Source organism: Bradyrhizobium sp. PMVTL-01, from assembly GCF_051861855.1.
Classification (GTDB): Bacteria; Pseudomonadota; Alphaproteobacteria; order Rhizobiales; family Xanthobacteraceae; genus Bradyrhizobium.
On record NZ_CP193982.1, the window covers coordinates 7400622 to 7626691 of the forward strand.

At 63.5% G+C, this 226070-nt stretch carries 210 protein-coding genes, 1 tRNA gene and 10 pseudogenes (1 of these 221 only partly in view); 94 read left to right on the forward strand and 127 right to left on the reverse strand.

What is annotated here, in order from left to right; genetic code table 11:
• The 4 genes in view from ACRQ5Q_RS35640 to ACRQ5Q_RS35655 are tightly spaced (each overlapping or abutting the next) and all read right to left on the reverse strand, a layout consistent with a single transcriptional unit that may run on beyond the window.
• Positions 1 to 1680: the 5' portion of an efflux RND transporter permease subunit gene (locus ACRQ5Q_RS35640; protein ID WP_439394586.1), read on the reverse strand. 1470 nt of this gene lie to the left of the window's left edge; 1680 of the gene's 3150 nt are visible here — the first part of the coding sequence; the start codon lies at positions 1678 to 1680; its stop codon lies off the left edge, out of view.
• The gene (locus tag ACRQ5Q_RS35645) at positions 1677 to 2753 is read right to left on the reverse strand and encodes an efflux RND transporter periplasmic adaptor subunit (protein WP_439394588.1); all 1077 of its coding nucleotides are present in this window, start codon (positions 2751 to 2753) and stop codon (positions 1677 to 1679) included. The genes ACRQ5Q_RS35640 and ACRQ5Q_RS35645 overlap by 4 nt, the downstream gene beginning before the upstream one ends.
• Positions 2750 to 3865 carry an efflux RND transporter periplasmic adaptor subunit gene (locus tag ACRQ5Q_RS35650; RefSeq protein WP_439394589.1) on the reverse strand — a complete coding sequence of 372 codons (1116 nt, stop codon included), beginning with the start codon at positions 3863 to 3865 and terminating at the stop codon, positions 2750 to 2752. The genes ACRQ5Q_RS35645 and ACRQ5Q_RS35650 overlap by 4 nt, the downstream gene beginning before the upstream one ends.
• Positions 3862 to 4731, reverse strand: coding sequence for a histidine kinase dimerization/phosphoacceptor domain -containing protein (locus tag ACRQ5Q_RS35655; RefSeq protein WP_439394591.1), 870 nt, complete (start codon positions 4729 to 4731; stop codon positions 3862 to 3864). Before ACRQ5Q_RS35655 ends, ACRQ5Q_RS35650 begins: the two co-directional genes overlap by 4 nt.
• Before the next feature lie 206 nt (positions 4732 to 4937).
• Here ACRQ5Q_RS35655 and ACRQ5Q_RS35660 point away from each other — a divergent pair, with 206 nt between their 5' ends.
• Complete coding sequence (locus tag ACRQ5Q_RS35660) at positions 4938 to 5591, forward strand: TetR/AcrR family transcriptional regulator (protein ID WP_439370287.1); 654 nt, start codon at positions 4938 to 4940, stop codon at positions 5589 to 5591.
• A 38-nt stretch (positions 5592 to 5629) separates the two neighbouring features.
• On the opposite strand, the gene ACRQ5Q_RS35665 is transcribed toward ACRQ5Q_RS35660, so the two are convergent.
• The 3 genes from ACRQ5Q_RS35665 to ACRQ5Q_RS35675 form a co-directional block, all read right to left on the reverse strand.
• Positions 5630 to 6226 (reverse strand): TetR/AcrR family transcriptional regulator, encoded by a 597-nt coding sequence (locus ACRQ5Q_RS35665; protein WP_439394592.1) that lies wholly within the window; start codon positions 6224 to 6226, stop codon positions 5630 to 5632.
• A 56-nt stretch (positions 6227 to 6282) separates the two neighbouring features.
• Positions 6283 to 6720: a hypothetical protein gene (locus ACRQ5Q_RS35670; RefSeq protein ID WP_439394593.1), complete on the reverse strand. Its 438-nt coding sequence runs from the start codon at positions 6718 to 6720 to the stop codon at positions 6283 to 6285.
• Positions 6721 to 6799: 79 nt separating this feature from the next.
• Positions 6800 to 7054: a hypothetical protein gene (locus tag ACRQ5Q_RS35675; RefSeq protein WP_439370290.1), complete on the reverse strand. Its 255-nt coding sequence runs from the start codon at positions 7052 to 7054 to the stop codon at positions 6800 to 6802.
• Between the two features lie 155 nt (positions 7055 to 7209).
• On the opposite strand from ACRQ5Q_RS35675, the gene ACRQ5Q_RS35680 reads away from it, so the two are divergent.
• From ACRQ5Q_RS35680 to ACRQ5Q_RS35730, 11 genes are all read left to right on the forward strand, one after another.
• Entirely contained in the window at positions 7210 to 7410 is a 201-nt protein-coding gene (locus tag ACRQ5Q_RS35680; RefSeq protein ID WP_439370291.1) for a hypothetical protein, read from the forward strand.
• On the forward strand, positions 7407 to 7562 hold the full coding sequence (locus ACRQ5Q_RS35685; protein WP_439370292.1) for a hypothetical protein: 156 nt from the start codon (positions 7407 to 7409) through the stop codon (positions 7560 to 7562). The genes ACRQ5Q_RS35680 and ACRQ5Q_RS35685 overlap by 4 nt, the downstream gene beginning before the upstream one ends.
• Before the next feature lie 19 nt (positions 7563 to 7581).
• On the forward strand, positions 7582 to 7800 hold the full coding sequence (locus ACRQ5Q_RS35690; RefSeq protein ID WP_439370293.1) for a hypothetical protein: 219 nt from the start codon (positions 7582 to 7584) through the stop codon (positions 7798 to 7800).
• A 58-nt stretch (positions 7801 to 7858) separates the two neighbouring features.
• Positions 7859 to 8140, forward strand: coding sequence for a hypothetical protein (locus ACRQ5Q_RS35695; RefSeq protein ID WP_439370294.1), 282 nt, complete (start codon positions 7859 to 7861; stop codon positions 8138 to 8140).
• A 23-nt stretch (positions 8141 to 8163) separates the two neighbouring features.
• On the forward strand, positions 8164 to 8763 hold the full coding sequence (locus ACRQ5Q_RS35700; RefSeq protein WP_439394595.1) for a PepSY domain-containing protein: 600 nt from the start codon (positions 8164 to 8166) through the stop codon (positions 8761 to 8763).
• A gap of 39 nt (positions 8764 to 8802) precedes the next feature.
• Positions 8803 to 9975 carry a DUF3734 domain-containing protein gene (locus ACRQ5Q_RS35705; protein ID WP_439394597.1) on the forward strand — a complete coding sequence of 391 codons (1173 nt, stop codon included), beginning with the start codon at positions 8803 to 8805 and terminating at the stop codon, positions 9973 to 9975.
• Positions 9976 to 10004: 29 nt separating this feature from the next.
• The gene (locus ACRQ5Q_RS35710) at positions 10005 to 10796 is read left to right on the forward strand and encodes an acetoacetate decarboxylase (RefSeq protein ID WP_439394598.1); all 792 of its coding nucleotides are present in this window, start codon (positions 10005 to 10007) and stop codon (positions 10794 to 10796) included.
• A gap of 60 nt (positions 10797 to 10856) precedes the next feature.
• The gene (locus tag ACRQ5Q_RS35715) at positions 10857 to 11645 is read left to right on the forward strand and encodes a 3-hydroxybutyrate dehydrogenase (protein ID WP_439370298.1); all 789 of its coding nucleotides are present in this window, start codon (positions 10857 to 10859) and stop codon (positions 11643 to 11645) included.
• Positions 11646 to 11671: 26 nt separating this feature from the next.
• Positions 11672 to 11923, forward strand: a complete 252-nt coding sequence (locus tag ACRQ5Q_RS35720; protein WP_439370299.1) for a hypothetical protein — start codon at positions 11672 to 11674, stop codon at positions 11921 to 11923.
• 98 nt (positions 11924 to 12021) lie between these two features.
• Complete coding sequence (locus ACRQ5Q_RS35725) at positions 12022 to 12630, forward strand: hypothetical protein (RefSeq protein WP_439370300.1); 609 nt, start codon at positions 12022 to 12024, stop codon at positions 12628 to 12630.
• Between the two features lie 468 nt (positions 12631 to 13098).
• A complete protein-coding gene (locus tag ACRQ5Q_RS35730) occupies positions 13099 to 13566 on the forward strand; it encodes a hypothetical protein (RefSeq protein ID WP_439394600.1) in 468 nt (155 codons plus the stop codon).
• Between the two features lie 400 nt (positions 13567 to 13966).
• Here the strand turns inward: ACRQ5Q_RS35730 and ACRQ5Q_RS35735 are convergent, their stop codons facing one another.
• Both ACRQ5Q_RS35735 and ACRQ5Q_RS35740 read right to left on the reverse strand, forming a co-directional pair.
• Positions 13967 to 15277, reverse strand: a complete 1311-nt coding sequence (locus ACRQ5Q_RS35735) for a caspase family protein (RefSeq protein ID WP_439370301.1) — start codon at positions 15275 to 15277, stop codon at positions 13967 to 13969.
• 7 nt (positions 15278 to 15284) lie between these two features.
• Positions 15285 to 16406, reverse strand: a complete 1122-nt coding sequence (locus ACRQ5Q_RS35740; protein WP_439370302.1) for a DUF4399 domain-containing protein — start codon at positions 16404 to 16406, stop codon at positions 15285 to 15287.
• Between the two features lie 66 nt (positions 16407 to 16472).
• Between ACRQ5Q_RS35740 and ACRQ5Q_RS35745 the strand changes: the two genes are divergently transcribed.
• The 10 genes from ACRQ5Q_RS35745 (at position 16473) to ACRQ5Q_RS35790 (ending at position 23165) form a co-directional block, all read left to right on the forward strand.
• Entirely contained in the window at positions 16473 to 17348 is an 876-nt protein-coding gene (locus tag ACRQ5Q_RS35745) for a formylglycine-generating enzyme family protein (protein WP_439370303.1), read from the forward strand.
• 2 nt (positions 17349 to 17350) lie between these two features.
• Entirely contained in the window at positions 17351 to 17788 is a 438-nt protein-coding gene (locus ACRQ5Q_RS35750; protein WP_439394601.1) for a hypothetical protein, read from the forward strand.
• 414 nt (positions 17789 to 18202) lie between these two features.
• Positions 18203 to 18361: a curlin repeat-containing protein gene (locus ACRQ5Q_RS35755; protein WP_439370308.1), complete on the forward strand. Its 159-nt coding sequence runs from the start codon at positions 18203 to 18205 to the stop codon at positions 18359 to 18361.
• An 81-nt stretch (positions 18362 to 18442) separates the two neighbouring features.
• A complete protein-coding gene (locus ACRQ5Q_RS35760; RefSeq protein ID WP_439394603.1) occupies positions 18443 to 18883 on the forward strand; it encodes a hypothetical protein in 441 nt (146 codons plus the stop codon).
• A 343-nt stretch (positions 18884 to 19226) separates the two neighbouring features.
• Complete coding sequence (locus ACRQ5Q_RS35765) at positions 19227 to 20327, forward strand: autotransporter domain-containing protein (RefSeq protein WP_439394605.1); 1101 nt, start codon at positions 19227 to 19229, stop codon at positions 20325 to 20327.
• Positions 20318 to 20614, forward strand: a complete 297-nt coding sequence (locus tag ACRQ5Q_RS35770; RefSeq protein ID WP_439394607.1) for a hypothetical protein — start codon at positions 20318 to 20320, stop codon at positions 20612 to 20614. Before ACRQ5Q_RS35765 ends, ACRQ5Q_RS35770 begins: the two co-directional genes overlap by 10 nt.
• A 234-nt stretch (positions 20615 to 20848) precedes the next feature.
• Positions 20849 to 21865, forward strand: coding sequence for a patatin-like phospholipase family protein (locus ACRQ5Q_RS35775; RefSeq protein ID WP_439375683.1), 1017 nt, complete (start codon positions 20849 to 20851; stop codon positions 21863 to 21865).
• A 336-nt stretch (positions 21866 to 22201) separates the two neighbouring features.
• The gene (locus ACRQ5Q_RS35780; RefSeq protein WP_439370308.1) at positions 22202 to 22360 is read left to right on the forward strand and encodes a curlin repeat-containing protein; all 159 of its coding nucleotides are present in this window, start codon (positions 22202 to 22204) and stop codon (positions 22358 to 22360) included.
• Positions 22361 to 22441: 81 nt separating this feature from the next.
• On the forward strand, positions 22442 to 22882 hold the full coding sequence (locus ACRQ5Q_RS35785; protein WP_439394603.1) for a hypothetical protein: 441 nt from the start codon (positions 22442 to 22444) through the stop codon (positions 22880 to 22882).
• 130 nt (positions 22883 to 23012) lie between these two features.
• The gene (locus ACRQ5Q_RS35790) at positions 23013 to 23165 is read left to right on the forward strand and encodes a hypothetical protein (RefSeq protein WP_439394609.1); all 153 of its coding nucleotides are present in this window, start codon (positions 23013 to 23015) and stop codon (positions 23163 to 23165) included.
• A 239-nt stretch (positions 23166 to 23404) separates the two neighbouring features.
• Here ACRQ5Q_RS35790 and ACRQ5Q_RS35795 read toward each other — a convergent pair whose 3' ends face one another.
• Entirely contained in the window at positions 23405 to 23638 is a 234-nt protein-coding gene (locus tag ACRQ5Q_RS35795; RefSeq protein WP_439394610.1) for a DUF6894 family protein, read from the reverse strand.
• A 660-nt stretch (positions 23639 to 24298) separates the two neighbouring features.
• Between ACRQ5Q_RS35795 and ACRQ5Q_RS35800 the strand changes: the two genes are divergently transcribed.
• Positions 24299 to 24595 carry a hypothetical protein gene (locus ACRQ5Q_RS35800; RefSeq protein ID WP_439370311.1) on the forward strand — a complete coding sequence of 99 codons (297 nt, stop codon included), beginning with the start codon at positions 24299 to 24301 and terminating at the stop codon, positions 24593 to 24595.
• 1178 nt (positions 24596 to 25773) lie between these two features.
• Here the strand turns inward: ACRQ5Q_RS35800 and ACRQ5Q_RS35805 are convergent.
• Positions 25774 to 26250 carry a DUF3833 family protein gene (locus tag ACRQ5Q_RS35805; RefSeq protein ID WP_439370312.1) on the reverse strand — a complete coding sequence of 159 codons (477 nt, stop codon included), beginning with the start codon at positions 26248 to 26250 and terminating at the stop codon, positions 25774 to 25776.
• Between the two features lie 551 nt (positions 26251 to 26801).
• On the opposite strand from ACRQ5Q_RS35805, the gene ACRQ5Q_RS35810 reads away from it, so the two are divergent.
• Positions 26802 to 27023, forward strand: coding sequence for a hypothetical protein (locus tag ACRQ5Q_RS35810; RefSeq protein ID WP_439370313.1), 222 nt, complete (start codon positions 26802 to 26804; stop codon positions 27021 to 27023).
• A 659-nt stretch (positions 27024 to 27682) separates the two neighbouring features.
• Here ACRQ5Q_RS35810 and ACRQ5Q_RS35815 read toward each other — a convergent pair.
• The 12 genes and pseudogenes from ACRQ5Q_RS35815 to ACRQ5Q_RS35870 all read right to left on the reverse strand — a co-directional run.
• Positions 27683 to 27928: pseudogene (locus tag ACRQ5Q_RS35815) on the reverse strand (acetyl-coenzyme A synthetase N-terminal domain-containing protein); the annotation flags it as partial.
• A gap of 33 nt (positions 27929 to 27961) precedes the next feature.
• A complete protein-coding gene (locus ACRQ5Q_RS35820; protein ID WP_439394612.1) occupies positions 27962 to 28798 on the reverse strand; it encodes an alpha/beta fold hydrolase in 837 nt (278 codons plus the stop codon).
• A gap of 387 nt (positions 28799 to 29185) precedes the next feature.
• The gene (locus tag ACRQ5Q_RS35825) at positions 29186 to 31138 is read right to left on the reverse strand and encodes an acyl CoA:acetate/3-ketoacid CoA transferase (protein ID WP_439394614.1); all 1953 of its coding nucleotides are present in this window, start codon (positions 31136 to 31138) and stop codon (positions 29186 to 29188) included.
• Positions 31139 to 31142: 4 nt separating this feature from the next.
• Complete coding sequence (phaC, locus tag ACRQ5Q_RS35830; RefSeq protein WP_439370316.1) at positions 31143 to 32231, reverse strand: class III poly(R)-hydroxyalkanoic acid synthase subunit PhaC; 1089 nt, start codon at positions 32229 to 32231, stop codon at positions 31143 to 31145.
• Positions 32228 to 32878, reverse strand: coding sequence for a poly(R)-hydroxyalkanoic acid synthase subunit PhaE (locus ACRQ5Q_RS35835; protein ID WP_439394616.1), 651 nt, complete (start codon positions 32876 to 32878; stop codon positions 32228 to 32230). Before ACRQ5Q_RS35835 ends, phaC begins: the two co-directional genes overlap by 4 nt.
• Positions 32871 to 34061 carry an iron-containing alcohol dehydrogenase gene (locus ACRQ5Q_RS35840; RefSeq protein ID WP_439399931.1) on the reverse strand — a complete coding sequence of 397 codons (1191 nt, stop codon included), beginning with the start codon at positions 34059 to 34061 and terminating at the stop codon, positions 32871 to 32873. Before ACRQ5Q_RS35840 ends, ACRQ5Q_RS35835 begins: the two co-directional genes overlap by 8 nt.
• 42 nt (positions 34062 to 34103) lie before the next feature.
• Positions 34104 to 35489, reverse strand: coding sequence for an aldehyde dehydrogenase family protein (locus ACRQ5Q_RS35845; protein WP_439394618.1), 1386 nt, complete (start codon positions 35487 to 35489; stop codon positions 34104 to 34106).
• Positions 35490 to 35499: 10 nt separating this feature from the next.
• Positions 35500 to 37152, reverse strand: coding sequence for an acetolactate synthase large subunit (locus tag ACRQ5Q_RS35850; protein ID WP_439370319.1), 1653 nt, complete (start codon positions 37150 to 37152; stop codon positions 35500 to 35502).
• A gap of 26 nt (positions 37153 to 37178) precedes the next feature.
• Positions 37179 to 38201: an isocitrate/isopropylmalate dehydrogenase family protein gene (locus ACRQ5Q_RS35855; protein WP_439394620.1), complete on the reverse strand. Its 1023-nt coding sequence runs from the start codon at positions 38199 to 38201 to the stop codon at positions 37179 to 37181.
• A gap of 31 nt (positions 38202 to 38232) precedes the next feature.
• A pseudogene (gene acnA, locus ACRQ5Q_RS35860) lies at positions 38233 to 40930 on the reverse strand (aconitate hydratase AcnA).
• A gap of 263 nt (positions 40931 to 41193) precedes the next feature.
• Positions 41194 to 42588, reverse strand: coding sequence for a sensor histidine kinase (locus tag ACRQ5Q_RS35865; RefSeq protein WP_439370321.1), 1395 nt, complete (start codon positions 42586 to 42588; stop codon positions 41194 to 41196).
• Positions 42588 to 43253, reverse strand: a complete 666-nt coding sequence (locus ACRQ5Q_RS35870) for a response regulator (protein WP_439370322.1) — start codon at positions 43251 to 43253, stop codon at positions 42588 to 42590. Before ACRQ5Q_RS35870 ends, ACRQ5Q_RS35865 begins: the two co-directional genes overlap by 1 nt.
• 355 nt (positions 43254 to 43608) lie before the next feature.
• Between ACRQ5Q_RS35870 and ACRQ5Q_RS35875 the strand changes: the two genes are divergently transcribed.
• The 3 genes from ACRQ5Q_RS35875 (at position 43609) to ACRQ5Q_RS35885 (ending at position 46970) form a co-directional block, all read left to right on the forward strand.
• Positions 43609 to 44913, forward strand: coding sequence for an MFS transporter (locus tag ACRQ5Q_RS35875; protein WP_439370323.1), 1305 nt, complete (start codon positions 43609 to 43611; stop codon positions 44911 to 44913).
• Between the two features lie 13 nt (positions 44914 to 44926).
• Complete coding sequence (locus ACRQ5Q_RS35880; protein WP_439370324.1) at positions 44927 to 45742, forward strand: substrate-binding domain-containing protein; 816 nt, start codon at positions 44927 to 44929, stop codon at positions 45740 to 45742.
• A gap of 139 nt (positions 45743 to 45881) precedes the next feature.
• On the forward strand, positions 45882 to 46970 hold the full coding sequence (locus tag ACRQ5Q_RS35885; RefSeq protein WP_439370325.1) for an ABC transporter substrate-binding protein: 1089 nt from the start codon (positions 45882 to 45884) through the stop codon (positions 46968 to 46970).
• Between the two features lie 13 nt (positions 46971 to 46983).
• Here the strand turns inward: ACRQ5Q_RS35885 and ACRQ5Q_RS35890 are convergent.
• Positions 46984 to 47139: pseudogene (locus ACRQ5Q_RS35890) on the reverse strand (IS110 family transposase); the annotation flags it as partial.
• A gap of 92 nt (positions 47140 to 47231) precedes the next feature.
• On the reverse strand, positions 47232 to 50792 hold the full coding sequence (locus ACRQ5Q_RS35895) for a PAS domain S-box protein (protein WP_439394622.1): 3561 nt from the start codon (positions 50790 to 50792) through the stop codon (positions 47232 to 47234).
• Positions 50793 to 51541: 749 nt separating this feature from the next.
• Here ACRQ5Q_RS35895 and ACRQ5Q_RS35900 point away from each other — a divergent pair.
• From ACRQ5Q_RS35900 to ACRQ5Q_RS35915, 4 genes are all read left to right on the forward strand, one after another.
• Positions 51542 to 51979 (forward strand): hypothetical protein, encoded by a 438-nt coding sequence (locus tag ACRQ5Q_RS35900; protein ID WP_439370327.1) that lies wholly within the window; start codon positions 51542 to 51544, stop codon positions 51977 to 51979.
• Between the two features lie 184 nt (positions 51980 to 52163).
• Entirely contained in the window at positions 52164 to 53051 is an 888-nt protein-coding gene (locus tag ACRQ5Q_RS35905) for a DUF2092 domain-containing protein (RefSeq protein ID WP_439370328.1), read from the forward strand.
• A gap of 293 nt (positions 53052 to 53344) precedes the next feature.
• Entirely contained in the window at positions 53345 to 53692 is a 348-nt protein-coding gene (locus ACRQ5Q_RS35910; RefSeq protein WP_439370329.1) for a hypothetical protein, read from the forward strand.
• 557 nt (positions 53693 to 54249) lie between these two features.
• Complete coding sequence (locus ACRQ5Q_RS35915; RefSeq protein ID WP_439399932.1) at positions 54250 to 55008, forward strand: response regulator transcription factor; 759 nt, start codon at positions 54250 to 54252, stop codon at positions 55006 to 55008.
• A 493-nt stretch (positions 55009 to 55501) separates the two neighbouring features.
• Here ACRQ5Q_RS35915 and ACRQ5Q_RS35920 read toward each other — a convergent pair whose 3' ends face one another.
• Positions 55502 to 57469, reverse strand: a complete 1968-nt coding sequence (locus tag ACRQ5Q_RS35920; RefSeq protein ID WP_439370331.1) for an acyl-CoA synthetase — start codon at positions 57467 to 57469, stop codon at positions 55502 to 55504.
• A 221-nt stretch (positions 57470 to 57690) separates the two neighbouring features.
• Between ACRQ5Q_RS35920 and ACRQ5Q_RS35925 the strand changes: the two genes are divergently transcribed.
• Positions 57691 to 58347 (forward strand): response regulator transcription factor, encoded by a 657-nt coding sequence (locus ACRQ5Q_RS35925; protein ID WP_439394623.1) that lies wholly within the window; start codon positions 57691 to 57693, stop codon positions 58345 to 58347.
• Positions 58348 to 58773: 426 nt separating this feature from the next.
• Positions 58774 to 59406 (forward strand): TetR/AcrR family transcriptional regulator, encoded by a 633-nt coding sequence (locus tag ACRQ5Q_RS35930; RefSeq protein ID WP_439370333.1) that lies wholly within the window; start codon positions 58774 to 58776, stop codon positions 59404 to 59406.
• A gap of 4 nt (positions 59407 to 59410) precedes the next feature.
• Here the strand turns inward: ACRQ5Q_RS35930 and ACRQ5Q_RS35935 are convergent, their stop codons facing one another.
• From ACRQ5Q_RS35935 to ACRQ5Q_RS35960, 6 genes are all read right to left on the reverse strand, one after another.
• Positions 59411 to 59674 carry a hypothetical protein gene (locus ACRQ5Q_RS35935; protein ID WP_439370334.1) on the reverse strand — a complete coding sequence of 88 codons (264 nt, stop codon included), beginning with the start codon at positions 59672 to 59674 and terminating at the stop codon, positions 59411 to 59413.
• Entirely contained in the window at positions 59593 to 60012 is a 420-nt protein-coding gene (locus ACRQ5Q_RS35940; protein WP_439370335.1) for a TetR/AcrR family transcriptional regulator, read from the reverse strand. The genes ACRQ5Q_RS35935 and ACRQ5Q_RS35940 overlap by 82 nt, the downstream gene beginning before the upstream one ends.
• 92 nt (positions 60013 to 60104) lie before the next feature.
• Entirely contained in the window at positions 60105 to 60674 is a 570-nt protein-coding gene (locus tag ACRQ5Q_RS35945) for a cytochrome d ubiquinol oxidase subunit II (RefSeq protein WP_439370336.1), read from the reverse strand.
• Positions 60671 to 61006 (reverse strand): cytochrome d ubiquinol oxidase subunit II, encoded by a 336-nt coding sequence (locus ACRQ5Q_RS35950; protein WP_439370337.1) that lies wholly within the window; start codon positions 61004 to 61006, stop codon positions 60671 to 60673. Before ACRQ5Q_RS35950 ends, ACRQ5Q_RS35945 begins: the two co-directional genes overlap by 4 nt.
• 949 nt (positions 61007 to 61955) lie before the next feature.
• Positions 61956 to 62279, reverse strand: coding sequence for a helix-turn-helix domain-containing protein (locus ACRQ5Q_RS35955; RefSeq protein WP_439370338.1), 324 nt, complete (start codon positions 62277 to 62279; stop codon positions 61956 to 61958).
• A gap of 345 nt (positions 62280 to 62624) precedes the next feature.
• On the reverse strand, positions 62625 to 63014 hold the full coding sequence (locus ACRQ5Q_RS35960; protein WP_439370339.1) for a response regulator transcription factor: 390 nt from the start codon (positions 63012 to 63014) through the stop codon (positions 62625 to 62627).
• 216 nt (positions 63015 to 63230) lie between these two features.
• On the opposite strand from ACRQ5Q_RS35960, the gene ACRQ5Q_RS35965 reads away from it, so the two are divergent.
• From ACRQ5Q_RS35965 to ACRQ5Q_RS35975, 3 genes are all read left to right on the forward strand, one after another.
• Complete coding sequence (locus ACRQ5Q_RS35965; protein ID WP_439375685.1) at positions 63231 to 63869, forward strand: response regulator transcription factor; 639 nt, start codon at positions 63231 to 63233, stop codon at positions 63867 to 63869.
• A gap of 225 nt (positions 63870 to 64094) precedes the next feature.
• A complete protein-coding gene (locus ACRQ5Q_RS35970) occupies positions 64095 to 64292 on the forward strand; it encodes a hypothetical protein (RefSeq protein WP_439370340.1) in 198 nt (65 codons plus the stop codon).
• 1429 nt (positions 64293 to 65721) lie between these two features.
• Positions 65722 to 66087 (forward strand): hypothetical protein, encoded by a 366-nt coding sequence (locus tag ACRQ5Q_RS35975; protein ID WP_439394625.1) that lies wholly within the window; start codon positions 65722 to 65724, stop codon positions 66085 to 66087.
• A gap of 146 nt (positions 66088 to 66233) precedes the next feature.
• Here the strand turns inward: ACRQ5Q_RS35975 and ACRQ5Q_RS35980 are convergent, their stop codons facing one another.
• Positions 66234 to 67253 (reverse strand): ABC transporter permease, encoded by a 1020-nt coding sequence (locus ACRQ5Q_RS35980; protein WP_439370342.1) that lies wholly within the window; start codon positions 67251 to 67253, stop codon positions 66234 to 66236.
• Here ACRQ5Q_RS35980 and ACRQ5Q_RS35985 point away from each other — a divergent pair.
• A complete protein-coding gene (locus ACRQ5Q_RS35985) occupies positions 67238 to 67348 on the forward strand; it encodes a hypothetical protein (RefSeq protein WP_439370343.1) in 111 nt (36 codons plus the stop codon). The two genes, ACRQ5Q_RS35980 and ACRQ5Q_RS35985, sit on opposite strands and share 16 nt — an antisense overlap.
• Here the strand turns inward: ACRQ5Q_RS35985 and ACRQ5Q_RS35990 are convergent.
• The 7 genes and pseudogenes from ACRQ5Q_RS35990 to ACRQ5Q_RS36020 form a co-directional block, all read right to left on the reverse strand.
• Positions 67301 to 68044: pseudogene (locus ACRQ5Q_RS35990) on the reverse strand (ATP-binding cassette domain-containing protein); the annotation flags it as partial. The gene ACRQ5Q_RS35985 and the pseudogene ACRQ5Q_RS35990 overlap by 48 nt on opposite strands.
• A 53-nt stretch (positions 68045 to 68097) precedes the next feature.
• The gene (locus tag ACRQ5Q_RS35995; protein ID WP_439394627.1) at positions 68098 to 69111 is read right to left on the reverse strand and encodes a substrate-binding domain-containing protein; all 1014 of its coding nucleotides are present in this window, start codon (positions 69109 to 69111) and stop codon (positions 68098 to 68100) included.
• 19 nt (positions 69112 to 69130) lie between these two features.
• A complete protein-coding gene (locus ACRQ5Q_RS36000) occupies positions 69131 to 71443 on the reverse strand; it encodes a PAS domain S-box protein (protein ID WP_439394629.1) in 2313 nt (770 codons plus the stop codon).
• Between the two features lie 124 nt (positions 71444 to 71567).
• Positions 71568 to 77870: an AAA family ATPase gene (locus ACRQ5Q_RS36005; protein WP_439394631.1), complete on the reverse strand. Its 6303-nt coding sequence runs from the start codon at positions 77868 to 77870 to the stop codon at positions 71568 to 71570.
• Positions 77871 to 78157: 287 nt separating this feature from the next.
• A complete protein-coding gene (locus ACRQ5Q_RS36010; RefSeq protein WP_439370347.1) occupies positions 78158 to 78517 on the reverse strand; it encodes a hypothetical protein in 360 nt (119 codons plus the stop codon).
• Positions 78518 to 78555: 38 nt separating this feature from the next.
• On the reverse strand, positions 78556 to 78765 hold the full coding sequence (locus ACRQ5Q_RS36015; RefSeq protein WP_439370348.1) for a hypothetical protein: 210 nt from the start codon (positions 78763 to 78765) through the stop codon (positions 78556 to 78558).
• Between the two features lie 218 nt (positions 78766 to 78983).
• On the reverse strand, positions 78984 to 79616 hold the full coding sequence (locus ACRQ5Q_RS36020) for an FMN-dependent NADH-azoreductase (RefSeq protein ID WP_439394633.1): 633 nt from the start codon (positions 79614 to 79616) through the stop codon (positions 78984 to 78986).
• A 130-nt stretch (positions 79617 to 79746) separates the two neighbouring features.
• On the opposite strand from ACRQ5Q_RS36020, the gene ACRQ5Q_RS36025 reads away from it, so the two are divergent.
• Positions 79747 to 80640, forward strand: a complete 894-nt coding sequence (locus ACRQ5Q_RS36025; RefSeq protein ID WP_439370350.1) for a LysR substrate-binding domain-containing protein — start codon at positions 79747 to 79749, stop codon at positions 80638 to 80640.
• An 85-nt stretch (positions 80641 to 80725) separates the two neighbouring features.
• On the opposite strand, the gene ACRQ5Q_RS36030 is transcribed toward ACRQ5Q_RS36025, so the two are convergent.
• From ACRQ5Q_RS36030 to ACRQ5Q_RS36040, 3 genes and pseudogenes are all read right to left on the reverse strand, one after another.
• A complete protein-coding gene (locus tag ACRQ5Q_RS36030) occupies positions 80726 to 81181 on the reverse strand; it encodes an ATP-binding protein (protein WP_439370351.1) in 456 nt (151 codons plus the stop codon).
• Between the two features lie 242 nt (positions 81182 to 81423).
• Positions 81424 to 82142, reverse strand: a pseudogene (locus ACRQ5Q_RS36035) (LrgB family protein).
• 4 nt (positions 82143 to 82146) lie between these two features.
• A complete protein-coding gene (locus ACRQ5Q_RS36040) occupies positions 82147 to 82536 on the reverse strand; it encodes a CidA/LrgA family protein (RefSeq protein ID WP_439394634.1) in 390 nt (129 codons plus the stop codon).
• A gap of 90 nt (positions 82537 to 82626) precedes the next feature.
• Between ACRQ5Q_RS36040 and ACRQ5Q_RS36045 the strand changes: the two genes are divergently transcribed.
• A complete protein-coding gene (locus ACRQ5Q_RS36045) occupies positions 82627 to 83541 on the forward strand; it encodes a LysR family transcriptional regulator (protein ID WP_439370352.1) in 915 nt (304 codons plus the stop codon).
• 306 nt (positions 83542 to 83847) lie between these two features.
• On the opposite strand, the gene ACRQ5Q_RS36050 is transcribed toward ACRQ5Q_RS36045, so the two are convergent.
• The 5 genes from ACRQ5Q_RS36050 to ACRQ5Q_RS36070 all read right to left on the reverse strand — a co-directional run bounded on the left by ACRQ5Q_RS36050 (position 83848) and on the right by ACRQ5Q_RS36070 (position 88194).
• The gene (locus tag ACRQ5Q_RS36050) at positions 83848 to 83967 is read right to left on the reverse strand and encodes a protoglobin domain-containing protein (protein WP_439375687.1); all 120 of its coding nucleotides are present in this window, start codon (positions 83965 to 83967) and stop codon (positions 83848 to 83850) included.
• On the reverse strand, positions 83933 to 84175 hold the full coding sequence (locus tag ACRQ5Q_RS36055; RefSeq protein WP_439399933.1) for a protoglobin domain-containing protein: 243 nt from the start codon (positions 84173 to 84175) through the stop codon (positions 83933 to 83935). The genes ACRQ5Q_RS36050 and ACRQ5Q_RS36055 overlap by 35 nt, the downstream gene beginning before the upstream one ends.
• Before the next feature lie 48 nt (positions 84176 to 84223).
• Positions 84224 to 85909: a methyl-accepting chemotaxis protein gene (locus ACRQ5Q_RS36060; RefSeq protein ID WP_439394636.1), complete on the reverse strand. Its 1686-nt coding sequence runs from the start codon at positions 85907 to 85909 to the stop codon at positions 84224 to 84226.
• A gap of 516 nt (positions 85910 to 86425) precedes the next feature.
• Complete coding sequence (locus ACRQ5Q_RS36065; RefSeq protein WP_439370355.1) at positions 86426 to 87079, reverse strand: Crp/Fnr family transcriptional regulator; 654 nt, start codon at positions 87077 to 87079, stop codon at positions 86426 to 86428.
• A 176-nt stretch (positions 87080 to 87255) separates the two neighbouring features.
• Positions 87256 to 88194 carry a helix-turn-helix domain-containing protein gene (locus ACRQ5Q_RS36070; protein ID WP_439394638.1) on the reverse strand — a complete coding sequence of 313 codons (939 nt, stop codon included), beginning with the start codon at positions 88192 to 88194 and terminating at the stop codon, positions 87256 to 87258.
• 400 nt (positions 88195 to 88594) lie between these two features.
• On the opposite strand from ACRQ5Q_RS36070, the pseudogene ACRQ5Q_RS36075 reads away from it, so the two are divergent.
• Positions 88595 to 89815, forward strand: a pseudogene (locus ACRQ5Q_RS36075) (two-component system sensor histidine kinase NtrB); the annotation flags it as partial.
• A 413-nt stretch (positions 89816 to 90228) separates the two neighbouring features.
• Positions 90229 to 90369, forward strand: coding sequence for a hypothetical protein (locus ACRQ5Q_RS36080; protein WP_439394640.1), 141 nt, complete (start codon positions 90229 to 90231; stop codon positions 90367 to 90369).
• A gap of 104 nt (positions 90370 to 90473) precedes the next feature.
• Here the strand turns inward: ACRQ5Q_RS36080 and ACRQ5Q_RS36085 are convergent, their stop codons facing one another.
• The 5 genes from ACRQ5Q_RS36085 to mnmA form a co-directional block, all read right to left on the reverse strand.
• On the reverse strand, positions 90474 to 90599 hold the full coding sequence (locus ACRQ5Q_RS36085; RefSeq protein ID WP_439394642.1) for a hypothetical protein: 126 nt from the start codon (positions 90597 to 90599) through the stop codon (positions 90474 to 90476).
• 221 nt (positions 90600 to 90820) lie between these two features.
• Positions 90821 to 90897: transfer RNA gene (locus ACRQ5Q_RS36090), tRNA-Met, on the reverse strand.
• A gap of 261 nt (positions 90898 to 91158) precedes the next feature.
• Positions 91159 to 91515, reverse strand: coding sequence for a hypothetical protein (locus ACRQ5Q_RS36095; RefSeq protein WP_439370357.1), 357 nt, complete (start codon positions 91513 to 91515; stop codon positions 91159 to 91161).
• Positions 91516 to 91559: 44 nt separating this feature from the next.
• Positions 91560 to 92198, reverse strand: coding sequence for a class I SAM-dependent methyltransferase (locus ACRQ5Q_RS36100; protein WP_439370358.1), 639 nt, complete (start codon positions 92196 to 92198; stop codon positions 91560 to 91562).
• Positions 92199 to 92385: 187 nt separating this feature from the next.
• On the reverse strand, positions 92386 to 93567 hold the full coding sequence (gene mnmA / locus ACRQ5Q_RS36105) for a tRNA 2-thiouridine(34) synthase MnmA (RefSeq protein ID WP_439394644.1): 1182 nt from the start codon (positions 93565 to 93567) through the stop codon (positions 92386 to 92388).
• A 344-nt stretch (positions 93568 to 93911) separates the two neighbouring features.
• Here mnmA and ACRQ5Q_RS36110 point away from each other — a divergent pair, with 344 nt between their 5' ends.
• The 8 genes from ACRQ5Q_RS36110 (at position 93912) to flbD (ending at position 102222) form a co-directional block, all read left to right on the forward strand.
• Entirely contained in the window at positions 93912 to 95534 is a 1623-nt protein-coding gene (locus ACRQ5Q_RS36110; RefSeq protein WP_439394646.1) for a flagellar hook-length control protein FliK, read from the forward strand.
• Between the two features lie 13 nt (positions 95535 to 95547).
• On the forward strand, positions 95548 to 96255 hold the full coding sequence (locus tag ACRQ5Q_RS36115) for a flagellar hook assembly protein FlgD (RefSeq protein ID WP_439394648.1): 708 nt from the start codon (positions 95548 to 95550) through the stop codon (positions 96253 to 96255).
• Positions 96256 to 96612: 357 nt separating this feature from the next.
• Positions 96613 to 96888 (forward strand): CtrA inhibitor SciP, encoded by a 276-nt coding sequence (sciP, locus tag ACRQ5Q_RS36120; RefSeq protein ID WP_002714638.1) that lies wholly within the window; start codon positions 96613 to 96615, stop codon positions 96886 to 96888.
• A gap of 188 nt (positions 96889 to 97076) precedes the next feature.
• Positions 97077 to 98690, forward strand: a complete 1614-nt coding sequence (gene fliF / locus ACRQ5Q_RS36125; protein ID WP_439394650.1) for a flagellar basal-body MS-ring/collar protein FliF — start codon at positions 97077 to 97079, stop codon at positions 98688 to 98690.
• Positions 98691 to 98720: 30 nt separating this feature from the next.
• The gene (gene fliG / locus ACRQ5Q_RS36130; protein ID WP_439370363.1) at positions 98721 to 99818 is read left to right on the forward strand and encodes a flagellar motor switch protein FliG; all 1098 of its coding nucleotides are present in this window, start codon (positions 98721 to 98723) and stop codon (positions 99816 to 99818) included.
• Positions 99818 to 100438, forward strand: coding sequence for a FliH/SctL family protein (locus ACRQ5Q_RS36135; RefSeq protein ID WP_439370364.1), 621 nt, complete (start codon positions 99818 to 99820; stop codon positions 100436 to 100438). The genes fliG and ACRQ5Q_RS36135 overlap by 1 nt, the downstream gene beginning before the upstream one ends.
• A gap of 3 nt (positions 100439 to 100441) precedes the next feature.
• The gene (fliN, locus tag ACRQ5Q_RS36140) at positions 100442 to 100789 is read left to right on the forward strand and encodes a flagellar motor switch protein FliN (RefSeq protein WP_254146279.1); all 348 of its coding nucleotides are present in this window, start codon (positions 100442 to 100444) and stop codon (positions 100787 to 100789) included.
• A 50-nt stretch (positions 100790 to 100839) separates the two neighbouring features.
• A complete protein-coding gene (gene flbD, locus ACRQ5Q_RS36145) occupies positions 100840 to 102222 on the forward strand; it encodes a sigma-54-dependent transcriptional regulator FlbD (RefSeq protein ID WP_439394652.1) in 1383 nt (460 codons plus the stop codon).
• A gap of 84 nt (positions 102223 to 102306) precedes the next feature.
• Here flbD and ACRQ5Q_RS36150 read toward each other — a convergent pair whose 3' ends face one another.
• Positions 102307 to 102639, reverse strand: coding sequence for a GYD domain-containing protein (locus ACRQ5Q_RS36150; protein ID WP_439370366.1), 333 nt, complete (start codon positions 102637 to 102639; stop codon positions 102307 to 102309).
• Positions 102640 to 103251: 612 nt separating this feature from the next.
• Between ACRQ5Q_RS36150 and ACRQ5Q_RS36155 the strand changes: the two genes are divergently transcribed.
• Complete coding sequence (locus ACRQ5Q_RS36155; RefSeq protein ID WP_439394654.1) at positions 103252 to 104400, forward strand: M20 family metallopeptidase; 1149 nt, start codon at positions 103252 to 103254, stop codon at positions 104398 to 104400.
• A 117-nt stretch (positions 104401 to 104517) separates the two neighbouring features.
• Here the strand turns inward: ACRQ5Q_RS36155 and ACRQ5Q_RS36160 are convergent, their stop codons facing one another.
• From ACRQ5Q_RS36160 to ACRQ5Q_RS36200, 9 genes and pseudogenes are all read right to left on the reverse strand, one after another.
• Positions 104518 to 104673, reverse strand: a complete 156-nt coding sequence (locus ACRQ5Q_RS36160) for a hypothetical protein (RefSeq protein WP_439370368.1) — start codon at positions 104671 to 104673, stop codon at positions 104518 to 104520.
• Positions 104674 to 104768: 95 nt separating this feature from the next.
• On the reverse strand, positions 104769 to 105350 hold the full coding sequence (locus ACRQ5Q_RS36165) for a flavin reductase family protein (RefSeq protein WP_439370369.1): 582 nt from the start codon (positions 105348 to 105350) through the stop codon (positions 104769 to 104771).
• Between the two features lie 32 nt (positions 105351 to 105382).
• A pseudogene (locus ACRQ5Q_RS36170) lies at positions 105383 to 106027 on the reverse strand (ABC transporter ATP-binding protein); the annotation flags it as partial.
• A gap of 212 nt (positions 106028 to 106239) precedes the next feature.
• Positions 106240 to 107046 carry an ABC transporter permease subunit gene (locus ACRQ5Q_RS36175; protein WP_439370370.1) on the reverse strand — a complete coding sequence of 269 codons (807 nt, stop codon included), beginning with the start codon at positions 107044 to 107046 and terminating at the stop codon, positions 106240 to 106242.
• Positions 107043 to 108206: an FMNH2-dependent alkanesulfonate monooxygenase gene (ssuD, locus tag ACRQ5Q_RS36180; RefSeq protein WP_439394655.1), complete on the reverse strand. Its 1164-nt coding sequence runs from the start codon at positions 108204 to 108206 to the stop codon at positions 107043 to 107045. Before ssuD ends, ACRQ5Q_RS36175 begins: the two co-directional genes overlap by 4 nt.
• A gap of 10 nt (positions 108207 to 108216) precedes the next feature.
• Complete coding sequence (locus ACRQ5Q_RS36185) at positions 108217 to 108339, reverse strand: hypothetical protein (RefSeq protein ID WP_439370372.1); 123 nt, start codon at positions 108337 to 108339, stop codon at positions 108217 to 108219.
• Positions 108340 to 108341: 2 nt separating this feature from the next.
• Entirely contained in the window at positions 108342 to 109292 is a 951-nt protein-coding gene (locus ACRQ5Q_RS36190) for an aliphatic sulfonate ABC transporter substrate-binding protein (RefSeq protein ID WP_439370373.1), read from the reverse strand.
• A 367-nt stretch (positions 109293 to 109659) separates the two neighbouring features.
• Positions 109660 to 110826 carry a cytochrome P450 gene (locus ACRQ5Q_RS36195; RefSeq protein ID WP_439370374.1) on the reverse strand — a complete coding sequence of 389 codons (1167 nt, stop codon included), beginning with the start codon at positions 110824 to 110826 and terminating at the stop codon, positions 109660 to 109662.
• An 807-nt stretch (positions 110827 to 111633) separates the two neighbouring features.
• Positions 111634 to 111813 carry a hypothetical protein gene (locus ACRQ5Q_RS36200; protein WP_439375800.1) on the reverse strand — a complete coding sequence of 60 codons (180 nt, stop codon included), beginning with the start codon at positions 111811 to 111813 and terminating at the stop codon, positions 111634 to 111636.
• 555 nt (positions 111814 to 112368) lie between these two features.
• On the opposite strand from ACRQ5Q_RS36200, the gene ACRQ5Q_RS36205 reads away from it, so the two are divergent.
• Positions 112369 to 113481 carry a helix-turn-helix transcriptional regulator gene (locus ACRQ5Q_RS36205; protein ID WP_439394657.1) on the forward strand — a complete coding sequence of 371 codons (1113 nt, stop codon included), beginning with the start codon at positions 112369 to 112371 and terminating at the stop codon, positions 113479 to 113481.
• A gap of 889 nt (positions 113482 to 114370) precedes the next feature.
• On the opposite strand, the gene ACRQ5Q_RS36210 is transcribed toward ACRQ5Q_RS36205, so the two are convergent.
• From ACRQ5Q_RS36210 to ACRQ5Q_RS36230, 5 genes are all read right to left on the reverse strand, one after another.
• On the reverse strand, positions 114371 to 114796 hold the full coding sequence (locus ACRQ5Q_RS36210; RefSeq protein ID WP_439370377.1) for a YybH family protein: 426 nt from the start codon (positions 114794 to 114796) through the stop codon (positions 114371 to 114373).
• 237 nt (positions 114797 to 115033) lie between these two features.
• Positions 115034 to 115762: a hypothetical protein gene (locus ACRQ5Q_RS36215; RefSeq protein ID WP_439394659.1), complete on the reverse strand. Its 729-nt coding sequence runs from the start codon at positions 115760 to 115762 to the stop codon at positions 115034 to 115036.
• A 145-nt stretch (positions 115763 to 115907) separates the two neighbouring features.
• Positions 115908 to 118505 (reverse strand): AMP-binding protein, encoded by a 2598-nt coding sequence (locus ACRQ5Q_RS36220; protein ID WP_439394660.1) that lies wholly within the window; start codon positions 118503 to 118505, stop codon positions 115908 to 115910.
• Positions 118506 to 118667: 162 nt separating this feature from the next.
• A complete protein-coding gene (locus ACRQ5Q_RS36225; protein WP_439370380.1) occupies positions 118668 to 119162 on the reverse strand; it encodes an RlpA-like double-psi beta-barrel domain-containing protein in 495 nt (164 codons plus the stop codon).
• A 189-nt stretch (positions 119163 to 119351) separates the two neighbouring features.
• Positions 119352 to 120578, reverse strand: coding sequence for an LLM class flavin-dependent oxidoreductase (locus tag ACRQ5Q_RS36230; RefSeq protein WP_439394662.1), 1227 nt, complete (start codon positions 120576 to 120578; stop codon positions 119352 to 119354).
• Between the two features lie 411 nt (positions 120579 to 120989).
• Here ACRQ5Q_RS36230 and ACRQ5Q_RS36235 point away from each other — a divergent pair, with 411 nt between their 5' ends.
• Positions 120990 to 122105: an ATP-dependent DNA helicase gene (locus ACRQ5Q_RS36235; RefSeq protein WP_439370382.1), complete on the forward strand. Its 1116-nt coding sequence runs from the start codon at positions 120990 to 120992 to the stop codon at positions 122103 to 122105.
• A 69-nt stretch (positions 122106 to 122174) separates the two neighbouring features.
• Here ACRQ5Q_RS36235 and ACRQ5Q_RS36240 read toward each other — a convergent pair.
• Positions 122175 to 122539: pseudogene (locus tag ACRQ5Q_RS36240) on the reverse strand (tetratricopeptide repeat protein); the annotation flags it as partial.
• Between the two features lie 215 nt (positions 122540 to 122754).
• Here ACRQ5Q_RS36240 and msrA point away from each other — a divergent pair.
• The 4 genes from msrA (at position 122755) to ACRQ5Q_RS36260 (ending at position 124700) form a co-directional block, all read left to right on the forward strand.
• Positions 122755 to 123459 carry a peptide-methionine (S)-S-oxide reductase MsrA gene (gene msrA / locus ACRQ5Q_RS36245; RefSeq protein ID WP_439370383.1) on the forward strand — a complete coding sequence of 235 codons (705 nt, stop codon included), beginning with the start codon at positions 122755 to 122757 and terminating at the stop codon, positions 123457 to 123459.
• A 37-nt stretch (positions 123460 to 123496) separates the two neighbouring features.
• Complete coding sequence (gene msrB, locus ACRQ5Q_RS36250) at positions 123497 to 123916, forward strand: peptide-methionine (R)-S-oxide reductase MsrB (protein ID WP_439370384.1); 420 nt, start codon at positions 123497 to 123499, stop codon at positions 123914 to 123916.
• A gap of 107 nt (positions 123917 to 124023) precedes the next feature.
• On the forward strand, positions 124024 to 124188 hold the full coding sequence (locus ACRQ5Q_RS36255; protein ID WP_439370385.1) for a DUF3309 family protein: 165 nt from the start codon (positions 124024 to 124026) through the stop codon (positions 124186 to 124188).
• 215 nt (positions 124189 to 124403) lie between these two features.
• Positions 124404 to 124700: a hypothetical protein gene (locus ACRQ5Q_RS36260; RefSeq protein ID WP_439394664.1), complete on the forward strand. Its 297-nt coding sequence runs from the start codon at positions 124404 to 124406 to the stop codon at positions 124698 to 124700.
• A 222-nt stretch (positions 124701 to 124922) separates the two neighbouring features.
• On the opposite strand, the gene ACRQ5Q_RS36265 is transcribed toward ACRQ5Q_RS36260, so the two are convergent.
• Positions 124923 to 125465 carry a DUF4112 domain-containing protein gene (locus tag ACRQ5Q_RS36265; RefSeq protein WP_439394666.1) on the reverse strand — a complete coding sequence of 181 codons (543 nt, stop codon included), beginning with the start codon at positions 125463 to 125465 and terminating at the stop codon, positions 124923 to 124925.
• A 59-nt stretch (positions 125466 to 125524) separates the two neighbouring features.
• A complete protein-coding gene (locus ACRQ5Q_RS36270) occupies positions 125525 to 125950 on the reverse strand; it encodes a DUF5413 family protein (protein ID WP_439370388.1) in 426 nt (141 codons plus the stop codon).
• 145 nt (positions 125951 to 126095) lie between these two features.
• Between ACRQ5Q_RS36270 and ACRQ5Q_RS36275 the strand changes: the two genes are divergently transcribed.
• The 3 genes from ACRQ5Q_RS36275 to ACRQ5Q_RS36285 all read left to right on the forward strand — a co-directional run bounded on the left by ACRQ5Q_RS36275 (position 126096) and on the right by ACRQ5Q_RS36285 (position 127125).
• Complete coding sequence (locus tag ACRQ5Q_RS36275; RefSeq protein WP_439375689.1) at positions 126096 to 126338, forward strand: hypothetical protein; 243 nt, start codon at positions 126096 to 126098, stop codon at positions 126336 to 126338.
• Positions 126339 to 126373: 35 nt separating this feature from the next.
• Positions 126374 to 126604 carry a hypothetical protein gene (locus tag ACRQ5Q_RS36280; RefSeq protein ID WP_439394667.1) on the forward strand — a complete coding sequence of 77 codons (231 nt, stop codon included), beginning with the start codon at positions 126374 to 126376 and terminating at the stop codon, positions 126602 to 126604.
• A 257-nt stretch (positions 126605 to 126861) separates the two neighbouring features.
• Positions 126862 to 127125 carry a hypothetical protein gene (locus ACRQ5Q_RS36285; RefSeq protein ID WP_439370390.1) on the forward strand — a complete coding sequence of 88 codons (264 nt, stop codon included), beginning with the start codon at positions 126862 to 126864 and terminating at the stop codon, positions 127123 to 127125.
• Between the two features lie 164 nt (positions 127126 to 127289).
• Here the strand turns inward: ACRQ5Q_RS36285 and ACRQ5Q_RS36290 are convergent, their stop codons facing one another.
• Positions 127290 to 128912 carry a hypothetical protein gene (locus tag ACRQ5Q_RS36290; RefSeq protein ID WP_439370391.1) on the reverse strand — a complete coding sequence of 541 codons (1623 nt, stop codon included), beginning with the start codon at positions 128910 to 128912 and terminating at the stop codon, positions 127290 to 127292.
• 37 nt (positions 128913 to 128949) lie between these two features.
• Positions 128950 to 130242, reverse strand: coding sequence for an adenylosuccinate synthase (locus tag ACRQ5Q_RS36295; RefSeq protein WP_439370392.1), 1293 nt, complete (start codon positions 130240 to 130242; stop codon positions 128950 to 128952).
• A 361-nt stretch (positions 130243 to 130603) separates the two neighbouring features.
• On the opposite strand from ACRQ5Q_RS36295, the gene mgtA reads away from it, so the two are divergent.
• From mgtA to ACRQ5Q_RS36315, 4 genes are all read left to right on the forward strand, one after another.
• A complete protein-coding gene (gene mgtA / locus ACRQ5Q_RS36300; RefSeq protein ID WP_439394669.1) occupies positions 130604 to 133102 on the forward strand; it encodes a magnesium-translocating P-type ATPase in 2499 nt (832 codons plus the stop codon).
• A 158-nt stretch (positions 133103 to 133260) separates the two neighbouring features.
• Positions 133261 to 134190 (forward strand): DMT family transporter, encoded by a 930-nt coding sequence (locus tag ACRQ5Q_RS36305; protein ID WP_439394671.1) that lies wholly within the window; start codon positions 133261 to 133263, stop codon positions 134188 to 134190.
• Positions 134191 to 134382: 192 nt separating this feature from the next.
• Complete coding sequence (locus ACRQ5Q_RS36310; RefSeq protein ID WP_439370395.1) at positions 134383 to 135318, forward strand: DMT family transporter; 936 nt, start codon at positions 134383 to 134385, stop codon at positions 135316 to 135318.
• A gap of 92 nt (positions 135319 to 135410) precedes the next feature.
• Complete coding sequence (locus ACRQ5Q_RS36315) at positions 135411 to 136385, forward strand: Bug family tripartite tricarboxylate transporter substrate binding protein (RefSeq protein ID WP_439370396.1); 975 nt, start codon at positions 135411 to 135413, stop codon at positions 136383 to 136385.
• A gap of 129 nt (positions 136386 to 136514) precedes the next feature.
• Here the strand turns inward: ACRQ5Q_RS36315 and ACRQ5Q_RS36320 are convergent, their stop codons facing one another.
• A complete protein-coding gene (locus tag ACRQ5Q_RS36320) occupies positions 136515 to 138200 on the reverse strand; it encodes a methyl-accepting chemotaxis protein (RefSeq protein ID WP_439394673.1) in 1686 nt (561 codons plus the stop codon).
• A 247-nt stretch (positions 138201 to 138447) separates the two neighbouring features.
• Between ACRQ5Q_RS36320 and ACRQ5Q_RS36325 the strand changes: the two genes are divergently transcribed.
• The 5 genes from ACRQ5Q_RS36325 to ACRQ5Q_RS36345 all read left to right on the forward strand — a co-directional run bounded on the left by ACRQ5Q_RS36325 (position 138448) and on the right by ACRQ5Q_RS36345 (position 144006).
• Complete coding sequence (locus ACRQ5Q_RS36325) at positions 138448 to 139491, forward strand: C-terminal binding protein (RefSeq protein ID WP_439394675.1); 1044 nt, start codon at positions 138448 to 138450, stop codon at positions 139489 to 139491.
• Between the two features lie 84 nt (positions 139492 to 139575).
• Positions 139576 to 140919 (forward strand): ABC transporter substrate-binding protein, encoded by a 1344-nt coding sequence (locus ACRQ5Q_RS36330; RefSeq protein ID WP_439394677.1) that lies wholly within the window; start codon positions 139576 to 139578, stop codon positions 140917 to 140919.
• Between the two features lie 139 nt (positions 140920 to 141058).
• Positions 141059 to 142015 (forward strand): carbohydrate ABC transporter permease, encoded by a 957-nt coding sequence (locus ACRQ5Q_RS36335; RefSeq protein WP_439370400.1) that lies wholly within the window; start codon positions 141059 to 141061, stop codon positions 142013 to 142015.
• Positions 142008 to 142904 (forward strand): carbohydrate ABC transporter permease, encoded by an 897-nt coding sequence (locus tag ACRQ5Q_RS36340; protein ID WP_439394679.1) that lies wholly within the window; start codon positions 142008 to 142010, stop codon positions 142902 to 142904. The genes ACRQ5Q_RS36335 and ACRQ5Q_RS36340 overlap by 8 nt, the downstream gene beginning before the upstream one ends.
• Positions 142905 to 143037: 133 nt before the next feature.
• Positions 143038 to 144006 carry an MBL fold metallo-hydrolase gene (locus tag ACRQ5Q_RS36345; protein ID WP_439370402.1) on the forward strand — a complete coding sequence of 323 codons (969 nt, stop codon included), beginning with the start codon at positions 143038 to 143040 and terminating at the stop codon, positions 144004 to 144006.
• A gap of 366 nt (positions 144007 to 144372) precedes the next feature.
• On the opposite strand, the gene ACRQ5Q_RS36350 is transcribed toward ACRQ5Q_RS36345, so the two are convergent.
• Together ACRQ5Q_RS36350 and ACRQ5Q_RS36355 are read right to left on the reverse strand one after the other, a co-directional pair.
• Positions 144373 to 146052 (reverse strand): mucoidy inhibitor MuiA family protein, encoded by a 1680-nt coding sequence (locus ACRQ5Q_RS36350; protein ID WP_439394681.1) that lies wholly within the window; start codon positions 146050 to 146052, stop codon positions 144373 to 144375.
• 157 nt (positions 146053 to 146209) lie between these two features.
• Positions 146210 to 146830 (reverse strand): response regulator transcription factor, encoded by a 621-nt coding sequence (locus ACRQ5Q_RS36355; protein WP_439370403.1) that lies wholly within the window; start codon positions 146828 to 146830, stop codon positions 146210 to 146212.
• A 200-nt stretch (positions 146831 to 147030) separates the two neighbouring features.
• On the opposite strand from ACRQ5Q_RS36355, the gene ACRQ5Q_RS36360 reads away from it, so the two are divergent.
• Positions 147031 to 148068: an AraC family transcriptional regulator gene (locus tag ACRQ5Q_RS36360; protein WP_439394683.1), complete on the forward strand. Its 1038-nt coding sequence runs from the start codon at positions 147031 to 147033 to the stop codon at positions 148066 to 148068.
• A 31-nt stretch (positions 148069 to 148099) separates the two neighbouring features.
• On the opposite strand, the gene hemN is transcribed toward ACRQ5Q_RS36360, so the two are convergent.
• Positions 148100 to 149452 carry an oxygen-independent coproporphyrinogen III oxidase gene (gene hemN, locus ACRQ5Q_RS36365; protein WP_439370405.1) on the reverse strand — a complete coding sequence of 451 codons (1353 nt, stop codon included), beginning with the start codon at positions 149450 to 149452 and terminating at the stop codon, positions 148100 to 148102.
• 135 nt (positions 149453 to 149587) lie between these two features.
• On the opposite strand from hemN, the pseudogene ACRQ5Q_RS36370 reads away from it, so the two are divergent.
• Positions 149588 to 149842 (forward strand): annotated as a pseudogene (locus ACRQ5Q_RS36370) (formylglycine-generating enzyme family protein); the annotation flags it as partial.
• A 155-nt stretch (positions 149843 to 149997) separates the two neighbouring features.
• Here ACRQ5Q_RS36370 and ACRQ5Q_RS36375 read toward each other — a convergent pair.
• From ACRQ5Q_RS36375 to ACRQ5Q_RS36385, 3 genes are all read right to left on the reverse strand, one after another.
• Entirely contained in the window at positions 149998 to 150261 is a 264-nt protein-coding gene (locus ACRQ5Q_RS36375) for a hypothetical protein (RefSeq protein ID WP_439394685.1), read from the reverse strand.
• Between the two features lie 22 nt (positions 150262 to 150283).
• Positions 150284 to 150934 carry a 3-oxoacid CoA-transferase subunit B gene (locus ACRQ5Q_RS36380; RefSeq protein WP_212430967.1) on the reverse strand — a complete coding sequence of 217 codons (651 nt, stop codon included), beginning with the start codon at positions 150932 to 150934 and terminating at the stop codon, positions 150284 to 150286.
• Positions 150935 to 151002: 68 nt separating this feature from the next.
• Entirely contained in the window at positions 151003 to 151710 is a 708-nt protein-coding gene (locus ACRQ5Q_RS36385) for a CoA transferase subunit A (RefSeq protein ID WP_439370407.1), read from the reverse strand.
• A gap of 335 nt (positions 151711 to 152045) precedes the next feature.
• Between ACRQ5Q_RS36385 and ACRQ5Q_RS36390 the strand changes: the two genes are divergently transcribed.
• Entirely contained in the window at positions 152046 to 153986 is a 1941-nt protein-coding gene (locus ACRQ5Q_RS36390) for an AsmA family protein (protein WP_439394687.1), read from the forward strand.
• A gap of 26 nt (positions 153987 to 154012) precedes the next feature.
• Here ACRQ5Q_RS36390 and dctA read toward each other — a convergent pair whose 3' ends face one another.
• Both dctA and ACRQ5Q_RS36400 read right to left on the reverse strand, forming a co-directional pair.
• On the reverse strand, positions 154013 to 155392 hold the full coding sequence (gene dctA / locus ACRQ5Q_RS36395) for a C4-dicarboxylate transporter DctA (protein WP_439394689.1): 1380 nt from the start codon (positions 155390 to 155392) through the stop codon (positions 154013 to 154015).
• 53 nt (positions 155393 to 155445) lie between these two features.
• Positions 155446 to 156519, reverse strand: a complete 1074-nt coding sequence (locus ACRQ5Q_RS36400; RefSeq protein WP_439394690.1) for a 4-oxalomesaconate tautomerase — start codon at positions 156517 to 156519, stop codon at positions 155446 to 155448.
• Positions 156520 to 156636: 117 nt separating this feature from the next.
• Between ACRQ5Q_RS36400 and ACRQ5Q_RS36405 the strand changes: the two genes are divergently transcribed.
• From ACRQ5Q_RS36405 to ACRQ5Q_RS36420, 4 genes are all read left to right on the forward strand, one after another.
• Positions 156637 to 157620: a LysR substrate-binding domain-containing protein gene (locus ACRQ5Q_RS36405; RefSeq protein ID WP_439394692.1), complete on the forward strand. Its 984-nt coding sequence runs from the start codon at positions 156637 to 156639 to the stop codon at positions 157618 to 157620.
• Between the two features lie 381 nt (positions 157621 to 158001).
• Entirely contained in the window at positions 158002 to 159387 is a 1386-nt protein-coding gene (locus ACRQ5Q_RS36410; RefSeq protein ID WP_439394694.1) for an ABC transporter substrate-binding protein, read from the forward strand.
• Positions 159388 to 159577: 190 nt separating this feature from the next.
• Positions 159578 to 160450, forward strand: a complete 873-nt coding sequence (locus tag ACRQ5Q_RS36415) for a carbohydrate ABC transporter permease (protein WP_439370412.1) — start codon at positions 159578 to 159580, stop codon at positions 160448 to 160450.
• The gene (locus ACRQ5Q_RS36420) at positions 160447 to 161298 is read left to right on the forward strand and encodes a carbohydrate ABC transporter permease (RefSeq protein WP_439370413.1); all 852 of its coding nucleotides are present in this window, start codon (positions 160447 to 160449) and stop codon (positions 161296 to 161298) included. Before ACRQ5Q_RS36415 ends, ACRQ5Q_RS36420 begins: the two co-directional genes overlap by 4 nt.
• Before the next feature lie 177 nt (positions 161299 to 161475).
• On the opposite strand, the gene ACRQ5Q_RS36425 is transcribed toward ACRQ5Q_RS36420, so the two are convergent.
• The 5 genes from ACRQ5Q_RS36425 to ACRQ5Q_RS36445 form a co-directional block, all read right to left on the reverse strand.
• A complete protein-coding gene (locus ACRQ5Q_RS36425) occupies positions 161476 to 162288 on the reverse strand; it encodes an ABC transporter permease (RefSeq protein ID WP_439375692.1) in 813 nt (270 codons plus the stop codon).
• Between the two features lie 4 nt (positions 162289 to 162292).
• Positions 162293 to 163207: an ABC transporter permease gene (locus tag ACRQ5Q_RS36430; RefSeq protein WP_439394696.1), complete on the reverse strand. Its 915-nt coding sequence runs from the start codon at positions 163205 to 163207 to the stop codon at positions 162293 to 162295.
• The gene (locus tag ACRQ5Q_RS36435; protein WP_439394698.1) at positions 163204 to 164376 is read right to left on the reverse strand and encodes an ABC transporter ATP-binding protein; all 1173 of its coding nucleotides are present in this window, start codon (positions 164374 to 164376) and stop codon (positions 163204 to 163206) included. Before ACRQ5Q_RS36435 ends, ACRQ5Q_RS36430 begins: the two co-directional genes overlap by 4 nt.
• 80 nt (positions 164377 to 164456) lie before the next feature.
• The gene (locus ACRQ5Q_RS36440) at positions 164457 to 165911 is read right to left on the reverse strand and encodes a glycerol-3-phosphate dehydrogenase (protein WP_439394700.1); all 1455 of its coding nucleotides are present in this window, start codon (positions 165909 to 165911) and stop codon (positions 164457 to 164459) included.
• Between the two features lie 141 nt (positions 165912 to 166052).
• A complete protein-coding gene (locus ACRQ5Q_RS36445) occupies positions 166053 to 168737 on the reverse strand; it encodes a sensor domain-containing protein (RefSeq protein WP_439394701.1) in 2685 nt (894 codons plus the stop codon).
• A gap of 202 nt (positions 168738 to 168939) precedes the next feature.
• On the opposite strand from ACRQ5Q_RS36445, the gene ACRQ5Q_RS36450 reads away from it, so the two are divergent.
• Positions 168940 to 170043, forward strand: a complete 1104-nt coding sequence (locus ACRQ5Q_RS36450; protein ID WP_439370417.1) for an NAD(P)/FAD-dependent oxidoreductase — start codon at positions 168940 to 168942, stop codon at positions 170041 to 170043.
• 111 nt (positions 170044 to 170154) lie between these two features.
• On the opposite strand, the gene ACRQ5Q_RS36455 is transcribed toward ACRQ5Q_RS36450, so the two are convergent.
• Together ACRQ5Q_RS36455 and ACRQ5Q_RS36460 are read right to left on the reverse strand one after the other, a co-directional pair.
• On the reverse strand, positions 170155 to 170334 hold the full coding sequence (locus ACRQ5Q_RS36455) for a YdcH family protein (protein WP_025034152.1): 180 nt from the start codon (positions 170332 to 170334) through the stop codon (positions 170155 to 170157).
• 58 nt (positions 170335 to 170392) lie between these two features.
• Positions 170393 to 170620, reverse strand: coding sequence for a hypothetical protein (locus ACRQ5Q_RS36460; protein WP_439394702.1), 228 nt, complete (start codon positions 170618 to 170620; stop codon positions 170393 to 170395).
• 41 nt (positions 170621 to 170661) lie between these two features.
• Between ACRQ5Q_RS36460 and ACRQ5Q_RS36465 the strand changes: the two genes are divergently transcribed.
• The 3 genes from ACRQ5Q_RS36465 (at position 170662) to ACRQ5Q_RS36475 (ending at position 171536) form a co-directional block, all read left to right on the forward strand.
• Positions 170662 to 170868, forward strand: a complete 207-nt coding sequence (locus ACRQ5Q_RS36465) for a YdcH family protein (RefSeq protein WP_018641547.1) — start codon at positions 170662 to 170664, stop codon at positions 170866 to 170868.
• A 175-nt stretch (positions 170869 to 171043) separates the two neighbouring features.
• Positions 171044 to 171262 (forward strand): hypothetical protein, encoded by a 219-nt coding sequence (locus ACRQ5Q_RS36470; RefSeq protein WP_439370420.1) that lies wholly within the window; start codon positions 171044 to 171046, stop codon positions 171260 to 171262.
• 22 nt (positions 171263 to 171284) lie between these two features.
• Entirely contained in the window at positions 171285 to 171536 is a 252-nt protein-coding gene (locus ACRQ5Q_RS36475; RefSeq protein WP_439370421.1) for a hypothetical protein, read from the forward strand.
• A 2-nt stretch (positions 171537 to 171538) separates the two neighbouring features.
• On the opposite strand, the gene ACRQ5Q_RS36480 is transcribed toward ACRQ5Q_RS36475, so the two are convergent.
• Positions 171539 to 172240, reverse strand: coding sequence for a GGDEF domain-containing protein (locus ACRQ5Q_RS36480; protein ID WP_439370422.1), 702 nt, complete (start codon positions 172238 to 172240; stop codon positions 171539 to 171541).
• A gap of 142 nt (positions 172241 to 172382) precedes the next feature.
• On the opposite strand from ACRQ5Q_RS36480, the gene purE reads away from it, so the two are divergent.
• Complete coding sequence (gene purE, locus ACRQ5Q_RS36485) at positions 172383 to 172871, forward strand: 5-(carboxyamino)imidazole ribonucleotide mutase (protein WP_439394704.1); 489 nt, start codon at positions 172383 to 172385, stop codon at positions 172869 to 172871.
• Positions 172868 to 173974 (forward strand): 5-(carboxyamino)imidazole ribonucleotide synthase, encoded by a 1107-nt coding sequence (locus tag ACRQ5Q_RS36490; RefSeq protein WP_439394706.1) that lies wholly within the window; start codon positions 172868 to 172870, stop codon positions 173972 to 173974. Before purE ends, ACRQ5Q_RS36490 begins: the two co-directional genes overlap by 4 nt.
• A gap of 37 nt (positions 173975 to 174011) precedes the next feature.
• Here ACRQ5Q_RS36490 and aqpZ read toward each other — a convergent pair whose 3' ends face one another.
• Positions 174012 to 174734, reverse strand: a complete 723-nt coding sequence (gene aqpZ, locus ACRQ5Q_RS36495) for an aquaporin Z (protein WP_439394708.1) — start codon at positions 174732 to 174734, stop codon at positions 174012 to 174014.
• Positions 174735 to 174992: 258 nt separating this feature from the next.
• On the opposite strand from aqpZ, the gene rpsU reads away from it, so the two are divergent.
• Positions 174993 to 175289, forward strand: coding sequence for a 30S ribosomal protein S21 (rpsU, locus tag ACRQ5Q_RS36500; RefSeq protein WP_027545547.1), 297 nt, complete (start codon positions 174993 to 174995; stop codon positions 175287 to 175289).
• Between the two features lie 215 nt (positions 175290 to 175504).
• A complete protein-coding gene (locus ACRQ5Q_RS36505; protein ID WP_439370426.1) occupies positions 175505 to 176155 on the forward strand; it encodes a tetratricopeptide repeat protein in 651 nt (216 codons plus the stop codon).
• A 12-nt stretch (positions 176156 to 176167) separates the two neighbouring features.
• On the opposite strand, the gene ACRQ5Q_RS36510 is transcribed toward ACRQ5Q_RS36505, so the two are convergent.
• The 13 genes from ACRQ5Q_RS36510 to ACRQ5Q_RS36570 form a co-directional block, all read right to left on the reverse strand.
• The gene (locus ACRQ5Q_RS36510; protein ID WP_439394710.1) at positions 176168 to 177076 is read right to left on the reverse strand and encodes a hypothetical protein; all 909 of its coding nucleotides are present in this window, start codon (positions 177074 to 177076) and stop codon (positions 176168 to 176170) included.
• 87 nt (positions 177077 to 177163) lie between these two features.
• A complete protein-coding gene (locus ACRQ5Q_RS36515; RefSeq protein WP_439394711.1) occupies positions 177164 to 177448 on the reverse strand; it encodes a cupin domain-containing protein in 285 nt (94 codons plus the stop codon).
• Positions 177449 to 177475: 27 nt separating this feature from the next.
• Positions 177476 to 178573, reverse strand: coding sequence for a calcium:proton antiporter (locus tag ACRQ5Q_RS36520; RefSeq protein WP_439394713.1), 1098 nt, complete (start codon positions 178571 to 178573; stop codon positions 177476 to 177478).
• A 49-nt stretch (positions 178574 to 178622) separates the two neighbouring features.
• Positions 178623 to 180101: a sodium:proton antiporter gene (locus tag ACRQ5Q_RS36525; RefSeq protein ID WP_439370429.1), complete on the reverse strand. Its 1479-nt coding sequence runs from the start codon at positions 180099 to 180101 to the stop codon at positions 178623 to 178625.
• Complete coding sequence (locus ACRQ5Q_RS36530) at positions 180055 to 180852, reverse strand: alpha/beta hydrolase (protein ID WP_439399934.1); 798 nt, start codon at positions 180850 to 180852, stop codon at positions 180055 to 180057. Before ACRQ5Q_RS36530 ends, ACRQ5Q_RS36525 begins: the two co-directional genes overlap by 47 nt.
• Positions 180853 to 180880: 28 nt before the next feature.
• Positions 180881 to 181051: a hypothetical protein gene (locus ACRQ5Q_RS36535; RefSeq protein ID WP_439394715.1), complete on the reverse strand. Its 171-nt coding sequence runs from the start codon at positions 181049 to 181051 to the stop codon at positions 180881 to 180883.
• 13 nt (positions 181052 to 181064) lie between these two features.
• Positions 181065 to 182462, reverse strand: coding sequence for an NAD(P)(+) transhydrogenase (Re/Si-specific) subunit beta (locus tag ACRQ5Q_RS36540; RefSeq protein ID WP_439394716.1), 1398 nt, complete (start codon positions 182460 to 182462; stop codon positions 181065 to 181067).
• 39 nt (positions 182463 to 182501) lie between these two features.
• Positions 182502 to 182819, reverse strand: a complete 318-nt coding sequence (locus tag ACRQ5Q_RS36545) for a proton-translocating transhydrogenase family protein (protein WP_014492434.1) — start codon at positions 182817 to 182819, stop codon at positions 182502 to 182504.
• 11 nt (positions 182820 to 182830) lie between these two features.
• Positions 182831 to 183958, reverse strand: coding sequence for a Re/Si-specific NAD(P)(+) transhydrogenase subunit alpha (locus ACRQ5Q_RS36550; protein ID WP_439370432.1), 1128 nt, complete (start codon positions 183956 to 183958; stop codon positions 182831 to 182833).
• A gap of 138 nt (positions 183959 to 184096) precedes the next feature.
• Positions 184097 to 184249, reverse strand: coding sequence for an aa3-type cytochrome c oxidase subunit IV (locus tag ACRQ5Q_RS36555; RefSeq protein WP_008136857.1), 153 nt, complete (start codon positions 184247 to 184249; stop codon positions 184097 to 184099).
• A gap of 97 nt (positions 184250 to 184346) precedes the next feature.
• A complete protein-coding gene (locus ACRQ5Q_RS36560; RefSeq protein ID WP_439370433.1) occupies positions 184347 to 184742 on the reverse strand; it encodes a type II toxin-antitoxin system death-on-curing family toxin in 396 nt (131 codons plus the stop codon).
• Positions 184743 to 184754: 12 nt separating this feature from the next.
• Positions 184755 to 184979 carry an AbrB family transcriptional regulator gene (locus ACRQ5Q_RS36565; protein WP_128964236.1) on the reverse strand — a complete coding sequence of 75 codons (225 nt, stop codon included), beginning with the start codon at positions 184977 to 184979 and terminating at the stop codon, positions 184755 to 184757.
• A 96-nt stretch (positions 184980 to 185075) separates the two neighbouring features.
• The gene (locus ACRQ5Q_RS36570; protein WP_439394718.1) at positions 185076 to 187013 is read right to left on the reverse strand and encodes a M3 family oligoendopeptidase; all 1938 of its coding nucleotides are present in this window, start codon (positions 187011 to 187013) and stop codon (positions 185076 to 185078) included.
• Between the two features lie 127 nt (positions 187014 to 187140).
• Here ACRQ5Q_RS36570 and ACRQ5Q_RS36575 point away from each other — a divergent pair, with 127 nt between their 5' ends.
• From ACRQ5Q_RS36575 to ACRQ5Q_RS36585, 3 genes are all read left to right on the forward strand, one after another.
• Positions 187141 to 188637, forward strand: coding sequence for a sigma-54-dependent transcriptional regulator (locus ACRQ5Q_RS36575; RefSeq protein WP_439370435.1), 1497 nt, complete (start codon positions 187141 to 187143; stop codon positions 188635 to 188637).
• A 348-nt stretch (positions 188638 to 188985) separates the two neighbouring features.
• Positions 188986 to 191160, forward strand: a complete 2175-nt coding sequence (locus ACRQ5Q_RS36580) for a L,D-transpeptidase family protein (protein ID WP_439394720.1) — start codon at positions 188986 to 188988, stop codon at positions 191158 to 191160.
• Between the two features lie 272 nt (positions 191161 to 191432).
• A complete protein-coding gene (locus tag ACRQ5Q_RS36585) occupies positions 191433 to 193055 on the forward strand; it encodes a DUF882 domain-containing protein (RefSeq protein WP_439394722.1) in 1623 nt (540 codons plus the stop codon).
• A gap of 83 nt (positions 193056 to 193138) precedes the next feature.
• Here the strand turns inward: ACRQ5Q_RS36585 and ACRQ5Q_RS36590 are convergent, their stop codons facing one another.
• The 3 genes from ACRQ5Q_RS36590 to ACRQ5Q_RS36600 form a co-directional block, all read right to left on the reverse strand.
• The gene (locus ACRQ5Q_RS36590) at positions 193139 to 194905 is read right to left on the reverse strand and encodes an adenylate/guanylate cyclase domain-containing protein (protein ID WP_439370438.1); all 1767 of its coding nucleotides are present in this window, start codon (positions 194903 to 194905) and stop codon (positions 193139 to 193141) included.
• A gap of 115 nt (positions 194906 to 195020) precedes the next feature.
• Entirely contained in the window at positions 195021 to 195293 is a 273-nt protein-coding gene (locus ACRQ5Q_RS36595) for a DUF2312 domain-containing protein (protein WP_018641571.1), read from the reverse strand.
• 198 nt (positions 195294 to 195491) lie between these two features.
• Positions 195492 to 195797 (reverse strand): DUF1244 domain-containing protein, encoded by a 306-nt coding sequence (locus ACRQ5Q_RS36600; RefSeq protein ID WP_439394724.1) that lies wholly within the window; start codon positions 195795 to 195797, stop codon positions 195492 to 195494.
• 167 nt (positions 195798 to 195964) lie between these two features.
• On the opposite strand from ACRQ5Q_RS36600, the gene ACRQ5Q_RS36605 reads away from it, so the two are divergent.
• Positions 195965 to 196543, forward strand: a complete 579-nt coding sequence (locus ACRQ5Q_RS36605) for a DUF1036 domain-containing protein (protein WP_439370440.1) — start codon at positions 195965 to 195967, stop codon at positions 196541 to 196543.
• The gene (gene pyk, locus ACRQ5Q_RS36610; RefSeq protein WP_439394726.1) at positions 196540 to 197976 is read left to right on the forward strand and encodes a pyruvate kinase; all 1437 of its coding nucleotides are present in this window, start codon (positions 196540 to 196542) and stop codon (positions 197974 to 197976) included. The genes ACRQ5Q_RS36605 and pyk overlap by 4 nt, the downstream gene beginning before the upstream one ends.
• Positions 197977 to 198126: 150 nt before the next feature.
• On the opposite strand, the gene ACRQ5Q_RS36615 is transcribed toward pyk, so the two are convergent.
• A complete protein-coding gene (locus tag ACRQ5Q_RS36615; RefSeq protein WP_439370442.1) occupies positions 198127 to 198807 on the reverse strand; it encodes a helix-turn-helix domain-containing protein in 681 nt (226 codons plus the stop codon).
• A gap of 267 nt (positions 198808 to 199074) precedes the next feature.
• On the opposite strand from ACRQ5Q_RS36615, the gene ACRQ5Q_RS36620 reads away from it, so the two are divergent.
• Positions 199075 to 200058, forward strand: a complete 984-nt coding sequence (locus ACRQ5Q_RS36620) for a phosphatase PAP2 family protein (protein WP_439394728.1) — start codon at positions 199075 to 199077, stop codon at positions 200056 to 200058.
• A gap of 375 nt (positions 200059 to 200433) precedes the next feature.
• Here the strand turns inward: ACRQ5Q_RS36620 and ACRQ5Q_RS36625 are convergent, their stop codons facing one another.
• Positions 200434 to 200598 carry a Flp family type IVb pilin gene (locus tag ACRQ5Q_RS36625; RefSeq protein ID WP_018641576.1) on the reverse strand — a complete coding sequence of 55 codons (165 nt, stop codon included), beginning with the start codon at positions 200596 to 200598 and terminating at the stop codon, positions 200434 to 200436.
• Positions 200599 to 200885: 287 nt separating this feature from the next.
• Here ACRQ5Q_RS36625 and ACRQ5Q_RS36630 point away from each other — a divergent pair, with 287 nt between their 5' ends.
• A complete protein-coding gene (locus tag ACRQ5Q_RS36630; RefSeq protein WP_439394729.1) occupies positions 200886 to 202358 on the forward strand; it encodes a hypothetical protein in 1473 nt (490 codons plus the stop codon).
• Positions 202359 to 202449: 91 nt separating this feature from the next.
• Here the strand turns inward: ACRQ5Q_RS36630 and ACRQ5Q_RS36635 are convergent, their stop codons facing one another.
• A complete protein-coding gene (locus ACRQ5Q_RS36635; protein WP_439394731.1) occupies positions 202450 to 203655 on the reverse strand; it encodes an ABC transporter substrate-binding protein in 1206 nt (401 codons plus the stop codon).
• Positions 203656 to 203846: 191 nt separating this feature from the next.
• On the opposite strand from ACRQ5Q_RS36635, the gene ACRQ5Q_RS36640 reads away from it, so the two are divergent.
• On the forward strand, positions 203847 to 204701 hold the full coding sequence (locus tag ACRQ5Q_RS36640) for an alpha/beta fold hydrolase (protein ID WP_439370446.1): 855 nt from the start codon (positions 203847 to 203849) through the stop codon (positions 204699 to 204701).
• A gap of 313 nt (positions 204702 to 205014) precedes the next feature.
• Here ACRQ5Q_RS36640 and ftsH read toward each other — a convergent pair whose 3' ends face one another.
• From ftsH to ACRQ5Q_RS36700, 12 genes are all read right to left on the reverse strand, one after another.
• A complete protein-coding gene (gene ftsH, locus ACRQ5Q_RS36645) occupies positions 205015 to 206937 on the reverse strand; it encodes an ATP-dependent zinc metalloprotease FtsH (protein ID WP_439370447.1) in 1923 nt (640 codons plus the stop codon).
• A gap of 305 nt (positions 206938 to 207242) precedes the next feature.
• A complete protein-coding gene (tilS, locus tag ACRQ5Q_RS36650) occupies positions 207243 to 208316 on the reverse strand; it encodes a tRNA lysidine(34) synthetase TilS (RefSeq protein WP_439370448.1) in 1074 nt (357 codons plus the stop codon).
• 258 nt (positions 208317 to 208574) lie between these two features.
• Positions 208575 to 209615, reverse strand: coding sequence for a tol-pal system protein YbgF (ybgF, locus tag ACRQ5Q_RS36655; RefSeq protein ID WP_439394733.1), 1041 nt, complete (start codon positions 209613 to 209615; stop codon positions 208575 to 208577).
• A gap of 189 nt (positions 209616 to 209804) precedes the next feature.
• Entirely contained in the window at positions 209805 to 210293 is a 489-nt protein-coding gene (gene pal, locus ACRQ5Q_RS36660) for a peptidoglycan-associated lipoprotein Pal (protein WP_018641585.1), read from the reverse strand.
• Positions 210294 to 210544: 251 nt separating this feature from the next.
• Positions 210545 to 211270, reverse strand: a complete 726-nt coding sequence (locus ACRQ5Q_RS36665; protein WP_439370450.1) for an N-acyl amino acid synthase FeeM domain-containing protein — start codon at positions 211268 to 211270, stop codon at positions 210545 to 210547.
• 177 nt (positions 211271 to 211447) lie between these two features.
• On the reverse strand, positions 211448 to 213781 hold the full coding sequence (locus ACRQ5Q_RS36670) for a putative bifunctional diguanylate cyclase/phosphodiesterase (RefSeq protein ID WP_439370451.1): 2334 nt from the start codon (positions 213779 to 213781) through the stop codon (positions 211448 to 211450).
• Positions 213782 to 214017: 236 nt separating this feature from the next.
• Complete coding sequence (tolB, locus tag ACRQ5Q_RS36675) at positions 214018 to 215364, reverse strand: Tol-Pal system beta propeller repeat protein TolB (RefSeq protein ID WP_439399935.1); 1347 nt, start codon at positions 215362 to 215364, stop codon at positions 214018 to 214020.
• A 41-nt stretch (positions 215365 to 215405) separates the two neighbouring features.
• A complete protein-coding gene (locus tag ACRQ5Q_RS36680) occupies positions 215406 to 216365 on the reverse strand; it encodes a protein TolA (protein WP_439394735.1) in 960 nt (319 codons plus the stop codon).
• Positions 216366 to 216369: 4 nt separating this feature from the next.
• Positions 216370 to 216822 (reverse strand): protein TolR, encoded by a 453-nt coding sequence (tolR, locus tag ACRQ5Q_RS36685; RefSeq protein ID WP_080139316.1) that lies wholly within the window; start codon positions 216820 to 216822, stop codon positions 216370 to 216372.
• A gap of 43 nt (positions 216823 to 216865) precedes the next feature.
• Positions 216866 to 217582 carry a protein TolQ gene (gene tolQ, locus ACRQ5Q_RS36690; RefSeq protein WP_018641591.1) on the reverse strand — a complete coding sequence of 239 codons (717 nt, stop codon included), beginning with the start codon at positions 217580 to 217582 and terminating at the stop codon, positions 216866 to 216868.
• Between the two features lie 891 nt (positions 217583 to 218473).
• The gene (locus tag ACRQ5Q_RS36695) at positions 218474 to 219184 is read right to left on the reverse strand and encodes an SDR family NAD(P)-dependent oxidoreductase (RefSeq protein ID WP_439370453.1); all 711 of its coding nucleotides are present in this window, start codon (positions 219182 to 219184) and stop codon (positions 218474 to 218476) included.
• Positions 219185 to 219209: 25 nt separating this feature from the next.
• On the reverse strand, positions 219210 to 219977 hold the full coding sequence (locus ACRQ5Q_RS36700; protein WP_439370454.1) for a serine O-acetyltransferase: 768 nt from the start codon (positions 219975 to 219977) through the stop codon (positions 219210 to 219212).
• Positions 219978 to 220274: 297 nt separating this feature from the next.
• Between ACRQ5Q_RS36700 and ACRQ5Q_RS36705 the strand changes: the two genes are divergently transcribed.
• Positions 220275 to 221438, forward strand: coding sequence for an acyl-CoA desaturase (locus tag ACRQ5Q_RS36705; RefSeq protein WP_439370455.1), 1164 nt, complete (start codon positions 220275 to 220277; stop codon positions 221436 to 221438).
• 156 nt (positions 221439 to 221594) lie between these two features.
• Here the strand turns inward: ACRQ5Q_RS36705 and ACRQ5Q_RS36710 are convergent, their stop codons facing one another.
• The 5 genes from ACRQ5Q_RS36710 to ACRQ5Q_RS36730 form a co-directional block, all read right to left on the reverse strand.
• The gene (locus ACRQ5Q_RS36710) at positions 221595 to 222086 is read right to left on the reverse strand and encodes a DUF2852 domain-containing protein (RefSeq protein ID WP_439370456.1); all 492 of its coding nucleotides are present in this window, start codon (positions 222084 to 222086) and stop codon (positions 221595 to 221597) included.
• Between the two features lie 121 nt (positions 222087 to 222207).
• A complete protein-coding gene (locus tag ACRQ5Q_RS36715; protein ID WP_439370457.1) occupies positions 222208 to 222948 on the reverse strand; it encodes a TetR/AcrR family transcriptional regulator in 741 nt (246 codons plus the stop codon).
• A gap of 125 nt (positions 222949 to 223073) precedes the next feature.
• Positions 223074 to 223439: a hypothetical protein gene (locus tag ACRQ5Q_RS36720; protein WP_439394737.1), complete on the reverse strand. Its 366-nt coding sequence runs from the start codon at positions 223437 to 223439 to the stop codon at positions 223074 to 223076.
• Between the two features lie 59 nt (positions 223440 to 223498).
• Entirely contained in the window at positions 223499 to 223903 is a 405-nt protein-coding gene (locus ACRQ5Q_RS36725) for a YciI family protein (protein WP_439370459.1), read from the reverse strand.
• 121 nt (positions 223904 to 224024) lie between these two features.
• Positions 224025 to 224390, reverse strand: coding sequence for a nuclear transport factor 2 family protein (locus tag ACRQ5Q_RS36730; protein ID WP_439394739.1), 366 nt, complete (start codon positions 224388 to 224390; stop codon positions 224025 to 224027).
• 119 nt (positions 224391 to 224509) lie between these two features.
• Between ACRQ5Q_RS36730 and ACRQ5Q_RS36735 the strand changes: the two are divergent.
• Positions 224510 to 224806: pseudogene (locus ACRQ5Q_RS36735) on the forward strand (methyl-accepting chemotaxis protein); the annotation flags it as partial.
• 370 nt (positions 224807 to 225176) lie between these two features.
• Positions 225177 to 225965, forward strand: a complete 789-nt coding sequence (locus tag ACRQ5Q_RS36740) for an SDR family NAD(P)-dependent oxidoreductase (protein WP_439394741.1) — start codon at positions 225177 to 225179, stop codon at positions 225963 to 225965.
• Positions 225966 to 226070: the final 105 nt, after the last annotated feature.

The window sequence follows — 226070 nt, forward strand, 5'->3', positions numbered from 1 at the left end:
GTTCCAGTCGATGACGAGCTCGGCACGGTCGGACGAGGGGAAAAACTGCTGTTGCACGAATTGCAGGCCGAACAACGCGAGAAGGAAGGCGCCGGCCGTCACCGCGACGGTGCTCCAGCGGTGATGCATGCAGAACAGCAGCAGGCGCGCGAAGATCTGCGCCAGGCGCCCCTTCTGCTCGTGATGTCCCTTCATTCTGGCCGGCAGGATGGTGACACCGAGAAGCGGCGTGAACAACACGGCCACGATCCATGAGACGATCAGAGATACCGCGATCACCACGAACAAGGTGAAGGTGAACTCGCCGGCGTTGCTGCTGTTGAGCCCGATCGGGATGAAGCCGGCCACGGTGACAAGCGTTCCGGTCAGCATCGGAAATGCGGTCGACGTATAGACGTGGGTTGCCGCCTTTTCGAGAGGATCGCCGATCTCGAGCCGCGCCACCATCATTTCGACCGCGATCATGGCGTCGTCGACCAGCAGGCCAAGCGCGATGATCAGGGCCCCCAGCGAAATGCGCTGCAGCGAGATGCCGCAATAGGCCATCACGACGAAGGTGATCGCGAGCACGAGCGGAATGGCGATGGCGACCACGAGCCCCGCCCGCAAGCCCAGGCTCAGGAAGCTGATGCCGAGCACGATGATCACGGCCTCGAACAGCGCTTCGGTGAAACCCGAAACGGCATGCTCGACCACGACCGGCTGGTCGGCCACGAGGTGCACGCCGACGCCGATCGGCAGGTCGGCGATGATCCTGGTCATCTCCTCCTTCAGCGCCTCGCCGAACTGGAGCAGGTTGGCACCGGTTTTCATGCCGATCGCGAGCGCAATGGCGGGCTGACCGTTGTATCTGAACAGCGTCGACGGCGGATCGGCGTAGCCACGCGTGATGGTCGCAACATCGGTCAGCGGGAAGAAGCGGTCGTTGATGCGGAGATTGACCCCTTTGAGGCTCGCCTCGGAGGCGAACTGACCATTCACGCGGACGCTGATCCGCTCCGGCCCCTCCTGGAACACGCCGGAGGGCGCAACCGCGTTCTGCCCTTGCAGCGAATTCATGATGGCGTGGATATCGAGGCCGAGCGCTGCGATCTTGCGGGTAGAAAATTCGAGATAAATCACCTCGTCCTGCGCGCCGAGGATGTCGACCTTGCCGACATCGGGCACGGTCAACACCTTGGCCCGGATGTCCTCGACCTGGTCGCGGAGCTGTCGCTGGCTCAAGCCGTCGCTGGTGAAGGCATAGACGTTGCCGAAGACGTCACCGAAACGGTCGTTGAAACCGGGGCCGATCACGCCTTGCGGGAAATCGCCCCTGATGTCTGCGATCATGTTGCGAACGCGCACCCAGGTCGGCTTGACGTCGGCCGCCTTGGTCGAATCGCGCAAGTAGACGAAGACGGTGGTCTGACCCGCAACCGTCACGCTCTTGGTGTAGTCGAGCGATTCCAGCTCCTCCAGCTTCTTCTCGATCCGGTCGGTGACCTGGCGCGTCATCTCCTCGGGCGAGGCGCCCGGCCACTGCGCCTGGATCACCATGGTCTTGATGGTGAAGTCAGGATCCTCCTGCCGTCCCAGCTGGAGATAGGCAAACAGGCCGGCCGCCATGAAGGCGATCATGAAATACCAGACGAGGGAACGATGGCCGAGCGCCCAGTCGGAGAGGTTGAACGACTTCATGGCTCTTGATCCTGTTCGAAGCGGACGTGCTGTCCCGGTTTGAGGCTGTGAATTCCGGCGGTGACGACGCGGGTGCCTGCGGCAAGCCCGCCGGTGACGCGGATGCCCGCCTGCTCGGCGACACCATCGATCTTCTGCAGCGAGACGGTGCCGGCGGACTGATCGACCACCCAGACGAAATCGGCGCCATCCCTGGCGAGCACCGCCGATGCGGGCAGGCGCAAGACCTTGCTCTCATCCTTGCCGAGCTTTGCCGTGACGGTCGCGCCGAGACGGAAGCTTTCGGGCGGGTTATCGAGCGCAATCCGGACGCGTCGCAGCCGTGTCACCGGATCGGCTTGCGGCGCGATTTCGCGAATTCTGCCCTCGACCTGAACGGCGGGGAGGAGCTGCAGGCTGACGCTGAACGGTAGACCGACTTCGAGCGGCACAGGCAGGTCCTCCCCGATATCGACGACCGCCTCGCGAATGTCCGGGCGCGCGACCGTCACCACGGTTTGACCGGGCGAGACCACCTGGCCGACTTCCGCGCCGACGGCGGTGACGACGCCGCCGAAGTCGGCCTTGATCTGGGCATAGCCGAGTTGCTCGATCGCCTTGGTCAAATTCGCCTGCTCCTGTGCAACGCTTGCTTCGGCGCCGGCGCGGGCCTGTTCGGCATTATCCAGCGTCTGCCTGGTGGTCGCATCGCTGGTGATGAGCGTGCGCTGCCGCTCCTCCGTGGCCTTGGCCTTCTCGAGTTGCGCCTCGGCCTTCGCAAGCTGGGCTTTGGCCGCGCGAACGGCGAGATCGAGTGCGGTGGGATCAATCGTCCCGATGATTTGTCCTTCGCTGACGATGTCGCCAACGTAGACCGGACGCGAAGTCAGCCGTCCGAGTACGCGAAAGCCAAGGTTGGTTTTATAGCGCGGCTCGACGACGCCCACGGCAATCGTGCTGTCACCGCTATTCGGCTTGGCCACCATTGAGAGCACGGGGCGCACGGGCTCCGGCGCGTTCGTCTCCTGCTGGCAGCCGGTGAGCAACGAGGCCGCCGCGAGCGTGCCGGCGATCAGCATGACCTGTCGCTTCATGATTGACCTCCCTCCTCAGTGACCGACTGACCGACGCTCAGAAGCTTGCCGCCGTCGACGACGACGCGCTCGCCGGGCTCGAGGCCTGCCTTGATCAGCACCTGACCGGCCTCATAGGCGCCGACCGTGACGGGCTTCAGCGACGCTGTCTGCGTTTTCGTGTCTACGGTCCAGACGGCAGGCCTGCTACCCACGGCCATCAGCGCGCTCCAGGGCAGGGTGATCTCCTTTTGAGCTTTCGCCTTCACCGTTCCCGAGACGGCGCTGCCCAGCGTCAACGCAGCCGGCGGGTTCTCGATGGACACCTTGACGCGGATCGTGGAGCTCTTCGCGTCGATCGCCGGTGAAATCTCTCTCACCTCTCCCGTCGCTGCCACGCCGGGATCGGAGACGAGCGCCAGCGTCACGCAGCGGCTGTCGGTCTGGCCAAGGAAGACGGATTCGTAGACCTCGAAGACGGCATCGCGCTCCCCGTCCTGAGCAAGCGAGAACACGGGTTGTGCAGCCGGAACGACCTGCCCGACCTCGAGATTTCGTGCGGTAATGACGCCGTCCGCTTCAGCGCGCAGGACGGTATATCCGAGCGCATCGCGCGAGGTGCCCAGTTGCGCCTGGGCCGCCTCCAGCACACCCTCTGCGGTTCGCAGACCTTCCTGGGCCTGGTCGTAAACGGTCCGGGTGGTGAAGCCGCTTGCGATCAGCGCTTTCTGCCGCTCGAACGTAGCCTTCGCCACCCGCAGCTGGGCTTCGGCGGAGGCCACTGCCGCGGTCGCGGCATCGACATCAGCCTGTTGCTCGGCCGGATCGAGCCGGGCGAGGACGTCGCCCTTGTTGACGTGAGCACCAACGTCCACGGTGCGAGCGATCACACGTCCGCTGACGCGGAACGAAAGGTCGGCACGGAAGCGCGCCTGAACCTCTCCAGTCAACGTGATGGCGGCTTGCCGGTCGCGCGGCTGCACGATCGTGGTCCGGACCAGCGTTGCCCGTGGGGTCGTCTGCGCCGCGTGATCGTTGCAACCCGTCAACGCAATGCTGACGAGCACGGTCGCTGCGGCGAGGGCCTTCCCCACATGTGGCGTCCGAACGGGGGTCGAGAATTGGCTCGTCATGGCGCGTCCCTATGGTGGGAAGGTGACAACAGCCCGCCAAGCGCGTCGGCGAATTGGCGGGGGACGACCATTTGGCCTCCTTGCTGGCGCAGTCGTCCCGCAAAGGGATCGGTCTCAACGGTGGGCCCGCGTTGACCGGTTGCTGCGCTTGCCGTGAGCACCGCGTCGTTTGAAGCGGTGGCTCGAATGCGGCGCGGAGCCTTTGTCTGGCGCCTTGCGATCGCCCAGTTTGCGCCGCGTTCGCGTTCGGTCAGCGGGAACGAGAGGACAATCGAGGTGAATTCGGGGCCGAAACCCTGCTCAACACGGCCGCCGAGCGCCCGCGCGATATCCCTGGCAATTCGCAATTCGCGGTCGGAAGTCTCCCGCGCGGGACGCGAGCCGTTGTCCAGGATCACGCAGTTCACCAGCGCACCGGTACGCGTCAGCTTGACCCTGATCTGCCCTGCCCGTGCGTCGAAACAAGCGTGCCTTGTCGCGTGCATCACGAGCTCGTGGACGATCAGCCCCAGATGCCAGCAGCGCTGCGGCTGAAGCGCGAGGGACTGGGTCGCGAATGCCAGCTGAACGTTCATCCGGTCCAGGACCGCCCGGCGCATGCCACAGCCCAGTTTGCGAATGTAGGTCGCGGCCTGGATCAGCGTTTCACCGGCGGGCATGGCCAACGCACGATGCACATCGGCGTAGCCATGCAGCAGCTCGACGACATCGCTGAGCGCGCACTTGGCTTCCGTCCCCTCGACCCGGATGGCGGCGGCGGAGACCAGGTCGATGGCGAAGGCAACACCGTTGGTGACCCTGTGATGCAGCTCGCGCAACAGCGCGCCTTCCTGCAAACCGGGCCGGTCCGGGCTCAAAACAGTCACGACATTCTCCTATTCGACGCGAACGATCGGGGCGAATGCCCCACCTTTGCGACCCCGATTTTTCGGGAGCACTCGCCAAGCCTGCGAAGCGCGGACTTGATGCTTTAATAAACTATACCGTATATTTTTCTTTTTCTTGCCTTTCTTCACCCGCCGTGTCAAGTCGGAAAGCAATGCGCACAGACTCGTGAATTCGGAGGTCCGAAATGAAGAAGACGAAACGTGGCAGACCGCCCAAGGATCTTGCCGGCGACGCGCAGGCGCGAATCCTCGACGCCGCCCAGCAGCTGTTTCTGGAGAAGGGCTATCGCAGCGCCAGCATCGACGACATTTCCGAACTCGCGCCGGCGAGCAAGCCGACGATCTATGCCCACTTCCCCGGCAAGGAAGCGCTGTTCGCGGCGGTGGTGGCCCGCACCATCGGCGGGCTGACGAACTTCGAGGGCTTCTCGCCGGAAGGGCGCACCATCGAAGACAAGCTGATGAGCCTCGGCACCGCCATCGTCGAGAGGGTTGTGGCGGAATCATTGGGTATGGTGCGCGCGACCATTGCGGAATCGCAGCGCTTTCCTGAACTGAGCCGGAACGTTCACGACGCTGCCCGCGATCGCTCCCTGGCCGCGGTGTCCCAGCTGCTGGACGACGCCACGCAGAAGCTCGCGCGCACCCCGCGGGGCCCTTTCAGCGCCAAGCGAAGCCGTGCTACCGCGCAGATCTTTCTCGACCTGATTCTCCTACCGATGCTGTTTCGGTCGCTGGTCGGTGAAACTCAGAAGGACCTGAAGAAGGAGCTTCCGGGATTCGTGCGCGAGCGCGTCGGCTTCTTCCTGGCAGCCTGCGAGACGGACTGGTCGTACTAGCTGTCTTCTTTAGGAAGGCCAGCTTGGAAGCATTCGCATCAGCCGACGGCCTTGAGCTGCACGCGAGCTGTCATCCCGGCCGGCTGCAGGAATGGCGTGAGACGCAAGGCGCCCTTACAAAATCCCAACATCTCGTCGAAGCTTGGCCGCAGCGTCGCTGCCCCGACCCGCGATGGATTGAGATGAACATCCATGGCTTCCAGCAGGCAGCAGGTCAGCGCCATCGGACTGCCGCCCTGCAGTTCGCCGCGTGCTTGCCCGGTGCCGATGATCGGTCGCACCAGCCCTCGGATCCTGTCGTCGTAGGTGAGAACGACCGTCCAGTTCTGCCGAACAGCGAGGGTTAGCAGGTCTTGCAATCGTCGATGTTTCGCGGGTCGAGCTTCATTGCAGTCGGCAATTGCCTTCAGGATTGCGGCCAGGCGCCGCAGCACTGGCCCACTGCCGCGGGCGGCTTCAGTCGCCGCACTGACGGCCTCCTCGAGCACCTCCTGCACCACAGCCTCCTCGATCGCCCGCCTAGAGGGAAAGAACCGATAGACGTTGGCTGAGGACATCGACAAGTGCCGCGCAATATCTGCGACGGTGGTCTTGTTGTGTCCCATCTCGCCATAGAGATGGATGGCAGCCTGCACGATCCCGCGGCGGGTGCTGCTCGTTCGATCTTCAATCTGCCTGCGCATAACGTCTCTCACTGCGCTGGAATGTTCATCAGCTCGCGGCGGCAGGCCTCTCCGAACTCGCGCAAGGGATCCATTTCCTCGATGAATTTGGGGAGATCGACGAACGTGCGATTTGGCGACAGATACGTTTCGATGATCAGGTGCCCGGCTCTCTCGGCAGCCTGAACGACCTCGTTGCTCGACAAGATCCGCATGCGTCCGACCAGCGTATAGAGGCTGACCAGTTGCGGGATTTCGGCCTGATCATTGACCAGGGCCTCGGCATAGAGCCGTGATGCCTCCTCGATGAAACTATGGTACAATTGTTCGCGCTTCGAGAACGAGCGGGCATGATGAAGCTCGCGACGCCTTCGGCGTCCGCTAAACCATCCACTGACGATGGTCGAGAGCGCGCCGAATGCAGAGCCGCCGAAGGCAGCCAGGGCCGGGATATAGACCGTGCTCATAAGATCGCTCCTGTCTCCTGTCGCAGTGCGGATGTGGCTCAAGGCAGCGCCTCGTCACATCACGCCGCGACTTCGCTCGTTATCTGCCCCGGACTGATCCGGTGGACGCCTGCTCGAACACCGCTTTGCAGCCTTCGCTCAGATCCGATTTCCTGAGCCGCAGGCAGGCTTCGACTCCGGATGGATCGGGAATGTAGGCACTGCACAGGCGAAAGGCGTCTGGCGTGCAAGCCGCTCGCTGCTCGGGTGTGCCCCGGTTCTCCTGGGCAAAAGCTGTTGCGCTGCCAAGCGCGACTACGGCCGCTGCGAACAACGCCGGCATCAATCTCTTCATGTGATATCCCTTCTCTGCTCGAGGCTTCTGGTCGAACCTGGCGGAGCCTCGCCGCCTTGATCCTGCACACGCGCTTGTGACGCACCCGTCTTGACTTCGGTCGCGGCGCGTGATTTATATGAACTATACGGTGTATTTTATTAAGGAGACGCGGAATGTCAACCTTGCTGTTCGCGTTGATGCGCGAAAATCCGTTGCCCGGCCTCGCCGCCGCATCGCTGAACGTCATTGTCGCGTTGTGCCTCGTGGCACTGAGCGTGCTGCTTGGCATCACGGTCGGGATGATCGCGTGGGCTCATACGCTTGCCGGGCGCCAGCCCGGCACCGTTCGGCTGGAGCGGAGGACGGTTGCATGACACCGGCCCTGCTGATCGCCCGTGACTGCATCATCTACTGGGTCAACGTCTGGATCGCGCCGGTCGAATGCGTGTTCGACGCGATCGAGTCCGAACTCGCGCGCAGAGGCATTGCGCCTGATGAAATCGACCGCCTCACGCAGACGGTGTGAGGGTGGACTGGAAACCGAGATGCTGAACTTCATCGAAGTCTTTGACGGGATGGAAGTTGACGCGACCAGCGGCGAGGTGGTGTGGACTGGTGTGACCGGAACACGGACAGCGCTCCAGCGTGACGGACTCATGATCGATCCGAAGGCCGCAGCCTATTGTCCAACCGAATGGCTCGACGAGCGTGGCTATCTCGACGCCGAACGTGCGCGCCGGCATCCGCGCCCGTGGAGTATCTGACGATGTGGCAGAGTGATGCCGTTGTCGGGAGCCGCGTGCCGTGAGCCGACGATCCGTCATGTCAATGCACGCGAGCCGATCGAACGACACCGCCCTTCCCTTGCGCGGCTATTTTCTGTCGGTCGGCGCCGCCCTGCTCTGCTTGCTTTGGGCCACCGCTTGGGTGCTTCCGGCCCGACTGCCAAGCCGCTTCGCGGAGCCGGATCCTGCGCGGCCTGCGATCCGCATCCACTCCGACGTGAAGGGGCCGGAGCGCGTCGTGATCGATACCAACCAGCCCCTGCCCACGCTCTCCGACAAGGAGATCGTCGTGGCTCACACGCCCGTCGCAAGCGATTAACCAATCAGACCGAGATTGATCCGATGTCGAAGCAGCATTTGTTTGCCCTGATCATGTGGTCCGCCACGCTCGCCGCGACCGCCGCCGTCGCTGACGTACAAAAATCTGCAGATGCAGACAGCCGAAGCGCGAGCGCGCAAAGCCAGGCCGAAGAGGCCGCTATCCAACGCGTGCTCTCCGAATTCCGCACCATACGCGTCCCGCTCAGCCGGGCGATGGCGATCGCGGAGCGCCTGCATGACGGTTCCAAGACCACCGACATCAGCTTCGAGATCGACGGCCCGCCCGTCTACCGCGTTCGCACGATCCGGAATGAGCACGTGTGGGAGAACGCCATCGACGCAAACACCGGAAGCATCACGGGCAGAGAGATGACGTCCTCGCTGAAGGAGCTCGATCGGGAAGACCTCGCCAACATCGTCGCCTTGAAATGGATCAAGCCGGAATTGTCGGATGCCGTGCAGGTCGCCGAGAAAGCGGCGGCCGGCAGCGCGCTGGCCGGTGGGCTGATCCGACAGGACGGCAAACTCAACTTCGTGATCGTGGTCGCCTCCGGGGACCATTTGAAAGAGGTGCTGCTCGAGCCTCCCAAGGTCGGAAAGCAAGACACAAGTCGCCACTAACACGAGCATGTTCATCAGCACTCAAAGAGCACACACGCCATGAACTTCCAGCCCCGATCACAACTCTCATCCGCACAACGGCAGCTTCCTTTCGACTGCATCGCGCTGCTGTTGCAGGGCGGGGGTGCGCTTGGCGCGTACCAGGCGGGCGTGTACGAAGCCCTGGCCGAAGCCAGCATTCATCCCGACTGGGTTGCTGGCATCTCGATCGGAGCGATCAATGCCGCGATCATTGCCGGGAACGCGCCCGAGTCCCGTGTCGACCGCCTGCGCGATTTCTGGACCCAGGTCACCTCGACGGCACCCTGGCATTGGTCCGGCAATCCCTTTCTGGATTGGGCGCGGAGCGACAATACGCGCAACCTCATCAACCAGATGAGCGCCGGTCTTGCGGCCACCTGTGGCGCCACCGGTTTCTTCTCCGCCCGTCCCGTCCTGCCCTGGCTACATCCAGGCGGAGCCAGCGATGCGACCAGCATCTATGACACCCGCGCGCTCAAGGCCACGCTGGAGCGCCTGGTTGACTTCGATCGTCTTAACGCCGGGCTGACGCGCTTCAGCGCCGGCGCGGTCAACGTCCGAACCGGTAACTTCGTCTATTTCGACAACACGACTCATACGATCCGGCCCGAGCACATCATGGCGAGCGGCGCGCTGCCGCCGGGCTTTCCGGCGGTGGAGATCGAGGGCGAGCACTATTGGGACGGCGGTCTCGTTTCCAATACGCCGCTGCAATGGGTGATCGAATCGGATGCTCCGCAGGACATACTCGCATTCCAGGTCGACCTCTGGAGCGCCCGCGGTCAACTTCCCCGCAACATGGCTGAGGTCGTCACGCGGCACAAGGAAATCCAGTATTCGAGCCGCACGCGCGCCAGCACCGACCAGTTCAAGCATGTGCAGCGCCTGCGGCGCGCACTAACGGATCTGCTGGGGAGGCTGCCCGACGATCTCAGCCAGCATGAGACCGTGAAACTGCTCAGCACGGCGGTCTCGCGGAACGTCTACAACATCGTCCACCTGATCTACCGCGCGCGCAATCACGAGGGGCACTCCAAGGACTACGAGTTCTCGCGCCTGTCGATGCAGGACCACTGGCAAGCCGGCTATCACGACGCACTGCGCACTCTGCGCCATCCCGAGGTGCTCGCTCGGCCTTCGAGCCCCGACGGGGTCTTCACCTTCGATCTCGAACACGACGGCCGCGAGTAGTCCAACCTCATCGCCTGGAGATAGCGCAAATGCGCGAGACTGATGTGAAACAACGTGCCTTCGCGATGCCGCTGACCAGCCCGGCCTACCCGCCCGGGCCATACCGGTTCGTCGATCGCGAATACCTGATCATCACCTATCGGACCGATCCGACAAGGCTCCGGGCAGTGGTTCCAGGTCCGCTCGAGGTCGACGAGCGGGAAGCTCTCGTCAAATACGAGTTCATCCGCATGCCCGATTCCAACGGCTTTGGCGACTACACGGAAAGCGGACAGGTCATCCCCGTCTCCTTCCGTGGACGAAAGGGCGGCTACACACATTGCATGTTCCTCAACGACGAAGGACCCATTGCGGGTGGACGCGAGCTGTGGGGATTTCCGAAGAAGCTCGCCCAACCGACCCTGCGAACCGAGATCGACACGCTGATCGGCACGCTGGATTACGGCCCGCTCCGGGTCGCCACGGGGACAATGGGCTACAAGCACCGCGAGGCCGATCTGGCGAAGGTCAAGGCTGCGCTTAACGAGCCGAACTTCCTGCTCAAGATCATCCCGCACGTCGACGGCAGCCCACGCATTTGCGAGCTCGTTCAATATCATCTCGAGGACATCGTGATGAAGGGTGCATGGACCGGACCGGCGGCGCTGGCGCTGACGCCACACGCCTTGGCGCCGGTCGCCGAACTGCCGGTGCTGGAGATCGTCTCAGCCGTCCACATCCGCGCCGACCTCACGCTCGGCCTTGGGACGGTGGTGCACGACTATCTGCAACAGCCGGCTCGCGGCACCATACGAACCGGCGAGAGAGCTCTGGTCTTCTAAGTCAAAATGCGCAGCGCGCAACTCGGCTCTGATTGTTATGTTACAAGGAAAGTGTGCGAGATGGGAATGCTGAACGGTAAGACGGCTGTCGTCACCGGCTCGACCAGCGGCATTGGTCTCGCCTGCGTGCAGGCCTTCGCCAAGGCGGGCGCTAACGTCTTGATGAATGGCATGGGCGCGCCCGCAGACATCGAGAATGAACGCGCTGCGATCGAGCGCGCTTTCGGGGTTAGGGCGATCTACTCGCCCGCGGACATGACGAAGCCGACCGAGGTCGCCGAGCTCATCGCTCTTGGCCAAAGGACCTTCGGTAGCGTTGACATTCTGGTCAACAACGCCGGCATCCAACACGTCTCGCCGATCGAGGACTTCCCTGCCGAGACGTGGGATGCGATCATCGCGATCAACTTGTCCGCCGCCTTCCATGCCATCCGCGCGGCAGTACCAGGCATGAAGACGCGCGGCTGGGGCCGCATCATCACCACGGCCTCGGCGCATTCCTTGGTCGCCTCGCCTTTCAAGTCGGCCTATGTCGCTGCCAAGCACGGCATCGCGGGCCTCACCAAGACGGTGGCGCTGGAACTCGCCCGCTCGAAGATCACCTGCAATTGCATCAGCCCCGGCTACGTCTGGACGCCGCTCGTCGAGAAGCAAATTCCGAACACGATGGCGGCTCGTCGCATGCGGAGGGACGAGGTCATCAACGACGTCCTGCTCGCCGCGCAGCCGACCAAGGAATTCGTCACCGTCGAGCAGGTTGCTTCGCTCGCGCTGTTCCTCTGCAGCGACGCCGCCGCTCAGATCACGGGCGCCAACCTCTCGATGGATGGCGGCTGGACGGCAGCGTAGCCCGTTTCAATTCCCGGAGCCTTATCATGACTTCTCTCAAAGAGGCCGCGCGATGCGAGACCAGCCGCCCATTGCAGCTCGATCTCGCGGAACACAACAGCCTGGCCAACGCCCTGCGTAGACGCGAGGAGACCTTCAATGCGGATGTGATGCCCAGCAATGCCGAGCTGATCGCTCCGAGCGACTTCTATGCAACGATCGCTTTCGGACCATCGCGCGGTCGGACGCAGACGACCGAGGGGCAAATGGCAAGACTGTTTCCCTATCCCGCAGCCTGACAGCCGCGACATCAGACGACGAGGCGGTTGACCCAAGTCAATACGAGCTAAGCCGAGTTCGAAGAATATCGAATTCGGACAGCCAACGGGAGACGGTCATGTCGGAGCAGAGCAGCATGCATTTTTACCTCAATTGGGCCAAGGAGCGCATCAACGAAATGGATGCCGCTCTCGCCTCGTTCGAGGTCAAGGCCGGCGAGGCCAAGGCCGAATCGAAGGTCAAAGCCGAGCAGATCATCGCCGATCTGGCGAAGCGCCGCGACGAATTCAAGGCGCAGCTCAAGACACAAGCCGAAGCCGGCGAAGCGGCCTGGGCACGCAACAGGACGGAACTCGAGAAGCAGTGGAACGGCTTCGAAGCGCAGATGAAGACCTATTTCGAAAGCGCGGGCAGGCAGATCGAGCAGCAACAAGCGACGTTCAAGGACATCGCCGCCGCACAGGCAAAGGCTTGGCGCGAGGCGGCCGACAAGTTCCGTGAGGCGGCCGGAAAGGTCGCCGCAACACATACCGGAGATTTCGATGCCGCCCTCAAGCAGATGAAATCCGATGCATCCGAGGCGGAAGCGCGCCTGCAGAAGCTTAAGCAGGCCGGCACCGAGTCGTGGTCCGTGCTGAGCGCAGCACTCGCTGAATCCCGCAAGGCGTTCGATCAGGCCAATCAGGCCGCCTGGAATGCGCTTAGAGGTTCTGGCGGGAAGAGCTGACAGTTTCTGACAAGCCCCGCCTCAGGCAAGCGATGCTTGGCTGATCGCTTTAGTTCTCAAGGGAGGTCGAGCGCTGCAGCACGGCGTTTTGACCGCGGAGTTGATCACCTTGGTGCAGCAGGGGGCGGCAGATCTCGCTGGGAGACAATTCCGGGACCTCCTAGCATTCGGAACACTTTGGACCGAAGTAGTGATAATCGTTCAACGACGTCTCTGAATTTCGCCCGCGCTCTACAACCGGTGCATGATGCTGTCGTGAATGCGTCCCGCATTGAAGAGTTCCAGGAGCTTGCGACGGCCGGGATCCACCACGATGCACGCGGACTATTTCGGTCGGCGTAGACGGCACGCAGTCGCCTGTTCCCACGCCAGTGTAAGCCTGCTTGGAACGTCCTAGGCCGTTGCGGCTTTTTTTCCTCAGCTACGCAATTCTTGGCCCGGTCGAGGGGCTGCGGACGAGGAGATCCGATGAAGCCGATCGCGCAGGCTCTCGCCGTTGCACTCGCTGCCTCGCCCTCGATGGTTTCGGCGCAGGCGATCAGGTGGCTAACCTACAGCATCCCTGAGACCGGCACTTCAGTCGATTTCCCTGCCTCTATCTTCACGGAAGAAGCGGGACGACCGGACGGATACGGGCAACGATTTCGAACCGCCGACAAGCGTGCAGACATCACAATACAGTCGGCCCCCAACGCCGCGAACGATTCCCCCGCTTCCTTCCTCGCGAAGAACCATCCGCCCCCACGCATCCAGTACAAGAGAGTGACGCCACGATTTTTTGCGGTCTCCAGCTACAAAGGCGACAAAGTCTGGTACGACCGCTGCAACTTCTCCGGCCGCTGGGTCCATTGCGTGCTGATCAACTACCCGGCAGCCGAAGAGCGCGACTGGGACCATGTCGTGACGCGCATCAGCCTTTCCCTGCACGGCAGGTGATCTGACCGACTGCGGGCGAGCGCGCTTTTCAGAGTGCGCTCAGATCCTCAGGCACTTCGCCGAACTTACGTCGTCGGCGAGGACGAACGGCAGCGCGACGACGCCCGCCGACTTTCGGCCTCGCGCAAAGCGCGTTTTCGCGCTTCTTTCGCCGGCACACGGGCACGCGAGCGCGCGACCTGGAGCGGCTGGAAAGTCTCGCCACCAAGATCAGAGGCAAGCTCGATGAGCTTCGCGCCGTGACACTACGCGAGGAGATCAGCAGGCCTGCTTTTGAGCTCTGGCAAATGGCGGGCCGCCCGTAAGGTCGCAACGGCGAATTCCGGTTGCGGGCAGAAGCTGAGCACGTAGGTAGAGCCGGGCTTAACATCAAGTTGGACGGGGCGCGAGACGTACAGAATCAAGGAGAGAGGCTCTCGCGCAGTCGGCGGAGCTGAGACCGGAGCCGCTCGCAGCCCAATTCCTTTTCGAACTTGGTGATTGCCTCAAGCGTAGGCTCAGCACGCATGCTCAGCAGACGCGCCATGTCGCGGCTACAAGTGTCTTCGGAACGAACAGACTCGTTCTGCGCCTGCTGTTTCGGAACCGTTTCCGCCGCCGGATTTCCGCCAGAAGGCAGAGCGGTACCGCCAACAAAGCTTTCGAACAGGCGCTGCACTTGCGGCCGCAGTCGAGTGCACGCGACCTCGCGCTGGAAGTTGATGATCTCTTCCGGCGCGGGGTTGGCGCGAAGACGCGCCAGCCTCGCTTCGTCGCGGACACAGGGGTCCACGGTCTGGGGCGCCGCCTGCGCCGGAAGCGGCGGCCTTGGAACCGTTGCGTTCACGGTTGGCGGTACCGGCGCTGGACTGACTACGGCCGGGTTCGACGGGCTGGGCACCGAAGCTGACGGGGGCGCCGGGGCGGCCACGACGGGTAGCGCCGGCGCAACTCTTGTTGTATCCGGCACCAAGGAGATGGTTGCGCCGCCGAGGGAGCCATAGATGAACGGCTCCTGCCGTCCACCAGTCATGGCGATAACTGCGTCGCGGACACGGCCAAGCGTGATCCGGATGTCGACGCCGGGCTCGGCAAGGTGTCTAAGTAGCGCGATTGCATAGGGACTGTTAACGCCGTCGCCGTCATAGGAAATCGAGCCGGCCTTCGCGGCGTAGGCGACCAGCGTATCGGCCCCAACGTCATCAAGCTTCGCCAGCCCGCCCCTGGCCGGTGTGCGGCCTGCCGAGCGCAGCTTGGCTGCAAAGGGGTTGTCGCGGCAGGCGTCGAGGAGGATCAAGCGCAGGCGGCGTACCGGTTGTAGCGCCCAGATGATGCGGTCGAGCGAGATAGCTTCATCATCGACGTCGTAGTCGCGGCTCAACCGAGCATCCACCGGTACGAGATAGTTAGTGCCGCTGATCTCAATGCCGTGGCCGGCGTAATAGACCACCGCTATATCCGCGTTCTCTGCCGTGATGAGAAACTCCCGCACGGTGCGCTTGAACTCGACGACACCAAGATCGTTGCGCGAAATGACGACTTCGAAGCCGATCGATCTGAATAGTGCCGCGATTGCCGAAGAGTCGTTGATGGTATTGGACAGCGTAGATGCGTTCTTATAGGCAGAGTTTCCGACAACGAGCGCGACCCGACGCTCCGCGGCTGCCGCATCGGCGAACAACGCGCCGACGACAAGGCAGAGGGAGTAGATCAAGAGTTGGCGCAGTTTCATCGCGGCATCAATATCCGTAACTCCGCCAGGAGCGATGGCGGTACTTCGAGCGCTTTCTCGGCGGCTGACCACTCTCCGTCACGGTGACGTTGATGACGTCGGAGAACACCGCCGGGTCCTGTGGTACGTGGGCGAAGTCGGCGAACAGCAGGCGCAGCTTGTGTTGGCCCACCGGCAGCGTGATCTTCGCTTCGGTCTGGCCGGCGCCGAAGTGCAGGTGGTTGAAGTCGTTCGGGATCGGCTGGTCGAGCGGAGGCAGCTCCGCATCGACAAGTAAATGATGATGCCCGGTGTTGGGCTTATCGTAGCCCGCCGGTGCGACGCCCATATTCAACAGGCCGAAACGGATGACTGGGTTCGGAGAAATGTAAGAGCCGTTCTTCGGATAGATGAAATAAACCTTGGCGTCCTTCGGGGCGGGGCGACGTCCGCTGGCCGCGGGTTGCACCGCCGCAGGAGTGGCTTGAGCTACCGCGGGAGCGGTCTGGTCAGTGACCTTGACCTTAATCCTCTCGGAGGTCACCGGCGGGGAATGCGGAACGTGATTCTTGTCGCCGAACACAAGCTGCAAGGTGTGCTCGCCGGGCGTCAGCGAAATCTCTGCCTCGGTTTGTCCCGCGCCGAAATGCAGGTGCTGGAAGTCGTTTGGAATCTCGGAATTTAGCGGCGGCGTTGGCGAGTCGATTATCAGATGATGATGACCGCTATTGGCGCGGTCCGAACCTGCCGGCGCGACGCCCATGCCACGCAGGCCGAAATGCAGAGTAGTCTTGGTTGGCAGCGTATCGCCGTCTTTCAATCCGATGAAATAGACGGCTGCTCCCGCTGGCGACTGCGTCGGCCCGCCAGTCTGCGCCTGTGCCTGCACCACGTGGAAATGCATCAAACCAGCAAGAAATGGAACCAGAACCAATGTCAGCAATCGTTGCATCATCGGCAATCTTCCCAATACATGGATCCACAATTTGGACCGCAATAGCCGCAAGAATCTGAAATAATTGCAAGCATCACAGACGATCCCCATCCGCCTAGAACGAAGGGGAATGAAACGATATTCCTTTGCCGCCCAATGTAAACCGAAATCCGACGGCGCGAGCGTCGCCTTGCCGGTTGCGGCCGAATGAAGCATGCTATGTCACATTTGAATGTGACGTGTTCATACTTCCGATCGTTCGAGCCGACCGGAGATCACGATATGAAATCCGCCGTTTTGTCTGCCTTTTTCCTCATGGCACTCGTCGATTTTGCGAGCACTGCAGCCAGCGCGCAGCGAGGGCTCAGCAACGGCCCATCTGCCGACCCGCCATCCGCGTCATCCGACACCAGGGTAGCTGACCAAAGCGCCAGTCCGGATCCGGGTGAGCTATTTCGCGATTGCAACAATTGTCCCGAGCTTGTGGTCGTGCCGCCCGGGGACTTCGTGATGGGGTCGAATGACACGCCCTACGAGAAGCCCGAGCATACGGTCAGCATTCGCAAGCCCTTCGCCATTGGCCGGCGCGAGGTGACATTCGCAGAATGGGATCAGTGCGCCGACATTGGCGCGTGCAGGGTGCGTCCCGAGGACCACGGCTGGGGGCGTGGCGACCGCCCGGTGATCAATGTCAGTTGGGAGGATGCCAAGCTGTTTGTCGCCTGGCTGTCGCAAAGGACCGGACAAAAATATCGTCTGCCCAGCGAAGCGGAGTGGGAATACGCCGCGCGGGCGGGAACCCGAACGCCGTTCTGGTGGGGCAAGGACGTCGGCGACCGTCATGCGCAGTGCGAGGGCTGCGGCAGTCCGATCAAGCAACAGGTCGTGCCCGCGGGCTCGTTCCGGCCAAATGGCTTTGGGCTCTACGACACCTCAGGTAATGCTGCGGAATGGGTCGAGGATTGCTGGAACGATTCCTATCGCAATGCGCCGAAGGATGCGTCGCCGTGGACGTCGGGCGACTGCCGCCTGCGGGTGCTGCGCGGGGGCAACTTCCTCAGCAGGGCCAGCGACGTCAGATCGTCGGCGAGGTTTCGCTACGACGTTGACGTTCGCTATTACGCCAATGGCTTTCGTATCGTTCGGGAGTTACCGTAATCATGCCGCGCGCGGGAATGATGCGCACGATCGTTGCAGCGCTTCTCGTGTTGACTGCCGTTACTCCGACCGCTTGGGCGCAATCCTACCCAGCGAGTGGTAAAATCGGCTATCTCCAGGAGTGGGAGATCACGGGAAGCTTGGCGAAAGCGGCAATGCGCCCCGCAGTGGAATATTCGGGGACGCTCACGCTGCGGCACATAGGCCTGTGTAGCATCAATGGTGTCGAGCAGAAACAGGCGCGCATGCAGCTGAAAGTTTCGTCCCTGCGCCTGGAAGGCACGTTGATCATGGACGACGATGAATGCCGCATCGTCGCTTCTGGATCATCAGGCTCGGGGCTGCTGACCTGCCGCAGCGGACAAGACATTCCGATCAATCTCCTGATCGGGAAAGCCGTCGAGACCGAGACGTCTGAGCGCGTCGGCCGCGGTCCCTAAACAAGTCGCAAGACGATTGTCCGTGAGAAAGATCATTGTCGACTATGCATTGAGTCCTGATCGCGTGTGCTGATCACACGCGACTTTGGAGCGCCGCGATCCGTTGTTCAGTTTGGCCTTTCAGCAGTTGCATTCATGTCCACTCTTTCGACGGCGGCGGAGAAGTACGCGCGGTACAGCTCTGAACGATTGCGTGCACGTCACGGTTTTTGAAGCGCGAGTTCCGACGCATTGAGTGCCGCTCGCTGAATGTAGCGGGCGATGCGAATGCAAAGCGCTCGCCGCCGCCATGCGTGATTTGCGGCACAGGGTCATGAGGCGGCGAGGCCTATCGTCAAATCATCGAACGGCAGTCACGCGGTTCGGCTTCATCCAAAAGGGAAAATATTATGCTTCGTGCAGGCCGGCAGCGGTATGTCGGCGACTGCACGACAGTCCGGAACGAGCAACAGCTCGAGCCAGCTCCAGCTCGGGGACGGCAACTTTGCCGGGACCAGCCAGCATGGCCGTAGCAACAGCGCCGGCGCCATGCAGGTCGGCGATGGCAACCGTGTCCGAGTCCATCAATGGTAACGCCGCTGGCCTATCGGGCCGGCGGTACGGCGATTGGGCGGGTTCCAACCTCGCCCAACGCCATGCATCGAGGAGCTACACATGAAGCCTATTCAGCGACAATCGGTTGTGCTTGCTGCCGTGTTGATGGTTGCGTGGGCGAGCGTGTCCGCGCGGGCCGAGACGACGTCCGTGAACAATGGCAGCAATTCTGCCACGATCACCCAGAGCGGCGATCCATCCAAGACCGAAAAACAAGTCAAGACCGGTCCGGGTTACACCAGCATTGAGCAATACAGCGGCGGCAACTCGGCGATGATCATCCAGCGATCAAAGCCTGGCGCCAGCGATCCAGCCGATGCCGAAGCCGGCAAACGCCCGGATGCGCCGCCGGCACCTGGCGCAGCAGACGGTGATGCCGATCGTGATCCGCCATCGACCGACGCAGACGTCTACCGGCAGATCCGCAAAGGCGCCTCGCCGCAATCGCAGCAGACGCTCGACAGGTTGATGAAAGCCCTGGGCCTGCAAAACAAGATGTGACCGGCCCAGGCGGCGTTGCGGGCACGGCGTCGTGGTCGCGTGGGCGCAAGCCGTACTAAAATCTCGTCGCATGCGGTAGCTGCGTGACGGTTCCAGCCGTCCTCACCGGAAAAGCAGGACGCGGACCTTGAGGCGATCGCCTCGGCCTTGCGTGCAGCGCGCATTTCGCAACCGGTCACCGGCATCCCGTTCGCGCATCATAAGATTTCACTGCTGTCACTTGGCAGCAACAGCCAGTCCCTTCGGATCAGGTAATATGCGAACAGCTGGATGCTGGGCGCAATCCTCGTCAGGGGTCGGCAATGAATGGCAACTTAGCCAAGCGAGCAGGGCTAGGGCTAGGATGTGCGATCTGGGCGGCCGTCGTTTTGTTCGACGGGTCGGCCTGCGCACAAACAGGCTTCATCGATACGCCGGCTTCGGCTTTGTGCCCCTGAACGGACCGATCGTGCTGAACCAGGCGTTCGGGAACGGGCAGAACATTGCCGGGATCGTCCAGCTGGCCCCGAATCCGACGGCGACCGTCAACCAGACTGGCTTTTATAGCCGCAGCGCGATCATCCAGGTCGACGGCACCAACACTGCAAACATCACCCAGGTCGGCGATTTCAGCCACGCCTACGTCATTCAGGTTGGGCCGACTAACGCCTCCGCCGTCGCGCAGACCGGTAACAAAACGTCGGCGATCGTCATTCAGGTCGCGGCGTCCCCCATCACTGCGGCCGGAACTGGATACCTCGAGCGCATTGCGTCGAATCTGCTGTTCGCTCCGGAGACCGCCGCGGCGCTGCCGAGCATGGCTCAAATCAGCGCTCAGGGATTTTCGCGCGACTTGTTGTCGCAGCTCGATACCGGCCGTGGGGAGGCCTGTGTCGATCAGCCTCTGTACGTGAAGGCACCGCCGCTCCCCTGTCGAGCTTCGGCGTTCGTGCAAGCCAATTATCGGCACGGCGACCACGCCGACGCCTTCGGGTCGACCAAATACAGCTATGATTCGGCCGGCATCCTCGCGGGCGGCAAGGTTTATGTGACCCCGAATCTGACGTTGGGACCGACATTCGGCTACACGCACATCGCTTCAGATCTCAAGCAAGGGCTGGGCTCGACGGATCTCGACTCCTTCCATCTGGGGGGTTTCCTGGCCTACGACACGAGTTCGTTGTTCGTTCATGCGATCGCGTCATATGGCTGGAACCAGTTCGACATCTCTCGCACCGGGTTCTTCGGACCGATCACCCCCAACACCGACGCGAATACAACGGTTGCTGCAATCAAGGCCGGTTACTTGTTCGATCTCGGCGCCGTGCGGCTCGGCCCGATCGGCGGGTTCACCTACACTGACACTCACGTCAAGGGCTATTCCGAAGCCGGCGATCCATTCCTGACCCAGACGGTCCAGATCAGTTTCTTCAGTCGGCGGTGGTCAGTGGCGGCTTGCGCTTAAAGCCGCAATTCGCCGCGTTCGGTCCGGCCGATACCTTCTTTGACGTGACCGTGGAGAAGGACCTGCGCAATTCCATGCCGATCTTACAAACGGGGTTCACGCTGGCGCCCGATGTGCCGATCTTCACACCGGTGCGTCCCATAAGGGACGTTTATGTTCGAATGTCAGGCGGCCTCGGGTATAACTTCACACCCAATGCACGCGTCAACGTCGCGGCCGAGGGAATTGTCGCCAACAACGGCTCAAACAGTTTCGGGTTGAACGCGGGATTTAGATACGGCTTCTGAACCGCCGCATCCGAAAATTCCTGTACGGAAGGCCACCAAGCTATTTGCTAGCTAAACGATCTTCGCCGCCGCATTGCGATTGGCGCGTTGTGATGCATTTACCTCCCAGCATTGTGGGCGGGCAGCTTCAACCAGATTGCACTTTGGGATTTCGTGCAGCCGGATTAGGTTGGCGTGATTGCCCGATCGTTTGGGCTACGGGCAAGTCCATTTGGAGTTTTTGTCGCGGCGCTGATGAGTACGACAAGCAAGACGGTCAACCTCGCTCTACAAGGCGGCGGCGCGCATGGCGCGTTTACCTGGGGCGTTTTAGATCGCCTCCTCGAGGAAGAACGGATGTCCTTCGAGGGAATCTGCGCGACCAGCGCCGGCGCCATGAACGCTACGGTCATGGCACATGGCCTGACAATCGGCGGTCGAGAGGGGGCCAAACATAGTCTTGCGGACTTTTGGCGGCGCATCAGTGAAGCGGCAGCCTGGGGACCGCTGCAGCCGTCCCCGTTCGATCGCCTAATGGGATATGGTTCGATCGAAAGATCTCCGGCCTTTATATTCTTCGACATGATGACGCGGCTTCTGTCGCCTTATGAGTTCAACCCATTGAATTACAACCCGCTGCGCGACGTGCTCGAGGAGACAGTCGATTTCGAACGGCTTCGCAGGGAGAATGTCGTCAAGCTGTTCCTTTGTGCGACGAATGTGCGAACCGGAAAAGTGAAGATCTTCGAGAACGACGAAGTGACACTCTCGGCCGTTCTTGCCTCCGGGTGCCTTCCGTTGCTGTTCCAGGCTATCGAAATCGATGGCGAAGCCTATTGGGACGGCGGCTACATGGGCAATCCGGCAATTTTCCCGCTCATTTATAAGTGCCAGTCCACCGACGTCATCGTCATCCATATCAATCCGATTGTGCGCGAGGCGATTCCTCGCGCGGCCAGCGACATACTGAACCGACTAAACGAGATCAGTTTCAATTCGTCGCTGATGCGAGAGATGCGGGCGATTGCCTTCGCCAACAAGCTCGTCAAGAGAGGTGCGCTGGGCGACGAGGTAAAGACAATGCTGATTCATGGGATCGAGGCAGAATTGTTCATGAAAGACCTCGGAGTTGCCTCCAAGTACAACGCCGACTGGAATTTCCTTACCCACCTGCGTGATGTAGGTCGCTCCTGCGCCGATAAGTGGCTCACGGCGAATTTTTGTCATGTCGGTACGCGCTCGACTATCGATATTCACGCGAGATATTTGTGAGCGCAGCCAGGTTGCTACAGCCGACCTCTCGGCACTTCGATTTCAGCAGTTGCATTCATGTCCACTCTTTCGACGGCGGCGGAGAAGTACGCGCGGTACAGCTCTGAACGATTGCGTGCACGTCACGGTTTTTGAAGCGCGAGTTCCGACGCATTGAGTGCCGCTCGCTGAATGTAGCGGGCGATGCGAATGCAAAGCGCTCGCCGCCGCCATGCGTGATTTGCGGCACAGGGTCATGAGGCGGCGAGGCCTATCGTCAAATCATCGAACGGCAGTCACGCGGTTCGGCTTCATCCAAAAGGGAAAATATTATGCTTCGTGCAGGCCGGCAGCGGTATGTCGGCGACTGCACGACAGTCCGGAACGAGCAACAGCTCGAGCCAGCTCCAGCTCGGGGACGGCAACTTTGCCGGGACCAGCCAGCATGGCCGTAGCAACAGCGCCGGCGCCATGCAGGTCGGCGATGGCAACCGTGTCCGAGTCCATCAATGGTAACGCCGCTGGCCTATCGGGCCGGCGGTACGGCGATTGGGCGGGTTCCAACCTCGCCCAACGCCATGCATCGAGGAGCTACACATGAAGCCTATTCAGCGACAATCGGTTGTGCTTGCTGCCGTGTTGATGGTTGCGTGGGCGAGCGTGTCCGCGCGGGCCGAGACGACGTCCGTGAACAATGGCAGCAATTCTGCCACGATCACCCAGAGCGGCGATCCATCCAAGACCGAAAAACAAGTCAAGACCGGTCCGGGTTACACCAGCATTGAGCAATACAGCGGCGGCAACTCGGCGATGATCATCCAGCGATCAAAGCCTGGCGCCAGCGATCCAGCCGATGCCGAAGCCGGCAAACGCCCGGATGCGCCGCCGGCACCTGGCGCAGCAGACGGTGATGCCGATCGTGATCCGCCATCGACCGACGCAGACGTCTACCGGCAGATCCGCAAAGGCGCCTCGCCGCAATCGCAGCAGACGCTCGACAGGTTGATGAAAGCCCTGGGCCTGCAAAACAAGATGTGACCGGCCTCACCAGGCCTCTCGCCTGCCGCGACCGTAAAGGACACTTGGGAGGGGTTCTGCGTGACGTACTTTACGTGAGCTTGAGCCCACCTCTCCTAGTCTGACGTGCCAGTCAAACGGGAGACACCACATGCATTTGGCGACCGTTCATGCAACGATCCCCGATCGGACCGACGCTCGCCTCGGCCGACGATACGATCGCTTTGCCACTGTCCACGACCGCTACAACGACCACGCCAACAACAATGCCGGCGCCTGCCGACGCGCCGGTTCCTCCGTCTAATCCGCAAAGTCCGCTAGAGAGGAATTGCACGACCCTGGGAGGGAAGACCCTTAAGTGGTCTTTCCCGAATTTGCCATTTGGAGCCGCGCGATGCTCTTGAGATGGTGTGCGGGTTGCGCCGGAAATCCGACTGCGCGAGCATCGCTCCGACGAAGGCGCGGCGAATGACCCCCGATGCGATCGCGTTCAAGCCCTGACGAAGAACCAAGAATGAACGCTGCGCTGACCGCATGGCATCCTCAGTGTGGCTTGCCCAGCACGAATGCGAACGGCAGAACGAAAATCTCGTCGCCGGCCTCATCGCTGACATGCAAGACCCATTGACGCCAATCTTCCAGGTTGGTCCCTGTCACGAGCGATCGCACCCTGCGGGTGGCCTCCTCGCACGCCTCGATCAGATCGGATACGAATGTGCCGCGACGATCCATCAATACGCCGCGAGCGTTAGTGCAATGGAAATAGATCTGAGCCATGTACGCCTCCTCGTGACATCCGGGTGAGCAAGCTCGACCCTGCATGTCGGAGTCATACTAGGCGTTCAAGGGATCCTCCGTGATCATGCGCACACGGTGCCGCTTGGCAACTTCGCAGGACGATGGTCGCAGCGGAAAACTCCGTGGCCGCCGTCTGTCATACGCGTTGGGTTTGGCCTGCTTGCCGCCGCTTGAAGCAGGCGGCGCCTGATCTGAAATCATTCCAGCTCGCTACGACTTTTTTTCGGCGGCCTCTCACACGCTCTACTGTGCGTCACCTTTGCGATCTTCAGTTTCTTCCGTCCGCCCTCCACTGAGGAAGCCCTGCGAAGGCCGATATCGCCGGGCCGGCCTTTCACACTGAAGCCCGCCGACCGCTAGTCATTTCGAGACTTGGTCCCCTTCTCGAAGAAGGTGCGGTCAGCCGACCAGCTCCGAAAGCGCTCCCTCCGACGGCCTTTAGCGGCCCTAAAGACGCGGCTTAGGTCCTGTCGAAAGGTCACCAAGCCTGCATCAGGGGCACGACGGAAGTCGGCCTGAGGAGCCCCTCAGATCGACCGGGAGCGACTTCACTGACCGCGGCAGCGAGGAACGCACGCCGCAACAGTACGTTCCAGTCATCGCAATCTGCGATTCCGAAACCCACAGTGGAGCATTCAAATGAGGTCCATCGCGTGCGCCCTCGTCTTCGCTCTGGCGATATCGGCTCCGGCCGGATTTGCCCAGACGACCAAGCCTGATGTGTCGTCCGCGCCGAGCGCGCAGAACTCCGGCGCGGGCATCGCCGGCCAGCCTGGCAACAAGAATGGTCCGGCGGCAAAACCGGGAGAGACGGTCGGCGCCAGCTCGACGGCCAACCAGCAAAATCCGACGGTGCAGCAGCAGGACACGTCCAACATCAAGGGGCTGCCTGGGAACAAGAGCGGTCCGCCGGCCAAGAAGCCGGATCAGCAGTGACAGTGAAGCTAAGGCGCCCCGCACGTTGAATACCGCGACAGCTCCGCCCTTGCTCTGGGAATGAACGGAACAGGGGCCGAGCCCGCTGTCTCTGTGGGCGCCCAAAAGACAGCCTCAACTCGGGGCTGGCTGGAGTTGAGGCCAAGGTGTCCTGGGCCAGCCAAGGCTTTACGCCAGCTCAGCTCCAACAACTTGCATCAACGACGGGCTACTAGCTCTTGGGCAACCGGCGTACCTCGGATTTGCAGTGTGCTTGCAAATGATAGGCCCCCTGTCCTCTTTCCGAGTTCGGCGGAGCTGTTCCAGCCCATCTTCGATCGATCGGAGATCATCCTGAACGTGACTTGGCTGCGCGGCCGGCTAGTTCCTTCATGTTGGCACCGCGGCAATCCGAGGAGGAATTCGCAGGTTCCGATTCGCCTGCGGCGTTGAGGCCGAAGGTCACGAGACCCCGGATGCCTTGAAGGATTTCATCCAGAGCAAGCTTGGCCGCTGGATTGGGCTTCCGCTCCGGTCCTAAAGCACCAGGCTCACCAACCAGACCGTGAGCGAGCAGCAGACCGCAATTCCAAGGTATGGCAATACAATTGTCATCGGTGCCTCACTGACGAATCCCGACGCTCAAATCGAGCGCAAGATTCGCATATTCGCGGCCGCGTGACTATCTCGTTCTCATGCGCAGCACATTCAAGTTCGGCCTGGCCCACCTCCGCCAAGGCCGTCCCCGACGGCCCCCGGCCGGTTCCACGAGATCAAGTACGACAGCTATCGCCTGCGCGTCGAGCGCAACGGCCTCACCGTGCGCCTGATCACCAGGAACCGGGCACAACTGGTGGACCGACCGCTCTCCCCTGGATCGTCCAGGCCGCGCTGCGCAACGCAAGCGGCAATGCGTCATCGACGGCGAGGCCGTGGTGCTCGGCGTCGGCGGCGTCTCCGACTTCGATGCGCTGCACTCGCGCTGGCGCGACGACGAGGTGCAGCTCTATGCCTTCAATCTCCTAGCGCTCGGCGGCGAGGACCTGCGCAAGCTGCCGCTCGAGATGCGCAAGACCACCCTCGCCCGGCTGCTCCGCGGCCGCCCTGACGGCATGTTCATCGCGCCGTTCGAACGCGGCGCGATCCGGCCTGATCTGTTTCGCGCGGCCTCCGCCCGCGGTCGATTTTCCCTGTGGAGGCTAAAGCTTACGGTAAGTAACGTGCGCCGTCGCAAACGGGATACCAGCACGGCCAGCACGGCCGCGGACTATGCAAGCTCGTTCATCGATTCCATAAAACCAATTGTCGAAATTCAGCTTGAACGATCTACCGCCCCCTTGCGGCGTATCGCGCGTGTATTTCCAATGGAATGCGCAACCGCCTTGCTCCCCAATGGCCTCACCTTCCAGTCTGTTTTCCAAGCCGGTGTACTTGCCTTCCTCACCCTTTCGGAGCGTCCAATGAAGAGTATCGCTATGACCATCGTCGAATGTATATGCCTCGATGAACAGCACTGTATCGGTATCGGCATCTAGTTCGCCGTGACCAGCAATTGTTGCGCGCCTCAATAATCCGCCAACTAGACTTTCTAGTACTGCCCAACCTTCGAGCCGCCCTACGAAAAAACGTTCAGGAAGAAATAGCGGCGTTGTTCCTCTAAAAGCATCGATCGCCATTGGTATACCCTTCGAAATGCGTCTAACGAATAAATCTCCTTTTCTCGTCTGGTTCCTAGCTGGCGGGAACGTGCTCGGCTCGGAGCGCTGAACCAGCCTCCGCACGCCCTGGGATTTACACGGTCGGATTAATACCGCTCAGCCTTCACTGTTTCAGATGCGTTCGGGGCTCATCGCAAGGCACACAGCGCGTCACTCCAAAACATTGATTGCGGCTTCATTGCATACCGCGGTCACGAAAAGGAGACGGCCGCACCAATATATTGGATGGCCACCAAAGGCTAAATCGAGCGGCTGATCTCGGAGCCTTGGCGCCTCGTAGGCGGCAGTTAAAGGCCCGACGAGCTAGCGGGCTGGAACGCCGACTCAGAAGCTCTTTGCGGCTCGACGGTATACGGTTCGGTGTGGCCGCGCCGGCATCCTTGCCATCCTTGCCAGCCAAGCCGAGAAAAGGTCTGGGCTGGGGAGGCAATCTCTTGACTTGAAACTCCGCGATTTCGGCGGGATACTTGGACCAAGTCTTGCCCATCATCATTCCGAGGAAGATGATCATGGCGATCCAGATCGTGATGGACAGTACCGGCGATAGCCGTCACTTTTTCAATCCAGACGACGCGCGAGAGCTCGCAAAGGCCGAACGGCGATTCCACAAATTGACCGACGCTGGCTTCACCGCGGCGGTCCGGACGGGTGCGGGTCAAGTAGCGCAAATGCGATCGTTCGACCCGAACGCGGAAGAAACCGTCTTCTTCCCTAGGCTGGTCGGCGGGTGATCGGCCCGCGCTATGTTGGGCTTCAGATCATCTCGCCCGCGTGAAGGCCGGCGCGCGAGAGCCATTCGGGCTCTCTTCATCAGACACGGCGCCGAACGAACTCCGGAGGGCCGCTCGCTGCAGCTCTTGCGGGCGTGGCTATCGCCGGCCCAGCGTGCACAGTTCACGGAAAAGGGATACTTCGAGGTCACCGGCGGCGACACTGGCAGGAAGTATAGGATCTACGCGGGCGCGTCGACGAACGTCTGCGAGGTCGACGAAAAGGGGCGCCCGATGCGCGGCCTGTGTTTCATGCCGCGTGGCAATCTGCCGGTCGGAGATGTCATGCTTTCCCAAAAGATCGCGCTGGAATGCAGCGAGAACCACGCGCTCGAGGTGGCCAGAAGGTTCGCACCGACTGGCTTCACGTTCGGGCGAAGTCGGCTCCTTGGTTGAGCCGCAACGGTCCTCGCTTGGACATCGGTGAAAGATTGACATAGCGGAGATCGAAGACGAGCTGACATCGGTGGGGACACCTTTCTGCAAGACCCGCATAACGACGAAGCCTCCGCCACTGAACTCGCACAGGATCTCGTCCGACTGCCGAAAGTGACCGACCACGCGAGACAGGAGATGCAGCCCGGGTGCCCTTTCGGCGGAGCATAGACCCCCAGTAGGCGATTGAGGATGCCGTCCTCGAACCATTTGATCGAGATATTGCCGGGCGCGACGGAAACGTTCTCGATTTTCGTCGGCGCCTTCATCCAGTCGAGGCGCTTGGCGTGTTCCGCCCAGAAGCCGTTCGGGTCCGAGATCGAGCGGGCGTACATCTCCTTGTACTTGGCCTTGTCGACCCAGGCGCGCTTCGCCCACTCGGCAGGTACGTCGTAGATCTTCTCGGAGGTATCTCCGACCAGGTTGTCCATCGTATCCTCCCCTACGCAGTCGGCTGCGTTCCATCACGCCTGCAAAAACTGAGTGACCACATCAATTTGCTCGCGGACCATCAGCGGAGGCACGTGGCCACAATCATCGAACTGAAAAACATTGGCCAATCGGTTGCGCTTTCGCATCTCGGCCGCGAGGTCGAATGAGAGCAAGTCAGAGCGAGCGCCGCGCAGCACAAGCATCGGCACCTTGATCGCCTCCCAATAGGCCCAGAGATTGAGCGGTTGAAACCATGGCAACCGAAAGCCCTTCGCAATCTTGGGATCGCATAACAGCAGGTATCCCTGTCGGACGTCGTCCCACCGGACGCTGTGCGTGGTGAGATGGCGCCAATGCTCGTCGAGCAGCTCACCATAAGGTGCCAGCACGGTTCGAAAGTAGGTCTCAGCATCTTCAATCGTCGCAAACAGCGCCGGCATCTTGTCGATGTACTGGCCGATCCGCTGAAGCCCAGTCGACGAAACGAAGGGGCCGATATCGTTGATGACGAGCTTGCGAACGATACTGCCGGAAAAGCCGGCCATGATCATGCCGATCAACCCGCCCAGCGAAGTTCCGACCCAGTCCACCTCAGAAATGCCAAGGCGTGCGATCAGGGCGTTCATGTCGGCGCAATATTGGGGAAGCGCGTAATGATCGGGATCGCCTATCCAGCCGCTGCGTCCACGGCCCGGCAGATCCGGGCAAATCACCCGTCGTCCGGCAGCCATCAACTGCTCCGCCAGATGATCGAAATCCCGACCCTGCCGCGTCAGCCCATGCACGCAAACGACCGGTCTCTCGTCCTCGAGAGGCCCCCAATCGGTATAGGCCAATTGGTGAAAGCCGGAGGGCGAGAGCCCGAGCACCACCCCCTCCCGGTCCGGTCGCCCGGATTTCGGCGATCCACCCGCCATGTCCCTCATTAGCCTGCTAGCCGCTTCAAACATGTGCCCCTGCAACCTGATCAGCAGGTCCGCGCCCTCCAAACGGGCACGGACCGTGCCGACATCGCCTACTTCTTGCCTTCGCCCGGGAGAAACGCCGTTCTCATCTTTTCGAAATCCTCGGTCATCCGTGCCTTGCGGGCGAATTCACCCTGCTGCTGGCTCGACGGCTTCATGTCACGAATCGCCGTGCGCACCTGCTCGCTGGTGACGCGCAGGAGTTCCAGCTGGCGATGAGAGATTGCGGCCGCTCCCTCCGCCGTTCAGCTGAGCGGCCTTCGACATCGCCTCGATGATCAGCTTCCTCGGTTAGATGCTGGCTTCTTCCTTGCGCAATCCGCGCGCGAAGGCTTGCGCCTCGGCCCGGGTTTCAAAGATGTGCGGGGCGACGTGACGCTCGGCGAGACCCTCGCCCAGCTTGAGACGCATGAATGCGCTGGTGGTGTAGCGCGATGCCGAGCTGTAATAGCGCTGCTCAAGATAGGCGATCATCGAGAAATAGGTGTCGCTGACCGCTGGATCCAAATGGAAGCCGTCATAGTTGGCGACGAGCGCCACCGGTTTGCCGACGGCACGACAGGCGCGTTCGACCTCGCGGCGAACCAGGTCCACGTCCTCGACCGTCCTGACGTCGAAGCCCTCGAAATTGACGAACAGAGTGTTGCGCTCGGCATCGTAGCCAATCCGGTCAGCGAGGCTTCGGCCGAGCAGCATGTGATCCAGGCCCATCGGTCCGTCGCGGAAGATGCGGGGATCCATCGGCTTGACGTTGCGGACCAGCGGCTCGAATTCCATGTGCGCCAGGACGTCGCGATCGACATCAATGCCGGGCGCCACCTCGATCAGCTCCACACCGGCAGGGGTCCGCTGCAACACGCACCGCTCGGTGACATAGAACACCGGCTGGCCGGTCGCCACCGCATGATCGCCGCTAAATGTGATCTGCTCGACCGCGGAGACGAACTTCTTGGTCGTGCCTTCGCGCAGGATATGGAGTGCGCCGTCCTCAACCGCGACCTTCAAACCGCCGCTGGTGAACGTACCTGCAAAAACCAGCTTCTTGGAGCTCTGCGAGATATTGATGAATCCGCCGGCACCCGCCAGCCGCGAACCGAAACGGCTGACATTGACGTTTCCGGCAGCATCCGCCTGCGCCATGCCGAGACAGGCCAGATCGAGCCCGCCGCCGTCGTAGAAATCGAACTGCTGGTTCTGATGAATCACCGCATCGGGGTTGAGCGCTGTCCCAAAATTCAATCCACCCTGCGGCATGCCCCCAATGATGCCGGGCTCGGCCGTGAGCGTCAGGAACTCGAGCATGTGCTCTTCGGCAGCAACCGCCGCGACGCCCTCGGGCATACCGATACCGAGATTGACGACGCCGCCCGGCGGCAGTTCGAAGGCACAGCGCCGCGCGATGATCTTGCGCTCGTCGAGTTCCAGCGGCTTGACCCGGTCCATCGGCACCCGCTGCCGGCCAGAGAAGGCGTGGCTGTAGGTCGCGCCATAGGTCTGGACGTGATTGGCGGAATCGGCGACCACGACGCAATCGACGAGGATACCCGGGATCTGCACCTCGCGGGGGTTGAGCGAGTTGCTCGCCGCGATGCGCTCGACCTGCACGATGACGAAGCCGCGGGAATTCTTCGCCGCCATCGCCATCGCCAGATTGTCCAATGTCAGCGCCTCGCGCTCCATGGTGATGTTGCCGGCGGGATCGGCCGTCGTGCCGCGCAACAGCGCCACATTGATTGGAAACGATTTGTAGCGCAGCCACTCCTCATCGTTGATCCGCATCAGCTCGACGAGATCCTCGGTGGTGCTCTCGTTGAGCTTGCCGCCTTGCAGGCGGGGATCGACGAAGGTCTTGAGGCCAACCTTGGAGATCACGCCGGGGCCGCGTGCAGCGATGTTGCGATAGAGATGCGAGATGCAGCCGAGCGGCAAATTGTAGGCCTCGATCCGGTTGGCGAGTGCGAGCTCGCCGAGCTTGGGCACCAGCGCCCAATGGCCGCCGACCACGCGCTTCAACAGGCCGTCATGGGCGAGCCGGTTGAGGCCGCGGTCTCCGGCATCGCCGGGCGCAGCCGCAAACATGAGAGTGAGGTCCGCGGGGTGCCGGGTTTCGCGATAGCGCTTCTCCAGCGCGATCAGGAGCTCATCGGGCGTGCCAATGCCGACGAAGCCGGACGTGCAGACCGTATCGCGATCCCTGATGATTGCGACCGCCTCGTCGGCGGAGACGATTTTGTCCTTGTTCATCGCGCTAGTCCCTGGCGGAGAGCCACTCAGAGATACCCTTGCTCAGCGAGCCCTGCGACTTGCTCGATACGAACAGGCCGACATGGCCGCCGGGCAGTTCGATTTCCGAATAGTCCTTGGTGCCGACATGCGCGCCGAGTGCCCGGGAGCAGGTCGGCGGAATGATGTGGTCGTTCAGCGCGAAGACGTTGAGGACCGGGGCGGTGAGCTTCGACAGGTCGACGCGCCGTCCCGACAGCTCGAACTCGCCCTTCACGAGCTTGTTGTCCTGGTAGAGATCCTTCAGCCACTGCTTGGCGGCTTCGCCCGGATGGGCGGGCCGGTCGGCAAGCCATTTCTCCATGCGCAGGAAATTCATCAGCTTGGCTTCGTCGTCGATAACATCGATCAGATCGATATTGTACTTGGTCAGCGAGCGCATCGGCGTCATAAGGGAGAAGACCGAGCTCATGAACTCGCCGGGTAACCCGCCATAAACGTCGACCAAGCGATCGATGTCGGCGCGATCAAGACTGCGCGTCCAGACGTTCAGGAGGCCGTGATGGGCGTCGGGATCGTCACGATCGGCATGGAAGTCGATCGGCGTGATCGTCAGCACCAGGCCCTTGACCTTGTCCGGATGCAGCGCGGCATAGCAGGTGGTGAAGACGCCGCCCTCGCAGATGCCGAGCAGCATGATCTTGTCATGTCCGGTCTCGCGGCAGACGCGCTCGACGGCGGCATGGATGTAGTCGTCGACATAATCGTCGATGGTCAGCCAACGCTCACTACGGTTCGGCTGGCCCCAATCGACCAGCCAGAGGTCCAGCCCCTGCCGCAACAAACTGCGCACCAGCGAGCGATCCTCCTGAAGGTCGGCCATGGTGTAGCGGCCGATCAGGCCGTAGGCCAGCAGGACCGGCGTCTTCACCTTCTGCTCGGTCAGGGGTGTGTAGCGAAACAGCTCGACCTTATCGCGCCGCATGACGAGCGTCTTCGGAGTAGCGCCGACATCGACGTCTGCGTCCTTTATGGCGGACAACAGCTTGCCGGCCTTGAGCAGCTTGTCGCTCATCTCAGCGAAGCCATCGCCCTTCGGTGCCTGCGGGCTCATGCCTCACCTCCAGCGATCCGTCGCTCCAGGGCGCGGACCTCGCGCCTCAGCTCGGTGATCTGGCGGGTCAGATCGTCGAAATCGCGCTGTGTCGGCATTCCCAGTACGGCGGCGATTGCGTCCGATATCTCTGATTGCCGGGCCCTGAATTCGGTCGCAGCCTGCAATAATTGCTTTTGGGCGACCAAAAACTCCTCTGAGCGCTGATTGGCGATCAGCTCTTCATTGGCAAGATCGTTCCATGCACCGAGCTGCTCGCGCCAGCTGGGGCTGTCGCCCGATTGCGGCATCTTCATCTTGTATTGCTGCGCTGTGCGCATCCAGGGCTTTGAGGCGACAAGCTGGTAGGCGGCAAGCTTGTTTTGCAGCTCGCCCCAGGCCGCCGTCATGTTCGCCAGCTTGCGATCGAAATCGAGGACGTCGGCGAGGCGCGGTCCCTTGGCCATGCGTTCGATCGCCTCGGCGAGGTCGTTGCCGGGGCCGACGCCGAACCCGCTCTCGGCCGCGCGCTTCATGATGAAGGGCAGCATCGAGCTCGACCAGTTTTCGCTGACGCCGGCGGCAGCGCCCGCCATCGCGCGCCAGGAGTCTATCCATTGCGTGGCGAGCGGCCCGAAGGGATTTGCGCCAGAGCTTTCTTCAGCCATGGGCAGCCTGAACATAACGGTTGCTACCGTCACCGAAGGCGGCGCTGTAGATTGCATAGGCATCGTCCAGCGTCAGCTCGCGCGGGTTGTTGACCAGGAGGCGCGTCTGCTTCATCGCATCTTCCGCGAGCTTCTTCAGATCGTCGCGGCCGATCCCCACCGCCGCCAGCGATCCTGGCACGTGGCAATCGCGGCCGATCGCCGTCATTTCGTCGATGAAGGCCCGCGCCTTCTCGGGCACGCTGCCGCGCAGGCCCGGCTTCACGATCTCGGCGAGCTCCGCATAGAGCGGCTCGGCCGCCGTCAAGTTGAACTCCAGCACATGTCGCAGCACGAGCGCATTCGACAGGCCGTGCGGCACGTGGAAGATTGCCCCGATCGGATAAGCGAGCGCGTGAACGGCAGCGACTGGCGCATTGGCGAAGGCCATGCCGGCGAGCATCGAGCCGAGCAGCATCTCCGAACGGGCTTCGAGATCCTTCCCATTCTCGCAGACACGCCGCACATTGGCCGACAACAATGCCAGCGCCTCGCGCGCGAGCTGGTCGGACATCGGGTTCTTCTTGACCTTGCTGGTATAGGCCTCGATCGCATGTACCATGGCATCGATGCCGGTCGCGGCGGTCACTGACGCCGGCAGACCAAGGGTCAGCTCGGGATCGAGGATTGCCCAGTCCGGGATCAGGACCGGCGAGACAACCCCCTTCTTCTCCGCGGTCGGCGTCGTGACGATCGCGATCGGGGTCACCTCGGAGCCTGTGCCGGCCGTCGTCGGCACCAGTAGCAGCGGCAGGCGTTTTCCTTTCGCCAGACCAACGCCATAGATGTCGTCGAGACGATCCGGCGTCCGGGCGAGATAGGCAACGAGCTTTGCGGTATCGAGTGCACTGCCCCCGCCGATCGAGAGCACGAGCTCGATCTCGCCAGCCCGGCACGCATCCGCGGCCGCTTCCACGATATGGGATGGCGGGTCGGCGACTACATCATCGAATATGCTGAGCTCGATGCCGGCAGCTGCCAGCGCGGCCTCGGCGTCCCTGGTCAGCCCCGCGCCCCGCACGCCCTTGTCCGTCACCAGCATCACGCTACGCGCGCCGTAGCTCGCTACCAGCTCATTGATCTTCCGCGAAGCGCCGGGCTCGAACATGATGTTCGACGGCGCTTGAAAGGTGAATTTCCGGATCATGTTTTCCGCTCCTCCGGGTTTCATCGAATGGCCTGGGACTCAGGCGCGGCGATGCAGCACCACCAATTTTTCCTGGGTCATGTCGCGCATGGTGTAGGGAATGCCGCCGACGCCGTAACCGGCCTCGCGGCGGCCTGCGAACGGCATCCAGTCCGTCCTGAACGTCGTGGGATCGTTGATCATGACCGCGGATGCGTCCAATCGTTCACTGGCGCGCAGAGCAACCTCGATGTCCTCGCTGAACACACAGGCCTGGAACGGCACCCGCACCGAGTTCGCCTGCGCAATGGCCTCATCCAGTTGTGAATAGCGGTAGACGCAGACCACCGGTCCGAACACTTCTTCGCGCGACACGCGGGCTCCGAGCGCCGGTTCGATCAAAACCGTCGGCTGCATCAGCGTCGTTGCCAGGGGTTCGCCGCCGCTGACGCACTTGGCACCGCCCGCAATGGCCTCCTTCACCCAATCCGCGACCCGATTGACCTCGTTGGGATGAATCAACGGTCCAACCTCGGTTTCGACCGATACGGGGTCGCCGGTCCGCAAGGACGCCACGCGGGCAACGAGACGCTCGTTGAACTCGTTGAAGATGGCTTCGTGCACATAGATGCGCTGGGTCGAGACGCAGACCTGACCGGCATGGTAGAAGCCGCCCTTCACCAGGGGAGTGATGATACGGTCGAGGTCGGCGCTGCGGTCGACGATCGCAGGCGCGATCCCACCGTGCTCGAGCGCTGAGCGGGTCCCGCGCGCGAGCTTGCTGTGCAGCCGCCAGCCGACGCTGGCCGAGCCGATGAAGCTCAGGAAACTGATCCTGGGGTCAGTGGCCAGTTGCTCGGCAAGCGCCGATCCGCGCGGAATGAAGGTCTGACACCAGCCCTCCGGCAGACCGGCCTCGTGCAGCAGCGTAACCAAGTCGCGGCAGCTCAACGGGGTCGCGCTTGCCGGCTTGACGATGACGGGGCAGCCGACCGCAATCGCGGGCGCAACCTGGTGCACGATCAGATTGAGCGGATGATTGAAAGCGGAGATCGCGAACACGACACCGATCGGCTCGCGCGTCGTGAACGCCCAGCGTTTGGTGGACGCAGCCGTAAGGCCCATCGGGACCTCGCGCCCGGCAAAGTTCCGGAGTTCGTCGGCGGCGCAATGCAGGCCGTCGACCGCGCGCACGACCTCGACGTTGGCATCAATGAGCGGCTTGCCGCCCTCGCGCGCAATCTGACGTGCGAAATGCTCGTGTCGCGCAGCCAACAGAGCCGCGGCGCGCCGCAGCACCGCCGCGCGCGCATGGGGAGCGAGCCAGCCGTCGCGGTCGGCGAGCACGCGGAGCGCCGCTTGCAATTTTGCTTCCATCGCATCGGCATCATCGACCGGAACCTCGGCAAACGGAGCCCGGTCGAACGCCTGAACAACCTGCAGCATGGCGTGCCCGTCAGGTCTGTTCGCCGCCGAGCTTGCGATTGCGCAACTCGTCGACCAGAACCTTCGTGTTCTCTGAATAGTCGATCGCAACATCGACGAGATGCACGCCGCCGCCCTTGAATGCCGCTTCCAGCGTCGGCAACAGCCCATCGACGGACGTGACGCGAGAGCCTTTTGCGCCGTAGGACTCCGCATAGCGGACGAAGTCCGGGTTACCGAAAGTGAGACCGAAATCCGGGAAGTCATCCACCGCCTGCTTCCAGCGGATCATGCCATAGGCGCCGTCATTGAGAATCAGAACCACCAAATTGAGCTTGAGGCGGACTGCCGTCTCCAGCTCCTGGCTGTTCATCATGAAGCCGCCGTCGCCGCAGATCGCCATGACGCGGCGGTCCGGATAGAGCATAGCCGCCATCATAGCCGACGGCAGACCAGCGCCCATCGTGGCGAGCGCGTTGTCAAGCAGCAACGTGTTGGCGACATAGGTCCGGTAGTTGCGAGCGAACCAGATCTTGTACATGCCGTTGTCGAGCGCAACGATACCGTTCTCCGGAATCACCTTTCGGACATCGTGTACCAGTCGCTGCGGCGTCACCGGCCAGCGACTCTCGGTAGCCCGATCGGTGATGCGGCCGAGAATACCGTCGCGCAGCGGCAGCAGTGCCTTGGCGTTGTGGAGCTTGCCTTCGAGCCGGTCAGCCAGCAGCTCGAGGCTCGGACCGACATCGCCGACCACCTCGGCATGCGGGAAGTAGACCTGCTCGACGGTCGCCGGCGTGTAGCTGACATGGATGACTTGCGGCCCCTTGGGACCCATAATGAAGGGCGGCTTCTCCACCGTATCGTGGCCGATGGCGATGATCAGATCGGCCTGGTCGATCGCCTCATGCACGTAGTCGCGCTCCGACAACGCTGCGGTCCCCATGTAGAGGTTGGTGCCGCCAGGGACGGTGCCCTTGCCCATTTGCGTGGTGAAGAACGGAATGCCCGTGCGCCGCACGAAGCCGGCGATGCCGAACGTCGAGCGCGGACGGCTGGCGGCGGCCGCGAGCATGATCAGGGGGCGCTTTGCTGCGAGGATCATCTCGGCCGCACGGTCGAGCGCGGCACGGTGTGCGACTGGAATTTCGATCGGATGGATCGGCACCATCGGCACCGGCTCGACCTCGTCGCCAGCGATGTCTTCGGGCAGTTCCAGCAGAACCGGGCCAGGCCGCTCCTCCATAGCGACGCGGAAGGCGTCACGAACCAATGTTGGGATGCTGGACGCGCTGACGATCTGCCGCGACAGTTTCGTCAGCGGCTTCATCGAGGCGATGACGTCCACGATCTGGAAGCGCGCCTGGCGGCTGCTCATAATCGCCTTCTGCCCAGTCAGCAGCACCATCGGCATCGCGCCGAGATGGGCGTAGGCCGCGCCCGTCGAGAAGTTCAACGCGCCCGGCCCGAGCGTCGAGATGCAGACGCCGGGCCGACCCGTGAGCCGGCCGTGCGTCGCGGCCATGAACGCCGCCGCTTGCTCGTGACGCGTCAGAACCAGCTCGATCTTCGAGTTGCGGAGGGATTCGACGACATCGAGATTCTCCTCCCCGGGAACGCCGAAGACCCGGTGGACACCCTCGTGTTCCAACGCCGCGACCAGCAGGTCAGAGCCCTTCACCATGTTTCTTCTCCCTGTATTCTTGCCGATCAGGCGAGGCGCTTGATCACGGCGCCGGCGAAATCCGCCGTCGAGATCTTGCCGCCGAGATCGGCTGTCCTCACATTGTCGACCTGCAAAGTCTGCTCGATTGCGATTCGCAGCTTGGTCGCGAGATCGTCCCGCCCGACGTGCTTGAGCATGAGCCCGGCCGCGAGCAGCAGCGCGAGCGGATTGGCGATGCCCTTGCCGGCGATATCAGGTGCCGACCCGTGCACCGCCTCGAAGATCGCAGCCTTCTCACCGATATTGGCGCCGGGCGCCATGCCGAGACCACCAACAAGGCCGGACATCTGGTCGGACAGAATGTCGCCGAACAGATTGGTGGTGACGATGACGTCGAATTGCCACGGGTTCATCACGAGTTGCATGGCACAGGCATCGACGATGCGATCGTCCATCGCGATCCGCCCTTCGTACTCCTTGGCGATTTCGCGGCCGGCCTGAAGGAACAAACCGGTCAGGGCCTTCAGCACGTTGGCCTTGTGAACCACGGTGACTTTCTTGCGGCCATGGGCGAGCGCGTATTCGAATGCGAAGCGAACGATGCGGCGTGCTTCCGCATGGGTATTGACACCCGAGGAGATCGCGACCGCATGCGGATCGTCGCCCACCTGGATGAAATGCTCGAATGCGACGTACAACCCCTCGATGTTTTCGCGGACGAGGACGAGGTCAATGTCCTCGTAACGACCGCCGGGCACCATTGTCTTCACCGGACGCAGATTGGCGTAGAGACCGAACTCTTCCCGCAGGCGCACGTTCACCGACCGGAAACCGCCGCCAACCGGCGTCGTCAGCGGCCCTTTCAGGGCAAGCTTGGTGCGGCGGATGCTGTCGATTAGTGCGCCGGGCAAGGGATCGCCTGCGCTCTGGATTCCGGCCATGCCGCCCTGCTGAAGGTCCCACTCGAACGGCGCGCCGAGCGCATCTAGGATGCGGGTCACCGCAGCCGTGATCTCGGGACCGATCCCGTCACCCGGTATCAAGGTTGCCGGAACTTTTCCTGACATGTTCGTTCCCCCTTGTTGATTTGATCCAGGATCACGCCGCAAGCTGGCGCAGCACGTAAGGCAGGATGCCGCCATGCTTGTAGTAGTTGAGCTCGTCGAGCGTATCGATGCGGCAAGTCACCGGGACGTGCCTCACCGTGCCTTCTGCCATCGCGATGTCGATGGTGGCGCGCTGGCCGGGCGTGATGTCGGCTATCCCTTTGATCGAGACCTGCTCGGCGCCGGTCAGGCCAAGGCTTTTCCAGGAGGTGCCCTCGTCGAAGACGAAGGGCAGGATGCCCATGCCAACCAGATTGGAACGGTGAATGCGCTCGAAGCTCTGCGCGATAACGGCGCGCACGCCGAGCAGCTTGGGTGCCCTTTTTGGCCCAGTCGCGCGATGAGCCGTTGCCGTATTCAACGCCGGCGAATACGACCAGAGGCACGTTCTCGCGCTCGTAGCGCATTGCCGCATCGAAGATTGACATCCGGTCGCCGGAAGGCTGATGCACCGCCCAGCCACCTTCTGGCGTAACGCCGCCCTCGTCCTTCACCGCGAAATTCTTGATGCGGATGTTGGCGAAGGTGCCGCGGACCATCACCTCGTGATTGCCGCGCCGCGTGCCGTACTGGTTGAAATCCTCCTGGCGGACCTGCATGCCGCGCAGGAATTCCCCGGCTGGCGAAGATGCCTTGATCGAACCAGCCGGAGAGATGTGATCGGTCGTGATCTTGTCGCCGAGCAAGCCGAGAACGCGCGCCCCCACGATGTCTCCGGTCGGGGCCGGCTTCATCGTGATGCCCTCGAAATAGGGCGGGTTTTGCACGTAGGTCGAAGACATGTTCCAGCGATAGGTCAGGGCCGTCGTGACCTCGACCGCCTTCCAGTTCGCATCGCCCTCAAAGACCTCGGCATATTTGGTCTCGAACAAGCGGCGCGTGACGTTGTCTCGGATGAACTGCTGGATCTCGGCATTCGAGAGCCAGATGTCCTTCAGGTAAACCGGCGCGCCGTCCGACCCGATGCCCAGCGGCTCATTGACCAGATCGACCTGAAGCGAACCGGCCAGCGCATAGGCGACGACGAGCGGTGGCGAGGCCAGATAGTTGGCCTGCACGTCGGGCGAGACGCGGCCTTCGAAATTGCGGTTGCCGGACAAGACAGCCGCAGCGATCACGCCATTATCGTTGATCGATTTCGATATCTCCTTCGGCAGCGGACCGGAATTGCCGATGCAGGTCGTGCAGCCGAAGCCGACGAGATAGAAACCGAGCGCGTCGAGGTCCTTCTGCAGACCCGATTTTTCGAGATACTCCGCCACGACCTGCGAGCCAGGGGCGAGCGAGGTCTTCACCCAGGGCTTTGCAGCGAGCCCTTTGCTCACGGCGTTCCGCGCCAGGAGGCCGGCGCCGATCAGCACCGACGGATTCGAGGTGTTGGTGCAGGAGGTGATCGCGGCAATCACGACATGGCCGTGACCAAGCTTGAATTCCCTACCCTCGACCGCAAATTGCTTGGCGGCCTGGGCTTGCTTGCCATATTCGCTTTCGAGTGCGGTGAGGAAGTTGGTCTTGGCAACGGAAAGGCCGAGACGCCCCTCGGGTCGTTTCGGCCCTGCGAGCGACGGCACGACCTCATCGAGATTGAGTTCCAGCGTATCGGTGAAGACGGGATCGGGCATGCCCGGTGCCCGGAAAAGGCCCTGCGACTTGGTATAGGCTTCAACCAGCGCGATGCGATCGCTGGCGCGCCCAGAGAGATTGAGATAATTCAGCGTCTCTTGATCGACCGGGAAGAAGCCGCAGGTCGCACCGTATTCGGGCGCCATGTTGGAAATGGTCGCACGGTCAGCAAGCGTCATGTGGTCAAGGCCGGGGCCGTAGAACTCGACGAACTTGCCGACTACGCCCTTCTTGCGCAGCATCTGGGTGACGGTAAGCACGAGGTCGGTCGCCAGCACGCCCTCGCGGAGCTTGCCGGAGAGTTTGAAGCCGATCACTTCCGGTACCAGCATCGACAGCGGTTGGCCGAGCATCGCAGCCTCGGCTTCAATGCCACCGACGCCCCAGCCCAGCACGGCTAAACCATTGGCCATGGTGGTGTGGCTGTCGGTGCCGACCAGCGTGTCGGGATAGGCGATCGTCTTGCCGTCGCGCTCGGTTGTCCACACCGTCTGCGCCAGATATTCAAGATTGACCTGGTGGCAAATGCCTGTGCCCGGTGGCACCACGCGGAAATTGGCAAAGGCGCCCTGCCCCCATTTCAGGAAGTTGTAGCGCTCGCCATTCTGCTCATATTCTCTGGCAACGTTGTCGTGCAGAGCTTCCGGGTTGCCGAAATGGTCGACCACGACGGAATGGTCGATGACGAGATCGACCGGAACCAGCGGATTGATTTTCGCCGGATCGCCGCCGAGTTTTTGCATGCCGTCTCGCATGGCCGCGAGATCAACCAGGGCAGGCACACCGGTGAAATCCTGCATGAGCACGCGGGCCGGACGAAAGCCGATCTCCGCGGCCGCCGATCCGCGGTCCTCGGTCCATTTCGCCAGCGCCTCGATATTGGCGCGCGTCACCGATTGGCCGTCCTCGAAGCGCAGCAGGTTCTCGAGCAGAACCTTCAGAGAGAAAGGCAACCGTGAGATACCTGCCAGTCCGTTCTTCTCGGCTTCGGGCAGCGAAAAATAGCTATAGCGCCGTCCATCGACGTCGAGGGTACGCTGGCATCTAAAGCTGTCCAAGACCGTCATGATCACCTCCCGTCGCCCGCACGCCGCCGCGCCAAAGAGGCCGGCGGCACTGCCTACGGAGGGAGGGATGTCTTTGAATGCGCTGACCGTTCCGAGCCGGTTCAGCCACGACGTCCTCCCGCGTTTTTTGAATGCCTGATGGCTATGCTGTCCGCATGCGGCCAGCAACAACCCAGCGCTGTTGGGAGCAGGATAGAGGCGGTTACCTGTCAACAACCTGTCGCGGTGGCCAAGGCAACGAGATGGGCCGGGCTATCGCAACGTCATGCGAGGCGGAGTCTCATCGTGACCCTGAGACCACGAAGGCGCTTGGCCTCGCCGAGTTCGATGGAGCCGCCCATCCGGTCGAGCAACACGCGCACGATCGAGAGCCCCAAACCGCTTCCGTCCGGCGCATCCGGACGGGCGATCCTGTAGAACCGCTCGAACACCTTCTGCCGTTCGGCGGGTGGAATTCCGGGGCCATCGTCTTCGATGTCGACCACGCTTGCGTCGCCATCCCTGGACAATCTCGCGATCACCACCCCGCCGGCTCGCCCGTAGCGGATCGCATTGTCGATCACATTGCCGAAAACCTCGTCGAGCAGAAGCTCGTTGGCATGGACGTACATCTCGTCCTGCTCCACCTCCAGCTGGAGCTCGATGTTGCGCGCCGCCGCAGCTTGCGCCCGCAGAGCGAGGGCTTGTTTCGCCTTCGTGACGAGCGAAATTCTCTCTGCAGGCGATCTGACCAATGCGTCCTCGTCGGCTCGCGCAAGCGTCAGCAATTGCGAAATCATCCGATCGAGGCGGACGACCTGCGCGTCCACCTCCATGACCATCCCGGTCATTTCGCTCGCGCCGGTCAGGCGACGCTTGAGGAGATCCAGATGCGTCCTTAGCGCGGCAAGCGGGGTTCGCATCTGGTGCGACGCATCGGCGGTAAACTGGCGCAAGATCTGGGTCGCGAAGCTGACGCGATCGAGCAGTTCATTAATCGCCTGCGCGGGCGCGAGCGCCTCCTTCGGCACCATGTGCAGATCGAGCGGTTGGAAGTCTTTTGAACCGCTGATTCCACGGCGATCGATCTGCCGCTTCAATTGGGCAAGCGGCCCGAGCCCGCGTTCGACCGCGATCCAGGTGAGCAGGGCGATGACAGCGAGGAGCACAGCTTCGGCCAGGGCAAGCTCGCGGATCATTTCGCGCCAGAGCTGCTCCCGCGCGTGTTCGGTCTCCGCCACAGCAACCAAAACAGGCTTAGCGATTCCATAGACGTGTCGTGATACGGCAGCTATGCGAACGGCGTTGCCGCGGTAGCTATCATCCCAGAAAATCGGCTGTTCCGGTTCGAGTGCCGCACTCTTGGGCGTGGGCAGGTCGTTGTATCCGGTGACCATCTGGCCATCCACGCTCACCTTGTAAAAAATGCTATCGTCGGACTGCGTCTCGAGCATACCCAGCGCCACGCGCGGCAGATCGACGGTAACCTCTCCGTCCTCCACGGCCAGGCGCTCGGCGATCGCCAGCAGCGAGCCCTTCAGCAACCGATCGTGCGTGACCTCAACCACGTGAGAGATGACGAGACTGCCGCCTACCGCCACCGCGATCGCGAGGCAGGAAACGGGAACCAGAAGGCCGAGGAGAAACCGGGTTTTGAGGGACGGCTGACGTCTCGCCATCAGCGTCCTTCCAGGAGATATCCGAGCCCTCGCATAGTGCGGATCCTCGGTCCATCCGAACCGAGCTTCTGGCGAAGACGAGCGATATAGAGCTCCAGCACATTTGGCCCAACCGGCTCGTCGAAGCCGAACACCTCGGCAATCATGCGATCCTTCGGTACCAGCTTGCCGTGGTGAAGCATCAAAATCTTCAGAACCGCCATCTCCCGGCGACGCAGGTCGAGCGGCTTGTCACCGAGGGTCGCACGCCCCATCGCCGGATCGATCACGAGGGATCCACACGTCAAGAGTGGATCGGTACGACCTTGACCGCGTCTGACCAGCGCCCGAACGCGCGCTTCGAACTCCGACAGATCAAACGGCTTGCGAACGTAGTCGTCCGCTCCCAGATCCAGTCCCTTGACCTTGTCTGCGGTGGTATCGCGCGCCGTCAAGATCATGATCGGCACCTTCGACCCACTGGCGCGGACTTGACGCAGAACCTCAAAACCCGAGCTATTGGGCAAGCCGAGATCGAGGACCACAAGGCTGTACGGTTCGGAGATGGCGATCGAAGCCGCCTCGGCGCCATCCGGTTCGTGATCCACCGCAAAGCCCATCGACTTGAGCGAGGTCGAAAGGCCCCGGACAAGAGCCATATCGTCTTCAACGATCAGGATTCTCACGGCGCCTCCCCCGCCAATACTTTCTAGGCTCCGGCGCTTTTGTTTTACTTGCACCTTGGCAGATCTCTATCACAGAGCAGGCGCAATGGCATCTCCATCTTTGCAGACAACGCCCGTCTTTCGGTAAATCCGCATAGACCCTCCCTGCGATGCCGATACGCCGGGGCGGCTCGCCGTGACAGGTTGACGACAGCTCAGCTGTCTAGGCTGTCTCATCGCTTTCGCCGAAGCAGCTCTGGACCAACCGCGCTTTCGACTGCCGCCAGATCAGACGGTCCCAACGCAAAGCGCGATCGATGCGCGACACAAGAACCCGCAACCGGGCCAAACAACACGAGATCCACGGGAGGATAACATGACGGCATCCGGACAATCGAAGATCGGGATGGTGCTGCGCGTCACCAGCGGCAACTTCCTGGAGATGTTCGACTTCTTTCTTTCCGGGGTGTTTGCGTCCTACATCGCCAAGGCGTTCTTTCCGCTCGAGAGTCAGTATGCGTCGCTGCTGTTGACGTTCGTCGCCTTCGGCGCCGGCTTCCTGATGCGGCCGCTCGGAGCCATCTTCCTGGGAGCGTACGTCGACCGGATCGGACGTCGTCAAGGCCTGATCGTGACGCTCTCGATCATGGCGTGCGGAACCGTGCTGATCGCATTCGTTCCGAGCTATGCGACGATCGGCATCGCGGCTCCCCTTCTCGTGCTGATCGGAAGATTGTTGCAGGGTTTTTCGGCGGGAGTCGAGCTGGGCGGCGTTTCCGTCTATCTCTCCGAAATGGCGACCCCTGGCCACAAAGGGTTCTATGCCAGCTGGCAATCGGCGAGCCAGCAAGTGGCGATCATCGTGTCGGCGGCATTCGGCTTCGCGCTCAACGCCTGGCTTTCTCCGCAGCAGGTCGACGACTGGGGATGGCGGATCCCGTTCTTCGTCGGCTGCATGATCGTGCCGTTCGTGTTCTTCATCCGGCGTTCGCTCCAGGAGACGGACGAGTTTCTGGCGCGCAAGCATCATCCGACCGTCGGTCAGATCTATCGATCGATCCTCGCAAACTGGGCGATCGTGCTGTGCGGCATGATGATGGTGATCATGACGACGGTTTCCTTTTACCTCATCACGGTCTACACGCCCACGTTCGGGAAGTCCGTTTTGAAGCTCTCCGCCACCGACAGTCTGTTGGTGACGATCTGCGTCGGCATTTCGAACTTCTTCTGGCTTCCGGTGATGGGAGCCTGGTCGGACAAGATCGGCCGCAAGCCGATCCTCGTGGGCTTCTCGTTACTTGGCCTCGTCTCGGCCTATCCCGCTCTCTCCTGGCTCGCCGCCGAGCCGACTTTCGGCAAGATGCTGGCCGTCGAACTGTGGTTGTCCTTCATCTATGCGAGCTACAATGGGGCGATGATCGTCGCGCTGACGGAGGTCATGCCGGTCGGCGTGCGCACGTCCGGCTTCTCCCTCGCCTACAGCCTGGCGACGACATTTGGAGGCTTTACGGCAGCCATCTGCACCTGGCTGATTGCAGTGACCGGCGATAACGCTGCCCCCGGCTGGTGGATGAGCGCCGCGGCAGCATGCGGCCTGGTTGGGACCCTGTTGGTCTATCGAACGCAGGCCGTTACGACGGCATCCGAAGTCTCGGCCAGTTTGAATACGGTCGGGACCTGAAAGGCGACCCGTCATGTATGAACAGCCCCAACGTGACTTGTTGCGTTCCATTCGTCCGGGTTGGCTTGTTGCGGTAGCGGTCCTTGTTGCCACCCTCTGCGCACCGAGGGCTCAAGCGGCGGAAATCCGGGTCATGATCTCTGGCGGCCTCAGCGCCGCCTACAAGGAGCTGGTTCCGCAATTCGAAAAGACGACTGGCAACACCGTCATCACGTCTTACGGGCCTTCGATGGGAACCACGGAGAATGCAATCCCCATTCGCCTGGCCCGGGGCGAGCCTGCCGACGTTCTGATCATGGTGGGTGACGCGCTTGGTGTCATGATCTCCAAGGGATATGCCGATGCCGGCAGCCGAGTGGACCTGGTGCGCTCCCCGATTGGCATGGTCGTTCGAGCAGGCGCTGCGAAGCCCGACATCTCGACCCCGGAGGCGCTCAAGGCAGCCCTTCTCGCGGCCAAGTCGGTCGCCTATTCCGACAGTGCCAGCGGCGTCTATGTGGGGACAGAACTCTTCAAGAAGCTTGGCATCGCCTCGGAGATGGAAGGCAAGGCCAGGATGATCCCTGCAGATCCCGTCGCCGGCATCGTCGCGCGCGGTGACGCCGAGCTCGGCTTTCAGCAAATCAGCGAATTGCTGCCAATCCCGGGCGCCGAGTTGGTTGGGCCGCTGCCACCAGAACTCCAAAAGATCACGATCTTCTCGGCTGCGCTCACCAAGGACGGCAAGGCGCGCGAGCAGGGCAAGGCCCTCATCGACTTCCTTGCTTCACCGGCAGCGGCCCCTGCACTCGTGAAGTCCGGCATGGAGCCGATCGCTCCCAGCCGATAGAAGTCCGGGGTACCGAAAGCGCGCGGCCTTTTCTTCGGACGATGGCCGCCTCTATACTGCCTGCTTTAGACGTCGGCTGGCGGACCTGTTGCGATGAGCGCCTCGGCCGGTCGGCGTCCGGCGGATCGAGGCAGTTCGGATGCTGAGGAGTAGGTTACATTTCGTAGCCTTAACCGTCCTGTTCGCCCTCGCGGCCAAACCGGCGAGCAGCCAGGAGGACCAGGTTCGCAGCGACCCGCTTGACCGGGACCGGCTGTCGGTCGGCTCGGGTACGGAGGGCGCGGTTCGCATCGTCTCGACGTCGGACACCATCGAGGTGAAAGGCCTGCTCGGCGAGTGGCATCGCTTACACCCCGATATTCGCGTCGATTACATCCATCAGAGCTCCCTCGAGGTCTACGAGGACGTCGTCAGATGTCGGGAGCGCGGTCAATGCGCCGACATTGTGTGGAGTTCGGCCATGGACTTGCAAGTCAAGCTCGTGAACGACGGCTATGCCCAACCGTTCTCGCCGCCCGACTCCGATCGGATCCCCGATTGGGCCATCTGGAGGAAGCAGGCCTTCGGAATTACCGCCGAACCGATCGCTCTCGTCTACAATAAAAGGCTGGTCCCGCCGGAGGATGTTCCGCGCACGCGAGCCGATCTGCTGAAGTTGTTGACCACGAAGCGCAGCCACTATCAGGGCAAAGTGGCCTCATACGATGCCGAACTGAGTGGTACCGGATTTCTCTTCTTCAGCAACGATGTGCAGATCACTCCGAACACTTGGAGCCTGATCCGCGGCCTCGGACAGGCCGGCGTTCGGCTTTACACCTTCAGCCATACGATCCTCGATCGGGTGGCGAGCGGAGAACACCTGCTCGCCTACAACATGATCGCTTCATACGCTCTCGAACGCGCAAAGGACGATCCGTCGATCGGTGTGACCCTGTTCACGGATTACACCGCGCTGATTACGCGTATCGCAATCATCCCGAAGAGCGCGCCGCATCCGGCGGAGGCCGCTCTTTTCATGGACTTCCTGCTTTCGCGGAACGGTCAGGAGCAATTGGCGGCACGCTCGTTCGGAACGGTGCGCTCCGACCTCCCGAGCGGCCTTAGGGCAACCGTGCAAGAGAACACGCTCCGTCCTATCCGCGTCGGGCCGGACCTCCTGGCGAACCTCGATCAATCGAAGCGAAAAGCATTCTTCCGCGAATGGCGCCGCGCGTTGGATGGCCGGTGACGCCGAGCCGCTAGTGCAGCGCCTGCAAATCCAGCGGATCCGCGGTCTTGGTCGCGACGAAGTTCATCATCGGGCGCTGCACGGCTTCGGCAATCTCTTCGGCATCCCTGAAGTCGTTCTTCTGTCCCTTGCTATAGGGGCGGACATATTTGGCCGGCATCAACCTGGCATGCCTCCTCTCTTTGTCTCGACGTGCCATAGACTTTAATCGGGTCATCGCGCTTTCACTCGGCTTTTCAATCCGGAAGGCCCTATGAAGTCTCATGAGTCTTCCACGGCACGCGGCAGAGTGAACTGAAACACTGCGCCTCGAGGTTGATTGGCCTCTGCCCACAACCGTCCGCCATGGGCATCGATGATTGATCTGCAAATTGAAAGACCCATTCCGAGTCCGCTGGACTTAGTCGTGTGAAAAGGTTTGAAGATTTGATCGAGATGTTCAGGATCAATTCCTGGTCCTGAATCACGCACCGCAATGAGGATGCCCCCCGTCGGGCTTGGCTCGGAGCTGATCGTCAGCTCACGCGCTTCTTCCTCGGCCGAGCTCATTGCGTCCAAGGCGTTCAAGATCAAATTGAGGAACACCTGTTGCAGTTGAACGCGATCGCCGTGAACGCAAGGCATTTGATCCGCAAGGGAGGTGCGAACGGACACTCTATTCTTGTCTATTGCGCCTCGTACCATTACGAGCACCTCATCAATCGCCTCATTGACGTCGAAAGGCTCGATTCGTGGAGGCGCTTTCTTGATGTGATCACGAATGCGGCCGATAATGTCCTTGGCTCGATCGGCATCCCTGACGATGCACCCAAGCGCTTCCATGACTTCAGCCAGATTTGGCGGACTCATTTCCAAAAATCGCATTCCCGCACGAGCATTGTTGCGGGCGGTGGCGATCGGATGCAGAATCTCGTGGGCCAGCGAAGCGGTCAGCTGTCCCATTATGCTCACACGGCTCATGTGCGCGAGATCCAATTCTAACTGACGCAATCGCTCGCGCTCCTCTTGCGCCTGTCTCTGGTCGGTGACATCGACGGCCGCGCCCATGACTTCAACGACCTCGCCGGACTGATTGAGAATGGGACGGCCTATTGCGTGGACTTGCTTGGTCGTGCCGTCGGGAAGCACGATGCGGAAATCGAAATCTGTCTCCCCGCCACGAGCGACGACCGACCTACTTTCTAACCAAACGGCTCGATCTCCCGGATGAATTCGCTCGATCACCGCCTCAAGGGACGGGATGCCCCCCGCCGGATCGAAGCCGAACAGGTGGTATCGCCCTTTCGACCAGTGGGTGATCTCGTTTGCCGCCGGCCTCCAGGCCCAGCTGCCCATCTTACTCAGTGTTTCGGCTGCCGCTAGGTAGGTCTCGCTGAGGCGTCTCGCCTCGTCCGCTCTCTTGCGGTCGGTAATGTCGCGCGCGACGCCGCGATAACCGATAAAAATCCCCGATTTATCGAACATCGGCAGCCCGGAGACGGAGATGTATCTCTTGCCCCCGTCGGCCGAAGGACGCGCTACCTCGAAATCGCGGAAGGGTTGGTGGGCCTCCCGAGCCTCGCGATGCTTGCGCCAAGCCTCGGCATCCGGCTCCAGGAAAGGCAATTCCCACGGCCTTTTGCCGATCGGACTGGCGTAGGCATCGACCCATTCGGGGCTTTGCGGTTGCAGGAAAGCTACGTCCGGACCAAACTCCTGACGGGTGAAGCGATGTTGTGCGTCGGTCTCCCAATACAGGTCGAAGGAGAATTGGACGAGAGCACGAAAGCTCTCCTCGCTCTCCCGCAGCTCAACCTCTGCCTTCTTTCGCTCGGTTATGTCCCGTCCGACGCCGCGGTAGCCCAAAAAACGCCCGCTCTCGTCGAACATTGGCAGACCGTAGACGGACACGTACCGCTTACCGCCATCAGGCGTGGGGCGCGCGAGCTCGAAATCTCGGAACGGCAGGTGGGCGTCGAGTGTCTGTCGGTGTCGCTGCCAGGCCTCCTCGTCGGGTTCCAGGTAGGGTACCTCCCAGCGAGTCTTGCCGAGTTCGGAGCCCGGCGCCGGCGCGTCAGAAAGGCCTTCGGCGAACACTTGCCGAGTGAAGCGATGCTGCTCGTCAGTCTCCCAATACACGTCGAAGGAGAATTGGATGAGAGTACGAAAGCGCTCCTCGCTGTCACGTAGTTCTCGCTCGGCTTTTTTGCGCTGAGTGTTGTCAAGGATCGTGCCCAGTATGGCGAGCTTGCCATTATGCTCGATTGCGCCGCCATGAACTTCAGCTGGAAAGACCGAGCCGTCTTTGCGGAGGGCCCGGAACTCGTAGTGGACCTCTTCCACTTCACCTTCGGACCGGCGGCGAATGTTCTCCGTCACAAGCGGTCGGTCGTCAGGATGTACAAGGTCTAGGGGCCCAAGATTGTGCACCACCTCCTCGGTCGTGTACCCAAACATGTTCGCGAACGCAGGGTTTACGTGTCCAAAGCGACCGCCTTCAATAAGGTAGATGCCGGTAAGCGACGATTCCGATAACACGCGGAATTTTTCCCGGCTCTCGAGTAGTTCAGCCTCGACACGCTTGCGATCTGTGATGTGTCGCCCCACGCCGCGGTAGCCGGTAAAGTGCCCTGCATGATCGAAGACCGGCAATCCCGAGACCGCCGCCCAACGCACGCCACCATTGGGCGTCGGCCTCGCGTATTCCAAATCGCGGAACGGCAGGTGCGCGTCGAGCATCTCGCGGTGTTTGCGCCAGCCCTCTTCGTCAATCCCCAGATAAGGCACCTCCCAGCGCGTCTTGCCGAGCTCGGAACCCGGCAATGGGCCGTCGGTGACCCGCTCGGAGAACTCCTGCCGAATAAAGCGATGCTCAGCGTCGGTCTCCCAGTACACGTCAAAAGAGAATTGCAGGAGGGTGCGGAAGCGCTCTTCACTCGCCCGCAGCTCATCCTCAGCCCGCTTGCGCTCGGTGATGTCGCGGTCGAGGGAAACGGCGCGCAACTGGCCCTCGTGCCAGAGCGGCCGGATGCGAACCTCGACGGGAAACACGGTTCCATCTTTCCGGCGATGACGACCATCGAAGGCAACGATTTTCCCCGCCCGAAGACGTTCCCGGATGCGCTTCAGAAGCGCCGGTGTCAGATCCGGACCGAAGTCGAACGCGGTCATCCCGATCAGTTCGTCGCGGCGATAGCCAAGGTTTTCGCACGCCTGGCGATTCGCATCGAGAACGGTTGCATCCTCATCGTAGAGAAAGAACGCATCGGATGCGTGGTCCACCAAGGTGCGGTATCGATTAAGCGCTTCTTCCAAATCCCGTGATTTGTCCTGCACCTCTTTGAACAGCCGCGCATTCTCGATGGCAATGACCGCTTGGTCTGCGAAAGTCTGTAGCAACTCGATGTGATGCGCAGCAAACGAGCCAACGGTCTGCCGGCTCACCGCGATCACACCAATCGACATGCCGGAGCTCTTCAGAGGCACGTACAATACGCTCCTAAAGCCGCGCAACCGCCCCAATTCCTTCAATCGTTCGTTGGGGTTGTCTTCGATATCAGCGATCTGAAGCACGTGTCCGGCCAGCGCGACCGCAAAATGATCGGCAATCGGACGGGGGAAGCTGGCACGCAGCAAAGCGTCCCCGGCCGGAGTTACCGACTTGGCCGCCTCGAGATGAACCATGCCGTCAACAAATCGATACACGCCAGCGGAAAAGCCGCCGATCAGCCGGGCGGCATTGGCAACGATGGCCTCGAACACCGGCTGCACGTCGGACGGCGAACTCGCAATGACTTTCAATATTTCGGCCGTCGCCGCCTGCTGCTCGCGGGCGTCTTTCAATTCTGTGTCAGGAGCTGTGGTGCACTTCAGTCGGGCGGCGGGCCGAACGGGCCGCTTTGCCTTGGCGCGGCTGCGGCCCTTCACGGGGCCAGCCTTGCGCGCTTTCGCCGCGCCCCTTTCGCCGCTCGCTTTTGCTGACCGTCCCATATCAGTCCCCAGCGGGTTTGAAGGGCCATCTTATCGGACGGAACGCGTTCGGAAAGGGGTCGAACGAGCCAGGATCTTGCTCTCCAGCTCGATGTCCGCTTGGGGTCTTGGCCGTGTAAAAACAAACAAGGCCGTCAGTCTTGAAGCCAGGGACCGCCACCGGACGCGTACACATCGGCCGACACCAAAGCTCATGAACCTCAGCCGCTGAGACAATTGAGCGGAGGTTCCACAACAAGGACGCACTCGGGAGAAAGATGCTGCCAATTGTGCGGGATGAAAGCGGGCAAGATGCACGCCGGCCGGGGTTGACCGCATCCTGTCAAAGAAGCGCTCGACCGTGCAACCTATCCGCGGAGAAGGGCAACAGAACTAAGCCAAAGCTCATTCAGCCACCCAAACCTGGTACGTCGTGGCACAAATATTTAGTAGATCGCTTTCGGCTTCTCGCCAAATATCCGGCCAATGAGTTTGGATGGCGAGAAACGCACCATAGCAGCTCTGGTACAACGGTTGTGCTGCCAGTCTTGCCTGCTCTTGACCATGACGGGCACACTCGCAATGCGGCGAGGAAGCAGCGAGACGCCTTAAGGACCGATGCAGTGTACAAAACGTATGTGCCGGCTTTGGCGGCATTCGGAGGATCAACCGTCGGGGTGGTCTCGACGCTGCTTACTGGATGGGTCACCAAGCGCCGCAAGAGCCAATGGCGTCGCCACGCCCACGCGTTTTCCGCGCGTGAAAAGCTCTATCGGAGCTTCATCGAGGAGGCATCGCGGCTGTATGCGGATGCGCTCACCACCGATAAGTCCGAAATCTCGCAGTTCGTCCATCTTTATGCGCTGGTTGGACGCATGAGGATGGTCTCGAACGACGAGGTGGTTCTCGCCGCGGAGAAGGCGGGCCGCCTGATCCTCGAGACCTACACGTCGCCTAACCGATCGCTTGTCGATCTGCCGAAGCTTATCGATGATGTAGATCCGTTGCGCGAGTTCAGCCAAGCCTGTCGGCGCGAATTGCAGGCCGTACCCTCTCGCTGAGGATCGAAAACGATGCCAGAGCATGTCAACGAGCCGGCCGGTGCATCATCTCCCCGTGAGCACCGGCTGCCAAAGCCGGGCGCACAAGTGTCTTCCAGCAGGGCGCCTTACTCGTTCCAGGCGCCTGAACTGCTCGACGGAGCTTGAGCAGCTCAAAACCCGTTCAATCAACAGGAGAAGCTTCGTGAACAAGGTTACACGCCGCAATCGACCTGATGGCCAACTCGCTTTGCCCGAGCGGCGCCACCGACCACGCGACGAGCTTACCTGCGCCAGTCAGGGAGTCTCCTTTAGTGTACGAGCGAGACATGCCGTTCTGCTAGGTTCGATCGGCGCTTTTGCGGGCTTCGCCGCAATGTCTACTGCACTGGCTCAGGATGCGCCGCCGGTCAGCGACCAAGCCGGTGCTGCGATTTCGCAGTTGGACAAGACCCTTTCTGCTCCGGACTTGTCGTTTTCGGCAAGAACGATCAGGGTTTACCTTGATCAATTCGGGCAACCGCTTCACATCTTTCACACGATGAAAGTCACGATGCGCCGTCCTGATCGAATCAAGATTCAGGTCAGCGGGGATGACGGTGCGCAAGATCTATTCTATGACGGCAAGTCGGTCACCATCTCTACGCCCGAGACCAATACTTACGCGTTGCTCTCCGCACCGGGAGGTATCTCAGCGGCCGCGAACGAGGTCCTCGACAAGCTCAAAGTCGATTTTCCGCTGGTCAACTTCTTTGCCGTCACAACCGAGCAGTCACTCTTGAACGGGGTTGTGGGCGGCTGGCAGGTCGGTACGGACAAGGTTGACGGCGTCGAATGCCGACACTTGTTCTTTTACAAGAGAGGCGGCACCGATCTGGAATTGTGGATCGAGAACAATGCCGCAGCCGTGCCGCATCGTCTCATAGTCACATACCGCCTGCTTCCGGGTCAGCCGAGCTTCACGGCGGAGTTCACGAACTGGGACAGCCGGGTTCGTGCAGCCGATTCGGTATTTGCGTTCCAGGCTCCCCCCGGAGCGAAACAGGTTGAGCTCACTCCGGTCAATGCGTCGGCACAACAAGGGAGGCGGTGATGAAGCGACTGGCACTGACACTCGCCGGTCTTCTCATTTTTGCTGCAGCAGATTCGGATGCGGCCTTTGCGCAATTTGGTCCGCCGCCCGGTGGGCCGCCGATGGGGGGTCCCCCGCGCCCCCCGATGGGCGGGCCGCCGCGCCCGCCAATGGGCGGGCCGCCGCGCGCGCCAATGGGAATAGCCGGCGGTCACCCGCCCGGCTTGCCCGGCGGTGGATTTCGGGGTCCGGGACCAGCGAACATCAGAGCAGGCGGTCCCATTGGGAACGGCAACATCGCCGTCCGTGGTCCCATGGGCAATGGGAACGTCGTCGGCTCCGGCAACATTGCGATCAACCGCGGCGGTAACACATATGTCGGCGCGTATTATGGCGGCGGTCGTGGTTACGGCGGCGGCTATGGCGGTTACGGAGGTTACGGGTCTGGCTACTACAATCGCGCCTGGGGCGCCTATGTGGCGGGTGCAGCGACCGGCGCCGCGGCGGCGTCGGGCTACTCGAGTTCGAATTCGAGCTCTGACTATGACAATGGCTACGGCTATGGCTACGATCAGCGCGCGTACAGCTCGAACCGCAATCAGCGGGCATATTATTCGCGCGGTGGCCAGCGCTCGTATTATTCGAGCAGTGATTGTCAGTGACACCACGACATACGACCCCCGGTTCGCGCAGAACCGGGGCGGGCTTCCGACTGCCGGCACATGAGGAAAGGCATCCCTGCGTTTCCGTCCGGCCTTACCGCCGCGAACGGCGAACGGATCAGCACTGGGGCGCGGGTGATCGAGCCCGACGCTCGCGGCAGCTTCGGAGTTTGTCCGCTCGATTGAGACTAATGAGTGAACTCAAGATCGCTGCTGTCCTGGCTTTCACGGTGCGAGCGAGAGCCCGACGTTGGCGTATTCGCGACGGTCCCCTGTACGAAGCCGCCCTGTACGCCGGCCGCGCAACACTAACACCATGCTTACATAGATCTGCACCAGGTCGGGCCGAGCGATGCTCGGCCGACCTGAATCATATCCGAGATGAGAATAATCAGAGCGGGTCGTAAGCCATCGCTCAGGCGCAATGACCCGGCCGAGCCCGATCGCCCATTTCTCACACTCCGATCTTGTAGTAGGATCCGGGTGTTCGCCGATCAACGTCGATCATTCCACCCTTGGGTGTTGATATTGGTACGGCAAGCTCAGGCGTTCTGATCGTGGACGATGCTGAATTTCGAGCCTCCGTTGGCCGCTTATTGCGAACGGTAGGTATGCATAGCGAGCAATTTGCCTCTGTCACGGAATTTCTCGCCGCTGCCCCAAATCCAAACGGACCAACGTGCCTGCTGGTCGACATGAGAATGCCGAGACCAAGCGGACTCGATCTGCAGCGCGAGCTTGCCAATGTAGGGAAGCATCTCCCGATCGTCTTCATTACTGCGCATGCGGACATTCCGATGACCGTGCTCGCCACGAAAAGAGATGCCATTGAATTCCTGACCCAGCCGTTCCGCGACCAAGATCTGATCGACGCCGTTGAGCCGGCCTTGCTCGCGATCGAGATCGTCGAAACAGCGCAGCGGCACTGGCTGCCGTCAAGGAGCGATACGAAACGCTCAGCTCCCGCGAGCGCGAGATCATGGTCCGGCAGGGTACGGGAATGTCGCCGATCCTACTCGCGGCCTATGGTGCGTTCGGGTCGCACTCTCGGCTTGAGGTTGGCACCTCTAAGCGAACGTTTACCCCGCCGACGGAATTACCAACCGTCGACGGTTGCAAGCTGCTCGAAGCGAATCTCGGCTAGGACCAGGGTCCAAAGGTCCGCCTCTGCTATGAACGAGTTGCTCGGTTCGCATTCCAAGCGGCAATTACGAACATCGCTCGTTCCAAGCGTGGGGCACCTCAGAGCACGGCATAGACCTTCGTATCGTTCCGTACCCCATTCAGATGCCGAACAACGACCAGCGTCCAATTGAGCAGCTGGCGGTGACGGCTCTAGGCTGCGTACGCTGATAGAGCGCGCCGGACGTCTGCGGGCACCGGTCAAAAGAACGATCGAAGAATAGCTACGTCAGAACCAGGAGGAGATTGCAATGCCCAACTGCTCCGAAAGTCATGAATGCAGCAGAACCGCGCGATGCGCAGTTTGTCAGGGCAGGTTTGGCCTCATACGGCATTATTCATGGCGAACCCCGCTGTGTTCAAGAAAATGTCTGGACCGCTTCAAAGCGCGCATGGTGAGTGATCGCAACTGGGTGGGCTTTCTTCAGATCGCCTTCGCCCCGGCTCCAGATCATCCCGCAAGAATTCCGTAACTGTGGGCACATCTAAATACTCGCGATCAGCAGAAGCGTATCTGCATCTCGCCATCCTAGCCGCTGCTGGCGTTGCGGTTGATCGCAAGCATATTGAAGTGCGTACGGTGGCCAAAGCAATCAAAATCATCCGAGGGCAGAGTCCCGGAGTTGGCTAATCCACCACCTCGAACTTGAAGGTGTAGCGCTCCAAGGCGGCGTGCAGCGCTTCTCTGCCTTCTTCGGCGCGGATGCGCACCACCTGTCCCAGGCGCGGATACGGCGCGAACGCAACGCTGGTGACAATTGCGCCGACGCTGCGCGCTTCCTGCCGTACGGTGGCCTCGATCTCGCGTTGCTGGAGGGCCGGCTTGAATATCTTGCCGACACCGGTCACGGGCAGCGAGGACATGACCTTCACGTGCTTCGGGATCGCCGCCCGCTCCGGAATGTGTCCTGCCGCGAACTCCAGCAATTGCTGCTCATTGGTCGCTGCACCGGGCTTGAGCTGTACATAAGCGACCGGAATCTCGCCCGCATAGGCGTCAGGACCGCCGATCGCCGCCGCCATGGCGACCGCCGGATGCTTGCACAATGCGTCCTCAATCATCTTCGGATCGATGTTATGCCCTCCCCGGATGATCAATTCCTTGCGCCGGCCGGCCAGCCAGAAGTAGCCCGCGCTGTCCTCTCGGCCGAGATCGCCGGTGTTCAGCCAGCGCGTGCCCTCGATCTCGATCCACAAACCCACGTTCTGTTGTGGATCAAGGTAGCCTTCGAACACGTTCGGTCCTTTGATGACGATTGTTCCGATCTCGTCGATCTTCGCCATGCGGTCAAAGCGCCCGTCCTCGTTGAGGATGACCGCATGCATCTGCTGGTATGGCAAGGGTAGCCCAATCGAGCCGGCCTTCCGGATGCCTTGGGGCGGATTGAGGCAGGAGACGCATGTACCTTCCGTCAGGCCGTAGCCTTCGATGATCTTGAGCCCGGTGTTGGCCTCAAATGCCTCGATCAGCTTGGCGGGCATCGGCGCGGCGCCGCAGATCGCATATTCAAGGCTCGATACGTCGTTGCCACCGATCGGCACCTCAAGCAGCGCGGCATAGACCGTGGGCACGCCGGAGAACGTCGCTATCCGGTAATGCGCGGCGATCTCCCAGAAGCGCTTGATCATGTTTCTGCCGCGATATCCCTCGGGCGTCGCAAGCAGGACATGGTGGCCGGTCATCCAAGGCAACAAGCCGGTGACGAGCTGCGCGTTGACGTGGAAGAGCGGCAAGCCGCACAAATACGTGCGGGGCTCGTGTTGCTCACCGAACATCTGCCCGGCGGACCAGGCATCGAAAACCTCGTTGCCGTGCCGACGGACCGCTATTTTCGGCGCGCCAGTGGTCCCACCGGTGCAGAAGTAAGACGACACCGTGCGTTCCGTGGCCGTCCTCGGTGCGACCAGGTGATCGGCGGGTTGGGCCTGCATTGCGGCCGTAAAGTCCACGATCTCGAACTCTGCCCCTGGGACGGTCGGAAGCGCTGCGGCGAGCCAAGTCGCGGTAGCGGCTCCGGCGTAGGTCTGGGAATTCACCAAGGCGACCACGCGAAGCTCGGAAAGTCCCAAAAGGTGCGGCGCAAGCCTGCTCCAATGCTCGGCACCGGGCGACGGTGCGACGGTCACCAGCACCCGCACTTTGGCCGCGCGAAGAATGTCTGCAATCAGATCCGGCTCGAGCAGCGGGTTGACCGCAAGCACCACACCGACGGCCTCGCCTCCCCAGATCGTGAAATGTGCTTCTGGCAGGTTCGGAAGCACATAGGCAACGGGATGATCGGCATCGACACCGAAGCCGTGGAACGCGTTTGCCGCGCGGGTGATGTCGGCGAGAAGGTCCTTATAGGTCCATGTCGCTGCACGCTGATAAGCATCTGCGGAATGAAAGAAGGTCAGCGCGCTCCGATCGGGCCACCGCTGCGCGCTGGTTGCGAAGACCTCGTAAGTCGTTTCGGGTAGCTGCCGCATCGCAAGCGGCGTGGCCTCAATCCTGAGGATGTCGGCCATGTCGCGTACACCGGGCGAGGTCCCGCCCGTTGCGGTCGTGAGCGCCAGATTCAGTGCTTCCAATTCCCCGATCGTCGGCTTGTCCAAGGCTCTTCGCTCCCGTTTGTCATGACGGCTTCAGCAACTACGAGGATCGCTCCGAAAGGGGCGACGAGTGCGACCGCCATTTGGGCCGATGGTACGTCCGTGTTGACATTCACAGCGGCAAAATATTAAACTATACCGTATATTTCGTTACGTCAACGGGCCTGCCGGTCCCTGTGTCGGGCGAATGCGAGCTATCCAAGGTTCAAGCAACCAGACTGCCGATGCGACCAGTCAAGCCGAGCCCCGGGATTGAGCAAACCGTCTATGCGCTCGATGTCGATCTCAAGTTCCGCACCGCATTGTCCGCCGCCCTGGCGGCGGCTGGTCGCCGATTAGTCGCCTTCGGCGACGGGCCGACGCTCATTGCGACCGCGCGGCGGCGGATGCCACTCTGCATTCTCATCAACGTCGAGCAGACAGATCAAACAGCGCTCGGCGTGCTCGCAGCGTTTCAGCGCGAGGCCTATCCGGCTCCCATCTTTGCGATTTCCGGTCGAGCGGACATACCAACCGCCGTTACCGCGCTCAGGCTTGGGGCACTGGAATTCTTCGACAAGGTGCGTCAGTTCCCCGAATTACTCGCACGCATCGACGACGTCGCACGCACGATCGAAACGAGAGATAGCCGACTGCTGACGCAAGCTGCGGAAGGGGTTCAATTTCGCGGTCGCGAGCAGCTGTCCAGCCGCGAAATAGAAGTTCTTGGACTGTTGGCGGCCGGGCGATCGAGCAAGCAAGTCGCAAAACGGCTCGGCATCAGTCACCGCACCGTCCACGATCATCGATACCGCATCATGCGCAAGCTCGAGGTGAGAAATATCACCGACCTGGTACGACTCGTTCACGGATCACCGACTGTATCTAGCCCGGACCCATGACCCGGAAAGGCGTCATCCCGCCGTCACCAGGAACCGATCGACTTCAGACTTCAGCCGATTGCTGTCAGAAGCGAGCGCTCGCGCTGCCGAGAGAACTTGCGACGAAGCCGCGCCGACACTGCTCGCCCCCTGCTCTACTTCAGCAATTCTGGAGGATCGTCCATCGAACCAGTGGCTTGGGTTGCCGTTGTCAACGTCACCGTCTTCATCAGGGTCGCAGGGCTTCTACATCGGCGAAGAGCAGCTTTGCCGCATTGCGCGGATGAGCGCCATTAACGTCACTCAGGCGAGGCGGTGGTCGAGTACGCCGTTGTCGCGATTGACACAATTATACTACACCGTATAGTTTGACTTAGCATGCTTCTTGACGGCGTAGGTCGATGCTCGAGGACGTACGCGCACGGACACGTGATTGGGAGATCAAGCATGAGCAGGAAGAGGCCTAAGCGGGGTAGGCCCCGCGGCGATCACGCTCCTGGCGTTCCATCCCGCATCCTCGATGCGGCCCACCAGCTATTTCTTCAGAGCGGCTACAGAAGTTCGAGCATCGACGACATCTCGGAGCTCGCACCCGCGAGTAAGCCGACAATCTATGCCCACTTTCCCGGTAAGGAGGCTCTCTTCGCTGCGGTGGTTTCCCGCGCCGTTGATCGTCTGACCGATTTCGAGAATTTCACGCCTCAGGGCGATACCATCGAGGAGAAGCTCGTGAGCCTCGGCAGCGCAATCGTCGACCAAGTCATCGCTGAGTCTCTAGGCGTGATGCGCGCCACCATTGGCGAGGCCCAGCGCCTCCCCGAGTCGAGCCGCAGCTTCCATCACGCGGCGCGGGATCGATCAGTCAAAGCCGTGTCCCGGCTTCTGAACAAGGACGCGCTGGAGCGGCCGCACCGCCCGAAGCGGCATCAAGGCACGGCCAAGATATTTCTGGACCTCATCCTGCTGCCGCTGCTGTTTCGAGCTCTGCTCGGGGAGAAACCCGGCGACCTGAAAAACGAGTTGCCCGCCTTCATGCGCGAACGCGGCGGCTTCATCCTCGCGGTGGGCGAGACGGCCTAGTTACTCAAGCATGACCTGGACTGGCCAGCGCGGACGCACAGAAGCTCATCATCTCCTCATAGCTCGGCCGAACGGCTGCCGCCTTGATGCGCGATGGGCTTAGGTATGTGTTCATCGCCTCCAGCAGGCAGCAGGTCAGCGTCAGGGGGCTGCCGGGTCGAAGCTCACCGGCGGCCTGGCCAGCAGCTATGAGCGGGCGCACGATCCCGCGAATCCGATCCATGTAGGACAGCGTGACCGGCCATTTCTCAGTTGCAGCAACGGCCACAAGCTCATGCAGCCTACCGTCGTTTGCCGCACGATCCGCATGCATTTGGCGATGAGGCTCAGCACGAGCGGCAGACGCTGCAAGGCCTCGTCGGGTTCGCCCGCTGCGGCAGCTGCTGCAATTACAACCTGATCGAGAAGCTTCTCGACGATTGCATCCTCGATGGCCTGCCTCGAGGGAAAGAAGCGATAGACATTCGCCGAAGACATCGACGTCTCGCGAGCTATATCCGCGACAGTGGCCTTCTCGTGACCGATCTCGCGGTAAAGCTCAATCGCAGCGTCAACAATACGATTTCGGCCGGTCTCCCGCGCAGGTCGCCTGATTTCGTTCGCCACCAGCTACTCCTATTCCTCGATCACGCGTCATGACGAAAGCCTCGGCGCCTCCATCGCCGCTTCGGATCCACATTGTTGCTCGAAGCCTACCCTCACGTCAGAGCCGACGAAATTCCTGAGCGCGTAGATGAAGAGTAGTGCGGCACTAGCAAAGCGGTCCATGAATGAAACGGCGGAGTTGCGAGTGGCGCAGCAGCTTGCTCGATCGTGACTGAAAACGGAATAAGGTAAGGCCAGAACGAAACCGAGATCGTGTCAAAGCCCGCCGCGAAGATCAGGAAAGTCATGTAGAGAGGAAGCTGGCTTGGTTCATGACGTGCTGTCACAGCCAACAGAAAGACTGTCACGATCCCGACCCCCGGAAGCGCGAGGAGAAAGGGCTGCTCCAGCCAACGGACCAACACCGCCAGATCGGCACTTGTATAGAAGAACAGGAATGCGAAGAAGCCGAGCAACCCGCCTGCAAGACGAGGAACGAAGCTGCGGCCCTGCTCGCGCGCGGCACCTTCATAGGTCTTGAGCAGCCAGCAGGCGCCGAGGAGCACATATGCGAAGCAAAGGCCAAGGCCACAAAGCACGGGGAACACGCTCAGCCATTCGACTCCCCGGCCGGTGTATCGGCCGGCCGTCTCCGGAAGCCCATCCACCAAAGTACCGATCATTGCGCCTTTCGTGAACGCCGCAAGTACGGACCCGCAACAGATCCCAACATCCACCACACCCTATGACGAAGCGCAATCGCGACACCGCGCACGAGGAGCCCAACAACCATCAGAAGCACGGGTACAGAGAACGCGTGGATCAGGATGGAGTAAGCGACCGGAAATGCTCCCCAAAGTACGACACCTCCGCTGATAAGCCACGCTTCGTGTCCTCGCGAGGCTTCGCCAGCCGCGCTCAACATGATGCGTTGCGATCTTTCGTCGGGACTGAGCCCGAATAGAAGTCCAACGCCAAGGTCGATGCCGCCAAGCAGACCATACAGCAACGACACTCATCGCAAGGGCTGAAATCCATAGTGTGGTCACGATGGCCTCCTTCACCGGGAGCCGGCGGCGGCATCGAAAGGATGGCCAACCGCGCTCCGACAGGGGGCGGAGCCTGCTGATATTCCCTGCCTTGGTCGGACGGGTCCATTCGACCCCGAGTACAGATGGCTAAGCAGTGGCTCACCCCGGGGTGCCCCGGAACTCTCGATGTCCTGGATACTCGCTTCTCGCGTTGTTCTCCAGTGCTGTGAATATGCTCGAAAAAAGGAGCCGGCAGCAACGCGCTGCCGGCTCGAGCGACCCGCCGGTATTTGCAGAACTGCGCAAACCGGAGCGTCTCGGGAGAGAAGGCGCTTTGCGGGTCATGCGTCGATTGCCGCGCCGATCGGCGGAATGGCGCCTGCTGGTTCGACAGGACGACACTAGCAGCGCCGCAGCCGCGCCTCTTGTACGGAGTTGCCCCAACCTCAGCTCCGCATTCTTCAAGCCGCGTCGCGTCCGATCGCCCAACCAAAGGGCTGCGCCGGAGAACGAAATAGCGCAAGCCTGTACGCGAAGCTCTTTCGGTCTCTCGATACACGACGCCTCAGACACACGAGGCGGAGATACTATGATCAGGCTAACGACCTTCGTTGCTTCAGTTGCGGTTTACCTCGCGGCCACCCCCGGCCACGCCTCGCAGTGCCCATCTTCCGGCTCGAGTGCATTCTCCCGCTCCGGCTGGGCAGCGACGCACAAGCGGCTCCCCGGACCGACGGATCATGAGTCCGCGTGCCGCGCTCTTGCTGCTGCCCTGGCGGAATCTGTGCTGGCCCGTCACTCGGCCGCGGCCTGCACTGCGGAATCCGGCCCGCATCCTGATCTCGAGGCGCTCGATAAGGAAATCAACGCCTTCAACGACCTGTTCGCGGCTGAATGTCGGGGGTGACCTCAGCGGTTGGTCGGGAGCCCTACTTATGAGGCCATGCGGCGATAATCGCGCGGCGACATTCCGACGCTTCGGCGGAACCGCCTCGAACAGTGGCTTTGATCGACGAAACCTGCGGCTGCCGCGATCTCCGCCAATGGCATTTCGGTCGCAGACAACAAGCTCATCGCGAGGTCTACCCGCCGTTGCATGAGATATTCATGCGGAGTGATGCCAACTGACTTTTTGAAGGCTCTGACAAAATAGCAGACGGAAAGGCTGGCGATCTCCGCCAGTCCCTTGACACTGATGCTTTGATCGATGTGCGCATCGACATATTCGCGAATCCTTCGAACGGTTCGCGGCGGCAATCCGCCTCGCGCAGGGGTTCTATGCGCACTCGGTCTGTTCCCTTTGCCGGGGCTATCATTGGGAAGAGGCGCCAAGATCGACGCAAGCCGTACAGCGAGATCACCCTGGCGACGAGGCGACCCTTCGCTGCTCCGTTCATCGAACATCGGCGTCTCGGTCCCGTTGATCGCTTTCCGGCGGAAAGCCAGCTCAGCAACGAGACCTATCAATCTTCTGGCTCGTTACGCTCACGCCTGAATCGTATCGCCAGGGCCGGCTCAAACAACTAAGCCAAGGCAGCAGCTCCTCGCTCGTTGGATTACCAAGCCGCACCGATGTTCGAGGAGACACGAGTGTTATTCGTGTTATTCGGAAGGTCGACCGGATTGCACAGCCGAGCTGATGCATTTTTCCAGGTGGTCGTCATCCACCGGCTTGCTCAGATAGCAGTGAATGCCATCCTTCAACGCTCGGTCCCGAACGAATTCATCCGGATATGCAGTGACCAGAATCGTAGGAATCTTGAACCCGACATTCTTGAGGTGCCTGTGGAGCTCTGGACCCGTCATCCCCGGCATATTGACGTCAGCCACGAGGCACGCGGTTCTGCCGACCGCGGGCGACGCCAGATAAGTCGCGGCCGAAGGGAACGCTTCAACCGTATAGCCGAGCAGTGTGATCAGCTTCTGCATGGAATCGCGAAAAGGCTGATTATCCTCGACGATCGCTATGAGCTTCTGGTTCCTGTTCGGCATGGTGCTTCCAGGCAGTTGGCCCGCCGGCACACTCCGCGCCTGCATGCAGTTCAGTCTCTAACTGCCGGAAGAACAAAGCAATCCCGCTGCTTCTAAACTATGGCTTATGCCGATCAGCCGCTGAGGCCAGGCGTACCCTTGTTTAGACCGTCGGATCTCGGGTAAGATCAGGTTCAGGATGCCAAGCTCGTGCCGCTCCCAACGCAGGGTGCAGAGATGCTGGATGAGAAGCCCAGTGTCTTGATCATTGATGACGATGCCGAGTTTCGTGACTCGGTTGGCCGGCTGCTGCGGACGGTCGGTCTGAACATTCGGCAGTTCTCAGGCGTCTCCGACTTCATGAGTTGCGGCGACATCCCGGATGGCCCGACCTGTCTCCTCGTCGATGTCAGAATGCCTGGACGAAGCGGGCTCGATCTCCAGCGCGAGCTGACCGCGGCGCATCGAGAACTTCCCATCATTTTCATCACCGCGCACGGCGACATCCCGATGACCGTGCGCGCCATGAAAGGCGGCGCGATCGAATTCCTGACAAAGCCGTTCCGCGATCAGGATCTCCTAGACGCGATCGAGACAGGGCTCGCGCGGGACCGGTCTCGCCGCGAAAGCGACAAGGCGCTGGACGTACTCAGGCAGCGTTTCGCGACATTGAGCCCTCGCGAGCGTGAGATCATGATCCAGGCGACGGCCGGCCGTCTCAACAAACAGATCGCCAACGATGTCGGCATTGCGGAGTCGACCGTAAAGGTGCATCGGACCAATCTGATGCGGAAGATGAAGGCGCGCTCGCTTCCCGAGCTCAGCCGGATGGCCGACGCACTCGGCCTTGCACCCGAACGACCCTCGGGCTCCTAGACATCATTACCTCGAAATATCCAGGTCGAGATTCTGGCTGCTCCGTCGCTGTCTCGCACACGAACGCGCTCCTCGCCAAATCGATGGTGGAATTCCTCTCCTCTTTTCTAAGCTTAGGCTTAGCTCGCCAGTCCACTAGCCAACATCAAAAGACCTAGGCGCAATGGATCGTCTCCGGCGCAGCATGGATATTGCACAAGACGAACCTCAGAGGCGAGCAGTCACATGGCGGCAGCGACCTGGTTTGAACTTGGTGCCTCTCTGATCCTGGCCGGCGTGAACGCGATTGTTGCAATAGCGTTGATCGGCTTCAGTTTGTCGCTGCTCACCGCTGTTATCCTGGTGACACAGTATACATCATTCAAAGCGGCACTGACGCACCTTGGTGGGAAGCAAGAAGGACTGAACAGGCATGGCTTCTAAACTGAAATACATTTCCCTGGCCCTGCTTGGCGTCGTTTGTTGTAGCGCCAACGCACTTGCACAGGACAACCGCGGCACCCCAGAGCAGCAGGCCGCATGCGCACCGGACGCTTTTCGGCTCTGCAGCAGCTACATCCCTGATCCGGCGGATGTCGCAAGCTGCCTGAGGCAGCGGCGTTCAGAGCTGAGCAGCTCGTGCAGATCCGTGTTCGACCAAGCCGAGCAACCGGCGCGCACGGGGCCATCGAGGCGATCCAGCAGAGAGAGCTTCTAGCACGTTGCGGGAGGAGCCTGCGGCATGTTCAGCCATCGTTCGTCCGTATCGCCTGCAAGATAGTTGAGTTGAGTGGAGTGCCAAGCGAAGCCCTATCAAATTTCACGCCGAGAACTCGCCAGGAGCCGCATATGAGAGTCGCAGTCTGCACACGCTGTCCCTATTCGCCTCAAGACCTCGCGGACCATTACGACGCAAAGTCGGAACTTCTTCTTTGCTTACGGTGCAACGGCAATCGGGCGTCGTCGCCGCTCTCGACCCTTCTGAATGTCAAGGAAGGGTCGCAAGGCGCCCTGCCCAGGAACTCCTCGAACGCCCAGATTCAACAACCCCCTGCGTTCTCGGTCGCTGACGCCTTCGCCTGATCGGCCATTGTTCGGGCCGGACCCAGGTTCACTCGAAGCGACGTCTCGAAGGGTTCAGCAGGAGCGGCAGGTACGACTGCCGCCATTTCTTCGTCCTGCGGCACCTAAAGTGAGTCGTGCCGAATGACAACTGGTCGATGGTTCAACAGCAGATGCTATGTCATGATCGGTCCGCGCAGTCTCCTTTGGATGTTCCCGCTCGCATGGGCTACGGCCGTCAGCGCTCAAGAAGCAGGACAGGATCCGGCTCATCGCCATCATCCACCCGAAGACCGCGCGCTTCACGAGAAGTTCTGTTCTAGCTGGCGCATGCCGGATAATCCGACGCTCAGCTGCTGCAACGATGCGGACTGCTCTCCGACGGAAGTGCAGTATTCGGATGGCAAGCTCTATGCGCGGCGGAGGGAAGACGGAAAGTACCTTCCGGTACCGCCTGAGAAGGTTGAGCGAAACCGGGACAATCCGGAGGGGCGAAACCACCTCTGCGCACCGCCCCCAGCCATCTCCCCTTCTGGCATCGTCTATTGCTTCGCGCTGGGAGGAGCAACATGAGGTTCGTCCTGGTGAATGGTAGAACCCCGATCAATGCCACGTTTTGCCTTCAATGCTGCGACAAGATTGGCGGCAACTACCTGCGAGACACGGCAACCCGACTGCCCTATTGCGGGTACGCCTGCTACCTGCGGCATCGCGACGAGGAGTCGCGAGACAGTTTGACCGGCGGACTGAGCTTCGTTTGGCGCGCAGGGCGCAACGAGAATTTTTGTGGTCATGAGTTGGAGACCCGACCGTGAAGTTCATGTTGGTCAACGATGAACCATTATCGCGCGATTCCTCCTGCACGGGCTGCGCTCGACGACTTCGGTCGGGCCACGTGCGGCACGTACATTCGCACGCGCGCTTTTGTGACGAGGAATGCCTTCGAAGGCACCAGGTCGCCACTGCGTTCGCACGGTGGCCGGTGTTCGACTTCAAGGTTGAGTCTGCGCCGAATGGCATTGCCGCATCCCAACGAAGCGCGGTTGAATCGGTTGCCGTATTGAACGCCGTCGAGTACTGGCGCCATGCGAGGCAGATGTGGACGCTATCGCTGTCCATGATCGGGACGTTTCTGTCGGCCAACGAGTTGATGACCTCCAAAGGAGGTGACAGCTAGGAAGCCGACTGAAACCGTGCGGCGGCCGCGCTCATCGCGGCCGAATAGCGCCTTCCAGCCCCAAGGAGCTAAAAGGACGCGGGAGCCGCGGCCGCCGCACTTGATTAACTACACATCACGCTCCCTGACGCGGGGTCGGAGAACACCTATCGATAGCGCGCCTGATTCCAGCGATGTCCGATCAGGGCGAGGATGATGATAACGCCATCGAAGAACTGAACGTAGAACCCGGAAAGTCCCGCCCCCACCACCCCGCTTTGGATGAACGAAACGATCAAGGCGCCGATTGCTCCTCCTGCCACGGTACCGACTCCCCCCCAGGTGGGAGTGCCACCAACGAATACCGAGGCCAGCGCCGGCAGGAAGTAGCCTTCGCCCGCAGTCGGCCACCACGTGAAGTTGATGAGCGTCGAAAATATTCCCGCAAGCGCCGCCCCCAGTCCGACGAGAGCGAAGGTCTTGACCCTGACCCAATCGACGTCGATCCCCATTTGGCGCGCGCTCTCGGGATTGTCGCCGACGATCTTCACATGCGCACCGAAGCGATGCCTGTTGAAAAGCAGTGCGGCGAAGACCACGAAGCAGAGCGCCCAGAGGGCCTGGCTTGGCACGCCGAACACCACACTCGAAAATATTCTTCGCAGCGAAGTTTCGCTCAGAGACGTCAAGGCGATCGGCATGCCCTCGTTGGCGATCTGGATGACCCCGCGAAGCACGAAGTTCATGCCGAGCGTGGCGACCAGTGACGACAGGTTGAAATAGACGACAATCGATCCGACTACGAGGCCCGCAAGCATGCCGGTCGCGACGCCTGCCACGACAGCCAGGTAAGGTGAGAAGCCGGCGTGGACCACAAGTGCGAAGATCCAGGCCGCGAATCCCATCGTTGCAGGAAAGGAAAGGTCGATTTCCCCCACCGTCACGACGAACACCAGTGGAACGACGAGGAAGAGCGCCACTGGCAGGGTCGTCAATACGGATCGGTATATCGTCCATTCGGTGAACACGCGCGGGTTCGCGACGATGAAGACGGCCATCATGGCCAGAAAGACCGCAAGCGTTCCGAGTGACGCCCGGTTAGCGTCGACGAAGCGCCATAGCGGAGCACCGGTAGCAGCATCGCCCTGCCTCTCGGGCTCTTTTCGCAAATGTGCAAGCTCGCTCACCGTGGTCTCTCCACGTGCTCGACCGAGGCAGCCGCCAACACCGTAGGCGGTCGCGCCACCTCCTCCATCAGCGCAATCAGCGCTTCCGCCGATGACAGTGTAGTACGCAGGCTCTCGAGCGCTATCCGCCCGCGGTCGAGCACGACGAATCTATCGGCAATCTCATAAACCTGGTGGATGTTGTGACCTATGAAGATGACCGACCGCCCGTTCGCTTTCAGCTGGCGCACGAAGCGAAATACCTTCGCGGTCTCGGCGAGTGACAGCGCCGCGGTCGGCTCGTCTAGGATGATCAACTCGGCCTTGTTGTAGATGGCACGGGCGATCGCAACGCCTTGCCGCTCTCCCCCGGAGAGTTGTCCGACGATCGACCGCGGTGAAAGCAGGCGCGAGGTGAAGCCGATCTCCCGCATCAAGCGCTCGGCCTCCCGCAGCTCCTCTCCGAGCTTCAACCAGCCGAAGCGGCCCGCGATTTCACGGCCCATGAAGATATTGCGGACAACCGATTGCTGTAAGGCCAGTGCGCGATCCTGGAACACGGTCTCGATACCGGCATCACGTGAATGTGCCGCGCTCCAGCCTGTCACCGGCTGTCCGCGAAGGAGAACTTCGCCTGACGACGGCTGCAAAACGCCAGAGAGAATCTTGATCAGCGTCGACTTTCCGGCACCATTATCGCCGACGAGACCCACGACTTCGCCCCTGTCGACGTGAAGATTCACGCCGCTCAGAGCGCGAATGCGTCCGAACGACTTACTGATGTCCCGCAACTCGACAAGCCGTTCCGCCATGGCTTTTCCGTCCCAGGAACCATTCCGCACGCGCAACGCGAAGCGGAACTTGACTATCGCACACCTCCGGCGGCGAGCTTCGCGATCTCTCCATAATTGTCGGGTGTCACAAATCCCGCGCCGGTGTCCACGCTGATCGGTGTAAACCGATAGACAGCTTGCTGACAGAGACTGAGGATAGGCAGATAGCCTTGCATGAACGGCTGCTGGTCGGCAGCGAGCTGGATCCAGCCGCCTTTGAATCCTTCGACGACCTGCGGACTCGTGTCCACCCCAAAGTTGAAAATTTCGCCGGGCTTCTTGCCCGCTGCCTGCATGAAGGCCGGCACGTTTCCGAGCATCTGGCCACCACCATAGCCGACCGCCTTGACTTCCGGGTACTTGGCCAGGGCAGCCGTGATTACGGGCAGGGCAAGATTTGGATCCGCCGCCCATCCCGGCTGCGAGTTGATCTTGATGACTTGGACGCCCGCCTGCTCCATCGCCGCGACAGTACCACGCTCGCGCGCACCGCGATTCTCGTTCTCGAAGGGCCCTTGCATGAAGGCAACGTCGCCAGCCTTCAGACCGGCACGCTTCACCACTTCTGCTCCGAGTGCGCGGCCAAGCTGCGCCACCTGAGCGCCGATGTAGCCTCCGCCAAACCTGGCGATGACCTTGGGCACAGGCACATTCTGGTACATCATCTTGATGCCCGCGCCCGCGGCCTCCTCGGCCAGCGGCATGAGCGCCGCATCACCAGGATGGCCCATCATGGCAATGCCGTCGGGCTTGACCGCAATCGCTTCACGCAACTGCTGGGTCATCTTCTCCACGTCCCAGCCGGAGAAAATATAATCGACACTTGGCCCCAGGTCTCGCTCGGCCTGCTTGGCGCCGTTGTAAACGATGGTGCCGAAGGAATCGCCTTCCGCCCCGCCGACAAAGAAGCGGAGATGCACGCCCTTGCACCATTTGTCGCGTGTTTCGGCCTGCGCAGAGACCGTCGCCCCTACCAGCACGCTTGTACCGACTACGATCAAGAGGGCGGACAATCCGCCAGCACGATAGCTTGAACGAATTTTCATACTATTCATCTCCCCTCGGTCAAACCTGCGAATCTGCTGTACGTGCGGCCAAAACTTCAACGTGAACTTCGCCCACCCCTCGAGCTGCCGAGCTTTCAGAGGCTGGGGGCAAGGTGAACTTGAACGCGGCGCCCCGAAAGCACGCCTCCACCCATAGCCGGCCGCCATGAGCATCGACAATCGAGCGGCAGATCGACAGGCCGATACCTATTCCGCTGATCTTGGTCGTATAAAAGGGCTCGAAAACCCGCTCCATCTCGTCTGGTTGGATGCCTGGTCCCGAATCCCGCACGCAGACGAGCGTGCCGCCCGCCTCGCCTGGTTCGGTGCTGACGACGAGCTCACGGACTCCCTCTGTGACCGACGCCATCGCCTCCACGGCGTTCAGAATCAAGTTCAGCGTGACCTGCTGGAGCTGAACGCGATCGCCGCAGACGATCGCCTTTTCCTCCATGAGGGAAGTTCGGGCCAGAACCGAGTTTCGCTCAATAGTGTTCCGGACCATCGCGATCACCTCGCTTACGGCCTCATTGAAATCAAACGTCTCCTTGCGTGGATGTGACTTCCTGATGTGATCGCGGATACGGCCGACGATGTCCCGGGCGTGATCGGCATCTCTTACGACGCAGGCCAGCGCCTCCCTGACCTCGCCGATGTTCCTCGGGTCGGCGTCCAGAAGGCGCATGCCGGCCCGGGCGTTGTTGCGAGCCGTCGCGATAGGATGCAGAATTTCGTGAGCCAATGAGGCCGTCAATTCCCCCATGATGCCGAGCCGCTGCATGTGAGCCAGGTCCGATTCCAGTTGTTGCAACTTTTCGACTTGCTCCTGGGCCCGCCTACGTTCGGTCACGTCGACGTGGGTCGCGACGACCTCAATGATGTCACCTTGCGCCGAGAATAACGGATAAGAGTTTGTTTCGATGAACTTGATCGCGCCGTCGCGCCCGACGATTCTGAACTCGAGCGCCCGCTCCCGCTTTTGCCGCAAGTCTTTTCGGATCTGCTCGCGTACCCGATCGCGGTCCTCCGGGTGCACACGTTCCAGAACCCTTCTGCCGTCCGGCAGCCCACACCGCACGTCGAGCTCCCAGATCCGGTAACATTCTTCGGACCAGTAGAGGCTGCCGTGCGCGTTGAACACTGATGTGCCCGTATGGCTCAGCCGCTGTGCTTCGGCAAGGTACGCCGCGCTGCGTTTGAGCGCCTCTTCCGTCCGCTTCCGTTCGGTGATGTCGCGCACAACGCACATGAAGCGGCGTCCACCCTGCTCGAATTGGCCGACGCGAACCTCCACGGGGAAAGTGCTGCCGTCCTTGCGTCGATGAACCGTTTCGAAGGTAACGGGTGCACCCCTTGCGAGGTTTTTCTTGAGCTCGGAGATCGCCGCATCGTCGAGGCCGGCATCGAAGTCTCGTCGATGCTTGCCAATCAGCTCTGCCCTGCCGTAGCCCAGGGCGTCGCAGGCCTGCTGATTGACATCGAGAACAATCGACCGGTCGTCGAGCAGGAAGAACGCATCCGTTGCCTGATCGACGAAGGTACGGAAGCGCGCCTCGCTGACGCGAAGGTCCCGCTCCGTCTGTCTCAGCTCGGTGATGTCGTGCAGCACGCCGAACTGCCGCAGCGGCTTACCCGAACGGTCCCAGGTGACGTCACCCTGGCTACGGACCATACGTACCGTACCGTCAGCGCGCACGACCCGGTACTCCACATCGTATTGCGGCCCGCCTGGGTTTAGCGCCGCGATGGCAGCCTCAGCCGCCTTCGCCCGGTCGTCCGGATGGATCAAATCCAGCCATCGCCGATGCCAATCCGGCAAGTCGACCGGCCGCATCCCAAAAATCCGCGAAACTTCGTCCGATAGCGACACATGCTTGCTGGTAAAGTCGCGCTCCCACCAGCCAAAATGCGCCATCCGCTCTGCCTTCTCCCACCTTGTCCGGTTTTCGCGCAGCGCGCTGGCCGCTCGCTTCAACTCCGCCGTGAGTGCAGTCACCACCAGTGAAGTCGTCAGGAACGCTACGATCCGCTCAACATCGTCCTGCACGTAATTGCCGAATTGAAACAATGGCGGCACAAAGAAGTAGTCGAGGCAGGCCACGGCGGCAATCGAGAGAAAGCACGAGACGGTGAAGCTGCCCAGCAACGACACCAAAGATATCAAGATGACGAAGGCAAAGCCGGTCCTCGCCACGCCGACGCTCAGCTGAAAGCAGACGAAGGTGACGATAGCCAGCCCTGTGAAGCCCAGCACCAACTGGGCGGCGGCCTGCAACAAGCGTCTCTCGTCCGCTTCTGGGCTAACTCGAAGAAGGTTCTGGATGAGGTTCACCACAGCGCCTCCGCAATGCCAACAGTTCGAGTAAGGCGCCCGTTCTCCGCCCCATTCAATGATGTGCAATTGCGCCCCTTAGGTGCCTGGGGGGCTCGATCAAGACTGCTGGCCGCATATTCCTTCATCGATTCTCCAAGCCGGGCGGCAGGGTGAAACGGAATGTTGCGCCTGATGGTTGATCGGCCTCCGCCCATAAACGGCCTCCATGGGCTGCAATGATCGATTGGCAGATCGACAAGCCCATTCCCATTCCACTCGCCTTCGTGGTGTGGAAGGGCCTGAAGATCAGATCGATTTGCTCTGGCTTGATGCCCGGCCCGGAATCTTGCACAGCGACACGCACGTCCTTGGTGTCGGCTGACTCGCTGCTGATTAGCAGCTCGCGCGGTCCCTCCTCGACCGCCCCCATCGCCTCTATGGCGTTCACGATCAGGTTGAGGACGACCTGCTGTAGCTGCACGCGATCGCCGCGAACGAAAGCCAAGTGCTTGTCGAGGCTTGTGCGGACTGAGACCCTGTTTCTGTCGATGGCATGGCGGACCATGACGATGACGTCGTCGATAGCCTGGTTCAGGTCGAACAATTCGTTCGTCGGGGGCGATTTCTTGACCTGTTCTCGTATGCGCCCAACAATGTCCTTTGCGCGATCGGCATCTCTCACCACGCATGCAAGCGCTTCATTCACCTCGATCAGGTCCGGTGGCGACATTTCGAGGAAGCGCATGCCGGCACGCGCATTGTTGCGGGCCGTGGCGATCGGATGAAGTATTTCGTGAGCCAGTGAAGCCGTCAATTCTCCCATTACGCTCAGGCGATTGAGATGGGCGAGATCCGCTTCCAGCTCCCGTAGACGCTCTCGTTCCGCTTCCGCGCGCTTTCGTTCCGTCACGTCAATCACGGTGCCGACGACCTCGAGGAACTCCCCGGCAGCGGAATACGAAGGATGGCCAATCACTCGAAGGTGTCTCGTATTCCCATCTGGAAGGACTATTCTGTACTCGATCGAGTAGTCCCGCCTGAGGCGCAAAGCCTCCTGAAGGCCGTCCTTGACCCTCTTGCGATCATCCGGGTGGACCCGCCGCCACCACACCTTGCGGCTCGGAATACCCTTGGCCGGGTCAAATTCCCATATCTTGAACAGCCCTTCCGACCAGTACAATGACTGTTCGGCATTGAAGGCATACGCGCCAGTCGCGCTCAGCTTCTGCGCTTCGCCGAGATACGCCTCACTGCGCCGAAGCGCCGCTTCTGCTTGCTTTCGTTCGGTGATGTGCCTGCCCACACCGCGGTAGCCGATGAAGCGTCCCGCCTCGTCAAATATCGGCAACCCGGATACCGACACGTAACGCTTGCTACCGTCAGGCGCGGGTCTTGCGAGCTCGAAATCACGGAACGGCAAGTGAGCGTCGAGCATCTCCCGGTGCTGACGCCAGGCGTCCGGGCCCGGTTCGAGATATGGCACCTCCCAACGCGTCTTGCCAATTTCCGAGCCCTGCGCCGGCGCATCTGACAGGCCGTCTGCAAACTCTTGCCTGACAAACCGATGCTGCGCATCGCTTTCCCAGTACACGTCAAAGGAGAATTGAACGAGGGTCCGGAATCGCTCTTCGCTTGCGCGGAGCTCACGCTCCTTCCTCTTGCGCTCGGTCAGATCGAGGACAAAAGCCACGCCTTCTGTTCTTGTCTCATCGAAGCAGGCTCCGCCTATCAAGACTGGGAGTCGGGTCCCGTCCTTGCGCAAATATTCCTTCTCGAATGGCCGCGAGACGCCGGATTGGCGCAACTCCGCCAACGTTTGCAGATCCCTCTCCTGCCACTCCGGCGGCGTCAACCGCGCTCGCGGCATGCGACCGGCCGCGAAATCGGCGCGGTCATATCCGAGCATATCGAGGAAGGCATCATTGACCTCCACCAGCCAACCCTGATCGTCCCGCGCACCGGCTGATGGAATTCGCCAGGTAAAGATGCCGATAATATTGGCATCGACCAGGCGTCTGATTTTCGCCTCTCGTTGCTCGAGGTTTCGATACAGAAGTGCATTTTCCAGCGTGATCGCGGCCTGCGACGCCAGCAGTCTGAGAACGGCAGTATGCCGCGGCGAAAATGCCCTCGGAGCCAGATTGTTCTCCAGATACAGGACGCCTGTGACGACCGCCCTGTTCAGCAGCGGCACGCACAATACGGATCGCGACCCTTGTTCTCTGATGTAAGAGTCTGATGAAAGCGATATTTCAGTTGCGGCATCATCCAGAACGATGACCTCCGAACTTCGCAGAACACGATGAAGAACCGCCAACGGCAATTTCGACGCACTTGCCGCTTCGTCACACATTTCGACGACTATCGAGTCACCCAAAATGCTGGCTGATGCCTTGATCTTTGGTCCATCCTGCTCCGAAAGGATGAGCAGACCGCGCACCGCGCCGCCCTGTTCCAGAGACGTTCGCAACAGCGTTTCGACCAACCTTTCCAGGTTGATTTCGCCCGAGACGGCCCGCGACACTTTCAAAATCGTCGCGACGTCGAGCTGTTCTACCGGTGCGCCGATCGTGTCGGTCGACCTCATCTTCCGGTCGTCCTCGATGAGCTGAGGATCCAATGCTTCGAGCGCCTGGGCCTTGCCAGCGGCACCCCACCGCAGGTAGCAGGAGTGGGCCTTGCGCAAATACATTTGTGCAATGTCGCCCAAGCCGCGTTCCGCGAAGAAGCGAGCGGCCAATTCGCTCGCCAAAGCTTCATCATGAACGAGGCCATTGGAACGAGCCGCATGTATGGCGCTTTCAAAGTGGCGCTCGGCATCGAGCGCGGAGCCATCGAGACGCGCGATCTCGGCGCTCACCAAGGCAGCACGCGCTGCAAAATTCTCCGGGCAATGATCGGCCCACACCTGAAACTGCCGCTCATGACGCGCCAGGGCCTCTCGACGCTGTGTGCTGCCGACGGCTGCCTCCGTCGAGTACACACGCGCCAACGCCAATGCCGCGTAGAGGTGGTAGTCTGCTCGCTCGAGAATCGCCGGTGTCAACCACAGCAGCCGCTCCGCCCTGCCCGCCGCAGAGATCGCCCCCTCAAAGTCACCGGCGAAGAAGCGCGCTTGCGACTTGCGGATCCAGTACATGCAGGCGGCAATCCCGCGACCAGGCGCTGCTTCCAACTCCTGCTCGAACAGTTGCTCGTCAAACTCTTCCTCATTGAAGTAGCCAAGTGCCAACGTGAGGCCACGGAGCGAGCGGACGAACCGAAGCTGGATGTCAATGAGTGCTTCGACCAGACCGAAGCCGGCCCTACGAGCGAAATCGCGTCCGGCCTCGCCCTCCCGTTGCACGTCCGCGAGATTCGCTCCGCCGGCGATGAGTTGAGTGAGAAGATTGTTGTGGCTGAACGCAGCGTAGGTGAGATCGCCAGTTTGCTGCGCAACCTTGAAGACCTCTCGGGCGATGGGCCCGCCTGTCGGAAAGTGACGCGGTGACGGCTTGGCGAGATTGCTGAACGCCAGGTAGACACGCGCCCGCAATCGCTCATTCCCCGGCCTCGCCGCGAGATCTAGCCCCAGCTGACCGAACCGATATCCTCGCTCATAGTCGCCGAATGAGAGGCTGAGGACGTTGCCGACGGCCGTATAGACATAGCTCGCGCCATCGCTGTTGCCGTGCTTGAGGCTGAGGTTTCCCATTCGGCCGATGACGAGAGCGCGCAGCTTCTCGTCGGTGAACAGAGCCGGTGTCACGAGGGAGGTGAGGACGTCCACCGCAGCACGAATAACCGGATCAGCCATTGGCGGCAGCTCCAGCAAGGCTTCGATCGGCCGATGTCCAAGCTCCCGCCAAAGCTGGGCATATTCCTCCGCAAGATCCTCCGTGTTTGGGCGCGCCGGGAGAGCAATGCCGAAGCGTCGCAGGCAGTCCAAACCGATTTCAACGGCACGATCGCTTCGTCCGAGGGTCATGAACAGATCGACCCGCAGCCGCGTCACGCGTGCCGAATCTGCAGGAGTGACCGCAAGGTTGGTGAGCTTGAAGAGGCGTGCCTCCGCCTCGGCGAGTGCGCCGGTGAGAAATTCGCACTCGGCGCGATGGAGCTCGATCGCAAAGGCGAGATCATCATGCTCTTCCCGGGCCCCATCCGGAAGCAATGCCGAGCCGGCAGCGAAATAGTTCAGGGCCGAGGAGTAGGCGGCGGAGCCCTGGGCGCGCCTGCCGGCAAGCAGATTAAGCTCGGCGAGACGTGTACGCTCTCCCCTTGCACCGATGAGTGCACTTCCGCGATTGAGTTGTCCGACGATCTCGAAGACAGTCTCCTCGACCGTAGCCAAGCTTTGCGCAGCGAGCCGCCGGCCGATGCCAAGGTGAATTGCCGCGCGCTCGTTTTCTGGGATGAGCGCGTAGGCAGCCTCCCGCACCCGGTCATGCAGAAAACGATAGGCGCCTTGTTGCCGCGATATGAGACGCGCCCGCACCGCCGGCCAGAGGCTCGCGTGCAGGGATTCTTCCGTGTCCTCCTGTACCAGCCCCAGCGCCACGGCGGTCGCGCCGTTGCCGAGACAAGCCAGACGCTGCAGGACGGCGCGGGTTGCCTCGGGGAGGAGGCGCAGCTTACCGAGGATGAAATCCACCACGTTGTCGGTGTAGTCCCTGGCGCGGATCTGCTTCAGATCCCAGGACCAGGACATCGAGGCCCTGTCGAAAGCGAGCAGCCCTTCGTCAGCGAGCGCGGTCACGAACTGGATCGTGAAAAAGGGATTGCCGGCAGTCTTTTCATGGACCAGCCGGGCCAGCGAGCGCGTGCGCCGCGAGCGTAGTGACTCGGCCAGCATCAGGTTCACGTCCTCCAGGCCGAGCGGCTTCAAAGCGATTTTCCGCAACCGCGCTTCGGAGTCCTGGATCGCCCGAAGCCGGCGCATGAGAGGGTGCGCAGGCGTAACTTCGTCGTCGCGATATGCTCCGATCAGGAGGAGGTTATTCAGGTCCGGCTCGACAAGAAGATGATCGATCACGTCAAGCGTGGCCGCATCGAGCCATTGCAGATCGTCGAAGAACAGCGCCAACGGATGCTCCGCCTGCGCAAACACCGCAATCAGCCGGCTCAACACGGATTTGAACCGGAGGGACGCGTCGTGCGGCGGCAGCTCCGGCGCTGGCTGCTGTGGCCCGATCAGAAGCGCGAGTTCGGGAACAAGCGCGGTCATGAGCGCGCCGTTCTGGCCAAGTGCCGCAGCCAGCCTCTCGCGCCAGGATGCCAGCTCAGCTTCGCTTTGCCCCAACAAGGGCCTGATCAGGCCTTCGAGCGCCTGCGCCACGCTGGCATAGGGGATGTCGTGCTTGAGTTGCTCGAACTTGCCGAACGCATAAAGCCCGCGGTGCGGCACCAGGGCGCGGTGCAGCTCAGAAACAACCGCAGACTTGCCGACGCCGCCCTGCCCCGCGACGAGAACCAACTCCGGCCCCCCGCCCGCGACGACGCGCTCGAACGCCGCAAGCAAGCTCTCGACTTCGCGCTCACGTCCGTAGAGCCGTTCCGGAATCAGCAGCCGATCGGGCGCATCCCGTTCGCCGAGGGAAAAGGCGTCGATACCGCTCCGCTCGCTCCACTGGCTCAGGCAGCGCCTCAGATCATGCTCGAGGCCCGCAGCGGTCTGGTAACGGTCCTCGGCCGTCTTTGCGAGGAGCTTCATCACGATATCCGAAATCGGAGCCGGAATACTTGTTCTCTTCGCGGCCGGGGCAACCGGCTCGCGCGCGATGTGACAATGAATCCACTCCATCGGCTCGGTCGCACTGAACGGAAGCGCGCCCGTCAACATGCGGTAGAACGTCATGCCGAGCGCATAAAGGTCGGCCCGAGAATCGATCGACCTGTTCATTCGCCCAGTCTGCTCGGGCGCCATGTAGGCAAGTGTGCCGGCGATGACTTCCGGCGGCTCTGGCGTGCGCCGCTCCCGGACCAGCTTCGATGCGAGTCCGAAACCTGACAACCGCACCTGTTGAATTCCGCAGTTCACGAAGATGTTTGCGGGCTTGATGTCCTTGTGCACGAGCCCGCGTGAATGTGCGCTGGACAGGGCCGCTGCAGCATCGATCGCAATGTCAAGGAATGTGCGCACCTCCATTGGTTCGCCAATGAGACGCTCGAGCGGCTCACCGCCGGGGTCTTCGAGGAGGAGCAGGATTCGACCGTCCTTCCGGACAAGATCGAGCGGCCGCACGGCCCACGCCGTATCGAGCTCATCCTTAAGGGCATACTCGTGCGCGAGGCGGTTGACGACAGCGGGCTGAGGCTCCTTCGCCGCCGGCAGGACCATCAAAACGGAGCCGACGCCGCCCTCTTCGAGAAGACGCCGACCACGATAAAGGGCTTGATCCGAATCCTCGCACAGGACCTGGAGATCCGTTATTTCACCAGCGTCGTGCGCAAAACGGGGGTTCAAGCGCCGGGCTCCCTCGCCAACGTTGGATTATGCCGCCCCGCAAAAAGCGTTGCAATCTAAGCCAAAGTACTGAGGTGCGACCAGCCGGCTCCGAAACGGTCCATAAGGGCGAGGCCGTATCTTATTACCAGCGTCAGGGCTCTCTTAGCTGCCCTTTCGATGAGACAAGTCTCGCGTTCAAGGCACATCCGCGGTCAAAGGCGCGCCCTGCGGCGCCTATCGTAGCCCACGCGCCTCTGCCTGTTGCGCAGCGAGTTGCGCGATAGACTCTCCGGCGACACCGAGTACTAGCCTCGCTGCGCCGTCCAGTATCCGGAGCAACGATCCGCGCCCGAGTGGCCGCTCCACGTTCCCTGGCCGGTGTTCCCCTTCAACCGGCCGGAGCCCGACGCGTATTTCTCGTGCACGGTGACCGACGCGCGAACCCCGCCGGTTCTTCCGACATAGCCTCTGAACTTCACCAGGTTGGGATGGGTAATGATGCCCCCGGCTATGTTGACCGAAAAGTTATAGGTCGCGTCGCAAACCCCGCGCTGAGTGAAAAACGTCAGATTCCAGGAACCGTCGTAAGAGCTTCTGGCATCTGCTGCCGTGGCCGAAACGAAGCAAGCGCAGCCCAAAACTGCCGCTATCGCGAGCTGTTTCATGATCTCCCTCCAACTTCCTTCTGCGAGGTCCGCCTAAGCTAGGCTCCCCTTTCAACCTGCTTGCCCATGACACAGCGCCAGGCGGCGAGGCGTTCTGCGGGATGTTGCTTCATCCAGTCAGCGAGCTGCGGAGCGCCCATCAGGCAGGCCTGCATCGAGATGTCGGCAAATTCCGAGGTCGTGACGATCTGCTCGTGGCAGTTCGTCGGCGAGGAAAGGCTGCACAACACGGCGATGATCTTGATCATTGTCGGATACTCTCCGTTGCCCGGGAAGCTGCCGCCCTCGGATCATGAACTCCAGTCTAGGATGGCCGTCCGCAGAGTCTCAATTGAGCGCGGGTCTACGTCGCATGTCCGAAGGCGTCGCCGGGTGATACGAAGGCTTACACCTTCGGTTCACCTCACTCCTCTCTGCCCTCCCCGGCGTCAATCCGCGTGCTCCGCCCGATGCAGGGGCAATGGGGTCATGCTGCCCTCGAATGAATGAAGAGCTTCTCGATCTGCTTTTGCGCCTCGTTGATCGCTGCTCGCGCGGCATCCGGCCCCATATTGATCCCTTCGGCACGAATGATGGTCTGGTCGGTGATGCCGACGAAACCAAACACTCTGCACAGATAAGCTTCCTGGTGATCGAGAGCTGCCTCCAGAGGCGTGCCTGCGTACTTGCCACCACGGGAGGAGGCAATGATCACGCGCTTGCCCCCGGCTAGTCCGACAGCGCCGAGCTCGGTGTATTTGAACGTGCGCCCGGCCTGAGCGATTCGATCAATCCACGCCTTGAGCGGTGTCGGAAGGCTGAAATTGTACATGGGGGCCCCGATGACCAATCCATCGGCTGCGAGAAATTCCTCGACCAGTTGTTCCGAAAGCGCCACCTCGGCGCGCTCTTCATTCGTCAGCCCGGTCATGTCGCGGGAGCGCATGGCCATCGCCACGCGGCCGGTCAGGTGTGCTGGCGGAGCGGCGGCCAGATCCCGGTAGTTGACGCGGAGTTTGGGCTCCGCGTTTCGCCAGGCTCCTACGATCGCGGCCGTCAGCTTGCGGGAGGTAGAAAATTCGCCAAGGGCGCTCGAGTCGATGTGCAGAAGCCTCGTCATGAGTCGTGTCTCCGCTCAGATGTAAAAAGGGCAGCCTCGCTGTCGGATGAGACATAGCGGTCGAACGACGTTGCCATTAGAGCCTCGGCATGGCACTTATCGTTCCATTAATGGAACGATGAGTGCCAGCTTGCACGATCTCAATGACCTCTATCTGTTCGCCAAGGTGGTCGAGCACGGCGGCTTTGCACCGGCGAGCCGGGTGCTCGGCATGCCCAAATCGACCCTGAGCCGACGCATATCGCTGCTCGAGCAGAGGCTCGGGATCCGTTTGCTTCACCGTTCAACCCGACGCTTCAGCGTCACCGACATCGGCCAGGCGTACCATCGGCATTGTCTCGCAATGGTGGAGGAGGCAGATGCGGCGCAGGAGATGGTCGAACGCGTGCAGGCCGAGCCCCAGGGGCTTATCCGGGTGAGCTGCCCGGTCATGCTCAGTCTGACGACCGTTGGACCTCTGGTGGCGCAGTTCGCGACGAAATATCCGCGTGTTCGTATCGATTACGAAGTCACTAACCGCCGCGTGGATGTCATCAACGAGCGCTTCGACGTGGCGCTCCGTGCCCGGCTGCCGCCGCTGGAGAGTTCGGACTTGGTCATGAAGATATTGGGAGAGAGCGCCCAGCTCCTCACAGGCAGCCCAGCGCTCCTCCAAAGGCTGGGGCGCCCGCAGGCGCCTGCCGACCTCACGCGTTTCGAGAGCTTGAGCTTCAACCTCGGCGCCGCCGAGCACCTATGGCAATTGACCGGGCCCGACGGCACGACGCAAGCGATAGCCCACAAGCCGCGATTGACGACCGATGACATGACGACGCTCCGGCAGGCAGCGCTTGGCGGCGCCGGCATCGTGCAATTGCCGGACTACTTTCTGGCGCAGGACATCGCAGACGGAAAGCTGGAGGTGCTACTCCCCGCCTGGTCGCCGCCGCGGGCCGTCATTCACGCGGTTTTCCCGTCCCGGCGCGGCCTGCTGCCGGCCGTCCGCACGTTTATTGATTTCCTCGCGGCTGAGATGGCGGCCTGACTTGCGATCTCCCGACTCGTAGCAATCAAATAAGTCTGCTCAACCATTCAATTTCGGCGAGCAGGCTAACGAGCTCCCCGGAAGCTTACGCGGCGGGTGCGCTAGGCAGCCTGTTCGGTTGGTTTGCCAGGCGCTCGCGTTCGGTGAGCGGGATGGTGAGCACCAGGGACGTCGTTTCATCATCGAACCAATGTCCAATTCGGCCGCACACGCCCTTGGCCAACTCGCGAGCAACGTCCAAGCCTCGCACCGTCCTCACCGATTCCGAGGCGTTGTCGGTGACCGTGCAATGAACCAGGTCGGCCTCGTGCGACAGCTCTATCTCGATCTTTCCACTCCTTCCGGCGAACCGTGCAGCCGCGCTTGCCAGAAGCTCGTTGACGATCAGCTCCAATTGCCAGCAGCGGTCGGATTGGAGCAGGAGGCTGTTGCCAGGGGTGGCCGCGTGTACTTCTATGGCCGTCAGTTCAAGACGTTCGGCCTCAGCGCCGACGCTGCGCAAATACTCCGTGGCATCGATCAGTCCGTTGTTGCGTGTCATAAGCTCGCGTCCAGGTTTGTAAAAAACGTCACGGCCCGTGTCGCCACGAGTTGCGGGCAAACGGAAGTGGTGCAGGCCCACGATCGGAGCGCAGCGGTCCGTCGCAGTTGGCTCCGACCTCATGGATCATCACACTCGCTGCGACTGTCGTGCGGAACTGACCTTCGTCGTTGTGAACGTGAATCTCCATTGCACCGAGATACTGTTTGCTAAGCGTTGGCTTAGCTCGCAGCGCGTCCCCCTCAACCTGTCCTGAGACACGCAGCAACGATTGGCGCGAGCAGAACGTTGAAAAGCCCAACCAGGACCATCACCAAGCCTGCGACAGAGCCTTCCTGCCGGCCGAACTCATTCGCCTTCGCGGTACCCGCCCCATGCGCCCCGACCCCGAGCAGCGCGCCGCGGCCAAGGCCGAGTATCCGGGAAACCAGCTCAGCAACAGTTCGCCAACGATTGCGCCGACGATCCCGGTCACGACGACGAATACAGCCGTCAGGTCTGGCGTGCCGCCGATCTCCCCGGAGATCGTCATGGCAAAGGGTGTACTGATCGAGCGCGGCAACAGACTGAGGCGAAGGTCACCATTCAAGCCCAGCAATGCGGCCAAGGCCCACGACGACACCATGGAAGTTGCCGTCCCCGCCAGCATGCCAAGAGCAAGAACGCGCCAATGACGCCTGACCAGTTGCCGCTGCTCATAAATAAGAACTGCGAAGGCCACGGTTGCTGGTCCGAGCAGAGCAACCAGCCAGTGCGTTCCGCGGATATACTCATGATAGCCGGTCCGGAGTAAGATGGCTGCGAGGATCAGCACGAGCGGTGTGACGGCAAGTGGTGCCAGCCACCAACGGGGCCAGCGCCGGTACACGGCCTTGACGCCGACATACGCAGCGACGGTCAGCGATGACCAGAACACTGCACCGGTCGCGGGATCTTTCCAGATCGTCATGAGCGAGCTCATCACTTCACGGCCTTCGACAGCTGAGGTCAACAGTGAGCCCGGTCACGCACATCACAACAAGAGTGCTGCACACAATAACAGCAAATACCTTGAGGCCGACGATTCCCATGAGCTCGCGATGGTCGAGCACGGCAAGAGCGGCCGGCACGAAGAACAGGACCATGTCTCTGATCAGCCATTCGGCGCCTCGCCGAACGCTGAGGATGCTGAGATGCTTCGTTGCAAGAAGCAGGAGCACGACCAGCATGCCGACGACGCCGCCGGGAACTGGAATGCGCGTCAGCATGACCAGGACCTGCCCGGCGAGCCAGAACGCCAGGACGAGCACCAGCTGGAGCGGACCATTGCGGTGAAGAAAACGCCGCAGGCGATCGATCTTGAATTGCGTAGACATCACGGCTCCTTCATTGCCGCCAATGTAGGCCCGCTCGGATCATGTCAAAAATGAATTGTTCGACTTGTTTCTATTCTGCTATGGAATGTCATGGAGCTGAAAAACCTTCGTACCTTTGTCGAGGTCGTGCGCCAGGGCGGCTTTACCCAGGCCGCCAAGACGGTGTTTGCCACGCAATCAACCGTGAGCAAGGCAGTCAAACAGCTCGAGGACGAGATCGGCGTGCCCCTGCTCGACCGCATCGGCCATCGCAGCCAGCCGACCGCGGCCGGCCATATCGTGTACGAGCGGGCACTCAGGCTGCTGGCGGAACGCGATGATCTCATCGCCGAGCTCGGCGCCTTGCAGGGGCTGAAACGCGGCACGCTCCGCCTCGGGCTTCCGCCGATCGGCAGCAGTACGTTGTTCGCGCCCCTGTTTGCCGTCTATCGCAAGCGCTATCCAGGCATCGACATTCGCTTCGTCGAGCACGGCAGCGACCGCCTGGAGGAGCTCGTCCGCTCCGGCGAGATCGAGCTCGCCGCGTCGCTTCTCCCCGTATCTGATGAGTTCGATTGGCAGGATGTCCGGAACGAGCCGCTGAGCGTCCTCATGTCAGCCAGTCACCAGTTTGCAAACCGTCGCTCGCTCGACCTTCCTGCGCTGCGCAACCTGCCGTTCATTCTCTACGAGAGCGGGTTTGCACTGAACCGCATCATCATTGATGCGTGCCGGCGGCACGGCTTCGAACCCGCCATCGTTGCCCGTAGCAGCCAGATCGATTTCATCATCGAGCTCGCGGCGGCGAATCTCGGGATCGGCTTCATGCCGAGAATGATCGCGGAACAGCGCAAGAATGCCTTGGTCAAGCGCATCCTGCTATCGGAGCCGCATACCAACTGGCACATCGCCATGATCTGGCGTCGCGGTGCATTCTTATCCCATGCCGCGAAAGCTTGGCTGGAGCTTGTCGCGAAGCGCGGCACTCGGAGCGGAAGCAACCAAAATCGCCTGAATGTCGGTTGAAGAAGTCACCTTTCTGCGGCATCCGCGCTCGCAGCCCGCAAGCATATTGGCTGCGCCTTGAAGAGAAGCCGCCGAGTGGCTCACAGTCGCAAGCGACCGGTCGACACGATTCCTGAAGCTCTCGATCGCGCTGTTCATCTCCTCGCGTCTTCGCTGCTCCGCCGGCAAAGCCTCCTGGTACACGGAAATGGCAACGTCCATATCCAACATCACGGCCGAGTTGATGGCCACGAGAACCTTGGCGAGGCGCGAAGGACTCCAGCGATATTTCTGACGGCAAGACAGGTAAGCTCCCCAAGCACCAAATTATACCCCCCCGATATACCACCGAGGCTCCAGGCCGATTTTGTTATGGGCCAGTCCGATGTTGCGGACACCGCGAATATGTTCTTCATCGAACCGTCCACTGAACAGACGGGCCCCAATGAGCGCCCTGGGCTCCCTTCAAACGAGGAATATCGTTTCCGATCATCCTCGCGAGCTGCGGCGTGGCGGCGGCGTGCTCATAGAACCGGTCGAGGATCGCCGGCAGATTGTGCTCCAGAACTGGCGCAGCAATTCGGATGTCTGGGAATCGATGCGCATAAAGCGCAACCGCGTCTCCCGCTCCTCCGTGACGTCGCGAAGCTCCAATCGACCAGTCTCAAGGCTCATATTGCAAAAGCTCCATCTGTACTCGGCGTCAAGCGGCGCGTACACCTGAAAGGAAGTTTGCTACTTCCGATTTCAGCCGTTCGGCTTCCGCAGAGAGCTGATTCGCCGAGGTCAGGACGCTATCCGAGATCGCGCCTGTTTCGGCTGCAGCTTTTTGCGCCGAAGATACATTTCCGGAAACTTCGCGCGAGCCAGCCGCGGCATGCTGGATATTACCTGCGATTTCTTGCGTCGCTGAGCCCTGCTCTTCGACAGCTGCGGCGACGGTCGCTGTGATTTCGTTCATGCGGGCTACGGTGCCGCCGATCCCCTCGATGGTGCTGACTGCGCTTCCGGTCATCGCTTCGATTTCGGCCACCATCGACTGGATTTCGTCCGTCGCTTTCGCGGTCTGTGTCGCCAGGGATTTGACCTCCGAAGCGACAACAGCGAAGCCCCGCCCGGCTTCCCCCGCACGTGCCGCCTCGATGGTAGCATTGAGCGCAAGGAGGTTGGTTTGAGCGGCGATGCCGGTGATGAGCTCAACGATATCGCTGACCCGCTTGGCGGAGTTGGCGAGATTGGCCATGGTTGTATTCGCCCGAGCCGCCTCTGCGACTGCCCCCGCGGCAATCTGGGACGAATGAGCGACCTGGCGCGAAATCTCCTGTATCGACGAGGACAACTCCTCCGTCGCCGCAGCGACCATTCCTACATTGGAGCTGGTCTGGTCGGCGGCGACTGCCGCTGCGCTCGTCGCTTTGCTCGTGGTCTTCGCTGCGATCGCCATGGAGTTGGCAGAGGCTTCCATGCCGCTGGCCGCCGAGGCTATCCCGTCCGCGACCGCCTTGATCGATGCTTCAAAGCCGTCGGCAAGCTTTCGCATGGCCAGCTGACGGTCGCGTGCAGCGGCTTCCTTGAGCTGGTTCTGCTCGCCGGCGAGCCGCACTGCCTCCGCAGAGCGCTGCTTCAAAACCGCAATGGCTTGTGCAAGCGTGCCGACCTCGTCCTGCTGACTTGTGCCGGGCACGTCGACGGAGAGGTCGCCATCCGAGAGCCGGTGGGTGGCCTCGGCGAGCTTCAGGATCGGCCGGGTTGTGCGGCGGCCAATCCAGAGGGCTAGGCAGAACGAAACGAGAGCCAACGCAGCGACAATTCCGCCGATGCGTTGCGTGCTCGACCAAATGGCGGCCTCGACGGCGTCCAGATACACGCCCGAAGTGACGACCCAGTGCCACCCAGCAGTCAGCTTGTTGTAGGCGACTTTATCTATCGGAGGCGTGTTCGGTGCCGTCGGCCAGACATAGTAGACAAAGCCACCACCCCGCTGGGCGGCGGCGATCATTTCGCGGACGAATGCGACGCCATTAATATCTTTAACATCGGCCATTTGCCTGCCTTCCATCTCTCGAAACATGCCATTGGCAATCGAGAGGCCGTCCGCCTGCATGGCAGCGACGTATTCGCGCCCGTCGTAGCGCATGGCACGGATGGCATCCTTTGCAGCGGTCTGCGCTGCCTGCTCGCTCATCTCACCTCTTGCCGCCTTGCTCTCGTACATCTCAACGATCTTGGCCGCTGCTTCCGTGACCGAGCGAGCGCGCGCCCCACGCTCATAGCGGGTGATTTCGCCGATCGACCCGATTGCGAACCAGCCCGCCACGACGAGCGCTATCACGGCGAGCACCGGAAGAAGCAGAATTCGGGTGTTGATGCTTCGAGCAATTTTCAGCACATTTTTCTCCTGGAAACGGCGGTGCGAGACGGTATGCGCAGCTGGAGCTCCGAAGAGGCTGGATCACACGTGAACCCAGAGAGCGGCTCATCTCTTCAGAGGGTCCTGATCCGCTCATGGAGGCACTTCAATGCCTCGAGCTGCTGATCCAGTCGGTGCAGGGTCTGGGCAAGAACCGCCCTATCGACGGACTCCGGCTGGTTCGAGACGTCCTGAATCAGCCTTGCAGTTGCCAACACTGCCCGAGACGCAGCGGCGAGCGCAGACGACGCCTTCGCTGCGACTGCCAGTCTGAAGACTGTCCCGTCCGCAGTCCCTCCTTCTGCGGAGATGCCCGGCCGCTCATTTGCAGGTTGCCTGCTCGATAGGTGAATGACGTTCATTTGCCCCCGATTTCCCGAACGCCCCAGCCCTCGTGGCGTAATTAATCGACCGGTTCACCCTCACGCCATTTGATTAAGGAGACTTCTGCCGCAGTTGATCGATGTTAATTGCGGCCTTCCTCCTCGCCCCGAATTAACTGATCGCCTGGTATTGGCAGATTTGCTCCAATTCCCGGCGGTGCGATATCTCCAGGAACCCCGCTTCCAGTCGCAGCCAGCCGCGCGCCCGGAAAGTCGCGATGGTGCGGCTGACGTGCACCGGCGTCAGCCCGACGGTGTCCGCGATATGCTGCTGCAAGAATGGGAACGAATAGCGTTCGCTTCGATCAGGACTCCACTTTCGCAGCCGAGAAGTGGAATGCAGCAAGAACCAGGCGACGCGCTCCTCGGCCGACTTCTGCGCAATCGCGGTCAGAAGCCGATTGGCTTCGCGAAGCCGCTCGCCCAGCAATTCGGAGATCACGATCGCGAGTTGAGGCTCCCGGACGATGCGATCCTTGATCGCGGCCATGGAAAAGATGCCGAATTGAACGTCGGTCAAGGCGCGCGCGGAGGACTCGCCTTGCTGGCCGAGGATGTCACCCGGAAACAGCATGTCTCCCGCTGAAAGAAAAGCCAGGATTTGCCGGCGCCCCCTACTCAACGGCAGATATTCGAAGGCCCACCCTTCGCAGACCACGATGACTTCGTCCACGCGCGGCTTTGCGAGCGAGACGATTTGGCCTTTTCGCGCCACCTTGAAGTGTTTGCCTAAATTCCCGCGAGCAACGCCACTTTCGAGGGCCATTGCAGCACCGCAGAAACCTTGACCTCTGTTCGGGCAAGTGACGCAGAGATCGGCGTTCATGCTAAGAGAAAACAGGCCACACTGCGCCCGCGGTTTCCGCCGGCGGATGAAGGATCGTGCTAGATTGCTAGGGACGAGCCGGGACCAATAGAACGATATTGCGAGCGTTGTGACGATTATTGCGATTTGACCGACGAACGAACCACTCCTGGCGTAATTCCCAAGATCCGCTTGAAGGCGCGGGTCATATGCGATTGGTCGCTGAAGCCGCAGGCAACGGCGACTTCCGAGAGTGGCAAAGGCGATTCGCGGATCATTTCGACCGCGCGATCGAGGCGCTTTCTGATAACGAACTGGTAAGGGCTGAGGCCGAACGACGCCTTGAAACAACGAATGAAATGGTACTCGCTGATGCCCGCCTCACGTGCAAGCTGCTCCAGCTCGAAGTCCCGAGACAGGTGCGTTTCGATGAAACCGAGCGCCCGCCGTTTCTGGGCCGCGGTCAGTTGCCAGGCCGGCTTCGTTTCTTCTCTGCGATCGTGATGATAGTCCCGGAGCAAGCGAACTGACATCGCTTGCGCAAGCGTGTCGATGAGCAGCGTACCACCAGCTGACGGGGCTCGCAGTTCATCAATCATCATGTCCGCAAGCGCGAGTAGCTTGCCGTCATCGACCTCGAGAGCATCCTTCGCGATCAGTCGCCGGTAATCCCGTTCGAACGCGCGGGCGCATGTCTCGCTGAGAAGCCCGCTCGAAAGGTAGAGGTGCGACACCTCGATCGGCTGATCCCATTCCCAACGCGAAGGCGTTCCCGCGCCGAGGATCGAAATCGTCCGCGGGCGAACCAGCGCACCTTGCCAACCGGCTTCGCAACGCCGGCGCATGCGAGACTGCCCATGGCGATAGATGACGATGAGCAGGCTATCGATCGCAGGTCCCTCAACGAGCAAGGGCCCGTAGCGAAACTCCCGAAAGACCACGCGCCGCCGCGGATCCCCATTGTCGGACTCAGCAAGAATTTCACCTGGGGCGTAGAGCGGCACCTGCTCGGGGTTTATCGGGGGCGACGCGGCCGGTCGCAACCGCTCCTGATTGTAAAAGCTCCTCATGCTCATTGCACTTTCGCCGACAGGTCCGTTCAACCGGGAGACCGCTTCACTGACCGGTGCAACCTCAGCAATCCGCTGCGGGCATCGATCGAGACTACACATCATTTTCGATTACGGCTGATTGAATGGCAATCGCGCAAATGCGCGGTACGCGCCGTCGCGTCGGCGGGAGAACGGAATAGGGGCGACCCCAAAAAAAATCCAGAGAGGTACGTGGTTACGCTGCGAATTTGATGCAGGTTAAGCAGTTCGCTGTTCTCAAGTGGCGAGCGCGAGCGGCTATTCGTTCCATGTCGGCCCGATCTCGATCAAACTGCTCGATATCCGTATCTTCGGCTGCCTGGCTTGGACTCGTCGGTTTGCAAGCAGGCAGTTTCGACGACGCTGGCATGCGACAGGGTATCGAATGATCTGGGATGAGCTCAGGGCGGCTTTCAAGCACGGGGTCAGAGAAGAGACAGTCGATCGGATATTACAGGTGCTGAACGAGGAGCTCGAGCTTCGAAGCCGCGCGGAAGCCGATCTGCGACTGAGCGAGGCCAAATTCCGCAGTGCCGTGATCGCCAGCCCAGACGCCGTGATCGTGGTCAACAAGGCGGCTTCCATCGAGTTCGCAAGCGAACGTGTGTTCGACGTCTTCGGCTATGCATCTGCAGAACTGCTGGGAAAGCCGCTCAATGTCCTGATCCCGGATCGGTTCTGGATCAGTCACCTGGAGAACGTCGACCGGTTCTTTGCCAGTCCGCGGACGCGAATGATGGGCGCTGGGGTTGCTCTGTGCGGGCGCCGCAAGGACGCAACGGAATTCCCGGCCGAGATCAGCATCAGCCCGATCGAATTCGCCGGCACGACCTCGGTCGTGGCCGCGATCAGAGATGCCACCGAGCGCAAGGCGATGGAAGCTCAGCTGCAGCAGGCGCAGAAGATGGAGGCGCTCGGTCAGCTGACCGGCGGCGTGGCGCACGACTTCAACAACATCTTGACTGTGATCACCGGCACCATCGACGTTCTCGCACGGGCCGTCGCGGATCGGCCCGATCTGCTGGCGATCACGAGGCTGATCGATGAAGCCGCGGAACGGGGCGCCGGGCTGACGAAGCATCTTCTTGCCTTCGCCCGCAAGCAGCCGCTCCAGCCGCGGGACATCGATGCCAATGCGCTGGTGCGGGAGGCAGGAAAGCTCATTGGTCCCACCCTTGGTGAGCGAATCATCATCAGCATGAGACTGGCGGAGGAGGCCTGGATCGTGCGCGCCGATGCCGATCAGCTCACGACGGCACTATTGAACCTCGCGTTCAACGCACGCGACGCCATGCCGAATGGTGGCAAGCTGATGTTTGAGACGCACAATATCTCGCTCGACCAGCGAGACGTTGGCGCGCATGGTGATGTGGTGGCCGGCGAGTATCTCATGATCGCCGTTCGCGACACCGGGGTCGGCATAGCTGCTCATCTTCTGGAACGAGTCTTCGATCCGTTCTTCACCACCAAGGAGGTCGGCAAGGGGACCGGCCTCGGGTTGAGCATGGTGTTTGGCTTCGTCAAGCAGTCGGGCGGGCACATCACAATTCATAGCGAGGAAGGTCACGGTACAACCGTCAGGATCTGTCTCCCGCGAAGCACAGGAAGGCCGACAACCTCATAGGTCGTTCGCGGCAGGCCGGGATTCGCAAGAGGTTCGGCCTCGATTGTCCGAGTATCGCAAGATCTCGCACCTGGCCTTGGGAGGGATGGGCCGGGTTGGATTCAGCGCTGCCATTGCCGCCCAGGGCTCGCCATGCTGTTCTCGAGCGCAACCAGCAGCTCACCCGCGCCTTGTCCTTGATCGCGAGCTTGAGCACCCGCCACAGTCGTGCTGGCGTGATGCGGGCGTCGATGAAGTCGTCCGGAAGATCCGGTCCCCATTGATAGAGACCGCCGCGGTCCATCAAGTGATAGCCCGCCGGCTGCGCCGCGTCGAACAGATCGCCATCGGCGTAGTGCTCGTGTTTTCTGGCCGCAGGGGTCGCGCAAATAGTCGAAGATCTGGCTTTCGAGCAAATGACGGCCCATCCCCCGGGGCGTCCGATACCGCTTCGCCATCAGCACCTGCTGACCCATTTCGACCGCGTCGAGATCGACGATCTCGAACGCGACATGATCGACCTTCGATTCATGCCCATGCCAATGAAGACCGCATGATGGTCGGTCGGCTCGCTACCTCGGTCGAGGCGTGTGAACGAGCCCGCTGGCGTGCCGTCGGCGAGACACATGACGTCGGACGGAAGGAAACCCAACGTGTCCATTTACCAGCGTACGCTGCGGTTGAAGTCGGGTGTCTCCAGGACGAGGTGACCGAGCTTGGTGACCTGCGGCGGCTCGAGCTTCGGGCGGCGGCCTTTCCGTTCGCAGCGGCGATCACCGAGGGCCATGAGAGCGCAGCTGGCGCGGGAACGATTTCCTTGCCCGGCCTCACTCCTCTCGCATTGCCGCTGAGACCATCTGACGTTCGATCACGGATCGAGTGTTAGGACTTCCGATCGGCCCTTGTGGCCATTGCTGAGAGGCTCGCGCGCCTGTATCATTGATACATTCCCTCGTGCGCAACAGCGATTAGGCAAGTCGAGGAATTTCAGGGATTTACCGGGAACGTTGGTAGCGGGGGAGGGACTCGAACCCCCGACCCCAGGATTATGATTCCCGTGCTCTAACCAGCTGAGCTACCCCGCCACAGGGATCGCGAACGGCGGAACGGCCGATCTCGCGAACGCGCGGCATATAAGGAAGGGGGCGGCGGGAAGTCAAGCAAAGTGGCAGCGATTGAGGGGTGATTTCACTGGCTAAATCGCCCGTTTAGGGCGGGGCTCGTCCGTTTTTGCGGAGAGTCCCCTCGCCCGGAGTCCGCGCCTTTGTGCGGATTCCGGCTTCTCCGCGCGCGGGGAATCGAAGGGAGATCGGAGTCCGCCTACGGCAGGGCTTCGGCGGGACAAGCTATTTCGGCCTCACATTCGGGTCGCCGCCGGGGCTGCCGGGGGGCGGGATGACCGGGGTGTTGCTGCCGGTGTCGGGGGCCGGGGCGTGCATGTCGGGGTCGACGCCGGCGGGCGGGCAGAGCACGCCTTCGGATTTGGCCAGCCTGTCGCCGAGCGGTTCCCGGGACTGGCCGGTGGTGGTGCCATCGGGTGAGCGGTTCGGGCGGTCCTGCGGCGTGCAGTTGGCCGCATGTTGCGGGGATGGCGGCGCTGTCGCTTGCGGCGGCGTCGCAGGGGCGGGCGGGGCCTGCGCGATCGCACCGCCGGAGGCGGCGATCAGCAGGCTTGCCAGAATGATGTTTGATGTGGTGCGCATGGGAGGAAAACGCGCCGGCCTTGGCGCGTGTTCCCGCAGTACAATCACGATTTGCGGTAGCGGATCAGCGAGAAATGGCCCATCGGCGGCATGGGGCGACGCTCGGTGAGCGTGACGCCGCCGTGTTTGGCGGCCCAGTTGACGAGGCGGGCCCACGGGAATTCCGGGCGCCAGCCGAGGCGGCGGGCGATGGGGGCAAAGGCGAGCTCGGAGAGCTTGCGCAGGCCCTTTTCCGCGCCGATGTGGTTGACGAGGATCAGCTCGCCGCCCGGCTTGAGCACGCGCACGAACTCGTCGAGCGTTCCTTCCGGATCGGGCACGGCGGTAATGACATATTGCGCCACCACCGCGTCAAAGACGTTATCGGGGAAGGCGAGGTTCTTCGCGTCCATCACCGAGAGCACTTCGACATTGCTGAGACGTAGTGCGCGGACGCGCGCCTGCGCCTTGCGCAGCATCGGCTCGGAGATGTCCACGCCGCAGATCTTCGTGGTGCGCGCGTAGTCGGAGAGCGAAAGCCCGGTGCCGACGCCCACGTCGAGGATGCGGCCGCCGATGCGGTCAGCTTCCGCGATGGTCGACTGCCGTCCGGCGTCGAAGACCTTGCCGAACACGAGATCGTAAACCGGCGCCCAGCGGCCATAGGCCTTCTCGACCCCCGCCCGCGAGATGTCTGCTGCCATGCCCCCTGCCCTTACTACACCTCTCCCGAAGGGAGAGGTCGGATAGCATCGCAAGATGCGATCCGGGTGAGCGGTTGCGGTGTCAATAATAGTTGCGGCCCCTCACCCGGATTGCTGCGCAATCCGACCTCTCCCCGTCGGGGAGAGGTAAATCCGGCCCGACCAGTTACACTAAATCTCTTCATGGTCAGCCGCGCACGGCTTCCGCAAGCGGATGCGATGTTGCAGCGTCAAGCTTCGCCGCGGCGCTCTGAATAAAGCCACCGCCGAGAACGCGGGCCTGGCCACTGGGTGCGTCGTAGAACACGCAGGCCTGGCCGGGCGAGACGCCCTCCTCGCCGGCGACGAGTTCGACCTCGTAATGGCCGCCTCCGCCGCGCAGCCAGGCCGGCTGCGGCGAGCGGGTCGAGCGCACACGCACGAACATCTCGAGGCCATTGCCGATCGCGCGGTCGATGTCGCCGCCGCCGATCCAGTTGACGTCGCGCAAGCTGATGCGGTGCATCTTCAGCGCATCGCGCGGGCCGACGACGACGCGGCGGCCCGGGGCATCGAGGCGCACCACGAACAGCGGCGAGCCGGAGGCGATGCCGAGGCCGCGGCGCTGGCCGACGGTGAAATTGGCAATGCCGTGATGCTGGCCCAGCACGCGGCCGTCGAGATCGACGATATCGCCGGGGTCCATCGCGTTCGGACGCAGGCGGGTGATGATGTCGGTGTAGCGGCCGGTCGGCACGAAGCAGATATCCTGGCTGTCGTGCTTGTCGGCGACGGACAGGCCGAAGCGGCGCGCGAGCTCGCGCGTCTCGGGCTTGGTCATGTCGCCGAGCGGGAAGCGCAGGAAGTCGAGCTGCTCCTGCGTGGTCGCGAACAGGAAATAGCTCTGGTCGCGATCTCCGTCGGCCGCGCAGACCAGCGCGCGCGAACCGTCGCTCCGGAGGCGCGAGGCGACGTAATGGCCGGTGGCGAGCGCCTGCGCTCCTAACTCACGGGCGGTCTTGAGGAGGTCGCGGAATTTGACGCTGCGGTTGCACTCGATGCACGGCACCGGCGTCTCGCCGAGCGCGTAAGAGTCGGCGAAATTGTCGATGACGGACTCGCGAAAACGATCCTCGTAGTCGAGCACGTAATGGGGAATGCCGAGCTTGGCCGCGACGTCGCGGGCGTCGTGGATGTCCTGGCCGGCGCAGCAGGCGCCCTTGCGATGGGTGGCCGCGCCGTGGTCGTAGAGCTGCAGGGTGATGCCGACGACGTCGTAGCCTTCAGCCTTCAGCAGCGCAGCCGTCGTCGAGGAATCGACGCCGCCCGACATGGCAACGACGACCCTGGTGTCCTCAGGACGGCCTTCGAGATCCAGACTGTTGCGCATGGGTTCTTAAGCTGTGACGGCGGTTCGGCGATCCGCGATTTGCTTCTGGCCGGGACATGAACGGTCCCCAGGGAACTTCGGTTCCCGCAGGGGCCCGACTTGCCCGGTCGAAAGCGGCTGAGAGCTGCCTCTTTAATATAGGCCTCATTCCGGTGAAGCAATCACGCCGGCCTCGAGCTTAGGGCAATTCTTGCCGGGGCGGCAGAAATGGCGAGGCTTTCGCGCCCCGCGTGACGGGACCATCAATTCAATAATTGATTGATTCCGTTATATAAATCGTCGCAGCGGAGGCTGGCCCGCTCCTTGCTACCCCCAAGGCCGAAGATGTTTCCAAGGGGTTGCCTGTGGTCGGTGTTTCCTCAGATCTAGCTGCCAGCGTCCAGGTTTCGAGCGCGCAGCAGAAACCTGCGCGGTCGCAAGGGCCGAGGGGCACGTCACCGAACGAGTCCTTCGGCTCGCTGGTCGACAGCAACACCCAGGGGATCAGCAATAACGCGCCGGCCCAGGACGCCGCGCCGCGCCGGACCGAGTCCTCGTCCTCCTCCGCCTCCGACCGCAGTTCGCGCGACACCGCCTCCACCCAATCCTCCGCGCAGAGCAAGGCCAGCGACGACAGCAACACGCCCGTTCCCGCAAAGAGCGAAGCTACGGACGATGCGGGCAAGGATCAGGTCAAGACGGACACGACCAAGGACAAGCCAGAGGCGTCCGACGCGAAATCGGCCGAAAAATCCGAGGACAAGAGCGACACGACCGAGGGCAGCGACAGCCTCGCCGCCCCCCTCGACGCCGCAACCGCCGCGCAGGTTGACGCGACGCAGGCCGCTCAGCCCGATCCGAACGCCGTCGTCGTCGCCGCGGCTGTCGTGCCGGCCGGTCCGAATGCGGCAGCAAACCAGGCCAGCGAGGCGGCCGCCTCGCCGCTGACGATCGCCGCCGCCGGCATCGCCGCCAGCGCGTCCACGGCGGCGCAGATTGCGGGCAGCAAGACCGAGACCGCGACGGCCGGCGACAAGAGCGCCAAGATGGCCGGCGCGAAAGTCGATGCCGACACCTCGGCGACGCTGGCCGATGCCGCGACCGGCACGACTGCGACGACCGACGGCACCGCGACCGACTCCAAGACCAATGGTGGATTGATCGCCGTTGTGGACCAGGGCACGCCAAAGACCTCGTTCAAGGCCGCCGCGATCGCCGCCGGCGTGAGCGACGTCTCGAATATCGGCCAGGATGCGGGCAAGACGAACGCCGCACCCACACCGGACAATGCGGCAACCGCCAACCCCGCGCATGGGCAAGTGGCAAAGCCGCAGGCGGATGGCGGCACGGCCGAGGTGAAAGCCGACGTGAAGGCCGGCGCCAATGACGCCGCACCCGCCGCGCCGAACACGCATGCCCATGCAGGCGCGCAAGCCTTCGCGGCACCGACCGACACCGGCGCGCAGGCCCCATCCGCCGTGCAGGCGCCGCTGACAAACACGAGCTCCGCAGCAACCGCCTCGACCGCAACACTGACCGCGACCGCGGCGACTTCGACGGCGGTGCCGATCAACGCGGTGCCGATCGAGATCGCGGCGGCCGCACGCACGGGCAAGACACGCTTCGACATCAGCCTCGATCCGGTCGACCTGGGCCGTATCGACGTCCGCATCAATGTCGACCGCAACGGCCAGGTCACCTCGCATCTCACGGTCGACAAGCCGGAGACGCTGCAGATGCTGCGGCAGGACGCGCCGCAATTGCAGCGCGCGCTCGACGATGCCGGCTTCAAGACCGGCAGCAACGGGCTCTCCTTCAGCCTGCGCGACCAGAATTCGTCGGGCCAGCAGTCCGGTCAGAACAACGACCATGGCGGCAATGCCCGCCGGCTGATCATCAGCGAGGACGACAGCGTTCCCGCAGCGCCCGTCGGGCGCGGCTATGGCCGCATGCTCGGCTCGAGCAGCGGCGTCGACATCAGAGTGTGAGGAGTATTCGCTTATGACCACCACGAATGCCGCCACCGCCCCCGCCGTCGTCTCCGGCACGACCGACATCCCGAAATCGTCCTCGAGCTCGACCATGAGCTCGAACACGGGCTCGACGCTCGCCGGCAACTTCCAGACCTTCCTGACCCTGCTGACGACGCAGCTGCAGAACCAGAACCCGCTCGATCCGCTCGACACCAACCAGTTCACGCAGCAGCTGGTGCAGTTCGCCGGCGTCGAGCAGCAGCTCAAGACCAACGATTCCCTGGCCCAGCTCGTCACCCTGCAGCAGACCACGCAGGCGACCCAGGCGCTGGGCTTCGTCGGCAAGAGCGCGCTGGTCGATGGCTCGACCGCGACGATGAAGAACTCGTCGGCGACCTGGCACCTCAACGTGCCCTCCGACTCCACCGTCGACATCACCATCGCCAATGCCAGCGGCCAGACCGTCTTCACCGGCAAATACACCGCCGCCGCCGGCACGGACGTTCCCTTCACCTGGAACGGCCAGGGCAATGACGGCACGCAGTGGCCGGACGGCAAGTACACGATCTCGGCCACGGGCAAGGACGTCGCCAACAACAATGTCGGCATCGCCGCACAGGTGCAGGGCATGGTGTCGTCGGTCGACCTGACCCAGTCGCCGCCGCTGCTCACGATCGACGGCGCCAGCTACACGCTGAGCCAGGTTAAGAGCATCATTGCGACGAGTAGTAATTGAAGGCGAGCGCGCGAGCGACACATTCGGTGTCATCCCGGCGAGAAATTTGGCGAGGACTCGTGGTCAGGAAGTCATTTTGGGTACTGCTACCTGCGTCTCATCGATAGATCACGCGGTATGGGTCCCGGACTTCGCCGGGACGACATTGAGGGCCTTGCGGCGCCGCGCTCGGGCCCGGGTTTGTTAGTAAAGTATTTACCTTCTGCCCGCCTGGCCCGGCCTGCCGCCCGCCAGGCCGGCCGCGTTCCCGCAAGTTTCAACGAGAATTGTATTGAAGCCTTAGGCTTAGCGGATTTTTAAGCCGCGGGGCGTAGGGTTACTGCGTGAGTTCAGTGGTTGAGAGTTTGTGAGTACGCCATGACAGAACCCCATCGCCCGAGGGTAAAATACGTCATCGGGCCGGACGGCAGTCCGCTGACGATCGCAGATCTGCCCGCGCCCGGCACCAAACGCTGGGTCATCCGCCGCAAGGCCGAGGTCGTTGCCGCTGTGCGCGGCGGACTTCTCTCCCTCGAGGAGGCCTGCAGCCGTTATACCCTGACGGTCGACGAATTCCTCTCCTGGCAGTTTTCCATCGACCAGCACGGTCTGGCGGGTCTTCGCACCACCCGCATCCAGCAATATCGCCAGTAAGCGATCCGGAAATCTGCGGCTTTTGACGAAAATCGGCCTCGCCCAGCGAGGCCGATTTTTTGCATGTTTCCTTTTGGGGCGACTTTTGTCCGACCTCTTAACCTTCGTTAACCATATCGAAACCATCCCCTAGGCAATAATTGCCCAGTCGACCGCTCCGTTGCGGGTCGAAGCTTCGGGGCGGTTGCTTGCAAGGTCTTGCGGACTTCTTAAAAAGTATCGGTGCCGCCCGGTTCGGGGCCATGATCGCGGTCACCGCCGCGCTCATCGGCTTCTTCGCATTCGTCATCATGCGGGTCACGACGCCGCAGATGACGACGCTGTTCACGGACCTCAGCGTCGAAGATTCCTCCAGCATTGTCAAAGACCTGGAACGCCAGGGCATCCAGTTCGAGATCCGCAATGAGGGCTCGATCATCATGGTGCCCAAGGACAAGGTCACGCGCCTCAGAATGAAGCTCGCCGAGGGTGGCCTGCCCAAGGGCGGCGGCGTCGGCTACGAGGTGTTCGACAAGTCGGACGCGCTCGGCACCACCTCCTTCGTCCAGAACATCAATCATCTGCGCGCGCTGGAAGGCGAGCTCGCCCGCACCATTCGCGCCATCGACCGCATCCAGGCCGCCCGCGTCCACCTCGTGCTGCCCGAGCGCCCGCTGTTCGCCCGCGAGGCGCCGGAGCCGTCAGCGTCGATCGTGGTCCGCGTCCGCGGATCGCTCGAAGCCCAGCAGATCCGCGCCATCCGCCACCTCGTCGCCTCCGCCGTCAACGGCCTGAAGCCGCAGCGGGTCTCGATCGTCGACGAGGCCGGCCAGCTGCTCGCCGACGGCGCCCAGACCGATCCGGAGCAGGCGCTCGGCGACGAGCGCCGCACCGCCTTCGAGAAGCGGATGCGCAAGCAGGTCGAGGACATCGTGTCCTCGGTGGTCGGATCGGGGCGCGCCCGCGTCCAGCTCTCGGCCGATTTCGACTTCAACAAGATCACCCAGACCTCGGACAAGTTCGATCCCGAGGGACGCGTGCTGCGCTCGAGCCAGACCCGCGAAGAAAGCAGCATGACCGCCGACAACAACGGTCAGGTCACCGTCAACAACGAGCTGCCCGGCAACCAGCAGAGCAACGGCGTCGCGGCCAAGGACCAGAGCAAGAAGACCGAGGAGACCAACAATTACGAGATCTCCCGCATCACCAAGACCGAGGTGACCGAAGCCGGCCGGGTCAACCGCATCTCGGTCGCGGTGCTGGTCGACGGCATCTACACCAAGAACGACAAGGGCGAGCTGGCCTATCAGGACCGCACCAAGGAGCAGCTCGACCGCATCGCCACCCTGGTGCGCTCGGCGATCGGCTTCGACCAGAAGCGCGGCGACCAGGTCGAGGTCGTCAATTTGCGCTTCGCCGACGCCCCCTCCACCGCTCCGATCGGCGAACCCGGCGGCTTCCTCGGCATGCTGCAGTTCACCAAGGACGACGTCATGTACTTCGTCGAGCTCGGCGTGATGATGCTGCTCGGCCTCGTCGTGCTGTTCATGGTGATCCGCCCGCTGGTCAAGCGCATCCTCGCCTCCGACGAAGTCGCCGCCGCAATCTCCGGCGTCCTCTCCGGCCCCTCCTCCGAAGAAGCCGCGCCGGCCGCCGGCGGACAGCCCCTGCTGCCCGGCGGCGCCGCCAGCGCGATCGACGTCGCCACCATCCAGGGCCAGGTCCACGCCCAGTCCGTTCATCGCGTCGGCGAGCTCGCCGAGCGCAACCCCAACGAAACCGTCGCCATCATCCGCCAATGGCTCACCGAGCCAGCCAAGTAATCCGCCAACTGAATCAAGAAGTGATCTGACATGGCCGCCTCCTTGCAAAACGCCAACTCCAACGACATCACCAGCGTGATCTCCACGCTCGGCCAGCGCGCCGGCAGCCGCGCCGCCGACGGCAAGGGCGCCGCGCAATTGTCCGGGCCGCGCCGCGCCGCGATCCTGATGCTCGCACTCGGCGAGCAATATGGCGGCAAGATCTGGAGCCTGCTCGACGACGACGAGGTGCGCCAGCTTTCGCTGGAAATGTCGACGCTCGGCACCGTCGAGGTCGACACCGTCGAGGACATGCTGCTCGAATTCGTCTCGCGCATGTCGGCCTCGGGCGCGCTGATGGGCAATTTCGACGCCACCGAGCGCCTGCTGCAGCAATACCTGCCGCCGGAGCGGGTCAACGGCATCATGGACGAGATCCGCGGCCCCGCCGGGCGTAACATGTGGGAGAAGCTCTCCAACGTGCAGGAAGAGGTGCTCGCCAACTATCTCAAGAACGAATACCCGCAGACCATCGCCGTGGTGCTGTCGAAGCTGAAGTCGGAACACGCCGCCCGCGTGCTCGGCATCCTGCCCGAGGAGCTCGCGCTCGACGTCGTCAACCGCATGCTGAAGATGGAAGCGGTGCAGAAGGAGGTGATCGAGAGCGTGGAGAAGACGCTGCGCACCGAATTCATGTCCAACCTGTCGCAGACCCGCCGTCGCGACGCCCACGAGGTGATGGCGGAAATCTTCAACAATTTCGACCGCCAGACCGAAACCCGCTTCATCACCTCGCTGGAAGAGGACAACCGCGAATCCGCCGAGCGCATCAAGGCGCTGATGTTCACCTTCGACGACCTCGTGAAGCTGGATTCCGGCTCGGCCCAGACGTTGATGCGCAACGTCGACAAGGACAAGCTCGGCGTCGCGCTCAAGAGCGCCAACGAGGACGTCCGCAACTTCTTCTTCGGCAACATGTCCTCGCGTGCGGCCAAGATGCTCCAGGACGACATGGCGGCCATGGGCCCGGTCCGCCTGCGCGACGTCGACGAGGCCCAGGCGCTGCTGGTCAACCTCGCCAAGGACCTCGCCGCCAAGGGCGAGATCATGCTGACCAAGAACCGCGCCGACGACGAGCTGGTGTACTGATGGCCGCTCCGGCAAAATTCCTGTTCGACACCGACTTCGCCGCTCCCGAGCGGTCGCGCGAGAAGGCCGCGACCGCGGCCGAGATCGCGCAGAAGATCGCGGAAGCCGAAGCGCGCGCCTATCGGGACGGCTTTGCCGCCGGCCAGCGCGAGGCCAAGGCCGAGAGCGACCGCCGCGTCGCACTCGCCATGGAAGAGATCAACATCGGGATCCGGGGCATCGCCTCCGGCATCGGCAACATCGAGTCAAAGATGGAGACCGAGGCGGTCGACGTCGCGGTCGCGGTGGCGCGCAAGCTGTGCGCCGACCTCGTCGCCGCCGAGCCGCTCGGCGAGATCGTCGCGCTGGTCAAGGACTGCTTCTCGCACCTGGTCGCCACGCCCCATCTCGTCGTCCGCATCAACGATTCGCTCTACGACAGCGCCCGCGAGAAGATCGAGCGGCTCGCCAAGCAGAGCGGCTTCGAAGGCCGGCTGGTGATCCTGGCCGAGCCGGAAATTGCCACTGGCGACTGCCGGATCGAATGGGCCGATGGCGGCGTCGTGCTGGAGCGCGGCGCCGTCGCGGCCAAGATCGACGACATGGTCGGACGCTATATCGCGTCCCGAAGGGGGAGCTAAGCCATGAGCGACACCGACGGACAGGTCCCGCTGCCCGATCTCAACGGCCCGATGCCGCCGAGCGCTGACGTCGGCTACAACGAGGACGAATATGCGGCGCGCGCCGCCGCCGACCTCGAGGCCGTGTTCGACGTGCCGGTGCAGGTCTCGGCCGTGCTCGGCCGCTCCAAGATGGATGTCGGCGAGCTCCTCAAGCTCGGGCCGGGCACCGTGCTCGAGCTCGACCGGCGCGTCGGCGAGGCCATCGACATCTACGTCAACAACAAGCTTGTCGCTCGCGGCGAGGTCGTCCTGGTCGAGGACAAGCTCGGCGTGACCATGACCGAAATCATCAAGACCGAGCGCAGCTAATACGCTGGGAATGACGCGCGGCAGCGCGACCAGACCGACAGGAGACTGACATGCGGCTTCTCATCGTTGGCACATTGAAGGGCCAGCTCACCACCGCCACCAAGATCGCGATGGAGAACGGCGCCACCGTGACCCACGCCGAGAATCACGAGCAGGCGATGCGCGTGCTGCGCGGCGGCAAGGGCGCCGACCTCCTGCTGGTCGATGTCGCCCTCGACATCCGTGACCTCGTGATGCGGCTCGAAGCCGAGCACATCCACGCTCCGATCGTCGCGTGCGGCATCACCAACGACACCCGCGCCGCGGTCGCCGCGATCCACGCCGGCGCCAAGGAATACATCCCGCTGCCGCCGGATCCTGAGCTGATCGCCGCGGTGCTGGCAGCCGTCGCCAACGATTCCCGCGAGCTGGTCTATCGCGATGAGGCGATGGCCAGGGTGATCAAACTCGCGCAGCAGATCGCGGGCTCCGATGCCTCGGTGATGATCACCGGCGAGTCCGGCACGGGCAAGGAAGTGCTGGCCCGCTACGTCCACACCCGCTCGGCCCGGGCCAAGCGGCCGTTCATCTCGATCAACTGCGCCGCGATCCCCGAGCACCTGCTGGAGTCCGAACTGTTCGGCCATGAGAAGGGCGCCTTCACGGGCGCCGTCGCCCGCCGCATCGGCAAGTTCGAGGAAGCCACCGGCGGCACGCTGCTGCTGGACGAAATCTCCGAGATGGACGTCCGCCTGCAATCAAAACTGCTGCGCGCCATCCAGGAGCGGGTGATCGATCGCGTCGGCGGCACCAAGCCGGTGCCTGTCGATATCCGCATCATCGCGACCTCGAACCGCAACCTTGCGGAGGCCGTGCGTGAGGGCAGGTTCCGCGAGGACTTGCTGTTCCGCCTGAACGTCGTGAACTTGAAGATTCCGCCGCTGCGCGAACGTCCCGCCGACATCCTCGAGCTCGCCCAGCACTTCGTGAAGAAATATGCCGAGGCCAATGGCGTGCCGATCCGCCCGCTCTCGGCGGAGGCGCGCCGCGTGCTCTCCACGAACCGCTGGCAGGGCAACGTCCGCGAGCTCGAAAACACCATGCACCGCGCGGTGCTGATGGCGCAGGGCGACGAGATCGGTCCCGATGCAATCATCACGCCGGACGGCGACCGCCTCGACCTCGCCAGGACCGCACCGGCCGTGGCTCATGCGACCATGGCCGCCGAGCAGGTGACGCGCGCGCTCGTGGGACGCACCGTCGCCGACGTCGAACGCGACCTGATCCTGGAGACGCTGAAGCACTGCCTCGGCAACCGGACCCATGCCGCCAACATCCTCGGCATCTCCATCCGCACGCTGCGCAACAAGCTCAACGAATACGCCGACGGCGGCATCCAGATCCCGCCGGCGGGCACGCCGGGTGAATATCCGCGCGTGCCGGCCATGGGGTGAGCGCCGATCTGCAAGCTCGACGTCAGCAAAAGGGCCCGGAGCGCCGCAAGCGTTCCGGGCCCGATGATGTCGCGATCTGTCCGACTATTTGCCCGGCGGGACGTAGGTGCTTGCGAGCTTCGCGGCCTTTTCCGCGATGCTCTTGAATTCGCCCATCTTCCAGGCGCGCACGGTTTCGATCTTGGAGACGGCGCCACTGGCGGCGGCAACCATTCCGATCGCAATAGCATCGGAGCCATCGGGAAACTCCGTGACGAGCACTGCGTCGTGCTGACCAGTCGTCATGAAAGCTCCCTGGAGCTTTCCGCCGGCTTTCTCGACCAGCGCACCGATGACTGAGGTACGATCGATCGGCTTGTCGACCATTCCCTTGATGCCCGCGTTTGAGTATGAGACGTACGAGATGAACAGCGGCATGTTTCTCTCCGTCGAAGGTTGGACCGACAACATTTGTAGTTTTGGAAAGAGCTCTCCGAGCGAGAGCAAGGCAAGGCCTGCCGACGGCACGCGAGCTGCCTTGAAAATAGAGCTGCGGACCTCGGCACGTCCAACTGGCAGCTTGTGTCGAGTATAGCCAACTCCGCAGTGCGGCGCGAACGGTAAGCCAAGCCTACCCATTTGAAGGGCGTCTATCGTGCTGCCGCGAGTGAAGCAGTTCACTATCGATACGCATCAGGATCGATAGAATTTTGGAGTGAGGTGATCTCGGCCACAGTCCGCGCCCACCTTCTCTGTCCTTCAACTCGAAACGGCAGGCCATGGAATATTCGTCGTGGATGATGTCGCCAATGCGCGCATCTGGGCCGGCTTCCACTACCGCTTCTCGACCGAAGTCGGCAAGGACATGGGCCGGAAGATCGGTGCGCTGGCCCGTCGAGATGCAGCTTCGCGGTGTCGAGGCGATGGCGCAGCCAGGCCGCTAGCCGGCCGCACTTTTGGAGCACCGAACACATAGCCGCACCGCATCCGGCGACTAGGTCACGCCGGCGCAAGGTCCTATAACCCCGCGTGAGAACCACGAGGGTACATATGTCTGAAGCTCAAATCACGGACTGGCTGGCGTCGCAGAAGCAGGCGATGATCGATCTCTTGCACGACGTCGTGAACATCGATTCCGGATCCTATGACAAGGAAGGCGTCGATGCGGTCGGTGCGCGGTTCGAGCGGCATTTTACCGAGCACGGCATTCCGTTCCGGCGCGAGGCCAATGCCACCTTCGGCGATGCGATCCATGCCGAGGTGACCAAGCCCGGCAGCAACGAAAAGCCGGTGCTGTTGATGGGGCATCGCGACACCGTGTTCGGCAAGGGCGAGGCCGGGCGGCGGCCGTTCACGATCCGGGACGGCCGCGCCTACGGACCGGGGGTTTCCGACATGAAGTCCGGCCTCGTCATGAACGTGTTCGTGGCGACCGCCTTCCACAAGTTCGGCGGCTCGCCGCACCCGATCAAGGTGCTGATCACCTCGGACGAGGAGATTGGCTCGCCCGCCTGCCGCCCCATCATCGAGCGCGAGGGACGCGCCGCGCGCGCGGTGTTCAACTCCGAGCCGGGGCGGCCCACGGGCAATGTCGTGACGGGGCGTAAGGGCGGCATCTTCATGCACATGACCATCACCGGCAAGGCCGCGCATTCCGGCGCCAATTTCGCCGCCGGCGTGAGCGCCATCGGCGAGCTCGCGCACAAGATCGTCCAGATCCACGCGCTGACCGACCTCGACAAGGGCATCACGCTCAACGTCGGCCTCGTCTCCGGAGGACAGTCCGTCAACACGACGGCGCCTTATGCCGAAGGCCAGATCGACCTGCGCTATGTCGATCCCGCCGATCGCGCGCGGATCATGGGTGCGATTCAAAAGATCGTCGCGACCTCCTACGTGCCGGGCACCAGCGCGACGCTGACGATCAAGGGCGAGTTCGTGCCGGTGGTGCAGAGCGCGGAGTCGAAGACGCTGTTCGAAGTTTATCAGGCCGCCGCAAGACAGGTCGGCCTCACCACGCTGCAGGGCGAGTTCTCCGGCGGCTGCGCCGATTCCGGCTTCACCGCGGCCGTGGGCACGCCGACCATCTGCGGCCTCGGCCCGGTCGGCGGCCTCGCACATACGCCGGAGGAATATCTCGAGATCGACAGCATCGTCCCGCGCGCGCAGGCGCTCGCGCTGGCGATTTTAAGGGGGTGAGGGAGAGGTGCCGTAGGGTGGGCAAAGGCGCACTTGCGCCGTGCCCACCATTCGTCTTCGCTGGGCAGAGGTGGTGAGCACGCTTCGCTTTGCCCCCCCTACGAGACCTCCCGAATTCTACGAATAACTCGGCGCGTCGGGCTTGCGGAAAATGTGGATGGGGTCACCGGGAATGATCGGCTGCCCCGAGAACATCGCGTAGGCATAGAGCGCGAGATAGGCGATCGCGAGCGCGCCGATGGCGTAGAAGGCTAGGGTCGCGACGCGCTTCATCGATCCGCTCCAGGGCCGTCCCGGCGGGACGGCTCAAGCGCTTCTAGAGCGATGAGGCGGAAAAGGCCAGCCTGCGCGGCGCTTGTCCGCGGCGATCAAATGCCGCGCCGGGTGCGCGCGGGAAGGCTGACATCGGCGAGCCTTGCGGCGTCCTCGTCCTGATCGACCGCCACATACTGGCCGTGCCAATAGGCGAGCGCCGCGTTGCGGGTCGAGTTCCTGACGTCCCTGACGCGGCCGATGACGATGCCGTGCGAGTGCCGCTCGACGATCTCCTCGACCTCGCAGTCGAACACCGACAATGCGCCGACCAGCAGCGGCACGCCCGAGACCGCCGTCACCCACTGGCTGCCTGCGAAGCGGTCGGCGCCCTTCAGCCCGCCCTTGCCGGCAAAACGCTCCGCGATATCGAGCTGGTCGGCATTGAGGATGTTCACGCCGAAGGCGCCATGGCGCCTGATCAGCGGGAAGGAGGAGGCATCGCGATTGATGCTGACCAGCAGGGTCGGCGGCTCCACCGACAGCGAGGTCACGGAAGTCACCGTCATGCCGGTGATGTCCTTGCCCCGGCCGGCGGTGATGACGCTGACGCCGCCGGTGAGGTGGCGCATGGCCCCGCGGAAATCGGCGGGCGAGACGGGGATTTCGGTCATGAGATCGCGGGGCACTACATTCATGGCATGGTCCCCGAAATGGGGTTCCCCTGTATTTAGGTACGATCGTCCGCCGACAAAAGGTGGCTCAGGATCGAGCCTTCCAGGCCCGCCAGCTCTGCGGAGCCACGCTGGCGAGGCCGGGCCGCGTTAACCGTGACGTCATGAGCGATCCGGCCCTCCTCGATCACCAGCACCCGGTCGGCCAGGGCTACCGCCTCGGCGACATCGTGGGTGACCAGGATCGCGGTAAAGCCCTGGTCGCGCCAGACGCGCTCCAGGAGCCGCTGCATCGAGATGCGGGTCAGGGCATCGAGCGCGCCGAGCGGCTCGTCGAAGGCGAGTACCCGCGGACGGGACACCAGTGCGCGGCCGAGCGCGACGCGCTGCTTCTGGCCGCCCGAGAGCACCGAAGGCCACTGGTCGCGCTTATCGGCGAGGCCGACCTCGGTCAACGCCTTCTCTGCGCGCGCATGCGCATCCTGCGATGCGCGATCGCGGCCGAGACCGACCTCGACATTGGCGAGCACGCGCGCCCAGGGCAAGAGCCGCGGCTCCTGGAACATCACGCGGATGTCCTCCGCCTGGACCTCGCCGCCGAAGCTGATGCTGCCGGCATCGACCTTCTCCAGGCCGGCGATCAGGCGCAGCAGCGTGCTCTTGCCGCAGCCGCTCTTGCCGACGATGGCGACGAACTGGCCGGCGGGGATGTGCAGATCGATGCCCCGCAGCACCTCGTTGCTGCCGAAGGATTTGCGCAGGCCCCGGATGCTGAGCGGCAGGCCGCTGGCCTGAACCGGCCGCTCCTCGCGGACCACTCGGGCGTGAGGGGCGAAACTGGCGCGGCTGGCGAGCTCGGTTTCGGGCAGGGACGTACGAAGCGCTGTCTGCATGTGATTCCCGGTATTTCTGCTCAACGTTTCTGGAAGGCGGGGTGCCAGGAGAGCGTCGCCCGCTCCAGCACGCGGGAGGCGCTGTCGGCGAGCTTGCCGAGCAGGGCATAGATCAGGATCGAGAGCACGACGACGTCGATCAACATGAACTCGCGCGCCTGCATCGCCATGTAGCCGAGGCCCGAGGACGCCGCGATGGTCTCGGCGACGATCAGTGTCAGCCACATGATTCCGAGCGCGAAGCGGATGCCGACGAAGATCGAGGGCAGCGCGCCCGGGAAGATGACGCGGCGGAACAACTCGCCATCGGTCATGCCGTAGATGCGGCCCATCTCGATCAGCTGCGGATCGACGGTGCGGATGCCGTGCAGGGTGTTGAGGTAGATCGGGAAGAACACGCCCAGCGCCACCAGGAAGAGCTTGGCGCTCTCGTCGATGCCGAACCAGAGGATGACCAGCGGGATCAGCGCCAGATGCGGCACGTTGCGCACCATCTGCAGCGTGGTGTCGGTGAGCTTGGCGGAGAGCTGCGACAGGCCGTTCGCGAGCCCGAAGGCAAATCCTATGCTGCCGCCGATCAGGAAGCCGATCGAGGCGCGCCAGAACGAGACCCAGATGTTGCGGACGAGCTCGCCGGAGAGCAGCAGCTTCCAGCCCGCCAGCGCGACGTCGCTCGGCGCCGGCAGCACGCGCGTCGGCACGAAGCCGGTGACGCAGGCGACCTGCCAGATCGCGATGATGGCGAGCGGCACGATCCACTGCACCAGGCCGTCGACGCGCGGCAGGCGGACGCTGCGCGGAAGAGAGATGCTGTCGATGAGGCTCATGATTGCGATGCCTCCTTATGCGGGCGGAAGTCGTTGCCGACGGTTTCGCCGAACGGGCCGCCGTTGAAGTGCAGCCTGGTCACGTTTGAAGGCTGCTCCAGCGAGAGCAGCGGGAACACCAGCTCGGCGAAGCGATAGGCTTCCTCCAGATGCGGGTAGCCCGACATGATGAACGTATCGATGCCGATGTCCTGGTACTCCCTAATGCGGGCTGCGACGGTCCGGGCGTCACCGACCAGCGCGGTGCCGGCGCCGCCGCGGACGAGGCCGACACCGGCCCACAGGTTCGGAGCGATCTCGAGCTTGTCGCGCTTGCCGCCATGGAGCTGCGCCATGCGCTGCTGGCCGACGGAGTCCATCCGCGCAAAGTTCTTCTGCGCAGTCGCAATGGTCTCGTCGCTGACATGCTTGATCAGCTCGTTCGCGGCGCGCCAGGCCTCTTCATTGGTCTCGCGGACGATGACGTGAAGACGGATGCCGAAGGACAGCTTGCGGCCGCGTGCGGCGGCGACCTCCCTCACCTTCGCGATCTTCTCGGCAACCTGCGCCGGCGGCTCGCCCCAGGTGAGATATTTGTCGACGGTGTCGACAGCGACGTCGATGCCGGCATCGGACGAGCCGCCGAAATAGAGCGGCGGCCGCGGCGCCTGCAGCGGGGGAAACAGCAGCTTGCCGCCTTCGATGCGGATGTGCTTGCCCTCGACATTGACCACCTTGCCCGCGAGCAGGTCGCTATAGACGTTGAGGAACTCGCGGGTGACCTCGTAACGTTCGTCATGGCCGAGGAAGATGCCGTCGCCCTTGTTCTCGACGGGATCACCGCCGGTGACGACATTGATCAGCAGCCGGCCATTGGTGACGCGGTCCAGCGTCGCCGTCATGCGCGCCGCTACGCTCGGCGATTGCAGGCCGGGCCTGACGGCCACGAGATAGCGCAGCCGCTCCGTGAACGGTGCGACTGAGGAAGCGACGATCCAGGAATCCTCGCAGGACCGTCCTGTCGGTAGCAGCACGCCGAAATAGCCGAGCTGGTCGGCGGCCTGCGCGACCTGGCGCAGATAGTTGAAGTTGACCTCGCGGCCGCCGGTCGCGGTGCCGAGATAGCGGCCGTCGCCGTGGGTCGGCAGGAACCAGAGGATGTTGGCGCTGGATTGGCTCATGGACACACTCCTAGCCGTATGTGGTGCCGACGGCGGCCGCGACGATGCCGATCGACATGACGATGGCTGCGATCACGCGTTGAACGATGCGCTTCATGTTCAGACCCTTTGAGGTGGGAAGATCGGTCGGCAAGGTCAGGCTGCCGGGTTGCGCCAGACGATGTCGCGGATGACGATCGGCCTCGGGATCAGGCCGAGCTTGTGGAAGCGGTCGGCAACGCCCTGCTGGGTCGCGACGATGTCGTCGGTGACGGGTCCGACCACGAAGGACGAGCGGTTGGCCGCGATGGTCTGGACATCCAGGGGAATGGCGGTGACGGCGGCGAGCGACTTTGCCACTTCGTCGCGATGCTGCTCGGCCCATCTGGCGGTCGCGGTGGTGACGTCGACGATCTGCTGCAGGACGGCGCCGTGGTTCTTCGCGAAGTCGCGATTGGCGATGTAGAAGGAGTTGGTCTTGGTGACCTCGCGCGCATTGATCAGGATGCGGCCGTTCTGCCTGGTCTCGCCGATCGCGAAATAGGGATCCCAGATCGCCCAGGCGTCGATGCTGCCATTGGCGAAGGCGGGGCCCGCGTCCGGCGGGGTCAGATAGACGGGGGTGATGTCGGCATAGGTGAGACCGGCCTTCTCCAGCGTCTGCACCACGATGTTGTGGGCGCTGGAGCCCTTGGTGAAGCCGACGCGCTTGCCCTTCAGTTCAGCGATGGAACGGATCGGCGAATCCTTCGGCACCAGGATGCCCTGGCCGTTGGTGACGGGCTGGCCGGCGGCATAGACGATCGCCGCGCCCGCGGCCTGGGCGAACACCGGCGGGGAATCGCCGACGGCGCCGTAATCGACGCTGCCGACATTCATCGCCTCCATCATTGGCGGGCCTGAGGAGAACTCGACCCATTTCACCTCGATGCCCTGGGCCGCGAAATGTTTTTCCAGTGCGGCCTGCTGGCGCGTGATGACCAGCACGCCGTTCTTCTGGTAGCCGATACGAATTTCCTTCACGGCACCTTGCGCGATGGCAGGTGCGGACAGCGCCGCCAGCGCAACAGTTCCGGCGGATAGCTTGAGAAAGTCCCGACGTCGCATTCCACGCTCCCGGCCGGTGGCCGTCATCATTCGTGTTTCGGGAATGATGGTGTGCCTTGTCGGAGGTGTCGAGACGTGCGGGAAAATAGCGATGCGAGCACTGCGCCTGTGGCCGAGTGCATGATTAATCTTTCAAGCAGCCGCGACGATGCAGATGGAAATTTCCGCACGCGAATGTGAGAGCCGCGCCGATTCCGTCCGCGGTCCTGACACCGGAACATAGAAGTCGCAAAACAACCCCATGCACAGTAGCCGGGGCTTGTGAAAGCAAGATCTTACGTATTATCCGAAATTCTTTTGACCCGTCGGGCAAAACAGGGGCATAATGGCATCATGGCGGTGCTCGGGACGGAGGGCACCCGCCGGTCTATTGCGACCACCGGACCGGCAAATTCTGCAGTCCTCGGAACGCCCAGCCGCCGATCCGCACCGGCTCGTCGTCGGCGATCTCGAGCCGTTTGGTTCGGGCGAACAATGTCGGCAGCGCGACGTCGGCGATCATGGCGCGCGAGGCAAAGGCGCCGGCGCAGAAATGCGGGCCGGCGCCGAAGGCGACGCTCTTCGACGTGTCACGCCGCACGTCGAACTGGTCGGCGCGCTCAAAATGCTTCTCATCGCGGTTGGCGGAGCCGAACATCAGGAACACGCGCTCGTCGAGCTCGAATGCGACATCGCGAATGATCCACGGCTTTGCGATGCGCCGCGGCGACATGCCGATCGGTGAGATCCAGCGGGCATATTCCTCGAAGGCCTGCAGCCAGGACACTTCGCCGCGCAGGACCAGGTCGAGCTGGTCGGGATGGGTCAAGAGCGCCCACACCGTGCCGGCGATCGCCTTGCGCGGCTCGTTCTGACCGCCCGATATCGCGAGTTTGACATTCGCGCGCACGCTCTCCATCGGCATGCCCGAGGCAAGCAGCACGCCCAAAATGCTCTGGTCGGGATGCTTGCGCATCACCGGCAGGATGTCGTCGATCGCGGCATCGATGCCCGAGGTCGCCGCGTGGCAGCGCGCCTCGACCGCGGGATCGCCGGCATAGTTGGCGATGCCCTCGATCATGCCCTGCGACCACGCGTCCATGTCCTGGAAGCCGATGTTGGTGAGGCCGGTGATCGATTTCAGGCATTCGCCGGAGAACGGCAGCGCGAAATCGCGCATGAAGTCGATGCGGCCTGGCTTGATCGAATCGAGGATGCGGTCGGCATGGGCCTGGAACAACGCGGTCCAGTGCGCCTTCACGGTCTTCGGCGAGATCGTCGGAAACATCGCGCGCCGCTCGACCTGGTGCGCCTCGCCGTCCTTGCGCATCATGTTGTGCCCCATCAGCCGGTTCATCAGGCCGGCCGGCTGGTGCGAGGAGAACACGTCGATCTGCTTCTCCGAGATCGAGATGTCGTCGCGGCTCGTCAGCAGCGTCGAGCCGAGCTGCGGGACGAAGGCGATCGGCGCGTCCTTTCGCATCTTCGCGAGCATCGGATAGGGATCGGCCCAGAATGCATCAGGATCGATGTCGATGCGCGGCGCGGTGCTCAAGGCGGCGGCTCCCCTGGATTTTCGTTTCCTCCAGGCCAGATTAGCGAAGTCCGGCGCCGGCGTCTGTCCCTCGCGATAGGGACGAGCATCTCTTCGCAAGTCGGATGCATGCCGCAAAGAAACGGCTGACCACGTTACGACGAACTACACCTGGCCGACTTGCGGCACACAAACGCCGCCCTGGAGAGGATCGCGGCGGCTGTCGAGAAGCAATCGTCGGGTTAGCTTTGGGTTGTCAGACGTTTGGCCGCCCCGACGTGCTCTAACTTCGGGAGTGAGCGTCAGAGCCGCCCGACGAACCGTCATTCTGGCGGGTCCAAAGTTCGTGTTGTTCGATCCGCCGAGTCCCCTCCGGGTTCGGCTATCGTATCTTCTCAAGCCTTTGTCTGCTTTCAAGTCAGATCGCAGCTCCGGCCAGCAAGAAAGCGCCGCCAAGCGCGACCATCACCAGTCCGGGCCAGTTCGATTTGACGCCGAAGCCGCTACCGGGCCTTTCAGGCTCCAGCGTGTCACGCCCGGAGCGAAGCCACTTCCCACCGCTAAATCGGCTCCGCCAAATCGGCTGAAACGCCATTTGGAATATGCCGCCGAAAACAAGGAGCACTCCAAGCCATACGAGAGTCATGCTCGCCTCCTCTACCCGCGAACGCCGATAGGTCGCCGCCCGAGAACCGTGGTCCATTCAACGTCTGCCCGCTGCTCTCGGAATCAGACCGGGCTTGAAAGCCGCCGGGCGGACCAGCGCGCTGCTGCACGCAGGCTGGGGATCGCACTCACCGCAGCTCAGACAATGTCCAAGCCTCCTGCCTAGTCCTCGTCCGGCTCGCGCACGACCGCCGGTTCGTCGGTTTCGTCCTCTTCATCGTCTTGCTCGTCCTCCTCATCCTCTTCGTCGTCATCAGGATCGCGGGGCGGCGTCGTGTTGGTCATGACCGCGAAGACATGCCGGTCGATCCTAGCAATAACCAGCTCAGGAAGTAGCGTCATGTTGTTGCTCCTCGGATGTGACCCCGGGGCACTCTACCCCTATTCGGCGGAGCAGACACGAAATTGGCTGCCGCCGCGGGCGAGGTGCGGTCGTCTCCATCAGACGCGCTGGAGACGAGTGTCCGGGTTCGTCGCATTCGGCTCTCACTCGCGCGGGCTTGCCCACGTCTGCCAATGTGCGGTCTGGTCTCGGCCGCGGACACGCTGGACAGCAGGGCGATGTTCGCCGTCGGTTATCACGCCGGTCTGGCCATGCGCGCCATTTTCGATCTGCCGCGATCAGCCGACATGGCTTCAAACAGAAAAAAGGCGCGGCCGGCTGGAGTACAGCGATTACCCGTGCCGCGATAACCTTAGACCTCTCAAATAGTTGAATGAAATGTGGACATGATTTCTGCTAGGCGTCCACGGGCCCACTCGGGAAAAAGTAGCAATTGAGTTCCGCTGAAGGGGGTTGGTATCAAGGGCCTCAGGCGAGCGCAGCATGAAGACTCATGCAAAAATGCACGCCGCGCGGCTGAACGATCGGTCGAATCTGATGGGTCAAGCGCAGCCATGACGGGCATCGATTTCGAGCAGATTGTGGATCGCATCCATGAGGCCGCGACTGTCCCGGAACTCTGGCCGGACGTCCTGGAAGACATCGCTCATGCCGCAGGTGCGCATGGCATGGTCATGATTACCTCGGACTCCGATCAGTGGTCTGGTGTCTGGAATGGTGTCGTGACGTCGCCGTCGATCCGTGAGGCATTCTCGGCGTTCCTGCGTGACGGCATCTCCAGTCGCACCGAGACGACCCCCAGGCTCCTGGCACGCGATCACCCCGGCTTCGTCAGCGATCAGGATGTGTTTTCGCTGGAAGAATGGGAGCGTGATCCCTATCGGGCGGAATGGAACAAGAAGTGGGGATTCGAGCACGCTTGCGCGACGGCCGTCCGCAGCCCTTCCGGTGAGATCATCGTTTTCCATATGGAACGATTGGCCGGCCGGCCGGCCTTTTCGCGGCAGGACCTTGACTTTCTCGACCGGTTTCGCCCCCATCTCGCGCGCGCAGCTCTGCTGTCGACGCGCTGGCGTCTGACCCGGATGCGGGCGGCGACCGAGGCGCTGTCGCTCGTCGGCTTGCCAGCCGTCGCGATTGCCCGCTCAGGACGGGTTCTGGCAGCGAACGCCTTGATCGAAGGCATGACGGACGTTCTGAACTGGTTGCCGAAGGACCGGATCGCAATCAGGGACCGCGCCGCCGATACAATGCTGCGCGCTGGTCTAGCTCAACTCGATTTGCCGGAGAAAGCCGTGTGCTCCTTCGCCGCGCGTCGCACAAGCGATCTTGACCGGGTGGTCCTCCATCTCGTCCCGATGCCGGGTGAAGCACGCGATCTGTTTGATGGGGCGGTTGGCCTCCTCATTGCGACGCCAGTCACCGCCTCCCAGGCGCCGAGCCTGGCGCTCATTCGTGGGCTGTTTGATCTCACCCCCAGCGAGGCGCGCGTTGCGCGCGGCATCGCGCAAGGACAGACGATCGGCGACATTGCGTCGCATCACGGGCTAAGCCGCGAGACAATCCGCACGCAGATCAAGGCAGTCCTTGCCAAGACGGGAACGCGTAACCAGAAGAGCGCAGCCGCGCTCTTCGGCGCCATCCCCAGATTGCCAATGAATGATTGAGGCCTCGCCAGGCCGGATCTGCCACGGTATGAGCAGGCTCCCCTTCACCCATATGGGTGAAGACACAGGTCGGCCCTCCGGGTTCAACTCCGCCTGAGTAGATTTCTGGCGAGAAGCGGCGGGGATGGCGGGACCGGAATTTCCGATTTTCGAAGTGACCCTGGCACAGCGCAGGCGAAGGAAATGGACCTGGAGCGTCTGCACCGTGCAAGGAGTCGTCGTGATGCAGGGCCGGGAAGCCAGTCGACCTGCCGCAAAGTACCAGGCCGAACGAGCGCTTTTCATGCTACTGCTGACTGCGCCCTATCGGGCGCGACTTCCCCTGTAGCGCGGCGCTCATTGAGCGCTGCAGGATTGCCAGCTCTGCGGAAGCGCAGGAATTGCATGGCGCCTCTCGTTCCGCAGGCCTATCGCATCTGAAAAAGCGTGTCGGATAGCTCGCCCGCAGCCGCCCCTTCGAGACGCCCGCCGATGCGGGCCCTCAGGGTGAGGGCGGAGTGCGCGCCGGCCCCGCCGCGGCATCCTCGCAGGCTTCAGCTCCGAAGCGATCTCGCAAGGGCTCGGCATCAGCCTGAGCGGCGGGCGGGTGGCGAACACGGCAGCGAGAGACTGATCCGGCGCTGCCGTCTCCTAAAAATGGCGGGCCATGCTCGCCGCGATCGCCCCCAAGCCGGTCGCGCTGCGCGGCGCTGAAACGGCCCTGCGTGGCGATGCGATGGAAGTTGACGTAGAAGCAGGTGCCATCAACCAAGATCGCGGTCGCGCGTTTGTCGACGATGCCGGAATCCTAAAAGAAGATTTTCCCTTAGCGCGCGCCGTACATGCGCGAAGCGAACGCAACGGAATATCGACGGAAGTCGGAGCGGCCTCAAGTCCGCCCACGAGCGGCCTACTTGCCCTCGTTCCATATGTCGGTGGCGAGCTTCCAGTCATTTCCGACCTTTTCCCAAACAACGACGTACTTCCCGGTCACTTCCTGCGGCGTCGACGCCTTGGTCTTCAGAGCAAACGTGCCGATCTCGCGCGCCGCCAAAGGGCCAAGCGCCTTCACGTCAACCGTCGCGAGCCTGGGATCGCCGACCTGCTCCGCCATGCTTTTCCACATTCCTTCGATGGCTGCTCGACCCTGCACCATCGAAGAACCGGGCGGCAGCACGATCGCATCGGCGCTATAGAGCGACGCAATGCCAGAGAAATCGCCCTTGTTGAACAATTCGACAAATTTGGCATTGATCGCTTCAATCTCGGGCTTCTGCGCCAATGCCGGAGCCGCCAACGCGATCACGAATACAATCACCAACCCGATGCTGCGCATAATCACCTCCAACTGAATCTACGACTCGAATGCAGCGCGGCCGTTGCTCCACAGGGGATGCGTTCAATGCCGCATCCCAGGCCGCGTTTGACTAAACAGCAACTCCGGAGGATTACCGTAAGCAATATTGACGAGATGCAGGATGCGGCAAACGAGATGAGCAATGCTGCGGGACGTGCAAAACGCTTTGCCGAGGAAAGAGGCCCGCCAGCTGTGAGAGCCGGGCTGCCCATTCGCTCAATGGCGCAACAGCACGGCATCGCGCAGCGCGCGGCTCGAGCTTAAGACAGAGCCAATACCCAGGGCCATCAGCAGCAAGCCCACCCAGCTTGCCATTGAGCCTCCCTCGTCGGCCGCCTCCGCAACGCGGATGCTCACCGGTGGCACCTGAATAGAGGCCGCGTCGCTGGCGGGCGCTACAAGCTTTTGCAGATCCGCGATGGCCGGCACGGCGTTCTCAGGCGTGGGCTGGCCGGTTTGAACAGGGCTAGCGGGCGCGGCCGGCATCAAGGGCGTCGTGCCCGTACCGACAACGAGAGCGGCATCAGCGACCTTGACCTCGGTTGGAGGCGGCGTCGGCTGGACGCCCTCTGCCGGTGTGGAGCGCTCCAACTCGGCACGCGCATCCACGACCGAGATCCGCCGCCTGCGCGGCGCAGTTTCGTTCTCGTCAGGATCGGCGCGGCGATGGGCCACGCGACCATGAGCCGGCTTTTTCACCGTGGTGACATGCTCCGCCAGGAACCAGCATTTGCGGCCCTGGTCTCGCCGATAGACCCAGTGCTGGTCCGCACCGGCCGAGTTACCGGGCCGCGACAAGCATTCCGCCTGCGCCGGAGCGGTCGCCGCCGGCTCGCGCGCAGGGCCAATGAAAAGATCGGCAAATGGGTCGGAGAACGCAGGTTGCGCGGCCAGAACCCCAACAAGAACTAAACTCGCCTGACAAAGTCGCAAATGACCGGACATCGAAAACTCCCGGTGTGGCGCCCCCACCGGCATGACCCTTCTCGGCGAGATAGGCCGCCATGCGGCCCAAATCTGGCGGAGCCATGGATTCATTGTGCGGGAGCCGCGAGGAACCTTGAGCCGGACGCAGTTCAATGGCGGCCGATCAGCTGCAGTCGGCGATTCTCTGCCGCAGATGATCAACCAGAGGTTCCGCGCCCATTGTCAGACAACCATAATGTCCCCAGGGAATCTGGACGACATCCAATCGAGGACTGAGACGCCTCCACCCCTCGCCATCGTGTTCGGCGGCGTAGAAAACCACGGGGACGTCGAGCGGCGCCGGAAGATATCGCGCCATTGCTATTGAATAAGCGTACCACAGCGGCTGCGGGACTTCAGTCTTGGCGACCACAACCGGCTGGCTCGCCGACCGCTTGGCGTACCGCTCCCACTGTGCCAGGCATTCAAACGTCCCGCGCAGGACGCGGGATGGAACCACGGGCTTCATCACGCCAACGATCGCCCGCGTCAGCGGACGGGCATTGACGGTCGGCGGGTCGACCATCGCGACCATGTGAACCTTGTGTCCAGCATCCATCAATTGGCGCGCTATTTCGAACGCCACCATTGCGCCGTTGCATTTGCCGCCCAGGAAGAAAGGGCCACAAGCCTGCCGTTCCAGGATGAGCGGCAGGCGCTCGGCGGCCATTTGCTCGATCGAGGGCGGCACCAACTCACCACGAAGACCGTGCGGATTGATGGAAATGATGGGATGATCGGGGCCGAGGAGCTCAACCATTCGCCGCACGCTCGCGTGTCCGCTGACGAGGTCTCCATTGAAGAAGTGCAGCGGAGGCCGATTGCCGCCGCCGTGAAAGTGGATGAAGGGTGTCGCTTGCGTGTCGATTTGCGTGTCAATCTTGTGGACGAGCTGCCGGATGGTTTCCGCTCCGAAGAGGATCGTTTCCGGCACGGCTTGACCGATCAGCTGTCCGAGCTCGATCAGCATCTCCATCGCGAGCAGCGAGTCACCTCCGCATGCAAAGAAATCGTCGTCGAGCGTCACGGCATCGGACTTGAGCAGTCTCCGCCACAGCGTCAGCAATTCACCTTCCAGGTCCAGCGACGCTTTGGGCGCGACCGGCACAGGCATTGCCCGCTGACGATCCGGCGGTTCGCGGAGCCATTCGCGCAATCGACGGCGTTGCACTTTTCCCGTCGCGCCCTTTGGCAGTTGGTCGAGGATCACAATGCGTCGCGGAACCTTGAACGATGTCAACTCGGGCCGCAGGAACTCGCGAAGCTCCTCGGGTGTGACTTGCGCCCCGGGGCGGGCAATGATTGCGGCGGCGACGTCCTCGCCAAGACGTGGATGAGGGAGGGCAAAGGCGGCAGCCTCGGCTACAGCCGGATGGCGTAGCAAGGCGGATTCGACCTCGGCAGGAGCAATCTTCTCGCCGCCGCGATTGATCAGTTCGCTCAGGCGACCATGCAAGGAGAGAAAGCCGTCTTCGTCGAGGCTGCCGATGTCGCCCGTGCGAAACCAGCCATCGACGAAAGCAGCTTGATTGAGCTCCGGCGCATCGAGATAGCCGGAGAACACCGTGGGGCCACGGATCCAGATCTCGCCGCGCTCGCCCGCCGCCAGGAAACGCCCATCCTCACTGGCGATAACCAGAGTTCCAGGCCAAGGTTGGCCGCAGGTCCCTGGCCTGTTCGCGCCGGGCGGCGGCAGATTGGCGGCGATCTGCGCGGCTTCGCTGGAGCCATAATGCTCCAGCACAGGCGCGCCTAAAATGCGCTGCAGGCCGTCCCGTACGTCCGGCGGCAGCGGCGCGCCGCCCGATACGACGAACCGCAACGTGTGCGGCGCGCGCGCATCTGCGAGCGCTCTCACCTTGTCCAGCACTGCAGCATGAAGCGCAGGACCTGCCGAGTACCAGGTCGGGCTCAGACAATCCAGCCACTCATCCAGCGCGACGATGGCATTGTTTTCCGGGACAGCGATGCTGCCGCCGGTCAGCAGCGGTGTGAACACCGTTACTTTGAGCCCATGAGAATAGAATGGGGGCGACACGCTCAAGCAGCGGTCCTGGTGCGTGAGGCCGAACCAGGCCTGGAGACGCGCGGCCGCGGCCAGCATGTTGCCGTGGCTGAACGGAATGAGCTTTGGCTGCGCGGTCGTGCCCGACGTCTGCAGGATGAAGGCTGGCGAGTGTGGAGCTGGCTCAGCGTCGATGGCGGCGCGATCGGCAGCCCGCACGGTGACATCAAGTCCAAGCTGGCCATGTGCGACCGGAACGGCTTCGATGATGGAGATCCCGCGCCGCTCGGCCGCTTGCCGCGCTTCAGTGCCGCTGCCTTGCAGCACGACAAGAGCGTTCAGGCGCAGCATGTCGAAGCGCTGATCGATCTCCGCCGGGGACAGCCGCGGATCGAGAGGAACCGCGATGCTGCAGCAAGCCACGGCCACGATGGCGAGAACCGCCTCCGGACCGAACGGCATGAGCACCCCGATCCGAGCGTCGCAATCGAACCCACCCAAACGCAACTGCCCGCGAATGTCGTCCAACCTGCGCTGAAGATCGCCATAGGTCAGAGGCGCAGACGTGGTGGAGACGATCGCGGTCCGATGCGGAAATCGGCTGGCAGTCCGACCAATGACCTCGCCCAGCGTGCATCGCGCGCCGGGGTCTGTGCCGTCGGGAGCAAACGAGATTTCCTCGGACGACTTCGCGATCTCTCGGAGCAAATTCGTCACAGCGGGCTCTGGCATCTTCAGGGGGATGGGCAAAGCCGCCGCAATTGCCCGCTGCGAGCATTACGGCCGCTTTCCTCCCAGCCGGGCAATTGGCAATGGTGGGTACCTCACAATGATGAGTGCCTCACAATGACGCGCCTTTTTAGTATGTTATTTTCTCCGTCAGCCCACCGGCCCCAGCGTCCAATCATCCCCTGCAAGGGGGCTGACCTTCACGTCCTTGATGACTCCGCGCTCCAGGCTCGGATCGAAATGGCGCATCGTCCGCTCGTTGAAATCGATGATGCGGCCGGGCCTGAGTGGTCCCACGTCATTGATCTTGACGATGACCTTCTTGCCGACGGCCTCGACAAGTGCATATTTCGGCCTCGCACCAAATAGCACCCCGCCGAATTTCCGACGCAACGTCGTCTTGATCGCCGCCGCCCAATCGGAGGGATCATAGCGCTCGCCGGAGGCTGTCTTCGGACCGCCCTCCTCCTTGCCGGGCTTGAACGGATTGTACGTGGATGCGGCGCCAACGACCGCCTCCCCGGAGGCGGCATCGACGACGGCGTTTGCGTGACCTCCACGCGTTTCACTTCGAACAGCAGTGACAGAAAGGGCAAGCGCAAGCAGGGCGCCGCAAAGCGCGGCGCTCGAGCGGAACAGCATCATAACTCCTGTGTTTTTTCGTCGACCGGTTCCCGTCACCGCAAACACGGCAAGCGAACGCAGAAGCGTTCAGGAGCTTGCGCCGCGTCTTTGCGGAATCGTGCCAACCCCTTGGCTATGGAACCGTCGTGAGAACCAGAGTGGTTCCCACGCAGTGTTTTAAGTTATCGCCGGGTTAAGACAGAGATTGCGTCAGCAACATGACTTCACCGACATATCCTGCGCTGCACTGGCCGGCGCGACATTGATCGCGAGCTTGCCGTAGCGATCCGTAAAAGCCACGGTGTCGATCTCTTCCAGCTTGATTTCGCCGCTCATCACGCCCTGTTTCCACGCGGCGTGCGCCGGATCATTCTGGAACTCAGGCATCACCTCGCTGCCGAACAATTCCAGCGATTCGCAGATGTGCTCGTGGCTATTCTTGCCGGCCTGGTTGAGCAGGATGACCTGGTCGATATGCGACGACTGAAAGCGCTTCAGTTTGTTTCGGATCGTCTCGGGCGAGCCGATCAGGCCGCCGCGCAGCGCGGCCTCCTGCGCCTCCGGGTTGTCGCGCTTCCACTTGTTGTACTCGTCCCACATGTTGACGGTGTAGGGCGCGGGACGCTGGCGGTTTTGCGCGGCGCCGTAGTAACGCAGCGCGAACTGGAAGAAGGTGGCGCCGTCGGCGCGCGCCCGCGCTTCCTCGTCGGTCTTCGCGCACATGAAGAACGACACCAGCGCCATGTTCGGATTGATCTCGTAGTCGGCCAATTTGTGCAGCCGCTTGGTCATCGCATTGTAGTAAGCGTGCACCCAGGCATGCGCGGCTTCGGCACTGACGAACTGAAAACCTAGCGCCCCAAAACCGTGGCGGCCGGCGCGCTCGATGGTCGGCAATTGCGAGCAGGCCATCCACAGCGGCGGATGCGGCTTCTGCACCGGCTTCGGCACGACGTTGCGCAGCGGAATGTCGAAGTACTTGCCGTGATGCTCGCTGCCGGCGTCCTTGAACATCGGGAAGATCGCCTGCACTGCTTCCTCGAACACTTCCTTCTTGGTCTCCATGTCGCGGCCGAACGGGGTGAGCTCGGTGATGGACGCGCTCTCGCCCATGCCGAATTCGCAGCGGCCGTTACTGAGCAGATCGAGCACCGCGACACGCTCGGCGACGCGGGCCGGATGGTTGGTGGTGAGCTGAAGGATGCCGTGACCGAGGCGGATGTTCTTCGTGCGCTGGCTGGCGGCGGCGAGAAACGATTCCGGCGAAGGCGAGTGCGAGTATTCCTCGAGGAAGTGGTGCTCGACCACCAAGGCATGGTCGTAGCCGAGCCTGTCGGCGAGCTCCATCTGCGAGAGTGCGTTCTGGTAGAGGGCGAGCTCGTCGCCCGCCACCCAGGGCCGTGGCAGCTGCAGCTCATAGAAGATGCCGAACTTCACGACGCCCCTCCCGCCTGTTGTTGTTAACTGCATCTTAGAGCGTGAGCCGGCGCTGTCTACGCGGCCGCAATTCCGCGGCGTGGGAGAACGATTCCCCGCCTGCACAGAGCGGCGCGCTGCGTCCCGGCGCTGCCGCCGCGACATCCGCGCGAGTCGACAGATTGATACAAATCAACGCCACCGGCCCGAATGCAGGCGGCCTGATCAACGCCTCAGGATGAGACTGGGCGGCATCTTCGCATGCGGAAGCTGTATCCGCGCACTCCGACCTCATCCTGAGAGCCCGCCGGAGGCGGGTATCCCGAAGGATGGGCCACAGGGAAACGGCCTCCCTGCGCTTGAACCCCTGGTGCGAATGGTTAGTTTTGAGATCCGGCGAATCGCCTCATTCGCCACTCCCTCAAGACAGACATGGCCAGTTTCACCCCGCATCAGGATGCTGCGCTCAAAGCCGTCGGCGATTGGCTAAAGGCCAAGCCCGGACGGGGCGGCACGCCGCCCGTCTTTCGCCTGTTCGGCTTTGCCGGCACCGGCAAGACAACGCTGGCGCGGCATATCGCCGAGGGCGTGGACGGCGAGGTGAAGTTCGCCGCCTTCACCGGCAAGGCGGCCCTCGTCATGCGCAACAAGGGCTGCGACGGCGCCTCCACCATCCATTCGCTGATCTACCGCGCCCGCGAATCCGGCGAGGAGCAGCCGAGTTTTGAGCTGTGGGACGACGCGCCGGCGTCGAAAGCCAAGCTGATCGTGATCGACGAATGTTCGATGGTCGATGCCGAACTCGGCCGCGACTTGATGTCGTTCGACTGCCCGCTCTTGGTGCTGGGCGATCCCGCGCAGCTGCCGCCGATCCAGGGCGGCGGCTTCTTCACCAATTCCGAGCCGGACGCGATGCTGACCGAGGTGCATCGCCAGGCACAGGACGATCCGATCGTGCGGATGTCAATGGACGTGCGCGAGGGCCGCGAGCTCGACATCGGCCGCTACGGCGAGAGCGAGGTGGTGTCGCGGAAAGACCTCGATCCCGATCGCGTCATGGGCGCCGACCAGGTGCTGGTCGGCCGCAACAACACGCGGCGCGCGTACAACATGCGCGTGCGCCAGCGCCAGAACATCGAGGATGTCTTTCCAGTCGCCGGCGACAAGCTTGTGTGCCTGCGCAACAACCGCAAGAAGGGCCTGTTCAACGGCGGCCTGTGGCGGGTGAAGTCGCGCAACACCTCGCGCTCGAAATCGCGCATCCTCTCCATGCGGCTGTCGCCGGACGAGGATTTCGGGAACAAGGTGACGAAGGCGTCCGTGCGGGCCGACTGCTTCGAGGGCGGCATCGAGCAGATCCCCTGGGAGCAGCGCAAGCCCTATGACGAGTTCGACTATGGCTACGTGCTGACAGTGCACAAGTCGCAGGGCTCGCAATGGGACGATGTCGTGCTGTTCGACGAGAGCTTTGCGTTCCAGGATTCGCGGGCGCGGTGGCTGTACACGGGGATCACCCGGGCGGCGAAAAGGCTGAGCATCGTCGTCTAAAGCGCCGTGCCCCGATCTCTCTCCATAAGCAAATAAACGCGTGGGCACGCTTCGCTTTGACCACCCTTTACGGGCGCGATTGGTCCAGGCGAGCACGAATTTCGGCGTGACCTTGATCGACAGGCTGAAATCGTCGATCGCGCTTTGCAGCGCGCCGCGGCGCGCGTGGATGACGCCGCGGTTGTTGTAGGGAACGCCATAGGCCGGGCGCTTCAGGAGCGCGAGGTTGTAGTCGGCCATCGCGAGATTCTCCTGTCCGTGCGCTCTTAGGCGAGGCCGCGCAGGTTGAGCGCGACGACGTTGTCCGGATCGAGGTCGATGGCCATGGACAGCGTCTCGATCGCGTGGACATGATCGCGCTTGTTGAGCAGGGTGTTGCCGCGCACGGACAGCGCGGTCGCCTTGTCCTTGCCGGCGAGACGATCGGCGTTCAGTCGATCGCGCCGGTTCATCGAGCGCGGAGTTCCGCATCCCGCCAAGCCGGCCGGTCCCCGCGTCGACCCTGCGCGTCCTCACGGTCTCGTGTCCTCTCCGGCGTAACAATCTGCGGCTCTGCCCGTATCTTGAATGATGCGAAAACGCGGCCGGGCAGGCTGTTCGCCCGGTCCCGACCGCCCTAGACTGTCAGCCCTTCCCAAAGAGGATCGTCATGCGCCGAACCGCCCTCGCCACCCTGCTCGCCGCAACCACCGCCCTGATGCTGGCTTTCACGATGCCGTCCCGGGCCGCGGAGGAGGCGGTCGTGATCCCTGCCCCAGCATTGGACGCGGCGCCTGCAACCGGCATCCAGACCGCCGTGGTTGCCGGCGGCTGCTTCTGGGGCGTGCAGGGCGTCTTCCAGCACACCGCGGGCGTCGTCAGCGCGGTCTCCGGCTATGCCGGCGGCACCAAGGCGACCGCCGACTACCAGACCGTCTCGAGCGGCCGGACCGGCCACGCGGAATCAGTCGAGATCAAGTACGACCCGAAAAAGATCTCCTACGGAAAAATCCTCCAGATCTACTTCTCGGTGGTGCACGACCCGACCCAGTTCAACCGCCAGGGCCCCGACATCGGCACGCAATATCGCTCGGCGATCTTCACCACCTCCGACGAGCAGAAGAATGTGGCGGAGGCCTATATCGCCCAGCTCAACGGGGCCAAGGTGTTCGGCAAGCCGATCGTGACCAAGGTCGGCGCGCTGGAGGCGTTCTATCCGGCAGAGGCCTATCACCAGGACTATCTGACGCTGCACCCGAACCAGCCCTACATCGCCTATAACGACCTGCCCAAGGTCGAGAACCTGAAAAAGCTGTTCGCGGATCACTACATCGAGAAGCCGACGCTGGTGAATGCCAGCAAGGCCACCAACTGATCGCGAGATCATCGATCACTGAAGAAACGGGAGACCCATGCCCGACACCAAGGCGAAAACCACCGACGACAAGGTCATCAAGAGCGAAGAGCAGTGGCGGCGCGAGTTGACGCCGATGCAGTACGCGGTGCTGCGCGAGAAGGCGACCGAGCGACCCTTCACCGGCGAATATGAGCACGACCATCGTGCCGGCACTTACGTCTGCGCCGGCTGCGGCAATGTACTGTTCGAGTCCGATGCCAAGTTCGATTCCGGCTGCGGCTGGCCGAGTTTCACCGCGCCCGCGGTCGAGAGCCATATCGACGAGGAGCGGGATCTGAGCCACGGCATGATCCGCACCGAGGTGCTCTGCTCCAAGTGCAGCGGCCATCTCGGCCATGTCTTCCCCGATGGCCCCGGACCGACCGGCCTGCGCTACTGCATCAACTCCGCGGCGCTGAAGCTCGAGCCCAAATAACCCTCGCGCGCTCCGGGTTCCGCCATGGAACCCGGGGGCGCGATGTGCTTTTCTTCCCTAGCGGTGCGCCGATCAGCGCATTCCGGCGGGCCGCCAGGGAGGATGCCATGACCCTTGGGACCGTCCTGATCATCCTGGTGATCATCTATCTGGTCGGCGGCCTGTCCGGCCAGTTCGGCGGCTACGGCTATGGCCTTGGCCATTCCGGCATGGGGATCGGCGGGGTCGCGCTGGTCGTGTTGATCGTGCTGCTGCTTGCTGGCAAAGTTTAAACCATACAAGCCATTGAAATAGCTTATATTTCTTTGGTTGCGGGGCTGCCATGCGTGGATTCATCATCTCGCATCGCGGGGGTCGCATTTCTGTCAAAACGGCCTATATTAGGGGACGAAAATGACATGTGCGGCGGGCCCGCTCGAGTGCGGCCCCTGCCCTCCCAAAACCCCACGCGCTTAAAGCCCCAGAGAAGATCACGAGGTCTTTGACCATGCGTCCACTGCGTCCGTTCAACTTCAACACCTCCGCCGAACTCTTCCCCGCTGCGATCCGCAAGAAGAAGCGTGCCGGCTTCACCTACCGCCGGTTCGGCACCGCGGCCGAGGCCGTGCAGTTCGCGATGGAGCAGTTGCCGACGGACTCGCTGAACGGCGCCTATCTCCAGGTCGAGGAAGCGCGCTTCGACCAGAACGGCATCCGCTCGCTCTATGAGAGCGAAGCCTTCCCGCTGCCCCGCCGTCCCAAGCCGGCGCCCGCCGCCGCCGAGACCGACGCCGACGCGGCGTAAGTCTTCGCAAGCGTCCGATGTACGCTGAAGGCGCGGTGACCGAAAGGTCGTCGCGCCTTTTGCGTTCGCGCGTCATTGCGAGCGCAGCGAACAATCCAGCGTCCCTCTCAATCCAGCGTCCCTCTGCGGAAAAATTCTTGGTTGCTTCGCTGCGCGCGCAATGAGGATGTGGAGAAATCTGGCGCGTCGTCGACCAGTCGGACTCCCCCTCACCCGCCGCCCTCACGTCCGCGGCTGCTTGTCGAGCCAGCGGCGGAGCAGGCGGACGTTGCGCATGTTGGCGCGGAACATGACGTCGAAGGCATCACCCGCGAACGGCACCATGCCGACCACGCCGTCGACCGCGACATTGCCGAGCATGCGCGCGGTGATGTACCAGGGCGCACCCAGCGCCCTCGCCTCGCGCACCAGCCACAGCGAGATCGCGGTCGTGATGATGTCGCCGACCACGGGGATCAGCCCGATCAGCCCGTCGATGCCGTAGCGGATGTTGGTACCGGGCAGGATGAAGGCGACGTCGAGCAGTTTTGCGATGGCCTCGAGCCGCGCGATGCGCTGCTCGCGCGTCAGATTGCCGAACGGATTGCCCTGACCGAATTCGAAGCGAAACTCGCGAAAACCCTGTTCCAGCGTCTCCGGGCGGATCTCATGCCCTTCCTCGTCGATGATCTTCCCGTGCGCCGCGGCGCCTGAAACGGTCGCGCGCGAATGGCTCCCGGAACGGGATTTGTGGGGCGCAAGGATGTCGTCGTCAGACATGGTCATAACCTGGGAAACGCGCCAGCGCCACGAGGGTTGCTGCGCCGCGCCCGAACGCCGCCCGTTCAGGTCGGTGCTGCCGCGGATTGCGGCTCCTCGACATATCTATGCACGAGCCAGGAGGAAATCACCGACGGCACGAAGCCGACCATGCCGTACAGGATGAACTGCACCACGCCCGAATCCGGCCCGCGCGAGCTGTAGGTCAGTGAGGCCAGCACGAAGGCGAACAGGCCGACGAGGAGCATGCGCAAGGTGGGGCCGATCCGGCGGATATGAATGAGAATATCGTCGACGGCGCCGATCATCAGCGAGGGCAGGAAGCCGAACAGATAGCTGTATTGCAGCGTCTTGAAGAACACCACGAACAGCTTGCCGACCTCTCCGAGACTGGTCTGGGTCCAATAGCCCGACTGATAGGTCGTCGTCAGCAGCAGCAGGAACCCGCCGACGAACGGGCCAACCAGCGCAAACACCAGATAGCGTTTCATCAAATACCCTCACCCTTGGTCCCGTTATAGCAGCGCAGCGGGAACCTTGAACAGCGGGGTCGGTGGCCGCCTCGAGGGGAACAAGTGGAATGGCGACGAGTTCAGACAGCACTTGGAAATCATCCCAGTCGGATTGGAGCCGCCGATGTCCCGTAAATTTTGTCTGGCGACGATCACGTTGGTTGCCCTGAGCGGCCTGTCGGGCGCGCCCGCTTTTGCCCAGGGCCACATGGGCACGCCACAAGAGCAGAACGCCTGCTCGCGCGATGCGTCGCGGCTGTGTCGCAAGGAACTCGGCAATGACGGCGCAGTGCAGAGCTGCCTGCAGGCCAACCGGGCCAAGCTGTCGAAAGCATGCAGCAAGGTGTTCGCCAGCCACGGCATGTGAGGATCGGAAGCACCCTGTGAACGGAGAGTGAAGCCATGCTGCGCGACGAACAACTCTCGATCCTCAGGGACATCAGCCAGTCCGTCGCCTTCGCCGACGACCGTCACGGCAAGATCAGCGAGCTGATCGCCGACGGTTATGTGATGAAGGACGGCGATCTGTTCGAGCTCACCGCGAAGGGCGTCACGGCGGTGCAAGAACATGCCGCCTCGCTCGGTGCCGACGATGCGGAACAAACGAGCGCATCATCCGACAGGCCGATCTGATCGCGCCACCTCGCTTGCTGCGTGACGTGCGCGCAACAATCGGGAATTCCTTTGCCATGACCATTGCAGCCGCGCGACAATGGCGCATACTTCGCTCGGGCGGCGCAGCACTTTCGATTCGACATCCAAGTAATCGAGCGACCACATGCGGGATCGAGGTCCCGGCGTGAAGGCTGTGACGTGCGGCAGATCAAGCCGCGTGCGGCGCCCCAAAAACCAAGCGGCTCAAGCCCAGGGAACTCAGGGACCCATCCTTCATGACACGCTATCAGACCATCACCTCTGTCGTCGCATTCGCCACCACCTTCGCACTCCAGACATCACCCAGTCTCGCCTTCTCGCAACAAGCCCAGCAGATGTGCTCGGCCGATGCGATGCGGCTGTGCTCCAGTGAAATCCCTGATATCCCGCGGATCACCGCCTGCATGGTCAGGAACAAGTCGCATGTCAGCCCCGGCTGCCGCGCCGTGATGGACCGCGAGCATGCGGCCGCCCGGAAGCGGGAAGCGGCGGCGCAGTAGGAGGGGGTGGCGACGCCTGCCGATCCGCCGTCGTTGCGAGGAGCGCTTGCGATGATATCCAGAACTTCGACCGTGGAGAGACTCTGGATTGCTTCGATTCGCTCGCAATGACGGAGTGTGTGGCGACGCCTCCGCCCTGCAGGCGGAGACTTCTCGGAGTAAGCCTAGTCGCCCCACTGGGCGAAGGCGTCGTTGAAAGCGCGCTCGCCGGGGGCGCCCTTCTCGATGGCGATGATGGCGCGGCGCTGGTTGGCGTAGACCAGGGGCACGTCGAACCAGGAACGCTCCTTCAGGAGCTGGACGTTGCGGGCGCGGTCGGCATCGACATTGGAGAGGCCGACCAGGAAGAAGCCGTCGGTGACCTTGACCGCGAGGCCGGCGAGCGGCGTGCCGCGGGCCTGCTCATTCGACTTCATCAGGATGCCCGGCACGTTGGAGACGCTGCCGCCAGGAAAATCCGGCGGCAGGATGAAGGTCAGTTCCGCGGTGTGGCTCGCCGGCAGCGAGGAATCGGTATTGCGGCGGAACGACATCGTCATCTTGAACTTGCGGTCGGGAATCTCGATCTCGGCGCGCACGGCGACGTCGGCCTTCTGGTTGCCCGATGCCTTGATCGGCTCGAGCCGCCACACCACCGAGCCGACATATTGCTTGCCCTTCGGGTCGGACGGGTCCTCGTCATAGAGCACGACCTTCTGCGCCACCGGCGCGACCGGCTGGTCGCTGGCCGAGGGCTGGCCGACGCGGTCGGGGATCTTCGGCTTGCTCTGCGGCTGCGACGCATCCTTCGGCGCCTCCACGACCTGGGTCGGCGAGGACTTGAACAGGTTGGTGGCGGCCTGGAGCAGCGGCTTGCCCCAGAGGATGCCGGCACCGATCAGGATCAGCACGATGCCGACGGCGATCGCGCTCTTGAACGGGAACGCGGAGCCGCGGCGCTTGGGCTTCTTGGCGTCGCGGTCGAGGACCGGGATGTGCGGGCGCGGCGACGGCGGCTGCGACGCGTAGCCCTCGGCCTCCTCAACCGACTCGTCATAGGAATAGGGCGCGTCCTGCTCGCCGGCGCGGTTCTCCAGGCTCGGCTCGAGCCGGTCGAATTCCGGCGAGGGCGAGGGCACGTTGGCGTAGGTGCGGCGCGCGGCGCGGTTGGCCTGCGCGGCCGCGCCGCCGAGGTCGTTGGCATCGGCCGTGATGTCGCGGAAGCCGCGCACGCCGGGGGCCTGAGGCAGCGCCGGTGGCGGTCCGATCTCCGGCGGACGGCGCCCCCCGGGGCGATCGCGGCCGGCCGGTTGCGGCGCCGGCGGCTCCGGCATCGACGGCGGCGCAGGCGGCCCCGGTTGGCGCGGCGCGTCGAAACGCGGTGCGCGCGGCGGACGCTGGACATCGCCCTGGTCATCGACGTTGAAGGACGGGCGGTCGGCCCGCGGCGGGGTCGGGGCCGGACGGGTGCGCGGCTGGGATGGGGGCGGGCCCGCCTCGGTGGCACGGGTGCCGGCCCGGCGGAAGGCATCGCCGCTGCCGCTGCCGCTGCTACGGGCGCCACCACCACCGGGGCGCGAGGCCTCCCGGGCACGCTGCGCGGCTTCCGATTCGACCTTGCGGACAGCCTCTTCCAGCGACAGCCGTTCGCGGGTGATCTCGGACTCGGAGAGCGGCGGCTGCACGCTGCGGAGCTGCGCGATCAGTGCCGTGCGCGCCCGTTCATAGAGCGCGCGACGGCTTTCGCCGGGAGCGTTGGGGTCCAGGGCGGCAATAGCGCGGGCGATCAGCGGATAGTAATCAGCCATTTCTACTCAACTATACGCGCGTCCCGGTAAGACATCGTTAAGCCTCAAACGGATTTTGCACCAGGATAGTATCCTCGCGTTCGGGGCTGGTGGAAAGCAGCGCGACCGGGCACCCTACCAATTCCTCGATCCGGCGGACATATTTGATGGCCTGGGCCGGCAGGTCGGCCCAGGACCGCGCGCTGGCGGTCGGCTCCTTCCAGCCCTCGATGGTCTCGTAGATCGGCTCGACCCGGGCCTGGGCGCCCTCGCCGGCCGGGAAATGGTCGATCTCCTTGCCGTCGAGCTTGTAGCCGGTGCAGACCTCGATCGTGTCGAAGCCGTCGAGGATGTCGAGCTTGGTCAGCGCGAGGCCGTTGATGCCGCAGGTTCGGACCGCTTGGCGGACCAGCACGGCGTCGAACCAGCCGCAGCGGCGGGGCCGCCCGGTATTGGTGCCGAACTCGCGGCCGCGCTCGCCGATCTTGCGGCCGATCTCATTGTCCTGCTCGGTCGGGAACGGGCCCTGGCCGACGCGGGTGGTGTAGGCCTTGCACAGGCCGAGCACATAGCCCACGGCGCCCGGCCCAAGGCCCGCGCCGGTCGCGGCCTGCGCCGCCACCGTATTGGACGAGGTCACATAGGGATAGGTGCCGTGGTCGACGTCGAGCAGCGCGCCCTGCGCGCCCTCGAAAAGCATGCGCTTGCCGGCACGGCGCTCGATGTCGAGCAGGCGCCACACGGTCTCGACATAGGGCAGCAGCTGCGGCGCCAGCGCGCTCAATTCCTTCAGGACCTCCTTGCCGTCGAACTCCGGCAGGTTGAGACCACGGCGCAGCGCATTGTGGTGCGCCAGCAGGCGGTCGATCTTGTGCGGCAGGGTGTTGAGGTCGGCGAGATCCATCAGTCGGATGGCGCGGCGGCCGACCTTGTCCTCGTAAGCCGGACCGATGCCGCGGCGGGTGGTGCCGATCGCGGTTGCCGCGTTGGAGGACTCGCGCAGGGCGTCGAGCTCACGGTGCAGCGGCAGGATGAGGGTGACGTTCTCGGCGACCCGCAAGTTTTCCGGGGAGACCGCGACGCCCTGCGAGCGCAGCTTGGCGACCTCATCGAGGAAGGCGGCGGGATCGAACACCACGCCGTTGCCGATCACCGACAGCTTGCCCTCACGCAGCACGCCGGAGGGCAGCAGCGCAAGCTTGTAGGTCTTGCCGTTGATGACCAGCGTGTGGCCGGCATTGTGGCCGCCCTGGAAGCGGACGACGATGTCCGCCTGCTCCGACAACCAGTCGACGATCTTGCCCTTCCCTTCGTCGCCCCACTGGGCGCCGACGACGACAACATTGGCCATTCGCGGGTAATCCCTGTTCAATCTGTCTCAGGAGGCATGATCCTCGCGGAAAACCGGTGCCCACTCTTCCGGGATCATGCCTGACGCCCAGCCGATCCGCGGCCCGGGACCGCTCGCACGCAAGGCAGCCAACCGGATAAAGGAAGCAGCCCCTCTAGGCAAGCAAGAACGGGGCTTTTTCGAGGACCGGAGGCTGGTCCAAGCCTTTGATATCCCCTTAAAATCTCGCAACCTTTGAAGCCGGCGGGCACCCCGGTTGACCGGCATCAAGCGTTCCGGCCCGCAATTGCGCCAAGGGATAGCCGTCACCGTCCGCGCTGACCCTGCCCGGACCTTGAACCCTCGATTTTTCGGACATGCCGTGACCAAACCGCCGAACAGCCAAGCGAGCCAGTTCTGGCACCTGACGGCCGATGCGCTCTGCACCCGGCTCGGCTGCTCCTTGCAAGGCCTGACCGGCGCGGAAGCCGCCGAACGCCTGGACCGTTTCGGGCCGAACAGCGACGCCCCGCCGCGCATCGAGGGCGCCATGCGCGCCATCCTGCGCCGGCTGCTGGAGCCGCTGTCGCTGATCCTCTTGGTCGCCGGCATCGTCTCGATGCTGACCGGCGACGACATCGGCGGGCTCATCATCGTACTGATTCTCGCGGGCTCGATCGGGCTCGACACCATCCAGGAAGGGCATGCGGTCCGCGCCGCCGAGATCCTCCGCCGCTCGGTGGCGCTCAAGGCCGAGGTCAAGCGTGACGACGCCTTCCGCGAGATCGACGTCGAGCACGTCGTTCCCGGCGACCTCCTGCGCATCCGCGCCGGCGACATCATTCCCGCCGACGCGCTGGTGCTGGAGAGCACCGCCTTCACCGCGGGCGAAGCGGCACTCACGGGCGAACCCTATCCGGTGCAGAAGCACGCCGGCGCCGTTACCGACCCCGACGACACCTCGAATGCGCTGTTCCGCGGCGCCGTGGCGCAGACCGGCGAGGCGATCGCGCTCGTCGTCGGGACCGGCCGCAACAGCGTGTTCGGCGCCGCGGCCGCAGCGCTCGCAGAGCCGCAGGCGACCTCCCCGTTCGAGCGCGATCTGCGCGAGTTCGGCCTCGTGGTCGCGCGCGCCACGCTCGCGCTGGTGCTGATCGTGCTCACCATTCGCGTCGTGTCCGGCCGCGCGATTCTCGATTCGCTGCTATTCGCAGTGGCGCTCGCGGTGGGGCTGACACCGGAACTGCTGCCGATGATCACCACGGTGACGCTTTCGCGCGGCGCGCTGCGCATGGCCGGCCGCAAGGTGATCGTGAAACGGCTGGCCGCCATCCACGATCTCGGGGCCATGACGGTGCTGTGCACGGACAAGACCGGCACGCTGACCTCGGCCGAGATCACGCTCGCCAGAAGCATCGGTGGCGCGGGCAACGACGCGCCGCGCGCAGCGCAGCTCGGCGCGATCGCAGCATCGCTCGGCGGCGACCGCGGCTCGCTCGATGCCGCGCTCGTCGCCGGCCGGCCGGATGCCGTGCAAGGCTGGCGGCTGGCCGGGCAGCAGGCCTTCGACTTCTCGCGCCGGCTGGGATCGGTGCTCGCCACCGGTCCGGACGGAGCGCTGCTGATCGTCAAGGGTGCCCCGGAAGCCGTGCTCGCATTGTGCACGATGGACGAGCGGGCGCGCGAGGCGGCCATGGCACGCGTGCGCGAGCTCGCAAGCGAGGGCCTGCGCACCGTGGCCATCGCCTCTCGGGCATGGAGCGGCGCGCGGCGCGAGATCGAGACCGACGACGAGACCGAGCTCGTGTTCGAAGGTCTTTGCGCTTTCGCCGATCCGCCGAAGCCGACGGCCGCGGCAGCCATTGCGCGGCTCGCCGCTGGCGGCGTGCGGCTGAAGATCCTGTCGGGCGACGATCCCGTGGTGGTGAAGCGGCTCGCCGGCCTGGTCGGACTCAATCCCGAGCGCGTGCTGTCGGGGGCCGACATCGCCGCGCTCAGCGACGAGGCGCTCGCGGTACAGGTCCGCTCCGCCGATGCGTTCGGCCGCCTCGCGCCGGACCAGAAGTCGCGCATCGTGAAGGCGCTGCAGGCCGGCGGCGAGGTGGTCGGCTTCCTCGGCGACGGCATCAACGACGCACCGGCGCTGAAGGCCGCCGACGTCGGATTGTCGGTCGACGGCGCCACCGGCGTGGCGCAGGCTGCCGCCGACATGATCCTGCTGGCCTCCGATCTCGAAGTCGTCGCCGACGGCGTCGAGGAGGGACGGCGCACCTTCGCCAACATTCTCAAATATGTCCGCATGGGCGCCAGCTCGAATTTCGGCAACATGCTGTCGATGGCAGCCGCCTCGATCGCGCTGCCGTTCCTGCCGATGCTGCCGACGCAGATCCTGCTCAACAACCTGCTGTACGATCTCTCCGAGCTCGGCATTCCCTTCGACCGGGTCTCGGCGCAGGCCACGGCGCAGCCGCAGGTGTGGAGCATGGCGCGTCTGGTGCGGTTCGCTGCGATCATGGGACCGCTGTCGTCGGTGTTCGATGCCCTGACCTTCGTCGCGCTGCTGGTGCTGTTCAAGGCTTCGCCCGAGGAGTTCCGCACCACCTGGTTCGTCGAATCCATGGCGACGCAGATCCTCGTGATCTTCATCATCCGCACCAATGGAAGGCCGTGGCGCAACTGGCCCGATCCTGCGCTCGCGGCATCCTCGCTGACCGCGCTGCTCGCGGCGATGGTGCTGCCGTTCACGCCGCTCGGGGCCTGGTTCGGCTTCGTCGCCCCGCCACCGATCATGATGGCCGGCATCGCGCTGCTCGTCGTCGCCTATCTCGCCTGCGCCGAACTGCTGAAGCCCTTCGCAATCCGCAGCGGGCGGAAGAATTGAAGGTTCCCGCCGTATCGCCTGCGCATGGAGGCGATGCGCCTCGCCCCATTGATGTCGGGGACATTTCCGTGTCTTTGGACCGTGCCGGGCGATTGAAGCCGGCCCTGCTATCGCCGGGCCGGGGTCCCGGCGCATGACGCGGGACCACAACAACCACGATGACCGTCACCGGCCAGACCACCAGCGCCGCCGCATCCAGTCACAACTGGATCGCCAACCAGCCTTACCTGCTGCTCAGCATCACCGCATTGTGCTGGGCCGGCAACGCCATCGCCGGGCGGCTCGCCGCCGGCCACATTCCGCCGGTGACGCTGTCGTTCCTGCGCTGGCTGTTCGCGTTCCTGCTGGTGCTGCCGTTCGCCTGGAACCACCTGGTGCAGGACTGGGCCGCGATCCGTGGACGGCTCGGCCTGATGGTCACGCTCTCGATCACCGGCATCGGCGCCTTCAACACGCTGCAATACTGGGCGCTCGAGCACACGCAGGCGCTCAACACGCTGCTGCTGCAGTCGGCCGCGCCTTTGCTGGTGGCGCTGTGGTCGCTGGTCATCCTCGGCATCCGCCTCACGGCGGCGCAGGCCTTCGGCGTGCTGCTGTCGATGTGCGGCGTGCTGACCATCCTGCTGCACGGCGACGTCACCACGCTGTCGAGCATCGAGTTCAACAAGGGCGACCTCATCTTCCTGCTCGCGCTCTTGATCTTCGCGCTCTATTCGGTGCTGAGCCTGAAGCGGCCGCCGATGCACGGCCTGTCGTTCCTCGCCTTCACCTTCGGTGCCGGCGCCGCATGCCTGGTCCCGCTGGAGATCTGGGAGCTCTCCGCGCGTCCGGTGATGAAGCTCGACGCGCCGAACCTGCTCACTTTGTTCTACGTCGCGGTGTTCCCCTCGACCCTCGCCTATCTATGCTTCAATCGTGGCGTGCGCCTGATCGGCGCCAACCGCGCCGCGCCGTTCTTCCACGTCGTGCCGGTGTTCGGCTCGATCATGGCGATGGTGTTCCTGGGCGAACAGCCGCACGAGTTCCACTTCATCGGTTTCGCGCTGGTGCTGTCCGGCGTGTTCGCGGCGTCGAGGAAGCAGGCGTAGCCCAGCTTCGATCCAAGTGCACTGCTGCCCTTCTTCTCCCCTTGGGGAGAAGGAAAGAGCACGCGCTGCATCAAGGCTGCGTCCAACATATTGACCGCTGAGGCCGCGCTTCGGCTCACTCGCGCATTGTAGCATTGCGGCCCTGTGACTTGTGTCATCACGGCAATCGGGCGCAAGTTGCATCCAACGCCAATGACGATTGCTTCGCCCGCGCCACCGGCCGCCAATCCGGCCAGCTGGCTCAACAACCAGCCTTATCTGCTGCTCAGCCTGAGCTCGCTGTTCTGGGCCGGCAACATCGTGCTCGCGCGCCATGTCGGCGCGCACGTGCCGCCGCTGACGATGACCACGATCCGCTGGTTCGGCGTGTTCCTGCTGCTCTTGCCGTTCTCCTGGCCGCATCTGAAGCGCGACTGGCCGGCGCTGCGCGCGAGCCTGCCCCTGATGCTGTTCCTGTCGCTGGTGGGCTTCGCCTTCAACAACGCGATCTCGTACTGGGCGATGCAATACACCGAGGCGCTGAATGCGCTGCTGATCCAGTCGGCGGGTCCCCTGTTCGTGGCGCTGTGGTCGCTGGTGCTGTTCGGGGTGCGGATGACCGGCGGGCAGCTCGCCGGGATCGCGATCTCGCTGCTCGGCGTGCTCATCATCATCCTGCGCGGCGATCTCGCCGCGCTCGCCGGCATCAGCTTCAACCGGGGCGATCTCATGTTCGCCTCCTCGCTGATCGCGTTCGGCCTCTACTCCGCCTTCATCCCGCGCCGGCCCAAGATCCACCAGCTGTCCTTTCTGTCCTTCACCACCTGCTGCGGCGCGATGATGCTGCTGCCCACCGCGATCTGGGAGACAATGAGCGGCCGCGTCCTGCATTTCGATGCGCTGACGCTGGCAACGCTGGGCTACATCCTGATCTTTCCCTCGACGCTGGCATATCTCTTCTTCAACCGCGGCGTCGCGCTGATCGGCCCGAACCGGGCCGCGCCGTTCTTCCATCTGGTGCCGGTGTTCGGCTCGGCGATGGCGATCCTGCTGCTCGGCGAAAAGCTGCAGCCGTTTCACTTGATCGGTTATGCCCTGGTGCTTGCCGGCGTCGTGATCGCCTCACGCCAGGGTTCAGCGGCGAAGTAATTCCGTGACGCGGGCGACGAACTCCCGCCTTCCGATTTCAGCGAAGAGAAGCTAGGTTCCCCACCAACGAAAAAAGGAGGGAACGACCACACATGCTTTCAGCGTTGATTCGAAACCTGCGCATCATCGGCGCGGGCGCGCTTTGTCTCGCCGCGTCCGCTGCCCAGGCCGACAATTACCCCAGCCGCAACATCACGCTGGTGCTGCCGTTCGCGGCCGGAAGCGGCACCGACACCACGACGCGGCTGATCTCGCAGCATCTGTCGCAGGCGCTCGGCGTCGGCATCGTGATCGAGAACAAGGCGGGCGCCAACGGCATGCTCGCGGCGACCTATGTCGCGAAGGCCGCCCCTGACGGCTACACTCTGCTGGTGACGACCAACACCACGCATTCGGCCAATCCCTATCTGCTCAAGAGCCTGACCTACGATCCGGTGAAGGATTTCACCCCGATCGCGCGCACCGGCGACCTGCCCTTCATGCTGGTCGTCAATCCGGACGTGCCGGCCAAGACCGTCGGCGAGCTCGTCGCCTACGGCAAGGCCAACCCTGGCAAGCTGAGCTACGCCTCGGGCTCGTCCTCGGCGATCGTGTCGGGCGCGACCTTCGCGCACAATGCCGGGCTCGACCTGTTGCATGTGCCCTACAAGAGCTCGCCGCCGGCGCTCAACGACGTCATGGGCGGCCGCGTCTCGATGATGTTCGTGGACATCCTGACCGGTCTGCCGCACGTCCAGGGCAACGCGCTGCGCGCGCTCGCCGTCACCACCAAGGACCGCTCGCCGCTGGTGCCGAACCTGCCCTCGATGCAGGAGGCCGGCGTGCCCGATTTCGACATCTCGTCGTGGCAGGGCTATTTCGGTCCTGCCGGCATGCCGAAGGAGATAGTGACGCGGCTCAACGCCGAGATCCGCAAAATCGTCGAGAAGCCGGAGATCAAGGCCCAGCTCGCGACGCTCGGCATGGACGCCTTCTCCGGCACACCGGAGCAGCTCGGCACGTTCGTGAACGAGCAGCTGGTGCTGTGGGAACGGCTGATCCGGGACGCGGGGATCGAGAAGCAGTAGGGTCGGCGGCACGGCTCGCATGGGGCAAAGCGTAAGCGTGCCCAGCGTCACTTCTCGAGAACTCAACAAGGAAAAGGTGGGTACGACGCTCTTGCGTCTTTGCCCACCCCACGAATTCAGCGCAAGGAATCAGGCCGCCCGCACCGTGGCGAGGAAGCCGTCCACCGCGTTGCGCAGCGCGCCGGATTGGCTGTCGAGCTCGCGGGCGTTGGTCAGCACGTCGCTTGCCGCCGTGCCGGTCGCCTCCGCGGCCGAGGTGACGCTGCCGATATTGGCGTTGATCTCGCTCGAGCCGGCGGCAACCGACTGGATGTTGCGGGCGATCTCGCGGGTCGCCTCGCCCTGCTGCTCGATCGAGGCGGAAATGCCCGCCGTGATCTCGCTCATCTCGGCGATGGTCTGGGTGATGCCGCCGATCGCCGCGACCGCATCGCTGGTCGAGGTCTGCATCGCCGCGACCTGGGCGGAGATTTCCTCGGTCGCCTTGGCGGTCTGGTTGGCCAGCGCCTTGACCTCGGAGGCGACGACGGCGAAGCCGCGGCCGGACTCGCCGGCGCGGGCCGCCTCGATGGTGGCGTTGAGCGCGAGCAGATTGGTCTGCGCCGCGATCGAGTGAATGAGCTTGACCACCTCGCCGATCTTCTCGGCGCCGGTGGAGAGTTCCTGCACCGTGGCGTTGGTGCGCTCGGCATCGCTGACGGCGCGGCTCGCAACTTCGGTCGAGCGCGTCACCTGGCGTGAGATTTCCGCAACCGAACTCGACAGCTCTTCGGCCGCCGCGGCAACCGTGCCGACATTGCCGGAGGCCTTCGACGAAGCCGCACCGACCGTTGCCGCACGCGCGGAGGCGTCTCTGGCGGTCGCGGTCATCGACTGCGCCGTGGTCTGCATGCCGGCTGCGGCCGAGGAGACCGAGCGGACGATGCCGTTGACGCTGCGCTCGAAGTCGCTGGCGATCGCTTCCATGGCGCTGCGACGTTCCGCCGCGGCGCGTTCCTTGGCGTCCGCCTCGGTCCTCTCGAGATCGCGGATGCGGATTGCGTTGTCCTTGAAGATCTGGACGGTCGCGGCCATCGCGCCGACCTCGTCGCCGCGGCCGACGCCGGGAATCTCACCGTCGAGCTTGCCGTCGGCGAGATCCTTCATGCTGGCACCGAGCAGCGCCAGCGGACTGCTGATGCTCCAGCCGAGCATCCAGGCAACGCTGCCGGCGACGATGACGATGCCGAGCACGGCAAGGCCCAGCAGCCAGTAGACCGGCCCCATCTTCTCGTCGATGTCCTCGAGATAGGCGCCGGTGCCGAGATACATCTCGAAACCGGGGACAGCGACGGCGTAGCCGAGCTTACGGATCGGCTTCTCTCGGCCAGGCTTCATGTATTCGTAGAAGAGCAGGATTTCGCCGTTGGCCTTGACGCCGTCCATGATCTCACGTGACAGCTTGCGGCCGTTCGTCTCCACGTCCATGCGGTTGGCGCCGATCTGCTTTGGATCGGGCGCAAGCTGCGTGATGCCGTCATAGCTGGTGCCGAACAGATAGCCGGAGCCCTTGTCGTAAGTCATCGCGTTGCCGTAGCGGCGCAGTTCCGCAAACGCGGCGTCCTTGGTCATCTCGCCGGCATTGACCCGCTTCATCAGCGTCGCGGCATAATTGCGGGCCAGCTCGACGATCGCCTTGGTCTGGTCGATGCGCGCATTCACCATCTCGCGCTTCATCAGGTAGCCGGCGAGAACTCCGGAGATGCACAGGCCGAACAGGGTGACGCCGACAAGGATTCCAAGCTTGGGGGCGATCTTCAGATTGCTCAACTTCACGGGATAGCTCCGGCAACAAAGGACGGCACGCGAGTGGATCGATCGAAATTGAATCAACCTTTAGGGTGAGCCCCCTTAGCAAGTTACTTACGTGCCTCCGTAGAAATCCGGACAATGCCGGCCAAACCGGCAATTTTCACCGGTGTGGACAACCGGCAATTGTACGCACCCGCCGCGATTTCGCGTAAAGACGCAAAGGCCCGGGAGAAAGCCGGGTCACGACAAGAAACCAAATCGGGAGCAGGAAATGCCGAAATACAGGGTGGTGACGCCGAAGGGCGCGAGCTTCACGGTCGCGGGCAGCGATTATTCCTACGAGCGCGAGGCGCTCGATCCGATCGATGCCCAGATCGTCGAAGCCCCCGCGAGCGAGGCCGAGTTCATCGCCACTGCCAAGGATGCCGATGCCATCTATGCCAAGGGCATCCCGATCACCAAGGCCATCATCGACAGCCTGCAGAAGTGCAAGGTCATCACGCTCGGCTCGGTCGGCGTGGACAGCGTCGACGTGAAGGCCGCCACCGCCCGCGGCATTCCCGTCACCAACATCCCTGATACCTTCATCGAGGAGGTCGCCGACCACGCCATGATGCTGCTGCTCGCCGGCTTCCGCCGCCTGGTCGAGCAGGACCGCATGGTGCGTGACGGCCGCTGGGCCGAAGGCCGGCCGGCGCTGCTCAAGATCCCGCGCCTGATGGGCCAGACGCTCGGTTTTATCTCGTTCGGCCGCGTCGCGCGTGCGGTTGCGAAACGCGCGGCGCCCTTCGGCCTGCGCATGATGGCCTACGATCCCTTCATCCAGGAAACGCTGATGTACGACCACGGCGTCATCCCGGCGACATTGAACGAGGTGCTGTCGCAATCCGACTTCGTCTCGATGCACGCACCCGCGCGGCCCGAGGTGCACCACATGCTGACCGAGAAGCACTTCCGGCAGATGAAGAAGGGCTCGATCTTCATCAACACCGGCCGCGGCGCCACGGTGGACGAGGAGAGCCTGATCAAGGCGCTGCAGGAGGGATGGATCGCGCACGCCGCCCTCGACGTGCTGGAGAAGGAACCGCCCTCGCACAACAATCCGCTGCTCGGCATGGAGAACGTGACCCTGACCGCCCATGTCGCCTCGGCCTCGGCACGGTTCGACGAGGCGCGCAAGCGCCGCGTGGGCTACGAATTGTCACTGGTGCTTCAGGGCATGTGGCCGGTAAGCTGCGTCAATCCGTCGGTGCTGCAGAACACCGCGCTCCGCCGCTGGCAGCCCGTCAGCATGGACCGCGGGCCGAACAGCTAGGCGGCCGGCGCGACAGCGCCGAAGACCGGAACGACCCTTCACCGGCGATCAACGCCGGGAAGGGAACACATAGGGAGGTAACTGATGAGGAGCGACATCACACGTCGTGATGCCTTGGCGCTGGGCCTGTCCGCTGCAACGCTTGCGGCCACCGGCGCTGCAGCGCTAACATCCAATATCAAAGCGGCCGATGTCACGGCGCCCAAGCTCGAGATCGAGAAGGGCGCATCCTTGCGCATGCTGCGCCCGGTGCGCTTCGTCCAGGCCGACGAGGACGTGTTCCGCGCCAATGCGGCCAAGTTCAGCAAGGACACCGGGGTCGAGGTCAAGGTCGACTTCGTCGGCTGGGAAGACATCAACCAGCAGACCGCGGTGACCTCGAATTCCGGCGCCGGCCCCGACATCATCATCGGCTTCTCCGACGCACCTCATATCTACATCGACAAGCTGATCGAGCTCACCGACGTCGCCGACTATCTCGGCAAGCGCTATGGCGGCTGGCTGCCGCTGGCGCAACGCTACGGCAAGAAGAACAAGAGCGACACCTGGATCGGACTGCCGTTCGGCGCCACCGCGGGTCCCCTGATCTACCGCAAATCAGTGCTGCAATCGGTCGGCTTCGACAAGGTTCCGGAAGATCATGCCGGCGTGGTCGACCTGTGCCGCAAACTGCACAAGGCCGGCAAGCCGGCCGGTTTCGCGCTCGGCAACGCCAAGGGCGACGGCAACGGCTTCGCCAACTGGGCACTGTGGTCACACAACGCCGCCCTGCTCGACGAGGAAGGCAACGTCACCATCAACAGCAAGGAGACGATCGCCGCGCTGAACTGGGTCAAGGAGCTGTACCCGACCTTCATCGCCGGCACGCCGTCCTGGAACGACGTCAGCAACAACCGCGCCTATTCATCGCAGGAGATCTCGCTGACGGCCAACGGCGTCTCGCTTTACTTCTCGCTCAAGAACGACCCCGCAACCAAGGCGATCGCCGAGGACAGCGAGCATCAGCTGCTGCCCAAGGGCCTCGCCAAGGTCTCGCCGATGGCGGGCCTGACGCTGAACGCGATGGTGTTCAAGCACAGCCCGTACCCCAATGCCGCAAAGGCCTTCCTGCAATACATGATGGAAAAGGACCAGTACGAGCCGTGGCTCAACGCCAACTCCGGCTACTGGTCGCAGCCGCTGGCCGCCTATGCCGAGGCCGCCGTGTGGTCGCAGGACCCCAAGGTGAGGGTGTTCAAGGACACGATGAACAGCACCTATTATGACGGCTACAAGGGCCCGATCTCGACCGCGACCGGTGCGGTCAGCGCCGATTATGTGCTGATTCAGATGTGCGCGTCCGTCGCCACCGGCGCTGCCACGCCGGAGGCCGCCGCCGCGGAAGCCGAGCAGCGCTGCAAGCGGTACTTCCGACGGCAGGGCCGGTAATGGCGACGACAAAGCGGCCGTCATTGCGAGGAGCCCTTGCGACGAAGCAATCCAGACTTTCACCGCGGAAGCAGACTGGATTGCTTCGCTTCGCTCGCAATGACGGTGTGGTGACGTTTGAAGACAGGACAACACATTGATGTCCGTGACCACCCTCTCTTCTCCCGCGCTGGCGCAGCGGCGGCCGAACTGGATCGTGCGGCTGTTCGACTACAAGCCGTTCCTGATCGCGATGTGCCTTGCGCCGGCGCTCGGGCTGCTCACCGTCTTCCTCACCTATCCGCTCGGCCTCGGCGTCTGGCTCGCCTTCACCGACACCACGATCGGACGGCGCGGCGTCTTCGTCGGCCTCGAGAACTTCCAGTACCTGCTCACCGACCCCTTGTGGTGGAACGCGGTGTTCTACAGCGTGTTCTACACGGGGATCGCGACCTTCGGGAAGTTCGCGCTCGGCTTCTGGCTCGCGCTGCTGCTGAACAACCATTTCCCGTTCAAGAGCGTGCTGCGCGCCATCGTGCTGTTGCCCTGGATCGTGCCGACGGTGCTCTCGGCGCTGGCATTCTGGTGGATCTACGATCCGCAGTTCTCGATCATCTCGTACCTGCTGGTCGACGTGCTGCACTGGAAGTCGAGCAATATCGACTTCCTCGGCTCGCCCTGGCCGGCGCGGTTCTCGCTGATCGCCGCCAACATCTGGCGCGGCATTCCCTTCGTCGCGATCTCGCTGCTGGCGGGCCTGCAGACCATCTCGCCCTCGCTCTACGAGGCCGCTATGCTCGACGGCGCCAGCGCCTGGCAGCGCTTCCGCTACATCACCTTCCCGATGATGATGCCGATCCTCGCCATCGTGATGACGTTCTCGATCATCTTCACCTTCACCGACTTCCAGCTCGTCTACGCCATCACCCGCGGCGGCCCGGTGAACTCGACCCATCTGCTGGCGACGCTGGCGTTCCAGCGCGGCATCGCCGGCGGCGAGCTCGGCGAAGGCGCCGCGATCGCGGTGTCGATGATCCCGTTCCTGGTTTTCGCGACGCTGTTCTCCTATTTCGGCCTGGCGCGCCGCAAATGGCAGCAGGGAGAGGCCAATGACTGACACCGTCGCGCAAGGCTCCGCCGGCGCCAAAGCCGCACCGGACACCATGGCCTGGGATTCCGGGCTGCGGCGGCTGATGATGATCTATCTGCCGCTCGGCTGCTTCGTGCTGATCCTGCTGTTTCCGTTCTACTGGATGGCGATCACCTCGTTCAAGCCGAACGCAGAGCTGATGAACTACCGGGACAACAACCCGTTCTGGATCTCCTCGCCGACGCTCGCCCACATCAAGCACCTCCTGTTCAACACCGCCTATCCGCACTGGCTGAAGACGACGATGCTGGTCGCCATCGGCTCGACCACGCTGTCGCTGATCGCGAGCACGCTGGCGGCCTATGCGATCGAACGCCTGCGCTTCCGCGGCAGTCCCTATGTCGGCCTCGGCATCTATCTCGCCTATCTCGTGCCGCCCTCGATCCTGTTCATTCCGCTCGCCACCGTCGTGGTGCAGTTCGGCCTGTTCGACTCGCCGCTGGCGCTGATCCTGGTCTATCCGACCTTCCTGGTGCCGTTCAGCACCTGGCTCCTGATCGGCTACTTCAAGTCGATCCCCTACGAGCTCGAGGAATGCGCGCTGGTCGACGGCGCGACGCGCCTCCAGATCCTGCGCCGGATCACGCTGCCGCTGGCGGTGCCCGGCCTGATCTCGGCCGGAATCTTCTCCTTCACACTGTCCTGGAACGAGTTCATCTACGCGCTCGCCTTCATCCAGAGCGGCGCCAACAAGACCGTGCCGGTCGCGATCCTCACCGAGCTCGTCACCGGCGACGTCTACCAATGGGGCGCGCTGATGGCGGGCTCGCTGCTCGGCTCGCTGCCGGTCGCGATCTTCTACTCGTTGTTCGTGGACTACTACGTGTCCTCGCTGACCGGTGCGGTAAAGGAGTAGCGAGCCACCGCATACATTCGCAGCGGATCGTGCAATCCTGGTAGACCGATGACGTGCCTGGGCGCACTCTGCCGTGTTAACGGCGGGGCGACCGTTCAGACCATCGATACTCGCCCCAGAAAGCGGGCATCGCATGGGATCGACCAAACTCCCTCCATTGTCCCGGCGGGGATTTTGCCTGTGTTGCGTCGGCGGTGCTTTCGCGGCCACCACGGGATGGCTCACCCCGAGGCAAGTCTTCGCAGAGGCACGCGGCCTCGTCAGCCTGATCAAGGATAGCGCAGCCACGTCGCCGATCACGACCCGCAAGCTGCGCAGCAATATCAGCGTCCTCGAAGGATCCGGCGGCAACATCGCCGTGCTGACCGGGCCCGACGGCAAGCTTCTCGTCGACGGCGGAATCGGCGTCTCGCGTCCCCGGCTGAGCCAGGCGCTGGCCGGGCTCGGCAGCGAGCCGGTGGAGCATCTGATCAATACGCATTGGCACTTCGATCATACCGACGGCAATGAATGGCTGCACGCGGCCGGCGCGAAAATCATCGCCCAGGACAACACCCGCAAGCATCTCTCCGGCATCCAGCGGGTCGAGGACTGGGATTACAATTTCCTGGCCTCTCCGGCGGGCGCCATTCCGACCGAGGTCTTCGCCAAGGAGCACCATCTCAAGCTCAACGGCGCATCGATTGCCTTGAGATATTACGGCCCCGCCCACACCGACGGCGACATCTCGGTGATGTTCACTGAAGCCAACATCCTTCACACGGGCGACACCTACTGGAACGGCATCTATCCCTTCATCGACCATTCGACCGGCGGCAGCATCGACGGCATGATCGCGGCGTCCGACGCAAATCTGGCCGCGGCCAAAGCTGACACCATCATCATCCCCGGCCACGGCAGGCCCGTCAGCAACAAGGCCGAACTGCAGGAATTCCGCGACATGCTGGTCGCGATCAGGGACAATGTCGGTAATCTCAAGAAGCAGGGGAAAACGCGCGACGAGGCGGTTGCCGCGAAGCCGACGGCTTCCTTCGACGCGAAGTGGGGACAGTTCGTCATCGATCCCAGCTTCTTCACAAGGCTGGTCTACGAAAGCGCGTGAGACGCGGCGCGCGGTATGGGAATAACCCGAGCCTGCGGCCTTCCCGGTTTCACAAACCTGCAATACGCCATCCGCATAAGGCGTGCGTCCGCTGACAGGAGACGCCCATGCTTCCCGAAGGCGAAGTAAGACTCTCTCCCTCTCTCCGTTCTTGCGGGGAGAGGGTTGGAGCCGATAGCGGCGCCTCACCCTCGGTCATTGCGAGCGCAGCGAAACAATCCAGAATCTTTCCGCGGAGACATTCTGGATTGCTTCGCTGCGCTCGCAATGACGAGGATAGAACTCCATTCCCGCACTCTCGATGAGTTCGTGGAGACAGCCCTTCAGCCCAGCTCTCCCCGCAAGCCTACGGGAGGTGAAGTGCCCCTACCCCGCCGGCACGATCACCATGCCCTTGTCCTTCGGCCAGCGGACGCGCCAGGCGAAGTTGATGTCCCGGGCTTCGCCCGGCCTGGCGTCGAACGACCATTCCAGCACGCCGCGCTTGTCGCGGATGTTGCTTGCGGTCGGCGCCGTGGTCGAGGGCAGCATCTCGACGACGATGTCCTCGTTCTCGCTGACCGGCAGCTGGTCCTCGATCGCGACCTTGATCGGGAAATCGTGGCCGTTGCGGATCGTGGTCTTGAACGAGCGCTCGGCGGTCTTCGACGTCGTGACGAGCAGGCCGGCCGAGCCTTCGTTGCGCTTGAGCACGGCGCGCTCGATCTTGACCTTGTCGTCGGCGCCGAAGCCGAGCCGCACGATGTCGTCCTTGGCCGAGGCCGAAATCTTGCCGCGGCCCACGAAGACGCCGTCGCGATGGATCGCGACCTTGCCCGGCAGCAGGGTGGTGTCGTCGGTCTGCTTGAAGCTGGCTTCGAGGAAGGCGGTGGGATCCAGCACGGGCGCGGCGCGTACGGCGAGATCGGCGGGCACGGTCATCGCAGCGATACGCAGGCTCTTGGCGCCTTCGGCCGCGCCGAGGCTGACGCGGCCGGGGATTTTGAACGTCGCCTGGAAGTCGCCGATCTCCGCAACGGCTTCCTGTTCGTCGGCACGTTGGGCCGGCAGATCAAATTCGTCCCGGCTTCGTGCCGCCTCCATCTTTCGCAGCATTGGTGCGGGAGCGGCGGGACGCGCCAGATCCGACGCCGTACCGAGCGCCGTCGGCTTCGGCACCTGCGGATATTGCGCGAGCAGCGAACCCAGCTCCGGCGCGCTGCCGCCACGGCCGATCCGGACGGTGGAGACGCCCAGCGTCACGTTCGACCAGTCCTCGCCAGTCGATTGCGTGATCTCGGCGCGGCGGACCAGCTCGAGCTGGGGCTTGCGATCCTTGGTACCGGTATCGAGCCTCGCATCGTAGAGCGGCAGCCAGCGCGCATTGCGCACATTGTAAGTCACCCGCAAGGTCGCCCTGGTCGCGGCTGTGGCGGCAACGTCCATGCGGACCTCGAGCTTGCTCGGTGGCTTGGCCTTGCGTTCGACATTGAGCTCGGCGATCTGCCGGTCGATCTCGCGCATCCTGCGTGTGGCATCACGGATTGCGGTATCGGCGCTCGCAATTTCGTCGCCGACTGCGGTAAAGGCCGTACGCCATTCGGCGATCGGCCGCGCCTCGCCCTTCTCGCCGATGCCGACGGGGGCGGCTTCCGCAAAATGCTCGGCAAACTTGCGCCGTGCGTTGGCCGAGTCGATTGCGCCCTGCAGGTCGGCGCGCTGGTCGTTCAGCGCCTCGATGCGCTTTTCCAGCTCGGGCAGGCTGACCGCCGCCACGCGCGGCGGCCGCGCATCGATCGTGCCGATGGTGAGCTTTGCTCCGCCTTCACCCTCCACGCGGATGGAGGACGTATCGAGACCGAGCGGAAAGTCCTTGGCCACCAGCGTCGAATCACCGGACGGCAGATCGACCATGATGACGCGGGTGACAGTGGCGCCATCGGGGTAAACGGTGACGGCGTCGATCGCCGAATTGGCGTCCAGATCGGCGGCCCATGACGGCGACGCGAAGGCCGTGGTCACCAGAACCAGGCTCGTCGTTGCCAAACAACTTGCGGTGATGCGCATAAAGTCCCTCCTGCCGTATCGCCGCGCCGCCAGCCGGACGCGCGATCAAAATGCCTCGCCAACATGGTTGGACGCGGCAGCGAAGGAACCGGTTCGATTGAGGTTTCCGTGGGGCGCCGCGACGGCGGCACCAAGGCCGCGGAACGTGCCGGAGACCTTAAACCTGGGTGGGCGAGTCCTGACCGAAGATGCGGCGGAGCAGATCGGTCACGTTCCTGGCGCTGGCCTTCTTCAGGATGCTGGCGCGGTAGCCTTCGACCGTCCGGGCGCTGAGATGCATGCGGCGGGCGATCTCCTTGTTGGTGAGGCCGGCGGCAAGATGCTCGAGCACGTCGCCTTCGCGTCCGGTCAGGGGCTCGCAGCCAGGCAGCCAGCGCTGCCGGTTCGCGCCGGGCTGCGCCACTTCGTCGATGGCGGCATCGATCCGACCAACGATGTCGTGAGTGCGGAACGGCTTCTCGATGAAGTCCGTCGCGCCGCTCCTGATCGCGTCGACCGCCATGGCGATGCTGCCGTTGGCAGACGTCACGAGCACCGGCGCAATGCAATTCTCCTCGCGCAACCGCTTGAGCACGTCGAGGGCGGAGCGATCCGGCGGCATCTCCAGCAGCACGCAGGCGGGCATCCGTGCCTTGGCTTCCGAGAGCAGAGACTCCCCGTCGGCGAAGCAAATCACGTCATAGGCGCTCTGTTGGAGCGCGGCGGACAATTGTTCGCGGGTGGCAGCGTCAGCGTCGATGACGAATACCTCACCCTTGGAAAGCAAGTTCCCCGGCATATCCCGATCCAGCGATGTCTTGGTCAAAGCGTCCGAGACGGCTGGGGGCACCGTCGCGCCCGCCGTCATACGCACGGCATTCACGCCCGTGCTTCGGTTTCCCTTATGTATGTTCCATGCCGTTCCCGGATTTGACGGGTCGGGACAGAAACTTTACATTTCGGGACATCTGCGGGGGAACGGCTGACGGAACGGTTCGCATGACCGACCTCATTCGCAGCGCAGGCTTGAGCTATTACCCGGAGGTCGCCCGGTCAGTCGGGCTCGACCCCAGGCAGATGATGCGCAAGGTCCGGCTGCCGCCGGCTGTGCTGGACAAGCCCGACACGCCGATTGCAGTGAGCAGCCTGCGCCGTCTGCTCGAATTGTCGGCAGAGGCCTCGGGTGCCGAAGATTTCGGCTTGCGCCTCGCCGAGCGTGGCGGGCTCACCAATTTCGGCGCGGTCGGCCTGATCGTGCGCGAACAGGCGACCGTCGGTGACGCCATCAAGGCGTTCTCGCGCTTCATCCATGTCCATCACGACGGCATGAAGCTCGTCGTGACCAGCGACAAGCAGACCGTGACCATCACGCTGCATTTGCGCGGCCGGCAGCCGACCGCGCCGCGACAATCGATCGACATGGCGCTTGGCAGCGTCCACCGCATCATCCAGTCGCTGTTCGGCAGCGATTGGCGCCCGCAGGAAGTGCATCTGCATTATCCGCCGCCGCACGACCGCAAGCGCTACCGCGACTTCTATGGTTGCCGGGTGACCTTCAATGCGGATGACGATGCGATCCTGCTGGCGGCGCACGACATGGAGCGTCGCATCCCGAGCGCGCATCCCCTGATCGCGAACTATTTACGCAAGCGGATCGAGGCGATCGAGACGCGGCCGGCAAGCTGGGAGGCAAAGGTCGACGAAGTGGTGCGGACCCTGCTCGCCAGTGGCGACTGCACCGTCGAGCGCGTGGCCGAGCATCTCGCCTGCACCCGCCGCACCATCCACCGCCGCCTCGCCGCGTCAGGCACCAGCTTCTCGGCCATCCTCGACGCGCAGCGCGCCGATCTCGTGATCCAGCTGATCGACGATCCCGATCGGCCGCTGGCCGATATCGCCGCGCAACTCGGCTTCTCCGCACAAAGCGCGATGGCCCGCTGGTTCCGCGGCCGCTTCGGCTGCACCATCACCGCGTGGCGCAAGGGCGTGCGGCCACTGGAAAAAGCGACCGATATCCCCTCGGCGAGCGCAGCTTGATCCACCTCTCCCCGCAGCGGAGAGGTGAAAGCTACACCGCCCTGCTGTGCAGCTGCTTTCCCGGATCCAGATGCGCGTCGAACGCGGCGGCGACGCTGCGGACCAGGAAGCGCGAGTCGTTTGCGACAGCGAGCCGGTCGCCGTCCAGCCTCACGACGCCGTCCGAGATCAGCGGCTTCAGACGCGAGGCCGATTTGAGCATCGCGCCGGCCTCGACACCATGGCGCGCGCAGATGTCGCCGAGATCGGCGCTGAACTCGCACATGATCCGCTCGATGATGTCGGCACGCAGGCGGTCGTCGTCGGTGAGCCCGTAACCCTTGGCGGTGGCGAGGCGGCCGGCGGCGATGCCTTGCGCATAGGCGCCGATCTGCACCTCGTTCTGCACGTATCCCTGCGAAAGATGCCCGATCGCACTCGCACCGAAACCGAGCAGGACTTCACCCCTGTCGGTGGTATAGCCCTGGAAATTGCGCCGCAGCGTGCGCTCCCTGAAGGCCACGGCCATGGCATCGCCGGGCCGGGCGAAATGATCGAGCCCGATCTGCACGTAGCCGGCCTCCTTCAGCGCATCGGCGATGGCGCAGGCCTGGTCGTGACGCGCAAGACCGTCAGGCAGCACCGCCTCGTTGACCATGCGCTGGTGCTTCTTGAAGGCAGGCACGTGCGCATAGCCGAACACCGAGAAGCGGTCGGGTGCGAGCTCGAGCGCGCGCCGCACGGTATCGAGGCACGAGGCGACGGTCTGATGCGGCAGCCCGTAGATCAGATCGAAATTGACGCCTGCGATGCCGGCGCCCCGGAGCATGTCGACCACATCAGCCGTCTGCTCGAAGCTCTGCACGCGGTTGATGGCGCGCTGCACGACGGGGTCGAAGCTCTGCACCCCCAGGCTGGCGCGATTGACGCCGGACAGCCGCATGGCCTCGACCATGTCGGCGGTCAGCGTGCGCGGGTCGATTTCGACCGCGATCTCCGCCGACGGCAGCACGAAGAACGACTGGCGCATGGCCGCCATCAACTCGACAAAGGCTTCCGGTGCCATGATCGTCGGCGTGCCGCCGCCGAAATGGATATGCTCGACCTTGATGCGGCGGCCGATGGTTTCGGCCACTTGCGCGATCTCGCTGCGCAGCGTCCGCTGGTAGGCCGCGATCAGCTCGTCGCGTCGCACGATCTGGGTATGGCAGCCGCAATACCAGCACATCTCGCGGCAGAACGGCACGTGCAGGTAGAGCGAGGCGCTGGCACCGGCAGGGAGCTCGGACAGCCACCGGGCGTAGCTATCGGCGCCGATCGCCGGCGAGAAGTGCGGCGCGGTCGGATAGCTCGTATAGCGCGGCAATCTCTCTTCGCCGTAGCTCGCTGCGAGATCAGTCCTCATGTCTTACCCATTCGTAAACCAACGCCGCGGGGTGGCGGGGGCAAATCCTGGATGCATTAGATCCGTTTCCGGACAAGCGACCTTGCGCTCGCTCAAAGTTGGGGCGCCGGAATTCGGCCGATGATGGCGTTTAAACGGGAGTGGACCTCGACCGGTTTCGTGCGCTCGCGTGTCGACGAGGCGGGCAATGCCGACCGACCGTGAATTGCGGCGTGCGCATCGCCGAAGGGGCGCACCGCGCCTACGTCACCGACTTCATCCGCGACGCGCTCGCCGGCGGCTGCCCAAGGCGTGCCGCCCGCCAATCCCGGCTTCCGTCTGGTACGGGAGGAGCCGTCACGGGTCGCGACCGTGTCGGCAAGATGGGGCAAGGTGTGGGCGAGGTCGTAGCGTCACCACAGCGTGAAATGAACACCGGCAGCGCCGCGCACTGCGTCATTGCGAGCGAAGCGAAGCAATCCAGAAGCTCTCCTTTGAGAAAGCCTGGATTGCTTCGTCGCAAGGGCTCCTCGCAATGACGGTGTGGAAACAGCCGCGTAGCCCCCTCAAATCTCCCGCGCGAACATGCGAAAGCCGGGCGCGCCGATGATTGCCTCGAAGGCGGGATCGCGCTTCTCATCCGCGAAGACGAATCCGGCCCCGGCATAGGCGCGGGCGACCGCGATGCGCGCGATGAAATCGCGGCACTGCGCCTCAGGCCAGCCAAGCGCGACGTCGAACCAGCCGCGCGAGCGATAGCCGCGCTGGGCCGAAAGGATAGTTTGAACGATGAAACCGGCGTCGTCGGGACGCGCAGACCGTGTCGTCATGCGCGCCCCATTCTCGAAGACTTCAGGCGTTCTTCAGCGCGACGCGGAACTCGGCTTCGGTCTTGGCCTTGACCTCGTCGAGCGAGACGCCGTCGGCGAGCTCGATCAGGGCCATGCCGCCGTCGCCGTGCTTGTCGATGGTGAATACGGCAAGATCAGTGACGACCATGTCGACCACACGCTCGCCGGTCAGCGGCAGGTTGCACTGCTTCAGCAGCTTCGGGCCGTCCTTGGCCGAATGCTCCATCACCACGACGACGCGCTTGACGCCCGCGACGAGGTCCATCGCGCCGCCCATGCCCTTGACCATCTTGCCCGGGATCATCCAGTTGGCGAGGTCGCCGTTCTGGGCCACCTGCATGGCGCCGAGAATCGAGAGATCCATGTGGCCGCCGCGGATCATGCCGAAGGAATCCGCGCTCGAGAAATACGAGGTCGAGGGCAGCTCGCTCACGGTCTGCTTGCCGGCGTTGATCAGATCCGCGTCCACCTCGTCTTCATAGGGGAACGGGCCCATGCCGAGCATGCCGTTCTCGCTCTGCAAGGAGACGTCCATGCCGTCGGGGATGTAGTTCGAGACCAGCGTCGGGATGCCGATGCCGAGATTGACGTAGTAGCCGTCACGCAATTCCTTTGCGGCGCGCGCAGCCATCTGTTCACGGGTCCAGGCCATTGTTGAGCTCCAGTCGATTCTTTAGCGGCGCATGATCTGATAGGAAAACCGGTGTCCACTTTTCCGCATCATGCACTCGGGCGCGGGCGGGTGTTGCGGAATTCGATGCGCTTCTTGGCCGTGCCGACCTCGACGATGCGCTTCACGAAGATGCCGGGCGTATGGATGTGGTCGGGGTTGAGTTCGCCGGCCGGAACCAGGTGCTCGACCTCGGCCACCGTGATCTTGGCGGCGGTCGCCATCATCGGGTTAAAGTTGCGCGCGGTCTTGCGGTAGATCAGGTTGCCGGCGGTGTCGCCCTTCCAGGCGTGCACGATGGCGAGGTCGGCGAACAGGCCGCGCTCCATCAGGTACTTCTCGCCGTCGAACTCCTTCACTTCCTTGCCTTCGGCGATCAGCGTGCCGACGCCGGTCTTGGTGTAGAAGGCCGGGATTCCGGCGCCGCCGGCGCGGATGCGCTCGGCCAGCGTGCCCTGCGGGTTGAATTCGAGTTCCAGCTCGCCGGCGAGGAATTGCTGGGCGAACAGCTTGTTCTCGCCCACATAGGACGAGATCATCTTCTTGATCTGCCGGGTTTCCAGCAGGCGGCTGAGCCCGATGCCGTCGACGCCGGCATTGTTGGAGACGACCGTCAGCCCCTTGACGCCCGATTCGCGGATCGCGTCCGACAGCTCCTCGGCAATGCCGCAGAGGCCGAAGCCCCCCGACATGATCATCATGTTGTCTTTCAGAATACCGTCGAGCGCCGACCTGGCGTCGGGATAGACCTTGTTCATGCAAAAAACCTCGACTGAACCTTCGGCTTGAAGTCGCCGCGCCTCATTGGTGGCGATTATTAGGCGAAATCCTCCAAAGCCGTCAATGATACGGGGTTCTCCGCTCCACGGGGCGATGGTAGAAGCTGCCCATGGCGTGGGCAGAACCGCCCCCGCGGCCTTGAAAGCGACAAGAAAACCCATCAAGTTGCGGCACTTAACTAACACGACTTGTGACTAACAAGACTTGTAACCTGACAAACTTGTAGCCTAACAAACCTTGGCCGCGGGGCGCGCAGGTTTCCCGGCCCGCCTTCTGGACCAACAACCAACCCGATCAGGACATGCCATTGACCATGGCCCAAGGAATGAAGCGCCTCGGGACGCCGATCGCGGCGCTGCTCGGCGTCGCGCTGATCGCCGTGGTCGCGACCTCATGGCTCATTAACCGCGAGGCGCTGCGCAAGGCGGTGGAGGCGCAGATCCGCGACGTCACCGGCCTCGAGCTCAACGTTGCAGGCAGCATCGACATTTCGGTGCTGCCAGCGAGCTACATCTCCTTTCATGACGTCGGCCTGAAGGGCGGCGGCACCAGCCATCCCGCGCTCCATGTCGACGTGCTCACCGCCAATCTGCGGCTGCTGCCACTGCTGCTGCAGCGCTTCGAGATCGCCGACCTGACGCTGCTCAGGCCGCGCATCCATGTCAGCCTCAAGCCGGACGGCGAGAGCAACTGGACGCCGTTCATCCAGACCATTGCGCGCACCATGAAGCCCGGGGCCGACAACCAGGTGTCGTTCTCCGAGATCAGGATCCAGGACGGCGTGCTCAACTACGAGGATGCAGCCACCCGCGCCACCGAGAAGTTCGAGGACATCGACCTGTCGCTGGCCTGGCCGTCGATCTCGCGCTCCTTTGCCGCGACCGGGCAGTTCGACTGGCGCGGCGAGCGCGTCGACGGCTCGATCAGCTTTTCCGATTTCGTCGCCGCCCTCTCCGGCGACCGGTCCGGCCTGAAGGCGCGGATCGCCAGCGCGCCGCTCAAGCTCGCCTTCGACGGCAGCGTCGCCAACCGCACCAGCCCGATGATGGAGGGCACGCTCACCATCGACAGCCCGTCCCTGCGCAGCGCGCTGCGCTGGACCGGACAGCCGCAGCCGGCCAGCGGCGGCTTCGGCCGCTTCGCGCTGAAAGCGCGCGCCAATGTGGTGGGCGCCTCGATCGCGCTCACCAATGTCAACGTCGAGCTCGACGGCAACGCCGCCGAGGGCGTCATGACCTACGCCAATAACGGAAGGCAGACGCTGCAGGCGACGCTCGCCGCCGACGCGCTCGACTTCACACCTTATATCTCCACCTTCCGCCTGCTCGCGAGCGGCGCCCGCGACTGGAACAGGCAGCTGTTCGATCTCAACGGCCTGTCGACCGCCGACCTCGACATGCGCCTGTCGGCGGCGCGACTGACCGTCGGACCGACGAAGCTCGGCCGCACCGCGATCGGCGCCAATCTGCGCAACGGCACGTTGGCGCTCTCTGTGGGCGAGGCCCAGGTCTATGGCGGCATCGCCAAGGGCTCGTTCGGCATCGCGCGCGCCGACAGCGTCGCGGACATCAAGGCGCAATTCCAGTTCACCGACGTCGACCTGCAGGCCTGCGCCACCGAGCTATTCGGCCTCAACAAGCTGTCCGGCCGCGGCAACATCAACGTCTCCCTCCTTGCCTCCGGCTCGAGCCCGTTCGGCCTCGTGCAGTCGCTCGACGGCTCCGCCACGGTCACCGGCCATGACGGCGCGATCTCGGGCTTCAATGCCGAGCAGCTCCTGAAGCGGCTGGAGCGGCGGCCGCTGTCCGGCGGCGGCAATTTCCGCAGCGGCTCGACCCCTTACGACAACCTCACCATCGCGGTGAAATTCTCCGACGGCATCGCCACCGCCGAAGACATCCGCGTCGAGGGGCCGGCAGCGAAGATCACGCTCACCGGCACCGCATCGGTGCCGACGCGCGAATACGACATGAAGGGCGTGGCGAGCCTCAACAGTGCGTCGGGCTTCGAATTGCCGTTCGTGGTGCAGGGGCCCTGGGATGATCCGCTGATCTTCCCCGATCCGGAAAGCCTGATCCGCCGCTCGCCGGCTTCCGCGCCCCTGCTCGACATGCTGAAGGACCGCAAGGGGAGCGATGCCGTGCGCTCCGCCATCGAGCGCATCACAGGCGCCGGCAAGCGTTCCGCACCGGCGGAATCCCCGACGGCGGAGAACGCCAAAGAAAACGCCAAGGAAAACGCCAAGTCCAACTAGAAGGGTCGGCACCGCTCCCTTCGGGTTCAAGCGGCCGTTTGCGTCCTCGAGACCCAGCTCGCGTTCTCCTGCACCACTGGCGCTGTCATCGTCCTGCCCGTGGCCTCGCGCGTGACGCGCTGCCCCAGTTCACGGGCCAATACTTCGCGGTCACAGGCATCCTCCCACAGCGAGATGGTGATGGCCGCGACGCAGTTGCTGATCATGCTGGTCAGCGCCCGCGCCTCCGACATGAAGCGGTCGATGCCGACGAGCAGCGCCACGGCGGTCACGGGCAGATCCGGCATGACGGAGAGGGTCGCGACGAGCGCGACGAAACCGCTGCCGGTGACACCTGCCGCCCCTTTTGACGTCAGCAGCATCAGTCCGAGCATCGCCGCGATCTGCCCCCAGGACAGGTGAATGTCGCAGGCCTGCGCGATGAAGATGGAGGCCAGGGTGAGATAGATGGCGCTGCCGTCGAGGTTGAAGGAGTAGCCCATCGGCAACACGAGCCCTGACACGCCTTTGCGGCATCCGAGCTGCTCCAGCTTGCGCAGAGCGGAAGGCAGCGCCGGCTCGGACGAGGACGTGCCGAGCACGATCAGCAGCTCTTCCTTGAAGTAGCGGATCGTCTTCCACAGGCTGAAGCCGTTCAGCCGTGCCAGCGTACCAAGCACGACGACCACGAAGAAAGAGCAGGCGATATAGAAGGTCAGGATCAGCAGTCCGAGCGAGCCGATCGAACGGATGCCGTAGCGGCCCACCGTGAAGGCCATGGCCCCGAAGGCGCCGAGCGGCGCGAGCTTCATGATGAAGCCGAAGGATACGAACAGTACATGAGAGAATGAGGCGACTGCGTTTGTCACCGCGACACCACTATCGCCGGCTCGGCTCAGGCCGAAGGCGATCAGGATCGAGACCAGCAACACCGGCAGCACTTCACCGTCGGCGAACGCCCCGAAGAATGAATGCGGGATGATGTGCAGCATGAAGTCCGTAAATCCGGTCGCCCCTGCCTGCTTGCTGAATTTCGCGGCCACCGACGGATCCAGCGTACTGACCGCAACATGCATGCCCGCCCCCGGCTGGATCAGTGACACGGCGATGAGCCCGGCCAGCAGTGCGAGCACCGTCAAGAGGTAGAACAGCGCCATGGACTTCACCAGCGTGCGGCCGACCTCGCGGGAATCGCTGATGCTGTTGATGCCGCTCACGATGGTGCAGAACACGATCGGCGCGATCATCATCTTGACCAGCTTGACGAAGCCGTCGCCAAAGGGCTTCAGCGCGGCGCCGAATTCGGGCCAGAAATGGCCGGTGAGGACACCCAGCGCGAGGCCGATCAGCACCTGAACATAGAGAATCCGGTAGAAGGGTTTCCCAGCCTCGGTGCTCGCGTGGCCGACCAGCGCTTCCTTGTGCATTCTCGTCTCTCCCATGGCTTAGATTTTTGTGATGGTTTCGGAAGCGGCGGGCTTCAGGCCGCCAGCACCGAATGAGGCACGTGCGATCGACGGGCGAAGACGTGGCCCTCGAAGATCCGCCGGGCGGTCCGCAGCACCCTCGCAACCGGGCCGGGCTCCAGCCGAACCACGAGCTGGCCGGAGGGATGGGCAAGCGTGATCGGCAGCGGGGGCGCCAGTGGTCCGACCATCTCTGCCGCGATCGTCCCTGGCGTGACGCACGCCGTCGCGATCGCGACGGCGCCGGTCACCGCCAGCGCGCTATGGCAGTCATGCGGCATGAAGTACCTGGCGTTCAACGTCGCCTCGCCCCCGCGCGCGATCAGGACCGGCTTCGGGATCACCATGTTCGCGGAGTCCGGAAAGCCCATTCGCCGTCCAGCCTGGATCCGCAGGGCTTCGAGTCGCGCGCGAAAGCCGTCGTCTGCGAAGTCCGAGGGAGCCTCGCGGCCGGTCCATCCCAGATCCGCCGCGCGGACCAGCATGACCGGCATCGCCGCGTCGATGCAGGTCACATCGATTCCGTCGATGCGATCGACCGGTCGTCCGGTGGGCAGGAGGCGGCCGGTGCGTGCGCCGGCCGCGTTGGGGAACGACAATTCGATCGGCGCAGCCGTTCCCGGGACGCCGTCGATCCGCGCCTCGCCGTCGTAGGTCACGCGCCCCCCCGGGGTCGGAACGGTCGCATCAATCAGCTTGCCCGTGTTGACGTTGTGGATGCGCACATGGGTGCGATCTGCAGCGGCGGCGACCAGCCCGGCTTCAATTGCGAATGGCCCTACTCCCGCCAGCATATTTCCGCAGTTCGGGGAGGTGTCGACGACGCCTTCGCGAACGCGCACCTGGGCAAACAGGTAGTCGACATCGGCGCCCGGCACCGATGCGGGTCCAACGATCGCGACCTTGTTGATGACGGCATTGCCGCCGCCGATTCCATCGATTCCAAGATCGTGTCCCCCTCCCATCACAGACAGCAGGATCGCGTCGCGCAGTTTGGGGGCGACGGGAAGATCGCGGGCCAGGAAAAATGGCCCGCGCGAGGTGCCTCCGCGCATGACCACACAGGGAATGGCAATCTGTTCGTTCATGGAGCTCTTCCGTCGGGGTCAATTCGCCCGAACCAGAACATCCTCCGCCAGAACTCTTTTGTAAAATGCAAATATCTGAGGTATTATTCCGGTTATCGGAATAATGGAGACCGGCCAATGAACGCAGAACTTCTCGACCTCAAGGCGTTCATCACAGTGGCGGAGACGGGAAGCTTCGTGCGCACCGCCAGGGTGCTGAATCTGTCGCAGCCGGCGCTGAGCCGACGCATCCAGAAGCTGGAAGAAGGTCTCGGCGCGCCGCTGCTCGAACGCTCGACGCGCCACGTCAATCTCACCATGACCGGCCGTGATTTCCTGCCGAAGGTGCGCCGCCTGATCGACGAGTTCGAGACCTCGGTGCTCGCCATCCACGACATCGGCGCGCGAAGTTCGGGCCTCGTCTCGGTGGCTGCAGTGCCGACCGCGGTGTTCTATTTCCTGCCGCGGGCGATCGGCCGGTTTGCCGAAGCCTATCCACGCATTCGCATCCGGATTCTCGACATCGGCGCCAATGAGGGATTGGAAGCGGTCGCGCGCGGAGAAGCCGACTTCGGCATCAATTTCATCGGTGCGTCACATGCCGAAATCGAGTTCGAGAAATTGGTCGAGGATCACTTCGTTCTGGCCTGCCGTCATGACCATCCGCTGGCATCGCGCAAACAGGTCACCTGGTCCGAGATCGTGCCGCACCGGGTCATCACCGTCGGTCGCAACAGCGGCAATCGCGCGCTGATCGACAATGCGCTGGCGCGGCACGGCCTGCAGCTGAACTGGTCCTATGAAGTCGCTCACCTCTCCGGCTCGCTCGGCCTCGTCGAAGCGGGACTGGGCATCGCCGTGCTGCCGAGGCTTGCGACCCCAGCGGCCGGTCATCCCATCATCCACACCATTCGGTTGAACGAGCCGGAAGTGTCGCGGACGATCGGCATCGTGCGCAGGCGCGGGGCTACACTATCCCCTCATGCGAGCCAGTTTCTCAAGATGCTCCTCGAGGCGTGGCACGAACCTTCCGGGACAAGTGGGCAAGACAAGCCGCGGACCCGATCGGCTCAGGCAAACTTGAATCGCGTTTCGGCGGGCCGGAAGGGGAAACGCCGATAGCTCAGCGGCGCAGCACCGTTTCCATCTCGCGTCGGAAGTTCCTCGGACCGGCCACGCCCTTTTTCGCAGGCATTTCGGCTCCTCCGGCCGCAGCGGCGTCGTCGTCAGCCGGCTGCGTTGCGTTCGGTCTGCATACCCCCTACAAAAGCCGATCTTCGCCAGTCGCGAGCGGGTGAGGAATTGCGTATGGTCGGGCGACCGGGAAGCCGGATTGATTGCCGCGAATTGATGCGGCGATTGGATCGATGCGCAGGTTAAGCATCTCCTCCCGCGCAAGGCCCACGACCTAGGTCTGACAAGATGCCGCTAGATCGGCTCACCGCCATGCGCTAGTGTTTTATACGACCGGTTAAAAACACCGGCCGTTTGAGGGAGAAAAACGTGAGATCCAAGGTTATTGGCGCAGTGTCACTGGCGGTCGCTGCGGTTGGGCTGTTCGCGGTCGCTGCACCCGCCTTTGCGCAGCAGAAGACGATTACGGTCTGGTGGGGCAAGGGCTTCTATCGCTCCGAAGACGACGCGCTGATCGATACGATCAAGAAATTCGAAGCCAAGACCGGCATCAAGGTCGAATTGTCGCAATACGCGATCCAGGACATGATTCCGAAGACGGTTGCCGCGCTCGACGCCGGCACCGTGCCCGACGTGGCCTATTCCGATTCGTATGACGTGCAGGCGCAGGGCAAGTGGGCCTACGAGGGCAAGCTCGAGGATCTCTCGGACGTCATGGAGCCGATCAAGGACCGGTTCGTGCAGAACACGCTGGACGCCTCGATCCTCTATAACGACGTCCTCAAGAAGAAGGCCTTTTACGGCTTCCCGCTGAAGCAGCAGAGCATGCACGTCCAGATCTGGAACGACCTGCTGGAGAAGGCCGGCTTCAAGCAGAGCGACATCCCGAACGACTGGACGGGCTACTGGACGTTCTGGTGCGACAAGGTGCAGCCGGGGATCCGCAAGGCCACCGGCCAGCGCATCTACGCCGTCGGCCAGCCGATGGGCGTTGAATCCACCGACGCCTTCCAGTCGTTCTACACCTTCATGGACGCGTACCACGTCAAGCTGGTCGACGACGACGGCAAGCTCCTGGTCGACGATCCCACGGTTCGCGAGAACCTGATCAAGGCGATGAAGGACTACACCGACACCTATATCAAGGGCTGCACGCCGCCCTCCTCGACGACCTGGAAGGATCCGGACAACAACGTCGCCTTCCACAACAAGACCATCGTCATGACCCACAACTTCACGATCTCGATCGCGGCGAAGTGGTTCGAGGACTCGCAGAACCAGGCCCTGACCCAGGAGCAGCGCGACGCCGGCAAGAAGGCCTATGAGCAGGACATCATCACGGCGTCCTTCCCGAAGGCTCCGGACGGCTCGACCATCCGCTACCGCTCCGACGTCAAGACCGGGCTGATCTTCACCGCGGCCAAGAACAAGGCGGAGGCCAAGCAGTTCATCAGCTTCCTGCTCCAGGAAGAGAACGTCCGTCCCTATATCGAGGGCGCACTCGGCCGCTGGTTCCCGGTGACGAAGGAAAGCCAGGAAAGCCCGTTCTGGCAGGCTGACAAGCACCGCAAGGCCGTCTACACGCAGTTCAAGGGCGGCACCGCAGCGTTCGACTTCACCAAGAACTGGAAGTTCACGATTCTGAACAACGAGAACGTCTGGGCCAAGGCGATGAACCGCGTCGTCAGCGAGAAGGTCCCCGTCGACAAGGCCGTCGACGAACTGATCGCACGCATCAAGCAGGTCGCGGGTTAATATCTACCCTCCCTCTTCCCGTTCTTACGGGGAGAGGGTCGGGGCAAGGGGCTCTATCCGCGAGTTGTGCGCGCGGTGAGTCCTGTACCCCCTCACCCGGATTGCGTCGGACGATGCTTGCATCGCCGGTGGCAATCCGACCTCTCCCCGCAAGCGGGGAGAGTTTCAGATTTGAGAAGAGTCCGAAAGAATGGCGATCACGCTCTCTGGCGATCAGGCACTCCCCGGCCCGCCCCTGTCGTCGCGGCTGACCCCGGCGCAGGTCTGGGGCATCATTCTGCTCGCGCCCTATCTGCTGGTTTTCCTGGCCTTCGTCGTCTATCCCGTCTGCTACGGGCTGTGGCTGGCGCGGGACCCTGCGAACTATGTCGCGCTGTACAACGATCCGATCTTTGCGCGCGCCGCGATCAACACGCTGATCTTCCTGGTCATCGGCATCAACGTCAAAATGCTGATCGCGCTGTTCCTGTCCGGCTTCTTCGCGCAGCAGCGCACCTGGATCAAATGGCTATCGGTGATCTTCATCCTGCCCTGGGCGGTGCCCTCGATCCCGACGATCCTGTCGGTGCGCTTCATGCTCAATCCCGAATGGGGCGTGATCAACCACCTCATCTTCTCCTTCACCGGCGATGACGGCCCGAACTGGCTGAACGACCCGACCGTGGCGCTGACCATGGCGATCGGTGTGCATATCTGGAAATCGCTGCCGTTCTGGACGCTGATCCTGATCACCGGACGCCTTGCGATTTCGCACGACCTGTTCGAGGCCGCCGAGGTGGACGGAGCGAGTTGGTGGCAGAAATTCCGCTACATCACCTGGCCGTCGATGCAGACGCTCTACGTGACCTGCACGCTGCTCTCGATGATCTGGACGCTGGGCGATTTCAACAGCGTCTACCTGCTCACCGGCGGTGGCCCGGCCGACCTCACGCACGTGCTGGCGACGCTCGGTATCCGCTATCTCCGGCTCGACCAGCTCTCGCTCGCGATGGCCTCCATCGTCTGCGCGATGCCGTTCGTCCTGCCGCTCGTGTATTTCATGATGAAACGGTTGTCGCGATGAAGCTTCCCTCTCTCCGTGACGTCGCGACGGAAGCGCGGCTGCTCCTGATCGGCATTCCCGTCTTCCTGTGGACGATGATCCCGATCTACCACATGTTCCTGTTCGCGATCTCGCCGAAGGAGGACGCGTTCTCGGGCAAGCTTTGGCCGGACCATCCGACGCTGCACAACTTCGAGATCGTGTTCAAGCAGCAGCACTACTTCCTGCGCGATTTCTACGTCCAGTTCTGGAATTCGACGCTGATCGCGGCCGCCGTCGGCGTGCTGACGCTGTTCATCGCCACCGCCGCGGCGTTCTCGATCTCGCGGCTGAGGGTGCCGGGCGGGCGCATGGTGCTGAACCTCGCGCTCTTCACCTATTTCATCCCCGCGGCGTTCCTCGCGGTGCCGATGTATCGCACCATGGGCAATTACGGCCTGCTCAACAATCACTGGTCGCTGATCCTGGCCATGGTGACGATCGCCTCGCCTTACGCGATCTGGGTGCTCAAGCAGGCCTCCGACAAGCTGCCGGTCGAGCTGGATGAAGCCGCGGTCATGGACGGCGCCACAACGATGCAGATCTTCCGCCTGGTCTATCTGCCGCTGATGATGCCCTCGCTGGTCGCGATCGGCACCTATGCGGTGCTGCTGGCCTGGAACGAATATCTCTACGCGTTCCTGCTGCTCTCGAACGACCGTGAGATCACCCTCCCCGTCGCGCTCGGCAACTTCCTCGCCGCCGACGACTCGCCGTGGGAGCTGCTCATGACCACCGGCTTCATCTACGCGCTGCCGCCGGCCGCGGTCTATTACGCCTTCCGCCGCTACATGGTGGGTGGGCTCACGGCAGGTGCGGTGAAGTCCTAGGCATCTACGGCGCGCTTCCTGCGACAGGAGAGCAGAAGCGCGATCTGGCGCCAGCGATTTCAAGGCCATTATCGGCGGCACGACCGACTTTCAGACGACGCTGTCGCGGGGCAGGATCTATGTTTTGCGGGCGGGCGCGGCAAGAGGGGTGTTGGGTGCCATGAGAGCGATGGCCGCTCACAGCGGCGCGGCGCTCTCGCCCTGCGAGCTCGACAGCTTCGAGGCCAGCGAGGCGATGACGATGACGACCGCGATCAGGGCGATCACCAGCGTGCAGATCGCGTTGATCTCGGGCTTCACGCCCAGTCGCACCTCCGAATAGATCCGGATCGGCAAGGTGGCCGAGCCGGGGCCGGTGGTGAAGCTCGCGATCACGAGATCGTCCAGCGACAGCGTAAAGGCCAGCATCCAGCCGGCAACGATGGCGGGCGCGATCAGCGGCAGCGTCACGGCCACAAAGGCCCGGACGGGGTCGCAGCCGAGGTCCATCGCCGCCTCCTCCAGCGAACGATCGAGCGAGCCGAGACGGGACTGCACGACGACCGCGACAAAGCACATCGTCAGCGTGGTGTGGGCGATCGTCACCGTCCAGAAGCCGCGCTCGGCGTTCAGCGCCACGAACAGCAGCAGGAGCGACAATCCGGTGATCACCTCCGGCATCACCAGCGGCGCATAGAGCATGCCGGAGAACAGCGTGCGGCCGCGAAACCGCTCGCCCCGCGACAGCGCCACGGCTGCGAGCGTGCCGAGCAGCGTGGCGATGGTCGCGGATGCAACCGCGACCCGCAGGCTCATCCAGGCCGCCTCGATCATGGCGCGGTCATTGAAGAACTCGCGATACCAGCGCAGCGACCAGCCGCCCCACACCGTCACCAGGCGCGAGGCGTTGAAGGAATAGAGCACGAGGATCAGGATCGGCAGGTAAAGGAACGCCAGCCCCAGCGCCAGCGAGGCGATGTTGAAGCGGGACAGGCGGGTGACCTTGCGCATCATCTCACCGCCTCTGTTCGAGTTGCCGCTTCTGCAGGCGCTCATAAAGCAATAGCGGCACCAGCAGAACGACGAGCAGCACGATGGCTGCCGCGGAAGCGACCGGCCAGTCCTTGTTGGTGAAGAATTCGAGCCACAGGGTCTGACCGATCATCAGCGAATTGGAGCCGGCCAGGAGATCCGGAATGACGAATTCGCCGACGATGGGGATGAAGCACAAGAGCACGCCGGCACCGACGCCGGGCAGCGACAGCGGAAAGGTGACGAGCCAGAACACCTGCCAGGGCGGCGCGCCGAGATCGGAGGCCGCCTCCTCCAGCGCCGGCTCCATCTTGGCGAGCGTGGCGTAGAGCGGCAGGATCATGAACGGCAGATAGGAATAGACGATGCCGATATACATCGCGGTGTCGGTGGAGAGCCACACCACTGGCTGGCTGACCAGATGCAGCGCCAGCAGGATCTGGTTGAGCAGGCCGTCGTGCTGGAGAATGTTGATCCAGGCATAGATGCGGATCAGGAACGAGGTCCAGAACGGCACGATCACCAGCACCATCGCCACCGCCTGCCAGCGTGTTGGCAATCGCGCCATGCCATAGGCGATGGGATAGCCGACCAGGAGCAGCAGGGCGGTGGCCGTGATGGCGACCGTCAGGCTGCGCACATAGGCAAACACGTAGATGTCGTCGGAGCCGAGCAGTTTGAAATTGTCGACCGACAACGAAGCGAATGCCGCCTTCAACGCCTCCCATCCCGCCGTCGGGTCGAACACGGGCTCGTAGGGCGGCTGCGCGATCGCGGTCTGCGACAGGCTGATCTTGAGCACGAAGGCAAACGGCACCAGGAAGAACAGCGCCATCCAGACATAGGGTGCGATCGCGGCAAAGCGCGCCGGCCGCGCGAAGATGCGACGGGAGCTCATGACGGCAGCACCACGCAATCGTCGGGCGTGAACCAGGCGACGACACGCTGGTTCATGCTGTAGGCGTCGGCGTCGATGCGTGCGCTGTTGGCGAGTGACGCCTGCAGCAGCCCACCGGTATCGAGCTTCACCTTGTAGGTGGTGGTGCCACCGAGATAGCAGATGTCGGCGATGACGCCGTCGAGGGCGTTGATCGCGCTTTCACGACCGGCCTCGCTGACCGGCGCGCGTCGCGACAGCTTGACCTTCTCGGGGCGGATCGCGACCGAAAATCTTCCCGCGCCGACCGGCTCCCGCGGCTCGGCCACCACCAGCGCGCCCGCGTCACGCGTGCCAATGACCAGACGATGACCGTCGCGCAATTTGGACTCGCCGTCGAACAGATTGATGTCGCCGACGAACTCCGCGATCCAGCGCGAGCGCGGCGCCTCGTAGAGCTCGCGGGGGCTCGCGACCTGGGCAAGCTTGCCTGCTTTCATCACCCCGATCCGGCTCGCCATCGTCATCGCCTCCTCCTGGTCGTGGGTGACGATGATGAAGGTCATGCCGAGCCGCCGCTGCAGTTCCATCAGCTCGCTTTGCGTGCTCTCGCGCAGCTTCTTGTCGAGCGCTGCGAGCGGCTCGTCGAGCAGCAGCAGTTGTGGCCGGCGCGCCAGGGCGCGGGCGAGCGCGACGCGCTGGCGCTGGCCGCCGGAGAGCTGGTCCGGCTTGCGCTTCTCCAGCCCTTCGAGCTTCACCAGCCCGACCATCTCCGCTACGCGCGTGGCGGTCTCGGCGCGCGCCATGCCGGCGCGCTTCAGGCCGAAGGCGATGTTGTCGCGCACCGACAGATGCGGAAACAGCGCGTAGTTCTGGAACATCATGTTGATCGGCCGCTCATGCGGCAGCGCCTGCGCAATATCCCTGCCACCCAGCAAAATGCGCCCCTCGTCCGGCGCCTCGAAGCCGGCGAGCATGCGCAAGAGCGTGGTCTTGCCGCAACCGCTGGGGCCCAGCAGCGCGAAGAACTCGCCGGCCTTGATATCGAGCGACACGCCGTCCACGGCCCGGAACGTGCCAAAGGTCTTGGCGACGCCCTCGATGCGTAGCAGCGGCTGGCCCGCGGCGGGATATGCATCTCCGGCGGCTGCATCCGCCGCCAAATTCGTTCCGGGCAACTCTTCCGCCATGATCCCTGCCAACCCCGATTCCGCCGCACGCTAGCGGCCGATTGGCCTTTGCTCAACCGCTACGGGGACGATCGTTCGCATCAAACCGCCATGAACGCAGCCAGCGCGTCACGGTCGGCCGTCGACATGGTCAGACCGAGCTTGGAGCGGCGCCACAGGACATCGTCCGGAAAGCGCGCCCATTCGTGGGTCAGGAGATAGCGCACCTCCGCGCCGGTCAGTTCGGGACCGAAGGCGGGGCCGAGTTCCTCGCGGCTCTTGGCCTCGCCGAGCACGGCGGACAATCGAGAACCATAGGCCGCAACCAGGCGCTGGGCCTCTGGCTCCGAAAGGAAGCGCCAGCGATCGCGCGCGAGGTCGACCTCGGTGTCGAAACGATCCCAGGCGAAATCGCCACCGGGCAGCGCAGCGCCGGCGGTCCAGGGCGGCGACATCGGATAGAACGGGGTCAGCTTCGTCACCGCCCGCTCCGCGCGCAGGCGCGAGGTGGTGACATCGCCGCCGAACATCGTCAGCAGCGGCGCCTTGCGCCGGCGCGCGTGGAACAGCGTCGCGCCCTCGCGCCCGCGCGCGGACGCCAGCGCCAAATTGACGCCCGAGACGGTCCGGACCACGTCGGTCGGGGCAACGCGTTCGCGGAAATAGCGGCTCGCGGCCTCGCAGAGATAGCTGACATCGGCGCCCGGCATCGCGACGATGGCGGGGTCACCGGTGAAAGCGTGCGTGACCGTGCCGATCAGCGTGAAGTCGCGCTCGAAGGGCCGGGCGAAGATCAGCCGCCCGTCATTGTTCTGGAAGACATAGACGTTTTCAGAATCGAACAGGCGCGGCACGACGATCTGGCTCATCTGCATGGCCGCCATCGCCGGTTGCGGCTGACGCAGCACGGTGTCCGCGACCACCGCGGTCCAGGCGCCGGTGGCGTTGGCGAGCGCCCGCGCGGTGACGATACGGCGATAGCCACGATCGATCACCGCGAGCCGCCAGGTGTCGGTTCGATCGGCACGGACGCAGCGCGCCCCGGTCCGGATCGCCGCGCCACGTTCGGCGGCATCAAGCGCCGTGAGTACCACCAGGCGGGAATCGTCGACGACGCAGTCCCAATATTCGAACGCCGTGCCGAACGGACGTCTCAGCGCGTTCCCGACCGGATGATGGGTGATGTCGAGAGTCGCTGACGGCGGCAGACCGCCCCGGTTGGTGAGGCCGTCATAGACGTAGAGACCGGCGCGCAACAGCCACGGCGGACGCTCGTCGGAATGCGCAGGAATCACGAAGCGCATCGGCCGGACCAGGTGCGGCGCGATCCGGAGCCAGATCCGGCGCTCTGCGAGCGCCCGGCGCACCCGCCAGAAGCCGCGGCGCTCCAGCACCGACAGGTCGCCATGGATCAGCCGCGGCGTCGCCGACGACGCAGCGCCGGCGAGATCGCCCTGTTCGAACAGAATCACGCGCAGACCGCGCCCGGCCGCATCGCGCGCCAGGCTGACACCGTTCAGGCCGCCGCCGATGATCGCAAGATCGTAGTCCGCCATGAAACCGTCGAGAGCGAGCGAAAAACCGCTTAACCCTCACTAGAGCCATTTCCGTTCCGATGAAATCGGAACGGGGCTCTGGATTCCTATTTTGATGCGCTTTCTTGACGCGAACCGGTCTCCACTTCGCTGGAAAACGCTCTAGCCGGCCTTGAGCGCAAGCTCCATGGTCTCGGCGCGGCCGACGAGATCGCCGTATTTGCCGATCGGCAGGGGCTTGCCGAGCAGATAGCCCTGCACGCCGTCGCAGCCCTCCTTGGCGAGGAAGGCAAGCTGTTCGAGCGTCTCGACGCCCTCGGCGATGATCGACATTTCGAGACCGTGGCCGAGATCGATCACGGCGCGGACGATCGCTGCCGATTGCGGGTTGCGGCCGAGATTGATGATGAAGGCGCGGTCGATCTTGATCTTGTCGAACGGGAACGCCTGGAGATAGCTCAGCGAGGAATAGCCGCTGCCGAAATCGTCCATCGAGATGCGAACCCCGAGCGCCTTGAGGCGACGCAGCAGCGCCAGGCCGCGATCAAAATCCTCGATCAGCACGCCCTCGGTGATCTCGAGCTCGAGCCGGCCGGGGGCAAGGCCGGTCTCGATCAGGATGGAATGGACGAGGCCAACCACATCGCCGTGCATGAACTGCGCCGGCGACAAATTGACCGCGACCTGGAGCGGCTTCGGCCAGGACGCCGCCTCGCGGCAGGCCTCGCGCAGGATCCACTCGCCCATCTCGACGATCAGGCCGCTCTCCTCGGCGATCGGGATGAATTCGGCCGGCGAGACCTGGCCGCGCACCGGATGCTGCCAGCGCGCCAATGCCTCGAAGCCGATGATGTCGCTCTCGGCGACGCTGTGGCCCGCGGCACCTTGCGGCTGGAACGCGAGCGAAAGCTCGCCGTTCTTGATCGCCATCGAGAGGTCCTGGTGCAGCACGCGGCGATCGCGGATCTGCTGGTCCATCTCCGGCTGGTAGAGGCTGATCGTGCCGCGCGACTTCTGCTTGGCACGGAACAGTGCCGCGCCGGCATTGGCCAGCAGCGAGGCGCCATCCGCGCCATTATGCGGAAAGATCGACATGCCGGTGGTGATACCGGCACGGACCGGCCGCCCATCGATCTGGAACTCCTGCGCGACGGCATCGCCGATCTGCCGCGCGAGCGCGAGGCCCGCTTCCGGCTGCTTGCCGTCGATGATCAGGCCGAACTCGTCGCCGGACAGGCGCGCCACCACGCCGCCCCGCGCGGAGTCCTGGAGCCGCTGGGCCACCTCGACCAGGAGCTTGTCGCCGAGCGCATGGCCGAAGACGTCGTTGACCTCCTTGAGCCCGTCGAGGTCGACGCAGAGCACGGCGAACTCCTCGCCGGTGCCTTCGCAGGCCTCGATCATCTGGGTCAGCGCCTGCAGGAAGGCGGCGCGGTTCGGCAGATCGGTGAGACCGTCGTGATAGGCCATGTGCGCCATGCGCGACTCGGTCTGCCGGCGGTCGGTGACGTCTTCATGGGTCTTGATCAGGTATTGCGGCTCGCCGCCGTCGCTGAGCACGGTGGCGCGGCGGGTCAGGAACAGCCGTAGGCCGTCCTTGGTGGAGATCGGGTGTTCCTCGGTGATCATCCCGCGCTTCTTGATCGCCGCCTCGTCGCGGGCGATGATCAGCTTGGCTTCCTTTGGATTGAAGATGTCGGACGCGGTCAGGCCCGTGGCTTCCTCGCGACGCCGGTTGAGGATCGTCTCGGCGCTGCGGTTGGCGAGTAGGTAACGACCGTCCTCGACCTGCTCCACGATCAGCGCGACCGGGATGTTGTCGACGACGAGCTCGAGGAATTTCTTGGTGCTTTCCAGCTCCTGCGACAGCGAGCGGCGGTCGGTGATGTCATCGAACACCAGCAGCAGGAATTCCGGCTTGTTGCTCTCGCTGCGGACGACGATCCGGATCGAAGCCACCATGCGCCGCTCGCCGCCGCGGTCGACCTCGAACTCATTGCGGAACTGACCATCCGGCGCCTCCAGCGCCGCCCGGTCGGCCGCCTCGATGCTCGCTGCCGAGCCCGGCGCAAACAGCTCCCGCGCATTCCTGCCGACGGCGTAGTCCCGCGACAGTCCCCAGAACCGCTCGCAGGCGCTGTTCGCGAAGATATAGCAACCATCGTCGATGTTCTTCGCAGCCACGCAGGCCGGCACATGGTCCAGCACCGATTCCAGGAACTGCTTGGTGGAGGCGAGCTGCCGCGACAGCTTGCGCTGGTCGCTGACGTCGAGATGAGTCGCCACCGATCCGCCGTTCGGCAGGATGAAATATTTCACCAGGATGGCCCGGCCGTCGGGCAACTCGGTGATCAGCCCGTTGGGGCTTGCCGCCTTCTCGTAGAATTCGTCGTCCGAGACGCCGAGGACGCCTCGCTTGCGCCTGAGCTCGAGGATGTCGTGGCCGTTCATGCCGGCCCACAGGTCCGAGCGGGTCAGGCCGTAAATGTCGAGATAGCGGTCGTTGCAGAAGATGATGCGCCGCTGCGCATCGGTCATCACCACGCCCTGGTTGAGATTGTTCATGGCGGAGGAGACGAAAGCGTTGCGCCGCAATTGCAACCGCCTCGTCCGGCGCAGCGCCGAATGGACCCACAGCGCGACAGCCGCCAGGAACGCACAGACGACGATGCCCGCAATCAGCACTTCCCAGATCAGGTTGGGATCGAGTAGGCCGATGTAGCTCGCCGGGGCGAGGCCGTCCGAGAGCGCAAAGGCGCGCGCAGGCGCGACCGCGCTGGCCAGGCACACGACGGCCTGCACAGCAATCGGAAGCGTGCTGCCCTCGTGCCAGTTCTTCTCAGCCATCAGCCACCCGCGATTTCAATGTCGGATTGTCTGGCCTCGCGGGTTTGGATCGGGTAAACGCCTGTACGCGCAACAGAAAAATGCGACGCCAAATGAGCCAATTGCCCTGACATGATAAATGCCTCCTTAATGGAAAACGGCCCCTGGCCCGCGTTCTCAGGTCCAATTCCACCGGCGCTTCCAGCGGACGTCCTGCACAACCATGGATAAGGTCGACTGCATCGTCATCGGAGCCGGCGTGATCGGACTTGCGGCGGCCCGGAGGCTCGCGAAGGCCGGACGCGAGGTCATCGTGCTCGAGGAAGCCGAGGCAATCGGCACCATCACCTCTTCGCGCAACAGCGAGGTGATCCATGCCGGCATCTACTATCGCGCCGGGAGCTGGATGGCGCGGATGTGCGTCAGCGGCAAGCACGCGCTCTACCGCTACTGCGGCGAGCGGGGCATCCCGCACAAGAATTGCGGCAAGCTGATCGTCGCGACCAATGCGAAGGAAACCGAGAAGCTGCAATCGATCAAGGCGCATGCAGAGGCCAATGGCGTGCTCGACATGCAGCTGCTCACGGGTGAGGCCGCACGCGCGCTGGAGCCAGCGCTGGCCTGTGACGCCGCGCTGCTCTCGCCCTCGACCGGCATCATCGACAGCCACGCCTACATGCTCTCGCTGCGCGGCGAGGCCGAGGAAGCCGGCGCCGCTTTCGCGTTTCACACGCCACTGGTCCGCGCCAAGGCCGCGGCCGGCGTGATCGAGGTCGAGGCCGGCGGCGAGGCGCCGATGACGCTGCAATGCAGCCTCCTCGTCAACGCTGCGGGACTCTCGGCGACGACCGTCGCGCGCAACATCGAGGGTATGCCGCTGGATCGGATTCCGCCGGCCTATCTCGCCAAGGGAAATTACTTCAGCTGCAGCGCCAGGGCGCCGTTCTCGCGCCTGATCTATCCGGTGCCCGAGCCCGGCGGGTTAGGAGTGCATTTGACGCTGGATATGGCAGGGCAGGCGCGTTTCGGTCCCGATGTCGAGTGGATCGAGACGATCAACTACGAGGTCGACCCGTCACGCGCCGAGCGCTTCTATCCGGCGATCCGCAAGTACTGGCCGACGCTGCCCGACGGCGCGTTGATGCCGAGCTATTCAGGCATCCGCCCGAAGATCGTGCCGCCGGCGGTGGCCACACAGGATTTCCTGATGCAGGGGCCGCGCGATCACGGCGTCGCAGGCCTGATCAACCTGTTCGGCATCGAATCGCCGGGACTGACGTCGTCGCTCGCGATCGCCGATCACGTCGCCGAACTCGCAGAGATCTAGCCCACGCGCAACGATGCGCGCGCGTTGTCGTGCCTCGCAGCAGGGATGAGCGCAAAGGCTCCCATCCCTGCCTGAGAGGGTACGATCAACTCAACACTGTTACGGGGATTGCTAGTGGAGCGTATCGCCTTGCTTCAGACGCTCGATCTGGTCCTTGACCATCAACTTCCGGCGCTTCAACTCAACAATTTGCAGGTCGTCTGTTGAAAGGTGCACGAGAGCTTCGTGCAATTCGTTTTCGAGAAGTTTGTGTTTCCGCTCCAATTCAACCAGATGTGCCTGAATTGTCATTCGAAACCTCCTCGGTAGGGTTGAACCTCAGGATTCGATCCGGACGGCGAAGTCTACATCACCGATTCGTTCTGTCGATGGGTATCCGTCGTCGCAATGTCATTTTTGAAAATTCATATGTAATGAAGCGTGAGTACGGAACTCTGCGGGAAAAATCCATGATATCAATGCGCTCGCGCAGCGCCGCAGCGAACCGTTGAATATCTTGCGAGAGATCGGTGCGCGACAGCCCGAGATCGCTTGCGGTCACGCCGCGCAAGGACGATAATTTCCACAGGGCATCCACAGCCCAGATCCCACGCCTATCGGTTTTCGGCCACCGCAGACATGACCCATGAAGACGAGCGTGAGCTCGAAGCCGAGCTCACCCGGTTGCAGCAGGAACACCGAGATCTCGACGCCGCGATCGATGCATTGCATCAATCGCCTGCCCCCGACCTATTGCGGTTACAGCGGCTGAAGAAGCGCAAGCTGTTGCTGCGCGACCGCATCGCGTTCATCGAAGACCAGATCACGCCCGACATCATCGCCTGATCGCGTCCCGCGCGACGGTGACGCCGTGCCTGAATCCGCTTGACTCGAAAAGAACAAAATAGGAACATCCCTGCGCCCGACACCCCCAGGAAACGCTCAAGGGAAATGCCCAAGGGAAACCCAAAGGGAAAACCCCAAGAAAGTTCCCAAGGATAACTCACGAGGAACAACGCAGATGCCGGCACCCGCGCTTTTGGACAACAGCCATTATGAACAGGCCTGCGATCAGGCGATCGCGATGTGCGACGGCAATCTGCGCAGCACCATCAAGGCGCTGATCATGGCCAACGAGTATCTGGAGGCAGAACTGGAAGAATTGCAGGCGGCGATCTCCGCCGGCTGCATTGCCGAGACCACACGCAGCAAGGTGCGGAGCAAGAGCAGCGCCGCTTGACTTTCAACATTGGAGCAACGCCATGTCGGATGTGACCTATTACGTTGCAATGCCCTTTTTGATCGATGCCGACGGATCTCCCGTCGCAGGCGCGGCGGAGGAGTGTCAGTCCTCATCGGCAGCACTGCGGCGCGCTGAGATCCTCGCGCGCGTTGCCGGCCATATCGGCGCGGTCGCCTTCAGCCGCAGCGGCGATCCCATGACCGGCGAATTCGGCGACGCGACGCTGCTGCGCAAATTCGGCAACGTGCCGGAAGATCTCGCCACGCTCTAGCATCAGCTGCTGATGAGCCTGATCCGCGGCTCATGCCGGCGATGCGCCTTGCGCACATACATCGCCGCATCGGCCTCCTCCAGGGCGCGGCCCGCATCGGAATGCGGACCGAGCAATGCGACGCCGGCAGAGGCGCCCGCCGTCACGTGCTGCCCGCGGAAGTCGAAGGACAATTCGTCGATCGCCTGCTCGAGGGTCGCGGCCTTCGCCTTGGCATCGGTCTCGTTGAGATTCCACAACAGCAGCGCGAACTCGTCGCCACCAAGCCTGCCGACCACGTCGGAGGCACGGATCTGCCGCGTCAGCGTCGCGACGATCGTCTTGAGCACCTCGTCGCCGGCGGCGTGGCCGTAGGAATCGTTGATCGGCTTCAGCCGGTCGACATCGAGCACGATCAGCGCGCCGCTGGCGCGATACCGCTTCATGTAGGCGATGGCGCGCGTGAGCTCGCGCTCGAAGCCGCGCCGGTTCGGAATCTCGAGCAGGAAGTCGGTGTCGGCGGCTGCCTCGAGTTCCGAGATCCGCAGCAGGGCCGTCTTGAGCTTGGCCTTGAGGTCGCGAATGGTCGCCTTGCTGTTGCCGGCAACCGGCACTGTACGCGAGGCCAACCTGGCCGGGCGATTCGAGACGGCTTTGGATCGACCGGCGCTGGTTTTCCGGCCCTTTTTGGCCTTCGCAGCGCTCGCCCTTTTTGGTTTCTTCATGGGCATCCTGCTCAATGAAGGCTTGCGGGGATTCACCAAGACAGGATAGTGCATTCCCTTCTCCTTGCCACCGCCTTGCGAGCCGCCGGCCGGAACCGTTAATCTGGCCTATGTTTCTGCTTTCCCGAGCACAATTGACGTCATGACCGCGCCGATCGCCATTATCATGGGAAGCCAGTCGGATTGGGACACGATGCGGCATGCCGCCGAGACGCTCGACGCGCTCGGCGTCGCCGCCGAGACCCGCATCGTTTCGGCCCACCGTACTCCCGACCGGCTGTTTGCCTTCGCCAAGGGCGCCAAGGCGGCGGGCTACAAGGTCATCATCGCCGGCGCCGGCGGCGCTGCGCATCTGCCGGGCATGGCCGCGGCACTGACGGAGCTCCCGGTCTTCGGCGTTCCCGTCGAATCGAAGACACTCAAGGGCATCGATTCGCTTTATTCCATCGTGCAGATGCCCGCGGGCGTCCCGGTCGGCACCCTCGCCATCGGCAAGGCCGGCGCGATCAACGCGGCGCTGCTTGCGGCCGCCGTGCTGGCATTGTCCGACCCGGCCCTGTCCGGCCGCCTCGCCGCATGGCGCAAGGCGCAGACCGACGCGGTTGCCGAGCGTCCGGAGGACAAGGCGTGACTGACGCAAAGCAGGTGAAGCTGAAGCCCGGCGACACCATCGGAATCCTCGGCGGCGGACAATTGGGGCGGATGCTGGCGATGGCTGCGGCGCGGCTCGGCCTGCGCTGCCAGGTGTTCTCGCCCGATCCGGATTCGCCGGCCTTCGACGTCGTGCTCAACGCGACCTGCGCCGAATATGCCGACGTCGAAGCGCTGGAGCTGTTCGCCCACGACGTCGACGTCATCACCTATGAATTCGAGAACGTGCCGGCGGCCGCCGCGATGGTGCTGGATGCGCGCCGCCCGGTGCTGCCCAATCGCAAGATCCTCGAGACCACCCAGGACCGGCTCGCCGAGAAGGATTTCGTGACGAAGCTCGGCATCGGCACTGCGGCCTATGCCGACGTCACCTCCGTCACCTCGCTGCGCGAGGCGATCCTGAGGATTGGCCTGCCGGCGGTGCTGAAGACCCGCCGCTTCGGCTATGACGGCAAGGGCCAGGTCATCATCCGCGACGGCGACGACATCGCCAAGGTGTGGACCAGCCTTGCCACCAAATCGGCGATCCTGGAGGCCTTCATCCCGTACGAGCGCGAGATCTCGGTGATCGCGGCGCGCTCGGCCACAGGTGAGGTCGAGTGTTTCGACGTGACCGAGAACGAGCACCGCGACCACATCCTGAAAGTGTCGCGCGCGCCGGCGCCGATCCCGGACGCGCTCGCGGACGAGGCGCGCAACGTCGCGAGCAAGATCGCGACGGCGCTCGACTATGTCGGCGTGCTGGCGGTGGAGATGTTCGTGCTCGCCAACGGCACCGGCTCGAAGGTGCTGGTGAACGAGATCGCCCCGCGCGTGCACAATTCCGGGCACTGGACGCTGGACGGCGCCTCCGTCTCGCAGTTCGAGCAGCACATCCGCGCCATCGCCGGCTGGCCGCTCGGCAAGCCGGTGCGCCATGGCGAGATCGTCACCATGACCAATCTGATCGGCGACGAGATCAACGACTACGACAAATGGCTGACGGTCCCGGGCGCGACGGTGCACATCTACGGCAAGGGCACACCGCGCCCCGGCCGCAAGATGGGCCACGTCACCGAAGTCCGGCCCGCCAAGGAGAAGTGAGCGGGACGGCAGCAGAGGCTGCAATCCCGCTTGGCGATCACGCCGTCTTCACGCCCGCGACCACGCCCGCGGGCTCCTCGCTGAGCCAGCGATAGACCACCCCGCCGAGCGCACCGCCGATCAGCGGCGCAACCCAGAACAGCCAGAGCTGTGCCAACGCCCAGCCGCCGACGAACAGCGCGGGGCCCGTGCTGCGTGCCGGATTCACCGACGTGTTGGTGACGGGAATGCTGACGAGATGGATCATCACCAGCGCGAGCCCGATCGCGAGCGGCGCGAAGCCCGCAGGGGCGCGGCCGTGGGTGGCGCCCATGATGACGAACAGGAACATCATCGTCATCACCACCTCGGTGATGAAGCACACCACCATGCCGTATTGGCCGGGCGAATGTGCGCCAAAGCCGTTCGACGCAAAGCCCTTGGTGACGTCGAAGCCCGGGGCGCCGCTGGCGATCACATAGAGCAGTGCGGCCGCAACGATCGCGCCGACGACCTGCGCGACGATATAGGGCAGGATCTGTCCGGTCGGAAAACGGCCGCCGGCTGCAAGACCGACCGTGACCGCCGGATTGAGATGGCAGCCCGAGATGTGGCCGATGGCATAGGCCATGGTGACCACGCTGAGACCGAACGCCAGGGACACTCCGACCAGACCGATTCCGACCTGGGGGAAGCCGGCCGCGATCACTGCGCTGCCACAACCTGCGAATGTGAGCCAGAAGGTGCCGATAGCTTCGGCAGCATATTTTTTCATATCCATTGTCGTCCCCTGATTTCAAAGATTCCGGAACAAAGCTCCGGTCGCGGCCCACCAAGGGCGCCAAACCGCCAAATCAGGGTCGCGCAGGGCCATTTTCGCCTCATTTAATGGCTGAACTTGGCCCGAAACACCTCTTGGCAGGTGGACATCTCAGGTTTTGTCTGATACATCCGCGCGCTCAAGGTTAAGGGCGCCGGGCTTTTTGCCATTCCCTTTGACTTACCAGAATTCAAATCGATCCACTGAAGAGGATGCCGCGTGCAGGTTCTCGTTCGCGATAACAATGTTGATCAAGCCCTCAAGGCGCTGAAGAAGAAGATGCAGCGCGAGGGGATTTTCCGCGAGATGAAGCTCCGCGGTCACTACGAAAAGCCCTCCGAGAAGAAGGCCCGTGAAAAGGCCGAGGCCGTGCGCCGCGCGCGCAAGCTGGCCCGCAAGAAGCTGCAGCGCGAAGGCCTGCTGCCGATGAAGCCGAAGCCGGTGTTCGGCGCCGGCCCCGGTGGCGAGCGTGGCGGTCGTGGCGGCCCGGGTGCAGGTCCGCGCGGACCGCGCTGATCTTTCCGGATTTACCAGACTCCAGTTTTCGATGACGCGGGCCCAGAGCCCGCGTTATTATTTTATAGCGGTGCCTTTCTGGGATGGGGCACTCCGATGCGGCACTAAAGCGCGATGAGGTTGATCATCGCGCTTTAGATTGTTGTTTGAGCATGATCTTTTCGGAAAACCGCGACACACTTTTCCGATCATGCTCTAGCGCGAGCGAACCGTAGATGGCCTCCCCTCTCCCCGAGCGCCGCTTGGCGCGACGACGCCTGATCTTGCGCCAGCCGCTCGCGCTGACTTTGATGGGAATTGCGCTGTGCGGCTGCTCCTTCGACCTGGGATCCTTGATGCCGGAGAAGGAGAAGCCGCAGGAGGCTCCGAAGGCGGCGGCGACTGCCGAGAGCGCGGTGAGCGCCGGCAACGTCACCGAAGCCCAGGCCCATACCGCAAAGGCCCAGTCCCTCGCCAGGTCAGGCGAGACCGCGGCGGCGCTCGACGAGTTCAACCGCGCCGTCGGGCTCGATCCCTACAATGCGCAGGCGCTCTATGGCCGCGCGCTGATCTACCAGGGCAACAGCCAGCACGATTTCGCCATCGCCGATTTCAGCGCGGCAAGCGGGCTCAACCCGCAGAAGGCCGAGCCGCTGCTCGGCCGCGCCACCAGCTATCTGGCGCTCGGCAAGGTCAAGGAAGCCGCGGCCGACCTGGATGAAGCCTCCGAGGCCGATCCGCACAATCCCCAGGTCTGGACCGCGCGCGGACAGGCCTATGAGCGGCTCGGCGACAGGGCCAAGGCGGCGGCGTCCTACAACAAGGCGGTTGCCCTGCGTCCACGCGACGATGCCGCCCGCAGCGGCCTCGCCCGCGTCGGCGGCTGACAGCGGGGTGGCTTAATCGGGGGTAGCGCTCTTCGGCAGGACGGAGTGGAACATCGACTTCATGCCCGACAGCATCTCGTCCGCGACGTTGGTCTTCTTCGGCCGGGGCATGGCCCCATCGGCATCGGCACGGAGGTCGAGCGGCGGCGCAATCACCGGCACGGGAATGTCAGCCGGCGGCGTGATCCGGTTCGGGTCGTCACTGCCGACCGAGGCCGTGTAGGACGGCGGCGAACCGGCATTGCCATACGCCTCGGTTGAGGGCGTGGACACCGTGATCGGCGGCGGCAGCGGACGGACCACGGACGGCTCCGTCGTGACGACACGCGGGGCCTCGGGGACGCGGGTGGCTTCGCGCACCGCGGGCTCGGGGCTCCGCTCGACCGGCCTGGTCTCGGCGGCTTTGGCTTCGGCAGCCTTTTCGGCAGCCTTGCCCTCAGGCGACTTGCGAAGACGCTCGATGGCGGCACGCGCCAGATCGTTGGCGTCGGGGGTCGCAGCCGGGGATGCAGCGGCCGGCGCAGAACTGGCCTCCACCACCGGGGCGGTGGCTGTCGGGGTCGACTTCGCGGCCGCCTTCTCGCGCGACGGGCGGCCGTGCGGGGCGGTCTCAGTGGGAGCTGTGTCCGCAGCCTTGGTCTCGGGCTTGTCGGCAGGCTTATCGGCCGCGGTCTTGTCCGTCACGCTCTTATCGGAGACGCTCTTCTCGGAGACCCCCTTGGCCTTGACGCCGGGCCCGGGAAGTTTGGCGGTGTCCGTCGGCTTGGCGTCCCTGCCGGCCTCGGCAGGCGCAACGACGGCCGCGGGGGTATCCGCCGCCGGCTTGGCATTGATGTAGTGGTTAACGATGTAGGCCCCGATGATCGTCGCGAGCACCGAGGGGAAAATATCCATCGAGATTTTAGCGAGGTATTTCAGCATTTCTCGGCCACTCCCCGCGCGACCAGATGCGGGAACTTTGGGGCATTGTAAGGGATCAACTGCGACGGATCGATGGCAAAGGTAACCCTACGCCTTCAGCTCGATCTCAAGGAACACGATCTCAGTTGAGGTTTCGTTAAGTACGTCGTGCTGAACGCCGGCCTTTCGGAAGTAGGATTTTCCGGCCGCAAGCTGCGCCTTGGAGCGCTCGCCGCCAGGTGCCACGATGGTCATTTCGCCGGCGACGACGGGAACGATCACGTAGTCCATCCCATGGGTGTGGTGCCCGGTCGCGCTGCCGGGGGCGAGCCGCCATTCGGTTACCCGGACCTCTTCGTTGTCGATCTGGACGTCGGACTGGGCGGCAAGCATCGGAAACCTTTCCTGGGACGGAGCGCTTCAGGGCACGAAAACCATGAACACGTAGACGGCAAATACCACCATATGGACCAGGCCGAACAGGACATTGGTCCTGCCCGTACCGAAGGTCAGCATGCTCAGGAAGAAGGTCAGCAGCAGAAGCACGCTGCCCTGCGCGCTGAGGCCAAGCTCGAGCTCCTTGTCGAGCGCGTAGGTGGCCACACCGACGGCGGGGATGGTCAGGCCGATGGTCGCCAGCGACGAGCCGAGCGCGAGATTGATGCTCTTCTGGAGATCGTTCTTGCGGGCCGCCGCGATGGCCGCGACGCCCTCGGGCATCAGGATCAGCAGCGCGACCAGAAGGCCGGCGAAGGCCGGCGGCGCGCCGATCCTGGCGCCGACGGCATCGACCACCAGCGAGAATTTCTTGGCCAGCAGCACGACCGCCAGCAGCGAGATCAGGAGCAGCGCCACGGTGAGCGCGAGCGCTCGGACCGACAGGTGCACCGCCCCGCCCTCACCCTCCGCCCGTTCATGAACGAAGTAATCCTTGTGCAGGACGGTCTGGGTGTAGAGGAACACCGCATAGAGCGCGAGCGTGACGACGTCGACGAAGCCGAGCTGAACGGACGAATAGACCGGTCCCGGCGTGGTGGTCGTGTAGTTCGGCATGATCAGCGTGATGGTCGCGAGCGCGAACAGGACGCTGAGATAGACGTTGGCGCCGGAGAGCTGAAAGCCCTGCTCGCGATAGCGCAGGCCGCCGATGAAGATGCAGAGCCCGACGAGGCCGTTGCAGACGATCATGACCACGGCGAACACGGTGTCGCGTGCCAGTTCCGGCGCCGGCTTTTCGCCCAGCATGATCGTGGTGATCAGCGCCACCTCGATGATGGTCACCGAGAGCGTCAGCACCAGCGTGCCATAGGGCTCACCGACCCTTTCGGCGATCACCTCGGCATGATGAACGGCGGCGAACACCGTGCCGAACAGGATGACCAGAAGGACGATGGCGAAGACGAGGCCGGCCAGCGACAGCGTGAAGACGTAGCCCGTCACGCTGACGGCAACGAACAACAGCACGGCCAGCGCCGGAAAGATCCAGGCCGACCGGGGCATCGGACTATGCGCGCTCATCCACTGGCTCCAGTTGTGCAACCGAGCAGTAGCAAATCGGCCATCAGATTCAATGCCAGTGCAGGATCGGCGCGATCGGCAGGAGGGTCAGCAGCAGGAATAGCGGGATCAGCACGGCGCCGGCGCGCAGGAGATAGCCGAAGAAGCTCGGCATCTCGATGCCGTTCTCGCTGGCGATGCTGCTGACCATGAAGTTCGGCGCATTGCCGATATAGGTGAGCGCGCCCATGTAGACCGCACCCATGGAAATGGAGGCGAGCGTGCCCGACATGGCATGCATCAGCACTTGCGGGTCGCCGCCGGCCAGCTCGAAGAACAGCAGATAGGTCGGCGCATTGTCGAGGAATGCCGACATCAGCCCGGTGCACCAGAAATACGCGGCCTCGCGCGGCGTGCCGTCCGGCGCAGTGACCGCCGACAGCAGCCAGGCGAAGGCGCCGTGATGGCCGGCATCGAGCATGGCAATGACCGGAATGATGGCGACGAAGATGCCCGCGAACAGCTTTGCGACCTCGCGGATCGGTTCCCAGGTGAAGCCGTTGGCCTGCCTGTGCTCGTCCGGCGTCAGCCAGACCGAGAGCGCCGCAATCGCCAGCAGCGCCGCGTTGCGGGCGAGATCTTCCAGCTCCAACCTGGTGCCGAGAATGTCGAACGCGATGCCGGGCTTCCACGTCGCCGAGGCCAGCAGACTGGCGACGATGACCGCAATCAGCACCAGATTGACGAGGCCGCGGATCCGCACCGGCTTCCCAGGACCTGCGTCGCCGAGCGGCGGCTCGCGCCCGAAACGCCAGACGTCGACGGCGACGAAGATGACGAGCAGCAGTCCGGCGACGATCACCGTCTGCAACCAGATGTTCCGCGTGGTCCAGAAGAAGTCGACGCCGTGCAGGAAGCCGACGAACAGCGGGGGATCGCCGAGCGGGCTCAGTGCGCCGCCGACATTGGCGACCAGGATGATGAAGAAGATGACGACGTGAGCGTTGTGGCGCCGGTCCCGGTTGGCGCGGATCAGGGGGCGGATCAGGATCATCGCCGCGCCCGTGGTGCCGACGACGCTCGCCATCAGCGTGCCGAGCGCGAGGATGCCGGTATTCGCCGCCGGCGTACCCTTGATGTCGCCCGTGACGAGAATGCCGCCGGCCACGACGTAGAGCGAGAACAGCAGCACGATGAAGCCGAGATATTCGGCGAGCATGGCGTGGATCAGCGCGGCCAGCGTTGCCACGCTTCCGGCAAAGATCACGAGCGAGCCGAGCGCCAGCAGCGACCACGCCGCGGCGATCTTGCCGTAGTGATGGTGCCAGAATTTCGCGAACAGCAGCGGCCCGAGCGCGATCGACAGCAACAGGCCGGCAAAGGGCAGCGCATAGGGCCAGCGCATCGCCGCGCCGTCGATCCCCGACGCCGCCCATGCGGGCTGCGGCAACAGCGAAAGAGGCGCGGCGACGACCACGCAGCTCCGCCAGGGCGCAAACCGTCTAGGAAGCAATGAATCGCCTCGCTGTCTCGACCGCACCGAATGCATCGAGATTGTCGTGTCCGCCGCCCGCAAAGCGAACGAACTGTTTCGGTTGATGCGCGAGCGCGAACAGACGCTCCCCGAACACCATCGAAATGGCAAGGTCATTGGTGCCATGCATCACCAGGAGCGGCACCTTGACGCGCGCGATCCGCTGGTCGGAGCGAAACCGATCGCGCATCAGAAGCCGGACCGGAACGAAGCGGAACGCCGCGGCAGCAACATCGACCGTCGAGGTGTACGGCGCCTCCAGGATCAATTTGCCGACGGGATGCTCGGACGCGATGGCGACCGCGACGCCCGTCCCCAGCGAGAAGCCCCATGCGACGATTCGTTCCGCGGCATAGCGCGCGGTGGTGAAGGCGTAGGCGGAAGCGGCATCCCGCAGCAGCCCCTCTTCGCTCGGCGCTCCGCTCGAGCCGGCATAGCCGCGATAGGACAGCGCGACGAGCCCGGTGCCGTCAGCTGTCATCGCCCTGAAGCGATCGACGCGGCCGGCGAGGTAATCGCCATTACCCGGAAAGAACAGGATCACGGGACGGCCGGGCTTCGCCGGCACGTGCCAGAGGATGACCTTCTCGCCATCGGAGGTGGTCAGGACATGCTCTTCAGCCTCGGGCAGGCCTGCAGCATCCGGAGCAGTCCGGCCGACGGGCGGGATCGGAAACAGCATCTCGCGCTGGCGGACATACAGCACGGCGAGACCGGCAAGATAGAGGCTCGCGAGCAGGATGAGGGTCCATTTGACGATGGTCATCATGTGCGCGGCCGGCCCTCGATCCAGACTAGGGCTTGCGATAGCTCCGCAGCAATTTCATGACGTCGGGCCGTATGCTGGCGGGAACGTCGCGGCAGCCGCACGCCGCCTTGCGGGCTGCGTGCCAGGCGATGCGCTGCTCGCGCGTTGCCTTGGGCGACATGCGATGGGACCGGTGGCATTCCTTGTTGATGGCCACGGTCCCTCTCGCGCTACATCGCCTTGACGATGTTCTCGGTGACCTTCTTGGCGTCGCCGAGCAGCATCATGGTATTGTCGCGGTAGAACAGCGGATTGTCGATACCGGCATAGCCCGAGGCCAGCGAGCGCTTGATGAACATCACCGTGCCCGCCTTCCAGACCTGGAGCACCGGCATGCCGTAGATCGGTGAGGACTTGTCCTCTTCGGCGGCCGGGTTGGTGACGTCGTTGGCGCCGATCACGAAGGCGATGTCGGCCTGCGCGAACTCGGAGTTGATGTCCTCGAGCTCGAACACCTCGTCATAGGGCACGTTGGCTTCGGCGAGCAGCACGTTCATGTGGCCGGGCATGCGGCCCGCGACGGGGTGAATGGCGTATTTCACCTCGACGCCTTCCTTCTTCAGGATGTCCGCCATCTCGCGCAGCGCGTGCTGGGCCTGCGCCACCGCCATGCCGTAGCCCGGCACGATGATGACCTTGGAGGCGTTCTTCATGATGAAGGCGGCATCGTCGGCCGAGCCGAGCTTGGCGGGCTTCTGCTCGCCGGTGCCGCCGCCGGCCGCGGCGGTCTCGCCGCCGAAACCGCCGAGAATGACCGATATGAAGGACCGGTTCATCGCGTGGCACATGATGTAGGACAGGATCGCACCCGACGAGCCGACCAGCGCGCCGGTGATGATCAGCGCCGAGTTGCCGAGCGTGAAGCCGATGCCGGCCGCGGCCCACCCCGAATAGGAGTTCAGCATCGAGATCACGACCGGCATGTCGGCGCCGCCGATCGGGATGATCATGAGCACGCCGAGCAGAAGCGCAAGGATGACGTTCAGCCAGAAGAACACGGGGCTGCCGGTGACGACGAGGCCGACGATGCAGGCGACCAGCGCCAGCGCGAGCGCGACGTTGATCACGTGGCGGGCCGGCAGGATGATCGGAGCGCCGCTCATTCGCGCCGACAGCTTGAGGAACGCGATCACCGAACCGGTGAAGGTCAGCGCGCCGATGGCGACGCCGAGCGACATTTCCACCAGGCTCTGGGTGTGAATATTGCCGGGCGTGCCGATGTCGAAAGCCTCGGGCGCATAGAACGCGCCGGCGGCGACCAGCACCGCGGCCATGCCGACCAGCGAGTGGAAGGCCGCGACGAGCTCCGGCATCGACGTCATCGGCACGCGCCGCGCAATCACCGCGCCGATGGCGGCGCCGATCGCGATGCCGACGATCACCAGCACCCAGGCGAGACCGTCCGCCGGCGGATGGTTGGCGAGCGTGGTGGCGACCGCGATCGCCATGCCGATCATGCCGAACAGATTGCCCTGGCGCGACGACGCCGGGCTCGACAACCCGCGCAGCGACAGGATGAACAGCACTCCTGCCACGAGATACAGCAATGCAGAGAGGTTGGCGCTCATCTCAGGTCCCCATTGATCCCATCAGCCCGAGGTGGCCGCTTACTTCGACTTCTTCTTGTACATCGCCAGCATGCGCTGGGTGACAAGGAAGCCGCCGAAGATGTTGATGCAGGCAAAGATCAGCGCAACGAAGCCGAAGGCGCGCGCCCAGCCCGAGCCGCTCGAAACGTTGGCGACGCCGCCGGCGAGCAGCGCACCGACCACGATCACCGAGGAGATCGCGTTGGTCACGCTCATCAGCGGCGTGTGCAGTGCCGGCGTCACCGACCACACCACGAAATAGCCGACGAAGACGGCGAGAACGAAGATCGACAGCCGGAAGATGAAGGGGTCGACGACCTGTGCAGCATGCTCCATAGCGGATCTCCTTAAGCCTTCGGCTGGAAGTTCGGGTGGATCACGGCGCCGTCCTTGGTCAGCGCGGTCGCCTTGACCAGTTCGTCGTCCCAGTTCACGGCGAGCTTCTTCTCCTTCTTGTCGACCATGGTCTCGATGAAGGAGAACAGATTGCGCGCATAGAGGCTGGAGGCCGAGGCCGCGACGCGGCCTGCGACGTTGGTGTAGCCGACGATCTTGATGCCATCGAGGTCGACGACCTCACCGGCCTTGGCGCCTTCGACATTGCCGCCGCGCTCGACGGCCAGATCGACCAGCACCGAACCGGGCTTCATCGACCTGACCATCTCGGCGCTGACGAGCTTCGGCGCAGGCCGGCCCGGGATCAGCGCCGTGGTGATGACGATGTCCTGCTTCTTGATGTGCTCGGCGGTCAGCGCAGCCTGCTTGGCCTGGTATTCCTTGGACATCTCCTTGGCGTAGCCGCCGGCGGTCTGCGCGTTCTTGAACTCCTCGTCCTCGACGGCGAGGAACTTTGCGCCGAGCGACTCGACCTGTTCCTTGGTCGCGGGCCGGACGTCGGTCGCGGTGACCACGGCGCCGAGGCGGCGCGCGGTCGCGATCGCCTGGAGGCCGGCGACGCCGACGCCCATCACGAACACTTTTGCGGCGGGCACGGTGCCGGCCGCGGTCATCATCATCGGGAAGGCGCGGCCGAAGGCCTCGGCGCCCTCGATCACGGCGCGGTAGCCGGCGAGGTTGGCCTGCGAGGACAGCACGTCCATCACCTGAGCGCGGGTGATGCGTGGCATCAGCTCCATCGCGAAAGCGGCGATGCCGGCATCGGCCATCGCCTTCAGCGCGGCCTCGTTGCCATAGGGGTCCATGATGGCGATGACGAGCGCGCCGCGCTTGTACTGCGCAAGCTCGGAGGCCTCGGGGCGCTTCACCTTGATGATGATGTCGGCGTCCCTGAGCGCGTCAGCGCTGACGGTGGCACCCACGGCGGTGAATTCGGAATCCGGCAGGCCCGACTTGATGCCGGCACCCGGCTCGACCGCGATCTCGGCGCCCAGCGCCTTGAACTTCTTCACCGTATCAGGCGAAGCGGCGACACGCGGCTCCGACGGATCGATTTCCTTGGCAACGGCGATCTTCATAGGCCCTCCGGCGACGCGGGACAAAGCGCGCACGCGAACTTAGCGTCACTCCCGCAACGTTGGATACCGGTTTTGGCACCGGCTTGAATGCAAATTTTGTGAGCACCGACGACGCTGGCGGTGCAACAAGCGCATGGATCAGGTGAGGAAGATCGCCATCAGGATCACGATGAGCGCGACCGAGGCCGTGCCGTACTTCACCAGCTTGATGAAGCCCTCATAGGTCTGCTCGTGGGCAACGTAGTCGTTGCCGTCGGCAGTGGTGTATGCCACTTCGCTATGGTCAGCCATGGATTGTCCCCAGTCGAAAGTCGAATTCTCGGGCTGGGATACCTTAATCTTTCGGGCAGGGCAACGGCAGGCAGAGGCGGTTTTCCCGCAAATCGGGTCATCTGGAATCCCAATTGTCACGGGCCCAGCGCGTGAGGCTCTGCTCGCTGACTTCGCCGTCGGCAAGGGCGAGGATGATGGTCGTCGCTTCTGCGGGATCGGGACTGAACGCCGCGCCATTCTTGTGGAGGAAGACCATCATCGCCATGAAGGCGATGCGCTTGTTTCCGTCGACGAAGGCGTGGTTTTTCGCAAGGCCGAATGCATAGGCTGCAGCGAGCTCGTCCATCGGCGCCTGCTCATAGCGCCATTTGTTGATTGGCCGCTCCAGCACCGAGCGCAGCATGCCCTCGTCGCGCAATCCCGGCGCACCACCGAAGCGCCGGAGTTGGCGACCGTGAATTGCGACAGCCTGCTCGTAGGTGATCCAGAGCGGCTCCTGAGGATCGCTCATGCGCTTAGCCGACTATTTTGCAAGCGCAGCGAGTGCGTCGCGATATTTGTCCATCACCTCGTCGGCGATTTCCATCGTCCGCTCGAAGTCGGGATCGTAGGGCAGCGCCTGGAAGCCACCGCCGGGCAGTTCCACGATGTGCAGTTGCTGCCCGCGCTTGAGATCGAGCCGCTGCATCAATTCGCGCGGCAGCAGCAGTCCGTCTGAATTGCCGATCTTCTTGATCTCGATTTTCATAGCCCGGGCGCCAGCGCGTTATACACATGTATAACATCGCGGGAGGCTTGGTTCAACAGATGTTTTACGCGATCCGGGAGGAGGCGCCCGCGCGCCTCAGCCCATCGCCTCCAGCTCATCGATCATGCCGGCGATGACCGAAAGACCGCCGTCCCAGAATTTGGGATCCTTGGCATCCAGCCCGAACGGCCGCAGCAGCTCGGAATAGTGCTTGGTGCCGCCGGCGGCGAGCATGTCGAGATAGCGTTCGGCGAAGCCTTCGGCCGCGTCCTCGTAGACGGCATAGAGCGAGTTCACGAGGCAGTCGCCGAAGGCGTAGGCGTAGACGTAGAACGGCGAATGGATGAAGTGCGGGATGTACATCCAGTAGTTCTCGTAGCCCGCCTTGATCTCGATCGCGGGCCCAAGGCTCTCGCCCTGCACCGACAGCCAGATCTCGCCGAGGCGCGTCGCGGTGAGCTCGCCGTTCTTGCGCTCGGTGTGGACCGCGCGCTCGAACGAATAGAACGCGATCTGCCGCACCACGGTGTTGATCATGTCCTCGACCTTGCCGGCAAGCAGCGCCTGGCGTTGTTTCGCATTCCTGGTCTGGGCCAGCAGCCGCTTGAAGGTGAGCATCTCGCCGAACACGCTTGCGGTCTCCGCGAGCGTCAGCGGCGTCGGCGCCATCAGCGCGCCGTTCTTCGCGGCCAGCACCTGGTGTACGCCGTGGCCGAGCTCATGGGCGAGCGTCATCACGTCGCGCGGTTTGCCCTGGTAGTTCATCAGCACGTAGGGGTGCGCCGACGGCGTGGTCGGATGCGAGAACGCGCCCGGCACCTTGCCCGGACGCACCGGCGCATCGATCCAGCGATCGGTGAAGAAGCGCTCGGCAATGTCGGCCATTTTGGGCGAGAAGCCGCGATAGGCCGTCAGCACCATGTTGCGGGCATCGGGCCAGCCGATGATGTCGGTCGCCGCAAACGGCAGCGGCGCGTTGCGATCCCAATAGGCCAGCCGCTTCTTGCCGAACCACTTCGCCTTCAGCGCATAATAGCGATGCGACAGTCTGGGATAGGCGGCGCGGACCGAGGCGACCAGCGCGTCCACCACCTCGCGCTCGACGCGGTTGTTCAGATGGCGGGAATCCGCGACGTCCTTGAACCCGCGCCAGCGGTCGGAGATGTCCTTGTCCTTGGCGAGCGTGTTGGTGATCAGCGCGAAGGTGCGCTCATTGGCCTTGAAGGTTTTTGCCAGCGCTTCGGCCGCGGCCTTGCGCTTGGCGCCGTCGCGGTCCTGCAGGAAATTGAGCGTCGGCTCGATTGCCAGTTCTTTCGCACCGACCTTGAAACGCAGGCTGGAGATGGTCTGGTCGAACAGGCGGTTGAAGGCGGAATAGCCGGTCTGCGCCTTCTCCAGGAAGAGCTGTTCGAGCTTGTCATCGAGCTGGTACGGCTTTTCCTTGCGCAGATCCTCGATCCACGGACGGTAATGCGCGAGCTCCGGAGCCTCCATAGCGCGGGTCAAAATATCGTCATCGATACGGTTGAGCTCGAGCGCGAAGAACAGAAGGTGCGTGGACGCCGCCGTCAGGCGTTCGGACACATCGCCGTAAAACTTTGAAATCTTGGGATCAACGCTGTCGCCGGCATGAACGAGACCGGCATAGGAGCCGAGACGGCCGGCGAGATCGTCGATCGCCTCATAGCGCCGCACGGCTCCCGCGAGCCATTTTCCGCCATCTTCGTTTGCTGTGCCTGTCGCGAGCTTGCCCTTGTAGTCGGTCTCGAACGCGACGCAATCGGCATCCATCTTCTCGAGATCGCGCGCCACTTCCGGCGCATCGATCCCGGAATAGAGATCGGCGAGGTTCCACTCCGGAAGCTTGCCGGTCTTGCTCGCGAGCTTGGAGGGTTTTGCCTTGGCGGCCGATTTCTTGACGACGGATGTCCTGGTAGCTGGCTTGCGGAGGGCGGGCTTTTTGAGAGCGGGCTTGTTCAAGGCAGACTTGTTCAAGCCAGACTTGTTCAAGGCAGAGTTGGAACGCGAATTCATTGTGTGGGAAACCTGTGTTCAACTATCGCGACGACGGGCCGGGGCATCAAGGTTTAAGAGTGCGTTAATCGGCTTCGGCCAGAGTGACCCGATTCGAGACAGATAGTAGTAGCGTGCGGGGAACACCATGGCTGCCTGTATTTTGATCGCCGACGACGACGCTGTAGCCCGCCGGCTGGTCGAGAACATGGTGCAGAAATGCGGCTATGAAACGATTGTCGTGGAGTCCGGCGACGCCGCGATCGCCGCCCTCACCGCCCCCGACGCCTCCGCCATCGACGGCGTCATCCTCGATCTCGTGATGCCCGGCCTCGACGGCATGGGCGTGCTGGCGAAGATCCGCGAAGCGGGCCTCTCCGTACCCGTCATCGTGCAGACCGCCCATGGCGGCATCGACAATGTGATCTCGGCGATGCGCGCAGGCGCCGCCGATTTCGTGGTCAAGCCGGTCGGCATGGAGCGGCTTCAGGTCAGCTTGCGCAACGCGCTCAACACCTCCGCGCTCAAAGGCGAATTGCAGCGCATCCGTCACAGCCGCGAAGGACGGCTGACCTTCTCCGACATCATCACCCGCGCCGAGGCAATGGCACCGGTCATGCGCGCCGCTCAGAAGGCGGCGAATTCCTCGATCCCCGTGCTGATCGAAGGCGAGTCCGGGGTCGGCAAGGAGATGTTCGCGCGCGCCATCCATGGCAGCGGCGAGCGCAAGGCAAAGCCCTTCGTCGCGGTCAATTGCGGCGCAATCCCCGACAACCTCGTCGAGTCCATCCTGTTCGGCCACGAGAAGGGCGCCTTCACGGGCGCCACCGAACGCCACACCGGCAAGTTCGTCGAGGCCCATGGCGGCACGCTGTTCCTGGACGAGGTCAGCGAGTTGCCGCTGACCGCGCAGGTCAAGCTGCTGCGCGCGCTGCAGGAAGGCGCGGTCGAGGCGGTCGGCGGCCGCAAGCCCGTCAAGGTCGACGTCCGCATCGTTTCCGCGACCAACCGCAAGCTGCTGGAGCGCGTGAAGCAGGGCCACTTCCGCGAGGATCTCTTCTATCGCCTGCACGTGCTGCCGCTGACCATCCCGTCGCTGCGCGCCCGCCGCGAGGACATCCCGCATCTGCTCCGGCACTTCCTGGCGCGCTTTGCCGCCGAGGAGAACCGTCCCATCACCGGCATCAGCGGCGAGGCCGTGGCGCATCTCGCCCAGCTCGACTGGCCCGGCAACATCCGCCAGCTCGAGAACGCGGTCTACCGCGCGGTGGTGATGAGCGACGGCGAGCAGCTCGGCCTCGCTGACTTCCCCCTGCTCACCGCCCAGCCGCATGGCGCAACGGACATCCCGACCGCACCGCTGATGCTGGAGCCGATCGCGGCTCCTTCGTTGGTGTCGGGTAGCGAAATACCAATCGCGCCGCTTCCCCTCGCGGGAAGCCTGTCGATGCTGACGCCGACCGGCGACGTCCGTCCGCTCGAGGACATGGAGAACGAGATCATCCGTTTTGCCATCTCGCACTACCGCGGACAGATGTCGGAAGTCGCTCGTCGCCTCAAAATCGGCCGGTCTACCCTTTACCGGAAACTCGACGAAGCCGGGGTCCCCGGACTCGGCGGGAAAAGCGGTGAGGAGACGCACTGAGCCTGATGCGAACGCACGTTCGCGCGAGGCTGGGAAGCGACCGCAAGCCGTTGAATTACGGGAAACTTCGACTGCGGCTTGAACCGTGACTTGGAAGTGACAGACAGAGGGAAAAGCGCGTGCGGCAAGCGCACAAACCGTTGCCAAGAGGCTTCCTTGAAGTCAGTTTGTCGTGAGTTGTCCCGGGTAGCGCTGGCAAAATCGGGGCCTGTATATCGATCGTCTGGCGTGGGGAAGCGTAGCGTGCAGGCGTGCGACTTTCGAGAGGCCGGCGCGACTAGCCGAAACTCAATTAGGCGATAACGAAGCTGTTCCACGAGGAACAGTTCACCCGAGGGGTGTGACACAATGCGTAACTGTTTGAACCACCGTGCAGGCTTTGACCGTGTCTTGATGACGGTCGCGGCAACCTTCCTCACGGTGTCGGCCGGCTCGGCGCTGGCGCAGGATCAGGCGCGCAGTAGCGCTGCCGAGCTCGCGATCGAAGCTGCGATCCCGCGCCCCGAACCCGCCAACGTTCCGCCCCCGACCGCGTCCGACATCAAGCTCGACACCACCGCCACGGTGCAGGATCCGGCGAAGGAAACTATCAAGGAGCCTGCCAAGGCGGACACCGCGCCCGCACCGGACAAGGTCGAGACCAAGCCGTCCGACCTCGCCACCACGCCCGCGCCCGAGGCGCCGATGAGCGAGACGGCCAAATCCGAGCCTGCAAAGACCGAACCCGCGAAGACCGAGCCCGCAGCGCCTGCCGCTGCGACGGCTCCGGCGGCCGAGCCGGTGAAGGCCGCCAGCAACGTTCCCGCCGCCGACCAACCGGTCGCGGACAAGCTCAGGGATATCATCGGCGCCAAGACCTCGCGCCATTTCGACCGCAAGAACGAGCGCGCGGCGATCGAGAAGTTTTATGGAACCCGCGACTTCGCGCCGGTGTGGACGCAAGGCGGCCGCCTGACTGCTGCGGCAAAGGGCGTGATCGCGCGGCTGAAGGACGCTGCCTCCGACGGTCTCAATCCCGCCGATTACCCGGTGCCGGAATTCGCCGCCGCCACGACGCCCGATGCGCTCGCCGATGCCGAGCTGAAGCTCACCGCCAGCATCTTCGACTATGCGCGTCACGCGCAGAGCGGCCGCATGCACTGGTCCCAGGTCAGCGCCGACATCCTCTACCCCGAGCATCCGGTCGACCCGAACGAGGTGCTCGCGAAGGTCACGACCGCAGCCGACGCCTCTGCGGCGCTCGACAGCTACAACCCGCCGCACAAGCTCTACAAGGAGCTAAAAGCCAAGCTCGCGGAGCTCCGCGGCCATGGCAGCGGCCCGGTGATCGAGATCGCCGACGGTCCTGCGCTGAAGTACACGCCGGCCGGCAAGAAGCAGGCCGAGATCGTCGTGGACGATCCGCGCGTCCCGCAGCTGCGCGCCAAGCTCGGCATCACCGAGAACGCCAGCGACACCCGCTATGACGCGGCGGTCGCCGAGGCCGTGCGCAAATTCCAGAGCGGCATCGAGATGAAGCCCACCGGCATCCTCGACGACAAGACGGTCAGGGCGCTCAACACCCCCAAGCGCGACAAGCAGATCGACACCGTGGTGGTGAACATGGAGCGCTGGCGCTGGCTGCCGCGCGACCTCGGCGTGCCCGCGCTGGGCGATGCCTACGTCATCCTCAACATTCCCGACTACACGCTGAAGGTGATGCAGCGCGGCCAGCAGGTCTGGACCACCCGCGTCGTCACCGGCAAGCCAGGCCAGCACGCCACCCCGCTGCTGACCGAGACGATGAAGTACATCACGGTCAACCCGACCTGGAACGTGCCGCCGTCGATCGTCTACAACGAGTATCTGCCGGCGCTTCAGCAGGACCCGACCGTGCTCCAGCGCATGGGCCTCAGGCTCGAGCAGAACCGCGACGGCTCGGTGCACATCTCGCAGCCGCCCGGTGAAGCCAACGCGCTCGGCCGCATCCGCTTCAACTTCCCGAACAAGTTCCTGGTCTATCAGCACGACACGCCGGACAAGCACCTGTTCGCCAAGGAAGACCGCGCCTTCAGCCATGGCTGCATGCGCGTGCAGAACCCGGATCAGTACGCCTCCGTGCTGCTCAACATCACCATGCCGAACGAAAAGTACACGCCCGAGCGCGTGCGCAGCATGTACGGCAAGAGCGAGATCGACCTGAAATTCCCCACCCCGATCCCGGTCAACATCACCTACCAGACCGCGTTCGTGGACGACGCCGGCAAGCTGCAACTCCGCAAGGACGTCTATGGCCGCGACGCGACCATGCTCAACATCCTGAAGAACGGCCGCGGCAAGGATCTCGAGAACGTCGTGGCGCATTCCCAGCCGAGCTATTCGCGCCCGGCGACCACCCTGCCCTCGGGCGTTGCGGTGGCCAACAATGGCGGAGGCTTCGGGTCGTCGGGTCCGAACTTCTTCGAGCGGCTGTTTGGGGCTCCGACCCTGACCGCGCCGCCGGCCCCGATCGGCCGCCGGCCGCAGCGGGTGTTTACCCGCTGAGGCCCGCCCGGCGCCTTCTTTCCTCAAATTCTGCAATGAAATCAGCGACCCCGTCCCCAGGATGGGGTCGCTCAATGTTAACCGTCCTCAACCCGCCCTCGCTGCAGCGGGCGTTTTTTTGCCACAGTCAACCGTTTAGGATTGCAGCCTGACTTGGTTTGGGGGCGGGAAGGTCAACCTCGAATTAACCTTCTTGCTTTAAGAAAGCGTTCATCCTCTTTCGCGCGCTAACGGGGTTGGCGGGAGAGTCCATTTGAACGCAAGTCGACTGGGTGGGCTCATACGTGCTGACTGGTCTTGCACGCCAATTTGCTGTGCTGTCGTTGTCCCATGCGGGCGTGAAGGTCGGATCCCGGATCGGCCTCGCTTCCGTATTGCTGCTGGCTGCCGCCGGCTCGGTCCATAACGCCGCCGCGCTGAACGAGACCAAGACGCTCTCCTTCCACCACACCCATTCCGGCGAAGATCTCACCGTCACCTTTAAGCGCGACGGGCGCTATGACGAAGCCGCCCTGAAGCAGCTCAATCACTTCCTGCGCGACTGGCGCACCCAGGACGAGACGGTCATGGACCGTCACCTCTTCGACATCCTCTGGGAAGTCTATCGCGACGTCGACGGCAAGCAGCCGATCCAGATCATCTCGTCCTACCGCTCCCCCGCCACCAACGCCATGCTCCGCCGCCGCTCCTCGGGCGTGGCGCGCTTCAGCCAGCACATGCTGGGCCATGCGATGGACTTCTACATCCCGGGCGTGCCGCTGGAGCAGATCCGCTTCGCCGGCCTGCGCCTCCAGCGCGGCGGCGTCGGCTTCTATCCGACCTCGGGCTCGCCCTTCGTGCATCTGGACACCGGCAGCATCCGGCACTGGCCGCGCATGACGCATGACCAGCTTGCCCGCGTGTTCCCGGACGGAAAGACGGTGCATCTGCCGACCGACGGCACGCCGCTGAAGGGCTATGAGCTCGCCAAGGCCGAGATCGAGCGCCGCGGCAACGGTGACGATTCCGGCAGCAAGCCGAACTTCTTCGCCGCCCTGTTCAAGAGCAAGTCGGCGCCGGCCGCCACCAGCAGCGACGAGGATGACGAGGGCGCGCCGGCTCCGGCCGCGAAGTCGTCCGCGCCGACCGTGGTCGCCGCCGCAGCCAAGCCGGCCGATCCGGTGCCGACCCCGCGCGCCAAGCCACAGGTCGCAGCCACGCTCCAGCTGGCCTCGGCCGATGTGCAGCTCGTTGCACCGCCCAAGCCGAAGCCCGCGCCCGTGGCTGACAAGCCCGCCACGAAATCTGCCGAGGCCAAGCCGGAGACCCCGGCGGACATCATCAATGCCCGCGGCTTCTGGGATGCCCCCGCCACGCCGCAGCAGGCGACACCGGCGCAGGTCGCGGCGCTGAAGGCCCGCCAGGCGCTTGCTTCCGCCACCGATCCGCAACCGACTGCCAGCGTGTCCAGCGCAACTCTCCAGGCGCTGGCGTATGCGCCTGCGGCCTCGCCAGTCGAACGCGGCAACGTCGTCGCCGCCTCCGCGCCGATCCCGCGCTCTGCCCGTGCCGGCGCGCGCGGCGCGGCCCCCGCCACCGAGATCAACAGTGTGGTCGGCAAGAGCGTCGATGGCATGGTCGCGACCGCGACCCGCCTTTCCGCGGCCAAGAACGAGAGCATCTGGCTCAAGATCGTGATGCTGTCCCCGAGCGCCAGCCGTGCGATGTCCGTCACGCTGATGGGCGAGCTCGATACCGCGGCGCTGCGCGGCTACTTCGTCAAGCCGCAGACGGTGATCGCGATGGGCTTCACGGACGATCCGATGCCTGGCCTGTCCTGCGACAGCTTCTCCGGCAGCGCGACCGCGAAGCTCGAGACGACGACCTTCGTCATGCGCACCGCGGCGCTGCGCTGAGGCGTAGAACGACCTCCACGAATTCGGTCTAGTAGCCTCCCGTCCTGCGATGGAGCGGCAATCGGTCTCCGCCGTGCGCAGGATCAGGCCGGCAGGCCTGCCCGGAGAAGACCTGCCTCATAGCGCTGACGATCGACCTCCCGCTTGTAATGCTGGGTGGAAAGATGATTGGCCACGGAAAAGGCAGGCTCACGCTTGAGCACTTCGGCCGCGTGCGCGCCGGCAGCCACTGCATTGCCCATCTGCGCGAAGATCCCGGCAAGGAACGCATGATGGGTATGATCGGGGCGTGAGATCCTCGAGAAGGCTTCGGCGGCTTCGGCGTATTTCTCGGCACAGTAATAGGCACGCCCGAGATGGCTCCAGAATCGTTCCGGGTGATACGGGTTGAGCCGCATCGCCTTCTTGATCCAGTCGATGCCCTCCTCCGGCCTCCCCAGCCAGGTCAGCAGTTCGCCCTGCTGCACCACCACGAGGTCGTAGTTCGGGTTGAGCGCCAGCGCGCGCTCCTGATGGTAAGTGGCCTTGTCATGATCGTCGCGGTTCAGATTGAGTGCCGCGAGGATGCGGTGGACGTCGCTGTCGTTGTCGTCGAGGACCAGCGCTGTTTCCAGCTCTGAAGCCACCTGCTGGAAGGTGGCGTCGCGATCCGCGCACCAGTTGTAGACCCAGGTCTGGCCCAGAACGCACGCCTTCCAGGCGTGCGCGTGCGCATAGTTCGCGTCGAGTTCGAGCGCCCGATCGAGCAGAAGCTGCGCCCGCGCATTGTCTTCGCGATTGGAGCGATGGTGCAACACCTTCGCGGCCAGCACGCATTCATAGGCCGCCATGTTGTCCGTCGGCTTGCGGTTCGCCCGATCGTGCGTCGCCGCCTCGACGCGGCCGGGCAACGTGGCGGCGATCGCCCGGGTCATCTCGTCCTGGATGGCAAAGATGTCCTTGATCTCGCCGTCATAGCGTTCGGCCCAGATATGCCGATCCGTCTCCGCATCGATCAGCTGCACGGTGACGCGGACGCGATCCCCGGCCTTGCGCACGCTTCCCTCGATGACGTAATCGACACCGAATTCGCGGCCAACGTCCTGCACCTTGACCGACTTGCCCTTGTACACGAAGGTCGAGTTGCGCGAGATCACCAGCAGGTCGTGGAAGCGTGACAGCTCGGTGATGATGTCCTCGGTCAAGCCGTCCGCAAAGAACTCCTGCTCCGGATCGCCGCTCATGTTGGCGAAGGGCAGCACGGCGATGGATGGCTTCTTCGACTTGCCGGTCGGCTTCGCGGCGGCGGTCGCGCCGGCTGGCGTGCTTGCCGGCGCATCCTCCAATCGGATCCGGTAGACACGGATGGCGCGCGCGATGTTCTTGACGTTCTGCTCGCCGATGTCCTCGAATGCGACCCCATCGAGGCGCTCGCCCAGCTGCTCGCGCACCGCGCTGGAGATGCAGATGCCTCCAGGCTCGGCTAGTGCCTCCAACCGGGCCGCGACGTTGACGCCGTCGCCGAAAATGTCGTTCTGATCGACGATGACGTCGCCCAGATTGATTCCGATGCGGAATTGGATCCATCGCGGCGGCGGGACATCGGCATTGCGGCGCCCCATCCGGCTCTGAATTTCAGCAGCGCACAACACAGCGTCGACGACGCTATGGAATTCGACGAGCAGGCCGTCGCCGGTCGTTTTGATGATGCGGCCGTGATTTTTGGCAATCGCCGGATCGATGAGCTCGATCCGGTGGGTCTTGAGGCGCGCAAGCGTGCCACCCTCGTCGACCTCCATGAGCCGACTAAAGCCGACCATGTCAGCCGCGAGGACCGCGGCGAGCCTGCGCTCTGGTCCAGGCACATCCATAGCTCGGTCCCTTCACCGAGCACTCTAGCAGACGAGCGGATTTTGCCCAAGTGCGGGCCCCGCAAATTGCGGCCCGGTGAGGTACGCCTACGGGTGAGGCGCGATCCTGCCGCCTCTAAAGCATGCCCAGCGCCTGCATGTAGGTCTCGAGAATGGTCTCGGCCTCGGCGCGCTCGTTGGGATCCTGCTTGCGCAGGCGCACGATGGTGCGCAGCGCCTTGACGTCGTAGCCGTTGCCCTTGCTCTCGGCATAGACGTCGCGGATGTCGTCGGAGATCGCCTTCTTCTCTTCCTCCAGCCGCTCGATGCGCTCGATGATGGACTTGAGCTGGTCCTTGGCAAATTTCGTCGCGGGCTCGTCGTCGCGGACGGCGGCGGAGGTGGCCATCTTGGTACTCCCAATGGAACTGGCAAAACGAGGTGACGCCGGCATCCTCACCGCGCGTGCTGGGTAGACCCTTAAGCGTTAGCGCCCCCCGCGTTCAAGGCAGCATCACGCTCGTCCACAGCGCGCCCACACCTTCCTGAGGCGGCTCGAAGAAAGCTGTTGTGTGGTGCGACTCAGGCGGCGCCGGCACGGGGCCTCTCAGTGACCGTGCGGATGGACCTTCTTCATCGCCTCGAGCTGCTCGGGCGTGGCCGCGCCCTGGTACTTCGCCTTCCAGGTCTCGTAGGGCATGCCGTAGACGGCCTCCCGGCTCTCATCCTTGCTCAGGGCGACCCCTTGCGTGTCGGCGGCGTCCTTGAGCCAGTTGGACAGGCAGTTACGGCAGAAGCCGGCCAGATTCATCAGGTCGACATTCTGGACGTCCGACCGGTTCCGCAAATGGTCGACCAGGCGCCGGAAAGCGGCCGCCTCGAGCTCCGTTCTGGTTTTGTCGTCGATTGCCATAGCTGGATCCCTCGGCTGGCCCTTGGACATCGTCACCCTTACGGGATCAGGTGGGGTCCTGTCACAGATTTTGCCATATCACGGCGCAAACGGGCCAAAGCGCGGCCAGGAGCAGTTCCCCCGGCCCTACGCCAATTCGTCAATGATCTGGTATAGCTTCCGCAACAATGATTGCCGAATCTCCCCGCTTCCCGCTTCGCCTGCTCGGCCGGTTGGTCCCGATGCTGGCGGTCCTGCTGTGCCTCTGGGCCAGCCCGGCCTCCGCCGATTTCCGGCTCTGCAACAACACCTCGAGCCGGGTCGGCATCGCGCTCGGTTACAAGGACGCCGAGGGCTGGACCACGGAGGGCTGGTGGAACATCTCGTCCCGCTCCTGCGAAACGCTGCTGCGGGGCACGCTGGTCGCTCGCTATTACTACATCTACGCCATCGACTACGATCGCGGCGGCGAATGGTCGGGCCAGGCCTTCATGTGCTCGCGCGACAAGGAGTTCACCATCCGCGGCACCGAGGATTGCCTGGCGCGCGGCTATGACCGCACCGGCTATTTCGAGGTCGATACCGGCGAGCAGCGCGCCTGGACGGTACAGCTCACCGATGCCAACGAACAGCCGGCGCAGCAGCGCGTGCCTGGCCTGCCCGGGCCGGTTGGCCCGGGCGGCGTCCCGGGTTTGCCCAATAGCCCGCCCGGTGCTACGCCCCCGGGCTCGCCCGGCCTGCCACCCCCGCCTGGAAATAAGCCATGAGGCGTCTTCGCCGTATCAAGATTCTCGCGACCCTGGGACCTGCGTCTTCAGACCTCGCGATGATCCGCCGCCTGTTCGAGGCCGGCGCCGACCTGTTCCGCATCAACATGAGCCACACCCCGCATGACAAGATGCGGGAGCTGGTGGTGACCATCCGCAATGTCGAAAGCAGCTACGGCCGCCCGATCGGCATCCTGGTCGACCTCCAGGGCCCCAAGCTCCGGCTCGGCGCGTTCGCGGAAGGCTCGGTCCAGCTCCAGAACGGCCAGACTTTTACCCTCGATTCCGACAAGGCGCCGGGCGATGCCACGCGCGTCCATCTCCCGCACCCGGAGATCCTGGCCGCGCTCAGGCCCGGCCACGCGCTGCTGCTCGACGACGGCAAAGTGCGGCTGATTGCGGAGGAGACCTCCAAGGAGCACGCGGTGACGCGCGTCGTGGTCGGCGGCAAGATGAGCGACCGCAAGGGCGTGAGCTTGCCCGACACCGACCTTCCGGTGTCGGCGATGACGCCGAAGGACCGCGCCGACCTCGAGGCTGCCCTGGTCACCGGCGTCGACTGGATCGCGCTGTCCTTCGTGCAGCGCGCCGACGACGTGATCGAGGCCAAGAAGATGATCCGCGGCCGCGCCGCGGTGATGGCCAAGATCGAGAAGCCGCAGGCGATCGACCGCCTCGCCGACATCATCGAAGCCTCCGATGCGCTGATGGTGGCGCGCGGCGACCTCGGCGTCGAGCTGCCGCTGGAGCGCGTGCCGAGCCTGCAGAAGCAGATGACGCGGATGGCCCGCCGCGCCGGCAAGCCGGTGGTGATCGCGACCCAGATGCTGGAATCGATGATCCAGTCGCCGGTGCCGACCCGCGCCGAAGTCTCCGATGTCGCCACCGCCGTCTATGAAGGCGCCGACGCCATCATGCTGTCGGCGGAGTCGGCGGCCGGCAAATTCCCGGTCGAGGCGGTCTCGACGATGAACCGCATCGGCGAGGAGGTCGAGCGCGACCCGACCTATCGCAACGTCGTCACGGCCCAGCGCCCCGCCCCCGAAGCCACCGCGGGCGACGCCATCGCGGACGCCGCGCGGCAGATCGCCGAGACGCTGGACCTGCCGGCCCTGATCTGCTGGACCAGCTCGGGCTCGACGGCGGTGCGTGTGGCGCGCGAGCGGCCGAAGCCGCCGATCGTGGCGATCACGCCGAACATCGCGGCCGGCCGCCGGCTCGCCGTCGCCTGGGGCGTGCATTGCGTGGTGGCGGAGGACGCGCGCGACCAGGACGACATGGTGAGCCGCGCCGGCCAGATCGCCTTCCGGGACGGTTTTGTCCGCGCCGGCCAGCGCGTCATCATCGTCGCCGGCGTGCCGCTCGGCATCCCCGGCACCACCAACATGGTGCGCATCGCCTCGGTCGGCCCCGAGGGTGACGCGAACATGTAGGCTCCGCCAGCACGGCCAGATAAAAGTCGGAAAACAACCCCATGCACAGTAGCCGGCCGGTCCGGCGGATAATGCCGGGGTTTTGCGAAAAGGCACGCTCAGGCAATGACCTGAGCGCGATCGGGGCGCCGCTCCGGCCGCGGCGCGATTTTACGCCCCGACCAGCGCCTTGGTGGTCGGCAGCAGCGTCTGCTGGACCACGAGGCCGCGGGCGCGGGCGTCCATGACGCCGACGGCGCGCAGCGCCAGCAGCGTCACGGTCTGCACCGCATCGCGCATCTTGACGGGATCTTCGAGATTGTCGGGAGCGAGCGGCCCGACCAGAGCTTCATGCAGAGCCCCGAGCAGCGCGGTGGCGGCAAGGGCGGTATCCTGCGCCGGCAGATGACCGGCACGCACGGCCGCATCGATCCTTGCCGCGATCTCGCCGGCGATCTCGCGCCGGCTGGCGAACCGGCTGGCGCTGACATCGACATCAACCGGCTCGGCCAGGATGCCCCAGGCCAGCCGCCGCTGCGACAGCGTATGGACCGCCACCGTGGTGACGGCCGCGGCCAGCGCCGAGGACGGGCCCGGCGCGGCGTCGGCCGCCCGGCGGATCGCCGCGAGCTCGTCACGGGAGACCTCGGCGATCAATTCGGAGATCAGCTCGGCCTTGGAGGGGAAGTAGCGATAGACCGTGCCGGCAGCGACATTGGCCCGGACCGCGACCGGTGCGATCTGCACCGCCGCCATCCCGCCTTCCGCCGCCGCCTCCCGCGCCGCCGCCAAAATCGCACTGCGCCGGGCCGCAAGGCGCTTAACCACTTGATGCGTCCGCCGATAAACCATGGCGCGCTTCCTGTCCCACACACGCCGTCCGCACGCCCTGCGGCCGAACGCTTCGTCACTTCAAAGCTGCAAATCGCCCCGCAAGGACTGAACAACTATTCAGGCAGGATGACAAGATGATTTGCATCAAGCGACACGCCAAAGCCGCCGGCGACAAATGCGCAAAGTGCAAGAGCCGGTTGATAGACGGCTAACCACGATTGTTACCGTCATCTTAAAGCAGGTCCGCGACCTTACCGCCGGACTGCGATCCCATCTCGGTGCAGCATGCTCGATTCGGACGCCCGAACCGCCTGGCGGCTCTTCAACCTGAACTGGCTTCCCATCGTTGCCATGGGCATCTTGCTGGCGCTTGGCCTGCCTGCGACCGGTCTGACCCTCGAGCCCGTCGCCTACAGCATCACGCTGGCAATTGCGGCCATCCTGGTCGGCGTCGCCTGTGGCCACCAGCTGACCAAGGGCGAGCTTGCCGACGCGAAACTGGTGTTCTCGCTCGGCACGATCGGACAAGTCATTTTCACCTGCGCCATCGTCGGACCTCTGAGCTACGTCGCGGGCAAGATGAACTGGCCACTCCAGGACGATGCGCTGCTGGCGATCGACCGCGCGCTCGGCCTCGATCCCGAACCGATCGCGCACTTCGTCAACGACCATCCATGGGTGGCAGATGTCCTTGCCCGCGGCTACGGACTGATCAAATGGCCGCTGCTCGCTGTCCCCGTCGTGCTGACGCTGTCGGCACGTCATGTGCGGCTGCAGGTGTTCATGCTGGCGATGAGCCTCGCGCTCGCGGTCACCATCGCAATCTCCGCAATGGTGCCGGCGATCGGCACCTATTACGCACTGCAATTGCCGGCCGCGCATTTTCCCGAGATCAACACCGCAGTCTATGCCGGGCAGCTGCGCGACATCCTCGCGCTGCGCGACGGCAGCCTGCACGAGCTGCGGCTGTTTTTCCTTTCCGGCATCGTCTCGTTTCCGAGCTTTCACGCCGCATCTGCGGTGCTCTACATGTGGGCGCTGTGGCCCGTGCGCGGCATCGGCGGCATCGCGGCCGCGCTCAACCTGTTGATGATCGCGGCGACGCCGGCGATCGGCGCGCATTACCTCATCGACGTCGCCGGCGGCATCGCCCTCGCCGCAGCATCGATCTGGGTAACGAAGCTTTTTGTCGAACGGCTCGGCCGCGCGGCGCCGGTGTCCGCCGCACCCGCGCTGCCGCCGGTCTGGCGGCCCAGCCTCGCGGAGTAACGGGGCGAGATTGGCCGTCACAAGCACGCTGCCGTAGCGCGGGCAAGGCGCACAGCGCCGTGCCCGCCATTTTCCACAACCGAAACGAACTTGTGAGTGCGCTGAGGCCTCCTCGTCATTGCGAGCGCAGCGAAGCAAACCAGTGCCTCTCCGCGGAGGCAGTCTGGATTGCTTCGCTGCGCTCGCAATGACGTTGTGGATGCACCGTGCTCATAGGAGGCGCATGTAGTGGTGGGCACGCTGCGCTTTGCTCACCCTACGATTCCGCGATTGACGCGGCTGCTACGGACTCTCGCTCTGAAGGATGAGTGGCCGCCCAAAAAGAAAAGAGCCCCGTCGAAGACGAGGCTCTCGGAATTCCCAGGTCGTTCGGCCTTACTTGAGGCTGGACGAGATCGAGCCGAACTTGGTGTTCAGCGTGCTGCCGAGGTTGTTGACGACGGTAATGATCGCGAGCGCGATGCCGGCGGCGATCAGGCCGTATTCGATCGCGGTGGCGCCGGATTCATCCTTCACGAAACGTGCAACGAGGTTCTTCATAGAGTGCTCCCAAAGTACACAAGACTACAACTGGTCTGGTCTCTTCGGCTTCCCAGCGCCGCCCGACCATGGAACCCAACCTAGAGGCAAAGAATTGCGCCGCAGTTAATTCGAGTGCGGAAACAAGCAGCGGTTTGCGAGTATTCGGCGATGGTAAATCGAATTTGAAAACAATCCGTTAAATTGTCACGACATCGCACCGTCGCCGCGGTTTACCCGAAGTTATGACCGCCGTGGTCCAATGCCGCCCGTCCATCAGACAAGAACAAGCAGGACGACGAGGCGGCATGTCCCTTTCCTTTGCCAACAGCATCGCAGTACAGACCCGCGCGCGTGCGCTGGTGCCGCTGTGCGTCGGAGCGGCCGCCTATCTCTTCTTCCTCTGTGTCGGCGATACGCTGCTTCAGGACTCCGACTCGTTCTGGCAGATCAAGATCGGGCAATGGATTCTCGACCACCATGCCCTGCCCTACACCGACATCTATTCGTTCACGCGGCTGGGGGCGCCCTGGGTTTCGACCTCATGGCTGTCGCAGGTCGCGTTCGCGCTGTCCTATGCGCAATGGGGCTGGGGCGGTCCAGTGATCCTCACTGCGATCGCGGTCGCATTGTCGGCAGCGATCCTCGTCTATCTGCTCGACGCGCATCTGGAGATGCCGCGCTCGGTGCTGTTCGCGATGCTGGCGGTCGTGCTGTCGCTGCATCACATCCTGGCGCGGCCGCACATGCTGGCACTGCCCGTGATGATCGCATGGATCGGCATGCTGATGGCCGCAGCCGATCGCAAGGGCACGCCCTCATGGCACTGGCTGCCGCTGATGTCGCTGTGGGCGAACCTGCACGGCGGCTTCATGCTGGGTCTCGCCCTGATCGGCCCGATGTCGTTCGTGGCGCTGTGGGGCCTTGAGTCCGGCAGGCAGGTCCGGCTGCTGCTGCGCTGGTTCCTGTTCGGCCTTGCTGCACTGGCCGCGAGCTGCGTCACGCCGTATGGCTGGCGCACGCTGCTGGGGGCGACCAACATCCTCAATCTCGGCGAGCTGCTCACCGTCATTTCCGAATGGTCGCCGGCCAACTTCGCAACGTTTACCGCGTTCGAAGGCGCGCTGCTCGGCCTGATCGCGCTCGGCCTCTATCGCGGCCTGACGCTGTCGCCGCCGCGCATCCTGCTGATCCTGCTGCTGACCTGGATGGCGCTCAGCCATGTCAGGAGCATCGAGGCCTTTGCGTTCCTGGTGCCGCTGGTGCTGGCCAGGCCGCTCGGCGAGAAATTTCCGCTGCAGCCAGCCGATGGGCAGATGGGCGAGAGCTGGCCTGCCCGGTACGTGACGGCGGTCGGCGCGTTGATGATCGTGGCAGCAAGCTGGACCTCGACTTCGATCTTCATGTCGCACCACCGCTTCAACTTCACGATGGACCAGACGCCGGTCGCGGCCACCGACCTGCTCGAGAAGCGTGGGGCGCAGCGCATCTTCAACGCCTACAGGTTCGGCGGCTATCTGATCGGGCGCGACATCCCGGTCTTCGTCGACGGCCGCGCCGAGCTCTACGGCGAGAAGTTCGTGATGGACTTCTTCAAGGCGACGGAGGGGAAGAAGCCCGAGCTGCTGCCTCGCCTGCTCGAGGAGTACAGGATCGACGCGACGCTGCTGGCCGCCGATGCACCAGGCCCGCAGATCCTCGATCACCTCAAGGGCTGGAAGCGGATCTATGCGGACGATATCGCGGTGATCCATGTGCGCGAGGACGCCGCGGCGCCGTGACGATCCTGCCCACGGCCGCGCATCCCGCAATCCCCGCCGTTCGACATGGCGGCCTAAGGCCCGCAACACGATCGCTCCAGTCCGGGACAGGTCAATTTCCCGTCTGCAACTCGCCAAAGCGCTCCCAGCTCCTGCCGTTGAAGCGCATGAACTGCATCTGGTCGATCGGAACGTGATCAGTCGGGCTGGTGTTGACCTTGATGCCGGGCAGCAGCATCGGCAATTCGAGATCGCGGATCGCAAACGCCTGCTTCAGGATGTTCTCGGTCGACAAATCGTCGCCGCAGGCTTTCAGCACCGCTTCCAGCGCCATCGCGCTGTTGTAGGAATTGACGTAGTTGGTGTCGTGCTGATCGGCCTCCGGCACGTATCTGGTCATGAACTCGCGCCAGCCCTTGACGCCGGGATCGTCCTTCCAGGCGGGATCGTCGGGATCCTTGACGTAGGCGGTGGAGAGGATGCCGGTGCCGGCTTCGAGCCCCGCCGGCTCCATCACCGCCGAAACCCATACCGCCACGTTCGAAAGGAACGTCATCGGCCGCCAGTTGATCTCGAAGGATTTGCGGATCGCCTGCGCCGCGAATTTCGGGGTCGCCGCGATCACGAACACGTCTGCGCCCGAAGCCTTCAGCTTCACGATCTGGGAATCGATGGTCGGATCCTGGATCTCGTAGGTGGCGTTGGTGACGACCGACTCGTATTTTTCGCCGAGCACGTCCTTCAGCCCGGCGAGGTAGTCGCGGCCGTAATCGTCGTTCTGGGAGATGACCGCGAATTTCGCGTTGGGATTCTTCGCCAGCGCATAGCGCGCGTACAGCCGCGCCTCGTAGCGGAACGGCGCCTGCACGCCCATGGTCGCCTGCGGATATTGTGCGATGTCGGCGAACTTCGAGGCGCCGGAGCCGATGAAGAGCTGCGGCACGTTCTTGGACTGGAGATATTTTGCGATCGCGGTGTTGTGAGCGGTGCCGATCGAGGAGAAGATCAGCGCGACCTCGTCGCTCTCGACCAGCCTGCGGGTCTGCTCGACCGATTTCGGCGGCGCGTAGCTGTCGTCGAGCGAGATGAGATTCACCCTGCGGCCGTTGATGCCGCCCTTCTCGTTCAGCATCTTGAAATAGCCGACCTCACCCTTGCCGAGCGCGCCGAAGGCGGAGACCGGGCCGCTGTAGGGCATGGTCTGGCCTATCCTGATTTCGGTCGGGGTGACGCCACGCATCTCGGCGGCGAGGGAAGCAGCAGGCCATAGCAGGAATGAAACGGCGCCAAGCGCGCCCAATGCCGCCTGAGAGCGCATCGGCTTTCCCTCCCCTTTTCGGTGCGGTCGCGACGCACCTTTATTTGGAGGGAGCATGCCATGACATCGCGGCGACTCCAATCATTATCGGGATCGGAAGATCGCAGTGTCGCTACAACTGTAACGCCTTAGAAGGTGACGCGGCCGTGTTGCCATGCAGTAATGTCCGGGGGCGAATAGGAATAATCATCATGATGTTTCGCAAGGTTTTCACCGCACTTCTCGTCACGATCGCGATCAACGCGGCGCACGCCGCGCCGCGGTGGCTGAACCTGCCGCCGACGCCGACCTTGCCCAAGGCGGCGCAGAGCGGCTTTGCACCGGTCAACGGCATCAAGGTCTGGTACGCCGTGTACGGCCGGGGCGAGCCCGTGCTGTTGCTGCATGGCGGTCTCGCCAACGCCAATTACTGGGGGCACCAGGTCCGCGCGCTGCAACGGCATTACCAGGTCATCGTCATGGAGAGCCGCGGACACGGGCGCAGCAGCCGCGACCAGGAGCCGTATGGGTACGATCTGATGGCCTCGGACGTGATCGGACTGCTCGACCACTTGGAGATCAGGAAGGCGGCGATCGTCGGCTGGAGCGACGGCGCGATCATCGGCCTCGACATCGCCATGAAGCATCCGGAACGGGTGAGCAGGCTGTTCGCCTTCGCGGCGAACTCGGATCCGTCGGGTGTTGCCGACATCGCCTCAAGCGAGGTGTTCAACGCCTACATCGCCAGGGCGGGCGAGGAGTACAAACGCCTCTCGCCGACCCCTACGCAGTACAAGAGCTTCGTCGACGAGATCACCAAGATGTGGGAGAGCCAGCCGAAATGGACGGCCTCGGACCTCGCGGCGATCAAGGTCCCGACCTGGATCGTGGACGGCGATCACGACGAGGCGATCAAGCGCGACAACACCGAGTTCATGGCGGCGAACATTCCCGGCGCCGGTTTGCTGATCCAGCCGGAGGTCAGCCACTTCTCGTTCCTGCAGGATCCGGGGCAGTTCAATGAGGACGTGCTGCGTTTTCTGGGGCGGGGTGCGGCGGCGAAGTGAGATATTGCAGGGTGGCGCAAGCGTCCCCACCATAGTGAGAGTGGACACGGCGCATCCCGATCGTCTTGCGAGCCACCGGGTGCGCGCGAAGCGTCGCCCGATGACAGGCTCCGCGAAGCAAATCCAGAGTCCTTCCGCGGAGACATTCCTGGATCGCTTCGCTGCGCTCGCAATGACGGAGTTTGCGGCCACGACGCAATCCAGAATCTTTCCACGGAGGCAGTCTGGATTCTTCGCTGCGCTCGCAATGACGAGGCCAACAAAAAAACGCGGCGTTGTCGCCGCGTTTTTGATGTCATCTGCCGCTTTGGGATCAGGCCTGCGGCTGCGGCTCCAGGCCGGGATCCGGATCGGGCCGCGGGCGCGACTTGCCGGCCGGGGGCACGGCGGAGGCGCGCGGGGTGGTCGGCTCGAGCACGGACTCACGGTTCGGCTTCTTGCCCTTGAGCAGGTCGACGATCTCGTCGCCGGTCAGCGTCTCGAACTCGAGCAGGCCCTTGGCGAGGGCTTCGAGATCGGCACGCTTTTCGGTGAGGATGCGGGTCGCTTCCTGATAGCCTTCCTCGACCAGACGGCGGATCTCGGAGTCGATCTTCTGCACGGTCGCTTCGGAGGCGTTCTGCGTGCGCGAGACCGACATCCCTAAGAACACCTCGTCCTGGTTCTCGCCATAGGAGACGGTGCCGAGCTCTTCGGACAGGCCCCAGCGCGTCACCATCATGCGGGCAAGGCGCGTGGCCTGCTCGATGTCGGAGGCGGCACCCGAGGTCACCTTCTCGCGGCCGAAGATCAGCTCTTCGGCGACGCGGCCGCCCATCATGATGGCGAGGCGCGAGGTCATCTGCTCCAGCGACATCGACAGCTTGTCACGCTCGGGCAGCTGCATGACCATGCCGAGCGCACGGCCACGCGGGATGATGGTCGCCTTGTGGATCGGATCGGTCGCGGGCACGTTGAGGCCGACGATGGCATGGCCGCCCTCGTGATAGGCCGTCAGCAGCTTCTCTTCCTCCGTCATGACGAGCGACTTGCGCTCGGCGCCCATCATCACCTTGTCCTTGGCTTCCTCGAACTCGGCCTGCGTCACCATCCGCTTGTTGCGGCGCGCAGCGGTGAGCGCAGCCTCGTTGACGAGGTTCATCAGGTCGGCGCCGGAGAAGCCGGGCGTGCCGCGCGCGATGGTCTTGAGGTTGATATCGGGAGCCAGCGGCACCTTGCGGACGTGGACCTTCAGGATCTGCTCGCGGCCGACGACGTCGGGGTTCGGCACCACGACCTGGCGGTCGAAGCGGCCCGGACGCAGCAGCGCGGGATCGAGCACGTCGGGACGGTTGGTCGCGGCGATCAGGATCACGCCCTCGTTGGCCTCGAAGCCGTCCATCTCGACCAGCAGCTGGTTCAGCGTCTGCTCGCGCTCGTCATTGCCGCCGCCGAGCCCGGCGCCGCGGTGACGACCGACCGCGTCGATTTCGTCGATGAAGATGATGCAGGGCGCGTTCTTCTTGGCCTGCTCGAACATGTCGCGGACGCGGGATGCGCCGACGCCGACGAACATCTCGACGAAGTCCGAACCGGAGATGGTGAAGAACGGCACGTTGGCTTCGCCCGCGACCGCACGCGCGATCAGGGTCTTACCGGTGCCGGGAGGGCCGACCAGCAGCACGCCGCGCGGAATGCGGCCGCCGAGGCGCTGGAATTTGCCGGGGTCGCGCAGGAATTCGACGATCTCCTGCAGGTCCTGCTTGGCCTCGTCGACGCCGGCGACGTCCTCGAAGGTGACGCGGCCGTGCGCTTCGGTCAGCATCTTGGCGCGCGACTTGCCGAAGCCCATCGCCTTGCCGGCGCCGCCCTGCATCTGCCGCGACAGGAATATCCAGACACCGATCAGCGCGATGAAGGGCAGCCAGGAGACCAGCAGCGAGACGAACCAGGGCACGTTGTCACCCGGCGGCTTCGCGGTGATCTGGACCTTGCTGTCATAGAGGCGCTTCACCAGCGTCGGGTCGTTCGGCGCATAGGTCTGGAAGCTCGAGCCGTTGGTGAAGGTGCCGTGGATGTCCGGCCCCTGGATCACGACGTCGCGCACGTTGCCGCGGTCAACGTCGCTCAGCAGCTGGGAGAAGGCGATGTCCTGCGAGGAGGCGCGCTGGCCCGGATTCTGGAAGAGCGTGAACAACGCCAACAGCAACAAGACAATGATGACCCAGAGGGCGAAGTTGCGCAGATTGGCGTTCATCGATCTTCCTTCGTGGTCGCGCGGATCGCGGCCCTGATCCTTCAGGAGTTACTCGACCCAGTGACTTGGCTAGTTACCTGGGCAATTCGAGGAAATCCCCAAGAATTCCTCATCGTTAGACGCATACAATTTAGGTGCCGCCCCGCTCGCTGCCAAGGGAACGAGATGGGACTATTTAGCCCATCTTAGGGCGATTCCCGCTGAAATAATGGCGCTAAAGGCCGGGTTTTTCCTGCCTGGTTAAGGTGTCCTGACGGCGTGCAGCGGAAGCGGCCGGTGTCATGATCCGCCCTCATCCGCCCTTTTCAAGTCCCCTTCAAGTCTGCTTGGGACCGCCGCGCCGGTGCAGGCGCGATGTGAATACGCCCGCCGGCAAGGCTGATCAAGGCTCCCGCAAGGGTCTGCTTCAGGACCGGCCGTCCATTTGCGCCTGCGCGGGAGCCCAAAGCCAAGGCCTGATCGAGCGCTGACAACAAGGTTTCGACCTTGCCGAGTTCCGCCGGCCCTTCATGCCCGAGGGCGTTGATGGCCCGCAGCAGGAGCCGCAGCCGGACCTCCTCCGGCAGGCTGGCGAAGGCGATCCCGTCGAAACTTCGCCGGCCCGGCCCATGCGGCGCATCGTCGCGATCCGTCAAGCGGAGGAAGCGCTCGGCACCGTCAGTCAGCACCTCGACGGCCGCATTGGCGCGCGCCAGCCGGCCCGCGAGCCGCGCCAGGTTCCTGGCATCGCCACCCTCGGCCGCGAGTTGCGGCAGCAATGCGCGCAGCCGCGGCCGGGTGAACGCGGTGTCGCGGTTGGTGGGATCCTCGGCAAAGACTATTCCGGCCCGCTTCAAGGTCGCGATCAGCTGCGACTTCGGGATGTCGAGCAGCGGACGCGCCAGCACGATGCCGTCGCGCTCCGTGAGGCGCGCCATCGCCGACAGCCCCGAAAGCCCGCTGCCGCGAAGCATGCGCATCAGCAGCGTCTCGGCCTGGTCGTCGCGGGTGTGGGCGGTCAGCACATGGCTCGCGCCGGCGATGCGCGCGACCTGCGCGAGCAGGCGATACCGGGCCTCGCGCGCGGCGGCAGGCAGTCCCGTCTTTGGCTTGGCGCCGCGCCAGCGCAGGGTCCGGTGCGGCAGGCCGAGCTCGGTCGCGAGCCGCTTGACCTCGCGCGCCTCGCGCGCCGCTTCCGGACGCAGGCCGTGATCGACGGTGACGACGATGAGACGCGGGCCGCGCGACAGGCTGCGCTGCCAGCGCGCCGCGAGCCACATCAGCGCGACGGAATCGGGCCCGCCGGAGACTGCGAGCACCAGCGCCGGCGCGTGCTTCAGGTCAGCGAAGAGTTGCTTCGCTGTGCGCGCCGAGATCGGTGAATTGTCGTCGTCTGACATGACGCTGCAATCGTCCGCGGATGGATCGACTGTTTAGCGCAAGGCAATCCGCATTGTCAGCGCCTGGACGGTGCGAAACGGATGCCTGCCGATGGTTCACCTCTCCCGTAGGGAGAGGTCGGAGCGCATCGAAGATGCGGTCCGGGGGAGGGGTCTAGGTCTCACTGGTCGCGGCGCCCCCTCACCCGGATTGCTGCGCAATCCGACCTCTACCCGCTGGGAGAGGTGAGCCACGGTCGGCCAGCCGAGTCTAAATCACTAGCACTTCACCCGCTTCTGCTCGCGGTCGACGGCGGCTTTGACGCCGGCGGAGGCGCGCGGATATTTGCGACCGATCTCACCGAAGGCGGCGCAAGCGGCTTCCTTCTCCTTCAGCGCGGCGAGCGACTGGCCGAGCCGCAGCAGGGCATCCGGCGCCTTGGCCGACTTGTCGTATTTGGTGGTGACGGCGAGGAAGGCTTCGGCGGAATCGCGATATTGCTGGCGCTGGAAGTAGCTCTCGCCGAGCCAGTATTGCGCGTCGCCGAGCAGCGGGTCGTTCGGATATTTCTGCGCGAAGTTCTTCATGGTCTGCTCGGCGAGCGCATAGTCCTTGCGCTGCATGTAGCCGATGCCGAGGTCGAACTCGTCGCGCGGCGTCGCCGAGGGCGGAAGTGTAGTCGGGCCAGCGCCGCCACCCTGCGCCGGATAGCCCTGCTGCGCCGGCGGATAACCCGGCTGGGCCGCGGGCGGCACGCCTTGCTGGTAGCGCGGGGCGGTGTTGGCGAGATCGAGCGGATCGCCGGCATTGCGTCCGCCGGGCGCACCCGGCATCGGCTGCTGTCCGCCGCCGAGCGCGCGCGGCGCGCCGGGCGCGTTCGGATTCTGGTTCGGATCGAAGGCATCGCCGCGGCGGCGCGTGCCGGGCGCGCCGGGCCCGGGCTGCTCCTGAACGATCGGCGCGGGAGCAGCGATCTGCGGCTGCTCGTAATTCGGCTGCACGGCCTGCTGCTGGCGATAGGCCGGCGCAACCTGCGCAGGCGGCACCGCGGTCACGCTGGGCTGGACCGGCTGCCGTCCTGGCGCGGCTTGCGCGCCGCCCTCGAGTGCCCGCAGGCGCTCCTCGAGCTGCCGGTTGCGGTATTGCAGTTCCTCGTTCTGGCCGGTGAGCTGGCGCAGCTGGTTCTCCAGCCGCTCGATCCGCATCTCGGGATCGTCATCGGTCTGAGCCAGGATCGATTGAGCCAGGACGGGCGCGCACAGGGAGAGCAGCGCGGCGGTCGCCACGGAGCCGGTAAGAACCTTAAATCTGGATGACATCTTGCCCTGACGACGAAAGCGAAATGGCCTGCGACGGAACCTTCGACGCGCCACACATTGAAGTGGAGTACGCCAAAAATGTGACTGCTACCAAGGGGTTTCTGTCACAGATCGCTGAAACGAAACCGGCGCCCCTGAGGGCGCCGGCATGATCTTTTCCCGGAGATGGACGGCGCCTGACTGAAAGCGTCAGGAACTCGCGTTCAGCACGGTGACTGCCCGGCGGTTCTGCGACCAGCAGGAAATGTCGTTGCAGACGGCGACCGGCCGCTCCTTGCCATAGGAGATCGTGCGCATGCGGTTCGGATCGATGCCGCGCGAGGCGAGGAACGAACGCACCGACTGAGCTCTCCGCGCGCCGAGCGCGATGTTGTATTCGCGGGTGCCGCGCTCGTCGGCATGGCCTTCGATGGTGAAGGAGTAGCGCGGATAGGTCTGCAGCCACTGCGCCTGCTTCTCGAGGGTCACGATCGCCTGCGGGGTCAGATCGGTCTGGTCGCTCTCGAAGAACACGCGGTCGCCCACGTTCACGACGAAGTCCTGCTGGCTGCCCGGCGTCGCCGCATTGGCCATCGCATCCGTCGCAGCATTCTTGTTGGCGCAGGCGCCCATCGACAGCGCGACGGCAAGCACCGCGGCCAGCTTCAATCCCTGGAGGATACGCATAGGATGTTTCATTCGGGAGCCTCCACGCTCACGTTAGTCCACTGCTGTCCGGTCTACAGGGGGTTGGTTAAGCGAACGTTCCGTCAACCTTGACGGAACCTTGCCTCAGCCGGTCAAATGCCCCCAACCAGCGAAAAGCAACCGTCATGGTTAATGGGTTGTAAATGTGGCGCGAGGGTGAAGGCAAGCCGCGTTAACCGGCAAAATCGCTGGCATTGCTTGAATTTTGGGCCTGAGGCCGGGAGTTGCCAGAGTGCCTTAGGTCAGGCGTGAACGGCGTCCGCGACCAGCACCCGCCGCTGCGGGACCTGGCGCTGGCCGGCGCGCCCGAACAGCATGCGCCGCTCGAAGGCGGTGGAGCGCATGATCGGATAGCGCTCGAACACCTTCCTGCGGAAGGTCGGGAAGTCCGCCGCCATCAGTCCGAACGGCTTGGTGAGACCGGGGACCAGCCGCGGCTCGGCAATGGTCTCGTGCAGGAACACCCGCCGGTAGAAGGCCTGATGCTCAGGACGCACGATCGCAAGGCCGAGATCGGCATGGAAGTGCTCGCAGGCCATGTAGGCGAGCCGGGTCGTCAGATAGGGCAGCTCGGGGACGCGCTTGACCTGGTCGGGATCGGCGACGAACCGGGTCGGGTCGATCATGACCTCGCCGCGATCGAGCCGTGGCAGCAGGATGTCGGGAAAGACGTCGGCCGAAGTGGACTGGCGCCATTCCGAGTTCAGCACGCTGATACGCACCGAGCTGCAGAGCTTGCCCTTGAGATAGACGCCGAAGGTCCACGCGTTCGGCAATTCGTCATACTGGTCGGTGACGCGCGCGTCGGTAGATTCCTTGACGGCACCCTCGCGCAGATAGGCGCGATAGCGGAGATTGTAGATCTCCTCTTTCTCCGCGGCCGTTTCGGCAAGATGATAATCGACGTCGGTCAGGAGTTCGGCACCCCGTCCAACAGCCGAAATGATCGCTCTGGCTGAGGACTGCATTCCAACTCCCTGCCCACCACGGCTCACAAGTGCACACGGACAACTTCCACGCGCGTGATCCACTATTAACAGCTTCTTAATGATGAAGCAAAGCAATCGAAGTATTAGGGTTAACCTCCCGTAGCACCACGGTACCCGGCAACAGGCTGAAACAGTCGGGGATTTCGGGAAGCGGAATCAGGCGAAGGAGCGCGAGCCCACGACCTGGAGCAGGCTCTCGCCGCGCCGTCCATGCGAGGCGTTGAGGAGCTGGCGCATCCGCACGGCGGGCACCGGACGGCTGAACAGATAACCTTGCGCCTCGGACACGGTGCCGTCGGCGCTGATCAGCTCGAGCTGCTCGTTGGTCTCGATGCCCTCGACCACGACCGCCATGCCGAGGTCTGCCGACAATCGCGCGACGCCGCGCAGCAGCGTCAGCGGCCGGTCGGTGTCGATGCCCTCGAGGAAGGAGCGATCGATCTTCACCTTCTGCATCGGGAAATTGTGCAGGTAGCTGAGGCTCGAATAGCCGGTGCCGAAATCGTCGAGCGAGATGCGCACGCCGAGCGCATGCAGCTGCGACAGGATATCGTGGGTGAGCTGGGTGTTGCGCAGCAGCGAGGACTCGGTGATCTCGATCTCGAGGCGATGCGCCGGAAGCCCCGAGACCTCCAGCGCGTAGCGGATCTCGCTCAGCACGTCGCGCTGGTGGAATTGCTGCGGCGAGAAGTTGACGGCGACGCTGACGCCGTCCGGCCACTTCATGCATTCCATGCAGGCGCGGCGCAGGATCCAGCGGCCGAGATCGACGATCAGGCCCATGTCCTCGGCGACCGGGATGATGTCGACCGGCGAAACCGTGCCGCGCACCGGATGATTCCAGCGCAGCAGCGCCTCGCAGGTCGTGATCTTGCCGGACTTCAGATTGACCAGCGGCTGGTAGAACAGCTCGAACTCCTCGTTGGCGAGCGCCTTGCGCAGGTCGAGTTCGAGGATGCGGCGCGCCTCGACGGTCGCAGCCATCTCGTCGCGGAAGAAGCAGAAGGTGCCGCGGCCGTCGGCCTTGGCGCGGTACAGCGCCATGTCGGCGTTCTTGAGCAGGGTGTCGGCGCTGACCTTGCCGTCCGGCGAGGTCAGCGCGATGCCGACGCTGGCGCCGATCTCGACCAGGTGATTGTCGATGCGGTAGCGCTCGCTCAGGCGCTCGACGATGCGGCGGGCGAGGCTCGCAGCGTCCTCGGCCGACGAGATGTTCTGCTGGAACACCACGAACTCGTCGCCGCCGAAGCGGGCGACGAAATCCTCGGGACGCAGCATCTCGCGCAGGCGGTTGGCGACCGCGCACAGGAGCTGGTCGCCGCAGGGATGGCCGAGCGTGTCGTTGACCTGCTTGAACTGGTCGAGGTCGACGAAGAGCAGCGCCGAGAGGCGTTCGGCGTGGTGGGCGAAGGCCAGCAGCCGCTCGATCTCGGCGCGGAACGAGACCCGGTTCGGCAGCGCCGTGAGCTCGTCATAGCGGGCGAGATGGCTGATGCGGGCTTCGGCGTTGGTGCGTTCGGTGATGTCCTCCAGCAGCAGCACGGTGCCGCCGCCCGTCATCGGCTGGAACGTCCAGGCGAGCGTACGGCCGCGCGAAAGATCCGGATCGGCGGTGACGATCTCGCAGATCCGCGCATGCGCGATCTCGGCCAGGATCTGGTTGCCGCTTTCCGCCGAGATGGAGCCCGCGGCGATGCAGGCCGACACGATGTCGGCCGCGGTGGCGCCGCGCTTGACCAGATCCTCGGGCAGGCCCATCAGCTGGCCGAAGCGATGGTTCATCACCGCAAGGCGCCCGTCGGCGCGGAACATGCACAGGCCATGCGGCATGTTGTTGAGCGCGGTGTCGAACTGGCTCGCCAGCGCGGATTCGCGGAAGCTCGAGGTCAGCGCCTTGACGAAGATCGCATGCAGGCTGAGGTTGATGTTCTTCAAGCCGATGAAGAAGAACATGAGCAGGACCGCAAGACCGACGTGGTAGGGGCCGCCGTGCAGCAGCAAAGCGAGCGACATCGGACCGCAGGCGAGCGCGACGTGCCACTGGATCACCCGGGGCTGGCCGTAATTGCGGGCGGCGCCGCCGGCGGTGTAGCCGATGCCGATGGCGACAGTGAGCATGTCGGCCACCGGATCCTCGTTGTTGTAGATGACGACGAAGGCCCACACGCCGAGCACAGCTGCATAGCTGAGCGCGCCGATCCAGTAGCGCGGCTCCAGATTCTTGGCTTCTTCGAACGACAGCGGGTGCGCGCGGTTCTCGTATCCGCGCATCTGGAACGCGCGCGCGGTGCCGATGGCGATCAGCAGAAATGCGAGCGGCCACAGCCACACGTCGCCGGTCTTGAGCGCAGTCATGACCGCGGCGACGGCCGCGGAGGCCGAGCCCAGGAAGATCGCCCAGAAATTCTGCACCATAGAGTTGATGAGAGCGGCGTAGAGTATCGGCTCCAGCTCGTCTCGATCGCTCTGCTTCTGGTCGGCCAGCTGCATTGGCTAATTACGCGTCCTGTTCAGCGCGTACTTTTACCCAGCCCAGGTGAAGCCTTTCTGAGGGAACATCGTTAAAGTCGAGTTGTTTTTCGGCAATTGCGAACAGGATTTCGCTGCAATATCAAGGAACTAGGCAAGCGTTGCCGGGCACAAGGTGAAGGAAAGCTTGCTTTGCCCGCCGAACGCGAAAAAATCGGCGCTTTTTTTCGGAAACATCGCGCGTCTGAACGCGCGATCTATTGACCTGCCGTCGAGGACAATAGCGGCGACCATGCCGGGTCGGAGGCGAAGCCCGGCGTCGGCACCTTCAGCTCGTTGCGTCCGGAGATGTCGACGGAGTACAGCGACGGTCCGGCATTGCCGCCGGGATCGCGGAAGAACATCAGCACGCGGCCGTTCGGCGAGAAGGTCGGCCCCTCATTGTGGAAGCCGGAGGTGAGCAGCCGTTCGCCGGAGCCGTCCGGCTTCATCACGCCGATCGAGAACTGTCCGCCGCCCTGCCTGGTGAAGGCGATGTAATCGCCCTTCGGCGACCACACCGGTGTAGAATAGCTGGCGTTGGTGTCGTCCTTGGAGAAGGAGATGCGCTGCGCAGGTCCCCCGCCCGCGCCCATCACGTAGATCTGCGACCTGCCGCCACGATCTGACTCGAAGCAGATGCGGCCGCCGTCCGGCGAGTAGGACGGAGACGTATCGATCGCCGGTGTGTCGGTGAGCCGCGTGGTCGAGCGCGAGCGCAGATCCATCACGAACAGGTTGGAATTGCCGCCCTGCTGCAGGCTCATGATGACCCGTTGGCCGTCCGGCGAGAAGCGCGGCGCAAAGGTCATGCCGGGGAAGTTGCCGACGATCTCGCGCTGCCCGGTCTCGATGTTGAAGAGATAGACCTTCGGATCGCCCTGGCCGAATTCCATGTAGGTGATCTCTTGCGAGTTCGGCGAGAAGCGAGGCGTCAGCACGAGGTCGGAGCCGCGGGTCAGGTAGCGCACGTTGGCGCCGTCCTGGTCCATCATGGCAAGCCGCTTGACGCGGCGCTCCTTCGGCCCGGTCTCGTCCACGAACACGACGCGGCTATCGAAATAGCCCTTCTCGCCGGTCATGCGCTCGTAGATCTGGTCGGAGATGATGTGGGCGATGCGGCGCCAATATTCCGGCGAGGTGAAATATTGCTGTCCTGCGAGCTGCTGGCCGGTGACGACGTCCCACAGGCGGAATTCCGCCTTGAGCCTGCCGTCCGGCTGCCGCGTCATGCGGCCGGTGACAAGGGCCTGCGCGTTGATGGTCTTCCAGTTCTGGAATTGCGGCGCGACGTCGATGTTGCTGATACGCTCGATGAAGGCGGCCTGGTCGATCGGCGCGAACAGGCCCGACCGCTTCAGGTTGTTGGTGATGACCTGCGTGACGCCGGTGCCGACGTCGCCGTCGGACGGCGAGCCCGGCACAAAGCCGGAGATCGCGATCGGGATCGGCTGGAATTCGGTGGGATCGATGCGCAGTCGCGGCTGGCCTTGAGCGAACGCATGTCCGCTCCCGAGCATCGCGAGCGTCGATCCGGCCAGGGTCATGAAGCGGCGGCGGTTCATCGATCGGGCGTCATTCATTGCAAAATTCTTTTGTTCGGATGTCACAACATATCTTTCAGGCCGAAAGTCATCGGAATGAGCTTCCAGCTCTCGTACTGCTGTTTCGGCATGAACGAATAGACCTGGCACTGCACGATGGCGCGCTTGGCGCTCTCGGCTACCGCCTGGGCGATCGACCGCGACGGTCCCCTGACCGCGATGACGATCGGCTCGGATGCGAGCGATCCATCGATCTTCATGGGAATGTCGATGTCAGCTTCGTATTGATCGGCGTCCTGGCCGTTATAGGTGGGCGTGAAGCAGCGCTTGACCGCGCCCTGGAATGCACCGCGCCAAGTCGCGACGTTGTTCGCGGCTGTCCCGGTCGCCGATCCCAACGACGCCGACGCATTCAGCGCGGCGCCTGCGAGCTCGTGCCGGGTCGCGGCGCGCTTGTCGAGATCGCGCTGGATCTGCGCGGGATCGAAGGTGCGCTCCTTCGGTTTCGGCTGCTGCTGCGGCTGCACCGCCGCGACCTTCTGCTCCACGGGCTTCGGTGGCGGCTTCTTGGTGTCCAGCTTCTTCTGGAGCTCGGCGATCGGATCTTCCTTGGCCGGATCAGGCTTCTTTTCCTGCGGCTTCGGCTCTTCCCTCGGCTTGGCCTCGGCCACGGGCTTCGGCGGATCGGGCTTCTTCTCGACCGGTTTTTCGACGGGCTTCGGCGGCGGCTCCGGCGTCGAGTTGGTCTTGATCAGCTCTTTCTTCTCGGTGACCTTGCCGACGGCGTCTTCCTCGGGCTTGGCTTCCGCGATCTTCTCGACCTTGGGCTTGGGCTGCTTCTTATCGCCGGTCTTCTGCCCCGCCATCAGCTGCGCGAGCTGATCGGTGGAGATGATGTCAACCGGAAGCGACTCCTCCGGCGCGATGTAGGCCTTGCTGCTAAAGGTGAGCAGCCCCCACCCAAGCACGAGGACATGGAGGGCAATCGACGCAACGAGTGTCTTGTCGACGTTCACCTTCACCGGCTTACGACCCCTGATCCGCTTCCGTGACGAGGGCGAGCTTCTTGAATCCGGCACCGGACAACAGGCCCATCACCTTGGCCACCGTGCCGTAATCCGCCTTCTTGTCGGCGCGCAGATAGATGCGCTCCTCGAGCCCGCCGCGCGCATCCGTGATCGCCTTCAGCTTCGGCACCAGCTCGTTGATCGCGACCTCGGCGTCGTTGATGAACACCTTGCCCTTGATGTCCACCGACATCTGCAGCGGCTTCTGGTCGTTGTTTTCGAGGCTCTTGGCCTGGGTCTGCGGCAGGTCGAGCGGCACGCCGACCGTCAGCATCGGCGCCGACACCATGAAGATGATGAGCAGCACCAGCATCACGTCGACCATCGGCGTGACGTTGATCTCGGCCACGACGGGCTTGCGCCGGCCACGGCGCCCGCCGCCTCCGGACGAACTCGCAACGTTCATGGCCATGATCGCGTGCCCAAATTGCCCTTCACACTATACATGCCGTCCGTCAGCCCCGCTCGTCGATCTGACGGGACAAGATGGCCGAAAATTCATCAGCGAAACCCTCGAGCCGCTGGGCCTGCCGGTTCACCTCGGAGGTGAACTTATTGTAGAAAATAGTGGCAGGAATGGCGGCGATAAGGCCGACGGCAGTCGCAAACAGCGCCTCGGCAATGCCGGGGGCGACCACCGCGAGAGAGGTATTTTTCGACGCCGCGATCGACTGGAAGCTCGACATGATGCCCCAGACCGTGCCGAACAGGCCGACGAAGGGGCCGGCGGAGCCCACGGTGGCGAGCACCAGAAGGCGGCGTTCCAGCCGCTCGACCTCGCGGGCGATCGAGACGTTCATGACCTTGTCGATGCGCATCTGCAGCCCCGCGACCGAGCGGGCGTGGCTCTCGAAGGAGCGCTTCCACTCCCGCATCGCCGCCACGAAACAGGCGGCCATGGAATGCGTCGGCTTGGCCGAAAGGGTGCGATAGAGCTCCTCGATCGACTCGCCGGACCAGAAGGCCTGCTCGAACCGGTCCATCGAGCGGCGGGTGCGGGCAAACAGGAAGATCTTGTCGATGGCGATCGCCCAGACCCAGACCGAGCAGGACAGAAGTCCCAGCATCACCGCTTTCACGATCCAGTGAGCCTGCCAGAACAGCGCGATCAGCGACACGTCCGCGGAAGCGGCAACCGGAAGGGCTGACTGAGCCACGTCGGCCGGATTCATAAGCAGTATCCTCTCAAGGCGATCTCTAAACCTCATGTCACGGCCAGCAAATGACCGCCGGTTCCCCAACCGCCGCGCCAACCGCGCGGCCGGCAAGCCCGCTCAAAGCCTTGTCTTTCTGGGGTGCAGGGCTCGTCCAAAGCCGGCCGCCTGCATTCCCTGCCAAGATGTCAAAACTAAGGGGCCTTGACCCCAGGCCTTGACTTCGGGCTCCGGGCACGCCTGTCCACACTTACCAGAGCCCGCCGATGGTTAATGCGGGGTTACCGGCGGCGAATTTGGCTGCGGGAAAGGCAGGCAGCGCAGGGGGATGGCCGTTTTCCGCGACGGCAGGCACGCGCGTGAGGCCTGGGCGAGCCGCGCACCCCGGCGCGAGACAAGGTTCCCTCCTCGCCTTGCGGGGTATGGCATATGGAGAAGGGTGGCGGATAGCTCGCCCACAGCGCGTCCTTCGAGACGCCCGCCGATAGCGGGGGGGGCCCCCCTCACAGGATGAGGGCGGAGTGCGCGGCAACAATTTCAAGGTGCCAATGCTGCTGCTTAGTCTAGCCTCATCCTGTGAGGAGACCGCTGGAAGCGGTCGTCTCGAAGGACGAGGCGCTTGCTCCGGCCGCCACCAAGACGCCATCGGCGTGTTCCACAACTTGACCACGTCCTCATGCTCCCTCGGGCTGTCGCCGGACACGCGCAAGATTCTGGAGGGCATGGGCCACAAATTCGGACCGCCGCAACCTGCGAACCATCTCGCAGTCATCATTGTCGGCGCGCCGTCGCTTGACGGCAAGCAGGTCGGCAACAATCGTCACTACGGTGCGAACGATCCACGCGCAACAGCGTGCTGGCGGTCCGGTATCGATCGTCGTCACGGGCGACGCTCTTGCGGGTGGGTTGCTACCACTTCTCCTTCGAGGTCCGCACATCGAGCTCGAACGACCAGGCGCGTTCGGGCTGGCGGTAGAGGAAGCCGAAGGCATCGACGATGCCTTCGATGTCGATCAGGCTGTCCTCGCGGCCGGCCGCATCCGGAAAGCGCGAGAAGATCTTGTCGCCGGCGATGGCGCCGTCGACCACGACATGGCCGACATGGATGCCGTCGCCCGCATATTCCTTGGCCATGGCCTGAGCCAGCGTGCGCAGACCAGCCTTGGACGAGTTGAAAGCACCGTAGCCGGAGCGTCCGCGCAACGAGGCGCTGGCGCCGGTGAAGAGCAGCGTGCCTGACTTCTTCGGCACCATGCGGCGCACCGCCTCGCGGCCGAACAGGAAGCCGCCGAAGCAGACCACGCGCCAGGCCTTTTCGAAATAGGCGGCGTCCATGTCGATGATCTTGCCGGGCGTGTTGTTGCCGGCGTTGTAGATGGCGAGATCGAGGTGGTCGCCGGCGGCATCGAACAGGGCGACGATGTCGCGCTCGCTGGTCGCGTCCGCGACGACGGGCACGGCCACGCCGCCCGCCTTGGTGATGTCGTCCGCAACCGCCTGCAGCGCGGACAGCGTGCGGCCGGCGACGATTAGTTTCAGTCCGTCGGCCGCAAAGCGCTTGCAGAGCCGGGCCCCGAGCCCGCGGTCCGGGCCGACGCCGATCACGATTGCCGTCTTCATGGGGAGTCTCCGAGAAATGATGGGATCAGGCCGCGGATGCGGGCTCGGGGCAGTTGGTCAATCGCGCGGGATTGCCGACCGCGGTGCAGCCGGCGGGAATGTCCGACGTCACCACCGTGCCGGCGCCGATCTTGGCGAAGTCGCCGATGCTGATGTCGCCGAGGATGGTCGCACCGCCGCCGATGTAAACGCCGCGGCCGATACGCGGCGAACGCGCCGGCAGCTCGCTATGCCGGCCGATGCTGACGTTCTGAAGGATGGTGACGTCGTCGCCGATCACGACATTGGCGCCGATCACGATGCCGGTGGCGTGGTCGAGATAGACCCCCGACCCGAGGCTGGCCGCCGGGTGAATGCTGACCTGCAGGACGTTCGAGGCTTCATTCTGGAACAGCAGCGCCGAATCGATATGGCCGCGATGCCAGAGCCAGTGCGAGACGCGCCAGGCTTGCAGCGCGACGTAGCCCTTGTAGTGCAGCAACGGCGGCAGCAGTTCGGCGATGGCGGGATCGCGGCGTGCGATGGCTTGCAAATCGCAGGCGGCGGCTTCGATCAGGCCCGGCGACCCGCGAAAGGCGTCAAGAGAAAATGAGGTGAAGCGCGCGCGCTCGGTGGCGCCGATGCCAAGCCGCTGGCCGATCAAATGAGCCAGGGCTGCGGCAAAATCGTCATGGGCGAGAACGGCTCCGGCGAGGGCCTTGCCGAACACGGGATCGGCGGCGGCCGCGCGCTGCGCCTCACAGCGAATCTTCCGCCAGAGGCTGTCGCTCGCCATGATCGCGGCTTCCGCCATTGTCGCCTCCGGTATTCTGGCGCCTACTCAGGTGCCGAATATAGGGCGCGGGTTGCCTGCGCGCCATGCCGCCCGATCAACATGCCGCAGTCCCCGTGAGGCTACGAGCTTGCATGCCAGGCACCCGCGGCCATATAGTTCGTCAGCTGTTCGGCCGACGCTGCGTTGGCCGGGGATGTCCACGCAGAGCATTCTCAAGCCCCCGCGGTGGTCCGCCATCCGCGGGTTTTTCGTACCCGGCGTCCTGCGCGACCGATGCGATAACCCGATCCCCCTCACCCAAGGTCACGCCAAGACATGTCGCCCAACGCGCCTGCCGACGACCACCATGACGACGTCATGTATCCCTCCGCCATACCATTCGTGCTGGTCCATCTCGGCTGCTTCGCGGCCATTTGGTCGGGCATTACCTGGCAGGCCCTCGCGATCTGCGGTGCACTCTACATCGTGCGCATGTTTGGAATCGGAGCAGGGTACCACCGCTATTTCTCGCATAAGGCGTTTGCGACAGGGCGCGCGTTTCAGTTCATCCTGGCCTGCCTCGCGCAGAGCAGCGCGCAGAAGAGCGTTCTGTGGTGGGCGGCCAAGCATCGGCACCATCATCTGCATTCCGATACCGAACTGGACGTGCATTCGCCGCGCCAACGCGGCTTCCTGTACAGCCATGTCGGCTGGATCTTCTACCGGCAGCACGACGCCACCGACCTCGTGAAAGTCGGCGATCTCACGGTCTATCCGGAGCTGATGTGGCTGCATCGGCTGGAGCTGCTGCCGGCCGTTGTGCTGGCGGTACTCTGCTTCGCAGCGGCGGGATGGTCGGGTCTGGTGGTCGGTTTCCTGTGGAGCACGGTGCTGGTCTATCACGCGACCTTCTGCATCAACTCCCTCGCCCATGTGCACGGACGCCAGCGCTACGTGACGGGCGACGATTCCCGCAACAACTGGCTGCTGGCGTTAGTCACTCTCGGTGAGGGCTGGCACAACAATCACCACGCCTATCAGAGCAGCGTGCGACAAGGCTTTCGCTGGTGGGAAGTCGACGTGACCTATTACATCCTGAAGGTCCTGTCCTGGTTCCGCATCGTCTGGAACATGAAGGCGCCCCCCGAACTGGTGCTGCGCAACGAGCAGCGGCTCGGCGCGCGGGTCATCAACCGGGCGGCCCGCCAGCTTGCCGGGCGGTTCGACGCCCATGCGCTGGCGCACGCGATCTCGTCGGCACTGCACAGGGCCGATCTCGCCCAGCTGCAACTGCCGACGCTGCACGACATCTTCAATCGCGCCCACGAAGGCGTCGATGCGCTGACGCATCTGCATCTGCCGAAGATCCCGACCCGCGAGGAGTTTCTCACCGAGGCGAGGGCGATGTTCGCGCGAACCCGGTCGCTCAACGAGATCGTGGACCACGCCTATGAGCACTTCTTGACGTCGGTCCGCGCGCAGCTCGTCACAGTGCGCTGACCAGGTGACCTGCGAGGCCAATCTGAACGTCGCGGCTGCCCAGCCGCACTCCCCAAACCAAACCGCCCGCCTGCGGGTTGCGCAGACGGGCGGCTCGGGGCCATCAGGACTTTGGGGGCATGTGCCTGAAGGCTTTTGAGAGGTGTCGACTTCAGATCAGCCCTGCTGCTGGTCGTTCGGCGGCGGGGTCGGACGGGTCTTGTGCTGCGCCATGAACTGGTCGAACTCTTCCTTGTCCTTGGCGTGACGCAGACGGGTCAGGAAATCCTTGAACTCGCGCTGCTCTTCCTCGAGCCGCTGCAGCGTCTCGGCGCGGTACTCGTCGAAGGCGCGGTTGCCGGAGGACGGCGGGCCGAAGCCAAAGCCGAAGCCGCGGCGCTCCATGCGGTCGCGCATGCGGTCCATCTTGTACTGCATCTTTTCCATCTTGTTCTGCCAGCGATCCGGGTGGCTCCAGCACGACATTCTTCTGCTCCCGAGTGTGAAAAAGAGAAGGGCAAGTCCGATCGGCCACCAGATCATGAAGCCGAGGATGGTCACGGCGATCCAGCCGGGATGCCAGGGCGTGTCGAGCATGCGGGGACGCTCGTACTGTTGGTATTGATCCGAAGGGCCGCGCCATCGATTGACATCAGCGGTGTAGGCCATTTCCCATCTCCATCACGGCACCAGCGCCGTTGTGAATGTAAATAACATTTACATAGCTAGACCATCCCGCGATTTTGTCAAGCTGGCCGGCTGACACGCCGGGCGAATTATTTGCGCAACTTTATTTCGGCTTGCCCCAGGGCCCGCCCGGCGGCACGCCCGAACCGGAGGAGGCCTCCGGCGGTACCGGCGGCGGCTCGGCACCTTTCGCAGGCGGTCGGCGATCGGTCGGGAAGCCGAGGCCGCGCAGATAGATCAGCACCTCGGCCTCGAGCAGCTCGTCCGGCGACATCGGCAGCTTTCGCCGCGCGGCATCGCCCCGCGAGAACAGCGAGGCCACGCCATGTGCCATCGACCAGATGTGCAGCGCCATCATCATCGCCGGCGGCCGCGGCGTACCGGGCGGAGCCAGCGCGGCAAGCCGTTCGGCCGCTGCGCGGATGATGTTGAAGGCGCGTTCGCTCGCGGCCTGCAGCGCCGGATTGGCATCGACCGGCAGCCCCGATTCGAACATCGCGTTGTAGAAGGCCGGCTCCTCGCGGGCGAAGGCGAGATAGGCCTTGCCAACGCGCTCGAACGCCGTGACCGTGTCGGGACGGCCGTCGTCCCAAGCCGCGGTGAGGCGCGCCTCGAACTGCTCGAAGCCGCGCTGGGCGATCGAGGACAGGAGTTCGTCGCGGTCGCGGAAATGCCGGTAGGGCGCGGCCGCACTGACGCCGGCCATGCGCGCGGCATCGGCGAAGGTGAAGCCGGCCGCCCCCTTCTCGGCGATCAGCCCAAGGGCGGCCTGCAACAGGGCTTCCTTCAGATTGCCGTGGTGATAGCCGCGCTCGGCGCGGCGCTGCTCCTTGCGCCAGCTCATGTGAACGGCTTTTACATGAGCCGGGCGTGAAGGTCACTAGCGGGAATCGCGCGTGATTAACCCGTACTTCCACGGTCCTGCCGGGCCGATGCGTCAGCATCGCGCTCGGAAAGACGTTGGCAGGGCTACATCTGCGGAATCGGCAGCACTGGCATGACCTCGATCGCCTCGCCCGGGAAGATCGCAAAATGCGGATGGTTCTCGAACAGCTTTGCAGCATCCTCCTGCGAGGCGGCCCGCACCACCGTGAAGCCGGTCAGCGCGTTGCTGATCTCGGTGATGCCGCTTGCGTCGATCCTGCGGGTCTTGCCGAGCGGGCCCCCCATCTCGATGATGACGTCCTGGTGCTTCTCGACCCAACCGTGCCAGGCGGCCATGCCCTCGCGCTCTCTGGCCTTCCGTTCTGCCTCGGGAAGTGCGTGCCAAGCCTTCATTTTCGACCCGCTCATGCTGCCGAGATAGACGGCGAGGAATTTGTGTTCGGTGCTCATCGGTTCTCTCCTTGTTGATCGATTGACGGCAGCCGTGGAATGTTCCGCGGCCGCTGTGACTATTGCTTCAGGTCGTCGAAGCCGGCGGCGGCCGCCTGCACCTCCGGCGGAAAGTCGCTCATCTCCTGCACTTGCCGGATCTCGATGATTTCGTTCGGCGATGCCGGGCACTCCTTGGCCCACGCGATCGCCTCGGCGCGCGAGGCGACCTCGATCATCCAGTAGCCGCCCAGAACTTCCTTGGACTCCGCGAAGGGACCGTCGGTCACGACAGGCGCGCCGGTCGCGAACGAGACGCGCGCGCCCATCGAGGGCGGATGCAGGCCATCCAGCGTGATCAGCACGCCGGCATCCTTCAGGGCCTCGTTGTAGCGCATCATCGCGGCGACGCGCTCGGGATCGAGTTGGACGTCCGCTGGCGCGCTCTCGTAGCCGAGCGGGATCATGAGCATCATGAATCGCATGGTGTTCCCTAGTTTCACTGTTGGGAGAGCGGCGGGAGCCGCAAGCCCTCGCCTCCAAGACGAGCGAGATCCTACGGAACCGACAGGGCGGCAAAAATTATTCGCAAGGTATTGCGCCGCGCTAGCGCGGCTGCGGCAGGAAACGGCCATCCTGCCGGGCGGCACCGAAATAGACGTCGATGCGCCGGACCTTGCCGCCGGCGAAGGTGAAGAACTCGGTGTTGCGAAAGCTCCTGCCGTCCGTTGCCAGGCAGCAATAGGTGACAAAGGCCTCATCGCCCCGGACGAAAATCCGCTCGATCTCATGCCGCGCGATCCAGCCGCTGTCCCTCCAGCAGCGTTGGAAATAGGCTGCCTTGTCGAGATCATCGTCGAACGGGCTGGTGAAGCGGAAGTCGTCGGTGAGCGCATCGCTCACCCGTTGCCGGTCGTTGGCGAGATAGGCGGCAAACAGGTTCCGGATCACGCGCTCGTTGTCATCAGCCATCGATCGTCTCCGCTGCAAGCATTCCTTGATGAAGACGATTTCCGACCCTCCATGCCGACGGCGCACGGACTGCGGCAACACGTCGCAAAAAGCCTCCAGGCCCAGAAGCCGACCGCGGCAACCCCACGATCGAATCGGCCCGCGCGGTCGAAGCCGGCCGCGGCTTCGCCGTGGTCGCCTCCGAGGTGAAGAGCCTCGCCAATCAGGCCAAGCAGGCGACCGATACGATCACGACCGAGATCGCCGCGCTGAACACCATCTCCGGCGACGTCGCGACCTTCCTGAGCGCGATCAAGGTCGCGATCGCTGCCGTCGACGAGTTCATCGCCTCCACCGCCGCCTCGGTCGAGGAGCAGAGCATCGTGACGGCGGACATGTCGACCAACATGCAGCGCGCCTCGGCGGAGCTGGCATAGGCGCGACTTCCCGTCTATCTCCGTCGCCCTTCGAGGGCCGCTGAAGAGGCGGCCGCCTCAGGGTGACGGAGATGCAGTCTCACTCGCGGTCCCCACAGCGTCATGGCGAGCGCAGCGAAGCAATCCAGAATCCCTCCGCGGAAAGACCCTGGATTGCTCTGCTGCGCTCGCAATGACGCAGCAAGGAGCGCCAGCGTCGCTCTCCAGCTCGCATCTCAACGTGGAGACCCAGCTTCTCGTCCTTTCAAAGGCGACGGCTCGAGCGCGCAAGCGCTCGGCTCCATCGGCATAAGCCTTTTGTCCCGGGACCAAGCGCAGTAAAAGAAGCCGTGCCCACCCACGCCCTTTTCGATCCAGGACAGACCAGCCCATGCCGCAAGCCGCGCAAAAAGTCGCCCTCGTCACCGGAGCCGCGCGGGGGATCGGGCTTGCGACCGCGAAGAAGTTCCTTGACGAGGGCTGGCGCGTGGCGCTGCTCGACATCGAGGGCGAGCTGCAGGCGAGCGCGGCCGCGGCTCTGAACGACCCCGACAACACGCTGGCGATCACCTGCGACGTATCCGACGCAGCGGCCGTGGGCGCTGCGACGGCGGCGGTCATGAGCCGCTTCGGCCGGCTCGATGCCCTCGTCAACAATGCCGGCGTCGCCGTGTTCGCGCCCGTGCTGGAGACCAGCGACGCCGACTGGAGCAGGATCATGGCGGTCAATCTCACCGGCCCGTTCCTGTGCACCAAGGCGGCCGCGCCGCTGATGCGCGAGCAGGGCGGCGGCGCCGTCGTCAACATCACCTCGATCTCGGCGGTGCGCGCCTCGACGCTGCGCTCGGCCTACGGCACCAGCAAGGCTGGCCTTGCACACCTGACAAAGCAGCTTGCGGTCGAGCTTGCCTCGCTCAACATCCGGGTCAACGCAGTTGCTCCCGGGCCGGTCGACACCGCGATGGCCAAGCAGGTGCATACCAAGGAGATCCGCGCCGATTATCACGACGCCATTCCGCTCAACCGTTACGGCCTGGAAGAGGAACTCGCGGACGCAATCTATTTCCTGTGCTCAGGCGGTGCGAGCTACATCACCGGTCAAATTTTGGCCGTTGATGGCGGCTTCGATGCGGCCGGCATCGGCCTGCCGACGCTACGTGGGCAACGGTGGAACGGGTAGAACCTTAGAGGGTGGGCTTGCGGCTGCGCGAAGTGCAGGCGCGTAACCCATCTCTTTGCGCGCGGCGAGAAAGGCGGTGGGTTACGCCAACGGACTGCGCTCCGC

Coding starts and splice junctions, on each gene's coding strand:
- ACRQ5Q_RS35645 (WP_439394588.1), bottom strand. CDS start 2,753: ATGAAGCGACAGGTCATGCTGATCGCCGGCACGCTCGCGGCGGCCTCG.
- ACRQ5Q_RS35650 (WP_439394589.1), bottom strand. CDS start 3,865: ATGACGAGCCAATTCTCGACCCCCGTTCGGACGCCACATGTGGGGAAG.
- ACRQ5Q_RS35660 (WP_439370287.1), top strand. CDS start 4,938: ATGAAGAAGACGAAACGTGGCAGACCGCCCAAGGATCTTGCCGGCGAC.
- ACRQ5Q_RS35670 (WP_439394593.1), bottom strand. CDS start 6,720: ATGAGCACGGTCTATATCCCGGCCCTGGCTGCCTTCGGCGGCTCTGCA.
- ACRQ5Q_RS35675 (WP_439370290.1), bottom strand. CDS start 7,054: ATGAAGAGATTGATGCCGGCGTTGTTCGCAGCGGCCGTAGTCGCGCTT.
- ACRQ5Q_RS35680 (WP_439370291.1), top strand. CDS start 7,210: ATGTCAACCTTGCTGTTCGCGTTGATGCGCGAAAATCCGTTGCCCGGC.
- ACRQ5Q_RS35685 (WP_439370292.1), top strand. CDS start 7,407: ATGACACCGGCCCTGCTGATCGCCCGTGACTGCATCATCTACTGGGTC.
- ACRQ5Q_RS35690 (WP_439370293.1), top strand. CDS start 7,582: ATGCTGAACTTCATCGAAGTCTTTGACGGGATGGAAGTTGACGCGACC.
- ACRQ5Q_RS35695 (WP_439370294.1), top strand. CDS start 7,859: ATGTCAATGCACGCGAGCCGATCGAACGACACCGCCCTTCCCTTGCGC.
- ACRQ5Q_RS35700 (WP_439394595.1), top strand. CDS start 8,164: ATGTCGAAGCAGCATTTGTTTGCCCTGATCATGTGGTCCGCCACGCTC.
- ACRQ5Q_RS35705 (WP_439394597.1), top strand. CDS start 8,803: ATGAACTTCCAGCCCCGATCACAACTCTCATCCGCACAACGGCAGCTT.
- ACRQ5Q_RS35710 (WP_439394598.1), top strand. CDS start 10,005: ATGCGCGAGACTGATGTGAAACAACGTGCCTTCGCGATGCCGCTGACC.
- ACRQ5Q_RS35715 (WP_439370298.1), top strand. CDS start 10,857: ATGGGAATGCTGAACGGTAAGACGGCTGTCGTCACCGGCTCGACCAGC.
- ACRQ5Q_RS35720 (WP_439370299.1), top strand. CDS start 11,672: ATGACTTCTCTCAAAGAGGCCGCGCGATGCGAGACCAGCCGCCCATTG.
- ACRQ5Q_RS35725 (WP_439370300.1), top strand. CDS start 12,022: ATGTCGGAGCAGAGCAGCATGCATTTTTACCTCAATTGGGCCAAGGAG.
- ACRQ5Q_RS35730 (WP_439394600.1), top strand. CDS start 13,099: ATGAAGCCGATCGCGCAGGCTCTCGCCGTTGCACTCGCTGCCTCGCCC.
- ACRQ5Q_RS35735 (WP_439370301.1), bottom strand. CDS start 15,277: ATGAAACTGCGCCAACTCTTGATCTACTCCCTCTGCCTTGTCGTCGGC.
- ACRQ5Q_RS35740 (WP_439370302.1), bottom strand. CDS start 16,406: ATGCTTCATTCGGCCGCAACCGGCAAGGCGACGCTCGCGCCGTCGGAT.
- ACRQ5Q_RS35745 (WP_439370303.1), top strand. CDS start 16,473: ATGAAATCCGCCGTTTTGTCTGCCTTTTTCCTCATGGCACTCGTCGAT.
- ACRQ5Q_RS35750 (WP_439394601.1), top strand. CDS start 17,351: ATGCCGCGCGCGGGAATGATGCGCACGATCGTTGCAGCGCTTCTCGTG.
- ACRQ5Q_RS35755 (WP_439370308.1), top strand. CDS start 18,203: ATGTCGGCGACTGCACGACAGTCCGGAACGAGCAACAGCTCGAGCCAG.
- ACRQ5Q_RS35760 (WP_439394603.1), top strand. CDS start 18,443: ATGAAGCCTATTCAGCGACAATCGGTTGTGCTTGCTGCCGTGTTGATG.
- ACRQ5Q_RS35765 (WP_439394605.1), top strand. CDS start 19,227: ATGTGCGATCTGGGCGGCCGTCGTTTTGTTCGACGGGTCGGCCTGCGC.
- ACRQ5Q_RS35775 (WP_439375683.1), top strand. CDS start 20,849: ATGAGTACGACAAGCAAGACGGTCAACCTCGCTCTACAAGGCGGCGGC.
- ACRQ5Q_RS35780 (WP_439370308.1), top strand. CDS start 22,202: ATGTCGGCGACTGCACGACAGTCCGGAACGAGCAACAGCTCGAGCCAG.
- ACRQ5Q_RS35785 (WP_439394603.1), top strand. CDS start 22,442: ATGAAGCCTATTCAGCGACAATCGGTTGTGCTTGCTGCCGTGTTGATG.
- ACRQ5Q_RS35790 (WP_439394609.1), top strand. CDS start 23,013: ATGCATTTGGCGACCGTTCATGCAACGATCCCCGATCGGACCGACGCT.
- ACRQ5Q_RS35795 (WP_439394610.1), bottom strand. CDS start 23,638: ATGGCTCAGATCTATTTCCATTGCACTAACGCTCGCGGCGTATTGATG.
- ACRQ5Q_RS35800 (WP_439370311.1), top strand. CDS start 24,299: ATGAGGTCCATCGCGTGCGCCCTCGTCTTCGCTCTGGCGATATCGGCT.
- ACRQ5Q_RS35805 (WP_439370312.1), bottom strand. CDS start 26,250: ATGGCGATCGATGCTTTTAGAGGAACAACGCCGCTATTTCTTCCTGAA.
- ACRQ5Q_RS35810 (WP_439370313.1), top strand. CDS start 26,802: ATGGCGATCCAGATCGTGATGGACAGTACCGGCGATAGCCGTCACTTT.
- ACRQ5Q_RS35825 (WP_439394614.1), bottom strand. CDS start 31,138: ATGAACAAGGACAAAATCGTCTCCGCCGACGAGGCGGTCGCAATCATC.
- phaC (WP_439370316.1), bottom strand. CDS start 32,231: ATGAGCCCGCAGGCACCGAAGGGCGATGGCTTCGCTGAGATGAGCGAC.
- ACRQ5Q_RS35835 (WP_439394616.1), bottom strand. CDS start 32,878: ATGGCTGAAGAAAGCTCTGGCGCAAATCCCTTCGGGCCGCTCGCCACG.
- ACRQ5Q_RS35845 (WP_439394618.1), bottom strand. CDS start 35,489: ATGCTGCAGGTTGTTCAGGCGTTCGACCGGGCTCCGTTTGCCGAGGTT.
- ACRQ5Q_RS35850 (WP_439370319.1), bottom strand. CDS start 37,152: ATGGTGAAGGGCTCTGACCTGCTGGTCGCGGCGTTGGAACACGAGGGT.
- ACRQ5Q_RS35855 (WP_439394620.1), bottom strand. CDS start 38,201: ATGTCAGGAAAAGTTCCGGCAACCTTGATACCGGGTGACGGGATCGGT.
- ACRQ5Q_RS35865 (WP_439370321.1), bottom strand. CDS start 42,588: ATGGCGAGACGTCAGCCGTCCCTCAAAACCCGGTTTCTCCTCGGCCTT.
- ACRQ5Q_RS35875 (WP_439370323.1), top strand. CDS start 43,609: ATGACGGCATCCGGACAATCGAAGATCGGGATGGTGCTGCGCGTCACC.
- ACRQ5Q_RS35880 (WP_439370324.1), top strand. CDS start 44,927: ATGTATGAACAGCCCCAACGTGACTTGTTGCGTTCCATTCGTCCGGGT.
- ACRQ5Q_RS35885 (WP_439370325.1), top strand. CDS start 45,882: ATGCTGAGGAGTAGGTTACATTTCGTAGCCTTAACCGTCCTGTTCGCC.
- ACRQ5Q_RS35910 (WP_439370329.1), top strand. CDS start 53,345: ATGGGCAATGGGAACGTCGTCGGCTCCGGCAACATTGCGATCAACCGC.
- ACRQ5Q_RS35925 (WP_439394623.1), top strand. CDS start 57,691: ATGCGACCAGTCAAGCCGAGCCCCGGGATTGAGCAAACCGTCTATGCG.
- ACRQ5Q_RS35930 (WP_439370333.1), top strand. CDS start 58,774: ATGAGCAGGAAGAGGCCTAAGCGGGGTAGGCCCCGCGGCGATCACGCT.
- ACRQ5Q_RS35945 (WP_439370336.1), bottom strand. CDS start 60,674: ATGATCGGTACTTTGGTGGATGGGCTTCCGGAGACGGCCGGCCGATAC.
- ACRQ5Q_RS35960 (WP_439370339.1), bottom strand. CDS start 63,014: ATGCCGAACAGGAACCAGAAGCTCATAGCGATCGTCGAGGATAATCAG.
- ACRQ5Q_RS35965 (WP_439375685.1), top strand. CDS start 63,231: ATGCTGGATGAGAAGCCCAGTGTCTTGATCATTGATGACGATGCCGAG.
- ACRQ5Q_RS35970 (WP_439370340.1), top strand. CDS start 64,095: ATGGCGGCAGCGACCTGGTTTGAACTTGGTGCCTCTCTGATCCTGGCC.
- ACRQ5Q_RS35995 (WP_439394627.1), bottom strand. CDS start 69,111: ATGAAAATTCGTTCAAGCTATCGTGCTGGCGGATTGTCCGCCCTCTTG.
- ACRQ5Q_RS36010 (WP_439370347.1), bottom strand. CDS start 78,517: ATGAAACAGCTCGCGATAGCGGCAGTTTTGGGCTGCGCTTGCTTCGTT.
- ACRQ5Q_RS36015 (WP_439370348.1), bottom strand. CDS start 78,765: ATGATCAAGATCATCGCCGTGTTGTGCAGCCTTTCCTCGCCGACGAAC.
- ACRQ5Q_RS36020 (WP_439394633.1), bottom strand. CDS start 79,616: ATGACGAGGCTTCTGCACATCGACTCGAGCGCCCTTGGCGAATTTTCT.
- ACRQ5Q_RS36030 (WP_439370351.1), bottom strand. CDS start 81,181: ATGACACGCAACAACGGACTGATCGATGCCACGGAGTATTTGCGCAGC.
- ACRQ5Q_RS36040 (WP_439394634.1), bottom strand. CDS start 82,536: ATGTCTACGCAATTCAAGATCGATCGCCTGCGGCGTTTTCTTCACCGC.
- ACRQ5Q_RS36045 (WP_439370352.1), top strand. CDS start 82,627: ATGGAGCTGAAAAACCTTCGTACCTTTGTCGAGGTCGTGCGCCAGGGC.
- ACRQ5Q_RS36065 (WP_439370355.1), bottom strand. CDS start 87,079: ATGGCCCTCGAAAGTGGCGTTGCTCGCGGGAATTTAGGCAAACACTTC.
- ACRQ5Q_RS36070 (WP_439394638.1), bottom strand. CDS start 88,194: ATGAGCATGAGGAGCTTTTACAATCAGGAGCGGTTGCGACCGGCCGCG.
- ACRQ5Q_RS36080 (WP_439394640.1), top strand. CDS start 90,229: ATGACGGCCCATCCCCCGGGGCGTCCGATACCGCTTCGCCATCAGCAC.
- ACRQ5Q_RS36085 (WP_439394642.1), bottom strand. CDS start 90,599: ATGGCCCTCGGTGATCGCCGCTGCGAACGGAAAGGCCGCCGCCCGAAG.
- ACRQ5Q_RS36095 (WP_439370357.1), bottom strand. CDS start 91,515: ATGCGCACCACATCAAACATCATTCTGGCAAGCCTGCTGATCGCCGCC.
- ACRQ5Q_RS36100 (WP_439370358.1), bottom strand. CDS start 92,198: ATGGCAGCAGACATCTCGCGGGCGGGGGTCGAGAAGGCCTATGGCCGC.
- mnmA (WP_439394644.1), bottom strand. CDS start 93,567: ATGCGCAACAGTCTGGATCTCGAAGGCCGTCCTGAGGACACCAGGGTC.
- ACRQ5Q_RS36115 (WP_439394648.1), top strand. CDS start 95,548: ATGACCACCACGAATGCCGCCACCGCCCCCGCCGTCGTCTCCGGCACG.
- sciP (WP_002714638.1), top strand. CDS start 96,613: ATGACAGAACCCCATCGCCCGAGGGTAAAATACGTCATCGGGCCGGAC.
- fliG (WP_439370363.1), top strand. CDS start 98,721: ATGGCCGCCTCCTTGCAAAACGCCAACTCCAACGACATCACCAGCGTG.
- ACRQ5Q_RS36135 (WP_439370364.1), top strand. CDS start 99,818: ATGGCCGCTCCGGCAAAATTCCTGTTCGACACCGACTTCGCCGCTCCC.
- fliN (WP_254146279.1), top strand. CDS start 100,442: ATGAGCGACACCGACGGACAGGTCCCGCTGCCCGATCTCAACGGCCCG.
- flbD (WP_439394652.1), top strand. CDS start 100,840: ATGCGGCTTCTCATCGTTGGCACATTGAAGGGCCAGCTCACCACCGCC.
- ACRQ5Q_RS36150 (WP_439370366.1), bottom strand. CDS start 102,639: ATGCCGCTGTTCATCTCGTACGTCTCATACTCAAACGCGGGCATCAAG.
- ACRQ5Q_RS36155 (WP_439394654.1), top strand. CDS start 103,252: ATGTCTGAAGCTCAAATCACGGACTGGCTGGCGTCGCAGAAGCAGGCG.
- ACRQ5Q_RS36160 (WP_439370368.1), bottom strand. CDS start 104,673: ATGAAGCGCGTCGCGACCCTAGCCTTCTACGCCATCGGCGCGCTCGCG.
- ACRQ5Q_RS36165 (WP_439370369.1), bottom strand. CDS start 105,350: ATGAATGTAGTGCCCCGCGATCTCATGACCGAAATCCCCGTCTCGCCC.
- ACRQ5Q_RS36175 (WP_439370370.1), bottom strand. CDS start 107,046: ATGAGCCTCATCGACAGCATCTCTCTTCCGCGCAGCGTCCGCCTGCCG.
- ssuD (WP_439394655.1), bottom strand. CDS start 108,206: ATGAGCCAATCCAGCGCCAACATCCTCTGGTTCCTGCCGACCCACGGC.
- ACRQ5Q_RS36190 (WP_439370373.1), bottom strand. CDS start 109,292: ATGCGACGTCGGGACTTTCTCAAGCTATCCGCCGGAACTGTTGCGCTG.
- ACRQ5Q_RS36200 (WP_439375800.1), bottom strand. CDS start 111,813: ATGACGCTACTTCCTGAGCTGGTTATTGCTAGGATCGACCGGCATGTC.
- ACRQ5Q_RS36205 (WP_439394657.1), top strand. CDS start 112,369: ATGACGGGCATCGATTTCGAGCAGATTGTGGATCGCATCCATGAGGCC.
- ACRQ5Q_RS36210 (WP_439370377.1), bottom strand. CDS start 114,796: ATGCGCAGCATCGGGTTGGTGATTGTATTCGTGATCGCGTTGGCGGCT.
- ACRQ5Q_RS36215 (WP_439394659.1), bottom strand. CDS start 115,762: ATGTCCGGTCATTTGCGACTTTGTCAGGCGAGTTTAGTTCTTGTTGGG.
- ACRQ5Q_RS36225 (WP_439370380.1), bottom strand. CDS start 119,162: ATGATGCTGTTCCGCTCGAGCGCCGCGCTTTGCGGCGCCCTGCTTGCG.
- ACRQ5Q_RS36235 (WP_439370382.1), top strand. CDS start 120,990: ATGGCCAGTTTCACCCCGCATCAGGATGCTGCGCTCAAAGCCGTCGGC.
- msrA (WP_439370383.1), top strand. CDS start 122,755: ATGCGCCGAACCGCCCTCGCCACCCTGCTCGCCGCAACCACCGCCCTG.
- msrB (WP_439370384.1), top strand. CDS start 123,497: ATGCCCGACACCAAGGCGAAAACCACCGACGACAAGGTCATCAAGAGC.
- ACRQ5Q_RS36255 (WP_439370385.1), top strand. CDS start 124,024: ATGACCCTTGGGACCGTCCTGATCATCCTGGTGATCATCTATCTGGTC.
- ACRQ5Q_RS36260 (WP_439394664.1), top strand. CDS start 124,404: ATGCGTCCACTGCGTCCGTTCAACTTCAACACCTCCGCCGAACTCTTC.
- ACRQ5Q_RS36265 (WP_439394666.1), bottom strand. CDS start 125,465: ATGACCATGTCTGACGACGACATCCTTGCGCCCCACAAATCCCGTTCC.
- ACRQ5Q_RS36270 (WP_439370388.1), bottom strand. CDS start 125,950: ATGAAACGCTATCTGGTGTTTGCGCTGGTTGGCCCGTTCGTCGGCGGG.
- ACRQ5Q_RS36275 (WP_439375689.1), top strand. CDS start 126,096: ATGTCCCGTAAATTTTGTCTGGCGACGATCACGTTGGTTGCCCTGAGC.
- ACRQ5Q_RS36280 (WP_439394667.1), top strand. CDS start 126,374: ATGCTGCGCGACGAACAACTCTCGATCCTCAGGGACATCAGCCAGTCC.
- ACRQ5Q_RS36285 (WP_439370390.1), top strand. CDS start 126,862: ATGACACGCTATCAGACCATCACCTCTGTCGTCGCATTCGCCACCACC.
- ACRQ5Q_RS36290 (WP_439370391.1), bottom strand. CDS start 128,912: ATGGCTGATTACTATCCGCTGATCGCCCGCGCTATTGCCGCCCTGGAC.
- ACRQ5Q_RS36295 (WP_439370392.1), bottom strand. CDS start 130,242: ATGGCCAATGTTGTCGTCGTCGGCGCCCAGTGGGGCGACGAAGGGAAG.
- ACRQ5Q_RS36305 (WP_439394671.1), top strand. CDS start 133,261: ATGACCGTCACCGGCCAGACCACCAGCGCCGCCGCATCCAGTCACAAC.
- ACRQ5Q_RS36310 (WP_439370395.1), top strand. CDS start 134,383: ATGACGATTGCTTCGCCCGCGCCACCGGCCGCCAATCCGGCCAGCTGG.
- ACRQ5Q_RS36315 (WP_439370396.1), top strand. CDS start 135,411: ATGCTTTCAGCGTTGATTCGAAACCTGCGCATCATCGGCGCGGGCGCG.
- ACRQ5Q_RS36325 (WP_439394675.1), top strand. CDS start 138,448: ATGCCGAAATACAGGGTGGTGACGCCGAAGGGCGCGAGCTTCACGGTC.
- ACRQ5Q_RS36330 (WP_439394677.1), top strand. CDS start 139,576: ATGAGGAGCGACATCACACGTCGTGATGCCTTGGCGCTGGGCCTGTCC.
- ACRQ5Q_RS36335 (WP_439370400.1), top strand. CDS start 141,059: ATGTCCGTGACCACCCTCTCTTCTCCCGCGCTGGCGCAGCGGCGGCCG.
- ACRQ5Q_RS36340 (WP_439394679.1), top strand. CDS start 142,008: ATGACTGACACCGTCGCGCAAGGCTCCGCCGGCGCCAAAGCCGCACCG.
- ACRQ5Q_RS36345 (WP_439370402.1), top strand. CDS start 143,038: ATGGGATCGACCAAACTCCCTCCATTGTCCCGGCGGGGATTTTGCCTG.
- ACRQ5Q_RS36350 (WP_439394681.1), bottom strand. CDS start 146,052: ATGCGCATCACCGCAAGTTGTTTGGCAACGACGAGCCTGGTTCTGGTG.
- ACRQ5Q_RS36355 (WP_439370403.1), bottom strand. CDS start 146,830: ATGCCGGGGAACTTGCTTTCCAAGGGTGAGGTATTCGTCATCGACGCT.
- ACRQ5Q_RS36360 (WP_439394683.1), top strand. CDS start 147,031: ATGACCGACCTCATTCGCAGCGCAGGCTTGAGCTATTACCCGGAGGTC.
- hemN (WP_439370405.1), bottom strand. CDS start 149,452: ATGAGGACTGATCTCGCAGCGAGCTACGGCGAAGAGAGATTGCCGCGC.
- ACRQ5Q_RS36375 (WP_439394685.1), bottom strand. CDS start 150,261: ATGACGACACGGTCTGCGCGTCCCGACGACGCCGGTTTCATCGTTCAA.
- ACRQ5Q_RS36380 (WP_212430967.1), bottom strand. CDS start 150,934: ATGGCCTGGACCCGTGAACAGATGGCTGCGCGCGCCGCAAAGGAATTG.
- ACRQ5Q_RS36385 (WP_439370407.1), bottom strand. CDS start 151,710: ATGAACAAGGTCTATCCCGACGCCAGGTCGGCGCTCGACGGTATTCTG.
- ACRQ5Q_RS36390 (WP_439394687.1), top strand. CDS start 152,046: ATGGCCCAAGGAATGAAGCGCCTCGGGACGCCGATCGCGGCGCTGCTC.
- dctA (WP_439394689.1), bottom strand. CDS start 155,392: ATGCACAAGGAAGCGCTGGTCGGCCACGCGAGCACCGAGGCTGGGAAA.
- ACRQ5Q_RS36400 (WP_439394690.1), bottom strand. CDS start 156,519: ATGAACGAACAGATTGCCATTCCCTGTGTGGTCATGCGCGGAGGCACC.
- ACRQ5Q_RS36405 (WP_439394692.1), top strand. CDS start 156,637: ATGAACGCAGAACTTCTCGACCTCAAGGCGTTCATCACAGTGGCGGAG.
- ACRQ5Q_RS36415 (WP_439370412.1), top strand. CDS start 159,578: ATGGCGATCACGCTCTCTGGCGATCAGGCACTCCCCGGCCCGCCCCTG.
- ACRQ5Q_RS36420 (WP_439370413.1), top strand. CDS start 160,447: ATGAAGCTTCCCTCTCTCCGTGACGTCGCGACGGAAGCGCGGCTGCTC.
- ACRQ5Q_RS36425 (WP_439375692.1), bottom strand. CDS start 162,288: ATGCGCAAGGTCACCCGCCTGTCCCGCTTCAACATCGCCTCGCTGGCG.
- ACRQ5Q_RS36430 (WP_439394696.1), bottom strand. CDS start 163,207: ATGAGCTCCCGTCGCATCTTCGCGCGGCCGGCGCGCTTTGCCGCGATC.
- ACRQ5Q_RS36435 (WP_439394698.1), bottom strand. CDS start 164,376: ATGGCGGAAGAGTTGCCCGGAACGAATTTGGCGGCGGATGCAGCCGCC.
- ACRQ5Q_RS36440 (WP_439394700.1), bottom strand. CDS start 165,911: ATGGCGGACTACGATCTTGCGATCATCGGCGGCGGCCTGAACGGTGTC.
- ACRQ5Q_RS36445 (WP_439394701.1), bottom strand. CDS start 168,737: ATGGCTGAGAAGAACTGGCACGAGGGCAGCACGCTTCCGATTGCTGTG.
- ACRQ5Q_RS36450 (WP_439370417.1), top strand. CDS start 168,940: ATGGATAAGGTCGACTGCATCGTCATCGGAGCCGGCGTGATCGGACTT.
- ACRQ5Q_RS36455 (WP_025034152.1), bottom strand. CDS start 170,334: ATGACAATTCAGGCACATCTGGTTGAATTGGAGCGGAAACACAAACTT.
- ACRQ5Q_RS36465 (WP_018641547.1), top strand. CDS start 170,662: ATGACCCATGAAGACGAGCGTGAGCTCGAAGCCGAGCTCACCCGGTTG.
- ACRQ5Q_RS36470 (WP_439370420.1), top strand. CDS start 171,044: ATGCCGGCACCCGCGCTTTTGGACAACAGCCATTATGAACAGGCCTGC.
- ACRQ5Q_RS36475 (WP_439370421.1), top strand. CDS start 171,285: ATGTCGGATGTGACCTATTACGTTGCAATGCCCTTTTTGATCGATGCC.
- ACRQ5Q_RS36480 (WP_439370422.1), bottom strand. CDS start 172,240: ATGAAGAAACCAAAAAGGGCGAGCGCTGCGAAGGCCAAAAAGGGCCGG.
- purE (WP_439394704.1), top strand. CDS start 172,383: ATGACCGCGCCGATCGCCATTATCATGGGAAGCCAGTCGGATTGGGAC.
- aqpZ (WP_439394708.1), bottom strand. CDS start 174,734: ATGGATATGAAAAAATATGCTGCCGAAGCTATCGGCACCTTCTGGCTC.
- ACRQ5Q_RS36505 (WP_439370426.1), top strand. CDS start 175,505: ATGGCCTCCCCTCTCCCCGAGCGCCGCTTGGCGCGACGACGCCTGATC.
- ACRQ5Q_RS36510 (WP_439394710.1), bottom strand. CDS start 177,076: ATGCTGAAATACCTCGCTAAAATCTCGATGGATATTTTCCCCTCGGTG.
- ACRQ5Q_RS36515 (WP_439394711.1), bottom strand. CDS start 177,448: ATGCTTGCCGCCCAGTCCGACGTCCAGATCGACAACGAAGAGGTCCGG.
- ACRQ5Q_RS36520 (WP_439394713.1), bottom strand. CDS start 178,573: ATGAGCGCGCATAGTCCGATGCCCCGGTCGGCCTGGATCTTTCCGGCG.
- ACRQ5Q_RS36525 (WP_439370429.1), bottom strand. CDS start 180,101: ATGCATTCGGTGCGGTCGAGACAGCGAGGCGATTCATTGCTTCCTAGA.
- ACRQ5Q_RS36530 (WP_439399934.1), bottom strand. CDS start 180,852: ATGACCATCGTCAAATGGACCCTCATCCTGCTCGCGAGCCTCTATCTT.
- ACRQ5Q_RS36540 (WP_439394716.1), bottom strand. CDS start 182,462: ATGAGCGCCAACCTCTCTGCATTGCTGTATCTCGTGGCAGGAGTGCTG.
- ACRQ5Q_RS36545 (WP_014492434.1), bottom strand. CDS start 182,819: ATGGAGCATGCTGCACAGGTCGTCGACCCCTTCATCTTCCGGCTGTCG.
- ACRQ5Q_RS36550 (WP_439370432.1), bottom strand. CDS start 183,958: ATGAAGATCGCCGTTGCCAAGGAAATCGATCCGTCGGAGCCGCGTGTC.
- ACRQ5Q_RS36555 (WP_008136857.1), bottom strand. CDS start 184,249: ATGGCTGACCATAGCGAAGTGGCATACACCACTGCCGACGGCAACGAC.
- ACRQ5Q_RS36560 (WP_439370433.1), bottom strand. CDS start 184,742: ATGAGCGATCCTCAGGAGCCGCTCTGGATCACCTACGAGCAGGCTGTC.
- ACRQ5Q_RS36565 (WP_128964236.1), bottom strand. CDS start 184,979: ATGAAAATCGAGATCAAGAAGATCGGCAATTCAGACGGACTGCTGCTG.
- ACRQ5Q_RS36570 (WP_439394718.1), bottom strand. CDS start 187,013: ATGAATTCGCGTTCCAACTCTGCCTTGAACAAGTCTGGCTTGAACAAG.
- ACRQ5Q_RS36575 (WP_439370435.1), top strand. CDS start 187,141: ATGGCTGCCTGTATTTTGATCGCCGACGACGACGCTGTAGCCCGCCGG.
- ACRQ5Q_RS36580 (WP_439394720.1), top strand. CDS start 188,986: ATGCGTAACTGTTTGAACCACCGTGCAGGCTTTGACCGTGTCTTGATG.
- ACRQ5Q_RS36590 (WP_439370438.1), bottom strand. CDS start 194,905: ATGGATGTGCCTGGACCAGAGCGCAGGCTCGCCGCGGTCCTCGCGGCT.
- ACRQ5Q_RS36595 (WP_018641571.1), bottom strand. CDS start 195,293: ATGGCCACCTCCGCCGCCGTCCGCGACGACGAGCCCGCGACGAAATTT.
- ACRQ5Q_RS36600 (WP_439394724.1), bottom strand. CDS start 195,797: ATGGCAATCGACGACAAAACCAGAACGGAGCTCGAGGCGGCCGCTTTC.
- ACRQ5Q_RS36605 (WP_439370440.1), top strand. CDS start 195,965: ATGATTGCCGAATCTCCCCGCTTCCCGCTTCGCCTGCTCGGCCGGTTG.
- pyk (WP_439394726.1), top strand. CDS start 196,540: ATGAGGCGTCTTCGCCGTATCAAGATTCTCGCGACCCTGGGACCTGCG.
- ACRQ5Q_RS36615 (WP_439370442.1), bottom strand. CDS start 198,807: ATGGTTTATCGGCGGACGCATCAAGTGGTTAAGCGCCTTGCGGCCCGG.
- ACRQ5Q_RS36620 (WP_439394728.1), top strand. CDS start 199,075: ATGCTCGATTCGGACGCCCGAACCGCCTGGCGGCTCTTCAACCTGAAC.
- ACRQ5Q_RS36625 (WP_018641576.1), bottom strand. CDS start 200,598: ATGAAGAACCTCGTTGCACGTTTCGTGAAGGATGAATCCGGCGCCACC.
- ACRQ5Q_RS36630 (WP_439394729.1), top strand. CDS start 200,886: ATGTCCCTTTCCTTTGCCAACAGCATCGCAGTACAGACCCGCGCGCGT.
- ACRQ5Q_RS36635 (WP_439394731.1), bottom strand. CDS start 203,655: ATGCGCTCTCAGGCGGCATTGGGCGCGCTTGGCGCCGTTTCATTCCTG.
- ACRQ5Q_RS36640 (WP_439370446.1), top strand. CDS start 203,847: ATGATGTTTCGCAAGGTTTTCACCGCACTTCTCGTCACGATCGCGATC.
- ftsH (WP_439370447.1), bottom strand. CDS start 206,937: ATGAACGCCAATCTGCGCAACTTCGCCCTCTGGGTCATCATTGTCTTG.
- tilS (WP_439370448.1), bottom strand. CDS start 208,316: ATGTCAGACGACGACAATTCACCGATCTCGGCGCGCACAGCGAAGCAA.
- ybgF (WP_439394733.1), bottom strand. CDS start 209,615: ATGTCATCCAGATTTAAGGTTCTTACCGGCTCCGTGGCGACCGCCGCG.
- pal (WP_018641585.1), bottom strand. CDS start 210,293: ATGAAACATCCTATGCGTATCCTCCAGGGATTGAAGCTGGCCGCGGTG.
- ACRQ5Q_RS36665 (WP_439370450.1), bottom strand. CDS start 211,270: ATGCAGTCCTCAGCCAGAGCGATCATTTCGGCTGTTGGACGGGGTGCC.
- ACRQ5Q_RS36670 (WP_439370451.1), bottom strand. CDS start 213,781: ATGCAGCTGGCCGACCAGAAGCAGAGCGATCGAGACGAGCTGGAGCCG.
- tolB (WP_439399935.1), bottom strand. CDS start 215,364: ATGAACCGCCGCCGCTTCATGACCCTGGCCGGATCGACGCTCGCGATG.
- tolR (WP_080139316.1), bottom strand. CDS start 216,822: ATGGCCATGAACGTTGCGAGTTCGTCCGGAGGCGGCGGGCGCCGTGGC.
- tolQ (WP_018641591.1), bottom strand. CDS start 217,582: ATGAATCCGGCCGACGTGGCTCAGTCAGCCCTTCCGGTTGCCGCTTCC.
- ACRQ5Q_RS36695 (WP_439370453.1), bottom strand. CDS start 219,184: ATGAAGACGGCAATCGTGATCGGCGTCGGCCCGGACCGCGGGCTCGGG.
- ACRQ5Q_RS36700 (WP_439370454.1), bottom strand. CDS start 219,977: ATGGCGGAAGCCGCGATCATGGCGAGCGACAGCCTCTGGCGGAAGATT.
- ACRQ5Q_RS36705 (WP_439370455.1), top strand. CDS start 220,275: ATGTCGCCCAACGCGCCTGCCGACGACCACCATGACGACGTCATGTAT.
- ACRQ5Q_RS36710 (WP_439370456.1), bottom strand. CDS start 222,086: ATGGCCTACACCGCTGATGTCAATCGATGGCGCGGCCCTTCGGATCAA.
- ACRQ5Q_RS36715 (WP_439370457.1), bottom strand. CDS start 222,948: ATGAGCTGGCGCAAGGAGCAGCGCCGCGCCGAGCGCGGCTATCACCAC.
- ACRQ5Q_RS36720 (WP_439394737.1), bottom strand. CDS start 223,439: ATGAGCACCGAACACAAATTCCTCGCCGTCTATCTCGGCAGCATGAGC.
- ACRQ5Q_RS36725 (WP_439370459.1), bottom strand. CDS start 223,903: ATGCGATTCATGATGCTCATGATCCCGCTCGGCTACGAGAGCGCGCCA.
- ACRQ5Q_RS36730 (WP_439394739.1), bottom strand. CDS start 224,390: ATGGCTGATGACAACGAGCGCGTGATCCGGAACCTGTTTGCCGCCTAT.
- ACRQ5Q_RS36740 (WP_439394741.1), top strand. CDS start 225,177: ATGCCGCAAGCCGCGCAAAAAGTCGCCCTCGTCACCGGAGCCGCGCGG.